The sequence below is a fragment of the Verrucosispora sp. CNZ293 genome, assembly GCF_002754655.1.
The window spans coordinates 4,292,236-4,520,056 of record NZ_PEFR01000001.1 but is presented as its reverse complement, the minus strand read 5'-3'; the positions used below and the strand labels follow the sequence as shown (position 1 = coordinate 4,520,056).

At 71.3% G+C, this 227,821-nt stretch carries 217 protein-coding genes, 2 tRNA genes, 5 pseudogenes and 1 riboswitch (2 of these 225 running past the window's edge); of the genes and pseudogenes, 143 read left to right on the top strand and 81 right to left on the bottom strand.

What is annotated here, in order from left to right:
* A protein-coding gene (locus tag CLT74_RS20615; RefSeq protein ID WP_099848030.1) for a hypothetical protein crosses the window boundary here: on the bottom strand, positions 1-269 show its beginning. 502 nt of this gene lie to the left of the window's left edge; 269 of the gene's 771 nt are visible here — the first part of the coding sequence; it begins with the start codon at positions 267-269; its stop codon lies off the left edge, out of view.
* A 43-nt stretch (positions 270-312) separates the two neighbouring features.
* Positions 313-744: a MarR family transcriptional regulator gene (locus CLT74_RS20610; protein WP_099848028.1), complete on the bottom strand. Its 432-nt coding sequence runs from the start codon at positions 742-744 to the stop codon at positions 313-315.
* Between the two features lie 107 nt (positions 745-851).
* Here CLT74_RS20610 and CLT74_RS20605 point away from each other — a divergent pair, with 107 nt between their 5' ends.
* A complete protein-coding gene (locus tag CLT74_RS20605; protein ID WP_199172407.1) occupies positions 852-2,630 on the top strand; it encodes an ABC transporter ATP-binding protein in 1,779 nt (592 codons plus the stop codon).
* A 30-nt stretch (positions 2,631-2,660) separates the two neighbouring features.
* On the opposite strand, the gene CLT74_RS20600 is transcribed toward CLT74_RS20605, so the two are convergent.
* The gene (locus CLT74_RS20600; protein ID WP_099848024.1) at positions 2,661-3,281 is read right to left on the bottom strand and encodes a TetR/AcrR family transcriptional regulator; all 621 of its coding nucleotides are present in this window, start codon (positions 3,279-3,281) and stop codon (positions 2,661-2,663) included.
* A gap of 123 nt (positions 3,282-3,404) precedes the next feature.
* Here CLT74_RS20600 and CLT74_RS20595 point away from each other — a divergent pair, with 123 nt between their 5' ends.
* The 3 genes from CLT74_RS20595 (at position 3,405) to CLT74_RS20585 (ending at position 4,964) form a co-directional block, all read left to right on the top strand.
* A complete protein-coding gene (locus CLT74_RS20595) occupies positions 3,405-4,265 on the top strand; it encodes an SDR family oxidoreductase (RefSeq protein ID WP_099848022.1) in 861 nt (286 codons plus the stop codon).
* A 73-nt stretch (positions 4,266-4,338) separates the two neighbouring features.
* The gene (locus CLT74_RS20590; protein ID WP_099852486.1) at positions 4,339-4,593 is read left to right on the top strand and encodes a type II toxin-antitoxin system Phd/YefM family antitoxin; all 255 of its coding nucleotides are present in this window, start codon (positions 4,339-4,341) and stop codon (positions 4,591-4,593) included.
* Entirely contained in the window at positions 4,590-4,964 is a 375-nt protein-coding gene (locus CLT74_RS20585; RefSeq protein ID WP_099848020.1) for a type II toxin-antitoxin system VapC family toxin, read from the top strand. The genes CLT74_RS20590 and CLT74_RS20585 overlap by 4 nt, the downstream gene beginning before the upstream one ends.
* A gap of 25 nt (positions 4,965-4,989) precedes the next feature.
* Here CLT74_RS20585 and CLT74_RS20580 read toward each other — a convergent pair whose 3' ends face one another.
* From CLT74_RS20580 to CLT74_RS20570, 3 genes are all read right to left on the bottom strand, one after another.
* A complete protein-coding gene (locus CLT74_RS20580; RefSeq protein WP_099848018.1) occupies positions 4,990-5,247 on the bottom strand; it encodes a Txe/YoeB family addiction module toxin in 258 nt (85 codons plus the stop codon).
* Positions 5,244-5,519 (bottom strand): type II toxin-antitoxin system prevent-host-death family antitoxin, encoded by a 276-nt coding sequence (locus CLT74_RS20575; protein ID WP_099852482.1) that lies wholly within the window; start codon positions 5,517-5,519, stop codon positions 5,244-5,246. The genes CLT74_RS20580 and CLT74_RS20575 overlap by 4 nt, the downstream gene beginning before the upstream one ends.
* Before the next feature lie 127 nt (positions 5,520-5,646).
* A tRNA-Lys gene (locus CLT74_RS20570) sits at positions 5,647-5,718 on the bottom strand.
* 173 nt (positions 5,719-5,891) lie between these two features.
* Here CLT74_RS20570 and CLT74_RS20565 point away from each other — a divergent pair.
* Positions 5,892-6,377, top strand: a complete 486-nt coding sequence (locus CLT74_RS20565) for an anthrone oxygenase family protein (RefSeq protein ID WP_099848016.1) — start codon at positions 5,892-5,894, stop codon at positions 6,375-6,377.
* Between the two features lie 105 nt (positions 6,378-6,482).
* Positions 6,483-7,532: an NAD-dependent epimerase/dehydratase family protein gene (locus CLT74_RS20560; RefSeq protein WP_099852478.1), complete on the top strand. Its 1,050-nt coding sequence runs from the start codon at positions 6,483-6,485 to the stop codon at positions 7,530-7,532.
* A gap of 7 nt (positions 7,533-7,539) precedes the next feature.
* Here CLT74_RS20560 and CLT74_RS20555 read toward each other — a convergent pair whose 3' ends face one another.
* The 5 genes from CLT74_RS20555 to CLT74_RS20535 form a co-directional block, all read right to left on the bottom strand.
* On the bottom strand, positions 7,540-8,751 hold the full coding sequence (locus CLT74_RS20555; protein WP_099848014.1) for a hypothetical protein: 1,212 nt from the start codon (positions 8,749-8,751) through the stop codon (positions 7,540-7,542).
* A gap of 70 nt (positions 8,752-8,821) precedes the next feature.
* Entirely contained in the window at positions 8,822-9,514 is a 693-nt protein-coding gene (locus CLT74_RS20550) for an ABC transporter permease (protein ID WP_099848012.1), read from the bottom strand.
* On the bottom strand, positions 9,511-10,329 hold the full coding sequence (locus CLT74_RS20545) for an ABC transporter ATP-binding protein (protein ID WP_099848010.1): 819 nt from the start codon (positions 10,327-10,329) through the stop codon (positions 9,511-9,513). Before CLT74_RS20545 ends, CLT74_RS20550 begins: the two co-directional genes overlap by 4 nt.
* Positions 10,326-10,664 carry a PadR family transcriptional regulator gene (locus CLT74_RS20540; RefSeq protein ID WP_099848008.1) on the bottom strand — a complete coding sequence of 113 codons (339 nt, stop codon included), beginning with the start codon at positions 10,662-10,664 and terminating at the stop codon, positions 10,326-10,328. Before CLT74_RS20540 ends, CLT74_RS20545 begins: the two co-directional genes overlap by 4 nt.
* Positions 10,665-10,746: 82 nt before the next feature.
* Positions 10,747-11,466 carry a protein phosphatase 2C domain-containing protein gene (locus tag CLT74_RS20535; protein ID WP_099848006.1) on the bottom strand — a complete coding sequence of 240 codons (720 nt, stop codon included), beginning with the start codon at positions 11,464-11,466 and terminating at the stop codon, positions 10,747-10,749.
* Positions 11,467-11,528: 62 nt separating this feature from the next.
* Between CLT74_RS20535 and CLT74_RS20530 the strand changes: the two genes are divergently transcribed.
* Entirely contained in the window at positions 11,529-12,683 is a 1,155-nt protein-coding gene (locus CLT74_RS20530) for a LuxR C-terminal-related transcriptional regulator (RefSeq protein WP_099848004.1), read from the top strand.
* On the opposite strand, the gene CLT74_RS20525 is transcribed toward CLT74_RS20530, so the two are convergent.
* The 4 genes from CLT74_RS20525 to CLT74_RS20510 form a co-directional block, all read right to left on the bottom strand.
* A complete protein-coding gene (locus tag CLT74_RS20525; protein WP_099852475.1) occupies positions 12,646-13,008 on the bottom strand; it encodes a hypothetical protein in 363 nt (120 codons plus the stop codon). The genes CLT74_RS20530 and CLT74_RS20525 overlap by 38 nt on opposite strands.
* 127 nt (positions 13,009-13,135) lie before the next feature.
* Entirely contained in the window at positions 13,136-13,369 is a 234-nt protein-coding gene (locus CLT74_RS20520) for a hypothetical protein (protein ID WP_099848002.1), read from the bottom strand.
* A gap of 81 nt (positions 13,370-13,450) precedes the next feature.
* Complete coding sequence (gene mscL / locus CLT74_RS20515; protein ID WP_099848000.1) at positions 13,451-13,912, bottom strand: large conductance mechanosensitive channel protein MscL; 462 nt, start codon at positions 13,910-13,912, stop codon at positions 13,451-13,453.
* 38 nt (positions 13,913-13,950) lie between these two features.
* Positions 13,951-14,634 (bottom strand): FCD domain-containing protein, encoded by a 684-nt coding sequence (locus CLT74_RS20510; RefSeq protein ID WP_099847998.1) that lies wholly within the window; start codon positions 14,632-14,634, stop codon positions 13,951-13,953.
* Positions 14,635-14,684: 50 nt separating this feature from the next.
* Here CLT74_RS20510 and CLT74_RS20505 point away from each other — a divergent pair, with 50 nt between their 5' ends.
* On the top strand, positions 14,685-15,953 hold the full coding sequence (locus tag CLT74_RS20505) for an MFS transporter (protein ID WP_486582433.1): 1,269 nt from the start codon (positions 14,685-14,687) through the stop codon (positions 15,951-15,953).
* Between the two features lie 10 nt (positions 15,954-15,963).
* Here CLT74_RS20505 and CLT74_RS20500 read toward each other — a convergent pair whose 3' ends face one another.
* Positions 15,964-16,320 carry an STAS domain-containing protein gene (locus CLT74_RS20500; RefSeq protein ID WP_099847996.1) on the bottom strand — a complete coding sequence of 119 codons (357 nt, stop codon included), beginning with the start codon at positions 16,318-16,320 and terminating at the stop codon, positions 15,964-15,966.
* 164 nt (positions 16,321-16,484) lie between these two features.
* Between CLT74_RS20500 and CLT74_RS20495 the strand changes: the two genes are divergently transcribed.
* Genes CLT74_RS20495 through CLT74_RS20470 form a run of 6 tightly spaced genes read left to right on the top strand, consistent with a single transcriptional unit; the run spans position 16,485 to position 22,067 of the window.
* Positions 16,485-17,345 carry an STAS domain-containing protein gene (locus tag CLT74_RS20495; protein ID WP_099847994.1) on the top strand — a complete coding sequence of 287 codons (861 nt, stop codon included), beginning with the start codon at positions 16,485-16,487 and terminating at the stop codon, positions 17,343-17,345.
* Complete coding sequence (locus tag CLT74_RS20490; RefSeq protein ID WP_099847992.1) at positions 17,345-17,758, top strand: STAS domain-containing protein; 414 nt, start codon at positions 17,345-17,347, stop codon at positions 17,756-17,758. Before CLT74_RS20495 ends, CLT74_RS20490 begins: the two co-directional genes overlap by 1 nt.
* Entirely contained in the window at positions 17,755-18,174 is a 420-nt protein-coding gene (locus tag CLT74_RS20485; protein ID WP_099847990.1) for an ATP-binding protein, read from the top strand. Before CLT74_RS20490 ends, CLT74_RS20485 begins: the two co-directional genes overlap by 4 nt.
* Entirely contained in the window at positions 18,162-19,184 is a 1,023-nt protein-coding gene (locus tag CLT74_RS20480) for a SpoIIE family protein phosphatase (protein WP_486582432.1), read from the top strand. The genes CLT74_RS20485 and CLT74_RS20480 overlap by 13 nt, the downstream gene beginning before the upstream one ends.
* Positions 19,181-20,530 (top strand): sensor histidine kinase, encoded by a 1,350-nt coding sequence (locus CLT74_RS20475; RefSeq protein WP_099847988.1) that lies wholly within the window; start codon positions 19,181-19,183, stop codon positions 20,528-20,530. Before CLT74_RS20480 ends, CLT74_RS20475 begins: the two co-directional genes overlap by 4 nt.
* A 1-nt stretch (position 20,531) precedes the next feature.
* Complete coding sequence (locus CLT74_RS20470; protein WP_099847986.1) at positions 20,532-22,067, top strand: SpoIIE family protein phosphatase; 1,536 nt, start codon at positions 20,532-20,534, stop codon at positions 22,065-22,067.
* Between the two features lie 28 nt (positions 22,068-22,095).
* On the opposite strand, the gene CLT74_RS20465 is transcribed toward CLT74_RS20470, so the two are convergent.
* Positions 22,096-22,881, bottom strand: coding sequence for a helix-turn-helix domain-containing protein (locus CLT74_RS20465; RefSeq protein WP_099847984.1), 786 nt, complete (start codon positions 22,879-22,881; stop codon positions 22,096-22,098).
* 31 nt (positions 22,882-22,912) lie between these two features.
* Here CLT74_RS20465 and CLT74_RS20460 point away from each other — a divergent pair, with 31 nt between their 5' ends.
* The 4 genes from CLT74_RS20460 to CLT74_RS20445 are packed head-to-tail and all read left to right on the top strand — an operon-like array spanning position 22,913 to position 26,187.
* Positions 22,913-23,482, top strand: a complete 570-nt coding sequence (locus tag CLT74_RS20460) for a TIGR03086 family metal-binding protein (protein WP_099847982.1) — start codon at positions 22,913-22,915, stop codon at positions 23,480-23,482.
* A 49-nt stretch (positions 23,483-23,531) separates the two neighbouring features.
* Positions 23,532-24,068, top strand: coding sequence for a PadR family transcriptional regulator (locus CLT74_RS20455; protein WP_099847980.1), 537 nt, complete (start codon positions 23,532-23,534; stop codon positions 24,066-24,068).
* Positions 24,065-24,766 (top strand): ABC transporter ATP-binding protein, encoded by a 702-nt coding sequence (locus CLT74_RS20450; RefSeq protein WP_099847978.1) that lies wholly within the window; start codon positions 24,065-24,067, stop codon positions 24,764-24,766. Before CLT74_RS20455 ends, CLT74_RS20450 begins: the two co-directional genes overlap by 4 nt.
* Positions 24,763-26,187: an FtsX-like permease family protein gene (locus CLT74_RS20445; protein WP_099847976.1), complete on the top strand. Its 1,425-nt coding sequence runs from the start codon at positions 24,763-24,765 to the stop codon at positions 26,185-26,187. Before CLT74_RS20450 ends, CLT74_RS20445 begins: the two co-directional genes overlap by 4 nt.
* A 4-nt stretch (positions 26,188-26,191) precedes the next feature.
* On the opposite strand, the gene CLT74_RS20440 is transcribed toward CLT74_RS20445, so the two are convergent.
* Together CLT74_RS20440 and CLT74_RS20435 are read right to left on the bottom strand one after the other, a co-directional pair.
* Positions 26,192-26,854 (bottom strand): response regulator transcription factor, encoded by a 663-nt coding sequence (locus CLT74_RS20440; RefSeq protein ID WP_099847974.1) that lies wholly within the window; start codon positions 26,852-26,854, stop codon positions 26,192-26,194.
* Positions 26,842-28,131 carry a histidine kinase gene (locus tag CLT74_RS20435; protein WP_099847972.1) on the bottom strand — a complete coding sequence of 430 codons (1,290 nt, stop codon included), beginning with the start codon at positions 28,129-28,131 and terminating at the stop codon, positions 26,842-26,844. The genes CLT74_RS20440 and CLT74_RS20435 overlap by 13 nt, the downstream gene beginning before the upstream one ends.
* A 132-nt stretch (positions 28,132-28,263) precedes the next feature.
* Here CLT74_RS20435 and CLT74_RS20430 point away from each other — a divergent pair, with 132 nt between their 5' ends.
* Positions 28,264-28,944 (top strand): DUF998 domain-containing protein, encoded by a 681-nt coding sequence (locus tag CLT74_RS20430; protein ID WP_099847970.1) that lies wholly within the window; start codon positions 28,264-28,266, stop codon positions 28,942-28,944.
* 20 nt (positions 28,945-28,964) lie between these two features.
* Here CLT74_RS20430 and CLT74_RS20425 read toward each other — a convergent pair whose 3' ends face one another.
* Complete coding sequence (locus CLT74_RS20425) at positions 28,965-31,061, bottom strand: S9 family peptidase (protein ID WP_099847968.1); 2,097 nt, start codon at positions 31,059-31,061, stop codon at positions 28,965-28,967.
* Between the two features lie 82 nt (positions 31,062-31,143).
* Between CLT74_RS20425 and CLT74_RS20420 the strand changes: the two genes are divergently transcribed.
* Positions 31,144-32,490: an FAD-binding oxidoreductase gene (locus tag CLT74_RS20420; RefSeq protein WP_099847966.1), complete on the top strand. Its 1,347-nt coding sequence runs from the start codon at positions 31,144-31,146 to the stop codon at positions 32,488-32,490.
* 215 nt (positions 32,491-32,705) lie between these two features.
* Here CLT74_RS20420 and CLT74_RS20410 read toward each other — a convergent pair whose 3' ends face one another.
* Entirely contained in the window at positions 32,706-34,775 is a 2,070-nt protein-coding gene (locus tag CLT74_RS20410; protein WP_099847963.1) for a SpoIIE family protein phosphatase, read from the bottom strand.
* Positions 34,776-34,929: 154 nt separating this feature from the next.
* Between CLT74_RS20410 and CLT74_RS20405 the strand changes: the two genes are divergently transcribed.
* Both CLT74_RS20405 and CLT74_RS20400 read left to right on the top strand, forming a co-directional pair.
* Complete coding sequence (locus CLT74_RS20405; protein WP_099852466.1) at positions 34,930-39,300, top strand: HAMP domain-containing protein; 4,371 nt, start codon at positions 34,930-34,932, stop codon at positions 39,298-39,300.
* A complete protein-coding gene (locus CLT74_RS20400) occupies positions 39,297-39,857 on the top strand; it encodes a response regulator (protein ID WP_099847961.1) in 561 nt (186 codons plus the stop codon). Before CLT74_RS20405 ends, CLT74_RS20400 begins: the two co-directional genes overlap by 4 nt.
* A gap of 150 nt (positions 39,858-40,007) precedes the next feature.
* On the opposite strand, the gene CLT74_RS20395 is transcribed toward CLT74_RS20400, so the two are convergent.
* Positions 40,008-40,343 (bottom strand): STAS domain-containing protein, encoded by a 336-nt coding sequence (locus CLT74_RS20395; protein ID WP_099847959.1) that lies wholly within the window; start codon positions 40,341-40,343, stop codon positions 40,008-40,010.
* 140 nt (positions 40,344-40,483) lie between these two features.
* Here CLT74_RS20395 and hemL point away from each other — a divergent pair, with 140 nt between their 5' ends.
* The 7 genes and pseudogenes from hemL to ccsB form a co-directional block, all read left to right on the top strand.
* Positions 40,484-41,821, top strand: coding sequence for a glutamate-1-semialdehyde 2,1-aminomutase (gene hemL / locus CLT74_RS20390; RefSeq protein ID WP_099847957.1), 1,338 nt, complete (start codon positions 40,484-40,486; stop codon positions 41,819-41,821).
* 2 nt (positions 41,822-41,823) lie between these two features.
* Complete coding sequence (locus tag CLT74_RS20385; RefSeq protein ID WP_099847955.1) at positions 41,824-42,471, top strand: histidine phosphatase family protein; 648 nt, start codon at positions 41,824-41,826, stop codon at positions 42,469-42,471.
* 1 nt (position 42,472) lies between these two features.
* Positions 42,473-43,048, top strand: a complete 576-nt coding sequence (locus CLT74_RS20380; protein ID WP_099847953.1) for a TlpA disulfide reductase family protein — start codon at positions 42,473-42,475, stop codon at positions 43,046-43,048.
* On the top strand, positions 43,048-43,920 hold the full coding sequence (locus tag CLT74_RS20375; RefSeq protein ID WP_099847952.1) for a cytochrome c biogenesis protein CcdA: 873 nt from the start codon (positions 43,048-43,050) through the stop codon (positions 43,918-43,920). The genes CLT74_RS20380 and CLT74_RS20375 overlap by 1 nt, the downstream gene beginning before the upstream one ends.
* The gene (resB, locus tag CLT74_RS20370; RefSeq protein ID WP_099847951.1) at positions 43,920-45,584 is read left to right on the top strand and encodes a cytochrome c biogenesis protein ResB; all 1,665 of its coding nucleotides are present in this window, start codon (positions 43,920-43,922) and stop codon (positions 45,582-45,584) included. The genes CLT74_RS20375 and resB overlap by 1 nt, the downstream gene beginning before the upstream one ends.
* Positions 45,584-45,733: pseudogene (locus CLT74_RS31465) on the top strand (c-type cytochrome biogenesis protein CcsB); the annotation flags it as partial. The gene resB and the pseudogene CLT74_RS31465, both read left to right, overlap by 1 nt.
* Positions 45,734-45,814: 81 nt before the next feature.
* A pseudogene (gene ccsB / locus CLT74_RS20365) lies at positions 45,815-46,591 on the top strand (c-type cytochrome biogenesis protein CcsB); the annotation flags it as partial.
* 269 nt (positions 46,592-46,860) lie between these two features.
* Here the strand turns inward: ccsB and CLT74_RS20360 are convergent.
* From CLT74_RS20360 to CLT74_RS20350, 3 genes are all read right to left on the bottom strand, one after another.
* Positions 46,861-47,076: a hypothetical protein gene (locus tag CLT74_RS20360; RefSeq protein WP_099847949.1), complete on the bottom strand. Its 216-nt coding sequence runs from the start codon at positions 47,074-47,076 to the stop codon at positions 46,861-46,863.
* An 85-nt stretch (positions 47,077-47,161) separates the two neighbouring features.
* A complete protein-coding gene (locus CLT74_RS20355; protein ID WP_099847948.1) occupies positions 47,162-47,659 on the bottom strand; it encodes an endonuclease V in 498 nt (165 codons plus the stop codon).
* Positions 47,660-47,700: 41 nt separating this feature from the next.
* Positions 47,701-47,973, bottom strand: a complete 273-nt coding sequence (locus CLT74_RS20350) for a hypothetical protein (RefSeq protein ID WP_099847947.1) — start codon at positions 47,971-47,973, stop codon at positions 47,701-47,703.
* A 234-nt stretch (positions 47,974-48,207) separates the two neighbouring features.
* Between CLT74_RS20350 and CLT74_RS20345 the strand changes: the two genes are divergently transcribed.
* Complete coding sequence (locus tag CLT74_RS20345; RefSeq protein ID WP_486582431.1) at positions 48,208-48,999, top strand: helix-turn-helix domain-containing protein; 792 nt, start codon at positions 48,208-48,210, stop codon at positions 48,997-48,999.
* A complete protein-coding gene (locus tag CLT74_RS20340) occupies positions 48,987-49,181 on the top strand; it encodes a DUF397 domain-containing protein (RefSeq protein WP_099847946.1) in 195 nt (64 codons plus the stop codon). Before CLT74_RS20345 ends, CLT74_RS20340 begins: the two co-directional genes overlap by 13 nt.
* A 241-nt stretch (positions 49,182-49,422) precedes the next feature.
* Here the strand turns inward: CLT74_RS20340 and CLT74_RS20330 are convergent, their stop codons facing one another.
* Positions 49,423-50,310, bottom strand: coding sequence for a transglutaminase family protein (locus CLT74_RS20330; RefSeq protein ID WP_099847945.1), 888 nt, complete (start codon positions 50,308-50,310; stop codon positions 49,423-49,425).
* 480 nt (positions 50,311-50,790) lie between these two features.
* Between CLT74_RS20330 and CLT74_RS20325 the strand changes: the two genes are divergently transcribed.
* A complete protein-coding gene (locus CLT74_RS20325) occupies positions 50,791-52,251 on the top strand; it encodes a menaquinone biosynthesis decarboxylase (protein ID WP_099847944.1) in 1,461 nt (486 codons plus the stop codon).
* On the top strand, positions 52,251-53,225 hold the full coding sequence (mqnP, locus tag CLT74_RS20320; RefSeq protein WP_099847943.1) for a menaquinone biosynthesis prenyltransferase MqnP: 975 nt from the start codon (positions 52,251-52,253) through the stop codon (positions 53,223-53,225). Before CLT74_RS20325 ends, mqnP begins: the two co-directional genes overlap by 1 nt.
* Here the strand turns inward: mqnP and CLT74_RS20315 are convergent, their stop codons facing one another.
* Complete coding sequence (locus CLT74_RS20315; RefSeq protein ID WP_486582430.1) at positions 53,226-54,191, bottom strand: terpene synthase family protein; 966 nt, start codon at positions 54,189-54,191, stop codon at positions 53,226-53,228.
* Positions 54,192-54,371: 180 nt separating this feature from the next.
* On the opposite strand from CLT74_RS20315, the gene CLT74_RS20310 reads away from it, so the two are divergent.
* Positions 54,372-55,001: a UbiX family flavin prenyltransferase gene (locus tag CLT74_RS20310; protein WP_099847942.1), complete on the top strand. Its 630-nt coding sequence runs from the start codon at positions 54,372-54,374 to the stop codon at positions 54,999-55,001.
* 27 nt (positions 55,002-55,028) lie between these two features.
* Here CLT74_RS20310 and CLT74_RS20305 read toward each other — a convergent pair whose 3' ends face one another.
* The gene (locus tag CLT74_RS20305; protein WP_099847941.1) at positions 55,029-55,298 is read right to left on the bottom strand and encodes a BldC family transcriptional regulator; all 270 of its coding nucleotides are present in this window, start codon (positions 55,296-55,298) and stop codon (positions 55,029-55,031) included.
* A gap of 268 nt (positions 55,299-55,566) precedes the next feature.
* Here CLT74_RS20305 and CLT74_RS20300 point away from each other — a divergent pair, with 268 nt between their 5' ends.
* On the top strand, positions 55,567-56,025 hold the full coding sequence (locus CLT74_RS20300) for an Lrp/AsnC family transcriptional regulator (protein WP_099847940.1): 459 nt from the start codon (positions 55,567-55,569) through the stop codon (positions 56,023-56,025).
* A 38-nt stretch (positions 56,026-56,063) separates the two neighbouring features.
* Positions 56,064-57,155, top strand: coding sequence for an L-cysteine desulfhydrase Cds1 (gene cds1, locus CLT74_RS20295; protein ID WP_099847939.1), 1,092 nt, complete (start codon positions 56,064-56,066; stop codon positions 57,153-57,155).
* A 16-nt stretch (positions 57,156-57,171) separates the two neighbouring features.
* Here cds1 and CLT74_RS20290 read toward each other — a convergent pair whose 3' ends face one another.
* The 3 genes from CLT74_RS20290 to CLT74_RS31460 form a co-directional block, all read right to left on the bottom strand.
* Positions 57,172-57,801: a putative glycolipid-binding domain-containing protein gene (locus CLT74_RS20290; RefSeq protein ID WP_099847938.1), complete on the bottom strand. Its 630-nt coding sequence runs from the start codon at positions 57,799-57,801 to the stop codon at positions 57,172-57,174.
* A gap of 75 nt (positions 57,802-57,876) precedes the next feature.
* On the bottom strand, positions 57,877-59,421 hold the full coding sequence (locus CLT74_RS20285) for a DEAD/DEAH box helicase (RefSeq protein ID WP_486582429.1): 1,545 nt from the start codon (positions 59,419-59,421) through the stop codon (positions 57,877-57,879).
* A gap of 197 nt (positions 59,422-59,618) precedes the next feature.
* Complete coding sequence (locus CLT74_RS31460) at positions 59,619-60,431, bottom strand: hypothetical protein (protein WP_486582428.1); 813 nt, start codon at positions 60,429-60,431, stop codon at positions 59,619-59,621.
* Between CLT74_RS31460 and CLT74_RS30875 the strand changes: the two genes are divergently transcribed.
* Entirely contained in the window at positions 60,422-60,706 is a 285-nt protein-coding gene (locus CLT74_RS30875; RefSeq protein WP_199172230.1) for a hypothetical protein, read from the top strand. The genes CLT74_RS31460 and CLT74_RS30875 overlap by 10 nt on opposite strands.
* A 912-nt stretch (positions 60,707-61,618) precedes the next feature.
* Here the strand turns inward: CLT74_RS30875 and CLT74_RS20270 are convergent.
* The gene (locus CLT74_RS20270; protein ID WP_099847934.1) at positions 61,619-63,187 is read right to left on the bottom strand and encodes a C40 family peptidase; all 1,569 of its coding nucleotides are present in this window, start codon (positions 63,185-63,187) and stop codon (positions 61,619-61,621) included.
* Positions 63,188-63,435: 248 nt separating this feature from the next.
* Here CLT74_RS20270 and mqnE point away from each other — a divergent pair, with 248 nt between their 5' ends.
* The 7 genes from mqnE to CLT74_RS20235 all read left to right on the top strand — a co-directional run bounded on the left by mqnE (position 63,436) and on the right by CLT74_RS20235 (position 70,702).
* Entirely contained in the window at positions 63,436-64,605 is a 1,170-nt protein-coding gene (gene mqnE / locus CLT74_RS20265; RefSeq protein ID WP_099847933.1) for an aminofutalosine synthase MqnE, read from the top strand.
* A 24-nt stretch (positions 64,606-64,629) separates the two neighbouring features.
* Complete coding sequence (locus CLT74_RS20260; RefSeq protein ID WP_099847932.1) at positions 64,630-65,052, top strand: hypothetical protein; 423 nt, start codon at positions 64,630-64,632, stop codon at positions 65,050-65,052.
* Positions 65,053-65,093: 41 nt separating this feature from the next.
* A complete protein-coding gene (locus tag CLT74_RS20255; protein WP_099847931.1) occupies positions 65,094-65,384 on the top strand; it encodes a DUF4229 domain-containing protein in 291 nt (96 codons plus the stop codon).
* Between the two features lie 165 nt (positions 65,385-65,549).
* Positions 65,550-67,427, top strand: a complete 1,878-nt coding sequence (locus CLT74_RS20250) for a M14 family metallopeptidase (protein WP_099847930.1) — start codon at positions 65,550-65,552, stop codon at positions 67,425-67,427.
* Between the two features lie 171 nt (positions 67,428-67,598).
* Positions 67,599-67,659: riboswitch (cobalamin riboswitch) on the top strand.
* A gap of 110 nt (positions 67,660-67,769) precedes the next feature.
* The gene (locus CLT74_RS20245; RefSeq protein ID WP_099847929.1) at positions 67,770-68,711 is read left to right on the top strand and encodes an ABC transporter substrate-binding protein; all 942 of its coding nucleotides are present in this window, start codon (positions 67,770-67,772) and stop codon (positions 68,709-68,711) included.
* Between the two features lie 33 nt (positions 68,712-68,744).
* Positions 68,745-69,848, top strand: coding sequence for an iron ABC transporter permease (locus tag CLT74_RS20240; RefSeq protein WP_099847928.1), 1,104 nt, complete (start codon positions 68,745-68,747; stop codon positions 69,846-69,848).
* Between the two features lie 20 nt (positions 69,849-69,868).
* A complete protein-coding gene (locus tag CLT74_RS20235) occupies positions 69,869-70,702 on the top strand; it encodes an ABC transporter ATP-binding protein (protein WP_099852457.1) in 834 nt (277 codons plus the stop codon).
* A gap of 95 nt (positions 70,703-70,797) precedes the next feature.
* On the opposite strand, the gene CLT74_RS20230 is transcribed toward CLT74_RS20235, so the two are convergent.
* On the bottom strand, positions 70,798-71,562 hold the full coding sequence (locus CLT74_RS20230) for a VOC family protein (RefSeq protein WP_099847927.1): 765 nt from the start codon (positions 71,560-71,562) through the stop codon (positions 70,798-70,800).
* Between the two features lie 124 nt (positions 71,563-71,686).
* Positions 71,687-73,762 carry an AAA family ATPase gene (locus tag CLT74_RS20225; protein WP_099847926.1) on the bottom strand — a complete coding sequence of 692 codons (2,076 nt, stop codon included), beginning with the start codon at positions 73,760-73,762 and terminating at the stop codon, positions 71,687-71,689.
* A 173-nt stretch (positions 73,763-73,935) separates the two neighbouring features.
* Between CLT74_RS20225 and CLT74_RS20220 the strand changes: the two genes are divergently transcribed.
* The 3 genes from CLT74_RS20220 to CLT74_RS20210 are packed head-to-tail and all read left to right on the top strand — an operon-like array spanning position 73,936 to position 76,788.
* Positions 73,936-74,517 carry a helix-turn-helix domain-containing protein gene (locus CLT74_RS20220; protein WP_099847925.1) on the top strand — a complete coding sequence of 194 codons (582 nt, stop codon included), beginning with the start codon at positions 73,936-73,938 and terminating at the stop codon, positions 74,515-74,517.
* A gap of 42 nt (positions 74,518-74,559) precedes the next feature.
* Positions 74,560-75,903, top strand: a complete 1,344-nt coding sequence (locus tag CLT74_RS20215; RefSeq protein WP_099847924.1) for an MFS transporter — start codon at positions 74,560-74,562, stop codon at positions 75,901-75,903.
* A 33-nt stretch (positions 75,904-75,936) separates the two neighbouring features.
* Complete coding sequence (locus CLT74_RS20210) at positions 75,937-76,788, top strand: menaquinone biosynthesis protein (RefSeq protein WP_099847923.1); 852 nt, start codon at positions 75,937-75,939, stop codon at positions 76,786-76,788.
* Between the two features lie 98 nt (positions 76,789-76,886).
* Here the strand turns inward: CLT74_RS20210 and CLT74_RS20205 are convergent, their stop codons facing one another.
* Together CLT74_RS20205 and CLT74_RS20200 are read right to left on the bottom strand one after the other, a co-directional pair.
* Positions 76,887-77,831 (bottom strand): serine hydrolase, encoded by a 945-nt coding sequence (locus CLT74_RS20205; RefSeq protein WP_099847922.1) that lies wholly within the window; start codon positions 77,829-77,831, stop codon positions 76,887-76,889.
* Positions 77,831-78,808: a hypothetical protein gene (locus CLT74_RS20200; RefSeq protein WP_099847921.1), complete on the bottom strand. Its 978-nt coding sequence runs from the start codon at positions 78,806-78,808 to the stop codon at positions 77,831-77,833. Before CLT74_RS20200 ends, CLT74_RS20205 begins: the two co-directional genes overlap by 1 nt.
* Before the next feature lie 357 nt (positions 78,809-79,165).
* Between CLT74_RS20200 and paaA the strand changes: the two genes are divergently transcribed.
* From paaA to CLT74_RS20075, 25 genes are all read left to right on the top strand, one after another.
* A complete protein-coding gene (gene paaA, locus CLT74_RS20195; protein WP_099847920.1) occupies positions 79,166-80,221 on the top strand; it encodes a 1,2-phenylacetyl-CoA epoxidase subunit PaaA in 1,056 nt (351 codons plus the stop codon).
* Entirely contained in the window at positions 80,218-80,505 is a 288-nt protein-coding gene (gene paaB / locus CLT74_RS20190) for a 1,2-phenylacetyl-CoA epoxidase subunit PaaB (RefSeq protein WP_099847919.1), read from the top strand. The genes paaA and paaB overlap by 4 nt, the downstream gene beginning before the upstream one ends.
* 55 nt (positions 80,506-80,560) lie before the next feature.
* Entirely contained in the window at positions 80,561-81,286 is a 726-nt protein-coding gene (paaC, locus tag CLT74_RS20185) for a 1,2-phenylacetyl-CoA epoxidase subunit PaaC (protein WP_099847918.1), read from the top strand.
* A 4-nt stretch (positions 81,287-81,290) separates the two neighbouring features.
* On the top strand, positions 81,291-81,767 hold the full coding sequence (gene paaD, locus CLT74_RS20180; protein ID WP_099847917.1) for a 1,2-phenylacetyl-CoA epoxidase subunit PaaD: 477 nt from the start codon (positions 81,291-81,293) through the stop codon (positions 81,765-81,767).
* A complete protein-coding gene (paaE, locus tag CLT74_RS20175; RefSeq protein ID WP_099847916.1) occupies positions 81,764-82,903 on the top strand; it encodes a 1,2-phenylacetyl-CoA epoxidase subunit PaaE in 1,140 nt (379 codons plus the stop codon). Before paaD ends, paaE begins: the two co-directional genes overlap by 4 nt.
* 175 nt (positions 82,904-83,078) lie before the next feature.
* Positions 83,079-84,269: a cyclic dehypoxanthinyl futalosine synthase gene (gene mqnC, locus CLT74_RS20170; RefSeq protein WP_099847915.1), complete on the top strand. Its 1,191-nt coding sequence runs from the start codon at positions 83,079-83,081 to the stop codon at positions 84,267-84,269.
* A 386-nt stretch (positions 84,270-84,655) separates the two neighbouring features.
* Positions 84,656-85,840 carry a hypothetical protein gene (locus CLT74_RS20165; RefSeq protein WP_099847914.1) on the top strand — a complete coding sequence of 395 codons (1,185 nt, stop codon included), beginning with the start codon at positions 84,656-84,658 and terminating at the stop codon, positions 85,838-85,840.
* 137 nt (positions 85,841-85,977) lie between these two features.
* Positions 85,978-86,691, top strand: a complete 714-nt coding sequence (locus CLT74_RS20160) for a demethylmenaquinone methyltransferase (RefSeq protein ID WP_099847913.1) — start codon at positions 85,978-85,980, stop codon at positions 86,689-86,691.
* A gap of 53 nt (positions 86,692-86,744) precedes the next feature.
* Positions 86,745-86,954, top strand: a complete 210-nt coding sequence (locus CLT74_RS20155; protein WP_099847912.1) for a hypothetical protein — start codon at positions 86,745-86,747, stop codon at positions 86,952-86,954.
* Between the two features lie 132 nt (positions 86,955-87,086).
* On the top strand, positions 87,087-88,361 hold the full coding sequence (locus CLT74_RS20150) for a geranylgeranyl reductase family protein (protein WP_099847911.1): 1,275 nt from the start codon (positions 87,087-87,089) through the stop codon (positions 88,359-88,361).
* Between the two features lie 108 nt (positions 88,362-88,469).
* Positions 88,470-88,835 (top strand): NADH-quinone oxidoreductase subunit A, encoded by a 366-nt coding sequence (locus tag CLT74_RS20145; protein WP_093404019.1) that lies wholly within the window; start codon positions 88,470-88,472, stop codon positions 88,833-88,835.
* A 13-nt stretch (positions 88,836-88,848) separates the two neighbouring features.
* Positions 88,849-89,526: a NuoB/complex I 20 kDa subunit family protein gene (locus tag CLT74_RS20140; RefSeq protein WP_099847910.1), complete on the top strand. Its 678-nt coding sequence runs from the start codon at positions 88,849-88,851 to the stop codon at positions 89,524-89,526.
* The gene (locus CLT74_RS20135; RefSeq protein WP_099847909.1) at positions 89,523-90,254 is read left to right on the top strand and encodes an NADH-quinone oxidoreductase subunit C; all 732 of its coding nucleotides are present in this window, start codon (positions 89,523-89,525) and stop codon (positions 90,252-90,254) included. The genes CLT74_RS20140 and CLT74_RS20135 overlap by 4 nt, the downstream gene beginning before the upstream one ends.
* On the top strand, positions 90,251-91,576 hold the full coding sequence (locus tag CLT74_RS20130; protein ID WP_099847908.1) for an NADH-quinone oxidoreductase subunit D: 1,326 nt from the start codon (positions 90,251-90,253) through the stop codon (positions 91,574-91,576). The genes CLT74_RS20135 and CLT74_RS20130 overlap by 4 nt, the downstream gene beginning before the upstream one ends.
* Positions 91,573-92,610 carry an NADH-quinone oxidoreductase subunit NuoE gene (nuoE, locus tag CLT74_RS20125; RefSeq protein WP_099847907.1) on the top strand — a complete coding sequence of 346 codons (1,038 nt, stop codon included), beginning with the start codon at positions 91,573-91,575 and terminating at the stop codon, positions 92,608-92,610. Before CLT74_RS20130 ends, nuoE begins: the two co-directional genes overlap by 4 nt.
* The gene (gene nuoF / locus CLT74_RS20120; RefSeq protein WP_099847906.1) at positions 92,607-93,923 is read left to right on the top strand and encodes an NADH-quinone oxidoreductase subunit NuoF; all 1,317 of its coding nucleotides are present in this window, start codon (positions 92,607-92,609) and stop codon (positions 93,921-93,923) included. The genes nuoE and nuoF overlap by 4 nt, the downstream gene beginning before the upstream one ends.
* Before the next feature lie 58 nt (positions 93,924-93,981).
* Positions 93,982-96,477: an NADH-quinone oxidoreductase subunit G gene (locus tag CLT74_RS20115; protein ID WP_099847905.1), complete on the top strand. Its 2,496-nt coding sequence runs from the start codon at positions 93,982-93,984 to the stop codon at positions 96,475-96,477.
* Positions 96,474-97,820 carry an NADH-quinone oxidoreductase subunit NuoH gene (gene nuoH / locus CLT74_RS20110; protein ID WP_099847904.1) on the top strand — a complete coding sequence of 449 codons (1,347 nt, stop codon included), beginning with the start codon at positions 96,474-96,476 and terminating at the stop codon, positions 97,818-97,820. Before CLT74_RS20115 ends, nuoH begins: the two co-directional genes overlap by 4 nt.
* Before the next feature lies 1 nt (position 97,821).
* On the top strand, positions 97,822-98,463 hold the full coding sequence (gene nuoI / locus CLT74_RS20105) for an NADH-quinone oxidoreductase subunit NuoI (protein WP_099847903.1): 642 nt from the start codon (positions 97,822-97,824) through the stop codon (positions 98,461-98,463).
* Positions 98,460-99,230 carry an NADH-quinone oxidoreductase subunit J gene (locus CLT74_RS20100; RefSeq protein WP_099847902.1) on the top strand — a complete coding sequence of 257 codons (771 nt, stop codon included), beginning with the start codon at positions 98,460-98,462 and terminating at the stop codon, positions 99,228-99,230. The genes nuoI and CLT74_RS20100 overlap by 4 nt, the downstream gene beginning before the upstream one ends.
* Positions 99,227-99,544: an NADH-quinone oxidoreductase subunit NuoK gene (gene nuoK / locus CLT74_RS20095; RefSeq protein WP_013731028.1), complete on the top strand. Its 318-nt coding sequence runs from the start codon at positions 99,227-99,229 to the stop codon at positions 99,542-99,544. The genes CLT74_RS20100 and nuoK overlap by 4 nt, the downstream gene beginning before the upstream one ends.
* 24 nt (positions 99,545-99,568) lie before the next feature.
* Positions 99,569-101,515: an NADH-quinone oxidoreductase subunit L gene (gene nuoL / locus CLT74_RS20090; RefSeq protein WP_099852454.1), complete on the top strand. Its 1,947-nt coding sequence runs from the start codon at positions 99,569-99,571 to the stop codon at positions 101,513-101,515.
* Between the two features lie 79 nt (positions 101,516-101,594).
* Positions 101,595-103,127 carry an NADH-quinone oxidoreductase subunit M gene (locus tag CLT74_RS20085; protein ID WP_099847901.1) on the top strand — a complete coding sequence of 511 codons (1,533 nt, stop codon included), beginning with the start codon at positions 101,595-101,597 and terminating at the stop codon, positions 103,125-103,127.
* Positions 103,128-103,179: 52 nt separating this feature from the next.
* Complete coding sequence (gene nuoN, locus CLT74_RS20080; RefSeq protein ID WP_099847900.1) at positions 103,180-104,730, top strand: NADH-quinone oxidoreductase subunit NuoN; 1,551 nt, start codon at positions 103,180-103,182, stop codon at positions 104,728-104,730.
* A gap of 91 nt (positions 104,731-104,821) precedes the next feature.
* Entirely contained in the window at positions 104,822-105,907 is a 1,086-nt protein-coding gene (locus CLT74_RS20075) for a polyprenyl synthetase family protein (protein ID WP_099847899.1), read from the top strand.
* 68 nt (positions 105,908-105,975) lie between these two features.
* Here the strand turns inward: CLT74_RS20075 and CLT74_RS20070 are convergent, their stop codons facing one another.
* Positions 105,976-107,169, bottom strand: a complete 1,194-nt coding sequence (locus CLT74_RS20070; RefSeq protein WP_099847898.1) for an MFS transporter — start codon at positions 107,167-107,169, stop codon at positions 105,976-105,978.
* 154 nt (positions 107,170-107,323) lie between these two features.
* Here CLT74_RS20070 and CLT74_RS20065 point away from each other — a divergent pair, with 154 nt between their 5' ends.
* Entirely contained in the window at positions 107,324-108,106 is a 783-nt protein-coding gene (locus CLT74_RS20065) for an IclR family transcriptional regulator (RefSeq protein ID WP_099852452.1), read from the top strand.
* Between the two features lie 78 nt (positions 108,107-108,184).
* Here the strand turns inward: CLT74_RS20065 and CLT74_RS20060 are convergent, their stop codons facing one another.
* Positions 108,185-110,308: a PhoX family protein gene (locus CLT74_RS20060; protein WP_099847897.1), complete on the bottom strand. Its 2,124-nt coding sequence runs from the start codon at positions 110,306-110,308 to the stop codon at positions 108,185-108,187.
* Positions 110,309-110,555: 247 nt separating this feature from the next.
* Here CLT74_RS20060 and CLT74_RS20055 point away from each other — a divergent pair, with 247 nt between their 5' ends.
* Together CLT74_RS20055 and CLT74_RS20050 are read left to right on the top strand one after the other, a co-directional pair.
* Positions 110,556-111,050, top strand: a complete 495-nt coding sequence (locus CLT74_RS20055) for a sigma-70 family RNA polymerase sigma factor (protein ID WP_486582747.1) — start codon at positions 110,556-110,558, stop codon at positions 111,048-111,050.
* On the top strand, positions 111,047-111,739 hold the full coding sequence (locus CLT74_RS20050; protein WP_099847896.1) for a zf-HC2 domain-containing protein: 693 nt from the start codon (positions 111,047-111,049) through the stop codon (positions 111,737-111,739). Before CLT74_RS20055 ends, CLT74_RS20050 begins: the two co-directional genes overlap by 4 nt.
* 108 nt (positions 111,740-111,847) lie before the next feature.
* On the opposite strand, the gene rarD is transcribed toward CLT74_RS20050, so the two are convergent.
* The 4 genes from rarD to eccE form a co-directional block, all read right to left on the bottom strand.
* On the bottom strand, positions 111,848-112,783 hold the full coding sequence (gene rarD, locus CLT74_RS20045) for an EamA family transporter RarD (RefSeq protein ID WP_099847895.1): 936 nt from the start codon (positions 112,781-112,783) through the stop codon (positions 111,848-111,850).
* Positions 112,780-113,277 (bottom strand): GNAT family N-acetyltransferase, encoded by a 498-nt coding sequence (locus CLT74_RS20040; RefSeq protein WP_099847894.1) that lies wholly within the window; start codon positions 113,275-113,277, stop codon positions 112,780-112,782. The genes rarD and CLT74_RS20040 overlap by 4 nt, the downstream gene beginning before the upstream one ends.
* Before the next feature lie 124 nt (positions 113,278-113,401).
* Positions 113,402-113,788: a phage holin family protein gene (locus tag CLT74_RS20035; protein ID WP_099847893.1), complete on the bottom strand. Its 387-nt coding sequence runs from the start codon at positions 113,786-113,788 to the stop codon at positions 113,402-113,404.
* Positions 113,789-113,833: 45 nt separating this feature from the next.
* On the bottom strand, positions 113,834-115,498 hold the full coding sequence (eccE, locus tag CLT74_RS20030) for a type VII secretion protein EccE (RefSeq protein ID WP_486582427.1): 1,665 nt from the start codon (positions 115,496-115,498) through the stop codon (positions 113,834-113,836).
* Positions 115,499-115,917: 419 nt separating this feature from the next.
* On the opposite strand from eccE, the gene CLT74_RS20025 reads away from it, so the two are divergent.
* Both CLT74_RS20025 and CLT74_RS20020 read left to right on the top strand, forming a co-directional pair.
* Positions 115,918-116,238 carry a WXG100 family type VII secretion target gene (locus tag CLT74_RS20025; protein ID WP_099852445.1) on the top strand — a complete coding sequence of 107 codons (321 nt, stop codon included), beginning with the start codon at positions 115,918-115,920 and terminating at the stop codon, positions 116,236-116,238.
* Between the two features lie 26 nt (positions 116,239-116,264).
* Complete coding sequence (locus tag CLT74_RS20020; RefSeq protein ID WP_099847892.1) at positions 116,265-116,558, top strand: WXG100 family type VII secretion target; 294 nt, start codon at positions 116,265-116,267, stop codon at positions 116,556-116,558.
* A 50-nt stretch (positions 116,559-116,608) separates the two neighbouring features.
* On the opposite strand, the gene mycP is transcribed toward CLT74_RS20020, so the two are convergent.
* Positions 116,609-117,847, bottom strand: coding sequence for a type VII secretion-associated serine protease mycosin (gene mycP, locus CLT74_RS20015; RefSeq protein WP_099847891.1), 1,239 nt, complete (start codon positions 117,845-117,847; stop codon positions 116,609-116,611).
* A 153-nt stretch (positions 117,848-118,000) separates the two neighbouring features.
* On the opposite strand from mycP, the gene CLT74_RS20010 reads away from it, so the two are divergent.
* A complete protein-coding gene (locus tag CLT74_RS20010) occupies positions 118,001-120,955 on the top strand; it encodes an SseB family protein (protein WP_486582426.1) in 2,955 nt (984 codons plus the stop codon).
* Positions 120,952-121,317 carry a hypothetical protein gene (locus CLT74_RS20005; RefSeq protein WP_099847890.1) on the top strand — a complete coding sequence of 122 codons (366 nt, stop codon included), beginning with the start codon at positions 120,952-120,954 and terminating at the stop codon, positions 121,315-121,317. Before CLT74_RS20010 ends, CLT74_RS20005 begins: the two co-directional genes overlap by 4 nt.
* A 14-nt stretch (positions 121,318-121,331) precedes the next feature.
* Here CLT74_RS20005 and CLT74_RS20000 read toward each other — a convergent pair whose 3' ends face one another.
* The 4 genes from CLT74_RS20000 to acs form a co-directional block, all read right to left on the bottom strand.
* On the bottom strand, positions 121,332-122,264 hold the full coding sequence (locus CLT74_RS20000; RefSeq protein WP_099847889.1) for an alpha/beta fold hydrolase: 933 nt from the start codon (positions 122,262-122,264) through the stop codon (positions 121,332-121,334).
* 92 nt (positions 122,265-122,356) lie between these two features.
* On the bottom strand, positions 122,357-122,839 hold the full coding sequence (locus CLT74_RS19995; RefSeq protein WP_099847888.1) for a hypothetical protein: 483 nt from the start codon (positions 122,837-122,839) through the stop codon (positions 122,357-122,359).
* Positions 122,840-122,949: 110 nt separating this feature from the next.
* Positions 122,950-125,355 (bottom strand): immune inhibitor A domain-containing protein, encoded by a 2,406-nt coding sequence (locus CLT74_RS19990; RefSeq protein WP_099847887.1) that lies wholly within the window; start codon positions 125,353-125,355, stop codon positions 122,950-122,952.
* A gap of 268 nt (positions 125,356-125,623) precedes the next feature.
* The gene (gene acs / locus CLT74_RS19985; protein WP_099847886.1) at positions 125,624-127,618 is read right to left on the bottom strand and encodes an acetate--CoA ligase; all 1,995 of its coding nucleotides are present in this window, start codon (positions 127,616-127,618) and stop codon (positions 125,624-125,626) included.
* Positions 127,619-127,895: 277 nt separating this feature from the next.
* Between acs and CLT74_RS19980 the strand changes: the two genes are divergently transcribed.
* Positions 127,896-128,639, top strand: coding sequence for an oxidoreductase (locus CLT74_RS19980; protein ID WP_099852438.1), 744 nt, complete (start codon positions 127,896-127,898; stop codon positions 128,637-128,639).
* A gap of 43 nt (positions 128,640-128,682) precedes the next feature.
* On the opposite strand, the gene CLT74_RS19975 is transcribed toward CLT74_RS19980, so the two are convergent.
* The 3 genes from CLT74_RS19975 to CLT74_RS30870 all read right to left on the bottom strand — a co-directional run bounded on the left by CLT74_RS19975 (position 128,683) and on the right by CLT74_RS30870 (position 131,236).
* On the bottom strand, positions 128,683-129,489 hold the full coding sequence (locus CLT74_RS19975; RefSeq protein WP_099847885.1) for an HAD family hydrolase: 807 nt from the start codon (positions 129,487-129,489) through the stop codon (positions 128,683-128,685).
* 351 nt (positions 129,490-129,840) lie between these two features.
* Positions 129,841-130,215 (bottom strand): hypothetical protein, encoded by a 375-nt coding sequence (locus CLT74_RS19970; protein ID WP_099847884.1) that lies wholly within the window; start codon positions 130,213-130,215, stop codon positions 129,841-129,843.
* Positions 130,216-130,348: 133 nt separating this feature from the next.
* On the bottom strand, positions 130,349-131,236 hold the full coding sequence (locus CLT74_RS30870) for a VHL beta domain-containing protein (protein WP_486582425.1): 888 nt from the start codon (positions 131,234-131,236) through the stop codon (positions 130,349-130,351).
* 263 nt (positions 131,237-131,499) lie between these two features.
* On the opposite strand from CLT74_RS30870, the gene ssd reads away from it, so the two are divergent.
* The 7 genes and pseudogenes from ssd (at position 131,500) to CLT74_RS19930 (ending at position 136,967) form a co-directional block, all read left to right on the top strand.
* Positions 131,500-132,603: a septum site-determining protein Ssd gene (ssd, locus tag CLT74_RS19960; protein ID WP_099847883.1), complete on the top strand. Its 1,104-nt coding sequence runs from the start codon at positions 131,500-131,502 to the stop codon at positions 132,601-132,603.
* Positions 132,600-133,799, top strand: a complete 1,200-nt coding sequence (locus CLT74_RS19955; protein WP_099847882.1) for a TadA family conjugal transfer-associated ATPase — start codon at positions 132,600-132,602, stop codon at positions 133,797-133,799. The genes ssd and CLT74_RS19955 overlap by 4 nt, the downstream gene beginning before the upstream one ends.
* Before the next feature lie 542 nt (positions 133,800-134,341).
* Positions 134,342-135,142: pseudogene (locus tag CLT74_RS19950) on the top strand (type II secretion system F family protein); the annotation flags it as partial.
* A 176-nt stretch (positions 135,143-135,318) separates the two neighbouring features.
* Positions 135,319-135,999 (top strand): type II secretion system F family protein, encoded by a 681-nt coding sequence (locus CLT74_RS19945; protein ID WP_099847881.1) that lies wholly within the window; start codon positions 135,319-135,321, stop codon positions 135,997-135,999.
* Positions 136,000-136,021: 22 nt separating this feature from the next.
* Complete coding sequence (locus tag CLT74_RS19940) at positions 136,022-136,189, top strand: DUF4244 domain-containing protein (RefSeq protein ID WP_092381002.1); 168 nt, start codon at positions 136,022-136,024, stop codon at positions 136,187-136,189.
* Positions 136,190-136,236: 47 nt separating this feature from the next.
* Positions 136,237-136,554 (top strand): TadE family type IV pilus minor pilin, encoded by a 318-nt coding sequence (locus CLT74_RS19935; protein WP_486582424.1) that lies wholly within the window; start codon positions 136,237-136,239, stop codon positions 136,552-136,554.
* The gene (locus CLT74_RS19930; RefSeq protein WP_099847879.1) at positions 136,551-136,967 is read left to right on the top strand and encodes an Rv3654c family TadE-like protein; all 417 of its coding nucleotides are present in this window, start codon (positions 136,551-136,553) and stop codon (positions 136,965-136,967) included. The genes CLT74_RS19935 and CLT74_RS19930 overlap by 4 nt, the downstream gene beginning before the upstream one ends.
* Before the next feature lie 132 nt (positions 136,968-137,099).
* Here CLT74_RS19930 and CLT74_RS19925 read toward each other — a convergent pair whose 3' ends face one another.
* From CLT74_RS19925 to CLT74_RS19915, 3 genes are all read right to left on the bottom strand, one after another.
* A complete protein-coding gene (locus CLT74_RS19925) occupies positions 137,100-137,678 on the bottom strand; it encodes an LURP-one-related family protein (protein WP_099847878.1) in 579 nt (192 codons plus the stop codon).
* A 70-nt stretch (positions 137,679-137,748) separates the two neighbouring features.
* Positions 137,749-137,955 carry a hypothetical protein gene (locus CLT74_RS19920; protein ID WP_099847877.1) on the bottom strand — a complete coding sequence of 69 codons (207 nt, stop codon included), beginning with the start codon at positions 137,953-137,955 and terminating at the stop codon, positions 137,749-137,751.
* Between the two features lie 106 nt (positions 137,956-138,061).
* Positions 138,062-140,365, bottom strand: coding sequence for a DEAD/DEAH box helicase (locus CLT74_RS19915; RefSeq protein ID WP_486582746.1), 2,304 nt, complete (start codon positions 140,363-140,365; stop codon positions 138,062-138,064).
* A gap of 233 nt (positions 140,366-140,598) precedes the next feature.
* On the opposite strand from CLT74_RS19915, the gene CLT74_RS19910 reads away from it, so the two are divergent.
* The 6 genes from CLT74_RS19910 to topA all read left to right on the top strand — a co-directional run bounded on the left by CLT74_RS19910 (position 140,599) and on the right by topA (position 148,560).
* The gene (locus tag CLT74_RS19910) at positions 140,599-140,940 is read left to right on the top strand and encodes an STAS domain-containing protein (protein WP_099847876.1); all 342 of its coding nucleotides are present in this window, start codon (positions 140,599-140,601) and stop codon (positions 140,938-140,940) included.
* Positions 140,937-141,374: an ATP-binding protein gene (locus tag CLT74_RS19905; RefSeq protein ID WP_099847875.1), complete on the top strand. Its 438-nt coding sequence runs from the start codon at positions 140,937-140,939 to the stop codon at positions 141,372-141,374. Before CLT74_RS19910 ends, CLT74_RS19905 begins: the two co-directional genes overlap by 4 nt.
* Before the next feature lie 290 nt (positions 141,375-141,664).
* On the top strand, positions 141,665-144,043 hold the full coding sequence (locus CLT74_RS19900) for a sodium-translocating pyrophosphatase (protein WP_099847874.1): 2,379 nt from the start codon (positions 141,665-141,667) through the stop codon (positions 144,041-144,043).
* Between the two features lie 118 nt (positions 144,044-144,161).
* Positions 144,162-144,704 (top strand): hypothetical protein, encoded by a 543-nt coding sequence (locus CLT74_RS19895; protein WP_099847873.1) that lies wholly within the window; start codon positions 144,162-144,164, stop codon positions 144,702-144,704.
* Positions 144,695-145,465, top strand: a complete 771-nt coding sequence (locus CLT74_RS19890) for a hypothetical protein (RefSeq protein ID WP_199172229.1) — start codon at positions 144,695-144,697, stop codon at positions 145,463-145,465. Before CLT74_RS19895 ends, CLT74_RS19890 begins: the two co-directional genes overlap by 10 nt.
* A 302-nt stretch (positions 145,466-145,767) precedes the next feature.
* Entirely contained in the window at positions 145,768-148,560 is a 2,793-nt protein-coding gene (gene topA / locus CLT74_RS19885; protein ID WP_099847872.1) for a type I DNA topoisomerase, read from the top strand.
* 63 nt (positions 148,561-148,623) lie between these two features.
* Here the strand turns inward: topA and CLT74_RS31455 are convergent, their stop codons facing one another.
* Both CLT74_RS31455 and CLT74_RS19875 read right to left on the bottom strand, forming a co-directional pair.
* A complete protein-coding gene (locus CLT74_RS31455) occupies positions 148,624-149,121 on the bottom strand; it encodes a DUF559 domain-containing protein (protein ID WP_486582423.1) in 498 nt (165 codons plus the stop codon).
* Positions 149,122-149,862: 741 nt separating this feature from the next.
* On the bottom strand, positions 149,863-151,179 hold the full coding sequence (locus CLT74_RS19875) for a D-arabinono-1,4-lactone oxidase (protein WP_099847871.1): 1,317 nt from the start codon (positions 151,177-151,179) through the stop codon (positions 149,863-149,865).
* A 222-nt stretch (positions 151,180-151,401) separates the two neighbouring features.
* Here CLT74_RS19875 and CLT74_RS19870 point away from each other — a divergent pair, with 222 nt between their 5' ends.
* Positions 151,402-152,055: a TetR family transcriptional regulator gene (locus CLT74_RS19870; RefSeq protein ID WP_099847870.1), complete on the top strand. Its 654-nt coding sequence runs from the start codon at positions 151,402-151,404 to the stop codon at positions 152,053-152,055.
* A 69-nt stretch (positions 152,056-152,124) separates the two neighbouring features.
* Here the strand turns inward: CLT74_RS19870 and CLT74_RS19865 are convergent, their stop codons facing one another.
* Positions 152,125-153,333: an amino acid deaminase/aldolase gene (locus CLT74_RS19865; protein ID WP_099847869.1), complete on the bottom strand. Its 1,209-nt coding sequence runs from the start codon at positions 153,331-153,333 to the stop codon at positions 152,125-152,127.
* A 397-nt stretch (positions 153,334-153,730) separates the two neighbouring features.
* Between CLT74_RS19865 and tmk the strand changes: the two genes are divergently transcribed.
* The 6 genes from tmk to CLT74_RS19835 all read left to right on the top strand — a co-directional run bounded on the left by tmk (position 153,731) and on the right by CLT74_RS19835 (position 159,692).
* Positions 153,731-155,827, top strand: a complete 2,097-nt coding sequence (gene tmk, locus CLT74_RS19860) for a dTMP kinase (protein WP_143697230.1) — start codon at positions 153,731-153,733, stop codon at positions 155,825-155,827.
* Positions 155,827-157,041, top strand: coding sequence for a DNA polymerase III subunit delta' (locus CLT74_RS19855; RefSeq protein ID WP_099847868.1), 1,215 nt, complete (start codon positions 155,827-155,829; stop codon positions 157,039-157,041). The genes tmk and CLT74_RS19855 overlap by 1 nt, the downstream gene beginning before the upstream one ends.
* Positions 157,042-157,186: 145 nt before the next feature.
* The gene (locus tag CLT74_RS19850) at positions 157,187-157,516 is read left to right on the top strand and encodes a YbaB/EbfC family nucleoid-associated protein (RefSeq protein WP_099847867.1); all 330 of its coding nucleotides are present in this window, start codon (positions 157,187-157,189) and stop codon (positions 157,514-157,516) included.
* 1 nt (position 157,517) lies between these two features.
* Positions 157,518-157,823, top strand: coding sequence for a hypothetical protein (locus tag CLT74_RS19845; protein WP_099847866.1), 306 nt, complete (start codon positions 157,518-157,520; stop codon positions 157,821-157,823).
* Complete coding sequence (locus CLT74_RS19840) at positions 157,823-158,527, top strand: hypothetical protein (protein ID WP_099852423.1); 705 nt, start codon at positions 157,823-157,825, stop codon at positions 158,525-158,527. The genes CLT74_RS19845 and CLT74_RS19840 overlap by 1 nt, the downstream gene beginning before the upstream one ends.
* A 304-nt stretch (positions 158,528-158,831) precedes the next feature.
* Positions 158,832-159,692, top strand: a complete 861-nt coding sequence (locus CLT74_RS19835; protein ID WP_099847865.1) for a regulatory iron-sulfur-containing complex subunit RicT — start codon at positions 158,832-158,834, stop codon at positions 159,690-159,692.
* A 102-nt stretch (positions 159,693-159,794) separates the two neighbouring features.
* Here CLT74_RS19835 and CLT74_RS19830 read toward each other — a convergent pair whose 3' ends face one another.
* On the bottom strand, positions 159,795-161,582 hold the full coding sequence (locus CLT74_RS19830; protein WP_099847864.1) for a metallophosphoesterase: 1,788 nt from the start codon (positions 161,580-161,582) through the stop codon (positions 159,795-159,797).
* 127 nt (positions 161,583-161,709) lie between these two features.
* Between CLT74_RS19830 and CLT74_RS19825 the strand changes: the two genes are divergently transcribed.
* From CLT74_RS19825 to CLT74_RS19810, 4 genes are all read left to right on the top strand, one after another.
* Positions 161,710-161,782, top strand: a tRNA-Thr gene (locus CLT74_RS19825).
* Positions 161,783-161,950: 168 nt separating this feature from the next.
* Positions 161,951-162,466 carry a SigE family RNA polymerase sigma factor gene (locus CLT74_RS19820; protein WP_099847863.1) on the top strand — a complete coding sequence of 172 codons (516 nt, stop codon included), beginning with the start codon at positions 161,951-161,953 and terminating at the stop codon, positions 162,464-162,466.
* Positions 162,463-163,104: a hypothetical protein gene (locus tag CLT74_RS19815; protein WP_143697191.1), complete on the top strand. Its 642-nt coding sequence runs from the start codon at positions 162,463-162,465 to the stop codon at positions 163,102-163,104. Before CLT74_RS19820 ends, CLT74_RS19815 begins: the two co-directional genes overlap by 4 nt.
* A 204-nt stretch (positions 163,105-163,308) precedes the next feature.
* Complete coding sequence (locus CLT74_RS19810) at positions 163,309-163,722, top strand: hypothetical protein (RefSeq protein ID WP_099847861.1); 414 nt, start codon at positions 163,309-163,311, stop codon at positions 163,720-163,722.
* 69 nt (positions 163,723-163,791) lie between these two features.
* Here the strand turns inward: CLT74_RS19810 and CLT74_RS19805 are convergent, their stop codons facing one another.
* From CLT74_RS19805 to CLT74_RS19795, 3 genes are read right to left on the bottom strand one after another with little or no spacing between them, the layout of a single operon-like run.
* Positions 163,792-164,184, bottom strand: coding sequence for a DUF4260 domain-containing protein (locus CLT74_RS19805; protein WP_099847860.1), 393 nt, complete (start codon positions 164,182-164,184; stop codon positions 163,792-163,794).
* Between the two features lie 28 nt (positions 164,185-164,212).
* The gene (locus tag CLT74_RS19800; protein WP_099847859.1) at positions 164,213-164,818 is read right to left on the bottom strand and encodes a response regulator transcription factor; all 606 of its coding nucleotides are present in this window, start codon (positions 164,816-164,818) and stop codon (positions 164,213-164,215) included.
* Entirely contained in the window at positions 164,815-165,969 is a 1,155-nt protein-coding gene (locus tag CLT74_RS19795) for a histidine kinase (protein WP_199172228.1), read from the bottom strand. Before CLT74_RS19795 ends, CLT74_RS19800 begins: the two co-directional genes overlap by 4 nt.
* A 108-nt stretch (positions 165,970-166,077) precedes the next feature.
* Between CLT74_RS19795 and CLT74_RS19790 the strand changes: the two genes are divergently transcribed.
* The 4 genes from CLT74_RS19790 to CLT74_RS19775 all read left to right on the top strand — a co-directional run bounded on the left by CLT74_RS19790 (position 166,078) and on the right by CLT74_RS19775 (position 168,997).
* Positions 166,078-166,959 (top strand): ABC transporter ATP-binding protein, encoded by an 882-nt coding sequence (locus CLT74_RS19790; RefSeq protein ID WP_099847857.1) that lies wholly within the window; start codon positions 166,078-166,080, stop codon positions 166,957-166,959.
* A 26-nt stretch (positions 166,960-166,985) separates the two neighbouring features.
* Positions 166,986-167,705: an ABC transporter permease gene (locus tag CLT74_RS19785; protein ID WP_099847856.1), complete on the top strand. Its 720-nt coding sequence runs from the start codon at positions 166,986-166,988 to the stop codon at positions 167,703-167,705.
* Between the two features lie 85 nt (positions 167,706-167,790).
* Positions 167,791-168,474 (top strand): GOLPH3/VPS74 family protein, encoded by a 684-nt coding sequence (locus CLT74_RS19780; protein ID WP_199172227.1) that lies wholly within the window; start codon positions 167,791-167,793, stop codon positions 168,472-168,474.
* Positions 168,475-168,586: 112 nt separating this feature from the next.
* Entirely contained in the window at positions 168,587-168,997 is a 411-nt protein-coding gene (locus CLT74_RS19775; protein WP_099847854.1) for a VOC family protein, read from the top strand.
* Positions 168,998-169,059: 62 nt separating this feature from the next.
* Here CLT74_RS19775 and CLT74_RS19770 read toward each other — a convergent pair whose 3' ends face one another.
* Positions 169,060-169,677, bottom strand: a complete 618-nt coding sequence (locus CLT74_RS19770; RefSeq protein WP_099847853.1) for a pyridoxamine 5'-phosphate oxidase family protein — start codon at positions 169,675-169,677, stop codon at positions 169,060-169,062.
* Positions 169,678-169,830: 153 nt separating this feature from the next.
* On the opposite strand from CLT74_RS19770, the gene CLT74_RS19765 reads away from it, so the two are divergent.
* The 3 genes from CLT74_RS19765 to CLT74_RS19755 are packed head-to-tail and all read left to right on the top strand — an operon-like array spanning position 169,831 to position 171,973.
* On the top strand, positions 169,831-170,337 hold the full coding sequence (locus CLT74_RS19765; RefSeq protein ID WP_099847852.1) for a DUF2231 domain-containing protein: 507 nt from the start codon (positions 169,831-169,833) through the stop codon (positions 170,335-170,337).
* Positions 170,334-170,867: an Hsp20/alpha crystallin family protein gene (locus CLT74_RS19760; RefSeq protein ID WP_099847851.1), complete on the top strand. Its 534-nt coding sequence runs from the start codon at positions 170,334-170,336 to the stop codon at positions 170,865-170,867. Before CLT74_RS19765 ends, CLT74_RS19760 begins: the two co-directional genes overlap by 4 nt.
* A gap of 8 nt (positions 170,868-170,875) precedes the next feature.
* Entirely contained in the window at positions 170,876-171,973 is a 1,098-nt protein-coding gene (locus CLT74_RS19755; RefSeq protein WP_099847850.1) for a glycosyltransferase family 9 protein, read from the top strand.
* Positions 171,974-171,975: 2 nt separating this feature from the next.
* Here CLT74_RS19755 and CLT74_RS19750 read toward each other — a convergent pair whose 3' ends face one another.
* Complete coding sequence (locus CLT74_RS19750; protein ID WP_099847849.1) at positions 171,976-172,848, bottom strand: glycosyltransferase family A protein; 873 nt, start codon at positions 172,846-172,848, stop codon at positions 171,976-171,978.
* Positions 172,845-174,839, bottom strand: a complete 1,995-nt coding sequence (gene rfaE2, locus CLT74_RS19745; RefSeq protein ID WP_099847848.1) for a D-glycero-beta-D-manno-heptose 1-phosphate adenylyltransferase — start codon at positions 174,837-174,839, stop codon at positions 172,845-172,847. Before rfaE2 ends, CLT74_RS19750 begins: the two co-directional genes overlap by 4 nt.
* A gap of 148 nt (positions 174,840-174,987) precedes the next feature.
* On the opposite strand from rfaE2, the gene CLT74_RS19740 reads away from it, so the two are divergent.
* Positions 174,988-175,536 (top strand): type 1 glutamine amidotransferase domain-containing protein, encoded by a 549-nt coding sequence (locus tag CLT74_RS19740; RefSeq protein ID WP_099847847.1) that lies wholly within the window; start codon positions 174,988-174,990, stop codon positions 175,534-175,536.
* Positions 175,537-175,648: 112 nt separating this feature from the next.
* On the opposite strand, the gene CLT74_RS19735 is transcribed toward CLT74_RS19740, so the two are convergent.
* Positions 175,649-176,140: an NUDIX hydrolase gene (locus CLT74_RS19735; protein WP_099847846.1), complete on the bottom strand. Its 492-nt coding sequence runs from the start codon at positions 176,138-176,140 to the stop codon at positions 175,649-175,651.
* Positions 176,141-176,195: 55 nt separating this feature from the next.
* Here CLT74_RS19735 and CLT74_RS19730 point away from each other — a divergent pair, with 55 nt between their 5' ends.
* Positions 176,196-177,845: a fatty acid--CoA ligase gene (locus CLT74_RS19730; protein WP_099847845.1), complete on the top strand. Its 1,650-nt coding sequence runs from the start codon at positions 176,196-176,198 to the stop codon at positions 177,843-177,845.
* Positions 177,846-178,029: 184 nt separating this feature from the next.
* Here the strand turns inward: CLT74_RS19730 and CLT74_RS19725 are convergent, their stop codons facing one another.
* The 5 genes from CLT74_RS19725 to ku form a co-directional block, all read right to left on the bottom strand.
* On the bottom strand, positions 178,030-179,040 hold the full coding sequence (locus tag CLT74_RS19725; RefSeq protein WP_099847844.1) for an NADPH:quinone reductase: 1,011 nt from the start codon (positions 179,038-179,040) through the stop codon (positions 178,030-178,032).
* 41 nt (positions 179,041-179,081) lie between these two features.
* Entirely contained in the window at positions 179,082-179,738 is a 657-nt protein-coding gene (locus CLT74_RS19720; RefSeq protein ID WP_099852421.1) for an HAD family hydrolase, read from the bottom strand.
* 92 nt (positions 179,739-179,830) lie between these two features.
* Positions 179,831-180,655, bottom strand: coding sequence for an SCO6745 family protein (locus CLT74_RS19715; protein ID WP_099852419.1), 825 nt, complete (start codon positions 180,653-180,655; stop codon positions 179,831-179,833).
* Positions 180,656-180,843: 188 nt separating this feature from the next.
* Positions 180,844-181,479 carry an FKBP-type peptidyl-prolyl cis-trans isomerase gene (locus CLT74_RS19710; RefSeq protein WP_099847843.1) on the bottom strand — a complete coding sequence of 212 codons (636 nt, stop codon included), beginning with the start codon at positions 181,477-181,479 and terminating at the stop codon, positions 180,844-180,846.
* A 198-nt stretch (positions 181,480-181,677) separates the two neighbouring features.
* Complete coding sequence (gene ku / locus CLT74_RS19705; RefSeq protein ID WP_099847842.1) at positions 181,678-182,685, bottom strand: non-homologous end joining protein Ku; 1,008 nt, start codon at positions 182,683-182,685, stop codon at positions 181,678-181,680.
* Positions 182,686-182,770: 85 nt separating this feature from the next.
* Between ku and ligD (CLT74_RS19700) the strand changes: the two genes are divergently transcribed.
* The gene (ligD, locus tag CLT74_RS19700) at positions 182,771-183,712 is read left to right on the top strand and encodes a non-homologous end-joining DNA ligase (RefSeq protein ID WP_099847841.1); all 942 of its coding nucleotides are present in this window, start codon (positions 182,771-182,773) and stop codon (positions 183,710-183,712) included.
* Positions 183,702-184,613, top strand: a complete 912-nt coding sequence (gene ligD, locus CLT74_RS19695; RefSeq protein ID WP_099847840.1) for a non-homologous end-joining DNA ligase — start codon at positions 183,702-183,704, stop codon at positions 184,611-184,613. The genes ligD (CLT74_RS19700) and ligD (CLT74_RS19695) overlap by 11 nt, the downstream gene beginning before the upstream one ends.
* A 15-nt stretch (positions 184,614-184,628) precedes the next feature.
* On the opposite strand, the gene CLT74_RS19690 is transcribed toward ligD (CLT74_RS19695), so the two are convergent.
* Entirely contained in the window at positions 184,629-185,675 is a 1,047-nt protein-coding gene (locus CLT74_RS19690; RefSeq protein WP_099847839.1) for a hypothetical protein, read from the bottom strand.
* Between the two features lie 117 nt (positions 185,676-185,792).
* On the opposite strand from CLT74_RS19690, the gene CLT74_RS19685 reads away from it, so the two are divergent.
* Positions 185,793-186,545 carry a TIGR03089 family protein gene (locus tag CLT74_RS19685; RefSeq protein ID WP_099847838.1) on the top strand — a complete coding sequence of 251 codons (753 nt, stop codon included), beginning with the start codon at positions 185,793-185,795 and terminating at the stop codon, positions 186,543-186,545.
* 55 nt (positions 186,546-186,600) lie between these two features.
* On the opposite strand, the gene CLT74_RS19680 is transcribed toward CLT74_RS19685, so the two are convergent.
* A complete protein-coding gene (locus CLT74_RS19680) occupies positions 186,601-188,280 on the bottom strand; it encodes a DNA repair helicase XPB (protein ID WP_099847837.1) in 1,680 nt (559 codons plus the stop codon).
* Positions 188,281-188,757: 477 nt separating this feature from the next.
* Between CLT74_RS19680 and CLT74_RS19675 the strand changes: the two genes are divergently transcribed.
* Positions 188,758-188,997: a hypothetical protein gene (locus CLT74_RS19675; RefSeq protein WP_099847836.1), complete on the top strand. Its 240-nt coding sequence runs from the start codon at positions 188,758-188,760 to the stop codon at positions 188,995-188,997.
* A 12-nt stretch (positions 188,998-189,009) separates the two neighbouring features.
* Here the strand turns inward: CLT74_RS19675 and CLT74_RS19670 are convergent, their stop codons facing one another.
* On the bottom strand, positions 189,010-191,478 hold the full coding sequence (locus tag CLT74_RS19670) for a helicase-associated domain-containing protein (RefSeq protein WP_099847835.1): 2,469 nt from the start codon (positions 191,476-191,478) through the stop codon (positions 189,010-189,012).
* 83 nt (positions 191,479-191,561) lie between these two features.
* On the opposite strand from CLT74_RS19670, the gene CLT74_RS19665 reads away from it, so the two are divergent.
* Both CLT74_RS19665 and CLT74_RS19660 read left to right on the top strand, forming a co-directional pair.
* Complete coding sequence (locus CLT74_RS19665; protein WP_099847834.1) at positions 191,562-192,185, top strand: HAD hydrolase-like protein; 624 nt, start codon at positions 191,562-191,564, stop codon at positions 192,183-192,185.
* A 28-nt stretch (positions 192,186-192,213) separates the two neighbouring features.
* Positions 192,214-192,600 carry a cold-shock protein gene (locus tag CLT74_RS19660; protein ID WP_099847833.1) on the top strand — a complete coding sequence of 129 codons (387 nt, stop codon included), beginning with the start codon at positions 192,214-192,216 and terminating at the stop codon, positions 192,598-192,600.
* Here the strand turns inward: CLT74_RS19660 and CLT74_RS19655 are convergent.
* Positions 192,561-193,409 (bottom strand): 1,4-dihydroxy-6-naphtoate synthase, encoded by an 849-nt coding sequence (locus CLT74_RS19655; RefSeq protein ID WP_099847832.1) that lies wholly within the window; start codon positions 193,407-193,409, stop codon positions 192,561-192,563. The two genes, CLT74_RS19660 and CLT74_RS19655, sit on opposite strands and share 40 nt — an antisense overlap.
* Before the next feature lie 531 nt (positions 193,410-193,940).
* Between CLT74_RS19655 and CLT74_RS19650 the strand changes: the two genes are divergently transcribed.
* Entirely contained in the window at positions 193,941-194,765 is an 825-nt protein-coding gene (locus tag CLT74_RS19650) for a GNAT family N-acetyltransferase (RefSeq protein WP_199172226.1), read from the top strand.
* Between the two features lie 47 nt (positions 194,766-194,812).
* On the opposite strand, the gene CLT74_RS19645 is transcribed toward CLT74_RS19650, so the two are convergent.
* The gene (locus CLT74_RS19645) at positions 194,813-195,463 is read right to left on the bottom strand and encodes a futalosine hydrolase (RefSeq protein ID WP_099847831.1); all 651 of its coding nucleotides are present in this window, start codon (positions 195,461-195,463) and stop codon (positions 194,813-194,815) included.
* Positions 195,460-197,091, bottom strand: a complete 1,632-nt coding sequence (locus tag CLT74_RS19640; RefSeq protein WP_099847830.1) for an MFS transporter — start codon at positions 197,089-197,091, stop codon at positions 195,460-195,462. The genes CLT74_RS19645 and CLT74_RS19640 overlap by 4 nt, the downstream gene beginning before the upstream one ends.
* A gap of 87 nt (positions 197,092-197,178) precedes the next feature.
* On the opposite strand from CLT74_RS19640, the gene CLT74_RS19635 reads away from it, so the two are divergent.
* On the top strand, positions 197,179-198,009 hold the full coding sequence (locus CLT74_RS19635) for a DUF3027 domain-containing protein (RefSeq protein WP_099847829.1): 831 nt from the start codon (positions 197,179-197,181) through the stop codon (positions 198,007-198,009).
* An 18-nt stretch (positions 198,010-198,027) separates the two neighbouring features.
* Here the strand turns inward: CLT74_RS19635 and CLT74_RS19630 are convergent, their stop codons facing one another.
* Positions 198,028-198,270 (bottom strand): DUF2530 domain-containing protein, encoded by a 243-nt coding sequence (locus CLT74_RS19630; RefSeq protein WP_099847828.1) that lies wholly within the window; start codon positions 198,268-198,270, stop codon positions 198,028-198,030.
* A gap of 89 nt (positions 198,271-198,359) precedes the next feature.
* Between CLT74_RS19630 and CLT74_RS19625 the strand changes: the two genes are divergently transcribed.
* The 5 genes from CLT74_RS19625 (at position 198,360) to thpR (ending at position 203,002) form a co-directional block, all read left to right on the top strand.
* Positions 198,360-199,838, top strand: a complete 1,479-nt coding sequence (locus CLT74_RS19625) for an NCS2 family permease (protein WP_099852414.1) — start codon at positions 198,360-198,362, stop codon at positions 199,836-199,838.
* A 132-nt stretch (positions 199,839-199,970) separates the two neighbouring features.
* On the top strand, positions 199,971-200,420 hold the full coding sequence (locus CLT74_RS19620; protein ID WP_099847827.1) for a MarR family transcriptional regulator: 450 nt from the start codon (positions 199,971-199,973) through the stop codon (positions 200,418-200,420).
* Positions 200,421-200,499: 79 nt separating this feature from the next.
* Complete coding sequence (locus CLT74_RS19615; protein WP_099847826.1) at positions 200,500-201,777, top strand: MFS transporter; 1,278 nt, start codon at positions 200,500-200,502, stop codon at positions 201,775-201,777.
* Positions 201,778-201,881: 104 nt separating this feature from the next.
* Positions 201,882-202,388: a hypothetical protein gene (locus tag CLT74_RS19610; protein WP_099847825.1), complete on the top strand. Its 507-nt coding sequence runs from the start codon at positions 201,882-201,884 to the stop codon at positions 202,386-202,388.
* Positions 202,389-202,405: 17 nt separating this feature from the next.
* Positions 202,406-203,002, top strand: coding sequence for an RNA 2',3'-cyclic phosphodiesterase (thpR, locus tag CLT74_RS19605; protein WP_099847824.1), 597 nt, complete (start codon positions 202,406-202,408; stop codon positions 203,000-203,002).
* Positions 203,003-203,152: 150 nt separating this feature from the next.
* On the opposite strand, the gene sepH is transcribed toward thpR, so the two are convergent.
* The 3 genes and pseudogenes from sepH to CLT74_RS19590 form a co-directional block, all read right to left on the bottom strand.
* Complete coding sequence (gene sepH, locus CLT74_RS19600) at positions 203,153-204,235, bottom strand: septation protein SepH (protein WP_099847823.1); 1,083 nt, start codon at positions 204,233-204,235, stop codon at positions 203,153-203,155.
* 299 nt (positions 204,236-204,534) lie between these two features.
* Positions 204,535-205,661 (bottom strand): annotated as a pseudogene (serC, locus tag CLT74_RS19595) (phosphoserine transaminase).
* 274 nt (positions 205,662-205,935) lie between these two features.
* Positions 205,936-207,042: a citrate synthase 2 gene (locus tag CLT74_RS19590; RefSeq protein ID WP_099847822.1), complete on the bottom strand. Its 1,107-nt coding sequence runs from the start codon at positions 207,040-207,042 to the stop codon at positions 205,936-205,938.
* Positions 207,043-207,296: 254 nt separating this feature from the next.
* Between CLT74_RS19590 and pdxH the strand changes: the two genes are divergently transcribed.
* From pdxH to CLT74_RS19555, 7 genes are all read left to right on the top strand, one after another.
* Positions 207,297-207,950 (top strand): pyridoxal 5'-phosphate synthase, encoded by a 654-nt coding sequence (gene pdxH, locus CLT74_RS19585; protein WP_486582422.1) that lies wholly within the window; start codon positions 207,297-207,299, stop codon positions 207,948-207,950.
* Positions 207,947-209,260, top strand: coding sequence for an MFS transporter (locus CLT74_RS19580; RefSeq protein ID WP_099847821.1), 1,314 nt, complete (start codon positions 207,947-207,949; stop codon positions 209,258-209,260). Before pdxH ends, CLT74_RS19580 begins: the two co-directional genes overlap by 4 nt.
* A gap of 38 nt (positions 209,261-209,298) precedes the next feature.
* Positions 209,299-210,228: an aldose 1-epimerase family protein gene (locus CLT74_RS19575; RefSeq protein WP_099847820.1), complete on the top strand. Its 930-nt coding sequence runs from the start codon at positions 209,299-209,301 to the stop codon at positions 210,226-210,228.
* Positions 210,229-210,273: 45 nt separating this feature from the next.
* Positions 210,274-210,876: a nitroreductase family protein gene (locus tag CLT74_RS19570; protein ID WP_099847819.1), complete on the top strand. Its 603-nt coding sequence runs from the start codon at positions 210,274-210,276 to the stop codon at positions 210,874-210,876.
* A 188-nt stretch (positions 210,877-211,064) separates the two neighbouring features.
* Positions 211,065-211,370 (top strand): type II toxin-antitoxin system VapB family antitoxin, encoded by a 306-nt coding sequence (locus tag CLT74_RS19565; protein WP_099847818.1) that lies wholly within the window; start codon positions 211,065-211,067, stop codon positions 211,368-211,370.
* Positions 211,367-212,527 (top strand): acyl-CoA dehydrogenase family protein, encoded by a 1,161-nt coding sequence (locus CLT74_RS19560; RefSeq protein ID WP_099847817.1) that lies wholly within the window; start codon positions 211,367-211,369, stop codon positions 212,525-212,527. Before CLT74_RS19565 ends, CLT74_RS19560 begins: the two co-directional genes overlap by 4 nt.
* Before the next feature lie 97 nt (positions 212,528-212,624).
* On the top strand, positions 212,625-213,377 hold the full coding sequence (locus CLT74_RS19555; protein WP_099847816.1) for a DUF4230 domain-containing protein: 753 nt from the start codon (positions 212,625-212,627) through the stop codon (positions 213,375-213,377).
* Positions 213,378-213,446: 69 nt separating this feature from the next.
* Here CLT74_RS19555 and CLT74_RS19550 read toward each other — a convergent pair whose 3' ends face one another.
* Positions 213,447-213,653: a PspC domain-containing protein gene (locus tag CLT74_RS19550; protein ID WP_099847815.1), complete on the bottom strand. Its 207-nt coding sequence runs from the start codon at positions 213,651-213,653 to the stop codon at positions 213,447-213,449.
* Between the two features lie 308 nt (positions 213,654-213,961).
* Here CLT74_RS19550 and CLT74_RS19545 point away from each other — a divergent pair, with 308 nt between their 5' ends.
* The 10 genes and pseudogenes from CLT74_RS19545 (at position 213,962) to CLT74_RS19500 (ending at position 227,668) form a co-directional block, all read left to right on the top strand.
* A complete protein-coding gene (locus CLT74_RS19545; RefSeq protein WP_099847814.1) occupies positions 213,962-215,395 on the top strand; it encodes an L-serine ammonia-lyase in 1,434 nt (477 codons plus the stop codon).
* A 64-nt stretch (positions 215,396-215,459) separates the two neighbouring features.
* Positions 215,460-216,287, top strand: a complete 828-nt coding sequence (locus CLT74_RS19540) for an ABC transporter permease (RefSeq protein ID WP_099847813.1) — start codon at positions 215,460-215,462, stop codon at positions 216,285-216,287.
* Positions 216,288-216,427: 140 nt separating this feature from the next.
* Positions 216,428-217,033: pseudogene (locus CLT74_RS19535) on the top strand (ABC transporter ATP-binding protein); the annotation flags it as partial.
* Positions 217,030-219,141, top strand: coding sequence for a CDP-alcohol phosphatidyltransferase family protein (locus CLT74_RS19530; protein WP_099847811.1), 2,112 nt, complete (start codon positions 217,030-217,032; stop codon positions 219,139-219,141). The pseudogene CLT74_RS19535 and the gene CLT74_RS19530, both read left to right, overlap by 4 nt.
* 15 nt (positions 219,142-219,156) lie before the next feature.
* Positions 219,157-221,370 (top strand): bifunctional glycosyltransferase family 2 protein/CDP-glycerol:glycerophosphate glycerophosphotransferase, encoded by a 2,214-nt coding sequence (locus tag CLT74_RS19525; protein ID WP_099847810.1) that lies wholly within the window; start codon positions 219,157-219,159, stop codon positions 221,368-221,370.
* Between the two features lie 64 nt (positions 221,371-221,434).
* Positions 221,435-222,793, top strand: coding sequence for an ABC transporter ATP-binding protein (locus CLT74_RS19520; RefSeq protein ID WP_486582421.1), 1,359 nt, complete (start codon positions 221,435-221,437; stop codon positions 222,791-222,793).
* Between the two features lie 119 nt (positions 222,794-222,912).
* Positions 222,913-223,377 carry a DUF4442 domain-containing protein gene (locus CLT74_RS19515; protein ID WP_099847809.1) on the top strand — a complete coding sequence of 155 codons (465 nt, stop codon included), beginning with the start codon at positions 222,913-222,915 and terminating at the stop codon, positions 223,375-223,377.
* Between the two features lie 512 nt (positions 223,378-223,889).
* Positions 223,890-224,474, top strand: coding sequence for a hypothetical protein (locus CLT74_RS19510; RefSeq protein ID WP_099847808.1), 585 nt, complete (start codon positions 223,890-223,892; stop codon positions 224,472-224,474).
* Between the two features lie 69 nt (positions 224,475-224,543).
* Positions 224,544-225,296: a beta-phosphoglucomutase family hydrolase gene (locus CLT74_RS19505; RefSeq protein WP_099847807.1), complete on the top strand. Its 753-nt coding sequence runs from the start codon at positions 224,544-224,546 to the stop codon at positions 225,294-225,296.
* Positions 225,293-227,668, top strand: a complete 2,376-nt coding sequence (locus CLT74_RS19500) for a glycosyl hydrolase family 65 domain-containing protein (protein WP_099847806.1) — start codon at positions 225,293-225,295, stop codon at positions 227,666-227,668. The genes CLT74_RS19505 and CLT74_RS19500 overlap by 4 nt, the downstream gene beginning before the upstream one ends.
* Before the next feature lie 16 nt (positions 227,669-227,684).
* Here CLT74_RS19500 and CLT74_RS19495 read toward each other — a convergent pair whose 3' ends face one another.
* Positions 227,685-227,821, bottom strand: partial view of a hypothetical protein gene (locus CLT74_RS19495; RefSeq protein ID WP_099847805.1) — the 3' portion only. Its footprint extends 43 nt past the window's final position; the window shows 137 of its 180 coding nt (coding positions 44-180); the start codon falls outside the window, past its right edge; it ends in the stop codon at positions 227,685-227,687.

The following is a 227,821-nucleotide window of genomic DNA, read 5'->3' as shown; positions in this document are numbered from 1 at the left end:
GCCGTGACGGCTTCGTCGGCGAGGCCGTACCGATGCAGCAGGACGGCCATCGCCACCCAGCCGCGGTGCCGCGTCGCCGGGGCGGTGTCGTCGGCGTCGAGCAGACACCGCCAGCGGGCGAGGATTGGTGGGATCACCGCCCGTTCCATCTCGCGGTGATCCTTCGGGTGGGCCAGCATCTGCCAGCCCACCCACCGGGCCAGGTCCTCGTTCAGCGCGCGGACGAGGGCCGGCGCGGCGAGCTTGTCCAGAATCTGCTGATGCCTCACGCCGTGCGAGTCTGACAGACCTCCGCACCCGCCGTACCGGCGCTCATGACCGGAGGGTACGCAGGATACGGGCCAGCTCCACCCGATCGGCGGCGTCGAGGTGGCCGAAGAACCGGTCCGCCTCGGCTCGGCGGGCCGTCCGGATCGCGGCGCTGACCCGGCGGCCTTCCTCGGTGAGCGCGACCAGGGTGGCCCGTCGGTCGGCCGGGTCGGGTCGGCGGTTCACCAGTCCACGGGCTTCAAGGTCGTCGACGACCTCGGTGGCCGAACGCGGTGCGATGCGCAGGTGTTCGGCGAGCGTGCCGGGGCGTACCTCGCCGTGCCGCACCAGCACCCCGAGCGCCCGCGACTGGCTCGGGGTGACGTCCCACGGCGCGAGGGACTCCCGGGTCTGTCGGCGCAGTCGGGACGCCACCGCCCAGAACGTCTCCGACAGGCTTTCGTCGTCCGCGCTGCCGGCGGTCTCCGAGGTCACCGGAATACGGTAACAGCCGATGCGGTTGCTACCTCATGATGAGGTAACCTCAGCAAATCTGGCCCCTGATCCCCACCGAAAGGCAGTGCCTCTTGGAACCCAACCCCATGGGCCGCGACCGCGGCCACCGCACCCTCACCGCCGAGGAGAAGGCGCAGGCCCGTCAGGTGTCGCTGCGCCGCATCGGCCGCCTCTTCACGCCCCACCGGCCCGCGCTCGTCGCCGTCACCGCGATCATCGTGGTCTCCTCGATCATCGCGATGGCCAACCCGTTCCTGCTGCGTGCGGTGATCGACCGGGCGCTGCCGGAGGGCGACGTGACGCTGCTGGTCTGGCTGGTCGTCGGCATGGTCGCCGTGGCCGCCGTGACCGCCGCCCTCGGCGTCGTGCAGACCTGGATCTCCACCCAGGTCGGTCAGCGGGTCATGCACCGGCTGCGTACCGACGTCTTCCGCCACCTCCAGCGGCAGTCGCTCGGCTTCTTCACCCGTACCCGCACCGGAGAGGTGCAGTCCCGCATCACGAACGACATCGGTGGCATGCAGACGGTGGTCACCTCCACCGCCACCGCCGTCGCGTCCAACCTGACCACAGTGGTCGCGACAGCTGTCGCCATGCTGGCACTCTCCTGGCAACTCTCTCTGGTCTCGCTTGTCGTGCTGCCGCCGGCGATCTGGTTGACCCGCCGCGTCGCCCGGATGCGGCGCGAGATCACCGCCCAACGCCAGCGCGAACTCGCCGACCTCAACGTCACGGTCGAGGAAGGGTTGTCGATCAGCGGGGTGCAGCTCGCCAAGACGCTCGGCACCGGTCCCGCTCTCGTCGACAGGTTCACCGCCTCGTCGACCCGGCTTGTCGACCTGGAGTTGCGCAGCGAGTTGGCCGGTCGCTGGCGGATGGCCTCGATGAGCATCATCTTCGCCGCCGTACCGGCGGTCATCTACCTCGCCGCCGGGCTACCCGGCACCGCCGGCACCCTGAGCATCGGCACCCTTGTCGCGTTCACCGCCCTGCAGAGCGGCTTGTTCAGGCCGCTCATGGGGTTGCTCAACGTGGGTGTCTCACTCGCCGCGTCGCTGGCGCTGTTCGCCCGGATCTTCGAGTACCTCGACCTGCCGGTCGACGTGGCCGACCCCACCGAGCCCGTCCGGCTCGATCCCGCCCGGGTACGCGGACACCTGCGCCTGGCAGACGTCACCTTCACCTACCCCGGCAACGACACCGCCGCGCTCGCCGGGATCACCCTCGACGTGCCCGCCGGCACCAGCCTCGCCCTGGTCGGCGAGACCGGCTCCGGCAAGAGCACCCTCGCCGGGCTGATCAGCCGGCTGTACGACCCCACCGCCGGCCGCGTCACCATCGACGGCGTCGACCTGCGCGACCTGCGCCTGGCCGACCTGGCCGCGATCGTCGGTGTGGTCAGCCAGGAGACGTACCTGCTGCACACCACCGTCCGGGAGAACCTCCGCTACGCCCGCCCGGACGCCACCGACGCGGACATCGAGGAAGCCGCCCGCGCCGCGCAGATCCACGATCTGATCGCCGGGCTGCCCGACGGGTACGACACGGTTGTCGGCTCGCGCGGCCACCGGTTCTCCGGCGGCGAGAAGCAGCGGCTGGCCATCGCCCGTACGCTGCTGCGCGACCCGCGCATCCTGGTCCTCGACGAGGCCACAAGCGCGCTGGACACGGAGACCGAACGGGCCGTGCAGCGTGCGTTCGACGCGCTCGCCGAGGGCCGTACCACCATCACCATCGCCCACCGGCTGTCCACGGTCCGCGACGCCGACCAGATCGCGGTGCTCGACCACGGCCGGGTCGTCGAGGCCGGCGACCACCACAGCCTGCTGGACCGCAACGGCCGCTACGCCGCCCTGGCCGCCTGAGTGTCACTCGGCACCGACGGCGTGGCGGGCTCAGTGTCCCGACGGGCGGGGCCGTAGGCCGTCGAGGGCGGTGGTGACGACGCGGTCGGCGTACTCGGCGGTGAGCGGCCCCGTGCGCTGCAACCAACGGTTGAGCACCGGTCCCCAGATCATTTCCACGGCCACGTCGAGGTCGAGGTCCTCGGCGAGCTGCCCGGCCCGTTGCGCGCTGCGCAGCCGTTCCCGCTTGGCCGCCTTCAACGGCCCGTCCAACCGTTCGGCGTAGGTGGCCGCCAGCTCGGGGTCGTGCGCGATCTCGGTGGCCAGCGCGCGCATCGGCTTGTCGTACCGGGGATCGTTCAATTCGACGACAGTGGCGCGCAGCACCGCCGTCAGGTCGGCTGCCAGGTCGCCGGTGTCGGGCAAGGTCGGGGGCCCACCCGCTGCCCCCTCACTGAGCATGAGGAAGGCATCGAAGATGACTGTCCCCTTGGACGGCCACCAGCGGTAGATGGTCTGTTTGCCGACGCCGGCACGGGCGGCGATGCCCTCGATGCTGAGTTTGGCGTACCCGACTTCCTGGAGGAGATCGAACGCCGCGGTGAGGATGGCCCGTCGCGAGGCCTCTCTTCTGCGGGCCGGGTCGGGCGTCGCGCTGCGCTGTGCCGTCATGCACGCACCCTATCAAGAGCGAGACGGACCGTCTCGTCTTGACAGGTGGGCGGGAAGCGGCTAGCTTCTGTCCGTGAAACGAGACGGACCGTTCCGTCTCGCATCTGTGAGGGGGACCCGTAGATGCCCAGCTCCGCCAGCACCACACCGCGTACCTGGTTCATCACCGGCGCCAGCCGGGGTCTGGGCCGTGCGTTCGCCGTCGCGGCACTCGAAAGCGGTGACCAGGTGGTCGCTGCCGCTCGGACCGTCACCCGAGACGACTTCGATGAGCGGTACGGCGACCGGCTGCTCACCCTGCGGCTCGACGTGACCGACCGGGCGGCGGTCTTCGCCGCCGTGACCACAGCGGTCGAGCACTTCGGGCGGCTCGACATCGTCGTCAACAACGCCGGCACCATGTCCATGGGAATGATCGAAGAGTTCACCGAAGCTGAGGCGCGCAGCCAGTTCGAGGTGAACCTCTTCGGAGCACTCTGGGTCAGCCAGGCCGTGCTGCCGCACCTGCGCGCCCGACGCGCCGGCCACATCGTGCAGATCTCCAGCATCGCCGCACTCGGCGGATTCCCGACCACCGGCATGTACAGCGCGAGCAAGTTCGCCCTCGAAGGCATGGCCGAGTCCCTGGCGATGGAGGCGGCGGCCTTCGGCGTCAAGGTCAGCATCGTGCAGCCCGGCGGCTACTGGACCGACCTGTACACCAGCATGACCTCCACCAGCCCGATCGATGCCTACGCGCCGTTGCGGGCCGAGATCGAGCGGCAGTGGGCGGAAGGCTCGATCGACAGCGAGCCCCGGCTCGCCGCCGAGGCGCTGCTCAAACTTGTCGACAGCGACGACCCACCGCTGCGTCTCCTGCTCGGCAGCATGGTCTACGACCTCGCGTTCGACATCTCGCGTCGGCGGATGGACACCTGGGCCAGCTGGGAACAGGTCAGCCGAGCCGCCGAGCACGCCGTCCCGGCCCCCGGCGGTGAGCACTGACCAGCTCATCCGGTGTGCCGGTGACGCATCGGACCGATTTGGCTAAGCTGTTAGCTAACGAGGAGGTCAGATGATGTCGGCCGAAGCCGTGCACTACAACATGCATGACGCCAAAACCCACCTGTCGCGCATCATCGAACGGGTCGAACGCGGCGAAGAAATCATCATCGACCGGGCGGGCACGCCTGTTGCGAAGGTGGTGCCGCTGGTGCGGCGGGCGAACCGCACCGCGATCGGTTCCCTCGCCGGCCAGTTGGACCTCTCGGGTGACTGGGACTCCCCCCAGACCAATGCCGAGATCGCCGCCGACTTCGGCATCGGCGCATGACCCTGCTGCTCGACACGCATGTCGTGCTCTGGGCCATCACCGGCGATGCCACCCTCAGCACTGAATTCCTCGAGCAGCTACGCCACGAGCCGGACATCTTCCTCTCCCCGGTCAGCCTGTGGGAGATCACCATCAAGCAGAACGCCGGGAAACTTGGTGGCCCACCTGATCTGGCGGAGCGGGTGAGGGACATGGGCTTCCGAGAGCTCCCGGTGACCTACGCCCATGCCATCGCCGCCGGCCGCCTGCCACCGCACCACCGTGACCCGTTCGACCGCATGCTCGTGGCGCAGGCGATCACCGAGAGGTTGACCCTGGCCACCCGCGACGTATCGATCGCGCGGTACGACGTGGACGTCCTCAAGGTGTGACGGTGCCCTGACCGTCGCCCGGCCGCTATCGGTCGCCGTAGTGGTAGCGGCAGGCGACGATCTCGACGTCCTCCTTGGTGATCCGGTACACCAGCCGGTGTTCGCGATCGATCCGGCGGGACCAGAAGCCGGACAGCTCGCCCCGCAGGGGCTCCGGCTTGCCGATGCCCTCGTACCCGTTGCGCATCACGTCCGCGATCAGGTCGTTGATGCGCTTGACCAGCTTGCGGTCGGTGTGGCTGAGGTACTGGCTCCATGCTGTCGCGGTGAAGACCAGCCTCACGCGGCGTCCCGCCCGGTGTCCGGGTCGGTCAGCTCCCGCTCAGCCGTGTCGCCCTGCTCAAGCTCGGCGATCGATCGGCGCAGGGCTGCGGCGTTGCTCGGGCTGCGCAGGAGGTATTCGGTTTCCTTCATCGACTCGTATTCGGCCAGCGACACGATCACCACGGGCTCGTGGCCCGACCGGGTCACCACCACTTCCTCGGCGTCGTTGATGACGCTGTCGAGTTCGGCGGCGAGGTTCTGGCGTAGCTGGGTGAAGTTCACGGTCCGCATGACCACCTCCAGTGCAGGTACAGAAAACTGTACCTCGGAGTGGTTGGTGTCTCCCTCTCGGTCGTTGCTGCGCCGCCCCGGACCGCGGCGACAGTGACCCGAAAGGCGCCGCTGACCTGCGTAAGAGTGGGCCGCCAGGGACTCGAACCCTGAACCTATGGATTAAAAGTCCACAGCTCTGCCATTGAGCTAGCGGCCCGCGCGCTCAGGTTACCGGACACCTCCGGGAGCGGGCTCGCGGCTTCCGGCCCCGCTGTCGATGCGTGGTGGCGGCTCCGGCCAGGGTACGGGTGGACGTCGGCTGGCAGGATCGGCTGGGCCGGCGCGGACCTCGTCGCTGGTCGGGCTGCCCTGTGTCTCTGGAGGTGCCGCATGTCGGAGCCGATTCGGCTCGCCGTCCTGGCCGGGGCCACGCTGACGACCGGGCTGGTGGCGGGGCTGTTCTTCGCGTACGCCTGCTCGGTGATGCCGGGTCTGGCCGCGACCGACGGTCGGACCCTGGTCGGCACCATGCAGTCGATCAATCGGAAGATCATCAACGGCTGGTTTCTGTCGGCCTTTCTCGGTGGGCCGCTGCTCGTGGTGGTGGCGGTGGTCGGGCATCTCGGCGCTGGCGGTGCGGTGCTCGGCTGGCTGATCGCCGCGCTGGTCAGCCATCTGATCACGCTCGGGGTGACGGGGCGGTGCAACGTGCCGCTCAACAACCGGTTGGAGGCCGCCGGGCCGGTCGACGGGATCGACGATCTGGCAGAGGTACGGCAGTGGTTCGAGGCGCCGTGGGTGCGGTGGAACCTGGTCCGTACGGTCAGCTCGGCCGCCGCCTTCGCCTGCCTGATCGGCGCGCTGCTCGTCCGCTGAGCAGCCGGTGCCCCGCCGCAGCCGCGACTCGGTGCCGCGAGCGCGTAAAAGACGACAGCCCCGGCGGGGGTGCTTGGAAAGCGGCTGACCGGGTACGGACCGGGCATGCGGATCGTGGTCGTGGGAGCGAGCGGGAACGTCGGGTCGGCGCTGCTGCGTCGGTTGCGGCGCGAGCGCGACGTGGAGATCGTCGGGGTGGCGCGGCGGCTGCCACCGGACGGGGCGGGTGAGCCGTACGACGCGGTGCGGTGGCACTCCTGCGACATCGGGCTGGCGGGCGCGGTGGACGAGCTTGCCGGCGTCTTCGCCGGTGCCGACGCGGTGGTGCACCTGGCCTGGCAGATCCAGCCCAGCCACGACCAGCACGTGTTGCGGCGGACAAATGTCGGCGGCAGCCGGGCGGTGGTCGACGCGGTGCTGCGCGCCCGGGTGCCGGCCCTGGTGTACGCCTCGTCGGTCGGCACCTACGCGCCCGGCCCGAAGGACGCGCCGATAAGCGAGCGCTGGCCGACGACAGGCGTGCCCGGATCGTCGTACAGCCAGGACAAGGCGGCGGTCGAGGAGATGCTCGACGGGATCGAGCGGAGCCATCCGAGCCTACGGCTGGTCCGGCTGCGTCCCGGGTTGATCTTTCAACGGGAGGCGGGCACCGAGATCAGCCGCTACTTCCTCGGCCCGCTGGCCCCGGTGCGGCTGCTCCGGTACGGCCGGCTGCCGCTGGTGCCGACGAATCGTCGGCTGCGGATGCAGGTGGTGCACGCCGACGACGTGGCTGACGCCTACGCCCGGGCGATCATGAGTGACGCCCGTGGCGCTTTCAATGTCGCCACGGACCCGGTGCTGACTCCCGAGCTGGTGGCCCGGCACTTCCACGGCTGGACGGTGCCGGTGGCCGCCCCGGTGCTGCGGGCCGCCGCCGCGCTCACCTGGCGGGCGCGGCTGCAACCTGTCGACGCGGGCTGGGTGGACCTGGCGCTCAACGCGCCGCTGATGTCCAGCGAGCGGGCCGAAACCGAGCTTGGCTGGCGCCCGAGTGTCGACTCGGTGAGCGCCCTGCGGGAGCTGTTCCGCGGCTTGGCCGACCGGTCGCAGACCGCCAGCCCGCCCCTGTCCATCTCGCCCACCTTCCCCGCAGGCGTCGGCAACCCCTACTGACCTTGGGTCAGCGGACGGTGGAGGCGGTGAATGTCGGTTTGCCGGAGCCCTGGAAGAAGATGCCGGGGTGGGTCTGGAAGCCCCGGCTGGGGTTGCGGCGCAGGGTTGAGTTCTCGATGCGCAGGGTGCCGGTGCGGTCGTTGCTGACGAAGAAGATCGCCCCACCGCCCTCCCGGGCGTCGTTGTCCTCGACGACGGTGCCGGCGAGGCGTACGGAGAACGTGTTGCCGTCGCAGTAGATCGCCCCGCCGCTGCCGCCGCCAGGCGTGCCGGAGCGGGCCGGGTTGGCGCCCTCGCCCACCGCGTCGTTGTTCCGCAGCACGCTGTTGAGGACCACCCAGGACACGCCGATGCTGCTCAGTGCACCGCCGTTGGCGCAGGAACCGCCGGTGAAGGTGCTGTTGACCACGTACACCGGCTGGTCGTCGTGCTGGTCGAGGACCCGGATCGCGGCACCGCCCAGGTCCGGGCCGGTCCGGTCGCAGCGGTTGTCGACGAAGCGCGAGTTGACCACCTTGAACCGGCCACCCCGGACGAAGATCGCCCCACCGCCGCCGCCCTCGGTGCGCTGGCCGGTGGCGTCACCGTCGGCGAAGGTGAGGTTCTGCACGGTCAGTCGCGGGTGATCCTGGTTGTCGCAGTGCGAGGTGGTCCAGCCCTGCAACGCGTCGCAGGTGTTCATGTAGAGGATGCGCCGCTTGCCCTGCCCGCTGAGGGTGACCTTGCCGCCGCCGTCGAGCACCACCTGCGGGCCGTTGGCGTTGCGTACCTTGGCGGTGGCGGTCATCCGGATGGTGACCGGGTCGGGGCCGCAGTCGAAGGTGATGATCCCGCCGGCCGCGACCGCCCGGATGACGGCGGCGGAGGTGCAACTGTCGGCGGTTCCGTTACCGACGGTACGGGTCGGCTTCGACGTGTCGACCGCCCGCCCGGCCGCCGGTACGGTCACCCGTCCGCTCGGGTTGCCGGTGTCGCGTGGCTGCCGGGACGCGCCGGACGGGGAGGGGCTGGCAGTGGGGTCCGGGCTGCCCAACCCGGTCTTGGCCGCCGGGTTGGCCTGCGCGCCCGGCTCCTGCCCCGGCGTGGGTGTCGAGGAGGCGTCGCCCACCGGGGCCTGCGCGCCGCGCGGGTCGGCGCTCGGCACGGACGGGCTGCACGCGGTGAGCACGGCGATGGCGACGCCGAATGCGACAGTGGCGGTGGAGGATCGGAGGCGCACCCCGTGATGCTAGGGCCTGTGTCAATGAAGCCTGTGTCGATGTAGCCGAGTCCGCAGTGGGCCGGACGGATCAGGCGATCGGCACGTGGTGCAGGTGCCGCCGCTGGCGTAGCCGGACGGCGAAGACTCCCGCCACCGTCACGATCAGCAGCACGGTGACCACCATCCCGTGCAGGAAACCGCGGGTCAGGTAGCCGTCGTCGGTGTGGTCCACCGCCCAGGTGGCGATCTCCCGGCTCGACCAGAACGGTGTCAGCTTCGCCCCCGCGTCGGCCGGGTCGAGCAGCATCTGCATCGCCACCACGGTGAGCAGCAACAGTGTGCCCTCCAGCTCGCGGGGCAGCAGCGCGCCTATCAACATGCCGAACGGTGCGGCCACGGCCACGCAGCAGAGCATCGCCACGGCGATCCCGCCGTACCGCAGGTTGTTCGCGTCGACGACGGTGAGCAGGAAGAACGGCACCGCGATGGCCAGCCCCAGCGCCCACAAACCGAGCATCCGCCCGAGGTAGAGGTGGTGCGGCCGGTAGCCGGCGAGCCGGAGCCGGGGCTCCAGTTCGCGGGCCGCGCTGGTGGCGAAGAGGGCTGCGGTGCTGACCGCCCAGCTGATGCCGAGCAGCAGCGCACGCACGGACTGCCCGACGTAGGAGTCGCGCCGGATCAGCCAGAAGGTCAACGGCATCAACAGCAGAAGCAGGATCACGCCCCGCCGGCGCGCCAACTCCCGCAGCGTCATCTCGGCCACGGTGACCAGCCGGTTCACGATCGGCCTCCCTGGTGGGCGGGGGTCAGGTCGAGCACCAGGTCGACCCGGTCGAGCTGGTTGAGCAGGTGGGTGACCACCACGATGGCCCGTCCCTCGTCGCGCAGCCGGGTCAACTGGTCCCAGAGGTTGACGTAGCTGCCCTGGTCGAAGCCCTGGTACGGCTCGTCGAGCAGCAGCACGTCCGGCTGCGTCAGGGTGGACATGGTGAGGTTCAGTTTCTGCCGCGTACCGCCGGAGAGGTGGCGGGCGAGCACGGCATCCTCGGCGTCCCAGCCGAGCTGCCGGGCTGCCGCGCGGCCGGCCCGCCGGGCCGGCCCCCGAGGTACGCCCTGACCGGCACCCACGAGCACGAAATGCTCGTCCGGCAGCAGAAAGTCGGCGGTACCGCCCTGCTGCGGGCAGTAGCCCAGCCGACCCGAGACGGTCACCTCCCCGACGTCCGGTGAGACCAGACCGGCGCAGATCCGCAGGAAGGTGCTCTTGCCGCAGCCGTTCGCGCCGACCACCGCGGCGATCTGCCCGGCCCGTACGGTGAGCGACGCGTCGCGGAGCACCACGTGCCGGCCGTACCGCTTGGTGATGCCCCGGGCGTGCAGCCGGACGGGGCCGGGGCGCGGGCCGGGCGCGGTGCCGATGCTCTCCACGATGGCGGCGGCGTACGCCTGCGGCGAGCCGAAGACCAGCCACGGATCACCGCCGCCCTCGCGGAGGTGGGTGGCCGCCTCGGCGACCACATGCCGGGCGGCGTCGCCGCCCACCCGGCGCTGGTACAGCTCGGCCGCGAACGCCCGCAGCCAGTCGTCGGCGTTCACCCGTCGACCCCCTTCGTGACGATGCTGGTCACCGGGGCCACGAACGCCAACCAGGCGTTGCCGCCGTGCCGCAGGGCCGCTCGCCCGTCGTCGGTGAGTTGGTAGTACTTGCGGGCCGGACCGGAAGCGCCCTCCCGCCACCGCGCGGTGACCAGCCCGGTGCGTTGCAGCCGCAGCAGCACCGGGTAGAGCGTGCCGCCCTGGATCGGTCCGACGCCTGCGGCGTCGAGCGACTGGGCGAGCTGGTAGCCGTAGGACTCGCCGTCGCGCAGCAGGGCGAGCACGCAAAGGTCGAGCACCCCGCGCAACCACTGCCCCCGACGGTCGGAATCCACAGGCCGAACCCTAGTGCCGCTATCTAGATGGCACAACTACCTAGTGCGGTCGCGGCGGTCCAACCGACCGTGCCGGCGTACCTCAGCCAGCGACGACGTCGGAGATCACCACTGTGACGTTGTCCGGCGCGCCGGCCTGGTGGGCGAGCTTCACCAACTGCTCGCCGCACTGGTGGCGGTCGGCATGCATGCCCAGGGTGGCGGCGATCGCGTCGTCGGTCACGTAGTCGGAGAGCCCGTCGCTGCACAGCAGCAGCCGGTCACCGGCGGCCAGCATCACCGCGCCCATCGTCGGCGGCGCGTCGGCGCCCTGCACCGCCCGGGTCACCAGCGACCGCTGCGGGTGGTGGCGGGCCTGCTCGGGGAGGAGGGCGCCCTGGTCCACGAGCGCCTGCACGAACGTGTCATCCCGGGTCAGCTGGCGCAGTCGACCGTCGCGGAGCAGGTAACAGCGGGAATCGCCGACCTGCGCCAGCACCAACGTCTCCCCGGCGAGCAGGGCCGCGGTCAGCGTCGTACCCATGCCGTCCCGTTCGGGGTCGGCGACGATCGCGGCGTGGATGCGCTGGTTGGCGGTGCTCACCACGGCGCGGAGCGCCTCGGCGGCGGCGTCCGGTGCGGTCGGCGGGACCAGCTCGTCGAGGATCCGGATGACGATCTCACTGGCCACCTCACCAGCGGGCAATCCACCCATGCCGTCGGCCACCGCGACGAGGCGCTCGCCGGCAAGGGCGGAGTCCTCGTTGTTGGTCCGGACCAGACCGATGTCGTTGAGGATGGCCGAGCGGAGGATCAGCGTCATGGGACAAGCTTGCCAAGAAGACCCTTCCCGCGTCTCTACGCACTACTGCGTAGGGTTGAGGAATGTTGCCCGTGTCCATGGTCGGGCGTGCCGGTGAGCTGGCTGAGCTGGACCGGGCCTGGTCCAGCGTGGTCGCGGGACGCCGCCGCTCGCCGGCTGTCGCGGTCGTCACCGGGGGACCGGGGGTGGGCAAGAGCCTGCTGGTCGCCGTCGCGCTTGACGGCTTCACCCCGCGACCGGAGGTGGTGCTCAGCGGCGCCGCCCGGGTGCACAGCCCCGCCCCGTACGACTGGTTGGCCGCGGCGCTGAGCGGACACGACACCACCCGACTCGACCTGCCGGCCGACGCGCTGGCCTGGCTCGCCCAGCAGCCCACCGCGCCGCGTGAGCGCTACGCCCCCGGCACCCTGCTCCGGCTGGCCGTGCGTACCGTCCGGGTGCTTGTCGGCGCCGGTCCGGCGGTGCTCGTGGTGGAGGATCTGCACGCCCTCGACCCGGCCAGCCTCAACCTGGTAGGCGAACTGGCCACCGCCGACGGGCTGCCGGCGCTGCTGGTGGTGGCGACCAGACCCGCCGCGCGCGCGGTCTCACCGGAACTCGCCGGCCGCACCCTGGCCCGCCTCTGCGGGGTACGCGGCGTGGTGCGCCAGCATCTCGGGCCGCTGCGCCCGGCCGAGGTCGCCGAGGTGCTGACCCAGGTGTACGCGAATCCACGCCCCGAACTGGTGCACGAGGTCTGGCGGCGCACCGACGGCAACCCGTACGCCCTCACCGAGCTGCTCGCCGCGCACGTCAGGCAGGACCTTGACGCGTTGCTGACCGCGCCCGGGGCGGCGTCCTCGTCCGTTGCGGGATCGGTGTCCCCGCCGTCGGCCTACCTGACCGGCCGGGAGGTGGAGGTGCTCGAATGCCTGGTCGCCGGCATGTCCAACAAACAGGTGGCACGTGCCCTCGGCATCTCGGTGCGAACGGTCACCGTGCACGTCTCCAACCTGCTGCGCAAGACCGGCACCGCGTCCCGTACCGAGGTGGCGCTCTGGGCGGTCCGCCAGCGACCCGCCCCCAGAGCGTCGATCATGAAGTTATCGCCGGGGCAAGCGCTTACCCATCGCAATAACTTCATGATCGCCGGGACGGTCTGGGGGTGGGGGTGGGGGCGGTCTGGGGTGGGGGTGGGGGTCAGGCTTCTGGGGGGAGGGTGGTGGCGGGGGCGTTGAGGGTGACTGTGGTGGGGGTGACTGTGGAGATCTGGTCGGCCAGGACGTAGACGGCGCCGGTGGGGACCAGGTCGGTGGAGACCTTGAGGTAGCCGGTGCGCAGCAGCCGAGCCGCCAGGTCCGCTGGTACGTCCGGCTCCTCCACGGCTGCTGATTCGACCAGTTCGTCCAGGCTGCTGCCGGGGTCGGTGGTCGGTGCCCCTTCCACGGTCACCGCGTTCGGATCGCCACGTTGGACGAGGTCCACGGTGCCCACGTCGAGGCCGGCCGAGTCGACCACCCGCATGCCGGTGGTGACCTGCGAGAGGGTTTTCCGCTGATCGATGCCCTGCTGCTCCATCCCCGCGCGGTTCCCGCCCTCCCCTCCCCCTAAACACCCCGGCCCCACCCCAGGCCCGTTGATCAAGAAGTTCTGGTCGGGATCCGCGCCGATCCCGACCAGAACTTCTTGATCAACCTGAGTGGGGGCGGGGGGTCAGTTCGCGCCAGGTGTCGGTGCCCTGGAGCAGCGCGCGGATGGTGTCCTCGGCCTCTTCGACGGTGTCGTACTCGTAGAACCGGGAGATGCCCTCGGCTCCGCCGGCGCGTTGCTCGACGAACCACCTGTCGGCATCCGTCCGGAGGAAGACGTCCCGCCGGGCCAGTCGCCCCCATTTCCCGTTCCACAAGTGTTTCCGCTGCTCCATGCGGGGACTCTATCGAACATTTGTTCGACAGGAGCCGGCCCCTGCGGGATTCCCACAGGGGCCGATGTGCGGTTGCCGGATTCAGCGCGCGGCGGGCGGTTCGTCCCGCCGGCCGAGCACGTCGTCAAGGGCTCCGCGCTGCTGCGCCGGGGTGGTCCGGCCGGCGGCGACGAGCGCGTCCCGGATCTCGGTGAGCAGCTTGACCTCCTCGCTCGGCGCGGCCGGCGGCGGCTCCTCGCCCCGCCTGCGCCGCTCCGCCAGCCGGTTCATCGGGTAGACCACGAGGAAGTACAGCGCCGCGGCGGTGAGCAGGAAAGTGATCAGCGCGTTGAGGAACACCCCCCAGGTGACCGGGTTGTTTTTCCCGATACTGAACTGGGCCCCGTCGCCGGTCGGGCCGGCGCCGATCAGGTTGATGATCGGCTGGAGGAACGAGCTGGTGAACGCAGTGACCAGGCCGGTGAAGGCTGCGCCGATGACGATACCGACCGCGAGGTCGACGACGTTGCCGCGCATGATGAAGTCTTTGAAGCCCTTGAGCATCCGTACTCCCGAGGTGTCCCGTTTCCGTCGGGGACAACCTATGCCCCGGGCGGGGGCTCCAGAAAAGCGCCGGCTTCCCGGGCGGCCAGGTCCGGATCGCCGGCCCTGATCGCGGCCACCAGCCGGGCGTGGTCGACGTGCCGTTCCGGGGTCAGCGCGTCGCCCATGGCCTGGGTCAGGGTGCTGCGCATCGCGGTGCCGACCGAGGCGTACAGCTCGGCGAGCATGGCGTTGTGTGCCGCCGCGACCACCGCGGTGTGCAGCGCGGCGTCGGCGGCCACGAACTCGGCGACCCGACCGCCGCGCCAGGCCGCCTCGCGGGTCGCCAGCGCGGCGTCGAGGGCGGCCAGGTCCTCGGGGGTACGCCGCCGCGCGGCGAGCCGCGCGGCCTCCACCTCGAAGGCGCGGCGTACCTCGATCACCTCGGTCGTCCGGTCGTCGGTGAGTCGGCGGGCCACCACCGGGGCGAGTTCGTCGGTGGAGAGCACGTAGGTGCCGGAGCCCTGGCGGCATTCCAGCACCCCGGCGTGGGCCAGCGCCCGGACCGCCTCGCGCACCGTGTTGCGTCCCACGCCGAGCGCCTCGACCAGTTGCGGTTCGGTCGGGATCCGACCGCCCACCGGCCACTCGCCGTCCATGATCCGCTGCCGGAGCTGGGCGATCGTCTCCCGGACCCGGCGGCCGCGTGGCGGCACCGGGGTGGAATCGGCTGCGGGTGGCACTGGTTACAACCTCTCGCCGGAATTCATCCCATGATTGTAGGTTCGAGGTCATGCCCCCGTCACCCCCTGCCGTCCCCGCCGTCCCGAAGGAAGGGCTCCCGGGCACGGTCAGTCCGGCTGGGGACGCGGCTCCGACCGCGTCCCGCGCCCACGCGGGATGGCTGGTGCTGGCCGGGATGCTGCTGGTGGCGCTCAACCTGCGCGCCGCCGTCACCAGCCTCGGCGCGCTGCTCGACGAGGTACGCGTCGGCCTGGCCCTCTCCGGGACGATGGCCGGCTTCGTCACCACCCTGCCCACAATCGCGTTCGCCGGGCTCGGGGCGGCCACTCCGTGGCTGGTCCGCCGGTTCTCCCCGGCCAGGCTGCTGGTGCTGGCGATGCTGGCCCTCACCGTCGGGCAGGTACTGCGGGTGGTCACCGGTTCCGCGGTGGTCTTCCTGGTCACCAGCGCGCTCGCGCTGGCCGGGATCGCGGTGGCGAACATCCTCCTGCCGATGCTTGTCAAGCAGGACTTCCCGCACCGCACCGGGCTGGTCACCGGGGCGTACACGATGGCGCTGACGGTGGGCACGACGGTGGCCGCCGCCGCCGCGGTGCCGGTGGCGCACGCCTTCGGCAGTTGGCGGGCCGGACTGGGTGTCTGGGCGGCGATGGCGGCGGTGGCCGTGCTTCCGTGGCTGCCGGCGGCCCTGCGCGGTCGCACCGCCACACGGCGCAACGGCACCGCCGCCGGGTCGCGCGTGCGCCCGGGACGTACCCGGCTCGGCTGGGCGATGGCTGTCTACTTCGGGGCGCAGTCGCTGAGCGGGTACGCGATCATGGGCTGGTTGGCCCAGCTGTTCCGGGACTCGGGTTTCCGCCCACAGGACGCCGGGCTACTGCTCGCCGGGGTGACCGCGCTCGGGGTGCCGATCGCGCTGCTGATGCCGACGCTGGCCGGCCGGCTGGGCAGCCTACGGCCGCTGATCTTCGCGCTGACCACGGCCTCCAGCCTGGCGTACCTGGGGCTGGCGTTCGCGCCACGCGGCGGGGCGGTGCTGTGGGTGGTGCTGCTGGCGTTCGGGCAGGGCGCGTTCCCGCTCATCCTGGCCACCATCGGGCTGCGGGCCCGCACCGCCGACGGCACTGTCGCGCTCTCGGCCTTCGCGCAGAGCACTGGTTACGTCATCGCGGCGCTGGGGCCACTCCTGGTCGGGATCCTCTACGACGCGACCGGGGGATGGTTGGCGCCGATCGGCTTCCTGCTCGCCGCCCTGGCCGTGCAGACCTGTGCGGGCATGCTTATCGCTCGCCCCCGCTACATCGAGGACGAGCGTTGAGGCGTCGGGGTCAGGAGGAAGCCGGCGTCGGATCGCCGGCGACCGCCTGCTCGACGGTGGGGTACGTGTGCAGCACCTCGACCAGGCCGCTCACCTCCAGGATCCGCAGCACGCCACGCTGCGGCGCGGCGAGTCGGACCACTCCGCCGGCCTCGTCGCAGCTGTTCTTCGCGCGGACGAACACCGACAGACCGGTAGAGTCGCAGAACGAGACGTCCGACAGGTCGAACACGAGGCGACTGCGCCCCTTGTCGAGCAGGTCGGTGATCTGGTCCTGCAACTGCGGTGCGGTGGCCATGTCCAGCTCGCCAGCGACCGACACGACGACCACGTCACCGTGCTGTTCCGTGTGCACCGTCAAGGACATTCGCCAGACCTCCTGTTTATCGGTGGAACGGTATCCCACCCGGACCGCCGTACGCAGAACGGGAGCAGGATCAGGTGTCCACCGTCATTCCGTTGCTCTGCGACAAGTAGTTCGTCCGACCCCGGTGATAGAGTCCGGCCGGTCCAGGTCTAGGGGGTATTGCCATGGCGCTCAGCGCTGACGAGAGCGGCCGGTTGGGTGAGCTGTTGGCCAGCCGGTCCGAGCAGATCACCCAGCGGTGGACTGAGATCATCGCCGGGCAGTTGCGGGGCAGGCTCAGCCAGGCCGAGCTGGTCCGGCAGGTGCAGGAGTTGCACCGCGCCCTGGTCGACGCCCTCAGCAAGGGCGCGGTCGACCTGAACGCCGAGGACGCCACCGAGCTGCGGGCCGTGCTCGCCGACTTCTCCCGTGGGCAGGCCCGGCAGGGCTTCTCCGCCACCGAGACCGCCACCGGCGTGTTCGCCCTCAAGGAAGCGCTGCTCACCGCCCTGGATGACGACCAGAGCATCGCGACGCTGCGTGACTACGTCGCCTTCTCCGCGCTCGTCGACCAGATGGGCCTGTTCACCTTCGAGACCTTCGTCCGTACCCGGGAGAGCCTGATCGCCGACCAGGCCGAGCAGCTGCTTGAGCTTTCCACCCCGGTGGTCAAGCTCTGGGAGGGCGTGGTGGCGGTGCCGCTGGTCGGCACGCTCGACTCGGCCCGCGCCCAGGTGGTGATGGAACGGCTTCTGCAGACCCTCGTCGACACCGGCTCGCCGTACGCGATCATCGACATCACCGGCGTGCCGGCGGTGGACACGCAGGTGGCCCAGCACATCCTCAAGACCGTGGTGGCCGCCCGGCTGATGGGCGCCGACTGCATCATCTCCGGCATCCGGCCGCAGATCGCGCAGACGATCGTGGCGCTCGGCATCGAGTTCGGTGACATCGCCACCAAGGCGAGTCTCGCCGACGCGTTGCGGCACGTGCTGCGGCTCACCGGGGTCGAGACCTCACGCCGCCAGTCGCGTCGGGAGGCGTGATGGAGCGGGTGCCGATCCTCAAGATCGGCGACATCCTGCTGGTCTCCATCCAGGTCGACATGTCCGACCAGACCGCTGTCGCGCTCCAGGAGGACCTGGCCGAGCGGATCGTCGCGACCGGCTGTCACGGGGTGATCATCGACATCACCGCGCTGGACATCGTCGATTCGTTCGTCGGCCGGATGCTCTCCACGATCGCCTCGATCTCCCGCGTGCTCGACGCGGAGACGGTGGTGGTGGGGATGCGCCCAGCCGTCGCCATCACCCTTGTCGAGCTGGGGCTGTCGCTCAACGGCATCCGTACCGCGCTGAACGTCGAGCGAGGGATGGAACTCATCGCCGTCGACCGGGCCGACGACGACCACCACGACGAGCGGGACGAGGGCCCGGTCCCAGAGCCGGCGTCACCATGACCAGCGGGGTCGACCTGGGCCGCCCTCAGGCGCAGACGGTGGGCAGCGACGAGGATGTCGTACGCGTCCGCCAGTTGGTGCGTACCGTGGCCGTGGCGGTCCGGCTCTCCCTGGTCGACCAGACCAAGGTGGTCACCGCGGCCAGCGAACTCGCCCGCAACACCCTCGTCTACGGCGGCGGCGGGACGGTCGAGGTGACCGCTGTCGACAACGGTCGGCGACCCGGCATCAGGATCGTCTTCGCCGACACCGGGCCCGGCATCGTCGACCTGGATCTCGCGCTGACCGACGGGTACACCACAGGTGGGGGCCTCGGCCTCGGCCTCAGCGGTGCCCGCCGGCTGGTCGACGAGTTCGACATCCAGACCGCGCCAGGTCAGGGCACCCGGATCACGATCACCAAGTGGTCCCGGTGACCGCCGAACCGGTCGCTGACCGGGGCGCCTGGTTCCGGCTGGAGAACGGCAGCACCGGCAGCACCGTGCGGCGGGCCGCCGAGCGGCTGGGCGGCCAGTTGGGCCTGCCCACCGCGCGGATCGCCGACCTGGCCATCGTCGCCGCCGAGCTGACCAGCAACCTCATCAAGCACGCCGACGACGGGCTGCTGCTGCTCCGGCCGGTACGCCGCGAGGTGGACGCCGGGGTGGAGATGATCGCGATCGACACCGGTCCGGGCATGGTCGACCTCGCCGACTCCGCCCGCGACGGGCACTCCACCGCCGGCACCCTCGGCATCGGTCTGGGCGCGATCGTCCGGCAGGCGAGCTGGTTCGACGCGTACTCACGGCCGGGCCGGGGGACGGTCATCGCCGTGCGGGTCTTCGCCGAAGCGGACACCGGAGCGTCCTGGGCCGGCGGCCTGACCCGGCCGTTGACCGGGGAGACGGTCAGCGGGGACGGTTACGCGGTCCGGATCGTGGGCGACCGCCGTCAGGTGATGGTCAGCGACGGTCTGGGGCACGGGCCGCTGGCCGCCGCGGCCACCGACGCCGCGCTCTCCGCCTTTCGGGACGCCCCGGCGGCGTCGCCGGCCGAGGTGGTGGGTCACCTGCACCGGTCGATGTCGCACACCCGTGGTGCGGCCCTCGCCGTGGCCGAGCCCGATCCGACGGCCGGCGTGCTGCGCTACGCCGGGCTGGGCAACATCACAGGCGTGGTGGCCACCGGTGACGGTGGGCGTCGTGGTCTGGTCTCCCTGCCCGGCATCGCCGGGCACCAACGACCGGTGATCAGGCAGTACGACTATCCCTTCGAGGCTGGCAGCCTGTTGGTCATGCACACCGACGGCGTGGTCGACAGGTGGCAGCTCACCGACTATCCGGGTCTGGCCGGCCGGGAACCCCTGGTGGTGGCCGCCACCCTGCTGCGCGACGCCGGCATCCGACGTGACGACGCCGGGGTGCTGGTGGCGAGGTCCTGGTCATGACCACCGCGCCGCTGCTCCAGATGGCGCTCCGGGTGGAGCAGGACATCTTCGTGCTCCGGCAGCGGGGCCGGGAGGCCGCCGCAGCCGTGGGAATGGAGCACCAGGACCAGGTCCGGATCGCCACCGCGCTCAGCGAGGTGGCCCGTGACCTGCTGCGGGCGGTCGGCGGGGCCGACGTGGTGTTCGCCGTCGCCGACTCACCGGACGGACGTTCCCACCTGCGTGTCGATCTCACGCCGGTGGCACCCCTGCCAGGCGGGCGGTACGAGCCGGAGTCCGGCGCGGTGGCGCGTCTGGTGGACACATTGACCGTGCTGACGGTCCAGCGGGATACCGTCGTCAGGATGTCCCGACGGGTTCCGGTCACCGCCCGGGCGCTCACCACCGAGCGCCTGGCGGAGCTGCGTGCCCAGCTCGGCGAGAGCGTCCCGGGCACCGCCGAGGAGGAACTCGCCACGCAGAACCTTCAACTGATCAACGCCCTGGACGAGGTACGCAACCAGCGCGACGAGCTGGCCCGGCTCAACGAGGAGCTGGAGCAGACCAACCACGGTGTGATGGCGCTCTACCAACAGCTCACCGACGAGTTGGAGGCGACGAACCAGGGCGTGGTGGCGCTCTACGCCGAGCTGGACGAGAAGTCGGCGCAGCTACGCGCGGCGAGCGAGTCCAAGAGCCGTTTCCTCGCAAACGTGAGCCACGAGCTGCGGGCACCGGTGACCGCGATCATCGGGTTGGCCCGGCTGCTCGCCGACTCCGCGTCCGACCCGCTCACCACGGAACAGGAACGCCAGGTCGGGCTGATCCGCTCCTCGGCGTCGGATCTGCTCGCGCTGGTCAACGAGCTGCTCGACCTGGCCAAGGCGGAGTCGGGCCGGATCGAGCCGGAGTGGGCCGAGGTGGATCTGCGGGCCGTCTTCGGCCAGCTGCGCGGCACGCTGCGGGCGTTGCCCGTCGCCGACGGGGTCGAACTCGTGGTGGAGGAGCCGGCCCCGCCGGCCACGGTGCGCTCCGACGAGGTGCTGCTCGCCCAGGTGCTGCGTAACCTGCTGCACAACGCCCTCAAGTTCACCACCGCGGGCGAGGTTCGGCTCCGAGCCGAGCGGCACGATGACGGTTGGCGGCTGACCGTCGCCGACACCGGTCCTGGCATCCCACCTGAGCTGCACGATCGCGTCTTCGAGGAGTTCTACCAGGCGCCCGGCCCGGCCCGGGTCGGCGGCACCGGCCTCGGTCTGCCGTACGCCCGGCGGTTGGTGAACCTGCTCGGCGGGACTCTCGACCTGGCCAGTGAGCCGGGTCGGGGCAGCACCTTCACGGTCTGGCTACCCCCGGACGGGGCCTGACATGGACGGCGCAGCGACAGTGCTGGTGGTCGACGACAGTCGGACCAAGCGCTACCTCCTGGTGAACTGGCTGACCCGTGCCGGCTTCACCGTGCTGGAGGCGGAGACGGGTGGCGAGGCGTTGAGCCGGGTCGGGGTGGATCCGATCGACCTGGTCGTGCTCGACGTTCGGCTGCCGGACCTCAGCGGCTTCGAGGTGTGCGAGCGGATCAAACTGGCCCACCCGGCGCTGCCGGTGATCCACGTGTCCGCGCACGCTGTCGACACCACCGACCGCACCCAGGGCCTGACCCGAGGGGCGGACGCGTACCTGGCCGAGCCGATCGAGCCGGAGGAACTGGTCGCCACCGCCCAGTCGGTACTTCGGTACTACCAGGCTCGGCGGCGGGCCGAACTGCTCGCCGAGCGGCTCACCGGGCTGGCGGACACCACGGTCGCGGTGCACGCCGCACCGAGCTTCACCAGGTTGCTTCAGTCGGCGGCGGCCGGCGCGGCGGAGATCTTCAAGAGCCCTGCCGCGGTGGTCGCCGAGACCTTCGACGGCGACTGCCTCGCCGGGGTCTGCGCCGGGCCGGGCGCCGGGGCCCGCGTCGTGCCGTGGGTCGTCGACGACACCGGAGTGCCGACCGGCGCCACGGTCGTCGTGCAGGAGCCGGCCAACTGGTCGCTCGTCGACTGGCCGGCCGGTGACACCGTCACCGTCGCGGCAGCCCGGCTGCGCGAGGACCGCGCGCCGCTCTATGTCGTGGTGCCGACCGCGACGCAGACCGCCCGGACCCCGGTGCTTGTCCAACTGGCCCAGGCGGTGGCCTCGGCGGTGGAGGCGCAACGCTCCTTCGACGAGGAACACCGGATCGCGGTGACCCTGCAACGCAGCCTGCTGCCGCGCAGCATCCCGCAGATCGCCGGCCTGGACCTGGCCGTCCGGTACGAGCCGGCCAGCGCGCAGACCGAGGTGGGCGGCGACTTCTACGAGCTGGTGATGCTCGACGGTCACCTGCTGCTGGCCATCGGGGACGTGGCCGGTCACTCCCTGCACGCCGCCACCATCATGGCCGAGCTGCGGCACGCGCTGCGGGCGTACGCGGTGGAGGGGCACCAGCCGGGCGAGATCCTGCACCGGGTCAACGAGCTGATGCGGACGCTACTGCCCAGCGAACTGGCGACGATCTGCGTACTGCTGCTGGAGCCGACCACCGGACACGTCCGGCTGGCCAGCGCCGGCCACCTGCCCCCGTTGATCGTTCAGGACGGCAAGGCGGAGTACGTGCATCACGCCGCGCCGCTGCTCGGGGTGCGTGCGCCCCGCCCCGCGGACCTGGAATTCGTGCTGCCGGCCGGGTCGACGATCGTCTTCTACACCGACGGTCTGATCGAGCGGCGGGACGCCACAATCGACGACGGCCTGGCCGCCCTCGCGTCGTGTGCCGCCCAGGTCGACGACGACCTCGACCGGTTCTGCGAGCGGCTGGTTGTCGAACTGGCCCCCGACGAGATCCAGGACGACGTCGCAGTGGTCGCCCTGCGCCGTCGCTGAGGTTCGACGCCCCGGTGGCGAGCGGCCCCTAACGCGGGCTCTGGGCGTACGCGGCGGGGGAGACGCCTGTCGTCGCGGTGAAGTCGCGTACCAGGTGGGCCTGGTCGCTGTAGCCGAGTTCGGCGGCGAGCCCGGCCCAGTCGAGCGGCCCGTCCGCCGCCCGCTCGATCGCCTCGTGCAGCCGGTAGCGGCGGATCACCCACTTGGGACCGACCCCGACGTGGGTGAGGAAGAGCCGCTGCAACCGGCGTACGGACACACCGTGTTCGCCTGCGAACTCGTCGACCCGGCGTACGTTCCGGTCGGTCCGGATCGTCTCGACCAGGCGCATCACCTCGTCGTTCACCGGGTCTGCCCGGGGTGCCCAGCCGGTCAGCAGCGCGTTCAGCGCCTGGCAACGTTCGGCGTCCGTACCGACGCAGACCGCTTGATCGGGTACGGCGCCGGGGAGCGGCTGCCGTCGGCCGGTCAGCTCGGCGACCGACCGCCGCCAGAACGGATGGAAGCCGCCGGGCCGGAACTGCACGCCGCTGACCCGCCCGTAACCGGTGAGGGTGATCGAGAAGAGCTGCTGACCGACGCCGGCCAGCTCCGCGCGTTCCGGTTCGTCACCGTCGCGCTGGAACACCAGGTTGACTGCCGGATGCGGGACGATCCGCTGCTCGAACGGTTCGCTGAGGTCCCAGTCGATCAGCCAGTAGTGCTCCACCCAGGGACGTAGCGGAACTGCGGGCAGGTGCCGTCGGAACTGCACCCACCGCTTCATCCGGGCCGGGTCGAGGATGCCCCGGCTGTCGCCGCGCGGCTGTCGCATTTCTTCAAGACCACCCTCATACGCTGCCCCTATGGCGACTCAGACTAGCGACCTGCTGGCGGCTGCCGCGCCGCGAACCGTGGCGGTGGTGCGGCAGATCACCGACGACCAGCTCGACCTGTCCACCCCCTGCTCGGACTATCAGGTCCGTGACCTGTTGAACCACCTGTACGAGGTGGTGGTCAACTTCCAGGCGCTCGCCGGGCGCTCGTCGGTGACCTGGGCAGACAAGCCTGACCATCTCACCGAGGGCTGGCGGGACCGGTTCGAGATCGAGGTCGGCCGGTTGGTCGTGGCGTGGTCGGACCCGGCCAGCGAGGAGGGTGTGTCGCCGGGGATGGGCATGCCACAGCCGGTGGTGGGTGCGATGGCGCTGCTTGACCTGACGGTGCACGGCTGGGATCTCGCGGTCGCCACCGGCCAGCCGTACGAGCCGGCGCCCGAGGCGCTGCCCGCGCTGCACGAGCTGGCCGCTCAGCTCGCTCCGACCGCCCGGCAGATGGGGGTGTTCGGCGAGGCGGTGCCGGTCGACGGCCCCCCGTCGGAGTTGTCCCGGCTGCTCGGCATGACCGGCCGCGACCCGGCCTGGACACCGCGCTAGGTGTTCCGGCGACTTGACGGGTGCTATTCACTGAGTGAATAGTGGCCTGGTGTCCACACCGCACCTGCTGCTGGGGCTGCTCGCCACCGGCACCATGCACGGGTACGAGTTGAAGCGGGCCCACGACAGCCGGATGCCGCAGGCCCGTCCCCTGGCTTTCGGGCAGGTCTACGCCACACTGGGCCGGCTGCTGCGGGACGGGCTGGTGGCATCCACCGGGCCGGAACGCCTCGCCGGCCCGGACCGCACCGCGTACACGCTCACCGAGCAGGGGCGGGCCACGCTGGACCAGTGGTTGAGCAGCGTCGAGCCACCGATGCCGTACGTGAACAGTCCACTGCTCACGAAGGTGGTGGTGGCGCTGCTGGTGGCCGACGTGGACCGGGCGCGTGCGTACCTGGTCGCGCAGCGCCGCGCGCACACCGAGCGACTGCGTGAGCTGACCGCGCTGAAGACGGGCCCGTCGGCCACCGTCGACGACGTCGTGGCGGCTGACTACGCGATCGCCCATCTCGACGCCGACCTGCGGTGGTTGCACACCACCCTGGACCGGGTCGCCGACTGGCACCGGGAGGTGCACTCGTGACGCAACTTCAGGCTCGCGGTCTGGTGAAGTCGTACGGACCGACACCGGCACTGCGCGGCATCACCCTGGACATCGACGAGGGAGAGATCGTCGCGGTGACCGGGCCGAGCGGCTGCGGCAAGTCCACCCTGCTGCACTGCCTCGCCGGCATCCTGCGCCCGGACGCCGGCGAGGTGAGCTGGCGTGGCCACCGGCTGGACACCTGGTCCGAGGCGGCCCGATCCCGCCTGCGGCGTACCGAGTTCGGGGTGCTGTTCCAGTTCGGTCAGCTCGTCGCCGAGCTGACCGCGGCGGAGAACGTCGCCCTTCCGTTGTTGCTCGCCGGCACGGGGCGGCGAGCGGCACGGACGGCGGCGCTCACCTGGTTGGGCCGGCTGGGCGTGGCGGACTGCGCCGACGTACGCCCCGGCGAGATGTCCGGCGGTCAGCAGCAGCGCTGCGCGACCGCCCGGGCGCTTGTCACCGAACCACGGGTGCTCTTCGCCGACGAGCCGACAGGTGCGCTGGACACCCTCGCCGGGGAGCAGGTGCTCACCCAACTGGTCCGGCTGGCCCGGGAGCAGCACACAAGCGTCGTCCTGGTCACCCACGAGCCACGGATCGCCGCGTACGCCGATCGTGAGGTCGTCCTGCGCGACGGCGTGATCGACCACACCGGCCTGGGCCTCGACGCGCCGTTCGCCGGCGGCTCCCGGTGAGCCTCGCGACCCTGACCAGGCTGGCCCTCGCCGGCAGCCGCACCGACGCCGCCCGGGTGGCGCTGACCGCGCTGAGCGCCCTGCTGGCCACGCTCGCCGGGCTCGCGGCCATCACGGTGCTGGCCATCCGGAAACCGCCGGGTGACGCGTGGCAGCAGTCCGAGCAGTACGTGAACGCGTTGCTGCGCGAGCCGGGGCTGCGTGGCGGGACGGCGTTCGCGCTGGTGATGCTGACCATCCCGGTGCTGGCCCTGGCCGGCCAGAGCGCCCGGCTGGGCGCGCCGTCACGGGACCGACGGCTTGCCGCGCTGCGGCTGGCCGGCGCGACCCCCGGCCAGGTGACCCGGGTCGCCATGCTGGAGACCGGGCTCGCCAGTCTGGGCGGCACGCTTGTCGGCCTGGCCGCGTACCTCATCGGGAGGTCGGTGCTGCACCGTCCGGACGCCAACGGCCAGTTGGCCCTGCCCACCGACGTGCTGCCGCCGGTGCCGGCGATGGCGGCGGTGGTGCTCGGGCTTCCGGTGCTCGCCGCGGTGGCCACCGCCGTCCTGCTCCGCACGGTCGCCACCACACCGCTGGGAGTCGTCCGCCGGGCCGGACGCACCGGTTCTCCCCGACCGTGGCCGGCGCTGCTGATCGGGCTCGGCGTGCTGGCGGCGGCGCTTGTCGAACCGATCCAGTGGGCCATGCAGGGCGCCGCCCTCGAATGGCTGGCCCTGGTCGTCATGGTCGGCATCTTCGGCGCGGTGATGGGGGTGATCTTCGGGGCCGGCTGGATCGCGCACCTGGCCGGGCGGATGCTGCACCGTCTGGCCCGGCGTCCGGCCGCGCTGCTGGCCGCCCGCCGGCTGACCGACGACCCCTGGGCCAGCAGCCGCACCTTCGCCGCCCTGCTGGCCGCCCTGATCATCGCTGGCGGCGCGGCGGCCTTCCGCGCCTCGTTCCAGCTCAGAGCGGAGCTGGAACAGGAGCAGAACCGGCTGGCCGGCTTCGGTGGCGACGCCTTCCACGACTCCTTCTACCTGAACACGATGGATCTGGTCGACCTCGCCGTGGTCGCGGCGGTGGCCATCGCCGCCGCCGGCCTGCTCGTCACGCTCGTGGAGGGGATCGTCTCCCGCCGCCGGGCGTACGCCGTCCTGGTGGCGACAGGCGTGCCCCGGACCACCATCGGCACCTCGATCGCCTGGCAGGTGCTGACCCCCGTGGTGCCGGCCGTGCTTGTCGCGCTCGGCGTCGGGTACGCCATCGGTCGACTGCTCACCGGCGACCTCAGCCCGGGCGCTCGCCGACCGGACGTACCGCTGGCGCAGTTGACGTTGCAGGGTGCCGGCGCGATCGTCGCGGTGCTGCTCGTGGTCGGGCTGGGGGTGCTCTTCCTGCGGTCCACCACAGCGGTGGAGGAGCTACGCGCCACCTGAGCGGTCAGCTGGCGTCGGCCCGCAGGTAGGTGAGCGTCGCCAGCACCCGGCGGTTGGTGCCGTCGTCCGGTGGCAGGCCGAGCTTGGCCAGGATGTTACCGATGTGCTTGCCGACCGCCGCCTCGGTGACGTGCAGGCGACCGGCGATCGCCGCGTTCGACCGTCCCTCGGCGACCAGCACCAGCACCTCCCGTTCCCGGGAGGAGAGGGCGGCGAGCGGGTCGCGGGGGCGGTGCAGCAGCCGGCGGACCACGTCGGGATCGACCACCGTGCCGCCGCCGACGACGGTACGCAGGTTGTCGACGAACTCGGTGACCTCGGCGACCCGGTCCTTGAGCAGGTAGCCGACCCGCCGACCGTCGGCGCTGGCGAGCAGCGCGGAGGCGTACTCGGGCTGCACGTGCTGGCTGAGCACCACCACGGCCAGGCCGGGTTGCTCGGCGCGTAGTTCCACGGCCGCGCGTAGGCCGTCGTCCCGATGCCGGGGCGGCATCCGGATGTCGGTCACCACCAGGTCCGGCCGGTGGGTCCGGACGGCGTCGACGAGGGCCGGGGCGGTACCGACGGCGTCGAGCACGTCGAAGCCGAACCGGGCGAGCAGGGCCACCAGCCCCTCCCGCAGCAGCACCTCGTCCTCGGCGAGCACGACCCGGGTCACGCCCTGCACGGTAGCTCCACCCGGACGACAGTGGGGCCGCCGGGCGGGCTGGCCAGCAGCAGCCGGCCCTCGGCGGCGGCCACCCGGTCGGCGAGACCGGTCAACCCGCTGCCCCGCGCCGGGTCCGCGCCGCCCCGGCCGTCGTCGCTGATCTCGACGACCAGCCCGGTGCCGGTGTCGGTGAGCCGGACCTCGGCGCGGGTCGCCTCGGCATGCCGGGCCACGTTGCCGAGCGCCTCCGACACCACGAAGTACGCAGTCGTCTCGACCGTCTCGGGCACCGCGCGGCGCAGGTCGGCGTGCACCTCGACGGGGATGGTCGCCTCGTCGGCGAGTTCCCGGACCGCACCGGCCAGCCCCAGGTCGGTGAGGCTCTGCGGCCGGATGCCCTGGACGATCTGCCGGAGCAGCACCATCAGTCCCTTCGCCTGCTCGTGTGCGACGGCGAGCGGCCGGGCGGCCGGTGAGTCCTCCGGTACGTCCAGCCGGGCCAGGCCGAGATGCAGGCTGAGGCTGGTCAGCCGGGGATGTGCGCCGTCGTGCAGGTCACGTTCGATGCGCCGCCGTTCCGCCTCGTACGCGTCGACCAACCGGGCGCGCGACCGGGTCACCTCGCGCAGCGCGAGCCCGTCCGGAGCACCCCGGAGCAGCCACCGCGCCACGGTGCCCTGCGCCATGGCGAGGGCCCCGGCCGCGTACCACAGGACCGGTACGAGCAGCACCCCGACGATCGCGTGCGGGACCGCCTCGACCGCCGTGTCCGGGGTGGCCCAGAGCAGGACCACCTGGTCGCCGTTGGCGATCAGGAACGGGCTGACGATCAGCACGGCGTCCAACAGCACCACCATGGTGAACAGCCAGTACACGGCAGGGACCAGGCCACCGAGGAAGAACAGGTAGGCAGCCTCCCGCCAGGCGGTGCCGGTGGTGTAACGGGCGGCGAGGCCACGCCAGGGCACGGCGGGTAGGTGCCGGTTGTCGACCAGACCGAGCCGGTAACGTTCGAACGCCGCCACCGGCACGCTGAGCAGCGGTGCCAGCGCCACAATCAGCAGCGCGCCGACGGTCAGGAAGACGGTGAGCGCCAGCGGCACGGGCCGGCCCTGCCGTGCCGCGTTCGTGGCGGCGACGAGTGGTGCCAGCAGGACGAGCAGCCCGAGTGAGAGCACGCCGGCCAGCGGCACGCTCGTGAACAGGTACGCCAGGGCACGCCACGGCCAGCCGGTGAGTGAGTAACGGGGCCGCCGCAGGGCCTGGGCGAGGTGAGCAGGTGCGGCTGGTGTCATACCGCCGACGCTAGTGATCCGACCAGGGCGGCCCCAGCCCGCTGGACACCCTTTCCCGGGTATGGCCAGCACTACCTGGGTACTCGGCGCAGCGGTAGTGCGCCCCACTGCGGCATCGACTGAAGTGGACGCATGCCTGCTCACCGTCTGGGTTCCTACGCCCTGCTGCTCGCCGCGCCGCTGTTCGCCGCCGGGATCGCGGTGACCGCACGGGGATGGCGGCAGCCGCCGTACGACTGGCGTACCCACAACATCAGTGACCTCGGGAACGTCGCCTGCGGCGTCTGGGACAGCAGCCGGCCGCGTCCGGTGTGCTCGCCCTGGCATTCGCTGATGAACGGCACGATGATCGCCACAGGTCTTCTGATCATCGCCGGACTGCTGCTCAGTTGGTCGGTGCTCGGCCGTGGTGCGGCCGTACGGGCGGTGCAGCTCGCGGCGCTGGCAGGCGCCGGCGGGTACGTGTTGGCCGGCGTCCATCCGGCGGACGTCGACGAGAATCGGCACTTTCTGGCCGCGTTGCTGGTGTTCGGTGCGGGCAACGGTGCGCTGCTGCTCGCGGCGCTGCCACAGCGGTCCGCAGTGCTCGGCCCGGCCCGTCGGGTCAATCTCCTGCTCGGCCTGACCGGGGCCGCCGGCACGCTGCTCTTCCTCGGGCAGGTGGATCTCGGCTTCGGTGTCGGTGGGATGGAGCGGGTGGCCGTACTGCCGTTTCTGCTATGGACGGTCGTGGTAGGCAGCGCGATCAGTCCCCGTCCGGAGGCGGAGCGGGAGGCCCGGCCTGATGTCCCGGCGACGCGGTCGCGGCACTGAGACACCAGGCCGGTCGACGGTCAGGCGCGGCCGAGCCGGTCCAGGGTCCAGGCGTTTATGAACGCCTCCTCCCGCCAGGCGTCGTAGCGCCCGCTCGGTCCGCCGTGACCCGCCTCCATCTCGGTCTTGAGCAGGTAGTCACCCTGCGGGGCGACCGCCCGTAGCCGCGCGATCCACTTTGCCGGCTCGTGGTAGAGCACCCGCGTGTCGTTGAGGCTTGTCATCGCCAGGATCGCCGGGTAGTCCAGGGCAGCGACGTTCTCGTACGGGGTGTACGACTTCATGTACGCGTACACCTCGGGGTCGGCGAGCGGGTTGCCCCACTCCTCCCACTCGGTGACGGTCAGTGGCAGCGACGGGTCCAGGATCGTGTTGAGCGCGTCCACGAACGGCACCTGCGCGACGATGCCGGCGAAGGCGTCCGGGGCCAGGTTGGCCACCGCGCCCATCAGCAACCCGCCGGCCGAGCCGCCCCGGGCGACCAGCCGGTCCGGCGCCGTCCAGCCCGCCTTCGCCAAGTGCCGGGCACAGGCCACGAAGTCGGTGAAGGTGTTCTTCTTGGCGAGCATCTTGCCGTGGTCGTACCAGCGGCGACCCAACTCGCCACCGCCCCGGATGTGGGCCACCGCGAAGATCACTCCACGGTCCAGCAGGGACAGTCGGCCGACCGAGAACCACGGGTCCATGCTCGCCTCGTACGAGCCGTAGCCGTAGATGACGCAGGGCGCCGAACCGTCCCGGGGGGTGCCCCGCCGGTAGACCAGGGAGATCGGCACCTTGGTGCCGTCGTCGGCGAGCGCCCAGTCGCGCTGCTGCTCGTAGTCCTCCGGCCGGTACACCTGACCGTCCGGCCCGGGCAGCACCGGCCGCTGACGCAGCAGCGTCATCTCGCGGGTGACCAGGTCGTAGTCGTACACCGAGTCGGGTGTGACGAGCGAGGTGTAGCGCAGCCGCAGCCGCCCGGTGCGGTACTCGGGGTTGGCGTCCAGGCCGACCGTGTGCAGCGGCTCCGGGAACTCGATGTCGTGGGCGTCCCCGCCGCCGACGGGCAGGACCCGCAGCCCGGTCAGGCCGTTGCTGCGCACCGAGACGACCAGGTGGTCGGCGAAGGCGTCGACCGACTCCAGCCGGGTGCCCGGGGAGTGCTCGATCAGCGGCACCCAGTCGCCCGGGGCGTCGGCCGAGGTGTACGCGAGGGCGAAGTCCTCGGCGCCGTCGTTGTGCAGGATAAGGAACCGGTGACCGTGGTGCTCCACCGAGTACTCGACACCCTGCCGGCGGGGCGCGATGACCGCGGGCTCACCCGTCGGGTTGCCGGCCGGGATCACCCGGACCTCGCTGGTGAGCTTGCTGGCGATGTCGATGAGGATGAACCGCTCCGAGCGGGTCAGCTCGACCCCCACCCAGAACCGTTCGTCGTCCTCGGCGTGCACCACCACGTCCTCGGCGGCGGCGGTGCCGATGACGTGTCGCCAGACCCGGTGGGGCCGCCACGCCTCGTCCACTGTCACGTAGAACAGCACCGAGGCGTCGGCGGACCACGCGGTGCCGTAGAAGGTGCCGGGAATCTCGTCGGGCAGCAGCTCGCCGGTGCTGAGGTCCTTGACCCGCAGGGTGAACCGCTCGTCGCCGGAGAAGTCGGTGGAGTAGGCCAGATAGCGTCCGTCGGGGCTGATGTCGAAGGCGCCGAGAGCGAAGAAGTCGTGCCCCTCGGCCAGCAGGTTGCCGTCGAGCAGCACCTGCTCCCCGTCCAGCGGGGCACCGTCGGCGCTGATCGGCGGGGTGGTCTCGGTGGGGCGGACCGCCCGGCGGCAGTGCACCCCGTACTGCTGTCCCTCGACGGTGCGGGTGTAGTACCAGTGCTCGCCCTTGCGGGTCGGCACCGACAGGTCGGTCTCCTGGGTACGTCGCCGGATCTCCTCGAACAACTCCGTACGCAGCCCGGACAGGTGCGCCGTCCGGGCCTCGGTCCAGGCGTTCTCGGCGTTCAGATAGTTGATCGTTTCAGGATCGTCCTTGGTGGCGAGCCAGGCGTACTCGTCGACGACTGTGTCGCCGTGGTGGACGCGTTCGGTCGGCACCCGCCTGGCCGCGGGAACGGGGGTCTCGGTGGTCACGGCGCCACGTTACCGGCCGTGGCGGTAGGTGGTGTGGCGCAATTCCGCACCCATGCGTTCGAACACATGTACGATCGCCGGCATGACGCCACCCCCCTCCACCGGTGCGTCCGGTGTCCGCGACATCACTCACCGGCTCGCCGAGATCTGCGGGCCGCGCTTCGCCCGCCTCGCCGGTCCCGCCGACGAGGTGGCCGGGAGCGCGGCCCGCTGGGTGGCGGTGCCGGGCGGTCCGCATGCCGCCGCACAGGTGTTGCGGTTGGCCGCCCGGCACGACCTGACAGTGGTACCCCGAGGGGCGGGCACCAAGATCGACTGGGGTGCTCCGCCCGAACGGGTCGACATCATGCTCGACACCGGCAGACTGGCCGGCATCGGCCACCAGTCGCCGGACCGGGGCACGGCCGAGGTCGGTGCCGGTACGCCGCTGCGCGCGGTACAGGCCACTCTGGAGCGCACCGGGCGGCGGCTCGCGTTGGACGCCCCCTCACCCGGTGCCACCCTCGGCGGGGTGCTGGCGGCCGACGAGGCGGGTCCGCTGCGCCACCGGCACGGCACCGCCTGTGACCAGCTCGTCGGTCTGCGCTACCTGGCCGCCGACGGTGAGCTGGCCGAGGCGGGTGGCGGGGCGGTCGGGTTGGCCGAGGCGCGGCTGCTGTGCGGCTCGGAGGGGGCACTCGGTGTACTGGTCAGCGCGACGTTGCGGGTGCAGGCGGTGCCAGCCGCTCGGGTGTGGGTGACCCGGCAGGTGTGGACCCCGCTGGAGGTGCACGATCTGATCCGGGCGGTGCTCGCCGCCCGGCTCGACCCGGCCGCGATCGAGCTCGACCTGCCGGTCAGCTCCGGATGCCGGCCACGGCGGGACCGCCGCGCCGAGTCGATGGCGCTGCACCCGTCGATGGCCGGGCGTGCGCCCACCGGGCCGGCGGGCACCGGTTCGCTCGCGGTACTGCTGGAAGGTGGCCCCGCCGACGTGGCGGAACGTACCGACCGGATCGTCGACATCTTCGGCTCCCGCTCGACTGTCGCGCGGACGGCGCCCCCGTGGTGGCGCAGCTACCCGTTCGCCCCCGGCGACACGGCGCTGCGCCTGGAGGTCCCGATGACCGACCTGCACGCCGCCGTCTACGCCTTGCGCGACGCGGCCGGCGGCCCGGTGCCGGTGCGTGGCTCGGCCGGGCTCGGCGTGGTGCACGCCGCCCTGCCCGGGGCGATGGCGCCGGCCCGGGTCGCGTCGATCCTGGCCGCGGTGCGGGGCGTACTGCTCGCCCGACAGGGCCGGTGCGTGGTGCTCGCCGCCCCACCGGCCGTCCGCCGCGCCGTCGACCTCTGGGGCGAACGCGCCGACCTGGCCCACCTACGCGCCGTCAAACACCACCTCGACCCGGCCCACCGCCTGGCCCCCGGCCGCCTCCCCGGCGGCCTCTAACCCACCCCACCCCAGGCCCGCGCGCCGCCACCCCAGGCCCACGCTGTCACCCCATGTCAGCGCCGCTCCCTCAGGTCCGCGCCGATCTTGCAGTTTTGGCCGCCGAAATGCCCACCTTGCTCTGTTATGCCGCGACCAGAAGTGCAAGATCGCGGGCGCGGGCGCGGGCGCGGGCGCGGGCGCGGGCGGGGGCGGGCGTGGGGCGTGGGGAGGGGTTAGGTGGCGTCGTTGCGGAGGACGAGGATGGCGATGTCGTCGCGGGGTTCTTCGACCGAGAAGTTGATCGTGGTGGCGCGCAGGCGTGCCGCCACCACGTCCGCTGAGTAGCCGGCCAGCGGGGTGGCGGCGTCCCGCAGCCGTCCGGTGCCGAACAGCTCCCGGCCCCGGCGACGCTCGGTCACCCCGTCGGTGTAGAAGACCAGGCAGTCGCCCGGGTTGAGGGCGAGTTGCGCGGTGGGCGAGGCGATCGTGTCGAGCAACCCGAGTGCGGTTCCGCCGGCGCCGACGAAGGCGGCCGGGCCGCCGCTGGACCGCACCAGCACCGGCCGGTCATGCCCGGCCAGGTGCAGCCCGACGTCGAGCCGGTCGCCCTCACCCGGCCCTACCGCGGCCAGCGCCAGCGTGCAGTAGCGGCCGGCGCCCCGCTCGACGAGCGTCTCGTTGAGTCGGGCCAGCACCTCGGGCAGCGGTTTGCCGTCGCCGGCCAGCACCCGGATCACGTCCCGCACCAGCCCGGTGACCGCCGCCGCCTGCACCCCCTTGCCGGAGACGTCACCGATCACCACAAGCCAACGCCCGTCCGGCAGCGGCACCACGTCGTAGAAGTCGCCGCCGACGTCGACGTCCCCACCTGTCGGCACGTACTCGGCGGCGAAGCCGATGCCCTCCACCACCGGCAGGACCGGCGGCAGCAACGACTGTTGCAGGGTCTGCGCCACCCGGCGGCGTTCGGCGTGGATGCGGGCGTTCTCGATGGCGAGAGCGGAACGCCGGGCCACGTCCTCCAGCACCGCGATCTCGTCCGGGTCCTGCCGGTGCCGTTGGTGCCGTCCGACGGCAAGCGTGCCAAGGCGCTGCCCACGTGCGATAAGTGGTACGGCGAAGCCCTCCATCGGCGCGCCGAGCGGGGTCCGGGTGCCGTTGCGGCTGGCCTCGCGCAGCCGGGCCGGGATGGAGTCGGGGCCGGTCTCGCGGAGCGTGGCGTGCAGTTGCGGGATCATCGACTCGTCAGCGTGGCTGGCCGCCGCCAACCGGAGCCGACCCCACTCGTCGGTGGTGTGCACCGCACACCACTGACCGAGCCGGGGCACCACCAGTTGCGGGATGAGTGCCATTGTCAGTTCCACGTCCAGCGACTGCGCGAGCAGCTCACTGGCCTCGGCGAGGAAGGTCAGCCACGCCTGCCGGCGTACGTCCGCGCGGCGTAGCCTGTCGTTCTCCAGGTGCAGGGAGAGCCGCTCGGCGGTCAGCAACGCCAGCGGCTGGGCGTACGCGGTGGGCGCGGCGTCCAGTTCCAGTTCCCCGGCGTACGGGCGGTGCACGGCCAACGGCACCCGGAGCAGGTCGTTGCCGGTCCGGGGCTGGCGGCCGTACCGGGCGAGGATCTGCGCGCCCTGTCCGTCGCCGCGGTCCAGTCGGACCACCCCACCGGCGGCGCCGACCATCTCCGCCACCTGGGTCAGCAGGCCGGCGGCGAAGTCCGGCAGGGGATCCTCGGCGTACGGGTCGGGGGTGGTCTGCATCAGCGCGTTCATCGCGCCGGCGCTCGGCACGGCGGCCTGGCCGGAGTTGTCCGGCGGGCCGGCGCTCGCCGGTGGCGCAGGCATCCCCGACCCCGCACCCTTGCGGTCGCGGTCCAACCGGAACCACACACCCTTGCCGGTACGCAGGTAGGTGGTGCCCCACCGGCTGGCGAAGTGGTCGACGAGCAGCAGCCCGCGCCCCCGTTCAGCGACCTCGTTGATTTCGGTCGCCAGGTTGCGTACGCCGACCGTCAGCTCGTCGACCGGGCCGGCGGCGAAGTCGGAGACCGTCACGGTGAGCCCCGCCTGGTCGGCGGTGACCTCGATGTCGAGTTCGGTGCGGGCGTGCTCGACGGCGTTCGTGGACAGCTCCGTGGTCAACAGAAGTGCCTCGTTGAGCAGTTCGTCCAGGTTCGCCTCCGCGAGCACGGACCGGACGACCGCGCGCGCGGCGGCCGGCGTACGGCGGTCGGCGGGAAGCCGGACGCGCCGCACGTGCTCGTCTGGGCCCGTCTTCGCCGCGGGCCCCGCCTCCGCTGACACCCTCGTATCCTCCACCGACACCCCTGAAGTGCCAAGCCGATCACCACCGGTTCTTTGCCGTTGGACGGTGCCGTGCCGTGGCGTTTTCGAGGTCACGGGGACAATGATGGGGTGGCCGGCGGGAGCCGGTGGACCCCGAGGTGAGCGAGGAATGATGACCACGGCGAAACAGTCGGTGACCGCGGACACCTCCGCCGCCGACCACGAGGCGGTCCTCACCGAGCTGGCGGAGGCGCTGCGGCGGGTGCGTGGCGGCGACCTCAAGGTGCGGTTGCCCCGGCGCTCGGGCGCAGCCGGTGAGGTGGCGGACGCCTTCAACGACGTGGTGTCGCTCCAGGAGCGGCAGCATCTGGATCTGCGCCGGATCAGTCGGGTCGTCGGCCGCGACGGCCGGCTGACCGAGCGCCTGGACGAGGAGGGCCTGGACGGCTCGTGGGCGGAGGGCCAGCGTGCGGTCAACTCGCTCATCGACGACCTGGGCCGACCCACCACCGAGATCGCCCGGGTCATCGTGGCGGTCGCCGACGGTGACCTCACCCAGCACATGGCGCTGGAGATCGACGGCCGCCCGCTGCGCGGTGAGTACCTGCGTATCGGCCGCACGGTCAACACCATGGTCGACCAGCTCTCGTCCTTCTCCAACGAGGTGACCCGGGTGGCCCGGGAGGTGGGCACCGAGGGCAAGCTGGGTGGCCAGGCCGACGTCCGTGGCGTCGCCGGCACCTGGAAGGACCTCACCGACTCGGTGAACACCATGGCGTCGAACCTGACCGGCCAGGTCCGGTCGATCTCCCAGGTGGCGACAGCGGTGGCCAAGGGCGACCTGTCGCAGAAGATCACCGTCAGCGCTCGCGGCGAGGTCGCCGAGCTGGCCGACACGATGAACTCGCTCACCGACACGCTGCGACTCTTCGCCGAGCAGGTGACGCGGGTGGCCCGTGAGGTGGGTACCGAGGGCAAACTGGGCGGCCAGGCTGAGGTGCCGGGCGTGGCGGGCACCTGGAAGGACCTGACCGACAGCGTCAACTCGATGGCGTCGAACCTGACCGCCCAGGTGCGGAACATCGCCCAGGTCTCCACAGCTGTCGCCCGGGGTGACCTGTCACAGAAGATCACCGTGGCCGCGCAGGGCGAGATCCTGGAACTCAAGGACACCGTCAACACGATGGTGGACCAGTTGTCGTCGTTCGCCGACGAGGTGACCCGGGTGGCCCGGGAGGTGGGTACCGAGGGCAAGCTGGGTGGTCAGGCTCAGGTACGCGGCGTCTCCGGCACCTGGCGCGACCTCACCGAGAACGTCAACCAGCTCGCCGGCAACCTGACCAGCCAGGTCCGCAACATCTCCCAGGTCTCCACAGCCGTGGCCAAGGGCGACCTGAGCCAGAAGATCACGGTGGACGCCCGGGGCGAGATCCTGGAGCTGAAGAACACCGTCAACACGATGGTGGACCAGTTGTCGTCGTTCGCCGACGAGGTGACCCGGGTGGCCCGTGAGGTGGGTACCGAGGGCAAGCTGGGTGGTCAGGCGCAGGTCAAGGGGGTCTCCGGCACCTGGCGGGACCTGACCGACAACGTGAACTCGATGGCGTCGAACCTGACCAGTCAGGTCCGCAACATCGCCTCGGTCACCACCGCCGTGGCCCGGGGTGACCTGTCGCAGAAGATCACGGTGGATGCCCGGGGCGAGATCCTGGAGCTGAAGTCGACGGTGAACACGATGGTGGATCAGCTGTCGTCGTTCGCCGACGAGGTGACCCGGGTCGCCCGTGAGGTGGGCACCGAGGGCAACCTCGGTGGCCAGGCTCAGGTCAAGGGCGTCAGCGGTACGTGGCGGGATCTGACCGACAACGTGAACTCGATGGCGTCGAACCTGACCGCCCAGGTTCGGAACATCGCCCAGGTCTCCACGGCGGTGGCCAAGGGCGACCTGAGCCAGAAGATCACGGTGGATGCCCGGGGCGAGATCCTGGAGCTGAAGTCGACTGTGAACACGATGGTGGATCAGCTGTCGTCGTTCGCCGACGAGGTGACCCGGGTCGCCCGTGAGGTGGGTACGGAGGGCAAGCTGGGCGGTCAGGCCCAGGTACGCGGCGTCGCCGGCACCTGGCGGGATCTGACCGACAACGTGAACTCGATGGCGTCGAACCTGACCAGTCAGGTCCGCAACATCGCCTCGGTCACCACGGCGGTGGCCAACGGTGACCTGTCGCAGAAGATCACTGTCGACGCGCAGGGCGAGATCCTGGAACTGAAGAACACCGTCAACACGATGGTGGACCAGTTGTCGTCGTTCGCCGACGAGGTGACCCGGGTGGCCCGCGAGGTGGGTACCGAGGGCAAGCTGGGCGGTCAGGCACAGGTCAAGGGGGTCTCCGGCACCTGGCGGGATCTCACCGAGAACGTCAACCAGCTCGCCTCGACGCTCACCACCCAGCTCCGGGCGATCGCCCGGGTCTCCACCTCGGTGACCCGGGGCGACCTCACCCAGCGGATCGCGGTGAAGGCGCAGGGCGAGGTCGCCGAGCTGAAGGACAACATCAACCAGATGATCGTCACCCTGCGGGAGACGACCCACAAGAACGCCGAGCAGGGGTGGCTCGACTCCAACCTGGCCCGCATCGGTGGCCTGCTCCAGGGCCAGCGTGATCTCGGCGAGGTCTGCCGGATGATCATGCAGGAGGTTACGCCGTTGGTCGACGCGCAACTGGGTGCCTTCTTCCTGGCGGACAACTCCGAGGGGGTGATGCGGCTGCGCCTGACCGCCTCGTACGGCTACGTGTCCCGGGGGCACGACGTGACCTTCGGGCCGGGGGAGGGGCTGGTCGGCCAGGCCGCGCTGTCCCGGCGCACCATCCGGGTCGGTGCCGTACCGGACGGCCGGATCACCCTGCGTTCCGGGTTGGCCGACACGCCACCGGCGGACCTGGTGGTCCTGCCGGTCCTCTTCGAGGGCGAGCTGCTCGGCGTGATCGAGTTCGCCACCGTGACGCCCTTCTCCGAGCTGCACCTGTCGTTCCTGGAGCGGCTGGTCTCCACGATCGGCATCGCGGTCAACACCATCCAGGCGAACCGGCGTACGGAGGAGCTGCTCGCCCAGTCGCAGCGGCTGGCGCACGAGTTGCAGGAGCAGTCGGCGGAGTTGCAGCGGACAAACGCCGAGTTGGAGGACAAGGCCAAGCTGCTGTCGGAGCAGAAGGCCAACATCGAGACCCAGAACCGGGAGATCGAACTGGCCCGGCTCGGCCTGGAGGACAAGGCCCAGCAGCTCACCCGGGCCTCGGCGTACAAGTCGGAGTTCCTGGCGAACATGAGCCACGAGCTGCGTACGCCGCTGAACTCGCTGCTCCTGCTGGCCCGGCTGCTGATGGAGAACTCGGAGCAGAACCTCACCCCGAAGCAGATCGAGTTCGCCCGTACGATCCACGGCTCGGGGTCGGACCTGTTGCGCCTGATCGACGACATCCTGGACCTGTCCAAGATTGAGGCCGGGCGGATGGACGTCGAGCCGACCGAGGTTCGGTTCACCGAGATCTGCAACTACGTCGAGCAGGCGTTCTCCCCGCAGGCCGAGGACAAGGGCCTGGACTTCCAGGTACGCATCGGCAAGGACCTGCCGCCGGCCGTGGTGACCGACGCGCAGCGGCTCCAGCAGATCCTGCGCAACCTGCTGTCCAACGCGGTCAAGTTCACCGACAACGGCGCGGTGACCCTGCGCATCTCCCGGGCGCCGGAGCACGCGGTGTTCGACGTGCCGGCGCTCACAAACGCCCGGCAGGTGATCGCCTTCACGGTGATCGACACCGGCATCGGCATCTCCGACGACAAGCTGTCGCTGATCTTCGAGGCGTTCCAGCAGGCGGACGGGACAACCAGCCGCCGTTACGGCGGTACCGGGTTGGGTCTGTCGATCAGCCGCGATCTGGCCCGGCTGATCGGCGGGACGATCACCGTCGCCTCGGCGCCCGGTCAGGGTTCGACGTTCACGCTCTACCTGCCCGACGTGCTGGCGCCGGACGCCGTGGTGGCGCCCGCGTCGCCGTCGCCGCAGCGGGCCGGCCTGCCGTCGTCGCTGCTGATGCCGCCGATGGAGTTGCTGCCCGAGACGCCCGAGGTACCGAAGACCCGTCAGTTGGACGGTGCCACCGTGTTGATCGTCGACGACGACGTGCGGAACGTCTTCGCGTTGACCAGTGCGCTCGAACTGCACGGCATGACAGTGCTGTACGCCGACAACGGCGCTGACGGCGTCCGCCTGTTGGCTGAACACCCGGAGGTCGATATCGTCCTGATGGATGCCATGATGCCCGATCAGGACGGATACGAGACAACCCGGCAGATCAGGCGCAACCACCGGTTCGCGGACCTGCCGATCGTGTTCCTGACCGCGAAGGCGATGCCGGGCGACCGGGAGTCGGCGATCGCGGCCGGTGCCAGCGACTACATCACCAAGCCTGTCGACCTGGACCACCTGATCGAGCTGATGGGTACCTGGATCAGCGGCAGCCGTACCGAGGAGGGCTCGTGACGCAGGTGGCGAAGGCGCTGCTGGTCGATGATCGCCGGGAGAACCTGATGGCCCTGGAGGCGATCCTCCAGGGGCTACCGGTCCAGTCGGTAGCCGTGGAGAGCGGCGAGGCGGCCCTGAAGCAGTTGCTCGTGGACGACTTCGCGGTGATCCTGCTGGACGCCCAGATGCCGGACATGGACGGTTTTGAGACGGCCAGCCACATCAAGCGGCGGGAGCGTACCCGGCACGTCCCGATCATCTTCCTGACCGCTGCCGACCGGGACGCGCAACTGGCCCTACGTGGCTACGCGGCCGGCGCGGTGGACTACCTCACCAAGCCCTTCGACCCGTGGGTGCTGCGGGCCAAGGTCTCCGTCTTCGTCGAGCTGTGGACCAAGACCCGCCAGTTGGCGGCACAGTCGGAGACGGTGCGTGAGCGCGACGCCCAGTGGCGGCTGCTCACCGACGCGGTGGACGAGGCCACCACCCTGCTCCGCAACGTCGACGACCCGGAGGCCCACGCCCGCGCCGTAGCCCTCCTCGAACAGGCCCGCTGGGGCACCACCCCCGACTAGCCCACCCCCACACCCCCGCCCCGCCCCCGCGATCTTGCAGTTTTTGTCCCGACAAAAGGTGCAGTTCGGGGCGTTTAGGCGACCGAAAGTGCAAGATCGCGGCGGCGGACGGCCGGCGGCGGGGGATCGTGGCGGGGGTGTGGAGTGGGGTCAGGTGGCGGTGGCGTCGTTGCGGATCATCAGGGCGCTGCGTAGGCCGGTGATGTCGAGGACGCGTAGCAGGAATTCGCCGACGTTCGTCAGGATGAGCAGGCTCTGTGCGTGGCTGGCCTTGCGGCTGAGGACGACCAGAGTGCCCAGCCCCTGCGAGTCGCAGAACGTCACGCCACCGAGATCGAGGACGATCCGGGGCGGCGGCTCGGCCAGAACCTCATTGACGACTGTCGACAGCTGGGCGGCCGTTTGCATGTCGATCTCACCGGCAAGGCGCAGCACTGCTTCGTCGCCCGTGCGGTGTACGGTGATGGACAGTTCGGCACGATCCACCGGGTCAGCCTATCGCGATCTCCGTCGCCCGGCCTGTCGAGGCGTGTCGTCCCCGTGCAGCGTGCCGGGGGTGAGCCCGGTTACCTCCGACACGGGGTGCCTGCCGATCCGCCGTCGGGCGCTGACACAATGGCCGCATCGTGACCGAGGTGTTTACCGCCGGATCCGACCGATACCCGGTCGACGCGCCGGCCTCAGCGGCCCTGTTCGACCGCGCCTGCGCCATCGTGCCGGGCGGGGTGAACTCCCCTGTGCGTGCCTTCCGGGCGGTCGGCGGCACGCCACGCTTCATGGTCCGAGGTGAGGGGCCCTGGCTCCACGACGCGGACGGTCGCCGTTATGTCGACCTGGTCTGCTCCTGGGGCCCGCTGATCCTCGGCCACGCCCACCCCGAGGTGGTGGCGGCCGTGCAGGCCGCCGCCGCACACGGCACCAGCTTCGGTACGCCCACTCCGGGCGAGGTCGAACTGGCCGACGAGATCGTCGCGCGTACCCCTGTCGAGCAGGTCCGACTGGTCAACTCGGGCACCGAGGCGACCATGTCGGCGATCCGCCTGGCCCGTGGCTACACCGGCCGTTCGAAGATCATCAAGTTCGCCGGGTGCTACCACGGCCACGTGGACGCGCTGCTGGCCGCCGCCGGTTCCGGGGTGGCCACGCTCGGCCTGCCCGATTCGCCGGGGGTCACCGGCGCGGCGGCAAGCGAGACCATCGTGCTGCCGTACAACGACGTGTCGGCCGTCGAGGCGGCCTTCGCCGCCGAGGGCCAGCACATCGCCGCAGTGATCACCGAGGCCGCGCCGGGCAACATGGGTGTGGTCGCCCCCCGGGACGGGTTCAACGCACAGCTGGCCCGGATCGCGCACGCGCACGGCGCGCTGCTCATCGTCGACGAGGTGATGACCGGGTTCCGGGTGTCCCGCGCCGGCTGGCACGGCCTCGATCCGGTCGAGGCGGACCTGTGGACGTACGGCAAGGTCATGGGTGGTGGGCTGCCCGCCGCGGCGTTCGGCGGGCGGGCGGAGATCATGTCGCGACTGGCCCCCGCCGGCCCCGTCTACCAGGCTGGCACCCTCAGCGGGAATCCGCTCGCCTGCGCGGCCGGGTTGACCACGCTGCGGCTCGCGGATGACGCGCTGTACCGCCGGCTGGACGAGACCGCCGCCACGGTGGGCAGGCTCGCCACCGACGCGCTGGCCGCCGCCGGGGTCCCGCACCGGCTGTCGTACGCGGGCAACATGTTCTCGATCTTCTTCACCGACGCTGACGTGGTCGACTACGACAGCGCCCGCACCCAGCAGGTGCCGGCGTTCAAGGCGTTCTTCCACGCGATGCTCGCCGCCGGGGTCTACCTGCCGCCGAGCGCGTTCGAGTCCTGGTTCGTCTCGACGGCGATCGACGACGCCGCCCTGGAACAGGTCGCCGGTGCGCTGCCGGCAGCGGCCAACGCGGCGGCAGCGGCAGGGTCACGGGGGTAGCAATGGGCAAGACGGTGGTCCACGTGCTTCGGCACGGTGAGGTGTACAACCCGGACGGCATCCTGTACGGCCGACTGCCCGGGTTCCGCCTCAGTGAACTGGGCGTCCAGATGGCCAAGGCCGCCGCGCAGGGGCTCGCCGAACGTGAGGTCGTGCACGTGGCGGCCAGTCCGCTGGAACGCGCCCAGCAGACCGCCGAGCCGATCGCCGCCCAGTTCCGGCTGCCCGTCGGGGTGGACGAGCGGCTGATCGAGAGCGCCAACTGGTTCGAGGGCAAGAAGGTCTCGCCCGGCGACGGCTCTTTCCGCGACCCGCGTAACTGGTGGGTGCTGCGCGATCCGGTCACCCCGTCCTGGGGTGAGGCTTACCGGACCATCGCCGAACGGATGTTCGCCGCGCTGCACGCCGCCCGGATCGCCGCCGAGGGCCGGGAGGCGGTACTGGTCTCGCACCAGCTGCCGATCTGGACGCTGCGCCGGTACGTGGAGCGCAAGCGGCTGTGGCACGACCCGCGTCGCCGGCAGTGCGCGCTTGCCTCGCTCACCACCTTCCACTTCGACGGTGCCAGGATCGTCGGCATCGGCTACTCCGAACCTGCCGCACACCTGGTGGCGATGTCGCCGACCGCGCGGACGGCCAAGGGAGCCTGAGATGGGTGCCGGGAGGCTGGCCGCCGGTCTGCTCGCCACCGCGACCGCCGCGGTGGTCCTGACCGGCTGCACCGCCGACGGTCGGGAGTCCGCCTGTGACAGCGCCGGTGGCATCGTCGAGTGCGCCCCGGAGCAGCGCTCCGCCGCCCCGAAGATCGCCGGTGAGCTGCTGGCCGGTGGGTCCTACGACGTGGCCGGCCAGCGGGGCCAGGTCGTGGTGGTCAACTTCTGGGGCTCCTGGTGCGCGCCGTGCCGGGCCGAGGCCGACGATCTGGAGAACACCTACCAGGCGACGAAGGACGCCGGGGTGACCTTCCTCGGCATCAACGTGCAGGACAGCCGGGACAAGGCGATCGCCTTCGAGGAGGGCCGGGTCAGCTACCCGAGCATCTTCGACCCGGGCAGCCGGCTCGCCCTCGACATGGACATCCCGCCGAACACCATCCCGGCCACTGTGGTGTTGGACCGCGAGGGCCGGATCGCCACGGTGATCCGGGCGGCGGTGCGGCAGGAGGGGCTGCAACCAATCGTCGAGCGGATCGCCGCCGAGGCACCCGCGCCGGCCGGTAACCGCTGATGGGCGGGACCTTCGGCCAGCTCGCCGAGTCCGGCCCGTTACTGCTGGCGTTGGGCGCGGCGGCCCTGGCCGGGCTGGTCAGCTTCCTGTCGCCGTGCGTGCTGCCGCTGATGCCCGGCTACCTGTCGTACGTCACCGGGCTGGCGGGCGCGGACCTGGAGGGCCGCAGCGAATCGCCCACTGCCGGCGAGACCCCGGCAGGCGGCCAGACATCCGGCGGCGGCGAGACATCCGATGGCGGCGGTGTCGGTACGGCAGTGCGGCCGGACACCCGGGTCGCCCCGGCGGTGAAGGGCCGGGTGCTGGCCGGGACGCTGCTGTTCATCGCCGGCTTCACGGTGGTGTTCACCGCCACCGCGGTCCTGTTCAGCGGGGTCGGTCGGGTCTTCTTCGACCACGAGCGGACGCTGGAGATCATCGTCGGCGGTCTCATCGTCCTGCTCGGCCTGGGCTACCTCGGTGCGCTGCCCGGGTTCCAGCGTGAGTTCCGGATCAACCGGCTGCCCGCCGCCGGTCTGCTCGGCGCGCCGGTGCTCGGTGCGGTGTTCGCGCTGAGCTGGGTGCCGTGCACCGGGCCGACGCTGGCCGCGGTGCTCGGCATGGCCACCACAAGTGGCCAGACGGACCGGGCTGTGGTGCTGGCGGTGGCGTACTGCCTCGGGCTGGGTCTCCCGTTCGTCGTCTTCGGGTTGGGCTTCAACCGGCTGCTCGGGGTGTTCCGGACGGTACGTCGGCACAGCCGTTGGGTCACCCGGATCGGCGGGGCGCTGCTGATCCTGATCGGGTTGGCGCTTGTCACCGGCGGCTGGACCAACGTGGTGATCTGGTTGCAGACCACGGTCGGGGTGGGCAACTTCGAGGTGGGCATCTGATGACCGCCGTGGACGACCGGCCGGCCAGCCCGGCCGAGGCACCCCGGCGCCGCAGCAATCCGCTGCTCGCCCTGCTGCGCAACTCGTGGCGGCAGCTCACCAGCATGCGTACCGCGCTGGTGCTGCTCTTCCTGCTCGCGATCGCCGCGATCCCGGGTTCGGTGCTGCCGCAGCGCGGGGTCAACCCGGAGGACGTCCGCGACTTCTACACCGCGAACCCGGACCTGGCCCCGGTGCTGGACCGGATCGGCGCGTTCGAGGCGTTCAGCTCGGTCTGGTTCTCGGCGATCTACCTGCTGCTGTTCACCTCGCTGATCGGGTGCATCACGCCCCGGCTGCGCGACCACGTCCGGGCGCTGCGGGCCCGCCCGCCGGCCGTACCGAAACGCTTGGAGCGGTTGCCGCAGCACGCGGTGGTGCCCGCGCCCGAGGGCGGCGCGGCGGCGGTGGCCGAGACGCTGCGGCGACGGCGGTGGCGGGTGGCGGTACGCGGCGACGAGATCTCCGCCGAGAAGGGCTACCTCAAGGAGACCGGCAACCTGATCTTCCACACCTCGATGGTGCTGCTGCTTGTCGGCGTCGCGCTCGGCTCCTGGTACGGCTGGCACGGCAACCGGCTGCTCGTCGCCGGTGCGGACCAGGTCTTCTGCAACACCCGCCAGCAGTACGCCGAGGCGCGGCTCGGCCCACGCGTCGGTGACGACCTGCCCCGGTTCTGCATGCAGTTGGACGAGTTCGACGCGCGGTTCCTGCCGAACGGTCAGGCGTCCTCGTTCAACGCCAAGGTGACAGTCGACGAGGACGGCGGCGCTCCGCGCCAGGCCGAGTTCTCGGTCAACGCGCCGTTGCGCCTCGACGGGGCGAACGTCTACCTGCTCGGGCACGGCTACGCCCCGGTGATCAGGTACACCGACAGGTTCGGCGGCACCCAGACCAGCACCGTGCCGTTCCTCACCACCGGCGACATCGGGTTGACCGGTGAGGGGCTGGCCGCCTTCCCGGACGCCAACGTCGACCCGGAGACCGGCGAGCGGAACCCGGACCTCCAGGTGGCCTTCTCCGGTCTGTACCTGCCGACCGCGCCGCAGGAGCCGCCGTTCGTCCGCTCGGAGCATCCGACCGAGCAGAATCCGCTGCTCGACCTGGTGGCGTACCGGGGGAACCTGGGGCTCGACGCCGGCATTCCCGGGTCGGTCTACCAGCTCGATCAGCGTCAGGTACGCAACGGCCGGCTCACCGAGGTCGGTGCGAAGCAACTGCGGATCGGGGAGAGCTGGACGCTGGACGACGGCACCACAGTCGAGTTCGTGGGCACGGAGCGGTACATCGTGCTGTCGGTGCGACACGACCCGGGCACGATGCTGCTGCTGGTCAGCTCGATCGGGCTGGTGCTGGGGCTGATGGGATCGCTGTTCGTCAGGCGTCGACGGGTGTTCGTCCGGCTGCTGCCGGCGGGTCCAGGTCTCCGGGCCGGTCCGGGTGACCCCGACGGTGGATCTCCGACAGGCGGTAGTAGTTTGGTCGAGGTGGCTGGTCTGCCGCGTACCGAGCATCCCGGGTTCGCCGCCGAGTTCGCCCAACTGGTCGCCGCGATCGGTGGACGATCCGGCGACGCCGGCACCGACCCGGGCGCGTCGGCCCGGGCCCGGGAAGGAGCCGAGTGATGTCCGCACTCTCCGACCAGCTGGTGTCGATCGCCACGCTGGCGTACCTGCTGGCGATGATCAGCCACGCCGTGGAGTACGCCCTCGGCAACTCGCGCGCCCGGGCGGTCACGGCTCCGTCCCGCGAGCTGGTGGGTGCTTCGGTCGGCGCAGCCTCGGTGGCGGCCGGTGACACCTTGGCGGCTGGTCGCACGAGCGATGGCGTGGTGGTGAGCACGGCGACGCCGAATCGGGCCGAGCGCACCGTGCGGCGGGCGGAGCTGGGCGGCCGGATTGCCGTCGGGTTGACCTTCGTGGCCGCCGCGCTGCACCTGGCCGCCCTGGTCACCCGTGGCCTCGCCGCCGAGCGGATGCCGTGGGGCAACATGTACGAGTTCGTGCTCACGGTCTCGTTCATCGGGGTCGCCGCGTGGCTGGCGGTGCTTGTCAAGTGGCCCTACCTGCGCCGCCTCGGGCTGTTCCTGACCCTGGTGATGGTGCTGCTGGTGGCCACCGCCGAGCTGGTGCTCTACACCCCGATCGTGCCGCTGGTGCCGGCGCTCAACTCGTACTGGTTCATCGTGCACGTGTCGACGATCGTCTTCGCGTCGGGTCTGTTCCTGCTGGGCGTGGTGCCGGCGGCGGCCTACCTGATGCGGGCCGGGTACGAGGAGGGCAGGCGCAGCTTCCCGTACACCCTGGCGAAGCGGTTGCCGGCGGCAGCCGGGCTGGAACGGCTCACCTTCGTGCTGCACGCCTTCTCGTTCCCGATCTTCACCTTCGCGGTGATCGCCGGGGCGATCTGGGCCGAGGCGGCCTGGGGCCGCCCGTGGGGCTGGGACCCGAAGGAGACCTGGGCGTTCATCTCCTGGGTGATCTACGCCGGCTACCTGCACGCCCGCGCCACACCGAGCGTGAAGCGCAACGTGGTCGCCTGGCTGGCCATCCTCGGTTTCCTGACCGTGCTGATGAACCTCTTCGGCGTGAACATCTTCTTCGAGGGCCTGCACTCCTACGGCGGCCTCTGACTGGCCGGCTCCGCGCCGCTGCGAGGGCGGGCCGGGCTCGAACTTGCCTGACGACTTCGATAACTGGTTGGTGCGCGCCGTGTTGAATCCCGCCCGGCCACTCTTCCGCGAGGCGCGGTATCTCCTCGCTGAGGATCCGGATCTGCGGGACTCGGCGCTCTATCGTCTCTACACCGCCGACTGACGCGCGACCCGGAATGGTCGCATTGCCGCTTGTGCGGCGGTGACCAGCGCACCCATGACCGCCATACCGCCGGAAGGTGTCGACATCAGCTCCGTTGCCGGGCCGACAGCGGCCGGTCCCGCCGCAGCGTTTCGCTCACTCGCAGGGTGACCTGGTAGGCGACCTCCGGTACATCGGACAGCTCGATGCGCTCAGACCGCAGTGCGAGCTGTGCGTGCAACTCACGGGCGATGGCATCACGCAGCTCGACCTGTAGCGGCGACAGCCCGTCCGGCTGGCCGACGACGTACGCATCCGACATACGTAAATGCTGTCGTCGCGCCGGCGGCCGGGTCCACGGTTGGTGAGATTTCCCCCAGGTGCGTCGAGATCTTGGACATTTTCCGTTATTCGCTAACGGAAAATGTCCAAGAATTGCTCGATGTAGTGGCGTTGGTCAGCACGCCCAGGTGGCAGGCGAGCCCGAACCGCCGGGGATGGGCGACTCCGTACCCGTCGCAGACCACCACCTCGGGACGATGGCCGAGCCGGCCCAGCGCGGCCAGCAGGATCGGCACCTCCCGGAAGGCCAGCAACCCTGGCACGTACGGGAAGCTCACCTTGCCGGGTACCACCGCCGACTCCACTTCGGCGCCGGTGGCCAGGTCGATGACCACGGCGGCGGCGACGATCCGCGGCGAGTCCTTGTGGTACGACACGTCCACGCCGGCGACGAGCCTCGGCGGGACGTCGAGACAGTCATTCAGGTCGAGGCGTTGCCGCAGCTCCTGCTGGATCCGCTCCGCCTCGGCCACGGATTCCGGGGAGGTGGCCGCCCCGCCCAGCTCCTCGACCACCGCCGGGTCGTCGTCGGAGTGCGGCCGGTCCCCAGGGGCGATCGTCATGAGGTGCGAGCGTACGACCAGTCGCGGGACAGCGGCGGCGGTCAGTCGGTGGGGTGTGGGCGGTGGGTACGGGGGGCGGCCCAGCCGAGGAAACGGTCGTGCAGCGCGGCGGGCTTCGGCGCGTCGTGGGGGTTGAGGCGGTACAGATCCTCGACCGCGTCGTACAGCAGGCCGGCGAGGTAGATCGACAGGGCCACGTGACTGTCCCGGTACTCGGCGAGCAGGGTGAGCCGGGCGCTGGCGCAGGGCCACGGTGCGGCGCAGGCCCGGCACAGCCAGAGGGGCCGGAGCGCGACGTGGATCTGCGACGTCATCTGCGTACTCCTGTCTGCCGGTCGGCTGGAGGCGGGGCCGTCCGTCGCCGACGTGCCGGACGGCCCCGCGTCGGTTGCGCCCGTCCTTTCGGTTCGGATCCGGGCGGTTCCGATGGGGACAGTCTGGTGCGCCGCCGACTACGCTCGGAAGGCATCCCGTCGCCCTGTGTGCCTGGTCTGTCCCCCGGTGAGGGCGGTGAGAAACGCCTGTCGGGCTGGTGAGGAGTGGTGTGGGTGGACGAGCGGTCGCGAGTGCTCATCGAGGAGCTGCGGCACATGCGGGCGGCGCGCAAGGTGACGCAGGAGGACCTGGCCCGGGCGATCAACTATTCGCCGTCGACGGTGGCCATGGTGGAGACCGAGGCGCGTAAGCCGCCGCCCGACTTCTGGGAGCGGGCGGACGCGGCGCTCGACACCGGCGGCGCGTTCGTCCGGATGCTGGCCCGGTTCGGTGCGCCGCAGTGGATGCGGGAGTGGGAGGCGAACGAGCGGCAGGCCACGGTGCTGCGGTCGTTTCAGAACACGGTGGTGCCGGGTCTGCTCCAGACCTCGGCGTACGCCCGCGCGCTGTTTCGCAGCGTCGGGCTCTACGACGAGGCGGAGGTGGAGCGGCGGGTGGAGGCCCGGCTGGCCCGGCAGGCGGTGCTCACCGGCGAGCGACCGCCGCAGCTCGTCACGGTGCTCGACGAGCACGTGCTGCGCCGGCCGGTCGGCGGGCCGGTGGTGATGCGCGAGCAACTGCGGCGGCTGGTCAAGCTGGCCACCGAGCATTCCCGGGTACGGCTGCACGTGGTGCCCGCCTCGGTCGGCGCGTATCCGGGTGTCGCCGGGGCCTTCGTGCTGGCTACCCTTCCCGGTGGGGAGGATGTGGCCTATCTGGACGATCAGCTCAAGGGCCAGGTGATCGACCACACCGAGGACGTGCTGGCGATCCGGGCCTCCTGGGAGGCGATCCAGGGTGAGGCGCTGCCGCCCCGACAGTCGATCGAATTGGTGACGGAGGTGGCGGAGTCATGGCGGAGCTGACCGGCGCCCGGTGGCGCACAAGCACCCGGAGCAGCACCAACGGCGGAGACTGCGTAGAGGTGGCCGACAATCTGCCCGGCCTGGTCGCGGTCCGGGACAGCAAGGACCGCGACGGCGCGGTGCTGACCTTCGGTCCGACGGCCTGGCGGGCGTTCCTGGAGGTACTCCCGGTCAGCCGGTGAACCAGCCGGGGATGTCGAGCCGGAACCAGTTGGCGGGGGTGACGCTGCGCAGGTCGTCGACGAGGAGCTGTCCGCCTTCCTGGCCGCCGGCCACCAGCCCCGGCAAGCCCTGGACGTGGTCCTCGGCGTCGCCACGTACACCATCTCCACGTTCGCCAACCGGCTCACCCGGGCGCCGATCGACCCGCCCCTGGCCGGGTACGCGTGGCAGCCGGCCGCCTGACCGGGGCGGGACCGGTCGTCACACCGGTTCGTCGCGGTCGCGCACTTGGTTGCGGACCATAGCGGGGACGTTCAGCCTGTCGTCCGCGTACAGCAGGCGCAGCTCGTCGGCGTGCTCGTCGGGCTCGCGGGTGAGTCGGGCCAGCTCGTCGAAGAGCGCTGCCCGCTCATCGTCGATCTTCTCGAAGGGGACGGGCATCGCGCCCCAGGCGTCCCACGGCAGCAGCTCCACCCCGTGCAGCGCGGCGGCGTCACGCATCAGGTTGCTGGCGATCCACCACCAGCCACCCTCGTTGACCACGCTCAACCCGAAGGTGTCCGGGTCGGCCGCACCTGCGCGGCAGCGGGCCCACGCCTCACCGGCGACCAGGAACCGGTCCCGGGGCACGTCAGTGGTGTCGAAGTCGATGCCGAACAGCTCACGCTGGCGCTCGTCGAGCTGGGCGTCGACCATGACCCAGCGCAGTTGCCCGGGATGCCAGTACTCCGCGACCCAGTGGTCCTCGTACCTGCCGTCGACGAAGTAGTCGCCGAAGCCGCAGCGGGCGCGGGCCGGTACGCCCCGGGCCCGCAGCGCCGTGACCAGCAGCAGGGAGTAGTGCCGACAGTTGCCGGCCACCCGCTGATCGGGGGTACGAGGGACGGTCAGCGGCTGGGCGTCAGGAGTGTCGGCGATGCGGCCGAGAATTTCGTCGGCGGGCCGGAGGTGGACGGTCTGCCGCTCGTCGTCGGTAAGCGTGACCCCGTACACCCCAGCGATGTGCTCGTGGATCAGCAGCCCCTGGATCGTCCGGGCGATCCCCGCCGGGTCCGACGGCACCGCTTCGAGCAGCGGGGCCCACGAGCCGGCGGAGGTCAGCCGGCCCGGCCGCGCGTACCGGGAGAGGTTCGTGCGGTCCTGGTCCATCTGTCACTCCTCGGGAGGTCGGCGGCGGACGGGCCGCGAGCGCCGCTGAGCTGGGCCCGGTCGCCGGTCGATACCGTCGCCCGGGCCGGCGCGTTGCAGGGTGCCGGCGAGGCCACCTGGTCGTGCGGGTACCCATGCCGGCCGGGGACCGGTGGAGGCTGTGCCCCATCGGATGGGCACCCCGAGGCGTGCTGGCGGTAGGCGTGCTGGCTTGGCACACCGCCGGATCGCGGCCCGTTGGCGCAAGCATCGCAGGATTCGCCCGATCGCGGTGTCCCGTGACGATCCGTACCCGCTCTCACCTCGACAGGGCCGGACCCCCATACCCCGGGCCCAGCATCGAACCGCGCCGTGCCGTACCACGGCCGGAGCACGAGGGCAGGTCGTCGTCGGGCGGTGGCGGTGGTGGTGGGGCGCGCCACAGGGCGTACGGCCACCCGGCGTGGGCAGGACCGGCGGGCGTAGGACAGACTTGCGGGCATGGCGGCTCGTGGCTTCCCGTACACCGATTTGAAGGATTTTCTCGCGGCGCTGGAGCGCGAGGGCGAACTGCGACGCGTCAGCGTCCCGGTCGACCCGACGCTGGAGATCAGCGAGATCGTCACCCGGACGGTGCGGGCCGACGGGCCGGCGCTGCTGTTCGAGCAGCCCACCCGCGGTGAGATGCCGCTGGCCATCAACCTCTTCGGCACCGAGAAGCGCACCGCGATGGCGCTCGGCGTCGAGTCGCTCGACGAAATCGGCAACCGGATCGGCGAGATGCTCAAGCCGGAACTGCCGGTCGGCTTCTCCGGCATGATGGGCGGCCTCGGCAAGGTCATGCAGCTCAAGTCGATGCCGCCGAAGAAGGTCAAGACCGCCCCCTGCCAGCAGGTGGTCTACCGGGGTGACGACGTCGACCTCAACCGGCTGCCCGGGCTCCAGGTCTGGCCGGGTGACGGTGGGATCTTCCACAACTTCGGGCTGACCCACACCAAGCACCCGGAGACCGGCAAGCGGAACCTGGGCCTCTACCGGCTCCAGCAGCACAGCCACAACACCCTCGGCATGCACTGGCAGATCCACAAGAACTCCACGGCGCACCACGCCGTCGCCGAGCGGCTCGGCCAGCGGCTGCCGGTCGCCATCGCCATCGGCTGCGACCCGGTGGTCAGCTACGCGTCGAGCGCGCCGCTCCCCGCCGACATCGACGAATACCTGTTTGCCGGCTTCCTGCGCGGCGAACGGGTGGAGATGGTCGACTGCCTGACCGTGCCGTTGCAGGTGCCGGCGCACGCTCAGGTGGTGTTGGAGGGCTACCTGGAGCCGGGTGAACGGCTGCCGGAAGGGCCGTTCGGCGACCACACCGGCTTCTACACCCCGGTCGAGCCGTTCCCGGTGCTGCACGTCGAGGCGATGACCATGCAGCGCGACCCGGTCTACCACTCGATCGTCACCTCGAAGCCGCCGCAGGAGGACCACGGCCTCGGCAAGGCCACCGAGCGGATCTTCGCGCCGCTGCTGCGCTTCCTGATTCCGGACATCGTCGACTACGACCTGCCGGCCGCGGGCGTCTTCCACAACTGCGCGATCGTGTCGATCCGCAAGCGCTACCCGAAGCACGCCCAGAAGGTGATGAACGCGATCTGGGGCGCGCACATGATGTCGCTGACCAAGCTGATAGTGATCGTGGACGAGGACTGCGACGTGCACGACTACCGCGAGGTCGCCTTCCGCGCGTTCGGCAACGTCGACTACGCCCGGGACCTGCTGCTCACCGAGGGCCCGGTGGACCACCTGGATCACTCGTCGTACCAGCAGTTCTGGGGCGGCAAGGCCGGCATCGACGCCACCCGCAAGCTCCCCGAGGAGGGCTACCACCGCGGCTGGCCCGAGGAGATGACGATGGCCCCCGAGGTCGTCTCCCTCGTCGACAAGCGCTGGAAGGAATACGGCATCTGATGGCGACCGACGACTCCGCCCGCGATCTTGCACTTTCGGTCGCCGATTCGTCCGCTTCGCCCAGTTCCGCCCCGACGGAAAGTGCAAGATCGCGGGGGCGGGTGGGGGCGTTTCTGCGGCTCGTGGCGATTGAGCACTCGGTGTTCGCGTTGCCGTTCGCTTATCTGTCGGCGCTTGTGGCGATGGCGGTGGACGGGGGGCGGGTGCGGTGGGTGGACCTGCTGCTGATCACTGTGGCGATGGTGGGGGCGCGGACGTTCGCGATGGCGGCGAACCGGATTTTGGACCGCCGGATCGACGCGCGGAATCCGCGTACCGCCAACCGGGAGCTGGTGACCGGGGCGGTGAGCCTGCGGACGGCCTGGACCGGCGCGGGCGTCGCCCTGGTGGTCTTCCTGGCCGCCGCCGCCCTGCTCAATCCGCTCTGCCTGGTGCTCGCGCCGCTGGCCGTGGTGCCGCTGGTGGTCTACCCGTACGGCAAGCGGTTCACCAACTGGCCGCACGCCATCCTGGCTGTCGCGCAGATGGTCGGCCCGATCGGCGCCTGGCTCGCGGTCACCGGCACCTTCGCCGGCTCCGGGCCGGCCTGGCTGCTCGGCGCGGCCGTCGGATTGTGGATCGGCGGCTTCGACCTGATCTACGCCTGCCAGGACGCCGAGGTGGACCGGGAGATCGGCGTGCACAGCGTGCCGGCCCGGTACGGGGTGCGCTTCGCGCTGCACGCCTCCACCGTGGCGCACGTGGTGACCTTCGCGCTGTTCGGCTGGTTCGGGGTGCTTGTCGGCTTCGGCTGGCTCTGGTGGATCGGGCTGGCCCTCACCGCTGTCGCCTTCGGCTACCAGCACCTGGTGGTCACGCCTACCGACCTGAGCCGGGTCAACCGGGCGTTCTTCACCGCCAACGGCTTCGTCGGCATCGCATTGTTCGCCTTCGCCCTGCTCGACCTGGTCGTCCGGCTCGGCCTGCGGGCCTGATCACCTGCCCGACACGGCGTAGCGGGCGCTCTCCATGGTCCAGTCGATGGTGCCGCGAACGGCCCGGGCCACCCCGTCGAGGTGGGCGGTGACCGCCGGATCCAGCGCCGGACCGAACGAGGGCACGGTCGCCCGCAGGCTGACGAACCGGCGCATCGACTCGTGCCAACGCTGGGCGGCCAGATCCACGGCGGTGGGTACCGGCACGTGATGCGCGGTGGCCAGCGCCAGCACCAGGTTGTGCCCGCCGGAGCTGGCCGCGTCCCGGTCCAGCGAGGCGATGTCGTTGTACCAGGAGAGCAGGTCGTTGCCGATGTCGCGGAGCTGGCCCAGCCGTGGGTGGTGATAGACCGCATCGGGCAGCGGCCGGCCGCTGACGAACTCCACGAGCGGATACGACACGTACGCCGCCGAGGTGGCCCGGCGCAGCTCGACGTACTCCTCGACGCCGGGCACGTGCCCGGTCGCCTTGTTGACCGCCTCCTGCCAGGTGCCGTCGAGGTGATGGGCTACCGCGTCGGCGAAGCGCAGCCGCCAGCGGGCCGGCATCCGCCGGTGCGGTTCGCGCCAGGCGCTGACCAGCAGCCGGCGTAGCGGACCGGCCAGCCCCGGATGCCGCAGCCGGACCCCGCCGCGCAGCAGCGTGACAGCCGCGTCGCGCAGTGCCCGGATCTCGTCCAGGCCGGTCCGGTCGGGCCCGTCGCAGGCGTCGTCGACCAGGAAGAACCAGGTGAACAGCGCGGTCAGGGTGCGCAGGTCGGCCTCGGTGGCGTCGGGGTAGAGCCGGCCCGCGTACCTGGCGAAACCGGCCCGCCCCAGCCGCTCGCGCGTCGGCGCGTCCAACGGCAGCTCCGCCACCAGCCGTTCCTGAACATCGTCGGCGTACGGGGAGAGCTGCGACGGGATGGGGCAGGCGGCACGCAGGGACGCCAGAATGCCATGGAGGTGGCCGGGAATGATTCCCACATCCTTCCGGTCGGCCCCACTGTGCTGTCGTCCCGGGCAGCATGCCAGCTCCCGGTGGCCTCCGCTGGCCCACCGGGCATCGGTGGGCGTAACGGCTCAGCCTGCGGCGATCATGGGCACCTCGGACACGCTTTCCGGGGTGCCCGACCGGGGTCGACGGTGACCAGGCACCCTGAGGGGATGCGTGAACCATGGGTGGTCGGGGTGTCAGGTGCTTCCGGCACGCCGTACGCGGCGGCAGTCGTACGCGGGTTGCTCGACGCCGGACAGGCGGTGGACCTGATCGTCTCCCGCGCGGCCCGGCTGACAATCCTCGACGAGACCGGACGGCCGTTCCGGGACGCCCACTGGGCCGAGGATCTGACCACCTGGCTCGGGCGGGACGTCGCCGCAGCCGACCTGCACCACTGGCCCGCCGGTGACCTCGCCGCCGGGCCGAGCAGCGGCTCCTATCCGGTACGCGGGATGGTGGTGGTGCCCGCCAGCACGGCGGCCTGCGCCGGTATCGCGATCGGCCTGTCCAAGGACCTGTTGCAGCGGGCCGCCGAGGTGAACCTGAAGGAACGTCGGCGGGTGGTAATGGTGCCCCGCGAGACCCCGGTGACCCGCAGCCACCTGGAACACCTGATCGCGCTGCACGACGCCGGAGCGGTGGTGCTGCCGGCGAGCCCCGGCTTCTACGGCGCGGGCGCCGCCGCGTCCGCCGCCCAACTCGTGGACTTCGTGGCGGGCAAGGTGCTCGACGCCCTCGACGTGCCGCACACCCTGTTCAAGCGGTGGGCCGGAAAGTTGAACGCGGACCGGACCTGACGGCCGGCCCGCGTCCCGACCCGCACTTCAGTACATGCCGGCATTTGCCGGTCCCGCAGGGCCGGTCGAAGCGGTCGGGCCCGCATTACGCGGTCTACCCATCTCGTCCGCCTCGTCCAGCATGCCCTCCCCTTCAAGCAGGGCCCGCACCTCGGATTCCCGAAACCGGCGATGCCCTCCTGGAGTCCGGATGCTACCGATCCGGCCCGCCGCCGCCCATCGCGTCACGGTCTTCGGGTCCACCCGAAACAGTGCAGCGACTTCACCCGGTGTCAGCAGGCGATCTCCAGTGTCCACAGCCCCCTCCTCGCGTCGACGAAGCCCCCGGCTGAACACACTGCCCCCGGCCGGTGCGAGCCCAGAGCCGTCATGAGGGACGTATGGCAATTACAGCACCAGCGACCTGGCGTGTCCGCCAAACGCGAAAAACGCACTGAGTGGGAAGTTAGTAAATGGTACCGGCGTCGCGCCCTCCGAACCCCGGGTATGCGAACTGTCACCCGCTGCCAGGTCAAACGGATACCGGAGTCCGGGTGTCACGCCCTGCCGACTACTGTCACAGTCCGTGGACGCCATCGACCTCAACCTCGTGGACCTGCTCCGCGGCAACGCCCGCCTGTCGTACGCCGAGTTGGCCCGCCAGGTCGGCCTTTCCGCTCCGGCAGTGCACGAACGGGTCGGCAAGCTGGAGTCCGGGGGCGTCATCCGGGCGTACCGCGCGGAGGTCGAGCCGGAGACCATCGGGTTGGGTGTGACAGCGTTGATCGGCATCGTGGAAGACTCCGGGGCGGACACCGACGACGTGCTGGAGGCGTTCCGGACCATTCCCGAGATCGAGTCCTGCTACTTCATGGCCGGCGTCGAGTCCTTCCTGCTCAAGGCCCGGGTGGGCACCATCGCAGAGCTGGAGCAGCTGATCGTACGGCTGAACCGGACACCAGGGGTCGCCTCCACCCGTACCGGCATCGCGCTGTCGACCAAGTGGGAGAACCGGCCGCAGTCGGTAGCCCCGCCGACGGCCTGAGCCCGAGCGCCGGCTGTCGGCTTGCTAGGTTTCCCGGCGTGACTCATCTCGACCGGTGCGACGAGGCCAGCCGGCGGTGGGTGACCGAGGCGATCGCGGCTGTCGAAGCGGACGCGAACCGGTCCGCCGACACCCACCTGCTGCCGTTCCCGCTGCCCCGGCGATGGGGGATCGACCTCTATCTCAAGGACGAGTCGGTCCACCCGACCGGGTCGCTGAAGCACCGACTGGCCCGCTCGTTGTTCCTGTACGGGCTCTGCAACGGCTGGATCGGGCCGGCTACCACGATCATCGAGGCGTCGTCCGGCTCCACGGCGGTCTCCGAGGCGTACTTCGCCCGGATGCTGGGGTTGCCCTTCATCGCGGTGATGCCGGCCTCCACCTCGCCGGAGAAGATCGCCCAGATCGAGTTCCAGGGCGGCCGGTGTCACCTCGTCCAGGACCCGGCGAAGGTGGTCATCGAGGCGCGCTGGCTCGCCGAGGACTCCGGTGGGCACTACATGGACCAGTTCACCTACGCGGAGCGGGCCACCGACTGGCGCGGCAACAACAACATCGCCGAGTCGATCTACGCGCAGCTCGCCCTGGAGCGGCATCCGATACCGGCCTGGGTCGTGGTCGGCGCGGGTACCGGCGGCACCAGCGCCACCATCGGCAGGTACGCCCGCTACCGGCGACTGCCCACCAAACTCTGCGTGGTCGACCCGGAGAATTCCGCGTTCTACCCCGCCTGGCAGGCGGCCGACTGGTCGGTACGCACCGGCCGGGGCTCCCGGATCGAGGGAATCGGGCGTCCGACCGTCGAGGCGTCGTTCCTGCCCTCGGTGGTGGACCGGATGGTGCAGGTGCCCGACGCGGCCTCGCTGGCGGCCATGCGGGCCGCCACGGCGGTGCTGGGCCGGCGGGTGGGCGGGTCGACCGGCACCAACCTGTGGGGCGCCTTCGGGCTGATCGCCGAACTGCTCGCCGCCGGCCGGACGGGCTCGGTGGTCACCCTGATCTGCGACGCGGGCGACAGGTACGCCGACACCTACTACGCCGACGAGTGGGTGGCCGGGCAGGGCCTCGACCTGGCGCCGCACCTGACCACCATCGAACGCTTCCTCACCGAGGGTTCCTGGCCGAGCTGAGCGCGCGGTCGGACCGTCAGCGGGGGGCCGCGCGCTCGGCCAGCCCCGGGTAACGCAGGACGTAGCCGTCGGCGTCCACCTCGACCTCGGCGCTGAAGCCGCCGCTGGCGTACCGGAACCGGTTCGGACCCAGCCCGGTGTAGACCTGCTCGGTGGGCAGCACCGTCAGGCTGGGCAGCAGCACCCAGGCCACGCTGATCCGGTGCGCGGTGTCGGGGGGTGCGGTGCGCAGGCCGAGCCGGCGCAGCGGCAGTGTGTTGAACAGCGGCGAGCCGCCCAGATCCACGTCCAGGGCGTCGGCCAGTCGGTCCTGGTCCTCCACGCCGGGCAGCCCGGCCGGGGCGTGCCCGGCGGCGGTCAGGACCGCGTCGAGGTCACCCTGCTCGGCGGCGGTCACCCGCCACCGCTGCGTCGCCCGTTCGAGTCGTACGCTGCGCCGCCACCCGGCTCCCTCGACCTCCACCTCCAGGCGGACACTCGACCAGTCGGAGTCGGTGGTCACCTGGTAGCGACACGTGTAGGGAACCGGGTCCACGGCCACCTGCGTGCCCTGTGCGGTCAGGCCGTGGCCGTCGTCGACCACGGCGTGCTCGGCACCGGCGGTGTCCGTACGGGTCCACAGCAACGACTTCGGCGTGGTCGGCATGAGCCGGACGTTACGCCACCCGGCTGAGCCGGGCAGCGTATGCGCCGAAGACCAGCAGCGCGAGCGGCGCGTCGGTCAGTAACTGTGGGCCCGGGTACGGCCGCCCGTTCCACGCCGATCGTCGCGTGGCCTGTCGTTGCTGCCCCAACCTTCCGACCGGCCGCCCCGCTCGCTGCCGAAGCGGCGCTCGCCGCGCGGGTGGTCGTGGTAACGGCGGTCGCCCGGTGCCTGCTCCGTGAAGCGGCGCTCACCCCGCTGACCGTGGTCGGCGTAGCGGCGTTCGCCGGTGGGCCGGTCACCGAAGCGGCGCGGGCCGCCCGGCCGGCTGCCGCGTCGGGGCTCTTCCGGCTCTTCACGCACCGGGACCCCGCTCGGCTCCCGCGCGCCGGTCAGCTCAGCCAGCACCGGGTCACCGACACGTACCCGGGACTGGGCCGGCTCCACGCCGGCCTTCTCCAACATCGCCAGGGTGGTGCGGCGCTGCTTCGGCAGCACCAGAGTGGCCACCGCGCCTGCCTCACCGGCCCGGGCGGTACGTCCGGCGCGGTGCAGGTAGTCCTTCGGGTCCTTCGGCGGGTCGACGTGCAGCACCAGCGAGACCCCGTCGACGTGGATGCCCCGCGCCGCGACGTCCGTGGCGACCAGGACGTTCGTCCGTCCTTCGCGGAACTCCGCGAGGGTGCGGGTGCGCATCCGCTGGGTCTTGCCCCCGTGCAGCCCTCCGGCGCGTACGCCGACGGCGGCGAGCTGCGTGACCAGCCGGTCCACGCCCAACTGGGTACGGGCGAACACGATGGTCCGGCCGGCACGGGCGGCGATCGAGGCGGTCACCGGGAACTTCTCCTGCGGCGGGATGAGCAGCAGGTGGTGATCCATTGTGGACACCGCCGCGGTCGCCGGAGCGGTCGAGTGGGTGACCGGGTCGGTCATGAACCGCCGCACCAGCGCGTCGACGTCACCGTCCAGAGTGGCTGAGAAGAGCAGTCGCTGCGCGTTCGCAGGCGTCTTCGCCAGCAGCTCGGTGACCTCCGGCAGGAAGCCCATGTCGGCCATCTGGTCAGCCTCGTCGAGCACTGTGACCTCGACATCGTCGAGCTGGCAGACACCCCTGTCGATCAGGTCGGCGAGCCGACCCGGGGTGGCCACCACCACCTCGACACCGCGCCGTAGGGCATCGATCTGCCGGTCGTACGGAACTCCGCCGACTGCCGTCTTGAGGAACACACCAACGGCCTTGCCGAGCGGCAGGAGCGCGTCGTTGACCTGCATGGCCAGTTCCCGGGTGGGCACCAGGACCAGCGCGCGTGGGTGCCGGGGCCGGGCCCGGCCGGCGGCGGCGACCCGGGTCAGCAGCGGCAACCCGAACGCGAGGGTCTTACCGGAGCCGGTCTGCCCACGGCCCAGCACGTCGCGTCCGGCGAGCGCGTCCGGCACGGTGGCCTGTTGGATCTCGAACGGGGTGGTGATGCCCTGCCGGTCGAGCACCCGGACAAGTGGCCGGGGAAGCCCGAGCGAGTCGAAGGTGACAGGGACGTCGGGGGTGGTCGTGCCGGCCGGCTGCGGCGCGGCGGAGAGGTCGGCGGAGAGCGGGGGCATGCCGAGGTCAGCGGAGGTGGTCAAGAAATGCCTTTCGAGCGGGGCGCATCTTCGCGATGTCCCGCTGCGGCCGTGGCCGCCGGATCTTCCGCAAGAACGCCCATGGGCGCGTGGTCACGCGCCAGGTCAGTGATCACCGACCAGTGTACGGCGAACGCGGCGTGCCCGTCCGCGCCGGAGTCGGGTAGTGGGCGGACTCACCAACTATCCGTCACCCTCGGTCACCCTGACAGGCCAGCGTTCACGCCCGCCAACGCATTGTTCGCGAAGAGCACCACCAGGACGCTGATCCCTACCAGCACGCCCAGCGCGACCGCCATCAGGATCACCACGCGGAGTGTGCTGCTGGACCGTTCGGCAGCCGTGTCCGCCCAGCCCTGGGCCAGGATGTGCCCGGTCAACGAGCCGGAGGTCTCCTGTTCCCCGCTCGGGAAGGCCACCGTCGCCGAACTCTCCACCCCGGCGTAGTACGCACTCAGGTCGGAACCTCCCGGACGGTGCCCCGGCGACGCCTCGGCCGGACGCTGTGCCCGTTCCGCCGCGCCGGGCACCCGGGCACCCGGTATCGGATCCGGTGTGGCCGTCCCGATCCGCGTATCGGCCTCGGGCGTGCTGCTCGGGGTACGGGTGGTGGCCGGACCACCGCCCGACGTGCTGACCCCCGCGAGCGACCCGGCTGAGCCCGGACGCAGTCCCGGCCGGGACGAGGGCCGGGGTACCGCCCCCGGTGAGCTGACAGCCGGCTCGTCCCGGCGGCCACCGGGGTTGGTCGGCGGCGGCCAGACCGGCAGCGCCGGTGCCGGCACGACCGGAGCGGCTTCGGTTGCCCCGGCGGCGCGGGTCGGGGGCTGGCCGCCGGAGCCGGCCCCGGCGGCTACCGCCCGGGCGTCAGCGCCGTCGGACAGCGCGGCCTGGATGGTGCCGGCTCTGCCGGGGACGTCGGGCGGGAGAGTCCGGGAGGTGGCGGCGGCGGACGGCGCGGCCCGGGTGGTGCCGGTGGTCGCCGGTGGCGGCGGAAACGGCGGTGCCGGCATCGGACCTGGCGGCGGCGGTGGTGCCGGCACGGGAGGTCCGGGAGGCGGCGTCGGTGGGCCCGGCGGCGCGGGCCGGGGGCCGGGTGGCGGAGCCGGAGCCGGCCACGGCGGGTACGGCCCGGGCGGGCTCGGCGCGGGAGGTGCGGGCGACGGCGGGTTCGGCAACGGAGGTGCGGGCGACGGTGGTACGGGCACCGGTGCCGGCGCGGGCTCCGGGGCGGGCGGTGTCGACGGTTCGGCCGGCTCGGGTGGTCGCGCGGGCTCCGGTGGCTTGACCGGCTCCGGCTCGACCGGCGCGGACCGGTAGACCCCTGCTGGTTTTCCGCCGCTGCCGGCGGACTGCGCCTCGTCCACGCTCACCCGGCTGAGTCCCGGTACCCGGACGCTGGCCCGCACCGCTTTCGGTGCTCCCGACTTCCGGCTTGACTGTGCCGGCTCCCGCTGACCGGGTACGCCGGCAGTGCCGGTCACCGCGGCGGCTCCGGTGGACGCGACACCTTCGCTCGTGCCCGCCGTCGGCGGCGAGTCGGGCTCCGCCCCGGTGGTGGCCGTGCGGTACGTGGTGCCCCCTCCGGAACTGGGTAGTCCGGTGGCGACCGATGGCTGGCCAGGAGTTACACCACCGGGGGCCGTCACTCGGGCGACACCTGCCCGACCTCGGGCCGGTGCCGCCGCTGACCGGCTGGCGGCGTCTGCCACCGGAGCGGCTGCTTGCGACGACGGGGCGGTGGGGGTCGAGGTGTCGGCAGGTCCGGGGGCTGCCTCGTCGGCTGTCGGGTCCGAGGCGTCGCCGGTGGGGGGCTCCGGCTCGGCGGTGGCGGTGGGTGCAGGGGCCGGACCCACCGGCCCCGCCGGAACGTCGTGCTCCGTCATCGTCGCCTCCGCGCCACGCTCGCAACCGGACCCGTACCGCCGGACCGGGAGTGCCTGAGAGACACCGTGCCATATTCCACCCGCGCGGCACACCCGGAGCGCCCACAGCAGTCCCAGGTGTCATCGACCCCTGGCAGGCCATTTATCGACTAGCGCCGATGCCCGGTGCGGTCGTGACTTCGTCACCTGTCCGCCGGCACCCGTCCCACGAACGTCATGTCTCCCTGACCTGAAAATGTCGGAGATACATGACGGCGGCCTCAACGTTCCCCGCGCACCCCGTCACTGTCCGTGACGCCGTGACGCTGTGGTCGTCAGCGTCCGCCGGCGGCGGACGGGGTGGCCGAGGCGTCGGCCTCCGTTGCCGCGCTGCTGGCCGACGAGGTCGGCTCGGGGGTGTCGGCGGCAGTCGGCGGAGCGACGCTGCTGGCCCCGAGTGTCGGGGTCGAATCCGGGGTCGCCGGCGGAGTGGTGGTGCCCGGCGGGGTCGCCGACGGCGACGTGCTGCCCGACGGGGTGGGTGTCGGAGTCGGTGTCGTACTGCCCGACGGCGTGGGGGTCGGCTTCGGCGTCTTGGTCGGGGTCGGCTTCGGCGTCTTGGTGGGCGTCGGCTTCGGGGTCGGCTTCGGCGTCGGCTTGGGGGTGGGCGGCTGCGTCGGGGTGGGCGAGGTCGTCGGTGCCGGAACCGCGCCCACCACCCGGGTCGCCGCGTAGAGCCGGGACCAGCGGACCGTGGAAATCTTCACCACGTCGCCTGTGGTCGGCGCGTGGATCATCTTGCCGCCGCCGATGTACATCCCCACATGGTGGATGCTCTGCCAGCTGCTGCCGGAGGCGAAGAAGACCAGGTCGCCGGGGAGAAGCGCGGTGCGGGGCACCGTCCGCGAGCTGGTCGCGCGGTACTGGTCCCGGGAGACCCGGGGCAGCTGCCGGTAACCCGCCGACCGGTACGCCGCCCACATCAACCCCGAGCAGTCGAACGAGTTCGGTCCCTCGGCCGCCCAGACGTACGGGTCGCCGAGCTGCTTGCGGGCGTACGCGACGGCGGCCAGGGCCTTGGGGTGGGCGACCAGCCCGCCGGCGGACTGGTCCACGTAGTCGGCGCCGAGCTGCTGTTCGGCGGCCTCCTGCTGGCGGGCCAACTCGACAAGTTGCGCGGAGTTCTCGTCACGCAGCTTGATCAGTTTGGCCTCGGCGTCGCGCAGCGCCTGCTTGGTGGCGGTGTACTGCTGCTCGACTCCCTGAAGGCGGGACTGGGCGGCGGTGTGGGCCTGCGTCGCCGCCTGCTCGTCGGCCCGGGCGCGGGTCAGCTCACCGGTGGCCGGAGCGGTGGCGTGCTCGACCTTCTCGCCCCGGTTCGCCCGGCTGAGCAGATCCAGGTCACGGAGGTCGGTGGCGAAGCCGCCCGGTGGCAGCGCGGCGGCGGCCTTGATCGCCTCGGCGGCGGCCTGGTCGGCGCGCTGCTGCGCCTGCTGGACCGCGCCCCGGGCGAATTCCAGATCGCGCTCGGCGGTGACGAACTGGGTCTGCACCTCGGTGCGCTGCTGTTCGAGTTCGAGCAGTCGGGTGCCCAGCTCGGCGACGCGGGCCTCGGCGGCGTTGATCTGGGTTTCCAGCGCGCTGGCGCCCGGGGTGCCGAGCGTCGGCGGCACCAGGCCCGGGTTGGTGCCGGCGGGCGCGCCGGGCAGCTGAAGAGGGCTGGTGGCGACCGGACGGGAGCCGGTGTCGGGCACCGTGACGGGAACGCCCGGCTCGGCGTACGCCGGTGCGGCGAGGACCGTGCTGGCGACCGCCGCGAGCAGAGCGGACCAGAGCGCCGGCCGTAGCACCGGTGAGACCACCGGTCCTCGTCGTCGCTGCCGTCCGTCCGCGCTGTCGATCATTCCGCTCCCCGTCCGGCGTTGCTCTGCCACGCTCGGTCGGCGCGGCGGTTCGGGACGCTACCAGTGTGTGTCGTGCCCCACCCTGTCTTACCTCACCCGGTGCACTGATGTCGATGTCTGGCCGGATAACGGGAGGCTGAGAGTCTGCTGCCGACGACCACGGTGTGAGTTGCCAGCACGGCCGACGTAGGCTCGGGTGGCGACCGCGTTCCGGTCGCGACCGCAGGTGGAAGGGGACGGGGCTTTCGATGGACGCCGGACTCAAGCGCGAACTCGAAGCGAAGGTGTACGCGGGGGAGCGGCTGACCCGTGAGGACGGGATCGCCCTCTACTCCAGCGACGACCTGACCTGGTTGGGACGGCTGGCCCACCACAGGCGCACCGAGATGAACGGCGACCGGGTGATGTTCAACGTCAACCGGCACCTGAACCTGACGAACGTCTGCAGCGCGAGTTGCGCGTACTGCTCCTTCCAGCGCAAGCCGGGTGAGAAGGACGCGTACACGATGCGCATCGACGAGGCGGTCCGCAAGGCCAAGGAGATGGAGGACGAGCAGCTCACCGAGCTGCACATCGTCAACGGCCTGCACCCGACGCTGCCCTGGCGCTACTACCCGAAGGTGCTGCGCGAGCTGAAGGCCGCGCTGCCGAAGGTCAAGCTCAAGGCGTTCACCGCGACCGAGGTGCAGTGGTTCGAGAAGATCAGCGGCCTCGGCGCCGACGAGATCCTCGACGAGCTGATGGACGCCGGCCTGGAGTCGCTCACCGGTGGCGGCGCGGAGATCTTCGACTGGGAGGTCCGCCAGCACATCGTCGACCACGCCTGCCACTGGGAGGACTGGTCGCGGATCCACCGGCTGGCGCACAGCAAGGGCATGAAGACCCCGTCGACGATGCTCTACGGCCACATCGAGGAGCCCCGGCACCGGGTCGACCACGTACTGCGGCTGCGCGAGTTGCAGGACGAGACCGGCGGCTTCCTGGTCTTCATTCCGCTGCGCTACCAGCACGACTTCGTCGACTCGGCGGACGGCAAGATCCGTAACCGGATCCAGGCCCGTACCACGATGGCCTCGCCGGCCGAGTCGCTCAAGACCTTCGCGGTCTCCCGCCTGCTGTTCGACAACGTCCCGCACGTCAAGTGCTTCTGGGTGATGCACGGCCTGTCGGTGGCCCAGCTCTCGCTCAACTTCGGCGTCGACGACCTGGACGGCTCGGTCGTGGAATACAAGATCACCCACGATGCCGACTCGTACGGGACGCCTAACACCATGCACCGCGACGACCTGCTGCATCTCATCTGGGACGCCGGGTTCCGCCCGGTCGAGCGCAACACCCGCTACGAGGTGGTCCGCGAGTACGACGCCGCACCAACGCTGGCGGAGCGCCGGTCCGAGCCGCAGCAGGTCTGGGCCTGACCCGACGCGTACCCTGGCACGACGATGACCGAGCAGCAGAGCGCGTTTCCCCGCCGGGATGCCGACGGGCGGATCCGTACCCTGGGCGACCTGCTCGGGGTCGGCCTGGCCGGGGTGGTCATCGGGCTGCTGGTGCTTGTGTTCTTCGACGTGGCCTTCGCGTGGTTCGGTGCCGGCGAGTTCGGTCAGGCCAACGGCTGGCTCGCCGTGATCCTGCCCGCCTGGCTGTTCTGGGAGGACTTCCGGGCCTGGGGTTTCGGTGCGCCCCGGGTGGTGGCCGCGCTGGTGGCCGTCGCGCTGGCGGTGGTCTCCGGGCTGCTGGTGGCCGGCGTGGCCACGGCGCTGCCGCCGCTACTGTCCGGTGTGCTCGCCGCGACCACGTTCACAGTGGTGTACGCGATGGTCTGGTTCCCCGGCGTGCGCTGGCTGGCCAACCGGACCGGCTGAGGAAGACGGAGTGGTTACGTGAGCGAGCGGAGCGAACGAACGTGAGTGCGGCGGTCAAGTACACGCTCGGCCGGATCGGTCTGTTCGTGGTCGTTGTGGCGGCCCTCTGGCCCGTCGACATGGACATCTTCCTCAAGCTGATCGTGGCGCTGCTCTTCTCCGCCGCGGTCTCGTTCTTCCTGCTCAAGGGATGGCGCGACGAGATGGCAGAGGAGATGGCCGCAGCCGCCGAGCGCCGCCGGGTGGAGAAGGAACGCCTGCGGTCCGCGCTGGCCGGCGACGACCAGTCCGACGACGCGACGGGTGATCGGGCCGCCGACGAGAAGGGCTGAGCGCCCTGACGGTCGGCTCCGTGGACCGGCCGGCGGAAACATGTTGCCGGCATGAGGATCAGGCTGGGATGGGCCAAACAGCGATCAATGTTGATATGACCATGTGACAGGTGGTGGGCTGTCCGCCACCTAGCGGGGGATCCCCGCGCCTCCAGGAGGTTGTCCATGGCCTTCCGTTCCCTCCCTGTCCGCCGTGCCCTGGCGCTCATCGTCGCCGCCGGGCTCGGCCTGCTCACCATCGCCGCACCACCGGTCTCCGCCGAGCCGGCACCCAACCGGGACGAACAACCGGCCGCCGTGCCCTACCGGGTGCTCGGCCCGAAGACTCTCGCCGACCGCAACGCGGTCGCCCGTACGGGCGCCGCAATCGACTACTCCGAGCACGGAGTGCTGCACGTCTCGGCCACCCGGGCCGAGGCCGCCGCCATCACCCGCCTCGGCTTCCGGTTGGAGGCGATCGCCGCGCTGCCGACCGATCGGGGACAGGCGGACGGCGACGTCGGAATCCTCGGCTTCCCGTCGGCCGACTCGAACTACCACGACTACCCGGAGATGATCGCGGCGGTCAACAAGGTGGTGGCCGACCACCCGACGATCGCGCGGAAGGTAAGCATCGGCAGCTCGTACGAGGGCCGGGACCTGGTCGCGGTGAAGATCTCCGACAACGTCGCCACCGACGAGAACGAGCCGGAGATCCTGTTCAACGCCCAGCAGCACGCCCGTGAGCACCTGACCGTCGAGATGGCGCTCTACCTGCTCAACCTGTTCACCGACAACTACGGCTCCGACTCGCGGATCACCAGCCTGGTCAACAACCGGGAGATCTGGGTCGTGCCCTCGGTCAACCCGGACGGCAGCGAATACGACATCGCCACCGGCTCCTACCGGTCGTGGCGCAAGAACCGCCAACCCAACAGCGGATCGTCGTACGTCGGCACCGACCTGAACCGGAACTGGAGCTTCAACTTCGGGTGCTGTGGCGGCTCGTCCGGCTCCACCTCCTCGGACACCTACCGGGGTCCGTCGGCGTTCTCCGCACCCGAGACGCAGGCGCTGCGCAACTTCGTCAACAGCCGGGTCGTCGGCGGCGTGCAGCAGATCAAGGCCAACATCGACTTCCACACCTACTCCGAACTGGTGCTCTGGCCGTACGGCTACACGTACAACAACACCGCCCCGGGGATGAGCGCCGACCAGTACAACACCTTCGCCACCATCGGCCAGCAGATGGCGGCGACGAACGGCTTCACCCCGCAGCAGTCCAGTGACCTGTACATCACCGACGGCAGCAGCATCGACTGGATGTGGGCGACGCACGGCATCTGGGCGTACACCTTCGAGCTGTATCCGGGCTCGGCCTCCGGCGGCGGCTTCTATCCGCCCGACGAGGTCATCCCGCAGCAGACCACGCGTAACCGCGAGGCGGTGCTGATCCTCTCCGAGTACGCCGACTGCCCGTACCGGGCCATCAACAAGCAGGCGCAGTACTGCGGCAGCGGAGGCGGGACCACTGTCTGGTCGGACACCTTCGAGACCGCGACCGGTTGGACGATCAACCCCAACGGCACCGACACCGCGACCCTGGGTCAGTGGGAGCGGGGTGCCGCACAGGCCACCAACTCCAGCGGAGCCAAGCAGCTCACCCCGTACGCGGGCAGCAACGACCTGGTGACCGGGCGGCTCGCCGGCAGCGGTGCGGGTGACCACGACGTCGACGGCGGGGTGACGAGCGCCCGTTCGCCGGCGGTCACCCTGCCGTCCAGTGGCACGTTGACGCTGTCGTTGGCGTGGTACCTGGCGCACGGCTCGAACTCGTCCTCGGCGGACTACCTCCGGGTCAGCGTGGTGCACAACGGCGGCACCACGGCGCTGCTCACCCAGACCGGTGCGGCCAGCAACCGCAACGGTGCCTGGACGGTGTCGAACCTCAACCTCACCCCGTACGCCGGTCAGTCGGTGCGGATCCTGGTGGAGGCCGCTGACACCTCGACCGCCAGCCTCGTCGAAGCGGCTGTGGACAACGTCACCATCACCTCGTCCTGACGTAGGTACGGGGCCCCGCCGCACCCCTGGGCGGGGCCCCGTGTCAGGGACCAAACGGGCAGACCGGCTCTCTTCCGGCGACTCGCTGCCGGGTTTCCGGCAGCGCGCCGGCCCGCTCGGCGGGACTGCGACGCACGGTGCGCTACGGTCTTACCGACCCGTTCCAGCGAAGCCGGTGCGACACCGGCGCTGTCCCGCAACTGTGATGCCCCGTAACCGGGGACGAGCCAGGTCGCCTGGGGCGCGGTCGCGACACGCGCTCTCGAGGAAGGGCGCCTCGCGGACGGGTGCCTGAGCTCCCTGTCGGCGAAGCAGCACACTCCTCGACCGACAGGAGGACCGATGTTCAGACGTACCCCCGTGGTCTTCGCCGCCAGCCTGGCGGCGGCTGCGCTCGCGCTCGGTGCCTGCGCCGAGAAGACCCCCGACACCGACACCCCCGCGGCCGGCGGCAGCCCGAGCGCCGCCACCTTCCCGGTCACCGTCGGCGAGCTGACGTTGGAGCAGCGACCCGAGAAGATCGTCTCGCTGTCCGCGACAGCCACCGAGATGCTCTTCGCCATCGGGGCCGGCCCGCAGGTCACCGCGGTCGACGACCAGTCGAACTTCCCCGCCGACGCGCCGAAGACGGATCTCTCCGGCTACCAGCCGAACGCGGAGGCGGTCGCCGCGAAGGACCCCGACCTGGTGGTGCTCAGCGACGACCGCAACAAGATCGTCGAGCAGCTCACCACGCTCAAGATCCCGGTCTACCTGACTCCGGCGGCGCAGACCCTCGACGACTCGTACCGGCAGATCACCGAGTTGGGCACGCTCACCGGCAACGCCACCGAGGCGGCCGACGTGGTGCAGCGAATGACTGACGACATCGCGAAGATCGTGGCCGAGGTGCCGCAGCGCGCCGAGGCGCCCACCTACTTCCACGAGCTTGGTCCGGAGCTGTACACCGCGACCAGCAAGACCTTCATCGGTTCGATCTACAGCCTCGCCGGGCTGGAGAACATCGCCGACGCGTCCGACGCCGACGGCAAGAACGGCGGCTACCCGCAGTTGTCCCAGGAAGTGATCGTCAAGGCCAACCCGGACTTCGTCTTCCTCTCCGACGTCAAGTGCTGCCAGCAGAGCGCCGCGACGGTCAAGGCGCGCAGCGGCTGGTCGGCGCTCACCGCCGTGCGGAACGACCAGGTCGTGGAACTCGACGACGACGTCGCGTCCCGCTGGGGGCCGCGCGTGGTGGACCTGCTGCGCACCATCGTGGACGCCACCGCCAAGGTGTCCCAGTGACGATTGCCGCCGGGCGCTGACCGGTTCCCCGCCATGCGCCTCGCGTTGAAGCGGAGCCGGCCCGTCGCGCCGGCCGGGGCGGTCACCCCGCCCCGGCCGGCGGGGCTGCGGAAGCGCTGGCTCGCGGCCGGCGTGTTCGCGGTGTTCGTCGCGCTTGTGGCCGGGGTTTCGCTCGGCCCGGTGAGCCTGCCGCCCGGCAGCGTCGCGATCGAACTGCTCAACCTGCTGCCCTGGGTACGCCTGGACAGCGGGCTGACCGAGCGGGAGATCGCCATCGTCACCGAGCTGCGGCTGCCCCGGGTGGTGCTCGGCCTGCTTGTCGGCGGGCTGCTCGCCCTGGCCGGTGGCGCCTACCAGGGGGTGTTCCGCAACCCGCTGGCCGACCCGTACCTGCTCGGGGTCGCGGCCGGGGCCGGGCTGGCGGTCACCGTGGTGCTGACCCTGGGGGTGAGCACCGGCGGCGCATTGAGCGGGCTGCCGGTAACCATTCCACTTGCCGCCTTCGTCGGCTCCCTCGGTGCGGTGGCGATGACCTACCTGCTCGGCTCCGCCGGTGGGCGCAGCCGCTCCCCGGCCACCCTGATCCTGGCCGGGGTGGCCGTCTCCGCGTTCCTCAGCGCCGGGCAGACGTACCTGCTGCAACGACACGCGGAGAGCATCCAGGAGGTGTACTCCTGGCTGCTCGGGCGGCTGGCCACCGCCGGCTGGGAGGACGTCCGGCTGGTGCTGCCGTACTTCCTGCTGACCAGCCTGATCATCCTGCTGCACCGGCGGGAGTTGGACGTGCTCTCGGTCGGCGACGACGAGGCGGCCAGCCTCGGCCTGCATCCGCAGCGGTCCCGGTACCTGTTGATCGCCGCCGCCTCGCTGGGCACCGCCGCCGCCGTCTCCGCCTCCGGCCTGATCGGCTTCGTCGGCATCATCGTGCCGCACACCGTACGGATGCTCGCCGGGGCGAGCTACCGGGTGATCCTGCCGCTGTCGATGCTGTTCGGGGGTGCCTTCCTGGCCCTGACCGACGTGGTGGCGCGGACCGCCGCCGCGCCGCAGGAGATCCCGATCGGGGTGGTCACCGCGCTGCTGGGTGGCCCGTTCTTCGTGGTGGTGCTGCGTTCGGTCCGGCGGGTGCTGACATGAGCACCCCTGCGCCGATGTCGCTGCCCGCCCCCGCCGTCGATCTGCGCGACCTGCGGATCAGCCTGGACGGTGCGCCGATCCTCGCGGGTGTCGACCTGACCGTCGCCACCGGCGAGTGGGTCACCGTGATCGGTCCCAACGGTGCCGGCAAGTCGACGCTGCTGCGGGCCGTGGGTGGCCTGCTCCCCGCGCCGGACGCGGTGCGGCTCTTCGGTACGCCGATCGGTGAGCTGCGGCGCCGGGAACGGGCCCGGGTGGTGGCCACTGTCGCTCAGTCACCCGTCGTGCCGTCCGGCATGGCGGTGCTGGACTACGTGTTGCTCGGTCGTACCCCGTACATTCCGCCGCTGGGTCGGGAGTCCGCCGCCGACCTCGCCACTGTGCACGAGGTGCTCGACCGACTGGACCTCGCCGGCTTCCACGCCCGGGAACTTGCCACCCTCTCCGGCGGCGAGCGGCAGCGGGTCTTCCTGGCCCGGGCGCTGGCCCAGGGCGCCACCCTGCTGCTGCTCGACGAGCCCACAAGCGCCCTCGACATCGGCCACCAGCAGGAGGTCCTCGAACTCGTCGACCAGCTACGTCGGACACACGGCCTGACGGTGCTGGCCACCATGCACGACCTCTCCATCGCCGGCGAGTACGCCGACCGGATGGTGCTGCTGGCCGACGGCCGCATCGTCGCCACCGGCACCCCCGAGCAGGTGCTCACCGAGGACCTGCTTGCCCGCCACTACCGCGCCCACGTCCGCGTCATCCCCGGCCCCCACGGCCCCCTCGTCCTCCCCACCCGCCCCACCCGCCCCACCCGCGCCGATCATGCAGTTGTGGCACCCGATAAAAGCCGCGAAAGATGACAAAGCGACGACCACAACTGCATGATCGGCGGGGTCGGCGGGGTCGGCGGGGTCGGCGGGGTCGGCGGGGTCGGCGAGGTCGGCGGTGGGGCGGGTCAGGGGGTGAGCGCGATGAGGGAGAAGAGGGCGCCGTGGGGGTCGCGGAGGGCGGTGACGCGGCCGGCGGGGATGTCGCGCGGGGGGACCAGGATGGTGCCGCCGATTTCGGCGGCCCGGGCGGCGGCGGCGTCGGCGTCGGCGACCGAGAAGTAGAGCGTCCAGTAGGCGGGTGAGTCGGCCGGGAATTCGCCACGCAGTGGGGGCATCATCCCGGCCACCAGGCGGTCGCCGAGCCGCCATCCGGTGTAGGCGAGCTGGCCCATCGGCTCCTCCTCCGGCTGCCAACCGAAGACCAGCTCGTAGAAGACGCGCGCCCCGTCCGGATCGGGGGTGACCAGTTCGGTCCAGCTCATCGCACCGGGCACGTCGAACACCTCGGCGCCGCCGAAGGTGATCGGCTGCCAGACGCTGAAAGCGGCGCCGGCGGGATCGGCGAAGACCGCCATCCGGCCCCTGTCGAAGACATCGAACGGCGGCACCACCACCTGCCCGCCGGCCCGCTCCACCCGGCCGGCGACCAGATCGGCGTCGTCGGTGGCGACGTACGTCGACCAGATCGGCACCTGGTCCGGTACGGCCGGCGGGCCGACGCCGGCCACCGCCCGGCCGTCCAGCAGGAAGACCGTGTACCCGCCCGCCTCCGGCTCCGGGTCGACCCGGCCGGTCCAGCCGAACAGTTCCGGGTAGAACCGTCGGGCCGCGTCGAGCCCGGGCGTCGCCAGGTCGGCCCAACAGGGCGTACCCGGCGCGACGCTGACCACGGGAAACCCCTCCCGACCTGCGCGGCCACCGTCCGGCCGCTCTCCCTGGGATGGTGGCACCGGTCCGCCGCCATCCGGGGTGGAAACGGGCGGAACGTCAACTGAACCGGCGAACCTCGCCGAGTCAGCCCAGCGGTGCCGGCAGCGGCTCGGCGTGCAGCACGGACAGCCGGGACACCGCCCGGGTGAGCACCACGTACAGCCGGTGCAGGCCGCGTGGCTCGGCGGCCACGATCGCGGCCGGCTCGACCGCTATGACGTGGTCGTACTCCAGGCCCTTCACCAGGGTCGCGGGCATCACCGTGACCCGCGCCCCGGCGGCCGGCCCGTCGGCCGTCGCGGTCTCCACCCCCGCCTCGGCCAGCGCCGACCGCAGCTCATCCACGGTGTCGTCGGCGGCGATCACGGCGATCGACCCTTCGTGGGTGAGCGCCGCCCGCACCTCGGCCACCGTCGCACCGGCAAGATCGGTGACGGTACGCACCTCAAGCGTGCCGTCACCGCGCAGCGACTCGGCCGGCGGCACGTCGACGGCAAGCGCCGGAAGCAGCCGGTTGGCGAAGGCGAGCACGGGGGCGGGTACCCGGAACCCGATTGTCAACGGCACCACCGTCGCGTCCGGCTTGCCCAGGTGGCGCAGGCTCTCCCGCCAGTCGGTGGCCGCCCACGGCGCGGTGGCCTGGGCCAGGTCGCCGAGGAGGGTGAGCGAGCCGTGCTCGCTGCGTCGGGCGATGACCCGGCACTGCATCGGGGAGAGGTCCTGGGCCTCGTCGACCACCACGTGTCCGTAGCCCGCCGGCCGTTCGAGCAGGCCGGCCGCCTCGTCGATAAGCACCGCGTCGGCGGCCGTCCACCTGGTCGCCTTCGCCGTCCGCCCCAGACCCGTACCGGTGCTGGTGCGCCCGGTGCCGGTCCCGGTGAGCTGGCGTTGCTCGTCGGGAGTGAGCAGGCCGTCAGCGGCCCGGGCGAGCCGGTCCGGGTCGGTGTACAGCGCGTGCAGCAGGCCGTCCGGGGTGAGCGCCGGCCAGACGGCGTCCAGGAATCCGGTGACCGGCTTCGACCGGCTCATCCGGCGCAGCCACGCGTCGCTCGGCGACTCCGCCCGCCGCGCCTCGGCCTGCCGTTGCAGCAACCCGACCACCCGGGCCCGGACCCGGTCCCGCCCGACGGCGTACGGCAGTCGCTCCGCGCGGGTGTCGCGGACCAGCCGGTGCAGCGGTTCCAACCCGATCCGCCAGCGGAACGAGCCGTCGGAGACGAGCACCGGCTCCACCGGCTCGCCGACGTACGCGTCGACGGCCCGGCGCAGCACCTCGGCCATCCGCGCGTCGTGCTTGAGGGTGGCCACGGCCGGCGGGTCCACCGCCCGTACCGGCACCCGGTCGACCAGGTCCTCCACGGTGGCCTGCTCCACCTCGACCTCACCCAGCGCGGGCAGCACCGCCGCGATGTAGCCGAGGAAGGCCCGGTTCGGACCCACGACCAGCACCTTCGACCGCCGCAACCGCTCCCGGTGCAGATAGAGCAGGTACGCCGCGCGGTGCAGCCCGACAGCCGTCTTGCCGGTGCCCGGTGCGCCCTGCACGCAGATCGAGTCGGCCAGGTCGGCCCGGACGAGTTCGTCCTGTTCGGGCTGGATGGTGGCGACGATGTCCCGCATCGGTCCGACCCGGGGACGTTCGATCTCGGCGGTGAGGATCCGGCTGGCCGTGCCGAGTTCCTCGCCCCGGTCCAGGTGCTCGTCCTCGAAGCTGGTCAGCTTCCCCTCGCCGAAACCGAACCGGCGTCGTACCGCCAGACCCTGCGGATCGCGGGCGCTGGCCCGGTAGAAGGCGCGGGAGACCGGGGCCCGCCAGTCCAGCACCAACGGTTCGCCCTGCTCGTCGGTGACGTGCCGGCGACCGACGTGGTAGCGGCGGCCGGCGTGTTCGGCGTCCGCGTCGCCGAAGTCGAGCCGGCCGAAGAAGAGCGGGGTGCGCGGGTCGTCGGCGAGTTCGGCGACCCGCCGGGCCAGGTGCCGGCCGAGCTGTTCGGCGGTGTACGCGTCGCCGGCCACCTTGTCGCCGGTGGCGAAGAGCGCCTCGGCGCGTTCCCGCATCCGGTGCAGCGCCGCCCGTGACCTGGTCAGGTGCGCCCGTTCGGCGGCCAACTCGTCGTCAAGTGCGTGCGGTTGGGGGATTTCTTGGGCGTGCAGGCTCATCCACGTACTCCTCGACACGGGAAGAAGGCTGCCGCTCGCGTTTCCGACACGTGGGTCGGCGCGGGGACGTCCGCTGCGGTGCTACTCACCGCGGCCGTCGGGCGGAACGAACAGCCTACTCCCGGGTGCGCCGTGGACAACCGCTTTTCCCCTCGGCCGGGGATCATGGGGGCATGACGCAGGCGCACTCCGAGCCGTCCCGGGTGACGATCAGCGATCCGCAGACGCTGCGGGCGCTCGCCCACCCGGCCCGGCTAGCGATCATGGAACACCTGGCGACGACCGAGGGCGCGGTGACCGCCACCGAGTGCGCCGAGGTGGCGGGCCTGTCGCCGAGCGCGACCAGCTACCACCTGCGGGCACTTGCCAAGTTCGGGCTGGTGGAGCAGGCACCGAGCCGGGGGGACGCCCGCGAGCGGCTGTGGCGTGCCGCGATCCAGTCGTGGACCATCGACGCCGGCCGGGACGCCGACCCGTCGGTACGCGACGCCGAGCAGACCCTGGTCGAGGTGTTCCTGGCCCGGGAGCTGGAGCGCAGCCGGGACTGGCTGCGCCGGGCTCCGGACGAGTCCGAGGAGTGGTATCGCAGCGCGATCCTCAGCGAGTCGTTGCTGCTGCTCACCGCCGAGGAGTTGGCGGAGTTGAACGAGGCGGTGACGGCCCTGCTCCAGCCGTACCGCAAACGCACCCGGACCGCTCCGCCGCCGGGCGCGCGTCGGGTGGCTGTCCAGTACCGGGCGCTGCCGCTGGCCTGAACATGCTTGCGCCCATCAGATGTGAAGCATTACTTTCGAAGTATGTCCTTCGCATCTGGCGAATCGCGGTGGGTCGACGTCGCCCTGGCCACCTCCGCCCGAGGGTTCGCCACCTGCGGACAGTTCCTCACGGCCACGACGCTGACGCTGAGCCTCCAGACCTCCGGGGCCGGCGGCAGCGCCGTCGCCGGCATGCTGTTGGCGGCGACCCTGCCGCTGGTGGCGCTCGCCCCGCTGACCGGGCGGCTCGCCGATCGGGTGGACAGCCGGACGCTGCTGGTCGGCGCCGGGCTGGCCCAGTCGGCGGTCTGCCTCGCGCTGGCGTACGCCGGGCACCCGTTGCTGGTGGTGGGTCTGGTCGGGCTGCTCGCCTCCGGTCTGGCCGTGGCCCAACCGGTGCTCGCCGCCCTGGTGCCGGCGATGGTGCGCGCCACGGACCTGCCCAGGGCGACAGCCCTCAACCAGACCGCCGGCATGCTCGGCGTCCTGACCGGGCCGGCCCTGGCCGGGTTCCTGGTGGGTGGCTTCGGCACCCGGGTACCACTGCTGATCGCCGCGGTCGGCTACCTGGCGCTCGTCGTCGCCGGCCTGCTCGTCCGTACCCGCCGGGGCGGCGCGCGGCAGGTGACGGTGACCGGCGGTGCGGCGATCGTGGACCGTGACGCCGAGCCGGCTGGAGGCTGGCGGTTGCGGCGGGACCCGTTGCTGATGGCGATGGTGGCGACCCTGGCTGGCGTGATCGCGGCCATCGGCGCGATAAACGTCATCGAGGTCTTCTACGTACGCGAGACCCTCGGCGCCTCCGCCACCGTCTACGGCCTGGTGACCGGTGCCTGGACGCTCGGGGTGCTCTGCGGTGCCTGGATCTTCGCCCGGGTGGCCGGGCGGCTCACCGACGACGGCGCCCTGGTCCAGGGCGGCCTGCTGCTGCTCGGCGGCTGCTGTGTGGCGGTGCTGCTCTCGGTGACGGTCCCCACCGCTGCGTTGCTGGTGCCGCTCTGGCTGCTCGGCGGCCTCTGCAACGGCGGCGACAACGTCTTCCACAACCTGGTGGTGGCCCGGCGGGTACCCGAAGCGGCGCGCGGGCGGGCCTTCGCCGCCGTGGGCGCCTCGGTGCAGGGCGCGGCAATGGTCGGCTACCTGCTGGGCGGCCTGCTGCTGGAGCTGACCGAACCGCGTCCGCTGATCGTCGGCTGCGGGGTGGCCGGGCTGCTGGTGCTGCTCGGTTTCGTGATGCCCGTCCGCCGCGCGGTGCGGACCGAGCGCTCCCGCGCCCGGCGTGTCCTGACACCGGCGGGCCCCGAGCGGACCGGTCACGCGGGAGCCGAACCGCCGGACGCGGGATCGTCGGGTGCGGGGTTGGCCACTTCGGCGGTGTCCGGCTGAGCAGGTCAGGGGCGGCGGGGATACGGTCGGGGCATGGTCGAGCGCCTTGCCCGCCCCCGCGTCGGGCACATCCAGTTCCTCAACTGCCTGCCCATCTACTGGGGGCTGATGCGCTCCGGCGCCCTGCTCGACGTCGACCTGCGCAAGGACTCACCGGACCGGCTCAGCGCCCAACTCGTCGCCGGTGACCTGGACATCGGGCCGATCACCTTCGTCGAGTACCTGCGACACGCCGACGAACTGCTGCTCCTGCCAGACCTGGCCGTCGGCAGCGACGGGCCGGTGCTGTCGGTGAACCTGGTGAGCACCCGGCCGCTTGGCGATCTGGACGGCGCACGGGTGGCGCTGGGCTCGACCTCGCGGACCGGAGTGCTGCTCGCCCAGTTGCTGCTGCGCGAGCGGTACGGGGTGCGCCCCGAGTACTTCCGGTGTCCGCCCGACCTGACCCAGATGCTGCTGGAGGCCGACGCGGCGGTCCTGATCGGCGACGTGGCCCTGCGGGCGATGTACGAGGCACCCCGGCAGGGGCTGACCGTGACCGACCTGGGCCAGGCGTGGCGGGAGTGGACCGGGCTGCCGATGGTCTTCGCCGTCTGGGCGGTCCGCCGCGACTTCGCCACGGCCCATCCCGGCCTGGTCAAAGAGGTGCACGAGGGTTTCCTGCGCTCACGCGACCTGTGCCTTGCCGAACTGGACCAAGTCGCCGAGTCGGCAGCGCGGTGGGAACCCTTCGACGCGACAACTCTCGCGGAGTACTTCCGGACCCTGGACTTCTCCCTCGGCGACCGTCAGATCGCCGGCATCCGCGAGTTCGCCCGCCTCACCGCCGCCCTGGGCGAAACCCCACCCCTCCCCCCCACCGGCCCCACCTTCTTCACCCGCTAACCCGCACCCATGATCTTCCCCGCGATCTTGCACTTTCTGTCGCCGCTTATCGACCATAAGCCGCGTTCCAGCGACCAAAAGTGCAAGATCGGCGAGGGTCAGGGGGTTTGGGTTAGGAGGGCTTCGGTGACTTTTTCGCAGTTGTCCATGCCGTACTCGTAGCCCTTGTTGATGGGGTACTGGAGCATCACGCCCATCGTCCAGGTGTCGCCGATCGCCAGGCAGTTGACGTGGATCTCCTGCTCGCGGGTGCGATCGACCCAGCCGTTCTTGATGGCGATCTTCTTTGCCACGGCGGCCGGGAACGCCTTGCGGATGCCGAAGTCGCCGGCTCCGCGTACCTGACGCATCTCGCTGAGCAGCCACTTGGTCCACTCAGGGCCGGCGGCGGTGCCGTCGGCGATGCATTCGCCGAGGCGGGCGGTGTCCCGGGGGGAGAGTTCGGTACGGCTCCAGCCGAGATCGCTCGACACCTTGCTGTCGGTCAGCTCGCAGGTGGACAGCAGCCGCTTGATCGAGGCCGACCGGCCGATCTGGGTGTAGAGCTGCTCGGTGCGGGTGTTGTCGCTGTCCCGGATGATCCGGGTCAGGTCACTCAACTTCGCGTCGCTCGGGGTCTGCCCGGCGTCGTCCGTACGGCGTAGGTAGTCGGCGACGATCCAGGCCTTGATCAGGGAGGCGGTGGTGCTTGTCTCGTCCATGTTGTCCGAACCGATGATCTCGCCCGACCGGCGGTCCAGCACGCTCCACGCGTACCAGCCGTCGATGTCCAGGTCGATCTCCTTCGCCTCGAAGGGGAGCGGTTCCGGCTCCGGTGAGGGGCTGGGTGACGGCGACGGCCGCGCGCCTCGGTCGGTCGAGGTGCCGCCCCGGGCGACAGGGGACTCACCCTGACCCCACTGGGCGGCGGCTGTGGACTCGAAGGGCGAGCCGGGTAGCAGGCGCAGGGAGACAAGTACCAGCCCGATCAGCACAGCCGCGATGGCGACCAGACGCAGTGGGGATGTCTCGCCGTTACGACCACGGCGGCTGCGGTTGGCCATCAGAGCTTCCCGATCGGCTGCTGCGGCACCTTCAGGGCACCGCCGGGCTGCGGCGTCACCAACTGGCTGGCGACGCTGGCGCAGACGTCCGCTCCGTAGTCGAGCCCGCTCCGCTGGGGGTAACGCAGCATCACCGCGAGGCTCCATTTCTCAGTCACGGCCAGGCAGTTGACGTGCCAGTTGCCGTCGTAGTTGAGGGGGGTCCAGCCGTTCTTGATGCTCACCGGGCCCTGGCTGGTGATCGACTCCGGCAGGCCGTCGATGATGCCCCACCGGCCGCCGCCCTCCCTGGGCTTCTGGTCCTTGGCGGCAGTGCTGCCACGAACCTTGCTCATCTCGGTCAGCAGCCACTTGGTCCACTTCGGCCCGGCGGCGGTGCCGTCGGCGATGCAGTCACCGAGCCGAACGGCGTCGCGTGGCGACATCCGGGTGAAGCTCCACCAACCCTCGTAGCCCTTGACGTTGCCGGGCTTGGTGTCGGTGAGGCCGCACGTGCTGATCGCCCGCTTGATCACCGGGCCGGGTTGCCCGTTCGCGGCGACGCGGTAGGAACCGCCGACGGCGCTGTAGATCCGGTTGGTGGCGTCGTCGTTGCTGTCCCGGATGGCCTGGCTGGCGGCCTTCTTCATCGACGCGGGCGGCTCCCTGTCGCCGAGCCGGCGCAGGTAGTCGGCGACGATCCAGGTCTTGAGCATCGACTCTGTCGAACTGGTCGCGGCCATGTTCCTGGAGCCGGAGAGCTCGTCGGTCTCCCGATCGAGCAGCGCCCAGGAGAAGAACTCGCCCTTGAAGTTCACCGAGACCTTGCCCGCGGCCAGGGTCGGTGGTGGCGGTGGGGCGGGCGTGGGCGCGGCGACGCTCTCCTGACGGGTCTTCGCCTCGCCAGCGGAGAGCCGGGCGTAGGCGGCCGGCACCAGCATGACGCCGCCGAGCAGTACCGCCGTCGCGGCGAGCACCGTGGTCACGCGAGATCGCATGAGCGGGTGAGCTCCAGATGTCGGGGCCGGGGGGACCGGCTTGTTGCCAGGACTGACCGGTGCCGATCGCCCGGACCGGGGGAAGTGGCCCTGAGCTGGCGATCGTCGTAAGCCGATCGGTGTGACGGGGGAAGTCTACGTGCGGATCGGCGTTATGCCAGGACTCGACACTGGGCAACTCGCGGTGAAGACGGGATAACGAACCGCTATGCGGTCCTTGCGAGGATTTGTCGCTGGTTCGTGACCTAACTCATAGTTACCGGCTCCACCGTTCGCGACTGGTGGGTGACGGTGGGGAGTCCGGGATTTGTATGACACCCTCTGGTGTCTTCGGCTGGTAGCTGTAACACTGGTGACATGTATGGCAATGACTTCCCGGGCGAGGACCCGCCCGGCGGCCTGCTCGGCGAGGTCGAGGCCGCAGAGGCGGCGCTGCGGGCCGCCGCGGAACGGGGCCGTGGGGCCATCGAGCCGAGCGAGGACCTGGCCGCCTTTTTCGCCGAGGTCGTCGCCGCCGATCAGAAGATCGAGCCCCGGGACTGGATGCCGGAGGCGTACCGGCGGACGTTGATTCGGCAGATCGCCCAGCACGCCCACTCCGAGATCATCGGCATGCAGCCGGAGGGCAACTGGATCAGTCGCGCCCCGTCCCTCAAGCGCAAGGCGATCCTGCTGGCGAAGGTGCAGGACGAGGCCGGCCACGGCCTCTACCTCTACGCCGCCGCCGAGACCCTCGGAGTCAGCCGGGACGAGCTTGTCGAGCTGCTGCTCAGTGGTCGGCAGAAGTACAGCTCGATCTTCAACTACCCCACGCTGAGCTGGGCTGACGTCGGCGCGATCGGCTGGCTGGTGGACGGCGCCGCGATCGTCAACCAGGTGCCGCTGTGCCGCTGCTCCTACGGTCCGTACGCCCGGGCCATGATCCGGGTCTGCAAGGAGGAGTCGTTCCACCAGCGCCAGGGCTACGAGATCCTGCACACCCTGGCGCACGGCACCCCCGCTCAGAAGGCGATGGCCCAGGACTCGGTGGACCGCTGGTGGTACCCGTCGCTGGCGATGTTCGGCCCGCCCGACGGCGACTCGACCCACTCCGCCCAGTCGATGGCCTGGAAGATCAAGCGCTTCTCCAACGACGAGCTGCGTCAGCGTTTTGTGGACATGTGCGTGGGCCAGGCCGAGGTGCTCGGGCTGACCCTGCCCGATCCCGACCTGCGCTGGAACGACGATCGCCAGGCGTACGACTTCACCCAGCCCGACTACGACGAGCTGATGCGGGTGATCAAGGGCAACGGGCCGTGCAACAGGCAGCGGATGGAACACCGGCGCCGCGCGCACAGCGAGGGTGCCTGGGTGCGTGAGGCGGCGGCCGCGTACGCCGCCAAGCGCGCGGAGAAGGAGAAGGTGGCAGCGTGAGCCAGCAACACACCCCGCTCTGGGAGGTCTTCGTCCGGGCCCGGCGCGGACTGGCGCACACGCACGTCGGCAGCCTGCACGCGCCCGACGCGGAACTGGCCCTGCGTAACGCCCGTGACCTCTACACCCGACGTCAGGAGGGCGTGTCGATCTGGGTGGTGCCGGCGAGCGCCATCACCGCCTCCAGCCCGGACGAGAAGGACTCCTTCTTCGACCCGGCCGCCGACAAGGTCTACCGCCACCCCACCTTCTACGAGGTCCCAGAAGGGGTGGCCCACCTGTGAGCGCGAGGAGTGAGCCGGGTTTGCGAGCCCCGCAGTCGCGAACGGAGGAAGCTCTGTGAACGGGCCCTTCGCCTTCACCCTCGCTCTCGGCGACGACGCGCTTGTCGCGGCGCAACGGCTGGCCGAGTGGACCACCCGGGCACCGGAGATGGAGGAGGACATCGCGCTGGCCAACATCGCCCTGGACCAGCTCGGTGCCGCCCGCCTCCTGCTGTCGTACGCGGGCGAACTGGAGGGTGCCGGCCGCGACGAGGACGCGTTGGCCTTCCTGCGCGACGACCGGGAGTTCCGCAACTGCCTGCTGGTCGAGCTGCCGAACGACGACTTCGCGGTGACCATGGCGAAGCTGCTCGTGCTGTCGGCCTACCAGGTGCCGCTCTACACCGCCCTGGCCGACTGTCCGGACGAGCGGCTGGCCGCCATCGGCGGCAAGGCCCGGAAGGAGTCCGCGTACCACCTGGACCATGCTGCGCTGTGGGTGAAGCGGCTGGGCGACGGGACCGAGGAGTCGCACCGGCGGATGCAGGCCGGCGTCGACCAGATCTGGCCGTACGCCGACGAACTGTTCGCGGCCTGGCCGGACGCACCTGTCGACCCGGCGACCCTGCGGTCCGACTTCGACCACACGGTGAGCGCCGTGCTGGCCGAGGCGACCCTCACCGTGCCGGAGACCGGCTGGACGCCTGCCGGCGGGCGCGACGGGGTGCACACGGAACATCTGTCGTACCTGCTGGCGGAGATGCAGGTGCTGCATCGCGCCCATCCCGGGGCCCGCTGGTGAACAGATGAGCAGGGCACGGCAGGCCGTGGCGGCGGTGGTGGATCCGGAGATCCGGGTGGTCACCATCGACGATCTCGGCATCCTCCGGTCTGTCCAGGAGGATCCGGCCACCGGCCGGGTGGTGGTGACGATCACCCCCACCTACACCGGCTGCCCCGCGATGGACGTCATCCGGGCCGACATCCGGCGGGCCCTGGCCGCCGCCGGTCACCCGGACGCCGAGGTCCGCACGGTGCACAGCCCGGCCTGGAGCACCGACTGGATAAGCGATGTCGGGCGGGCCAAACTGGCCGCCGCCGGCATCGCCCCGCCCGCTCCGGTCCGGCGTGACGGCGTCGTCCCGCTCACCCTGGCGGTGCGCTGTCCCCGCTGCGGGTCGCCGGAGACCGAGCAGCTCAGCCGCTTCGGCTCCACCGCCTGCAAGGCGCTGTGGCGGTGCCGCTCGTGTTCCGAACCCTTCGACCATGTGAAGGCCCTGTGACTGTCACCATCACCCGCCCGGCCCGCCGCCGGCCGGTGTTCCACCCGTTGCCCGTCGTCGCCGTGGACCGGCTCACCGCAGACGCCGTCGCGATCACCTTCGCGGTGCCGGAGGAACTGCGCGACACCTTCGCCTTCCGCGCCGGTCAGCACCTGACCGTACGCCTGCCGGCCGCCGCCGGGGTCGCGGAGGGCGACGGCGGTGCGGCCTCCGGTGGAGACGTGCGCCGTTCGTACTCGATCTGCTCAACCCCGGCGGAGCTGGCGCGGCACGGACGGTTGCGAATCGGCGTGCGGGAGATCCCCGGCGGGGCCTTCTCCAGCTACGCCTGCGGCGCGTTGCGGCACGGGGACACCATCGAGGTGCTGCCGCCGTTGGGGCACTTCACCACGGCCTTCGCGGCGGAGCGGGCGCGTCGCTACGGCGCGGTGGTCGCCGGTTCGGGCATCACCCCGGTGCTGTCGCTGATCGCCACCGCGCTGGCCGTCGAACCGGCAAGCACCTTCACGCTCGTGTACGGCAACCGCACGGCCGGCAGCGTGATGTTCGCCGAGGAACTGGCCGACCTGAAGGACCGCTACCCGACCCGGCTGCACCTGGTGCACGTGCTCTCCCGCGAACAGGGTGAGTCGCCGCTGCTGTCGGGCCGGATCGACGCGGATCGGCTGGGTCGGCTGCTGACGACGATCGTGCCCGGTGACGCGATCGAGGAGTGGTTCCTCTGCGGCCCGTACGGCCTGGTGGTGGACGCTCGTGCGGTGCTGACCGGGCGGGGTGTCGCGGAGTCGGCGGTGCACACCGAGCTGTTCCACGTCGACGCGCCGCCCGAGCCGGTGCGTCGCCGGGATGACGCGTCGGGTGGTACGGATGTGACGGTCATGCTCGACGGACGCTCGTCGAGTTTCACGATGCGTCGTGACGAACGGGTGCTGGAGGCGGCGCTGAAGGTCCGGGGCGAGCTGCCGTACGCCTGCAAGGGTGGGGTCTGCTCGACCTGCCGGGCGAAGGTCGTCTCCGGCGAGGTCGAGATGGCCCGCAACTACGCCCTGGAGCCCGACGAGGTGGCCGCCGGTTACGTGCTGACCTGCCAGTCCAGCCCGCTCACCGACACCCTCTCCATCGACTACGACGCGTGACGTTCAGAACCCCTGCCACTGCCCTCTGTCATTCGGATGATCCGGGGATGTTGTCGTCGGGTCGGGCGGCGTCGGCGGAGATCCTGGCCCAGCACCCCCATGCCGGACAGGGGATGGATCACAGGTCAGGTGCGCCCGTGAGAGCTGAGCGGCAGGTCGGCGTACCCTCGGGGACGTGACGGTGAACCGGGAGATCGACGACATCCTGCAGCGCGGCGCCGACGGTGGGCGGATCACGCCCGACGAAGCTCTGCTGCTCTACACCGACGCCCCCTTCCACGCCCTCGGCGAGGCGGCGGACGCGGTCCGTCGGCGGCGGTACCCGGACAACATCGTCACGTACCTGATCGACCGCAACATCAACTACACGAACGTCTGCGTGACGGCGTGCAAGTTCTGTGCCTTCTACCAGGCGCCGAAGCACAAGGAAGGGTGGACCCACCCGACCGAGGAGATCCTGCGCCGCTGTGGCGAGGCGGTCGAGCTGGGCGCCACGCAGGTCATGCTCCAGGGCGGCCACCACCCGGACTACGGCGTGGAGTACTACGAGGAGCTGTTCTCCTCGGTGAAGAAGGCGTACCCGCAGCTCGCGATCCACTCCATCGGGCCGAGCGAGATCCTGCACATGGCCAAGGTCTCCGGGGTGAGCCTGGACGAGGCGATCGCCCGGATCAAGGCCGCCGGACTGGACTCGATCGCCGGTGCCGGTGCCGAGATGCTGCCCCAGCGACCCCGTACGGCGATCGCGCCGCTGAAGGAGTCGGGCGAGCGCTGGCTGGAGGTCATGGAGCTGGCGCACCGGCAGGGCGTCGAGTCGACCGCGACGATGATGATGGGTACCGGCGAGACGGCCGCCGAGCGGATCGAGCACCTGCGGATGATCCGCGACGTGCAGGATCGGACCAAGGGTTTCCGGGCCTTCATCCCGTGGACGTACCAGCCGGAGAACAACCACCTCAAGGGCCGCACCCAGGCGACGACCCTGGAGTACCTGCGGCTGGTGGCGGTGGCCCGGCTGTTCTTCGAGACCGTGCCGCACCTGCAAGCGTCCTGGTTGACCACCGGCAAGGACGTCGGCCAACTGGCGTTGCACATGGGCGTCGACGACCTCGGCTCGATCATGTTGGAGGAGAACGTCATCTCCTCGGCGGGTGCCCGGCACCGGTCCAACCTGCACGAGCTGATCGGGATGATCCGTTCCGCGGACCGGATCCCCGCGCAGCGGGACACGCTCTACAACAGACTGGCCGTGCACCACACGCCCGACGACGACCCGAGCGACGACCGGGTGGTCTCGCACTTCTCGTCGATCGCCCTGCCCGGCGGCGGTGCCGGCCGCTCGCTGCCGCTCGTCGACGCGCGCTGACCGAGGCGGTAACCCGCCCGGCGACGCGGTACGCGCGAGTTGCGGCGTCTCGGGCGGCTGTCGGCGGGGCGGCGTCGCTGGGTGAGACGCCCGCCGGGCGAGATCACTGAGGGTCACCGCGCTCCGAGCGTTGTGTCACTGGCATGGTCGGGTGGGTTGTCAGCCGAATGGCTGGTGTCGATCATCCATCCGGTTCGAAGCCTCGGGCCGCGCTGGCCGGGTGGCAGGGCGCGACCAGGTAGCAAGGCCCATCAATCCGGACAATCCTTAAGTGGCCATTAGCTGAGCAGCTTGTGACGGGTGTGAAGCAGGGTGGCGCGGGTGATCGCTGACCGCTAACGTCCCCGCCCGTACGTTTTCATTCACCCTACGGGGGAGACCATCACATGATCTTCCGAACCCGCCGGGCTGCCAGCCTGGCCACGGCCGCGCTGCTCGCCTCGGGCGCCTTCACCGCCCTTGGCGCGCCGGCCTACGCCGCTGGCACCGAGACGGACCTGGCCCTCACCGCCGCCGGCACCCGCGCCACCGACGGCGTCGAGGGCAAGGTCGGCTGGGCCAAGATCGCCAACCAGGGCGAGGGTACGCCGACCAAGCTGCTTATCAAGGTTGACACCTCCAAGGTGGACGACACCAAGCTCGTGGTGGGCGCGTTCACCGAGGGCGGCTGTGACGTCACCGGCGACACCAAGCCCGAGCTGTGGGTCTGCGAGCTCGACAAGAAGGAGATCCCCGGCCCGGGTCAGACGACCGAGGTGCCGATCGTCCTGTTCAAGGCGGCCGAGGGCGTCACCGGCCCGTACACCGCCCCGGTGACGATAAGCATCGAGTCGCCTGACGACACCGACGAGAGCAACAACAGCGTCGAGGTCGACGTCGAGTTGACTCCGGAGAGCGGTGTCGACCTGGGTGTCATCGTCCCCGACGTGAAGACCCGCGTCGACCTGGACACCTTCGAGGAGGACGGCCCGGTGCGGCCGGGTGACACCGCCCTGCTCTGGAGCGAGATCGCCAACCAGGGTGACCTGACCGCCCAGGGCATCAAGCTGAGCTACCAGCTGCCGAAGGGCGTCACCTTCCTGCCGATCGAGGGCTGCGAGATCAGCTCCGACAAGCGCAGCGCGGTCTGCGAGGACGACACCTTCCTGTTGGAGCGGGACACGGTGCTCGTCGTGCCGCTGGCCGTCGAGGTGGGTAAGGGCGTCGAGGCACCGGTCACCCTGACCGGCGGATCGCTGGCGGCCGAGGCGTTCGGTGCGCTGTCGCCGGAGGCCCGGATCAGCCAGCAGGCCACCAAGCCCGGGTTCGGCAGGGCCGAGGTGCGCGAGATCAAGGAGTCGGAGTTCGCCGACCTCGACCCGACCGACAACTCCGACGACTTCGCCGTGGTGGTCACTGCCACCAACGGTGGTGGCGGCGGTGGCGGTGACCTGCCGGTCACCGGTGTGCAGGTCGGCGTGATCGGTGGCGTCGGCGCGGGTGTCCTCGCCGCCGGTGTGGCCATGTTCCTGGTTGCCCGCCGTCGCCGGGTGGTCCTGGTGACCCCGGGTGACGAGAAGACGAACGCCTGAGGTTCGTCCTCTATCGGCCCGCGCGGGCCGTTCACATAACGCACGGCAGTGAGGGCGGGATGGGCGACCATCCCGCCCTCACTGTGTCGTCTCGACCCGGCCCGGGTCGTCGACGACCGGGCTGGCAGAGTGAAGGGGTGAGCCGTACCCCGCAGGGCCAGCGCGCCAGTCTGGACAAGCAGCCGCACGAGGTCGCCGCGATGTTCGACGGTGTCGCGGCCCGTTACGACCTGACAAACACCGTCCTGTCGTTCGGTCAGGACCGGTTTTGGCGACGGGCCACCCGGGCCGCGCTCGACCTGCGGCCGGGCGACCGGGTGCTGGATGTGGGCGCGGGCACCGGCGTCTCCACCGAGGAACTCGCCCACTCCGGGGCGTACGCGGTCGGTGCCGATCTGTCCCTGGGCATGCTGTACGCCGGCAAGCGCACCCGCCCGCAGGTGCCGTTGCTGGCCGGCGACGCCCTGCGGTTGCCCTTCGCCGACGCCAGCTTCGACGCGGTGACCATCTCCTTCGCGTTGCGCAACGTCAGCGACACCGATGCGGCGCTGCGGGAACTGGCCCGGGTGACCCGTCCGGGCGGCCGGCTGGTGATCTGTGAGTTCAGCACCCCGGTCAATCCCGCGTTCCGCACCGTCTATCTGTCGTACCTGATGCGCTCGCTGCCGGCCGTGGCCCGGACGATCTCCAGCAACCCGGACGCCTACGTCTACCTCGCCGAGTCGATCCGTGCCTGGCCGGACCAGGCGGCCTTGGCCGAGCGGGTCAGCGCGGCTGGTTGGCGGGCGGTGGCGTGGCGCAACCTGACCGGCGGAGTGGTGGCGCTGCACCGGTCTATTCGGACGAACTAGGAATTCAGGCCAATATGGCGATTTGACGTCCTTATCGGCGTACGCTGGCCGGCATGACGGATCCGAGAGACCTGGCCACAGGTGATGCCGCGGAGCTGGTCGACCAACTCCGCGAGCTGGCCGGCGCGGATCCCGCCGACGTACGCCAGGTGGTGACCGAGGTGCTCGCGGCCCTGGACCGGGCCGCCGGTGGCACCCTGCGCGAGCAGTTGCCGGAAACCATCCGGGCCGGCCTGGACGCTGCCGGCCCCGCCCGCCGTTGACCGGCAGGTCGGCTCACGTTTCGTTTCCAGCAGGTTAGGTCGACCTAACAAGGCGAGCTTACGGCGTCGGTCATAGACTCGTCCCGGCTGGCTTGTGAAGCATTTCACGAGCAGGGCGGGGAGGAGGCGCTAATGACCGCGGTGGAGTACGACGCCGACGTGATCGTCGTGGGCGCTGGTCCCGGTGGTTCGGCGACCGCGTACCACCTGGCTCGGCACGGCGTACGCGTGCTGCTGCTCGAGAAGACCGAGTTCCCCCGGGAGAAGGTCTGCGGCGACGGGCTCACCCCGCGCGCGGTGCGGCAGTTGATCCGGATGGGTGTGGACACGTCCCCCGATGCCGGCTGGCTGCACAACCGTGGCCTGCGGGTGATCGGCGGCGGTGTCCGGCTGGAGCTGGACTGGCCGGACCTGGCCAGCTTCCCGAACTACGGCCTGGTCCGCACCCGACTCGACTTCGACGACCTGCTCGCCCAGCGCGCGGTGTCCGCCGGGGCCAAGCTGCGTACCAGCGTGAACGTGATCGGCCCGGTGCTGGACGGCGACGGCCGGGTGATCGGGGTGCAGGGGGAGGACGGGCCGGACAAGGCACCCGTCACCTTCCACGCCCCGCTGGTGGTGGCCGCCGACGGCGTCTCGGGCCGGTTCCCGCTCGCCCTCGGGCTGGCCAAGCGGGAGGACCGCCCGATCGGTGTCGCGGTCCGGCGCTACTACCGCTCCGAAGCCCGCCACGACGACGACTACCTGGAGTCCTGGCTGGAGCTGCGAGCCAAGGGCACCAACGAACTGCTGCCCGGGTACGGCTGGATCTTCGGCCTGGGTGACGGCCGGGTCAACGTCGGGTTGGGCATCCTCAACTCGTCCTCGGCGTTCGGCAAGACGAACTACCGGCGGCTGCTCACCGACTGGCTGGCCAACACGCCGCCGGAGTGGGGCATGACCGACGAGACGAACGCGGAGGGGTCGATCCTCGGCGCCGCCCTGCCGATGGGTTTCAACCGGGTGCCGCACTACACCCGGGGGGTCATGCTCGTCGGTGACTCCGGCGGCATGGTCAACCCGTTCAACGGCGAGGGCATCGCGTACGCGATGGAGTCCGGCGAACTGGCCGCGGAGGTCGCGGTCCAGGCGCTCGCCCGGCCGGCCGGCATCGAGCGGGAGCGGGCCCTGATGGCGTACCCGCAGGAGTTGAAGACCCGGTTCGGTGGCTACTACCGGCTGGGCGGGGTCTTCGTGAAGCTGATCGGCCGGCCGGAGGTCATGCGCGTCGCGACGAAGCACGGCATGCCCCACCCGACGCTCATGCGCTTCGTGCTCAAGCTGCTGGCCAACCTCACCGACCCGCGTGGCGGTGACGCGATGGACCGGGTCATCAATGCGATGACCCGGGTCGCGCCCGCCGTGTAGGGGCGCGGAACTGGCAAGGTCCACCCCCGCCGGAGGGCGCGGGGTGGGATGTGAATAGTGTGAATTTCGCCAACCACCGAGGGCAGGGAAGGACGAGCAGGAGAAGAAATGTCGCTCTCGCCTTACGTACCCATCATCGGGCTGTTCGCCCTCGCCGCGGGTTTCGCGCTGTTCTCGATAGCCGCTGCCCGGTTCGCCGGCCCCCACCGCTACAACAAGGCAAAGCTCGAAGCCTACGAGTGTGGCATCGAGCCTAGCCCGCAGCCGATCGGTGGCAGCCGCTTTCCGGTCAAGTTCTACCTGACGGCGATGCTCTTCATCGTCTTCGACGTGGAGATGATCTTCCTCTACCCGTGGGCTGTCTCCTTCGACATCCTGCCGGTCTTCGGGTTCGTCGCCATGTTGGTGTTCATCGGTGCCGTCTTCGTCGCGTACGCCTACGAGTGGCGGCGTGGCGGCCTGGACTGGGACTGAGGGAGGAACGGCTATGGGTATCGAGGAGAAACTTCCCGCCGGTGTCCTGCTCACCTCGGTGGAGAAGCTGGTCAACTGGTCGCGCAAGTCGTCGGTCTGGGGTGCCACCTTCGGCCTGGCGTGCTGCGCGATCGAGATGATGGCCGCCGGTGGTCCGCACTACGACATGGGCCGCTGGGGCATGGAGGTCTTCCGGGCCTCGCCCCGGCAGGCCGACCTGATGATCGTCGCCGGCCGGGTGAGCCAGAAGATGGCCCCGGTGCTGCGCCAGATCTACGACCAGATGGCCGAGCCCCGCTGGGTGCTCTCCATGGGCGTCTGCGCCAGCAGCGGCGGCATGTTCAACAACTACGCCATCGTGCAGGGCGTCGACCACGTCGTACCTGTCGACATGTACCTTCCGGGCTGCCCGCCCCGGCCGGAGATGCTCATCGACGCGATCCTCAAGCTGCGCGAGAAGATCGGCCACGAGCCGCTCGGCCCGAACGGCCGCAAGATGCTCGCCGCCCGCGAGGCGCGCGGTGATGTGCCTGTGGTGCCGTACGGCTCGATGCCGTCGTCGTACCGCAACGACAAGGCCCGGCGGGCCGAGTGGACGAAGGCCGTCCGCGAGGGCCGCGAGGAGCAGCTGCGGATCGAGAACTGGATGAAGGCCCAGAACTACCTCCACCCGTACGGGGGGATCAAGTGACTGACGACAAGCCGACCACCGGCGGTGTGCCGGTTCCGGTGACCCCGGCCGGCGCGACGAGTGGCGCGCCCGCCGAGTTCCCGCCGGCCGCACCGGCCGGGCGGGGCATGTTCGGCAACCAGGGCACCGGTGACGTCTCCGGGTTCGGTGGTCTGGTCCGGCAGCACCGTGAGATCGAGGACTCGCCGCGACCGTACGGCGGCTACTTCGACGAGGTGCGGGACGCGCTGGAAGAGGCGTACCCGGCGTTCGGCGAGGCGATCGAGAAGGTCGTGGTCGACCGGGGCGAGCTGACCCTGCACATCCGCCCGGAGCGGATCGCCGAGGTCTGTCAGGTGATGCGGGACGACCCGGCGCTGCGTTTCGAACTCTGCTCCTCGGTGTCCGGAGTGGACTACCTGGGCGCCGATGCCCGCCGGCTGCACGTCGTCTACCAGCTCACCTCGATGACCTACCGGCGACAGGTCCGGCTGGAGGCGGCGGTCAGCGTCGAGGAACCGCACCTGCCCAGCGTCACAGCCGTCTACCCGACCGCCGACTGGCAGGAGCGGGAGGCGTACGACATGTTCGGCGTCATCTTCGACGGCCACCCGGCGCTGACCCGGATCCTCATGCCGGACGACTGGGAGGGCCACCCGCAGCGCAAGGACTACCCCCTCGGCGGCGTGCCCGTGGAGTACAAGGGCGCCGAGATCCCGCCGCCCGACAAGCGGAGGTCGTACCAATGAGCGCGTCCAACTACGCCACCGAGCGCGAAACCACCGAGGGGCGGGTCTTCACCGTCACCGGCGGGGACTGGGACGACGTCGTCTCCGGCGTCGACCCGATCAACGAGGGTCGGATCGTCGTCAACATGGGCCCGCAGCACCCGTCCACGCACGGCGTGCTCCGGCTGATCCTGGAGCTTGAGGGCGAGACGGTCCGGGAGGCCCGCTCGGTCGTCGGCTACCTGCACACCGGCATCGAGAAGAACCTGGAGTACCGCAACTGGGTCCAGGGTTCGACGTTCGTGACCCGGATGGACTACCTCTCGCCGATCTTCAACGAGACGGCGTACTCGCTGGCCGTGGAGAAGCTGCTCGGCATCACCGACGACGTCACCGAGCGGGCCAACACCATCCGGGTGCTCATGATGGAGCTGAACCGGATCTCGTCACACCTGGTGTGGCTGGCCACCACCGGCATGGAGCTGGGCGCGATCTCGATCATGCTCTACGGCTTCCGCGAGCGCGAGTACATCCTGGAGATCTTCGAGCTGATCACCGGCCTGCGGATGAACCACGCGTACGTCCGGCCGGGCGGCGTCGCGCAGGACGTGCCGGACGAGGCGATCGTCAAGATCCGCGAGTTCCTCAAGGTCATGCCGAAGCGTCTCAAGGAGTACGAGGACCTGCTCTCCGGCCAGCCGATCTGGCTGGAGCGGACGCAGAACGTGGCGGTGCTCGACGTCACCGGCTGCCTGGCGCTGGGCGTCACCGGGCCGGTGCTCCGCTCCGCCGGCCTGGCCTGGGACCTGCGCAAGACCATGCCGTACTGCGGCTACGAGACCTACGAGTTCGACGTGCCGACCCACCCCGACGGCGACGTCTGGGGCCGCTACCTGGTCCGGCTGGCCGAGATCCGCGAGTCGCTGAAGCTCGTCGAGCAGGCACTCGACCGGCTCAAGCCCGGCCCGGTGATGGTGGCCGACAAGAAGATCGCCTGGCCCGCGCAGTTGGCCATCGGCGTCGACGGCATGGGCAACTCGCTGGAGCACGTCGCGAAGATCATGGGCCAGTCGATGGAGTCCCTGATCCACCACTTCAAGCTGGTGACGGAGGGCTTCCGGGTGCCGCCGGGGCAGGTGTACGTGGCGATCGAGTCGCCCCGTGGCGAGCTGGGCGTGCACGCGGTCTCCGACGGTGGGACCCGGCCGTACCGGGTGCACTACCGGGAGCCGAGTTTCGTCAACCTCCAGGCCCTGCCGGCGATGGCCGAGGGTGGCCTGATCGCCGACGTGATCGCCGGCGGCGCCTCGCTGGACCCCGTCATGGGAGGTTGTGACCGGTGACTGTCTTCACCGAAGAGACGCGGACCCGGGCTCGGGAGATCATCGCCCGCTACCCGGCGGACCGGTCCCGCTCGGCCCTGCTGCCGCTGCTGCACCTCGTGCAGGCCGAGGAGGGCTACGTCTCCCCGGCCGGCGTGGCGTTCTGCGCCGAGGTGCTCGGCCTGAACAAGGCCCAGGTCGGCGCCGTGGCCAGCTTCTACACCATGTACAAGCGCCGGCCGACGGGTGACTGGCTGGTGAGCGTCTGCACCAACACCATGTGCAACGTGCTCGGTGGCCAGGAGGTCTACGACACCCTCGCCGAGCACCTGGGCGTCGGACACGACGAGACCACCGCCGACGGCAAGGTCACCCTGGAGCACGCCGAGTGCCTGGCGGCCTGCGACTACGGCCCGGTGATGACCGTCAACTACGACTTCTTCGACGGTGTCGACCCGCAGACCGCGGTCGGGGTGGTCGACGAGCTGCGCGCCGGTGGCCGGCCCACGCCGAGCCGGGGTGCCCGCCTCTGCACCCTCAAGGAGATGGCGGTCCAGCTCGCCGGCTTCGCCGACGAGCGGGAGGGGGCCGTCGCCGACGGTGTGCCGGGCGAGCCGACCCTGCGCGGTCTGCGGCTGGCCCAGCAGCACGGTATCTCGGCACCGGGCTTCGACCCGAACACCCCGATCCGCAGCGGTCGGGCCGGCGACAAGCCCGCCCCGGCCACTCCGGCGAAGTCCGCGCCGACCGGCAGCACCGCGCCCGACGTTCCGGCACCGGACCGCAAGTCGCCGCAGGTGCGTACCGCCGAGACCCGGCAGCCGGACGCGAAGACCGCAGTGCCGGACGCCCCCGGGACCAAGGTTCCCGTCGACGGGCAGCCGCCCGCGTCGGGCGGCGCCCGGGCGGCGGAGGCCGCCGGAGTGGCGGCCAACAAGCCGGCGGGCGACGCCAAGCCGGCCGGTGACGACACCGGGGCGCAGGAGCGCAACCTCAGGGAAGCGGAGTCGACGAGCGGTCAGGACTCCGCGCACGACAAGGGGGCTCAGAAGTGACCACGCCTGCGCCGGAGACCCTGGCCAAGTTGACGCCCGTGCTCACCAAGCGCTGGCTGTCCCCTGACGCCTGGCGGATCGACACCTACGAGAAGCTGGACGGCTACGCGGCGCTGCGCAAGGCGATCAAGGCGCACCCGGACGACCTGATCCAGCTGGTGAAGGATTCCGGGCTGCGCGGTCGCGGCGGCGCCGGCTTCCCCACCGGTCTCAAGTGGGGCTTCATCCCGCAGGGCGACGGCAAGCCGCACTACCTCGTGGTCAACGCCGACGAGGGGGAGCCCGGCACCTGCAAGGACCTGCCGCTGATGACCCACGACCCGCACTCGCTCGTCGAGGGCGTCATCATCGCCTCGTACGCGATCCGGGCCAACCGGGCCTACATCTACATCCGGGGCGAGGCCGTGCACGCCGCCCGCCGGCTGCGCAACGCGGTGAACGAGGCGTACGCCAAGGGGTACCTCGGGCGGGACATCCTCGGTTCGGGCTTCGACCTGGATCTGGTGGTCCACTCGGGCGCCGGCGCGTACATCTGTGGGGAGGAGACGGCGCTGCTCGACTCCCTGGAGGGCTTCCGTGGCCAGCCCCGGTTGCGTCCGCCGTTCCCGGCCACCCACGGGCTGTACGCCAGCCCCACGGTGGTCAACAACGTGGGCACCATCGCCAGCGTGCCGTACATCGTGCTGGGCGGCGCGGACTGGTGGAAGTCGATGGGCACCGAGAAGTCGGCCGGCCCGATGATCTACTCACTCTCCGGTCGGATCGCCAACCCCGGCCAGTACGAGTGCGGCCTCGGCATCACCCTGCGCGAGCTGATCGAGCTGGCCGGCGGGATGCAGCCGGGTCACAACCTGAAGTTCTGGACCCCGGGCGGATCGTCGACCCCGCTGCTCACCGCCGAGCACCTGGACGTGCCGCTGGACTTCGAGGGGGTGGCCGCCGCCGGCTCGATCCTCGGCACCACGGCCACGCAGATCTTCTCCGACCAGGACTGCCCGGTCTACGCGACCTACCGGTGGCTGGAGTTCTACCACCACGAGTCGTGTGGCAAGTGCACCCCGTGCCGGGAGGGCAACTACTGGATGGTCCGGGTCTACCGGCGCATCCTGGCCGGCCAGGGCACTCAGGACGACCTGGACACCCTGCTCGACACCTGTGACAACATCCTCGGCCGCTCGTTCTGCGGCCTTGGTGACGGTGCCACCAGCCCGGTGACCTCGTCGCTGAAGTACTTCAAGCAGGACTACCTCGACTACATCGAGGGACGGACCGCGCCGAAGTTGTCCGACAAGCAGTTGGTGGGAGCCCACTGATGCGAGTGCGAGGAGTGAGCGGAGCGAGCCCCGCAGCCGCGAGCGAAAGGCAAGCACAGTGACGGACGTTGCCAAGCCGACCGAGACGGTCACCCTCACCATCGACGGCGTCGAGGTCACCGCCCCGAAGGGGGCGCTGCTGATCCGGGTCGCCGAGCAGATGGGCACCGAGATCCCCCGGTTCTGCGACCACCCGCTGCTGGCTCCGGCCGGCGCCTGCCGGCAGTGCCTGGTGGAGGTGGAGGGGCAGCGTAAGCCCGTCGCCTCCTGCACCCAGACCGTCGCCGACGGCATGGTGGTCCGTACCCAGCTCACCTCCCCGGTCGCCAAGAAGGCGCAAGAGGGAATCATGGAGCTGCTGCTGGTGAACCACCCGCTCGACTGCCCGATGTGCGACAAGGGCGGCGAGTGCCCGCTGCAGAACCAGGCGATGTCGACGGGCCGCACCGACTCCCGGTTCCACGAGCACAAGCGGGAGTACCCGAAGCCGCTGCCGATCAGCACCCAGGTGCTGCTCGACCGCGAGCGGTGTGTGCTCTGTCAGCGGTGCACCAGGTTCTCCGAGGAGATCGCGGGCGACAAGTTCATCGACCTGATGAACCGCTCCTCCGCCGAGGAGATCAACATCTACCGGGACGAGGACTACGGGACCGAGGGCGAGGACGGCGACGTCCCGTTCAACTCGTACTTCTCCGGTAACACGGTGCAGATCTGCCCGGTCGGCGCGCTCACCGGCACGCAGTACCGCTTCCGCGCCCGCCCGTTCGACCTGGTCTCCAGCCCGAGCGTGTGCGAGCACTGCTCGGCCGGCTGCGCCCAGCGCACCGACTGGCGGCGGGGCAAGGTGCTGCGCCGGCTGGCCGGCGACGATCCGCAGGTAAACGAGGAGTGGAACTGCGACAAGGGGCGGTGGGGCTTCCAGTACGCCCGCGCCGCCGACCGGCTGACCACCCCGCTGGTCCGCGACGAGCACACCGGTGAGCTGCGGGAGGCGTCCTGGAGCGAGGCGCTCAGCGTCGCCGCCGAGGGGCTGCGGGCCGCCCGGGACACCGGCCAGGGCGTTGGCGTGCTCACCGGCGGTCGACTGACCGTCGAGGACGCGTACGCGTACGCCAAGTTCGCCCGGGTCGCGTTGCACACGAACGACATCGACTTCCGGGCCCGTCCGGTCTCCCGCGAGGAGGCCGACTTCCTGGCCAGCACGGTCGCCGGCAGCACCGACGTCACCTACACCGACGTGGAGAACGCGCCGGCCGTGGTGCTTGTCGGCCTGGAGCCGGAGGAGGAGTGCCCGATCCTCTTCCTGCGGCTGCGCAAGGCGTACCTGAAGAACAAGCTGAAGGTGTACGCGATCGCCCCGTTCGCCACCCGTGGCCTGGAGAAGCTCGGTGCCAAGCTGGCCCGGGTGGTGCCGGGCGAGGAGGCCGGGGTGCTCGCCGAGCACGCCACCGTCGCCGAGGCGCTCAGCGCCGAAGGGGCGATCCTGATCGTCGGCGAGCGGCTGGCCAGCGTCCCGGGTGGACTCTCCGCCGCCGCCGAGGTGGCCGCGCGTACCGGCGCGAAGCTGGCCTGGGTGCCGCGACGCGCGGGCGACCGTGGTGCCGTGGACACCGGTTGCCTGCCGAACCTGCTGCCCGGTGGTCGGCTGGTCACCGAGCCGGGGGCCCGGGCCGAGCTGGGCGAGGCGTGGGACATCCCGGCCGGGGTGATCCCGAGCCAGGCGGGCCGGGACACCGACGCGATCCTCGCCGCCGCTGCCGGTGGGCAGCTGGGCGCGCTCGTGGTGGCCGGGGTGGACCCGGCGGACCTGGCCGACCCGCGCCTGGCCGAGCAGGCCCTGGACGCGGTGCCGTTCCTGGTCAGCCTGGAGTTGCGGGCCGGTGCGGTCACCCGCCGGGCGAACGTGGTCCTGCCGGTCGCGCCGGTGGTCGAGAAGGCCGGCAGCTTCCTGGACTGGGAGGGCCGGCTGCGCCCGTTCGACGCGGTGCTGGAGACGGCCGCGATGACCGACGGCCGGGTGCTCGACGCGCTCGCCGCCCAGTTGGACGTGCGGCTGGGCACCGGGGACGTGCTCACCGTCCGGCGTGAGCTGGGCAGCCTGCCGGTGACCCGGGTGACCCGCCCGGCGGCCCCCACTGTCGCGCCGGGGTCGGCGCCTCAGCCGGGCGCTGGCGAGGCGGTGCTGGCGACCTGGCACCAGCTTGTCGACCTGGGCAGCCTCACCGACGGCGACGAGTACCTGGGTGGCACCGCCCGCCCGCCGGTGGTCCGGCTGGGCAAGGGCAGCGCGGAGGCGCTCGGCGTCGCCGACGGCGACCCGGTCACGGTGGGCACCGACCGGGGGGCGCTGACCCTGCCGGCGGCGATCACCGAGATGCCTGACGGTGTGGTCTGGCTTCCCACCAACTCGCCCGGTTCGACAGTGCGGCGCAGCCTGGGCGCGACCTCCGGTGCGGTGGTACGGATCTCCGCACCCGGCGGCACCGAGCCGGTCGCCGCCGACGCGGCGGGCCGGCCGGGCCCGATCCTCAACTCCTCCGGGGGTACGGCATGAACTACCTTGCGCAGGCGCCGTCGCTCAGCGACTTCGGCCACGACCCGTGGTGGCTGATCCTCGGCAAGATTGTCTTCGCGTTCGTGGTCGCCCTGCTCGGCACGCTGCTCGGCGTCTGGTTCGAGCGGCGGGTCGTCGGCTTCATGCAGGTCCGGCCCGGGCCGAACCAGCTCGGCCCGTTCGGCCTGCTGCAGACGCTCGCCGACGGCCTGAAGATGGCCTTCAAGGAGGACATCCTCCCGCGCTCGGCGGACAAGGTCATCTACTTCTTCGCCCCGGCCATCTCGGTGATCTGCGCGGTCACCGCGTTGTCGGTGATCCCGTTCGGCCCGATGGTGAGCATCTTCGGCCACCAGACGCCGTTGCAGGTCACCGACGTGCCGGTCGCGGTGCTCGTGGTGCTCGCTCTCTCGTCGATGGCGGTCTACGGCATCGTGCTCGCCGGTTGGGCCTCCGGCTCGACCTACCCGCTGCTCGGCGGCCTGCGGTCCGCCGCCCAGCTGATCTCCTACGAGGTGGCGCTGGGTCTGTCCATCGTGGCGGTGTTCATGCTCGCCGGCACGATGTCCACGAGTGAGATCGTGGCCGCCCAGGGCAGCACGACCGAGGTGAGCCTGTTCGGCGTCGACATCCAGACGCCCGGCTGGTACGCGCTGCTGCTCTTCCCGAGCTTCATCGTCTTCTTCATCTCCATCGTCGGCGAGACCAACCGGCCGCCGTTCGACCTGCCGGAGGCGGAGTCGGAGCTGGTGGCCGGCTTCATGACCGAGTACAGCTCGCTCAAGTTCGCGCTGATCATGCTCAGCGAGTACGTCGCGATGGTGACCATGTCGGCCTTCACCGTGACGCTCTTCCTGGGCGGCTGGCACGCGCCGTGGCCGATCACCATCTGGTCGGGGGCCAACTCCGGCTGGTGGCCGCTGCTCTGGTTCTTCGGCAAGGTCATCCTGCTGGTCTTCGTCTTCGTCTGGCTGCGCGGCACGCTGCCCCGGTTGCGGTACGACCAGCTGATGCGCTTCGGCTGGAAGGTGCTCATCCCGATCAGCCTGGTCTGGATCGTGGTTCTCGCCGGCCTGCGCACCATCGACGACTGGGACACCCAGAGCCGGCTGTACGCCATCGGCATCCCGGCCGGCATCGTGCTGCTCGCCGCGCTGTTCTGGCCGAGCCGCAAGGCGGCGCCGAAGCCGACGCTCGCCGAGCAGGTCGACAACCGGCCGCCGGGCAGCTTCCCGCTGCCCCCGATGGATCTCCAGGTACCACCGAGCCCGCGCACCCGGCGCATGGTCGCCGAGCGGGAGCCGGCAAACGCTCCCGCCGGCCAGGACTCTGAGGAGGTGTGACGTGGGCGCGATCACCGGAACGTTCAAGGGCTTCGGGGTCACCTTCTCGCACATGTTCAGGAAGGTCGTCACCACCGACTACCCGTTCACCCCGCCGAAGCCGGCGCCGCGCTACCACGGGCGGCACATCCTCAACCGGCACCCGGACGGGTTGGAGAAGTGCATCGGCTGCGAGCTGTGCGCCTGGGCCTGCCCGGCGGACGCGATCTACGTCGAGGGTGGCGACAACACCGACGAGCAGCGCTTCTCGCCGGGCGAGCGGTACGCCAGCGTCTACCAGATCAACTACGCCCGCTGCATCTTCTGCGGGCTCTGCATCGAGGCGTGCCCGACCCGCTCGTTGACCATGAGCAACGAGTACGAGCTGGCCCGGGACAACCGCCAGGACCTGATCTTCACCAAGGAGCAGCTGCTGGCGCCGCTGCTGCCGGGGATGGAGCAGCCGCCGCACCCGATGCGGCTGGGTGACAGCGAGAAGGACTACTACATCGGCAGCCTCACCAACCCGGGCACCTCCGCCGGAGCGGAGCGCTCGCCGATGGGGCCGGGCCGCTACCAGGTGGACGAGCACCCGGGCGTCACCTTCCCGGGTGCCGAGCAGGCCGCGCAGCGGGCCGAGGCGGAGAAGGGGGATCCGGCATGAGCACCTCGACGCTGCTCGCCGCCTCCGGTGCGGTCTCCGGCGGCGAGGCGGTGACCTTCTGGATCCTCGCTCCGCTCGCGCTGGCCGGTGCGATAGGCATGGTCGCCGCCCGCAACGCGGTGCACTCGGCACTGTGGCTGGTGCTGACCATGCTCAGCCTCGGGGTGTTCTACGTGCTCCAGGCCGGGCCGTTCATCGGCATGGTGCAGATCATCGTCTACACCGGCGCGATCATGATGCTCTTCCTGTTCGTACTGATGCTTGTCGGTCGGGAAGCCTCCGACTCGCTCATCGAGGTGCTGCGCGGCCAGCGGATCGCGGCGATCGGGCTGGGGCTCGGCTTCGCCGGCCTGCTCGGCAGCGGCGTCTACCGGGCCACGCAGGGCAGCACCCCGGTTGGCCTGGAGCAGGCCAACGCGGGCGGCAACGTGGAGGGCATCGCCCGGTTGCTCTTCACCGACTACGTCTTCGCCTTCGAGCTCACCGCGGCGCTGCTGATCACCGCCACCATCGGCGGCATGATCCTCGCGCACGTCGAGCGGCGCAAGGAGGACAAGCGCGACCAGGTGGCCACCATGAAGGCCCGCTTCGCGCCCGGCAACTACCCCGGTCCGAAGCCCGGCCCGGGTGTCTTCGCCACCTCCTCGTCGGTCGCCACCCCGGCGCGCCTGCCGGACGGGCGACTGAGCGAGCGCAGCACGCCGGACATCCTGCCGGTGCGGGAGCTGACCGCCGAGGAGACCACGCTGAAGGGCACTGAGAAATGAGTGACTTCTTCTCGGTCGAGCCGAACTACTACCTGGTCCTCGCCGCGGTGCTGTTCACCATCGGCGCCGCCGGGGTGCTGGTCCGGCGCAACGCGATCGTGCTGTTCATGTGTGTCGAGCTGATGCTCAACGCGGCCAACCTGGCGCTTGTCACCTTCAGCCGGATGAACGGCGACCTCAACGGCCAGATCATGGCGTTCTTCGTGATGGTGGTGGCGGCGGCCGAGGTCGTGGTCGGGTTGGCCATCATCATGGCGATCTTCCGCACCCGACGCTCCGCCAGCGTCGACGACGCCAACCTGTTGAAGTACTAGAGGGGCCCACCGGTGGACGAAATCATGACGTACGCCCAGGCTGCTCCGGCCGAGACCGTCTCGTACGCGACGGCGGACGGGCTGCTGAGCAGCGTCTGGCTGCTGGTGGCCATCCCGCTGGTCAGTGCGACCATCCTGCTGCTGCTCGGCCGGCGGGCCGACCGGTGGGGGCACTGGCTCGGGGTGGCCGCGGTCGGTGCCGCCTTCCTGCTCGGCCTGAGCTACTTTCTCGGCCTGCGTGGCCTGGAGAACCGGTCGGTCCAGCTGAGTCTCTGGGACTTCATCGCGGTCGGCGGTCTACACGTGGACTTCGGTCTGCTGTTCGATCCGCTGGCCGGGGTTTTCGTCCTGCTGATCACCGGTGTGGGTTCCCTGATCCACCTGTACGCGGTCGAGTACATGGCGCACGATGAGCGGCGCCGACTGTTCTTCGCGTACTTCAACCTGTTCATCGCGGCGATGCTGCTGCTGGTGCTCGGCAACAACTACGTGATGCTGTACTTCGGCTGGGAGGGCGTCGGTCTGGCGTCGTACCTGCTGATCTCCTTCTGGTACACCAAGCCGGCCGCCGCCACCGCCGGTAAGAAGGCGTTCCTGATGAACCGGGTCGGCGACGCCGGTCTGGCCATCGCGATCTTCATCATGTTCGCCACCCTGGGCACCACCCAGTACGACGAGGTGTTCAACGGGATCGGCGCGCTGGCCGGTGGCACCGTGCTGGTGCTCGGCCTGTTGCTGCTGCTCGGCGCGGCCGGCAAGTCCGGTCAGTTCCCGCTCCAGGCGTGGTTGCCGGACGCGATGGAGGGCCCGACCCCGGTGTCGGCGCTGATCCACGCCGCGACGATGGTCACCGCCGGTGTCTACCTGATCGCCCGCTCCAACATCATCTTCTCGGCCAACGCCACGTTGCAGCTGGTGGTGGTGAGCGTCGGCGCGCTGACCCTGCTGATCGGCGCGATCATCGGGTGCGCCAAGGACGACATCAAGCGGGTACTGGCCTGGTCCACGGTCAGCCAGATCGGCTACATGTTCCTCGGTGTCGGGCTCGGTGGCGCGGCGTACGCGCTGGCCATCGTGCACCTGCTGGCGCACGGCTTCTTCAAGGCCAACATGTTCCTCGGCGCCGGCTCGGTCATGCACGGCATGAAGGACCAGGTCGACATCCGCCGTTTCGGCGGCCTCTCGAAGTACATGAAGATCACCTGGCTCACCTTCGGTGCGGGCTGGCTGGCCATCATCGGCATGATCCCGTTCTCCGGCTACTTCTCCAAGGAGCCGATCATCGCCGCCGCCTTCGAGCGGGAGGGCTGGACGGCCTGGCTGTTCGGCGGGGCGGCGGTGCTCGGCGCCGCGCTTACCGCCTTCTACATGACCCGGCTGTTCGTGCTGACCTTCCACGGGCCGAAGCGCTGGACCGAGGACATCGAGCACCCGCACGAGTCCCCGCCGCTGATGACCATCCCGCTGGTCCTGCTCGGCATCGGCTCGCTGGGTGCGGGTTGGCTGCTGGCCACCTCCGTGCCGGACTGGCTGACCACCACCGCCGGGCTCGGCACGGCCGAGGCGCACCACGACGCGGTGCTGCCGCACTGGGCGATCGTGGCGCTGTCGCTGGGGGTCACCGTGCTCGGTGCGCTGCTGGGCTGGTACCTGTTCCGCAACGGGACGGCGACCTCGCCGCAGCCGGCCGGGGTGCTTGTCACCGCCGCGCGCAAGAACCTCTACACCGACACGGTCAACGAGGCGGTCTTCGAGAAGCCGGGCATCTTCCTCACCCGGGCGCTCGTCTACCTGGACAACCGGGGCATCGACGGGCTGATCAACGGACTGGCCGCTGGCGTCGGCGGCGGATCGGGCCGGCTCCGGCGGTTGCAGACCGGCTTCGTCCGGTCGTACGCCACCTCGATCCTGACCGGCGCGCTGCTGGTGGTGGCCGCCTTCCTGGCCGTACAGGCGGGGTGGTTGGCGTGATCGACCTCTTGAGGCTGTCGGCCTCTCAGGCGGCCGTCGCCGGCGGACCGCACAGTGACGACGGAGGTAAGGCCGCATAATGTCCGACTTCCCGTTCCTCTCGGTGCTCACCGTGGCGCCGCTTGTCGGCGCCGTGGTCGTCGCCCTCCTGCCGCGCAGCCGGCCGACGCTTGCGAAGCAGGTCGCGCTGGGCTGGTCGCTGCTGGTGCTGGCGCTGTCGGTGGTCATGTGGGTGACCTTCCAGGTCGGTGGCGACCGCTTCCAGTTCCGCGAGTCGTACCCGTGGATCCCGAACTGGGGGGTCAACTTCACCTTCGCCGCCGACGGCATCGCGCTCGTCATGCTGATGCTGATCGCGGTGCTGGTGCCGCTGGTGATCCTGGCCTCCTGGCACGACGCGGAGTCGTCCAAGCGGTCGGTGCCTGTCTACTTCGCGCTGCTGCTCGTCCTCGAATGCACGATGATCGGCGTCTTCGCCGCCGCCGACGTCTTCCTGTTCTACGTGTTCTTCGAGGTCATGCTGGTGCCGATGTACTTCCTGATCGGCAGCTACGGCGGCCACCAGCGGCAGTACGCGGCGGTCAAGTTCTTCCTCTACTCGCTTGTCGGCGGCCTGTTCATGCTGGCCGCCGTGATCGGCCTGTGGGTGGTCGGCGGCAAGACCTTCGACTGGGTGGCGCTGTCGCAGGTGGACATCACCACCGGGGCGGAGCGCTGGCTGTTCCTCGGCTTCTTCGTCGCCTTCGCCATCAAGGCGCCGTTCTTCCCGTTCCACACCTGGCTGCCGGACGCCGGTGGCGCAGCCCCGGCCGGTGCCGCCGCGCTGCTCGTGGGCGTGCTGGACAAGGTCGGCACCTTCGGCATCCTGCGGTACTGCCTGCCGCTGTTCCCGGACGCGGCCCAGTGGTTCGCGCCGTGGGCGCTGGGGCTGGCGGTGATCGGCATCATCTACGCGGCGCTGCTGGCCGTCGGGCAGAACGACCTGAAGCGCCTGGTGTCGTACACGTCGATCGCCCACTTCGGCTTCATCGGCGTGGGCATCTTCGCCTTCACCACCCAGGCGGGCACCGGAGCCGTGCTGTACATGGTCAACCACGGCCTCGCCACCGGGCTGCTCTTCCTGGTGGTGGGCATGCTCATCGCGCGCCGAGGTTCGGCGCTGGTGAGTGACTTCGGTGGTGCGGGCAAGCTGGTGCCGGTGCTGGCCGGCGTGCTCTTCTTCGCCGGTCTCGCCTCGCTGGCCCTGCCGGGTACCGCACCGTTCGTCTCCGAGTTCCTGGTGCTGATCGGCACGTTCACGGTCAACAAGCCGGTCGCGGTGATCGCGACGCTGGGCATCATCCTGGCGGCGGCGTACGTGCTGTGGATGGTGCAGCGCACCACGCAGGGCACCCTCAATCCCGCGCTCACCGAGATCGACGCTATGAAGCGTGACCTCAACCTGCGCGAGAAGGTCGTCGTCGCCCCGCTGATCGCACTGATCCTGGTGCTCGGCTTCTACCCGAAGCCGGTCACGGACGTGATCAACCCCGCCATCCAGGCGACCATGGAGGACGTCGGCCGGACCGACCCGGCCCCGTCGGCAGACACCGTCCAGGAGGCGATCCGGTGAGCGCCAGGAGTGAGCTTGCGAGCCCCGCAGTCGCGAACGAAAGGGCGGTCCAGTGACCGAGCTTGAACTGCCGCCGATCGACTATGCGGCGATCGCGCCGATCCTGATCATGCTGGTCGCGGCGGTGGTCGGGGTGCTGGTCGAGGCGTTCGTGCCCCGGCGGCTGCGGCATCCCGTGCAACTGCCGCTGGCGGTGCTGGCGGTACTCGCGGCGCTGACCATGGTGGTGGTCAACGCCGACAAGCGGGTGATCACCATCGGCGTGATCGCCGTCGACGGGCCGACGCTGTTCCTCCAGGGCGCGATCCTCGCCCTGTCGGCGGTGGCGCTGCTGCTGCTCGGCGAGCGGGTGGTTGAGCGGGGCGGGGCGTTCGTCGCCCAGGCCGCGGTGACCGCCGACTCGCCGGAGGACCGTCAGCAGGCGGAGAACGCCGGTGGCGCGGGTGAGGTGTACCCGCTCACCACGTTCGCCATCGCCGGCATGCTGATCTTCGTGTCGGCGAACGACCTGCTGACCATGTTCATCGCACTTGAGGTCTTCTCGTTGCCGCTCTACCTGCTCTGCGCGCTGGCCCGTCGCCGACGGCTGCTGAGCCAGGAGGCGGCGATGAAGTACTTCCTGCTCGGTGCGTACGCCTCGGCCTTCTTCCTGTTCGGCCTGGCGCTGATCTACGGTTTCACCGCCGGGCTCGGTGACCGGCAGGCGGGCGTCGACTTCGCCACCGTCAACGCGGCAGTGGCGAACTCGACGGCCAGCCCGGTGCTGCTCTTCGCCGGTATGGCGCTTGTCTCCATCGGTCTGCTGTTCAAGGCGGCCGCGGCGCCGTTCCACGTCTGGACGCCTGACGTGTACCAGGGCGCTCCGACGCCGTTGACCGGGTTCATGGCGGCCTGCACCAAGGTCGCCGCGTTCGGTGCCCTGCTGCGGGTGTTCCACGTGGCCTTCGAGGGGGCCCGCTGGGACTTCACCCCGGTGCTGGGCGCTGTGGCGGTGCTCACCATGCTCGTCGGTGCGCTGTTCGCGGTGACCCAGACCGACATCAAGCGGCTGCTGGCGTACTCGTCGATCGCCAACGCCGGTTATCTGCTCATCGGGGTGCTGGCGCCGGGTAGCGAGGGCCTCTCCGGCACGATGTTCTACCTGGTCGCCTACGGCTTCACGGTGCTCGCCGCGTTCGCGGTGGTGACGCTGGTACGCGACGCCGACGGTGAGGCGACCCACCTGTCCCGCTGGGCCGGGCTGGGCCGGCGGTCGCCGGTCTACGCCTCGGTCTTCACCTTCGTGCTGCTCGCCTTCGCGGGTATCCCGCTCACCAGCGGCTTCATGGGCAAGGTCGCGGTCTTCGGCCCGGCGCTCGACGGCGGGCAGGTGTGGCTGGTCATCGCGGGTGTGCTGACCAGCATGGTGCTGGCCTTCCCGTACCTGCGGGTCGTGGTGCTGATGTGGCTCTCCGAGCCGGGTGACAGCACGCCGACCGTGGCCGTGCCGGGTGCGCTCACCTCGGCCGCGCTGGTGATCGGGGTGCTCGCCACGCTTGTGCTCGGCGTCGCGCCGGCACCGTTGCTCGACCTGGCGTCCTCCGCCGCCGACTTCGTCAGGTAGCGGCTGACCTGCCGTTCGAGGGCCGGCCCACGCGCTGTGGGCCGGCCCTCGTCGCGTATCCCCGGTCCGGTGCAGGTAGAGCCTGTGTGGCATGGTTGGAGGCGTGGTGATTAGGGGTGGCGAAGGTTCAGGTGTCACCGGCTCCGGTGGTCGCCGGAGTCGCTCCGGCGCGGCTCAGTTCGGCGCGCTCGGGCTTCACCTCGCCGACCCGCGCAGCGAGGAGTCAGTCCTCGGCGTGCTGGCGGCGGTGGAGGCGGAGCTGCTGGCCAGCGTCGCCAGCGCCGACCCGTTCGTCACCGAGGCGGCCCGGCACCTGGTGGAGGCCGGCGGTAAGCGGTTCCGCCCGCTGCTTGTGGCACTGGGCGCCCAGTTCGGCGACCCGGCCCGGGCCGAGGTCGTCTCGGCGGCCGTGGTGGTGGAGCTGACCCACCTGGCCACGCTCTACCACGACGACGTGATGGACGAGGCGGCGGTGCGCCGGGGTGCGCCGAGCGCCAACTCGCGCTGGACCAACTCGGTGGCCATCCTGGTCGGCGACTACCTCTTCGCCCGGGCCGCGGACGTGGCGGCCGAGCTGGGTCCCGAAGCGGTACGCCTTCAGGCGCGCACCTTCGCCCGGCTGGTCCACGGGCAGATCGCCGAGACTGTCGGTCCCCGTGCCGGCGACGACCCAGTGGCGCACTACCTCCAGGTGATCGCCGAGAAGACCGGCTCGCTGATCGCCACGAGCGCGCACTTCGGTGCCCAGTTCAGTGGGGCCGCGCCGGAGCATGTGGCGGCGCTGGCCGGGTACGGCGAGACCATCGGGGTGGCCTTCCAGCTCTCCGACGACCTGCTCGACATCGCCAGCGAGTCGACGGAGTCCGGCAAGACGCCCGGCACCGACCTGCGGGAGGGCGTGCCCACCCTGCCGGTGCTCTACGCTCTCGCCTCCGACGACGCGGACGCCGCCTCGGTGCGACTGCGGGAGATCCTGGCCACCGGGCCACTCACCGACGACGCCCTGCACGCCGAGGCGCTCGGCCTGCTGCGGGAGAGCCCGGCACTCAAGCGTGCCCGCGAGACCGTCCGCAGCTACGCCGAGGACGCCCGCGCGCAGCTCGCCCCCCTGCCAGCCGACCCGGCCCGCCGCGCCCTCGAATCCCTCTGCGACCACATCGCCGACCGCACCAGCTGACCCCCCTCAATGGGTTGATCAAGAAGTTCTGGTCGCCGTGCGCGCGAATCCGGACCGAAACTTCTTGATCAGCTGGGTGAGGCGGGCCGGTGGGTGGGGAGTAGGCGGGTGGCGGTGAGCATGAGGGTGGCGGCGACGAGCATGGCGACGGCTGCGGTGAGCCACATGGCCGGGTAGCCGGCTGCGGCGGCGAGCGGGCCCAGGGCGAGGGGGCCGAGGCAGCCGCCCGCGTACACCCCGGTCTGGGTGATCGAGGTGGCCGAGGCCGGGGCCTGCGGATGCAGTTGGACCACCGCGAAGTTCATCAGCCCGGGCCAGGACCAGCCGAAACCGAAGCCGAGCAGCACGCCCACGACCAGCGCCCCGGGGCCGGCCGCCGCGAGCAGGCCGAGCCCCACCGCGCCGGCCACCAGCAGACCGGCGATCACCGCGAGGTGTCCGCCGGTGCGGCGGTCGGCCAGCCAGCCGAACCCGATCCGGGCCGCCACGCAGACCGCGCCGCCGAAGGTCAGCGTGAGCCCGGCCATCGCCGGACCGAGACCCCGGTCGACCGAGGCGTCGACCACGAAGGTGCCGAGCGCGTTCGCCGCCCCTGCGGCCAGCGTCGCGGCCACGCCGACCAGGACCAGCCCTGGGCTCGCGCCGCCGCCTCCTCCGGTGCGTCGCCGCGCGGGCTTGGTGCCCTGCGAGGGTACGGCCGGCAGGGCGGCCAGTGCGGCGCCGGCTGCCGCCACGAAGGCCCAGCGCCAGCCGACGGTGAGCGCGAGGGTGGGTACCGCTGCGCCGGCAAGCAGGGTGGAGAGCGGGATGGCCGCCTGCTTGACCCCGAACGACAGCCCCTGCCGCCGGGGCGGGACGTGCCGGGCGAGCAGGGCATTGCTGGACAGTTGACCGAGCGCGTTGGCGGTGCCGGCCACGGCCAGCAGACCGACGAGGACCGGATACGAGCGGGCCGCCACCGCCACGGCGAGCAGGCTGCCGGCGGAGACCACGATGCCGGCCCGGGCCGTCACGGCGGCACCCCACCGTTCGACGAGCACACCGGAGGGAACCGAGGCGAGGGCGCTCACCGCGAAGTTGACCGCCACGACGAGCCCCAGGCCGGCGGGGGAGAAGGCCAACTCCTCCCGCATCTGTACGGCGAGGCCGCCGACCAGGAAGACCGGCAGGACGCAGGCGATGGTGACGGTGACCGCGACGGCGCTGGCCCGGACGGGCCGTGCGGCGGTCTCCGAGGTACGCGGAGGGGCGATGTGGGTCATGGTGCGGCCAACCTACGCCAGCCGCACCTCGACGACGGAAAGTGCGTTCCACCTCACATCCTGTGTCGGATGATCATCGATCCTCCACCCGATCAGGCATTTCGCGGCGGGCCGCTTTTTCATATGGTGTAAGTCCCCGGTGGCGGAGGTGGTTGTGCGTGACCCCCTGGCGGAACCTTCGGACCTGATCCGAAGTGTCTCCCGCGCGCTTCGAGTGCTCGAGTCGGTCGGTCGTGCCCCACGGGGCCTGACGGTGAAACAGATCGCCCGACGCTGCGAGCTGACCGTGGCGACCACCTATCACCTGGTCCGCACCCTCGCGTACGAGGGCTACGTGATCCGTCGGGAGGACGGCACGTACATCGTGGGTCTGGAGGTGGCCGACCGCTACCGCGAACTGGTTGCCGCGTTCCGCGGCTCACCGGCCATCGGGGAGAGCCTGCGTCGGGCGGCTCTGGAGACCGGCTGGAGCCACTTTCTGGGCCGGTTCGTGGGTGGACAGGTGGCGATCACCGCCGTGGCGGAGGGGAACCGCTCGCCGTACCTGGAGGATCTCGTTCCCGGGTTCGACGAGGGCGCGCACGCGACAGCACTCGGCAAGGCGTTGCTCGCCACCCTCACCGCCGAGCAACGCCACCGCTATCTGCGTGAGTACGGCATGCGTCCGTTCACCAGCGCCACTCTCACCACCCCGGAGGCGTTCGAGGCCGACCTGACGGCCGGGGAGCGACGCGGAATGCAACTGGAACTGGGCCAGTTCCGGCAGGGAGTGGCGTGTGCCGCTGTTCTGGTCAGCCCGGACAAGGACATGGAACGGCGCACGGTGCTTGCCTGCGCGCTGCCGGCCAGCGAGATGATGACCTCCGCACGGGTGGTCCGGACGAAGCTGCTCACCGCCGCGCGTGCCATCGCCGACGGCCTGGCCGCGGACACCTGATCGGTAGCTGCCGAGACGGCCCCCTCCCTGGTGGGGAGAGGGCCGTCGGAGTGGCGGCCGGCGCGAGCCGGGGCGGGGTCAGCTACCGACCGGTCCGCCGTCCAGCCGCCAGGTCACCACCACGCCCGGCTTGGCGTAGTCGCCGTCGGGCCAGGTGGAGGCCGGGTTGTCGACAGTTGCACCGGTGATCTCGCCCGGGTGCTGCACGGCCACGAAGACCGAACGCTCGTCGTCGGTGAAGAACGGGCCGCAGGTCTCCGCGCCGACCGGCACCGTCAGGAACTGCTTCAGGTGCCCCCTCTCCGGTCCTTCGACGGGGGTGGCGAAGAGACCGTCGTTGCTGCCCAGGGCGTTGCCGTCGGTGGAGATCCACAGGTTGCCGGCCCGGTCGAAGAGCAGGTTGTCCGGGCAGGAGATCGGCGACACCTTGGTCTTGTCGTACCCGGCGAAGTAGGTCGACGGGTCGGCCGGATCGCCGCAGTTGATCGGCAGTGACCAGTTGAACGTCTCCGCGGTGTTGTCTCCCCGGTCCTCGACCAGTTCCAGGATCTGCCCGTGCCGGTTCGCCGTACGCGGGTTGGCCTCGTCCGGTGCCGGGTTGCTGCCGACCCCACGGTTGCTGTTGTTGGTGAGCGCCACGTACACCTTGCCGGTGCGCGGGCTGATCTCGACCTCCTCGGGACGGTCCATCTTGGTCGCGGCGACCTTGTCGGCGGCGATGCGGGTGAAGGTCAGCACCTCGGCGGCGGTCATCCCGTCCACATGGGAGCGGTTGCCGCTGACGAGCTTGATCCAGCGGCCCCGACCGTTGAAGGCGCCGTCGCTGGGCAGGGTGCCGGAGCCGTCGATCTCACCGGCACTTGTCTGGTCGAGCTTGGCGACGTAGAGGGTGCCCGACTCCAGCAGCGTCAGGTTGTGCTTACGGGCGACCCACGAGTCACCCTTCATGAACTTCTTGTCCGACACGAACTTGTAGAGGTAGTCGAAGCGCTCGTCGTCGCCCATGTACGCGACGACGTGCCCGCTGCGCGCCACGATGACGTTCGCGCCCTCGTGCTTGAACCGGCCGAGCGCCGTGTGCTTGCGCGGGCGGCTCTCCGGGTCGAACGGGTCGATCTCGACGACCCAGCCGTGCCGGTTGGCCTCGTTGGGGTGCTTGGCGAGGTCGAAGCGCTCGGCGGCCCGGTCCCACTTGCGGCTGCCGCTCGGGTACCGCGCGGTGGTGCTGATGCCGTAGCGGGCCAGCCGGGCCTTCTCCGACTCCGGCGCCGCGTCGCCACCGACGAAGTACTGGTTGAAGTTCTCCTCACCGGACAGCACGGTGCCCCACGGGGTCACGCCGCCGGCACAGTTGTTGAGCGTGCCGATGACCGTACGCCCCTTCGGGTCGGCGGCCGTCTTCATGAACGACGAGCCGGCGGCCGGGCCGGTCAGCTCGAACTTGCTGCTCAGCGCGTCGACCCGGCGGTTGTACGGCCGGCGGCCGGAGCCGACGACCCGCCACTGGCCGGTCCCGCCGACGCGCTCGATCTCCACCACGGACATGCCGTGCGCGGCCATCGCCACCTTCACCTGCTCGACGCTGAGCGCGTCCTGGCTGGTGAAGCCGGGGAACATCAGGTCCTCGTTCGTGTACTCGTGGTTGACCACGAGCAGGGCCCGCTTGCCGCCCTTGTCCAACGGCAGCACACCGACGAAGTCGTTGTTGTAGCCGAACTGCTTGGCCTGCGCTGTGGCGGTTTGCCGGTGCAGGTTGAACTCCGGCGCGCCGGGCACCACCGGGTCGCCCCAGCGGATGATCACGGCGTGGTCGTAGCCGTTCGGGACGACGAACGTGTCGAGGGTGTTCGGCGGGATCGGCTTGAAGCTCAGGGCACCGCTGCCCGGACGGCGGCCGGGCGCGGTCGACTGACCGGCCGGAGGCACCGGGGGGACCGGGGCCGCGGCGGCGGGTGCCGCGCCGGCCAGCGCGCCGGCCGCCGCGCCGCTGAAACCGAGCACCAGGGCGCCGACCGCCCCGGCGCGAACCACGCCGCGGCGGCTGACCTCGGCGTTCACCACGTCACCGAAGTAGGCGTTGTCGGAGGTGTTGGGTACCGGGTGGTCACAGGCGTTACCGCAGCGGTAGAGGCAGGTCATGGCGTCGCGGCTGCCGTGGCGGGGGGTGCCCAGCAGCGGGAGCAGCCGGGGACGGTCGCTCATGGGGAGGATCCTCCTGAGGGTCGGTGCACGTCGGTGCAGGTCACCGACGCGTACCCGCCGGACGCTAGGGCGGTGCGGTGAGCGTGGGTCGGCGTCGATGTGAACCAGCGATGAACTCCACCCCCGGGAATCCCAGGTTTGAGCTGGGAATGAACCGATAGGCGTGACAGCACGTATCTCAGGTCGTAACACCGCGCCCGCTCGCGCCGAGAGCGAGGAGAACACCATCAGCGACCACGACGCCCACCTGCTGCGCGCCCTGCATGACGAGCATGCCGACGCGCTGTACGCGCACGCGTTGCGGCTGGTCAACGGCGACCGGCAGCGCGCCGAGGACCTGGTGCAGGAGACGCTGCTACGGGCCTGGCGGCATCCGGAGTCGCTCGACCCCCGGCGTGGTTCGGTGCGCGCCTGGCTCTTCACCACCGCGCGCAACCTCGCGATCGACGCCTGGCGGCGGCGGTCCACCAGGGTCGGCGAGGTCTACACCGACGAACTTCCCGAGCCGCCGGAGGTCGTCGACGAAACCGAGCGAGCCGTCGAGGCGTGGACGGTCGCGGAGGCGCTGAACCGGCTCAGTCCGTCGCATCGCGATGTCCTGGTGGAGTGCTTCTACCAGGGGCGATCGGTCTCCGAGGCAGCCTCCCGGCTGGGGGTTCCACCGGGCACGGTGAAGTCCCGCACCCACTACGCGCTGCGCTCCCTGCGGCTGGTCCTGGCCGAGATGGGGGTGACCGGATGAACCGTTGCGAGTTCGCGTTCGACGACGGGGCGTACGTGCTGGGCGCGCTCTCCCCAGCCGATCGCGTGAGCTACGAACGGCACCTCGTCGACTGCCCGGCCTGCCAACAGTCGGTTTCCGAGATCGCCGTGCTGCCCGGCCTGCTCGGCCGGTTGGACCCGGCCAGCCTGGAACAGTTCCTGCCGCCGCCGGAGAATCCCCGGGTGCCCGAGCTGCTCACCGCCGCCCGGGAGCGCCGACGCCGCGAGCGGCAGGCGGGCCGGCTGCGGTACGCGGTCATCGGGCTGGCCGCCGCCGCGTTCGCCCTGGTGGTCGGCTTCGGGGCGGCCACGCTGCTGCCCGGCCAGGGGCCGAACGCGCCGGGCGGCCAGGTGCGGATGGTACAGATGCAGCCGGTCGCCGGAACGGTGCCGGTGCACGCCGAGATCGGGTTGACCGGCACCGACTGGGGCACCGAGGTGACCATGCACTGCGGCTACGACGAGCGGGCCGGGTACGGCAAGGCGAACGCCTTCCGGCTGGTGGCGCACGCCGGAGACGGTTCTCAGGAGCAGATCGGTTCCTGGCTGGCCGCCCCCGGCGACGACCTGCGGATCACCGGGGCGACCCGGTTCACGAACGCCGAGCTGGTCCGGCTGGAACTGATCCGTGCCGACGGCACTCCGGTGCTCGCCTACGAGGTCCGCTGAACCGGCAGCTGACCGTCGGGCGACCTCAGCGGCCCGCGATTCAGCGCCGCGGCGAGGCCGGCGCTGCGGCGAGGCCGGCGCTACGGCGAGGCCGGCGCTGCGGCGAGGTCAGCGGCTGGTGGCGACCGCCGCCGTGGCTGGCACGGTGCCGTCCAGGCGCAGGCGGCGGGTGTGTCGGGCCTGGCGTACCGCGTCGGCGGTGAAGACGATCAGGGCGAGCCAGACCAGGGCGAAGCCGGCCAGCCGGGCCGGCGGCATCGGCTCGTGGAAGATCAGTACGCCGCAGCCGAGTTGGAGGATCGGCGCCACGTACTGGAGCATGCCGAGGGCGGTGAGCGGCAGCCGGTTGGCGGCCCCGGCGAAGAGCAGCAGCGGGATGGCGGTCAACGCCCCGGCGAGCACCAGCAGGGCCGTGTGGCCGGCCGAGACATGACCGAACGCGGCCTCACCTGTGGCGGCGAGCCAGCCGAGGTAGCCCAGGGCGGGCAGGGACAGCACTGCCGACTCGACGAACAGGCCCTCCGCCGCCGGTAGGCCGAGGCGCTTCTTCACCAGGCTGTACCCGCCGAAGGAGAAGGCCAGGATGAGCGCGAGGTACGGCAGTCGACCGTAGTCGACGGCGAGTACGGCCACCGCCGTCGCGCCGACGCCGAGTGCCAGCCACTGCGCCCGGCGCAGCCGCTCGCGCAGCACCAGCACCCCGAGCAGGACCACCACCAGCGGGTTGATGAAGTAGCCGAGGGCGGTCTCCACCACCCGGTCGGAGTTGACGCCGTAGATGTAGGTGAACCAGTTGACGGCGATCAGCGTGGCTGCGGCCCCGATCCCCGCCAGCGTCCGGGGCCGGCGCAGCAGGGCACGCAGGAAGCCGACGTTGCGTAGCGCGACGAGCAGCAGCGCGACGAAGGCGACGGACCACACCACCCGGTGGGCCAGGATCTCCAGCGGACCGGCCGGGCGCAGCAGCTTGAAGTAGAGCGGAAAGAACCCCCACAGCAGGTAGGCACCAAGTCCGTAGAGGTATCCGAGGCGGAGCGGCGTCACCGCTCCACCGTAAGGGGCCCGGGCGGCTGTCGATCCTTGCTGGTGAGCGGGCTCACGGCCTGGTCGCGCTGGTCGAGCTCCATCCATCTGTCGGCGCGTACGCCGCCGAAGCCGACCTTCTCGTACACCCCGTGGGCGTCGTTGGTGGCCAGCAGGATCCGGCGTACGCCGAGCTCGGCCAGATGGTCGCGGACCGCGCCGGCCAACCAGGTGCCCAGCCCGTGACCTCGTTCGGCCCGGTCGACGTAGACGTCGCAGAGGTAGGCGAAGGTGGCCCGGTCGGTGATGACCCGGGCGACCGCGACCTGTCGGCCGTCCGTCGGCCGGTACACACCGAACCCGATCGAACCGGCGAACGCCCGCGTCACCGTCTCCCGGTCACGCCCGAGCGCCCAGTACGCGTCCCGGCAGAGCCAGGTGTGGACGAGATCCAGATCGAGTCGGGCCGGATCGGTGCTGATCGTGTAACCGTCGTCGCGGGTCAGTGTGCGCACCCCGCCGAAGCTAGTGCCTCGGATCAGGGGGTTCAGCAGCCAATTCCCGCGATATGGCCGAACCCGGGGTGCCGCCGGTGGCCACCGTCGCTGCGGTGGCCACCGGCGGGCGCGGCGGAGCTGGTCAGTCGCGATCCAGGATGGCGCCGAGGATCCAGGTGACGATGCCGACGAAGAGCGCCCCGAGCACCGCCGCCGGCCAGAAGCCGTCGACGTCGAAGGGCAGCCCCACCTGGTCCGCGATCCAGCCGGTGAGCAGGAACAGCAGGCCGTTGACCACGAGTGCGATCAGGCCGAGGGTGAGCAGGTAGAAGCCGCAGCCGACGGTCTTGATGATCGGCTGGAGCACGCCATTGACCACACCGAAGATGACCGCGACGAGAATCAGCGTCAGGATCGTCTCGGAGATCGAGTCCGAGTCGAGCGAGATACCGGGAATGAGCAGTGTGGCCAGCCAGAAGGCCACCGCCGTGGCGCCGACCCGGATCAGTAGACCTCTCAGAAAACCCATGGCGGGCATGGTGTCACGGCGGACGCGTGGGCGGAACCCACGAGATCATCCTGCTCGCCGCAGGGCTGCGGTGCCGATGAGCTGCGACTCGATCGGGGTGCAGGCGAGCAGTGCCCAACGCAGAGCCCGCCGGTTGACCACGGCGACCATGTCGTGGCGGATCCTGGTCAGCAACTCCGCCGCGTCGCCGAGCCCCAGCGCGTTGCCGGCGACCGTGGCCTCCGCCTGGCTGAGCGGTTGCAGCACCGCCAGGTCGGCCCGGCTCAACGCGTCCGCGTCGGCCGAGGTCAGCACGTCGCGGACCAGCAGCGTGGTCTGCCAGGTGGTGCCCGGCCGTGGACCCGCGAGCGGTGGTGCGTCAAGCACCACGAGCACCGGGTTAAGTGGCGTGCCTGGTGCTCCGGGCACCGGGCGGTCCGGTGGGATCAGCGGAACAGGTCCGTCCGGCCCGCCGACGCCCCGGACGAACCGCTCCCAGACGTGCGGCCGGCCAGTCTGGACGACCACCCGGGCACCCAGCGCCATCGCGCGCGCGGCGACCAGTTGGGCGACGGGCACCCCACCGACGAGGATCAGCCGGGTGCTCTCCGGCCGGAACAGTCGGACGGTGACGGCGTGGCCGTGCCGGTTGGCACCGAGCTTGAGCCCGCCGGCACCGCAGGGCAGCTCCAGCGGCGGATTCCCGGCGGTCGGCGGCGCTGCCCCGGGCAGCGCCAGCGGCAGCGTGCCGGCGAGGCCGGCCCACTGCCCGCCGTCGAGCCGTTCCACAGCGGCGCCGTCCGTGGCCACCGTCCGCCGCAACTGTCGAGCCGCGTCGGAGAGCTCGGCGGGTGTCGTCGCGGCCAGCCGTACGATCAGGTCGGTGGTTGCCGGGCGCTGCGTGCCGGTGTGCAGCGACACCGTGATCGCGGTCGCCGGCAGCGCCCACAGGCGGGGCAGCAGCGCGGCCTCCGCATCGCCGTCCGGCCACCGGCGCAACCGGAAGCTGGTCTGCAGCAGACCGCCGCACCGGACCGCCTGCCAGGACTCCCGAACCGGACGCCCGTCGTGGTGGGCGAACTCGGCGAGCACCCGCCGGATCGACTGCTCGCCCACCGGTCGCACGGTCAGCGGGCGCAGCCGCCTGACGATTCGTCGGACGGTACCCGCGAGGGCGTGCCGCAGCGCCTCCTCCGGCCAGCCCCACGCCCGCGTCACCCGTACCGCCAGCACCGCCCGTTCCCAGCCGGGCAGCCGCCCGTCGGTGAGCTGACGGTAGGAAACGGCAGCCGCGCCGCCGCCGGCACCGACCGCCGGTGCCGGCGTACCGGTCAGCAGGAGTTGTACGCGTACGGGCGGCGTCTGGTCGGTTTCGGCCGGGAGCAGTGACGCGGGTGACGGCAGGGACCTCCCGCCGTCACCGAGCAGGTCGGCCGGGTCGCCGATCTCCAGCAGCGCCACCAGGCCGTCCGGGTCGTCCAACACGGAGGCGGCACCACCGCCCCACTCGACGGAGCGGACCACCGCGTGCGGGGCCACCTGGCCGAGCAGCTCGGCCGAACCGGAGTGCCGCCGGGTGGCCCGCCGACGGGCCAGGTAGCCGATGCCGGTGACCAACCACTCGTGCAGCCATCGGTGGCGAACCCGGAACCAGGTCACCGTGAGCAGCCCGGCCACCACGAGCGCCGCCGTGACCGTCGTCAGGGGACCTCGGCCCGGGACAGCGATCATGCCCGCTGCCGCCACCTGGGTCGTGACGATCTGCCCGGCCCGGAGTCGGGACGACCGACGGCGAGGTCGTCGCCGTGGCCCGGTGGGGGTGATCCGACGTCCGGCGCCTGGTGACGGATCGTCGGAGCGCGGGCTGTCGGTCGCGGCCGGGTGGGGCGGAGTGAAGGTCGTCGCCACCGCACCCCTCCCCGAACCCGGTCACCCTTTGCGACCCGACCGCCGCCCATCGTAATCACCGTCGATCGATCGCGTTGTCCACAGGGGAGGACGGTGGGGTAGCAGAACCGCGACGGTGTAGCTACTCTCAGCGACGAGTTCTCGTTGGCCCATCCCGCGTCGTGCTCGCTCTCCGGCGTCGTGGGTGGTGCGTTCTTCGCCGTAGGGCCAGCCACGATCGAGGAGACGAGGTGACGTCCCAGGTGTCTCAGACCCAGGCAGAGGCCGCGGTGATGCAGCAGACCGCGGCGAAGTTCGAGCAGACCGACCAGTCGTTGCAGTCGATGCTCAGCGGACTGCTGGTCCAGTTGGAGATCCTCCAGCAGGCCTGGCGTGGCGCTGGCGGCCGGTCGTTCGAGCAGGTCAAGCGGAAGTGGGCGGAAGACCAGGCCGGTCTGCAGCAGGCGCTTCGGGAGACGGCGGGGGCGATCCGCACCGCCGGCACGCGGTACGACGCATCGGACACCGAGGCGGCCACCCGGATGGCCGCCACCAACCGTGGCGGCATCCAACTGCCGCTCTAGCCCACTACCCCAGGGAGAAGACTTCGATGGAGCACGGTGTGCTGGTCGTCAACTTCGCCGCACTGCAGCAGGCCAGCGCGGACATCCAGCGGGCGTTGAACACGCTTGACGCACAGCTCGGCCAGTTGGAGCGCGATGCGGCGCCGCTTGTCGCCAGCTGGTCCGGCACGGCCCAGCAGGCGTACGAGCAGCGGCAGGCGCGGTGGCGCAACGCCTCGCAGGACCTCCAGGTGATGCTGCGGGACATCAAGCTCGCGGTGGACGAGTCCGCGGCGGACTATCTCGACACCGAGAAGCGGAACACCGGCCTGTTCCAGTGAACCTCCACGCCCAGCGGGGTGACGCCAGCTGGCGTCACCCCGCGTCGCGGTCATGGTCGGCCGGGGCGCCAGCGCCGACGGATCCCCCGAGGCAGCACCGCCGCGAGCACCACGACGGCGGCCACCATCGACACCCCCACGCCGCTGAGCAGCAGTGCCCGGTGCCGCGCGTCGAGCCGACGGTCCTGCTGCGCCAGCAGCGCCGGATCGGGCCGGTGGTCGGCCAGCCCGGTCGCCGCCGCCCGGGCGCGCCCGGGCACCGGTCCGGTCTCGGTCACCGCCCGGTACGGGTTGAGCACTCCCGCGCCGTGTCCGCTCCCGGGCGCCGGATCGGCGGTGGCGATGATCCGCCGGGTCACCTCCACCGCGCTGAGGTCGGGGTGGTAATGGCGCAGCAGGGCTGCGGTGCCCGCGACGAAGGGTGCCGCGTAGCTGGTTCCGTCGGCGCTGCGGTGACCCTGTCCAGGGGCGGCGACCAGCACGTCGGCACCGGGAGCGAGGAGATCCACGTGGGCGCCGGGGAGCGAGAAGTCGGTCCGCAGTCCGTCCGCGCCGACCGCGCCGACCCCGATCACCCCGTCGTAGCTGGCCGGATAGGGGCGCGGTGCGGCCCCACCGGAGAGGTTGCCGGCGGCGGCCACCACGACCACGTCCCGACTGACCGCGTAACCGACCGCCGCGCGAACCGTGGGATGGTCGGTGTAGAGCACGACGGAGAGGTTGACCACGGCGACGCCCCGGTCGACAGCCCAGCGGACCGCCCGGCCGAGGTCCTCGGGCGCTGCCGTGCGTCCCGTGCCACGCCCGTCCACGACCTGCTGTTCACTGACCCGCACCGGCAGGATCCGGGCCTGCGGCGCCAGCCCACGGAAGCTGGTCCCGACGCGTGGTGCGGCGGCGATGATGCTCGCCACGCCGGTGCCGTGACCGACGCAGTCGAGCCTGCCGTCACCGCCGGCGTCGAGCAGGTCGGTGCCGGCGAGCACCCGTCCGGCGAGTTGGGGATGCCGTCGGTCGACGCCCGAGTCGACCACCGCCACCGTCACCCCGGCACCTGTGGCCAGCTGGGCGAGTCGCTCCGGGGCGTACCGTTGCTGCGGCCATGGGGGCGCGGAGACCGGCCGGGCCGGTGCCGGTGGCGACGGGCATCCCGACGCCGCTCTGGCCGGCGCCCCCGCGACCACGAACGTCGGGCCGGCCAGCAGGGTCGCGACCAGACCCACCCGGAAGACGTACGGCCGGCGCCGACGAATCCGCCGGTGTCGCCGCGCACCTCGCACCCGGGACATCGACGGCCTCCGTATCGTGTCGACACCGCAACGGAATGTTACCGGTTGGTGGGCGAACCGGGCCGGCCGCCGCCTGCCTGGCATTGTGATCTTGTGATCACCTTGTAGGTTGTATCCGATAACTGTGGCCTGTGCCCGGGAGGAGGGGTGGCCGTGACCGACTGGGAGCCGGCCACCGGGGCCGAGGCGGCGATGCGCGACGCGCTGCACGGCAATGACCAGCAGCTTTACTTCCGGATCCTGTCCGGTGTCGAGCTGCTGCTGCCGGTCTCCGCCCAGGCGGCCGCAGGGCGGACTCCGGTGGGCTGGGGCACCTGGACGACCGGCGGCCGGACGCACGTGTTGGCGTTCACCTCCGCCGAGGCGATGCGCGCCTGCCTCGGGGAGCACGCCGGCCCGAGCCGCCGCACCGGGTACGCGGAACTGGCCGCGAGCTGGCCCAATCACGAGTGGTGGCTGGCGGTGAATCCGGGCCTGCCGATCGAGGGCTATCTGCCGGCCTGGTACGTCTCCCAGCTGTCCCGGGGCGACGTCCGGCTGCCCGGGCGTACGGTGGGTGCCCGGGCCCGGCTGGAACGGGTGGAGGCGCTGAACCGGGCCCGTGACGCCGCCACCACCCCGCCCGCCCCGGCGGCGCCGAATCCGCTCGCCCCGCCGCGACCGCCCGGCCCGGTCCGGCCGACGCAACTCTCCCCGGCACCGCCCGTGGTGCCGGCGGCCTTCCAACTCCCTGAGGTGCCGCTGGCGGCGTCGGGCACGGTCACCGGCCCGCGACCGGGGCCCGCCGACCGGCCACCCGCCCCGGCGCAGCCCGACAGCGGCGGGGTGGGCCGTGCCGGCGGCCAGCGGTCGGGTGGTCTCGGTGGTCCCCGGCCGGACGGTTCAGCCGCCATGGACGGTCTGTCGCCACGACGGCCGCCCTCTCCCGGGCGGAACGAGGAGCCGGCGTCCGCCGGGCCGGGCTGGCCCGCGGCACCGGAGCGGCCCGGGCCGCTCACCAACGGACGTCCGGCCGACACCGGTGCCGAGCAGCCGGGCCAGCGATCCTTCTTCGAACCCGCGAACGGTCGTTCGACGCATCGCGGTGACCGCCTCGCCGATCGGGCCACACCGCCGTCCCGGTTCCGGGGCGGTCAGCCGTTCCCCCGCCGGGGGCCGGCCGGCGAGCCGCAGTCCGACGGGCCGACCCGTGCCTTCGTCTTCGACGACAACGATCAGGCCGCCACTCGTCCGCAGCCCGGCCCGGCCGAGGAGGCGACCCAACCGCTGCCACCGCCCGACGGGCCGGTCCGGCCGCTGCTGGTGAGTACCCCCGCTGGCTGGGCGGCGCCGGGCGGTGGTGACCCGACCGCCGGTGGCGCTGGTGATCCCACCCAGGCGCTCCCCCGCCGCCAGCCGGTGGAGGAAGAGCCGACGTCGGTGGCCGAGCCGGTCTCCGGTCCGCCCGCGCCACGGCGCGGGTTCACCCCGATCGTCATCGAGGGCACCATCATCGAGGCGAGGGACCTCACCCTGACCAACGGCCAACCGGCGCAGCCGGTGGACGAAGGGCCACCGGGCGGCGGCGGAGGAGGGCGCTGGCCCCAGCCGGGCCAGCCGTCGGCCCGTCCGGCACCGGAGGACGCCGAGCTGGCGACCCCGCACGTGCCACCCGCGCCGGAGCCGGCGCTACGCTTTCCGGCCGCCGACCCCGAGCCGACGGTACGGTTCCCGACCCCCCGCCCGGAGCCGACGGTGCCGGGATCCGAGCCGACCGTCCCGGTGCCGACGGCGCCGCCTGAGCCGACCGCCGCAGTGCCCCCGGCACCGCCGGAGCCGATAGTCCCGGTCCGGACGGTGACGCCCGAGCCGACGGCGGCTCCACCGTCGGCCACCCCGGCACCGCCCAGCCGGGCCCGGACGGACAGCGACGCGGGCACGGCACCGCCGGTCGAGGCCCACCCGGCTGCCGACCCGGTCACCGGGACGCCCTCGCTGTTCACGCCGGTGTCCGCACCACCGTCACCGCCTTCGCCACCGCCACCGCCACCGCCCCCGGCGCCCGGGCCGGCCACGCCGCCGATCGCCGAGGCACCCACGGCGCCCGAGTCCCCGGCGCCCGGTCCCGAGTCCGGAGCGAACACCGCGCCCGCCGCCGGTCCGCCCTTCCAGCCCGCGAACGAGGTGGAGGAGGACCTGTACGGTGCCGCGGACGCCGGCAGCACCGACACCTTCCTGTCCACGCTGCTGCTGGCCCGGGTCCTGATGCCGGTCGCGGCCGAGTCCGCCCCCGGTAGCCGCCCCGGCGAGACCGGCTTCGTCTGGCCGACTGTGCAACTGGACGGGCAGACCTTCGTGGTGGCCTACACCTCGCCGCAGCGCCTCGCCGACCACACCGATCCGGCGGCCGAGACGGTCCAGGTCCGCTTCGTTCAGCTCATCCGCAGATGGCCGGACCCGTCATGGTCGTTCGCCGTCAACCCCGGCACCCCGGTGGGTGCGAAGCTGCCCGGTGAGCAGCTCGTCGGGCTGGCCAACTGGGCGGCCGAACTCGGCCTCGGTGACGACGCCGAGCCCGAGCCGGTGGCCGAGGCCCCCGCCCCGGCGAGCAGCCCACGGCAGGCGGCCCCGGCGGGTGACCTGGCCCGGCCGATCGTGATGCAGAAGGCGATCGCGTCGAGCCAGCTCGGCTACTACCTGGAACGGGGCTACGACCGGGTCTCCGGGTTCGTCCACCGGGCGAGCGAGCTGGCGCATCTCACCACCCCGGCCGCCCTCTACCAGGCGCTCGGCCTCGGCCACCCCGAGTCGCCCTTCACACCGGACGCCGAACAGATCTACGTGCTCCGGTGGCCGGCGTACCGGCCGAGCCTGTACCGGATCCCCTACGGCGGGCAGAACGAGGCGGCCATGCGGGCGATGGAGGGCTGGGTCATCGAGCGGCCCCCGTTCCGGGGCAACGGCTTCGCTCCCGGTGAGGGCAGTGACGTGCTGGCGGAGTTCAAGGTGGACAGCGTCCGGCTGCCGCACGGTGCCCAGCTGGTACGCATCGACGCCGCCGGCACCGAGCGGCTGATCGCCGTGCTCGACGCCGACACGCTCTCCTGGCAGGAGGTCGGCGAACGGTGATGCGCGACGGCTACGTGGCGCGCTGGCGCGGCCGGGAGTTCCAGGCCAGTCCGGACGGCAGCGAGGTCCGGCTCTACCAGCCGGAGGCCACCGAGGGTTTCACCGAGGTGCGCCCCGGCCGGCACGTCCGGGTCGTCCCGGCAAACGAGATCGAGGAGCTGGCGTACGTCCGGACGACCTGCACCTGGAAGGGGCAGCCGTTCATCGTGCTGGCCGAGCACGACGGGTGGCTACGGGTCGAGTACACCGGCGGGCGCTGGCCCGTCGCGCAGGCGATGCGGCTGGAGGCCTTCGACTTCGGTGTCTACCAGGGCTGGGCACCCGTCCGCGAGGTCACCGACGTACGCGAGCAGCGGGTCTGAGGCCGTCCGCCCGGTCAGGACTTCGCCCACCGGAGGATCTCGCCGAGCACCAGGTCCGGTGTCTCCAGGTGCGGGAAGTGCCCGACCTCGTCGAGCAGCCGCCACTCGTACGGTCCGCTGACGTAGCGCCCGGAGCCCTGGGCGGTGCGTGGCAGCGCCGCCACGTCCCGCGCGCCGTGCAGTTGCAGGGTGGGGGCGGCCAGCGGGCGCTGCATCAGCTTCACGAACCGGTAGCCGTGCAGCCGCAGTACCGACCGGAACGCCCACCGGTAGCCCTCCAGGGCGCAGAAGGCGGCCTGCGGAATCCGCATCGCCTCCCGGTAGCGCTGGGCGTAGTCGGCGAAGTCCGAGCTGGTCACCCAGCGGCGGCCGGCCCAGCGGCGCATGATCTCCTCCACCGCCCGGCCGTCGTCGCGGGTGAGCAGATGTTCGTACCGGGGCAGCTGGAATCTCAGCGCCGGTGTCGACGCGGCGAACTGACCGCGTGGGTCGGCGAAGATGGCGGCCCGCAGCCGCAGCGGGTGCGGGGCACCGAGCACCACCAGCCGGCGTACCAGGTTGGGGTGGAACGACGCCGCAGTCCACGCGATCATGCCGCCGGCACCGGTACCGACAACTGTGGCCGACCGCTCGCCGAGCGCCCGGATCAGTCCGGCCACGTCGGCCGCGAGGGTGTAACCGTCGTACCCCCGGGGTGGTTTGTCGCTGGCGCCGTAGCCGCGCAGGTCCATCGCGACGGCGCGGAAGCCGGCGTCGGCGACCGCCGGCAGCATCCGGTGCCAGGCCCACCAGTGCTCGGGGAAGCCGTGCAGGAAGAGCACCATCGGCCCGGTACCCGCCTCCACCACGTGGAAGCGGCTGCCGTTGGCACCCACGAACCGGTGCGTCCACGGCCCCTCGGTGAGTACGCAGGACTCGTCGACGGCATCGCCACGCTGCTCGGTCATGTGCGACAGCCTAGGGCCTGGGTCGACGTCGCTTGTCGCGCCGAGGCGTGGTCGATGCGGCGGCGGGCGTCGCGGAGGGTGGCGCGGCCTCGTCAACCGACAGGTGTCATCTTGAGGATGCTGAGCGGGATGCCCGGGCCGCAGTCCACCTCGGCCGTTGCCGTGGCGGTGGTCACCCGTACCCAGGTGCCGGTGGCGAAGGTGCCCTTGTCGACGCCGTGCAGGGCGTACTCGCGGCCGTCGTCGGTGACGAGTGTGTAGCAGGGGCCGCTGCCGCCCTGGCTGAGCCGGCCGGCCAGGACATTCGTCTTGCGTAGTTCGGTGGGATGGCGCGGCGGTGCCGTCGGGGTGCCGATCAGCGGCGGGTCGGTGGGCGACAGCGTTCCACCGGTACGCCCGGAGGGTGGCTGACCTGTGGTGTCGTCGGCCCGGTCGTCGGGGCTGCCCGTCGACGGGCCGCCCGGCTGGCGCTGATCGGCGGTCACGGTGTCTCCGTCCGGCGCACCGCAACCGGCCAGGGCCAGCAGCGCGACGAGGCAGGCCGCCGGCACTCGGGTGCGGGTGGTGGTGGGCACAGGGGTACGACGGGCGCAACGTCGCATCGGTTCCCGGTGGCCCGGTGCCGGGAAGGGTGATGCCCCGGGCAGGTGGCCTGCCCGGGGCATCACGCCTGTTGCTCAGCGGATCAGGAGAAACGGACCTTTGTGTTGATGCCCTTCTGCTCCAGCACCTTGATCTTGGTACCGGTGGCCGGCAGCTTGACGCCGTGGTTCGGCAACTCCGGGAACCAGTACTGCTTGGTGTCGTCGAACAGCGGCTGCGCGGCCTGCCCACGGATGTACTGCGGCTGGCTGTTCAGGTGCAGCGTGAACGAGTCCGCCTTCTTCAGGCTGAACGGCGCGTCGTAGACCTGGATGCGGGCCCGCCAGGGCTGCCCGGTCAGGTTGTAGATCGGCCGCGGGTGGGCGTCGATGATCATGTTCCGGCCCTCGCCCGGGTGCGCGAACGTGTCGTTGTCCGCCCACCTGGTGTTCCAGTACGAGATCAGCAGCCCCTCCTGGTACGCGTAGTGGTCCACGTAGTCAGGCTTGGTGTTCTCGTACCCGAAGAAGTAGGGCCCGGTCTTGAGGTACTTGTCGTACGAGATGTACTGCCGGGTGCCCGCGATGTAGTAGTTCGCGAAGCTCCGGGTGTAGGTCTCCTCGACCACCTCGAACCCGCCGGCCAACGTCCAGCCGTCCGCGTCGGACTCCGCACCGTCGGTGAAGACGGTCTCGCCGTCGGCGGTCAGCGTCACCGCGTCACCGAAGAAGCCGCCCTCGGAGACACCACCGTCGGTCTGGTAGCGCAGCCGGAACGCGACGCTGTCACCGGCCACCTGGTCCAGCGGAATCTCGATGTCGACCCACTCGTCGTCGGAGGTGCCGTCCAGCGCGAACCGGCCGGGGGAGATCTCCTTGAGCGGCTCGCCGTCGGCGGTGCCCGGCTGCGACGTCCAGCTCTGCCCGCCGTCGACCGAGGTCTCGAAGAACAGGTAGTCGTAGTCCGCCTCGATGCTGTAGCGGCCCTTCATCGACAGGGTCGCCGAAGACTTCCCGGCCAGGTCGAACGTCCGGGTCATCGTGCTGTTGAGGTCGTCCGCGTTGCCGGAGAAGAACTGCTTGTCACCCTCGAACGGCGCGCCGTTGTCGAAGGTGTACTCCCGCTCGGGCAGCACCACCACGGCGGCCTGGGCCTGCTTGGTGTTGTACTCCTGCGGGCCGAGGGTCAGCGTCCGCTTCTGCCCGGCCACGATCACCTCGTAGTCGAGCCAACCGAGCTGGAGCTTGTTCCAGGCGCCGAGGTCACCGCCGCGTTCGCCGATGCCGCCGTCGTTCTTGGCGCCGAGGCGGCTCTGGGCCATCAGCGTCCAGTGCTCGTTGTTGTTGTCGCCGCCGCTGATGACGTTGTAGTCGTCCGGCAGGCCGAGGTCATGGGCGTACTCGTGGTAGAAGACGCTGCGACCGCCGTTCTCCGGCTGGATGGTGTAGTCACCGATCCAGATGCCGGTGCTGCCGATCTGGGTACCGCCCGCCGGGAAGTTCGACGGACCGGTGCGGCCCTGGTCGGAGGCGTACGCGTACCAGCGGTGGCTCCAGATGGCGTCCTCGCCCTGGATCGGGTCGCCGTCGGCCATGTCGCCACCGGCGTGCACGATCTGGAAGTGGTCGATGTAGCCGTCCGGCTCGTTGAAGTCGCCGTCACCGTCGTGGTCGTAGCGGTCCCACTGGTCCATCGCCCGGACGTCGGCCGCGATCTCCTCGTCGGTGCGACCGGCCGCCTGCTGGTCGGCGACCCATTTGTTGGCGGCGTCGCGTACCAGCGCCCAGACGTTGTTGCAGACGATCCCGTCGCACGGGTAGCCGCTGGAACGGCCGTAGCGGGCCTCGTTGTACTGGACCTTGACCCAGTCGGTGACCACACCGTCGACGCTGTACCGACCGGAGGACTGTGCCTCGTAGTACTGCTTCACCGACTCGTCGCCGGGGCCGGTACCGAAGTAGAGCTTCCGGTAGTGCTCGGCGTCGTAGTCCGCCTGCCAGACCGTCGAGTTGTCCACCGACCGGTCCGGCTCGGGAATCTCGTTGTGCAGTGGCCCGTCGAACTTCGTCGGGCCGGGGATCTTCGGATCGGTGTCCTGGTCGGGATAGTCGGGGTGCCGGTCGTTGCCGAACTCGGCGAGGATCACGAAGATCTGGTCGGTCTGTTCCCGGGACAGCTCGACGTACTGCTTCTCGGTGGGGCCCCGGCCGCCCTTGGTGGCCTTGGCGTTGCGACCGGCCGCACCGCCACGGGTGGCCCGCTCACCGACCTTGACCACCGTGCTGCCGTTGATCCGTTCTGCCTTGGCGCGGCCCGAGAGCACCTCACTGAGGCCCTCCTGGCGCAGGGCGCGGCGCTTGGCCTCCAGCGGGTTCGGTAGATCGTGCTCGGCGTGGGCGGGCTCCGCGATGGACGGGGCGGCCGCCGGCGTCTCCGGCTGTGGCGCGGCGGCGGCGGATGAGCCGACCGTCAGTCCTGTTGCCGTCAACGAGAGCCCGAGCAGACCCACTGCGACTTTCCGCACGTGGTACCTCCGGATTGAGGGAACCGGCCCGTCGGGGGTTGTGGGCCGGTGAAAAAGGCCCCCGTGAATGGGGCCAGTGGTGAACTTAGGCACCTGTGGGGCTGGTGGGAAGGGGTCAGGCCCAGATTTGTAGCAGATATTTTTTGGCAGGCGTTTTCACTGTCACATCTCGATCCGGTCGCGGCCTGCCGGAACATGACGAAGGGTGGCGGCCCGCTGCCGGACCGCCACCCTTCAGGTCGTACGCCTGTGCTCAGTCCTCGTCGGACTTGCCGCCGCTCATCCCGGACGAGATCAGGTCCATCACTGACGAGTCCTGCAACGTGGTCACGTCACCAAGCGAACGGTTCTCCGCCACGTCCCGCAGCAGCCGACGCATGATCTTGCCGGAACGGGTCTTCGGCAACTCCGGCACCAGCATGATCTGCCGGGGCTTCGCGATCGGTCCGAGCGTCTTCGCCACGTGGTTGCGCAGGTCGGCGATGAGCTGCTCGCCGGCCTCGCCGGAGATCTCGGTGCTCCCCCTCGGGATGGCGAACGCGACGATCGCCTGCCCGGTGGTCGGGTCGGTGGCACCGACCACCGCCGCCTCCGCCACCGACGGGTGCGAAACCAGCGCCGACTCCACCTCCGTGGTCGAGATGTTGTGCCCCGACACCAGCATCACGTCGTCGACCCGGCCGAGCAGCCAGATGTGCCCGTCGTCGTCCTTCTTCGCACCGTCACCGGCGAAGTAGATCCACGGGTCGTCGGCGTCGCCGGTGGCCCCCGCGCCGAACCGCGACCAGTACGTCTCGATGAACCGGTTGTCGTCGCCCCAGATGGTGCGCAGCATCGACGGCCACGGCTCGCGTAGCACCAGGTAACCGCCACCGCCGTTGGGCACCGACTGGCCCTGGTCGTCCACCACGTCGGCGACGACGCCCGGCAGCGGAGTCATCGCCGAACCGGGCTTGGCGGCGGTCACGCCCGGCAACGGCGAGATCATCATGCTGCCGGTCTCGGTCTGCCACCAGGTGTCCACGATGGGCAGCTCACCGTGCCCCACGTGCTGCCTGTACCACATCCAGGCCTCGGGGTTGATCGGCTCGCCGACACTGCCGAGCAGCCGCAGCGAGGAGAGGTCGTACTCGGCCGGGATCTCCTCACCCCACTTCATCATGGTGCGGATCAACGTCGGCGCGGTGTACAGGATGGTCACCCGGTACCTGTCGACGATCTCCCAGAAGCGGCCCTTGTGCGGGGTGTCCGGGGTGCCCTCGTACATCACCTGGGTCACACCGTTGGAGAGCGGACCGTAGACGATGTAGGAGTGGCCGGTCACCCAGCCGATGTCCGCCGTGCACCAGTAGATGTCGGACTCCGGCTTCAGGTCGAAGACCGCGTGCGAGGTGTACGCCGCCTGGGTCAGGTAACCGCCGGTGGTGTGCAGGATGCCCTTCGGGCGGGCGGTGGTGCCGCTGGTGTAGAGGATGAACAGCGGATGCTCGGCGTCGAACGACTGCGCGGTGTGCTCGGCCGACGCCTGCTCCACCACCTCGTGCCACCAGTGGTCCCGCTCGGACCAGCCCACCTCCTCACCGGTACGCCGAACCACCAGGACATGCTCGATCGACGGGCAGTTCGCCACCGCCTCGTCGACTGTCGGCTTGAGCGCGGACGGCTTGCCCCGCCGGTAGCCACCGTCGGCGGTGATCACCACCTTCGCCGAGGCGTCCTGGATCCGGTTGGTAAGCGACTCGGCGGAGAAGCCGCCGAAGACCACGCTGTGCGTGGCGCCGATCCGGGCGCAGGCCAGCATCGCGACCGCGGCCTCCGGGATCATCGGCAGGTAGATCGCCACCCGGTCACCAGCGGTCACCCCGAGGTCGGTGAGCGCGTTCGCCGCCTGGCAGGTCATCCGGTGCAGGTCGGCGTAGGTGATGGTGCGGCTGTCGCCGGGCTCGCCCTCCCAGTGGATGGCCACCTTGTCACCCCGGCCGGCCTCCACGTGCCGGTCGAGACAGTTGTACGCCACGTTCAACTGCCCGCCCACGAACCACTTAGCGAACGGCGGACGGGACCAGTCCAGCACCTGGTCCCACTGCTTGGTCCAGGCCAGCCGGGCGGCCTGGCGCGCCCAGAAGGCGAGCCGGTCGTCCGCCGCCTCGGCGTACGCCGCCTCGGTGACGTTGGCGTCGGCGGCGAGTTCGGCCGGCGGCGGGAACTGGCGCGTCTCGTTCAGCAGATTGGCCAATGCCTCGCTCATGCCCGCACTCCGCTTCGCTTCGTGCCGGCATGAGGGACCAGCGCGCTGCATTGATGATTCGCTCGCTGCCGCTCGCTCATGCGGTGACTCCTCGTCGCTCGGGTGACCTGGGTCTCTCCCGGGCAGGTTAGTCGCGGCGGCCGAGCGAGGCGACCGATCCCCCGCGCCCCCGTCGCCAAACGGCCCGTCCCACGCGCCAAGGTGCAGAGCAGTGGCGGGGATCGCGTTGCCGGCCACTCACGCTCGGGTACACCGGCATCGCCGCTACCGTGACTGGGTGACCGCCGATCCGCTCGCGCCGCTGCTCGACCTCGCCGACATCGCCACCGCCGTGGAGCGCGCCCGCGACCGGTTCGACGGTGCCCTCGGCCACCGGGCGTTGCGCCGCCATGGCGGCCAGGTCGCCGCCGAGGTGAGTCTGCGCTCCGCGGTGGCCAGCGCCGGGCTGGAGGGCCACGACCACGAACGGGAGACGGTACGCGCCGGCACCGTCACCGAACCTGTGCTCCAGGGCGCGCTGCGGGTGGCCGGAGCCCTGCCCGGGCTCAGCGAACTCTGGCCGAAGGCACCCCGGCAGGTCTTGGCGAAGCTGCACGTGCTCGCCGCCCGCGAGGTGGTCACCGAAGCCGAACTGGGTCGCCCGATCGACGACCCGGTGGTCGCCGCCCGGCTCGACGGACTGGCCGCGCTGGTGGCCGGTGGCACCCAGGTCACCCCGCTGGTGCTGGCCGCCGTCGTGCACGGTGAACTGCTCAACCTACGGCCGTTCGCCGGCCCGTCCGGCGTGGTGGCCCGGGGCGCGGCCCGGCTCGTCCTGCTCTCCAGCGGATTCGATCCACGCGGCCTGCTCGCCGTCGACGTCGGGCACCGCGAGCGTGAGCCGGAGTACGTGGGTGCGGCCGGCGCCTTCGCCACCGGCACCCCCGACGGGCTGCGCTCCTGGCTGCGCCACTACATGTCCTCCGTCGAGGTGGGTGCCGACCAGCTCACCGCGATCGGGGACGAGATCCTGGCCGCCTGACCGGCGCACGTACGCGCACCTGGTCGGCCTGGTGCACAGCTGGTCAGGCCGGCGAGGCGCTGGCCCGGGTGCGGCGGTGCCGGCCGTACCAGGCGATGCCGATCGCCACCCCGACACCCACGCCGAGGGCGGCCGCGGCGACTGGAACGGCGGGCCGCTCACGCAGTCGCCGGCCCAACGGGATCGGGTGCCGGAACTCAAGCACCGGCCAGGCGTTCTCCACCGCCAGCCGGCGTAGCTGCCGGTCCGGGTTGACGACTGTCGGACGACCCACGCACTCCAGCAACGGCCGATCGCTGTACGAGTCGGAATAGGCGTACGAGTCGGCCAGGTCGTAGTCGCGCTCGGCGGCGAGTTCGCTCACCGCCTCGACCTTGCTGGGACCTGCGGCGTAGAACTCGACCTCACCGCTGTACCGACCGTCGACCACACCCATCCGGGTGGCGATCACGTCGGTCACCCCGAGCAGCGCGCCGATGGGACGCACCATCTCCTCGCCGGACGCGGAGACCAGCACCACGTCCCGACCGGCAGCCTGGTGCTCCTCGATCAGCGCGGCGGCCTCCGCGTACACATAGGGGTTGATCAGCTCGTGCAGCGTCTCCGCGACGATCTGGCGGACCTGCTCCACCGGCCACCCCTTACAGAGGGTGGCAAGATAATCGCGAGTCCGGGCCATGGTCTGCTCGTCGGTGCCGCCCAGCCGGAACATCAGCTGTGCGTACGCCGACTTGACCACGTCACGTCGCGTGATCAGACCGTCCCGGTAGAACGGCCTGCCGAACGCCAGGGCGCTCGACTTGGCGATGACGGTCTTGTCCAGATCGAAGAAAGCGGCACTTCGGCCCACGGCGCGAAAGTCTAGCCCGATGGTCTATGGTCGGCGGGTGCCCGGGGGCTGAAGAGCACTCGGACCTGCGAGTCGGCCCTCCACCCGCCTGCGAACAGTGACCGCGGTCACACGCTGCGAACAGGATTTCGCAGGGAGTGGAGGTTACACCACTCGACGTACACAGGTCCCCTCAGGCAGACTTGTTCACAGCACGAGCATTCATCGCTCGTACAACTGGCAGACCCTCGGCGGTTGCACCCCCCGTGACCGCTGAGTGGGTTCGGCTCGACCCCCCCGGAGCCGAACCTTCAGACGACCCCCGTCTCCCCCCGACGGGGGTCGTCCCTTTGCGCCAGGGCCTTGGTTCGGTCAACGCGGGTGGTAGACCACCGCGCGACTCATACCCCAGACCGGACGGATCGACGCGGCGATGCGTCCGCGGTCATTGAGGTCTACCACTTCGCCCCCGGTGCTGACTCCGGCGAGGCTGAGGTCGTGCAGGACAAGGTCGCCGAGGTTGATCATCCGACCGTTGCGCCAGAGGAATCCGTGGTAGATGCCGGCCGCGTCCTGGGCGCGGCCGACCACGTCACCGCGGTCGTTCATGGCGGTGGCGTAGCTGCTGTCGCCACCGAGCGTGCCGAGGTCCACCGCACGGTAGTCGGTGCGGGCGGGTGACACGGCGGCGGTGGGTGCGGCCGTCAGGGCGGCCGTGAGGAGTGCCATGGCGAGGATGGACGGCATGGGACGGCTCCCTCCGGAGCGTGGCCGGCGAAAGGTGCGCCCAGCGTAGGCGCGTCCCGCCGCTCCGTCAGGATGCTGTCACCCAGCGGACAGCCTCACCGGGCGCTACGCACGGCAGTCGGTCGCACCAGGGTTACCTGATCACGGCGCGGGCGGGGGTACGGGTCGGTTCGAAGCAGACCAGGGCGCGGCCTCGACGGTCGGTCACCACCCAGGGGTGTCCGACGTACGTGTGCTGCCGGTACGACTCGCGCGGTTGCAGCACGGCGTACTGCCTCCGGTGCCCACGGTGGTCCAGCCAGTAGACGATCACCGATCGCTGGCGGAGGTTCACGAACTCGATGCTCGTCTCGCTGCCACCGCTGAGCGAGCGCAGGTCATGTTCCCGCCATGCCGGTAGCGGGGTCAGGTGCGCCGGTTCGGGTGGTCGGGTGGTCGGTGGCGGGCCTGCTGACCGGCTCGGCGACGGGGTCGGGCGGGCGCTCGGCTTGGGCGGCACGGTCGACGAGGGGGGTTGGGTGGCCGACGGGATCGGTGTCGCCCGGCGGCTCAGTTGTGGCCGGGAGGAGGAGACACCTCCGACCGACGACGAGGCGGCCGGGGTGGACGGCGACAGCGCGCCGGCGGAGGCGACACCGTCCAGGTTGGACCCGGGGCCGCCCGGTTGCGGCGGGATCCAGTCCGACGGCACGTCCGGCGCCGCGACGGTCGGGGGTTCGGTCGCCGGCCAGAGCGCGGTGAACATGAGGCCGAGCACAGCGGCGGCGAGGCCCGCGAGCATCAGCCGGTGCGACATCCGGCCGGGAGCGCGGTGGGCGGGCCCGAGGGCGACAACCGACTCGCGTACGGGCGGGGGTGGGGTGACCGGCCCGTCGTCGCCTGCGGCCGGTGCCGGTGGCAGCGCGCGCGGGACCGGACGCGCCGGCAGTTGCCTGGCGCGGGAGCGCGGGTCGAACAGCCAGGGGCCGACCCGCAGCCTCGGCTCGACACGGGGAGGTTCGTGTTCTGGCGATTGAGTCATGACCTCGATCCGGCGAGGAATGCCGTTCGGCCGACGGCACAGGACGTCGATTATGCGTGGTGCACCTCACGTCCCGCCATGGGTGTTGGGGGTCGAGATAGGTGCGATGTGCGGACCGTCCACATAACAGATCAACGACCGTTGTGGGCGTTGTCCACAGAACGCTTCGTTGTCCACAGGCCGGCCGCCTGGGGCGGCGTACGGGGTGGCAACGGCGGCAGGGTTCGACCCAGTGAACCCGCGCCGACCGCTTGGAGGCCGCGATGCCACCCCGTACCTCCCTCCCACCGGACCGGCGCCTGCCGCTGGTCGTCACCTCGGACGGTGATCTGCTCGACGACCTGCTCCGGCTCGCTGCCGCCGGAGGAGTCGAGGTGGAGGTCGCCGCCGATCCGGCGGCTGCCCGCACCCGCTGGCGATCTGCTCCGCTGGTTCTCGTCGGCAGTGACCAGGCGCAGTCCTGCCTGCGGGCGCGGCTGCCCCGGCGTTCCCGGCTGGTTCTGGTGGGGCGGTCCGGCGATGTCGAGTCAGGTTGGCAGGTGGCCGACCTGCTCGGTGCCGAACACGTGGCCGTGTTGCCGGCGGCCGAGCCGTGGCTGGTTGACCGGTTCGCCGACTGCGAGGTCGAGGGCGCGGCCACCGCCCAGGCCCGAATGGTGGCGCTTGTCGGCGGTCGGGGCGGCGCGGGTGCCAGCATCCTCGCCGGTGGCCTCGCCGTCACCGCTGCCCGAGCCCGGCTGCGGACCTTGCTGCTCGATGCCGACCCGCTGGGCGGTGGGCTGGATCTGGTGCTCGGTTGGGAGCAACTTGAAGGGCTGCGCTGGCCGGCGCTCACCGGAGCCGATGGGCGGGTCGACGCGCCAGCCCTGGTGCGAGCGTTGCCCAGCCGTGGTGATCTGGTGGTGCTCTCCTGGGACCGGGGTGACCTGGTCGCCGTGCCGGCCGAGGCGGTGGCCGCCACCTTGGACGCCGCCCGGCGGAGCCGGGACTTCGTGGTGGTCGACCTGCCCCGGCAGCTCGACGACGCCGCGGTGACCGCGCTTCAGGCTGTCGACCGGGCGTTCGTGGTGGTGCCGGCTGAACTGCGGGCGACCGCCGCCGCGGCCCGGGTGGTCGCAGCGGTGGCCCCGCACTGTCACGACCTGTCCGTCATCGTGCGAGGTCCCGCTCCCGGTCGACTGCGAGCCACCGAGGTCGCCAGGGCACTCGGCCTGCCGCTGGCCGGTTCCCTGCGGCCGGAGCCCGGGTTGTGCCGCGGACTGGAACGGGGTGAGGCCCCGGCGGCCGGTGGGCGCGGGCCGCTGGCCGAGCTCTGCCAGCGGATCGTCTCCGACCTCACCGGCCAGCCCGTGGCGGGTGCGGCATGACGGGGGAGAATCTCGCGGCCCGGGTCCGGCAGCGGATCGCCGCCACCACCGCGCCTGTCACCCCGGCCGCGATCGTCTCTGCGGTACGCGCCGAACCCGACGCCGCAGTACTCGGTGACAACGCCCTGCTGCGGATCGCCGACCGGGTACGCGACGACCTGGTGGGCGCCGGTCCGCTGGCTGTGCTGCTGGCCGACCCCGAGGTGACTGACGTGTTGGTGAACGGGGCGCGGGTGTGGGTCGACCGTGGGCAGGGGCTGCACCAGGTCCCGGTGCCGGTGGGCACTCCGGACGACGTGCGTCGTCTCGCGCAGCGGCTCGCGGCCGGTGCCGGCCGCCGGTTGGACGACGGCTCACCGTGCGCCGACGCGCGGCTGGCCGACGGTACGCGGCTGCACGCGGTGTTGCCGCCGGTGGCGACCGACGGGCCCTACCTGTCGCTGCGTACCTTCCGACAGCGGCCGTTCACCCTTGACGAACTGGTGGCCCAGGGTGCGGTGGCCCGGCCGGTGGCACCGATGCTCGCTGCCGTGGTGGCGGCCCGGCTCGCCTACCTGGTGATCGGTGGCACCGGCTCCGGCAAGACGACCCTGTTGAACACGCTGCTCGGGCTGGTACCGAGCACCGAGCGGATCGTGCTGGTCGAGGACGCCGCCGAGTTGCGGCCGGTGCATCCGCACGTGGTGGGCCTGCAGACCCGCACCGCCAATGTGGAGGGATCTGGTGCCGTCGGCCTGAGCGAGCTGGTCCGCCAGGCGCTGCGGATGCGACCCGACCGGCTTGTGGTCGGTGAGTGTCGGGGCGGGGAGGTGGTGGATCTGCTGGCCGCCCTCAACACCGGCCACGAGGGCGGCGCGGGGACCCTGCACGCCAACACTCCGTCGGACGTACCGGCCCGGCTGGAGGCGCTCGGCCTGCTCGGCGGGCTACCGCGTCCAGCGCTGCACGCACAGGTGGCGGCGGCGCTCCAGGTGGTGTTCCAGATTCGCCGCACGCCGCAGGGCCGGGTGCTGGAGTCCATCTGCCTGCTGCTGCCGGAAGGGTCCGATCGGCTGGTCACCGCCGTACCCGCGTGGATTCGAGGTCGGGGGCTCGGCCTGGCCGCTCGGGCGCTCGGCACGTTGATCCGCAACCGCGACGTGCCGGTGCCGCCGATCCTGTGCGAGCCCTGGCCGGTGTCGGCGGTGTCGTCATGAGCGGGGCGTGGTGGTGGGCGGTGGCGGTGTCGCCGGTCCTGGCGGCAGTCCTGACGTATCGGATGCGTGGTCGGCTGTCGTCGAGGTGGTCGGTGGACGGTGGGAAGGCGGCCGACGAGCAGCTTGTCGCGTGGGTCGTTGCGCTCCGGGAGGCGGGTGGTCAGCGTGACGGCCAGGGGCCGGAGGGCCTGTGTCGGAGTGCTCCGGAGCCGACAGGTGTCGGGTGGCCTGCGGTGACGGCTGTGTCCGGGTTCGGCGATGCGCGGGTGGCGGTGCCGTTGCCGCGGCAGAGTGATCCGGCGGTGCGGGTCGCGCGGCGGGTCGGGCCGAGTGTCGTCGGCGAGCGAAGCGTCCCGGCAGGGAGCGACCCGCTGGCCCGGTCCGCCGGCTCAACCTGCACGGCGCGGCGTCCGGCCGGTGTTCGGCTGTCGGTGCGCGGTTCCGGGTCACCAACCTCGTCGGTCGCGGGCCATCCGTCCAGATCGCCGGCCTCCCCGATCGCCGGGCCGGTGTCGAGGCCACCGACAGCGCCGACCGCGTCCCGTCCGGCGGGGCCACGGGGAAGCCGACGGCCGGGTCGGCCCGGTGGCGTACCCGGTGGTGTCGTACCGGGACCAGCACCCGTCGTCGCGGAGCCGACGACACGGTTGATCCTGGTGTTGACCTGCCTGCTCGGTGCAGCGGTCGGTGGCCTGCTCGCCGGTCCCGTGGCGGCAGTGGCTCTGGGTGCTTACGGCACGCTCGGGGCGCGGGCGATGCGCCGCCGGGCAATTGTGGGCCGGGCCGCCCGGGACCGCCGGGAGCGGCTGGATCAGCTCTGCGCCCTGGCCGGGGACCTGCGGGTCGGTCTGCCGGTACCGGTGGCCGCACAGGTGCTGACCAGCCCGTTCCCGGGCTTCAGCGCGGCTGCGCGGCAACCGGACGAGGCCGTCGCCGACGACGGCCCGCCCGTCGGGTCCGAGCAGCGCCGGCCGGACCGGCCGGCATCCGGTTCGGCTGAGGATCGGCTCGGGCGACTGGCCGGGGCTGCGGTGCGGCTGGCCGAGCGTACCGGGGCGCCGCTTGCCGACCTGGTGGAGCGGATCGAAGCTGACGCCAGGTCGACGGACCGAGGGCTGGCCGCAGCCATGGCCCAGGCGTCCGGGGCCCGGGCCACCGCCTGGTTGCTGGCGGCCCTGCCGCTCGGCGGGATCGGTCTGGGTTACGGAATCGGGGTGGACCCACTTCAGGTTCTGCTGCACACCCCGGTTGGTGGCGGATGCGCCATCGCCGCCGTGGGCCTTCAGGCGGTCGGGTTGCTCTGGGCGGAGCGGCTCGCGGCCACCTCGGGTGGGGACAGCTGATGCCCGGGACATCCCTGGTCGCCGGTGGTCTGGCCGGGGTCACCCTGATCGCCGTGTTCGCGGTCGGCAGGTACCGGCCCCGACGCCGGTTTCGCCGGCTGTCCAGACCCGTCGGGGTCGGCCGGACCGGTAGGCGGTGCTGGCGTTCGGTGGCGCGACGGACAAGGTCACGTGGGATGCCACCGGCCGTACTGCGGGACGGGCGAGCTGACGAAGCCCCGGCACGGGTCTCAGCGGCCCCGCCACCGGGGTCCGTTCAGCGGAGGCCGGACCTGGTTCGGCTCGCCGCCGGGTTGTCCGGGCTGGCGGTGGCGGTGCTTGTCGGAGGATGGGCCGGCCCGGTGGCGGCGGTGCCCACTGCGGTGCTGCTGGACCGATTGCTCCGGCGGATCGAGCCGCCGGCCGTCCGTCGTCGTCGGCTGCGCGCCGCAGCCGACCTGCCACTCGCCGCTGACCTGCTGGCGGCGGCGTTGCGGGCCGGTGCACCCGTGGAACGCTCGGTGCTGGCGGTGGCCGACGCACTCGGCGGGCCGCTGGGCCGCCACCTCGCCCGGGTCGGCCGGACGCTGCAACTCGGCGGCGGCCCCCAGGAAGCGTGGGCGCATCTGGCGGCGGTACCGGGAGCCCATCGGGTGGCCACCGCCGCGATCCGCTCGGCGAGCAGCGGGGCCGCGCTGGCCGGCGCGCTCACCCGGCTCGCCGACGACCTGCGAGCGGACCGGGCGGTCGCGCTTGAGACGGCCGCCCGCCGGTCGGGCGTGCTGATCGTGCTGCCGCTGGGCCTGTGTTTCCTGCCCGCCTTCATTCTCGCCGGTCTGGTGCCGGTGATCGTCGCCGTCCTCGGCGACGTGCTGTGACCCATCGAGAAAGGACGAACACATGCGCAGAATCCTCGCCCGCCTCCGCGGTGACGCCGGGATGAACACAGCGGAGTACGCGGTCGGCACGCTCGCCGCGGTGGCCTTCGGCGGTGTCCTGCTCAAGGTGCTGACCTCCGACGGCGTGCAGTCCGCGTTGACCGCTGTCATCGACCGGGCACTGAAGTGACCGGGCGCCGGCGGGCCGGCCACGACCGGGGCTCGTTCACTGCCGAGATGGCGGCCGGCCTGCCGGCGCTGGTGCTGCTCCTGCTCACCGGGCTGACCACGATCAACGCGGTGAGCACCAAGGCTGCCTGCCTGGACGCCGCCCGGGAGGCGGCGCTCGCCGCGGCCCGGGGAGAGGCGGGTGTCACCGTCGGCGGCGGACGAGCCCCGGAGGGCGCGGAGGTGGACGTGGTCTTGGACGGTGCGCACGTCCGGGTGACGGTCCGCGCCTCCGTTCGTACCCTCGGCGCCGACCTGCCCGCGATCAGCGTCGTGGCCACGGCCGTCGCGGCGGTCGAACCGGGCTTGCCGGAGCCGCAGCCATGAGCGTCGTCGCGGCTGGCTCTGCCATCGCCGCCCGAGGGCGCGGCCTACACGCCCGACGAGCGGTCGGGGACGGTGAGCGGGGTGGGGCCACGATCTGCCTGCTCGGGGTGGGGCTGCTGTTCGTGGTGGCAGGTCTCTTCGGCGCCGGGGTGGGTGCGGCCCGGGTGGCGCGACAGCAGGCAGGGGTCGCCGCTGATCTCGGTGCCCTCGCGGGTGCCGCTCGGGCCCTTCAGGACGAGCCGGTCGCCTGCGCCCGGGCAGCGGAACTGGTCGCCGCGAACCAGGCCCGGCTGGTGTGGTGCCGCCTCGACGGGCTGGACGTGCTCGTCACCACGGAGGTGATCGTGGCTCCGCTACCGGGAATGACCCGGACGGCCAGGGCCACCAGCCGGGCCGGCCCGCTGCGTGGCTGACCGGGTACCAGCGGCGACGCGATGCCCCGGTAGCGCACCGATCCCGGGGTGGCGGGTAGGCCGGCCCGCTCGGCGTGGTGGTCGAGCGGGCCGGGCCCGGGCCGTGGTTGAACGCTGGAGCCGGGCCTGGCGTCAGCGGCCCTGGAGGGCGTCGAGGGCGACCGCCATGGCGATCACCAGGCGACGGTCGATCTGCGGGTGCTGGATCTCGACGACGTACCTGTCACGCAGACCCCACTTCTTGACCACGGTGAAGACGGGCTGGCCGTCCGCGACGAAGTCGAAGTGGTACGGCAACCAGGACAGCGAGTCGACGAACCGGCGGAGCAGCGCCACCGGCATGCTGCGCTCCTGACCTGTGACGTTCGGCAGGCCGGCCTGCTCGACGTGCCAGGTCGAGCGGAGCAGGGACTGCGCGAAGTCCTTCCGGAACAGGCCGATAGGGGTGCCGGCGTGGTCGGTGACGTCGTACGTGGCACCGAGATCGAGGCGCTGGCGCGCCTTGAAACCGAGCAGCGGCTGCTGCTTGGCCTCGTCGGCGTAGATCGTCACCTGCTCCTTGAAGGCGAGCCGCTTCTGCTGGGCGAACGCCAACAGGCCGCCCTCGGAACCGTCAGGCGCGACACTGTGCACCTCGTACTGGTTGACCATGAATCGCACCCGCTGGCGGATGTGGAACTGCCGCTGCGCCTGCAAGCTGTCGAGCTGCATGAGAACTCCTCAACTGTGGTGCGCCGGAGTGTCGCACAGCCGGACAACGGCTGCCTCCAGGGACCGCGGGTCAGCGGATGCCGTCGGCGGCCGACCGGTGCGTCATGGTGGTCAACAACTGCTGGATGGTGCGCAGGCGTTCGTTGATCTGATCCAGCCGTTCGGCCTGGGCCAGGGTGGCTAGCGCGGTGCCCAGCGCGATCTGCTGGTTGATGTCGAGCTTCTCCTGGTCAATGGTGTAGAGCAGGTCGACGGTCTCGGCGATGGTGTCGGCCACGGCCTCTCCTCCATGCTGGCAAAGGACAACGAACAGCAAGCACGACGCTCGATGGAAGCGCTCCCATCATCATTGCCCGCCGGCCCCGGTTTTCATACCCGGACGGTCACTCCGGCAGGTTGGCGAGCACCACGTCGAGCACCCGGATGGCGTCCGGCTTGGACAGCGGATTGTTGCCGTTGCCGCACTTGGGTGACTGGACACAGGATGGGCAGCCGGCCTCGCAGCCGCACTCCGCGATCGCGTCGCGGGTGGCCCGTAGCCAGGACGCCGCCATGCCGTACGCCCGCTCCGCGAAGCCCGCACCCCCCGGATGGCCGTCGTAGACGAATACGGTCGGGGCGTCGGTGTCGGGGTGCACCGCCGTGGAGAGCCCGCCGATGTCCCACCGGTCGCAGGTGGCGACCAGGGGCAGCAGCCCGATCGCGGCGTGTTCGGCCGCGTGCAGTGCCCCCGGTACGTCGGCCGGATCCACCCCGGCGGCGGTGAGCGACTCGGGGGAGAGGGTGAACCAGACGGCGGCGGTACGCAGCTCGCGCGCCGGCAGGTCCAGTGGGCGGGTGTCGATCACCTCGCCGGTGGCGATCCGTCGCCGCTGGTAGGAGACCACCTGGCTGGTCACGTCCACCTCACCGAGGAAGAGGCCGACCGGCCCGGCGTCGACGTAGGAGCGCACCGAGACCACCGACAGGGCGGTGACGTCGCGGGCGTGGGTGGACCAGTCCGGCTCCTCGGGGTGCACCAGCGCGCATCCGTCGTCGAGGTCCAGCGAGTCGACCACGTACGACACGCCCTGGTGCAGGTAGACCGCTCCGGTGTGCAGCAGGAAGTGTGAGGAGCCGCCGTCGACGGTGCCGAGCAGCCGGCCGGTCGCCGCCTCCACCACGCAGACCGGGGCGCCGCCCTCGCCGCGCAGATCCACAGCGGGCCGTTCCCGGTGCCGCCAGTACCAGCCGGTCGGTCGTTGCCGTAGCGCGCCCGCCTCGACAAGCGCCGCCACCGCCTCCTTGGCGCCGTCACCGAAGAGGTCCAGGTCGGCCGGGGTCAGCGGGGCCTCGGCCGCCGCGCAGGCCAACTGCGGGCCGAGCACGTACGGGTTGGCCGGGTCGAGCACTGTCGCTTCAACGGGGGTGCCGAAGACCGCCTCCGGATGGTGCACCAGGTAGGTGTCCAGCGGGTCGTCCCGGGCCACCAGCACCGCGAGGGCTTCCTGGCCGGAGCGTCCGGCCCGGCCCGCCTGCTGCCAGAGCGAGGCCCGGGTGCCCGGATAGCCGCAGATCACGACCGCGTCCAGCCCGATCAGGTCCACCCCCAGCTCCAGGGCATTTGTCGAGGCCAGCCCGAGCAGGTCGCCGTGCAGCAGCGCCCGCTCCAACTCGCGGCGTTCCTCGCGCAGGTAGCCGGCCCGGTACGCGGCAACCCGGTCACCGAGGCCGGGTACCGCCTCGTCGAGGCTGCGCCGGGCGCTTGTCGCCACCACCTCGGCGCCCCGCCGGGAGCGGACGAAGGCGAGCGTGCGTACTCCGGCGGCGACGGTGTCGGCGAGCAGGTCGGCGGTTTCCCGCAGCGCCGACCGGCGGACCTGGGTCAGATCGGACCCGGTGGCCGGCTCCGGACCGGCGGCGGACGGGTCCGGGGGAAGCAGCGGCGGTTCCCAGAGGGCGAAGGTGACGCCCGCGCGCGGCGAGGTGTCCTCGGTGATGGCCGCCACCGGCAGGCCGGTCAGCCGGCCGGCCGCCGCGGCCGGGTCGCCCGAGGTCGCCGACGCCAGCACGAACGTCGGTCCGCCGGCGCGCCCGTACCTGGCGCACTGCCGCCGCAGCCGGCGCAACACGTGGGCGACGTGCGAACCGAACACACCCCGGTAGACGTGGCACTCGTCGACCACCACGTACGCCAGCCGGCGCAGAAAGCCGGACCACTGGGCGTGCCCGGGCAGGATGCCGTGGTGCAGCATGTCGGGGTTTGTCAGCACGAACCGGGAATGCCGGCGGATCCACTCCCGCTCGGCGCGCGGGGTGTCACCGTCGTAGCAGGCCGGGCGCACGCCCTCGATCTCCAGTGCGGCGACGGCGCGTAACTGGTCGGCGGCGAGCGCCTTCGTCGGTGCCAGGTAGAGCACCGTGGCGCGCGGGTCGGCGAGCAGCGTGGCCAGCGCCGGCAGTTGGTACGCCATCGACTTGCCGGAAGCGGTGCCGGTGGCGACGACGACGTGCCGGCGGTCGTACGCCAGACCTGCCGCGTCGGCCTGGTGCTGCCACGGCGTTGTCACGCCGCGTCGGGCGTACGCCGCGCGCAGGCCCTCAGGTGTCCAGGACGGCCACGGTGCCGGTACCCCGACGCGGGGCGGCACCCGCTCGATGTGGGTGACCGGATCGGCGGGGTGTCGCTGGCGTAACCGGCGCAGCAACTCTCCGGGCGACGCGACCGGTGGGCCGGTCGGAACGGCATCGGTGGGGCGCTCGGGGCCGCTGCCGGTGGATACGGTGGCTGCCGAGGTCACGTCCTGCACTCTCGCACTGGTGTACGGAAATTGGAAATCGGCGTGCCGGGTACAGATGGACCTGGCCCGGTGAGTCGTCCGCCCGCCCCCGGGGTAGTGGTTAGATGCCAACAGAGTTCACGGCTGCCTGAGGAGGACGGATGGAGCTGTCGCTGGCGACCCGCACCGTGGGTGAGCACACGGTGCTCGAGGTCGGCGGTGAGGTGGACGTCTACACCGCCCCCCGGCTGCGCGAACGGCTCCTGGAACTGATCGACGCCGGGGCCCGGCACGTGGTGGTCGACCTGGGTCGGGTGGACTTCCTCGACTCCACCGGGCTGGGCGTGCTGGTCGGCGCGCTCAAGCGGCTGCGTACCGCGGACGGCACCTTCGCCCTGGTCTGCGACAAGGAGCCCCTGCTCAAGATCTTCCGGATCACCGCGTTGGACCAGGTCTTCCCGCTGTATCCGACGGTCGAAGCGGCGACCGGCGCCGGCCAGTGATGGCGACGGTCCGGCTCTCCTTCTCACCCGCGCCGGTGCACGTGCGTACCGCCCGGCTGGTCGGCGTCGCGGTGGCCCGGCGGGCGGGGGTCCGCGAGGACCTGCTCGACGAGGTGCGCCTGGCCATCGGCGAGGCGTGCACCCGGGCGGTGGCCCTGCACCGCCAGTACGGCGTCGTCGAGCCGGTGCTCGTGGAGATGTCCGACTCCGGGGCGTACTCGGTGCGGGTGGTGGACCGGGCGCCTATCGAGGCGAGCATCGGTCTGGCCGCGCTCGACGCCGATCAGTTGGCCAACGAGTCGCTGAACGAGGACGACCTGACCACAGGTGTCGGGTTCGCCCTGCTCGCCGGGTTCGTCGAGGATCTTCAGGTGCGGCCCGTCGACGAGGGCATCGGCACCGAGGTGCGAATGGTCTGGCCGCTCAACCGCTGAGCGCTGGGGCGACCCGCTGCCGCAGGATGGATCGGTTCCTATATCAGATTTCGGTTAATAACACAGCGACAGAGATCATCCAGACCCGCCGCCACCTCGGTGTGACCTCGAACACTGGAGAGGGCTAGAGTACGCGGGTTGTCAGCAAGTGATCCACCCGGCAGCCAGCACAGATGGGCGTGGAGTCGCTGGTTCGCCGGGTGGATCGGCGCGCGCTTGCGAATTCGCATCCAGGCGCCGGACGGTGCGTCTCCACCGGCCGGCGCGTTGTTCGGCACAGGAGGACACAGATGTCCGACACCTTGGCCGCCGAGGGCGGCGGGATCTCCCTCACCGGAGCCAATGTCACGTACGTCGTCATCGCCGCGGTGATCGCGCTGGTCGCGCTCGCCTTCGCCGCCGCGTTGACGAAGACGGTGCTGGCTGCCGGTAAGGGCACCACAAACATGCAGGAGATCTCCGGGGCCGTGCAGGAGGGCGCCTCGGCCTACCTGCTCCGGCAGTTCCGGACCCTGGCGATCTTCGTGGTGATCGCCGTGGTCCTGCTGTTCCTGCTGCCGGTGCACAACACCGAGGGCAGCGAAGTCGCGGTGAAGATCGGTCGCTCGCTCTTCTTCGTGGTCGGCGCCGTGTTCAGCGCCTTCATCGGTGGCGCGGGCATGTGGCTGGCGACCCGGGCCAACCTGCGGGTGGCGGCCGCCGCCCGGGAGCGTGAAGGTGGCCGCGAGTCGGCCATGAAGATCGCCTTCCGGACCGGTGGCGTGGTCGGCTTCCTCACCGTCGGCCTCGGCCTCTTCGGTGCCGCGCTTGTCGTACTGATCTTCCGGGGTGACGCGCCGACGGTGCTTGAGGGCTTCGGCTTCGGCGCCGCGCTGCTGGCCATGTTCATGCGGGTCGGTGGTGGCATCTTCACCAAGGCCGCCGACGTGGGCGCCGACCTGGTCGGCAAGGTGGAGCAGGGCATCCCGGAGGACGACCCGCGCAACGCCGCCACCATCGCCGACAATGTGGGCGACAACGTCGGCGACTGCGCCGGCATGGCTGCCGACCTCTTCGAGTCGTACGCGGTCACCCTGGTCGCCGCGCTGATCCTGGGTCGGGCCGCGTTCGGCACCGACGGGCTGGTGCTGCCGCTGATCATCTCCACGATCGGTGTGCTGGTCGCCATCATCGGCGTCTTCATCACCCGGCTGCGCGCCTCCGACCGCAATGCCCTGACCGCGATCAACCGCGCCTTCTACCTCTCCGCGCTGATCTCGGCGGTGCTGGTCGCGGTGGCAACGTTCGCCTACCTCCAGCCCACCTGGGCGGCGCAGCTCGGTGACGACTGGCGGGAGACGCTCAACGTCAACGGCGGAGATCCGCTCTTCGGTCCGCGCGGTGTGGTCATCGGCGCGGTCGTCATCGGCATCGTGCTGGCCGCCGCCATCCAGGCGCTCACCGGCTACTTCACCGAGACCAACAGGCGCCCGGTGCAGGACATCGGCAAGAGTTCGCAGACCGGCGCGGCAACCGTCATCCTCGCCGGCATCAGCGTCGGCCTGGAGTCGGCGGTCTACTCGGCGCTGCTCATCGCCGCCGGTGTCTTCGGCGCCTTCCTGCTGGGCGGCGGCTCCATCACGCTCTCGTTGTTCGCCGTGGCGCTGGCCGGTACCGGTTTGCTCACCACCGTCGGCGTGATCGTCGCGATGGACACCTTCGGCCCGATCTCCGACAACGCCCAGGGCGTGGCCGAGATGTCCGGCGACATCGACGAGCACGGCGCCCGTACGCTCACCGAGCTGGACGCCGTCGGCAACACCACAAAGGCGATCACCAAGGGCATCGCGATCGCCACCGCGGTGCTGGCCGCGACGGCGCTGTTCGGCTCCTACACCGACACGCTGCGCACCGCGTACGCCGACGCGGGTGTGGGCGACGTCAACGACATGATCCTCAACGCGTTGAACGTGTCGAACCCGCAGAACCTGGTCGGCCTGATCATCGGTGCGGCTGTGGTGTTCCTCTTCTCCGGTCTGGCCATCAACGCGGTCTCCCGTTCGGCGGGTGCCGTGGTGATGGAGGTCCGCCGGCAGTTCCGTGAGCTGCCCGGCATCATGGACCGCACCCAGCGTCCGGAGTACGGCAAGGTTGTCGACATCTGCACCCGGGACGCGCAGCGCGAGCTGATGACTCCCGGCCTGCTGGCCATCCTGGCGCCGATCGCTGTCGGCTTCGGCCTCGGGCCCGGCGCGCTGGCGTCGTACCTGGCCGGTGCGATCGGTGCCGGCACGCTGATGGCTGTCTTCCTGGCCAACTCCGGTGGTGCCTGGGACAACGCCAAGAAGATGGTCGAGGACGGCGCGTACGGCGGCAAGGGCTCCGAGGCGCACGCCGCGACGGTCATCGGCGACACCGTCGGTGACCCGTTCAAGGACACCGCCGGCCCGGCGATCAACCCGCTGCTCAAGGTGATGAACCTGGTCGCGCTGCTGATCGCGCCGGCCGTGGTGGCCTGGAGCGTGGGCGACGACCGCAACGTGGGCCTGCGGGTCACCATCGCCGCGGTGGCGACGGCGATCATCGTCGCGTCGGTGGTGTTCAGCAAGCGCAAGGGCATCGCCATGGATGACGACACCGACAGCGGTACCGGCACTGCGGACCCCCGTCCGGAGTCGATCAAGGCCTGACGGGTAGGACACACCGGTCCCCGGTTGGCAACGTCTGCCGGCCGGGGACCGGTCGCCGCTCCGGACCCGGTACCGATGACCGGTGCCGACCGGGAAGAGAAGCCGTACGCTGCAACGCATGCGTACGTGCCGGGCGGCAGCCGCCGGAAAGTTCACGGTGGTCCTGGCCACGCTGATGATGTTGGTCGCCTGCGGCTCCAGCGGCCCCAGTCCGCGGGCCTGGGCCGCCTCGGTCTGCTCGGCGCTCACCCCCTGGCGGGCCGAGATCAGCAAGTTGACCAACAGCACCGATCAGCAGATGACCGCGCAGACCACCCCGGCACAGGCCAAGGAGAACCTGGTCCGACTCTTCGGCGGCGCCGAGCAGGCCAGCGAGACCGCCCGGCGCAAGGTGGAGCAGGCCGGAGTCCCCGAGGTCGAGCACGGCGAGGAGGTCTCCGCCGGCTTCCGCGCCTCGCTCGCGTCGATGCGGGACGCCTACGGCCGGGCCCGGACCACCATCGACGGTCTGGGTACCGGCGAGGCCAGCACCTTCTACGACGGTGTCCAGGCCGCCGTGGAAACGCTCCAGCAGGAGTACGACGCGAGCGCGCTGGACACCAGCCGACTCGACTCCGAGGAGTTGAAGCGCGCCTTCGACGAGGTACCCGAATGCCGGTGAGCGGTTCCGGCGAGACACCGGCGGCGCAACAGCTGCCGGTGTCCTTCCCACCGCCCGTCGAGACGCCACAGGCGTCGCGCCGCCGTCGGCTGGCCGGCCGTCGGCCCACCTCCGTCGACCCGCCGATCGACGGCGACTCCCCGGCCGACCCGACGGCGTCACCGGCCGACGCGACCGCCACCGACCGGCAACTTGTCTTCTTCGGCGCGGAGACCGGTGAACCCTCGGTGGCCGACCTCGCCGGCCTGCTCGCCGGCCCGGGTGAGGTGCACCGGATGGGCGGCACAGCCCGGTTGTCGGTGGTGGTGGCCGCCGCGTGGCGGGTGCACGTGCTCATCGGTGAGCTGGCCCAGCGGGGTGTCCGGAGCAACTGGGCACCCACCGAGGACCAGCGCTACGCGGTACGCACCGCGTACACCCGGACGCTCGTGCCCCTCGCGGCGGCCTGGCTGCGCGGCCCGACGCAGCATCCGCCCCGGGGGTTCCAGCTCGACGGCCGGCGGCTGCGTCTCTGGCTCGCCGCGGCCGGAGTGGCCGATCCGCCCGACTTCCTGCTCCACCTCGGTGGCAGCGACCCGGCGCGGTGGGCCGTGGTCGGTGCCGCCCTGGCCGCGGCCGGGCTGACCGGCGACCTGATCGAGGCGGGACCGGGTGGTCCCGCGTACCGGATCATGGGCAGCCGCGGCACCCGGCGACTGGCCGAGCTGGTCGGTGAGCGCCCGCCCGCGAGCCCGCCCACGGCCTGGCCGAGCCGGGTCTGACGGTCGGCGCGGCTGTCCGATGGGAGACAGCCGGGTGTCCGGGAACACAGGGAGAATCGGCCGGGTTTGACCTTCACCGAGGGGCTGCCATGGTCACAGTGGCCCGCTCGGCACCCTACCCAGGGTGTACGGTGACGCCGTCCGGCGTGACCACAGATCGTCCGGGGCGGATTGCCGCCCGCGAAACCGGAAACACGGGCGGCGCGTTACGTTGGACATCCGGACCGCCGGGAACCGGTGGGACGAGTGCGCCCTAAGCCGGCCAGGCGCGGCCATTGAGTGGGAATGAGGTCGAAACAGACGTGCCGAGCAACGCTGGAACCACCCGTCTGGTCATCGTCGAGTCTCCGGCGAAGGCCAAGACGATCTCGGGCTACCTGGGCCCGGGGTACGTCGTGGAGGCCAGCTTCGGGCACGTCCGTGACCTGCCCCGCAACGCCGCCGACGTGCCGGCGAAGTACAAGGGCGAGGCGTGGGCGCGGCTCGGCGTCGACGTCGACAACGGCTTCAACGCCCTCTACGTCGTCTCCGCCGACCGCAGGCAGCAGATCAGCAAGCTGACCAAGCTGGCCAAGGAGGTCGACGAGATCTTCCTGGCCACGGACGAGGACCGCGAGGGCGAGGCGATTGCCTGGCACCTGGTGGAGACACTCAAGCCCAAGGTGCCGGTCCGGCGGATGGTCTTCCACGAGATCACCAAGCCGGCGATCCAGGCGGCGGTGGCCAACCCCCGCGAGATCGACAGGGATCTCGTGGACGCCCAGGAAGCCCGACGCATCCTCGACCGGCTCTACGGCTACGAGGTCTCCCCGGTGCTGTGGAAGAAGGTCATGCCGAAGCTCTCGGCGGGCCGGGTGCAGTCCGTGGCCACCCGCATCGTGGTCGAGCGGGAGCGGCAGCGGATGGCCTTCCGCACCGCCGAGTACTGGGACATCCTGGCCACCCTCGCGGTGACCAACCCCGGTGAGGGGCCGCGCAGCTTCAACGCCACACTTGTCGCGTTGAACGGCGACCGGATCGCCACCGGCAAGGATTTCGAGCCCACCACCGGCCGGGTCCGGCCCGGTGCCGGCGTGGTCCACCTCGACGAGGGCGGGGCCCGAGGGCTCGCCGCCCGCCTTGAGGGCCGGCCGTTCACCGTCACCCGGGTCGAGGAGAAGCCGTACCGGCGTCGCCCGTACGCGCCGTTCATCACCTCCACCCTCCAGCAGGAGGCGGCCCGGAAGCTGCGGTTGTCGTCGCAGCAGACGATGCGCACCGCGCAGCGGCTCTACGAGAACGGCTACATCACCTACATGCGTACCGACTCGGTGAACCTGTCGGACACCGCCATCGCCGCGGCCCGCCGGCAGATCGTCGAGCTGTACGGCGAGCGCAGCGTGCCGCCGGAGCCGCGCCGCTACACCGGCAAGGTGAAGAACGCGCAGGAGGCGCACGAGGCGATCCGCCCGGCGGGGGACAACTTCCGCACCCCGGGCGACGTGGCCAAGGAGTTGTCGGCCGAGGAGTTCAAGCTCTACGAGCTGATCTGGCGGCGCACCATCGCCTCGCAGATGACCGACGCGGTCGGCTCCAGCGTCTCGGTGCGGATCCGGGCGACCACCTCCGGCGGCGAGGAGGCCGACTTCGGCGCCACCGGCAAGACCATCACCGACCCGGGCTTCCTGCGTGCGTACGTCGAGTCCAGCGACGACGAGAACGCCGAGGCCGAGGACGCCGAGCGCCGCCTGCCGAACCTGGTCAAGGACCAGCCGCTGACCGCCGACCAGCTGGCCGCGCAGGGTCACCACACCCAGCCGCCGGCCCGCTACACCGAGGCGTCGCTGGTCAAGGCCCTGGAGGAGCTGGGCATCGGCCGCCCGTCGACCTACGCGTCGATCATGCAGACGATCCAGGACCGGGGGTACGTCGTCAAGCGCGGCCAGGCGATGATCCCGTCGTTCCTGGCGTTCGCGGTGATCGGGCTGATGGAACGGCACTACCCGCGCCTGATCGACTACGACTTCACCGCCAGCATGGAGAACGAGCTGGACGAGATCGCCGGTGGCGACCACGCGGCCGTCGACTTCCTCACCGCGTTCTACTTCGGCACCACGAACGGTGCCGGAGACCAGGACATCGCCCGCTCCGGCGGGTTGAAGAAGCTGGTCACCGAGAACCTCAGCGACATCGACGCGCGCAGTGTCAACTCGATCCCGCTCTTCACCGACGACGAGGGGCGTGAGGTGGTGGTGCGGGTCGGCCGGTACGGGCCGTACCTGCAGCGCCAGGTGCCCGGCGAGGAGCAGGCACCCGCCGCGGAGGGCGAGGAGGGCACCACCCCGGGCGACCGGGCGCCGATCCCGGAGGGGCTGGCGCCGGACGAGCTGACCCCGGAGAAGGTGCACGAGCTGTTCCTCGGCGGCGGCGGCGAACGCAAGCTCGGCGACGACCCGGCGACCGGGGAGCCGATCCTGCTCAAGTCCGGCCGGTTCGGCCCGTACGTGGCAAGTGGCGAGCGCAAGTCGTCGCTGCTGCGCTCGCAGTCGCCGGATTCGCTCACCCTCGACCAGGCGCTCAAGCTGCTCAGCCTGCCCCGGCTGATCGGGGTCGGCCCGGACGGCGCGGAGGTGTTCGCCAACAACGGCCGCTACGGCCCGTACGTCAAGCGTGGTGACGAGTTCCGCTCGCTGGACTCGGAAGACAAGATGTTCACCGTCACGCTTGACGAGGCCCTGGCGTTGCTTGCCGCACCGAAGGCCCGCCAGCGGCGAGCCGCCGCGCCGCCGCTGCGGGAGATGGGCGCCGACCCGCTGACCGAGAAGCCGCTTGTCATCAAGGACGGCCGGTTCGGCCCGTACGTCACCGACGGGGAGACGAACGCCTCGCTGCGGCGCGGCCAGACGCCCGAGGAGTTGAGCCTCGAGGAGGCGTCCGAGATGCTCGCCGAGAAGCGGGCGAAGGGCCCGGCCCCGAAGAAGAAGGCCGCCGCCAAGAAGGCCCCGGCCAAAAAGGCCACCGCCAAGAAGGCCACCGCCACCAAGTCCACCAAGGCCACCGCCAAGAAGACCCCCGCCGCCAAATCCACCCCGGCCAAAGCCCGCACCACCGACTGACCGCGCCGAATCTTGGTCCGAAAACGCCCCCTGCGGGGCGCTCGCGGACCAAGATCTGCGTCGTCAGGGGTGCCAACCCGCCGCTGTCAGGGCGGTGCGAAGTTGGGTGATGACCTGGGTGGGTGCGTGGCGGATGGCCCAGGCCGGGAAGCGGAGCACCCGGTCGCCGCGCTGCCACAGGTCGTTCTGCCGGCGCATGTCCGCCCATGCCGTGGCCGGATGGAGGTGCTGGCCGCCGTCGATCTCCACGAGCACTCCCCACTCCTCGAACAGCGCGTCCAGGTAGCGGCGCCGGCCGGCGGCATCCCGCCGGACGGCCTGCCGGCTCGGCTCGGGCAACCCGGCGCGCCGGACGAGGGCGAGGAACTCCAACTCCGGCAGGGAGTGAGCGCCACCGGCCGCGTCGACGGCCGTCTGCCGGATCAGGCTGCGCCGCCGGGCGCGGGGCAGGCGATCGAGTACGCGCTGGACATCGTCGCCGCCGACGAGGCGCTGCTGGAATCCGGCCGCGATGATGGCACACGCCTCATGGTCATCGGCCGCCCATTGCGCTGCGTCCACGATCGACCGAGCCGGCATCGTCCGACGCGGTTGCCCGACGTGGAGAACGTCCTCATCGGCCAGAATGGTGGTGCGGTGCACCTGGACACCGGGCGGCATCGCACGCGGCGGTGTCCGGCCGGTATGAGCAGGTGCACGAATCCGTCGTCATGTCTGCGCAGGCCCCACGCCCGAGCGGCGCTCAACCCACCGAGCATCGCCGCCGGGCCGGCGGACAGAACGGCGATCCACGGCAGTTGCCCAGGTGTCAAAGGACCGTTGTGCGTCACGTAAACGGCTCGATGCACCTGCCGCCAACGACCGGACGTGACCCGGTGCCGGATGGCCTTCGGCGACAGGTGCTGACGGGCCTGATCGAGGCTGAGCACCTGCTCCTGGTGGAACAGCAACCAGGTCAGCTCATCCGCGTCGTCCCTTGGTGGGACCGACCCCCATCCTCGCCGGGATGTCGAACCCGGATTACGCTCCCGAGCGTTTCGCCAGCCAGCCCCCGGATCCCGTCCACGCCGGCGTTGGTGTGCCCGCTGGACCGCTCGCTCGCTTCGTCGCTGCCCCGGTCCCACCCCGCGCCCCGCTGATCCGCCCTGAACGGATGGCCCCTCCACTGGTCCCGCACCCCGACTCCCCATGCCACCACCCTGCCGAGCACCGTCTCCCAGCGCTGCCCCTGTGGATAGCCGGCGGATCTTGGTGCGACAGCGCCCCCGGAGGGGCGGATTCGGACCAAGATTCGCGGTGGGTTCAGCCGAGGAGGGTGGTCAGGTAAGGGGTGGTGAAGGTGTGGTGGGGGTCTAGGTGGGCGCGTACGGATTGGAAGTCGGGCCAGCGGGGGTAGGCGGCGACGAGTGAGGCGGCGTCGCGCCAGTGCAGCTTGCCCCAGTGTGGCCGGCCGCCCAGCCCGGTCGCCACCTCCTCGAAGGCCCGGAAGTACGGCTCGTACGGCATGCCGACGTACTGGTGCAGGGCGAGGTACGCCGAATCGCGGCCGTAGGAGTGGGACAGCCAGATCGGGTCAGCGGCGGCGAACCGCACCTCGACCGGGAAGAGCACCTTGAACGGCAACCGGTCGATGATGCGGCGCACCGCCTCCAGCGCCTCGGGCAGGGCCTCGCGCGGCAGCGCGTACTCCATCTCCAGGAAGCGGATCCGGCGTGGGCTGCAGAACACGGCGTCGGAGCGTCCTGTGTAGCGGCGTTCGCTGAGCGCCCGCGCGGAGATCGCGCTGATCCCCGGTGCCAGGCCCGGTACGGCGCGGCCCAGCCGGCAGGCTCCGGCGAAGACGGTGTTGGCCAGGAAGTCGTCGTCCAGCCAACCCCGCCAGCGGGACAGCGGGCGGTCGTCGACAGGCACCCGGTCGTTCGTCTTGAGCTGCACCCGAGTGGTGTACGGGAACCAGAAGAACTCCAGGTGGTCGTGCGCGTCGACCAGGTCGGGCAGCTCCGCCAGCACGGCGTCAAGTGCCGCCGGACGTTCGTGTGCCAGCAGGACGAAGGCGTCCACGCAGCGCAACGTCACCTCGACCAGTACGCCGAGCGCGCCGAGCGAGACGCGGGCGGCGTCGAACACCTCCGGATGCTCCTCGGCGGAGCAGCGCAGCACCTCTCCGGTCCCGGTCACCAGGGTCAGTGCCTCGACGAAGGTGGCCAGGCCGCCGTGGGCCGCACCGGTGCCGTGGGTGCCTGTGGAGATGGCCCCGGCCACGGTCTGCGCGTCGATGTCACCGAGGTTGGGCAGGGCCAGCCGGTGGCCGGCGAGTAGGGCGTTCACCTCCCGCAGCGTCATTCCGGCCGGTACGGTGACGAGGCGTCGATCGACGTCCACGCGTACGTCGATGGCGAGTCGGGTCAGGTCCATCCGCTGCCCGTCGCTGACCGCGACGGGGGTGAAGGAGTGGCCGCTGCCGACCGGGCGGATCCGCTCACCGGCTACGGCGGCACGACGGACCTGTTCGGCGGCCTCGTCAACCGAGGACGGCCGTAGTACGGCGGTCGCCACGCCGCGTTGGTTGCCTGCCCAGTTCGACCAGGCGGCGGTCTCGGTGGCGGTGCTCTCGGCCATGCCCGCTCCTAAAGATGAATATGAACCGAATTCATATCAGGAACGTTGTCCCTGGTAAACACCGCAATCGAGGTCCGCTCGTTGTACCGGTAGTCACGGACTCGTGACGTGCAGATATGTTCATCCGTCGAGAGGGGGTGGCGAGTGTCCACTTCAGCCGCCACGACCGGGCCACTGCGTCGAGTACCAGTGCAGGGTCGTAGTGTCGCGCGGGTCCAGCGGATGCTGGACGCCTGCGCCGAACTCGTCGACGAGGTGGGGTACGAGGGGCTGACCACCACCCTGCTCGCCGAGCGGGCCGAGGTGGCGATCGGGTCGGTCTACCAGTTCTTTCCGGACAAGCGGGCGATCGTGCAGGCGTTGACGCTGCGCACGATGGAGTCCTACCTCCAGCGGCTCGATGAACGCTTCGCCTCGGACGACCTGACCCACTGGTGGGACGGGGTCGATGCGGGGATCGATGAATACATCACGATGCACCGCACCGTTCCCGGGTTCCGTACCCTGCACTTCGGCGACGTGGTCGACCTGCATCTGCTCGATGAGCAGCGGGACAACAACGGGGTGATCGCTGATCAACTGGGCCGGGTGCTCACCGAGCGGTTCGGGCTGGCCGACGTGCCGGACCTGCGTTTCCATCTGGAGATCGCGGTGGAGGCGGCCGACTCCCTGATCAAGCTGGCGTTCCGGCGCAAGCCGGACGGGGACGACCGGGTGCTGACCGAGGCGAAGGCGCTGATCCGGGAGTACCTGCACCGGCAGGTCAACGCGCGGGGTGATGCCGGCCGCCGGCCGGTGGTGCAGCCCGCGAAGCCGGCCGACGACCAGATCGTCGCCGACGCCGAACCCGCGCAGCCGGCCGCCCAGCCCGCCTGAGACCGATCCGCTCAGGCCGGACAGCCGCTCCGCCGCTCTGCCGGCCGGGCAGCCAACCGGGTCAGGCGGTCAGAGGAAGGCTCGACCCTCGCCCCGGTAGGTCGGCACGGTGGCCACCACCTGGTCACCGTCCACCAGGTGCAGCTCGTTCACCCGCTCACACAGCTCGCCCGACTTCGCGTGCCGGAACCAGACCCGGTCGCCGATGCGCAGGTGGGCGGCGGGTGGGCCGGTAAGTGGGGTCTGCACCTCGCCGGCACCTTCGGCGCCGAGCAGGCTGAGCCCGTCGGGCAGCCAGGGTCGGGGCAGCCGACTGCGGTCGGCCGAGCCGGAGGCGATCCAGCCACCACCCAGCACGGTGGCCAGGTCCGGCGTCGGGCGTCGGACCACCCCGCAGGCGAAGAAGGCCGCCGGAGTGGGGCGCCAGGCGCGATACGCGTCGAACAGCGTCGGCCCGTACAGGCCCGATCCCGCGGTGATCTCGGTCACTGCGGGATCGGCGCCGGTCGCGGCAACGCTGCCGGTGCCGCCGCCGTTTACGAATTCCAGGTCGGCGTGCTCGCGTACGGCGGCCACCGCCGCGCTCCGGCGGACCAGCAACTCGCGGTACGACCCGCGCTGAGCCAGCCGGATCGCGTTGCCGAGCGCCGCCCGCCCGGGCGGTGCGTCGCCCAGGCCGGCGATCTGCGCCTCGTACGACATCAGCCCGACCAGCCGGAAGCCCGGCCGGCGGGCGACCGTGGCGGCCAGCCGGCCGGCCGCCCGCGCGCTGTGCACCGGTGAGCGGCGGACGCCGACATGCACCCGCCCGCCCAACAGTCGCCATGAGGCGTCCAGGTCAAGGCAGATCCGTAGCTCGGACCGGCGTGCGGGAGGCGACACCGTGTCGCAGAAGTCCAGTTGATCCGGATCGTCGACCATCAGGGTGATCGCGGCGGCGAGCCCCGGATCGCCGCCCAGTTCGGCGAGCGCGCCCCGGTCGACGGTGGGGTACGCCACCAGTACGTCGGCGCTGATCCCGCTACGGACCAGCCAGACGGCCTCGGGCAGGGTGAACGCCATCACCGCGTGCCAGCCCGGTCGGGCCAGCGCACGGGCGACAAGTTCGCGGCTGCGTACCGACTTGCTGGCGACCCGCAGCGGCTTTCCGCCGGCCCGGTCGACGAGCGCGGCGGCGTTGGCGTCGAAGGCGCCGAGGTCGACCACCGCGTACGGCGGATCGAGGTGCGCGGTCGCCCGGTCCAGCCGGTGGCGCAGATTCTCGCTGTCGGTGGCCACGTGTGCACGCTAACTGTGAAACGGTTAATGCGAAATACCCTCGCGTCTGCGTTGCCTGGGTCGGGCTGGCCACGGCGGCCTAGGCTCGGCGAGCAGGCGGTGCAGGACGGGAAGACGTCCATACCGGGTCTAGAGTGTTCCACCGGGGGTGCCCAGCGATGGGCCGGCACGTGGAGGTACGGCCATCGAAAGCGAGTTCAACGGCGAGTCGTCCGGCGTGTCGCCGTCCAAGGACCAGCCCGCCGGCACAGCCGACCAGCCCGCCCGCCCAACTGGACGCGACACGACCGGCCGGTCCGGTGGTGCCCCGAACCAGCCCGGCAAGGCGGGGCCACCGAGCCCGCCGGGTGGACCCGGCGGCCAACCCGACCTGACCGGGTACGGTGCGATCCGCTCGGTGCTGCGCATCCGGCCGTTCCGCCGGCTGTGGATCGTGCTCGGCGCGGCCTCCTTCGGTGACTGGCTCGGCCTGCTCGCCACGAGCGTCTTCGCCGCCGCCCAGGTGGAGGGCAGCACCGCCAAGGGCGCGGCTTTCGGCGGCGTGATCGCCATTCGGCTGTTACCCGCCCTGCTGCTCGGCCCGGTCGCCGGAGTGCTCGCCGACCGGTTCGACAGGCGCTGGACGATGGTCATCTGCGACCTGCTGCGGTTCGTGCTCTTCGCCTCCATCCCGCTCTACGCGTTGACCGGGGCCAGTGGCGCCCGGGTGGTCAGCTGGGCGGCGATCGCCACCTTCCTGATCGAGACGGTCACCCTGCTCTGGATCCCGGCCAAGGAAGCCGCGGTACCGAACCTGATCCCACGGGCCCGGCTGGAGTCGGCGAACCAGCTCACCCTGATCACCACGTACGGCCTGACCCCGGTCGCCGCCGCGATCCTGCTGGCCTCGGGCGACGGCATCGTCCGGGGTGCCACCGGTGGCGAGATGCCGGACTGGGCCCAGCCGGCCCAACTCGCGCTCTGGTTCAACGCCTTCTCCCGGCTCGCCACCGCCGTCGTGGTGGCCTTCGGTATCAAGGAGATCAGCCAGGGTCAGACCGACGAGCAGGAGCGCACCGAGCAGAGCATGATGCGCCAGTTCACCGAGGGCTGGAAGTACATCGGTCAGACTCCGCTGGTGCGGGGGCTGGTCCTCGGCATCCTCGGCGCCTTCGCCGGCGGCGGCATCGTGATCGGCACGGCCCGGTTCTTCGCCGACTCGCTCGGTGCCGGTGACGCCGCCTTCTACCTGCTGTTCGGCGCGATCTTCATCGGTCTGGCGATCGGCATCGGGCTCGGACCGATGATCGTGCGGGAGATGTCCCGACGCCGCTGGTTCGGCATGAGCATCGTGCTGGCCAGCGCCTCGGTGATGACGCTCGCCTTCGCCATCCACCTGTCCATGGCGCTTGTCGGCGCGGTCCTCGTCGGGGCCGGTGCCGGAATGGCCTTCCTCTCCGGCACCACCCTGCTCGGCGGCGAGGTCGCCGACGAGGTACGCGGCCGGGTCTTCGCCGTGGTGCAGATCGGCACCCGGCTCGTGCTGATCCTGGCCATCGCGCTCGGCAGCCTGCTGGCCGGCGTCGGTGGCTCCCGCACGCTCGCCATCGCCGACCTCGGCATCTCCGTCTCCTCCACCCGCCTGCTGCTGCTCGCCGCCGGCGCGGCCGGAATCTTCGCCGGGATCAGCGCCTTCGGGCAGATGGACGACAAAAAGGGCGTGCCGGTCCTGGCCGACCTGTGGGGGTCGATCCGGGGCCGTCCGCTGATGCCTGCCGAGCCGTTCGTCTCGGCGGGACTCTTCGTCGTCTTCGAGGGCGGCGAGGGTGCCGGCAAGTCGACCCAGCTCGGCGAGTTGGCCGAGCTGCTCCATGGCCAGGGCCGGGACGTGGTGGTGACCCGGGAACCGGGTGCCACAGGCGTCGGCGCCCGGATCAGATCGCTGGTGCTCGACACCGCGCCGGAGGAGGCCCCGTCCCCGCGCGCCGAGGCGCTGCTCTACGCCGCCGACCGGGCACATCACGTGGCCACGGTGGTCCGGCCCGCCCTGACCCGGGGGGCCGTGGTGATCAGCGACAGGTACGTCGACTCGTCCCTGGCCTACCAGGGCGCCGGCCGGACGCTTCCGGTCGACGAGGTGTCCTGGCTCTCCTCCTGGGCCACCGGTGGGCTCAAGCCCGATCTGGTGGTGCTGCTCGACGTCGATCCGCGTACCGGCCTGTCCCGGGTCGCCGCGCGCGCGGAGAGCGCCGACCGGCTGGAGGCCGAGTCGCTCGCCTTTCACGACCGGGTCCGCTACGCCTTCCTCGATCTCGCTGCCGCCGACCCGAAGCGTTACCTGGTGCTTGACGCCGCCCGCCCGGCCGAGGAGATCGCCGCGCGGGTCGCCCGCCGGGTGGAGGAACTGCTCGGCAGCCCCGACGGGGTCGAGCACCCGGGACCGGCGCACGGCCCGGACACCTCGGTGCAGCCCGAGTTATCCCCGTCGGAGCTGGTGACGACGGAGCGGAGCTGATGCCGGACACCTTCGCCGACCTGGTCGGGCAGGACGAGGCGGTGGAAACGCTGCGCCGGGCCGCCGCCGCTGCCGCCGCAGTGTTGCGCGCCACCGGCGAGCCCGAGGTGGCCGGCGGCGCCGACCCGGGCGGGGGAATGACCCACGCCTGGATCTTCACCGGCCCGCCCGGCTCGGGTCGGTCGGTCGCGGCGCGGGCCTTCGCCGCCGCGCTCCAGTGCGTCCACGGCACCGGCTGCGGCGAGTGCCCCGGCTGCCACACCACCCTCGCCGGCACCCATGCCGATGTCCGCCTGGTGGTGCCCGAGGGACTCTCCATCGGGGTGAACGAGATGCGGGCGCTGGTGCTCCGTGCGGCCAGTACGCCGACCGGTGGGCGCTGGCAGGTCGTCATCATCGAAGACGCCGACCGGCTGACCGAGGCGGCCGGAAACGCGCTGCTCAAGGCGGTGGAGGAGCCTCCGCCGCGTACCGTCTTCCTGCTCTGCGCGCCGTCCACCCACCCGGACGACATCTCGGTGACCATCCGGTCGCGGTGCCGGGTGGTGCCGCTGCGCCAGCCGGCGGCCGAGGCGGTGGCCGACGTGCTCGTTCGTCGCGACGGGATCTCCCCGGAGGTGGCCCGCTGGACGGCCGCCGCCACGCAGGGCCATGTGGGGCGGGCCCGGCGGTTGGCCCGTGATCCGCAGGCTCGGGCCCGGCGGGAGGCGGTGCTCGCGGTGCCGCGTCGGCTCACCGGGGTGGGTGCCGCCTTCGACGCGGCGTCCGCGCTGATCGAGGCCGCCGAGGCGGAGGCCGAGGCATCGGTCGCGGAGGTCGACGCCGCGGAGCGCGCCGCGCTGGAGACGGCGCTCGGTGCCGGCGGCACCGGCCGGGGCGCGGCCAGCGCCGCCCGGGGCACCGCCGGGCAACTCAAGGAACTGGAACGACGTCAGAAGTCGCGGGCGACCCGGGCCCAGCGGGACGCGCTGGACCGGGCTCTGGTGGATCTCGCCGCCTTCTACCGCGACGCGCTGACCATGGCACTCGGTGCACAGGTGTCGCCGGTGCACCTCGACACCGCCGAGCTGGCCGAGGCGGGCGCTCGGAGTTGGCAGGCGGAAGGTGCGTTGCGTCGCCTGGAGGCGGTGCTCACCTGTCGTGCCGCTATCGAAGCCAACGTCAAGCCCCGAATCGCCGTCGAGGCGATGATGCTCGCCCTCTGGAAGGGCTGACCGCCGCCGCTCGACCTCCCAGGCCGCCCTGTAGCCGGACCGTTGCCCACAGCCATCGACAGGCGCAATTCGCGTGCGGTACGGTCCGGTGTGCCGTGGTGACGGTAGCGGCACGCACAGTGATGAAACCGGGAGGAGTCCGGCGATGCCGCGGGGTGAGATCGACGAGGCGTGGATTGAGGAGGCGGTCCGGCGCTACCGCCGCATCGAGTCTCTCCAGGCCGAGTTCGACCAGGCCGTGGCGACGGTCGAGGTCACCGTCCGGTCGCCGGACGGCCTGGTCGAGGTGGTGGTGACCGCCGGCGGCCGGATCACCGACGTGCGATTCCTCGGCCCCCTGCATGCCCGTGCGCCGCGCGACGTGGCCGACTCGGTGCGGGCTGCGGTCACCGCCGCCGCCGACGCCGCGGAATGGGCCAGGGAAAAGCTGCACAACGAGACCTTCACCGCCTACCGACCGCTGACGGGGGCCTGAGATGGACAGCCTTCGCACCTTGGCCGGCCGCCTCGACGAGGCGAGCGCCACGCTTACCGCGCTCTCCCGATCGGTCACGGCCGGCGACCCGGCGCAGGTGGCGTTCGGTGCCGACGCGCCGGGCCGGCCGGGCGAGGTGGGTCGGGCGCTGCACCGGCAGTGGGTGGCCGCCACCGGCGACCGGGCCAGGGAGGCGCACACCGCCGCCGGCCAGGTGGCAGCCGTGGCCGCCGCGCTGCGCACGGCGGCCGACCGCTACGCCGACACCGACTCCACCGTCTCCCGCCGGCTCGCCGGTGAGGCGTGATGGATTTTCTCGACCGGCTCGCCGAGCCCGGCCTCGACCTGCTGGGGCGGGTCGACACGCTGCTCGCGGCCGGTGCTCCCGAGGGGCACCGGGTCTGGCCGCTGTTGCGCCGGATGCAGGTGCTGCCCGGTGACGCGCTGCGCGGCTTCCTCGAACTGCGGCCGGCGCCGCTGGCCACCGCCGGGCACGCCGTGCGTCGGCACGTGCACGGCTACGACCACGCCTGCGCCGCGCTCACCGATCCGGTGCTCTGGTCCGGTTCGGCAGCCATGGCGTACGGCCAGTCCCGGGCGACGCTGCTGCGGCATCTGGACGAGGGCCCCGAGAGCCTGGTCGGCCGACTGGAGGCCACCGCCGGCTACGCCGACGCGTTGGCCGACTGGGTGGAAGGCAGTCGACTGGCCGTCGCCCGGGCACTGGCCGAGGTGGTCGGCTCGACCGAGGCGGTGGCCGTCGTCGCCGCCACGTCGGTTCGCCCGAAGGCGGCGGACGCCGGGCCGGCCAGGTCAGGTGGGATCGCCGCGGCCGAGATCGGTGCCCGGGTGCTTGCGGTGCTCTGTGTCGCGTACGACGGAGCGGAGACCCTGTTGCGGCAGTGGGCACCGAGCCTGGCCGAGTCTCCGTGGCGACCGGGTGGCGGGCGGTTCCGGCCGGACACCGGTGGTGGCCCGGCCGGTGGCCGGACGACCCGCGTCGGTTGGTGACGCCCCTCAACAGGCGCACGGCGTCGCTCACGGGCACCCTCCCGGGCGGCCCGTCAGCGACGCCGTGACCTTCCCTGCACCCCCCGCAGGTCTGTCTCCACTCAACGCGCTCGGCTCGGTCTTGTCCCGCCCGCGACGCAGGTTTCAGCCGTCCGGGCGGCATCGTCGTACCGGTGGTCGGGATGGGGATCGGTCAAGTCGACAACCGTGGATGGCTACCTGGCCAGGCGGTGCGTCGAAGTCCTCGGTCGAGCCGAGGCGGAGTGCAAGCGGTGATCCGGCTCGCGCGACGTAGGGTGAGGCAATGGGCATGCTCTGCGCGGTCAGCTTCCAGCGGTACGGGCGCCTCTACTACCTGGATCCCGGTGACTTCCGACCGCAGGTGGGCGACAAGGTGCTGGTGCCCACCGATGACGGCCCCGAGGTGGCGGAGTGCGTGTGGGCGGCGCAGTGGGTCACCGAGGAGACAGCGGGCTTCCCCCGGCTGGCCGGGCTGGCGCAGGAGGAGGATCTGCGCCGCGACGAGGAACTGCGGCGGCGCAAGGCCGAGGCGAAGGTGGCGGCGAAGCGGCTGATCCGCGAGCACGGGCTGCCGATGAAGGTGGTGGCGGTAGACCACGTGCTCGGCAACGGCGAAGGCGGCGGTGAGCGCAGCACCATCTACTTCACCGCCCCGCACCGGGTGGACTTCCGCTCCCTGGTCCGCGATCTCGGTGCGACCCTGCACTGCCGGGTGGAGTTGCGCCAGTTGTCGGCCCGCGACTCCGCGCGGGTGCAGGGCGGCATCGGCTCCTGCGGTCGGGACCTGTGCTGTGCCACCTTCCTGAACGACTTCGAGCCGGTCACCATCCGGATGGCCAAGGACCAGGACCTGCCGCTCAACCCGCTGCGCATCTCCGGCGCGTGCGGTCGGCTGATGTGCTGCCTCAAGTACGAGCATCCGCTTTACCAGAAGTTCCAGGAGTCCGCCCCGGCGATCGGCGCCCGGGTCAGCACGCCCGAGGGCGAGGGCCGCGTCGTCGGCCACAGCGTCCCGAGGGACGCGGTCACCGTCCGCCTGGACGCCGACGGCTCGCGCTCCCGGTGCTCCCGCGCCGACGTCTGCGGCTCCCGCCGCGCCTACGACACCCGCGACCAGTCACCCTCCGACAACCCGACGCGCTGACCCGTCCCTCGCCGCCCCGGACCGAGTTGACCAAGGAGTTTGCGCCCTCGACCGGCCCTGCTGACGACGCAAACTTCTTGATCACCTCGCTGGTTGGGGTGGTCAGGTGAGGGTGATGGGGGGTTCGGCCAGGCGGGGGGCCAGGGGGGTGGTGGGGGTTAGCCAGGAGGACTCGGGGGAGTGGTCCGGGTTGACCTGCCAGTCGCGGGCGACGCGGTCGACGGCGATCGGGTAGAGGGTGAGGGCGCCGTCGGGGTCGATGCGCATCCTGACGAAGCCCTTGGCGTCCTCGATACCCTGCCCGGCGAACAACTCGTTGACGTTCACCCCGAAGGCGCTCGCGAGCAGCAGGTAGGCGGCCACCAGCTGGCTGGCCACCAGCCCGATCACCGGCAGGTAGACCGCTGCCGCAGCCACCGCCGGCAGCGGCCATGACCAGTCGTGGAACGGCAGGGCCAGCCAGGCCCAGGTGCCGGCGGCGGCCAGGCCGACGTGCGCCAACCCGTGCCCGACGCCGAGGATCCAGTGCCGGGCGTGCCGCTTGCCGCTGGAACTCGGCGGTTTCGCGAACATCGCCGCCCCGAGCACCGTCACCAGCACCATCATCACCAGCGGCACACTGAACAGCCGCTGCTCGGAAGCCTCGGAACGGAAGTCGATCACGCCGGCCATGGAGAGCATCAGCAGGGTTTGCAGGACGCCCAGCAGCGTCGAGAAGCCCGGGTTGCGGCGCGGTAGCCGGGCGAAGATCCCCCAGCCGTACCGGCGGGAGCGGGCGGCGTCGGGGTACCTGCCCGCCAACTCGTACGCTCGGGACGGGCTGGACCGTCGGGCCAGGGTGTCCCGTGGTGGCACCTCGATGCGCTCGGGCAGCTTGTGCGTGGGGTACAGGTAGGCACCACCGCTGCCGCAGGTGACAAGTTGCCGCCCGTCCGGCCCGGTGTACCGCGCATAGTGGTGCAGGTCGCCGGAGATCAGCAGGCGGACCTGAGCGCCGGTGGGCGCGACGATGGTCCGGATGAAGTAGTCGATCGAGTCGTACGCGGTGGGCTGGTCGACGGCCTTGACCCAGGCCGGAGCCGGCACCGCCAGGATCACCCGGCTCTGCGGCCCGAGCCGCTTCGCCACCGCGTCGAAGTAGGTGAGCTGCGGGTCGTCGACGTACGAGCCGGACTGGTCGTCGAGACCCAGCAACCACCAGTCGGCCGGCAGTTCGGCGGCGAAGTACGACCGGGACTGGCCGGTACGCCAGCCGCCGAAGTGCCGGTCCCGGGTACGGACGAACAGCCGCAGGAACGCCGTGAGCCCGTCGTACCAGTCGTGGTTGCCGGGCACCGCGAAGATCGTCGGCTGCTCCGCCGGGGTGGCCGGCAGTGCCGCCTGGTACGGCCCCTTGCACCGGTCCTCGTACGCCGCGTACTCCGCCGACGGGTAGACCTGGTCGCCACCCATCACCAGGGTCTGTGCCCGGGGCAGTCGGTGCCCGTCCACGGCGATCTCCCGCTGGGCGAGCAGGTACGCCACGGAATAGGTGGCATTGAACCCGTCCCCCAGGTCGGCCACGTAGTCGAGCCAGAGCCCCCCGTCCGGCCCCACCTGCCGGGAGATCTCCGCGTCCAGCGCCTTCTGGAGTTCCCGCTTGTCCAGGTAGGCCCCGAACAACATCGCCAGCAGCGTACGCAGGCCGGTGCTGATCAGCAGGAACGGTGCGAGCCACGGCACCGGCTTGCGGGGCGTGAAGCCCAACTCCAGCGGATCGGTGCTGCGGGGCCGCCGGGACGCCCGGCCACCTGCCGCCTCCCCGGCGTACGGCCCCGGCGGCTGCGTCCGGTCGCCGGACGGCGGCCCGACGTCGACCGGTTCGTCGCGAGGGGTGTGATCGTCGGTCATTCGCCGCAGCGTAGTGCGGCCCGGGTGCCCCGACGACCCCGGAAACGCCCCGGGTGCCCGGTTCGTTCGCCTCGGGGCAATCCCGCTCGGCCGGGGAGCGGCGCGTGCCGTACACTTGAGCACCGTTGCCGCCTTAGCTCAGTCGGCAGAGCGACGCACTCGTAATGCGTAGGTCGACGGTTCGATTCCGTCAGGCGGCTCGGTACGCAAGCCCAGGTCATCGACCTGGGCTTCGCCGTTTCTCAGGTCGACAACCCGCGAAGGGGACCTGTTCGGCGCGGCCGAAGCATTGGGGCCTTCACTCTCCGCCATGCAACCCCGTTCGCTCGCGAATCGTCAGGGGGCTGTGAGAGTGAAGGAGAGACTGTGTGAAATGTGACCGTGACGAGCAGTTCCACAGCTTCGTGCTCAGCCGGCGCTCCCGGCTGGTACGAACAGCGACGCTGCTGACCGGTGGTGACGCGCATCTGGCCGAGGATCTGGTCCAGTCCACGCTGACCAAGCTGTACGTCGCCTGGCCGGCGGTCCAGCGGGCGGACAACATCGAGGGCTACCTGCGCCGGACCCTGGTCAACGCGCTCACCGACGAACGCCGTCGGTGGTGGCGTCGCCACGAACGCTCGGTGGCGGACCTTCCGGACCGTTCCCGCGCCGAACCGGGCAGCGGCGGCGACCTCGACGACGGCCTCCGCGCGGCCCTCCGCGAATTGCCACCAAAGATGCGCGCCGCAGTGGTTTTCCGCTATTTCTACGACCTTTCCGTAGCCGACACCGGCGACGCCCTCGGCTGCTCCGAGGGAACGGTGAAGAGCCAGACCGCCCGCGCCCTGGACCGGTTGCGGGCCGCCCTTGACGAATCTTCCCTGACAGGAGTCACCCGATGATGGATCTGCACGACCGGCTCGACCGAATCGCCGGCCCAGCCGCCGAGCCGTCGGCCGTCGAGGTCGACGCCGACCTGGCCCGGGGCCGCCGGGCGCTGCGCCGCCGCCGGTCCGCCCGCGCGCTCGGCACCTCGGCGTTCGCGGTCGTCGCGCTGGCCGTCGCCGTCACCTACGGCACCCAGGCCGGCCCGACCGTCACCACTCCCGACAACGCGCCGGCCCACGTCGTGGCTACCCGCCTCGTGGCCTACGAGGGCGAGCAGCCTCAAGGCTTCACGATCGACAAGGTCCCAGCGGGCTGGGAGATCCAGGGCGGCACCACCAGCGAGCTGACGATCGCTCCGAAGAACGCGGCGGACAAGAACCCGATGGCATTCATCGGCAAGATCGGCATCATGTTGCAGTCGGCGAGCGACCGCTCCACCCCGACCGGTACGCAAGTTGAGGTCGGCGGCAAGCCTGGCGTGCTCAATAACGGCGATGGCATCGGTCACGGCAAGAACCTGTGGGTCAAGCAGCCCGACGGCGTCTGGATGCTTGTGCAGATCTGGGACGCCCGCGGCTGGACCCAGCAGGACATCATCGAGTTCGCCGACGGCATCCAGGTCCAGCCGGGGGTCGAACGCATGGTCGGCTGACGTCCGTCGTCCGCCGCGCACCTGCTCAAGGTGCGCGGCGGGTGAGGCGGGACGACAGGGTTGACTGCCGATCATGACCAGCCGGATGCCGCGAGAAAGGTCTTGTTCGAGCCGACTAACGTCTCGGCCATGCCTCTCTCGGGCCGCAAACGGCGGCGAGCGTCCCGCTTACCGCTGTGGCCCAGGTTCACCATATTTGGCGTCATGGCCTCGACCGCGCTTCTCCTGGCGGGCCTGTTCGCCGATCTGGGGCCGCCGCCGCCGGCTGGCGAGTTGGTCCCCGGCACCGTGGTCTCCGTCGAGGCCGACCGCAACGGACGCCCTGTCTCGGCACTGCTGTCGATCGATTCGAGCGAAGGACCGGTCTACTGCGGCATCGACCGGAAGGCGTTTCCCGGAGAGCACATCCCGCCGCCGCAGACCCGGATGACCGTGGACTACACGCCCACCGCCTGTGCCCCAGCCCCGGTATCGCGCGAGCTGCCCCGTTGGCTGCTCCTCTCGACGGGCGGTGGCGGACTGGCCCTGATGGCGGCCTACCTGCACCGAGCCCGACCGATCACCTGGGGGCGATTCATGGAGTCATGGACCCGGGGCTACATCGGGCGGGGTGCCTAGGCCGTGGGAGCAGCAAAGGAAGCTGCTGCGGCAGGTGTGGCGCGGGCTGTCACGGCATGGTCAAGCTGATCAGCTGGCGGACCGCTTGGACTTGCCGATCGAGCCGAGGTGGGTGTGCTCGAACCCCTCGGTGGTCTTGAGGCCGTAGCCGAGGGCGCGGTCGACGGCGATGTGGAACGCCCATGCGATGGCGAGAATGCCGAGCCAGTCGATCGGGTCACGGAACGCGGCGAAGGCCACCGCAACCGCGCCGAGCAACGCCGGCAGCGCGTAGGAGTGCCCCAGGTTGTAGCAGACGGCACCCACTCGCGGGCCGCGCAGATAGCCGACCATCGACAGGTCGAAGATCAGGAAGAGGGCGAGCAGCCACCACCACGCGTACCCGACGGCGACGGTGACCACGACGGCGAAGGCTGCCACGACAACGCCCTCGATGCGCTGCGTCTGGACCGGGTTCAACATCCGATATCTCCTGATGTGGCGTTTCTGGTCACAGCCAGTCGTGCTCGCGGGCGTAGCGGGCGGCTTCGTGGCGGGTGTGGGTCTGGGTCTTCTGCATGGCGTTGGAGAGGTAGTTGCGGACGGTGCCCTGCGCGAGATGGAGCCGGGCGGCGATGTCGGCCACCGAGTAGCCCTCGCTTGTCACCCGTAGCACGTCGAGTTCGCGCTCGGTCAGCGGACAGTCGTCGACGATGGCGAGCGCGGACACGTCCGGGTCGATCCACCGTTTGCCGGCGTGCAGGTCGGTGATGACCGAGGCGATGTGTGCCGGCTCGGCCGACTTGCTGACGAACCCCTGGACGCCGAGCTTCAGCGCCTTGCGCAGTACGCCGGGCCGGGCGTGCCGGGTCAGCATGAGGACCACCTGTTCCGGTCGGTCGCGACGGATCTGGGTGATGGCACCGAGACCGTCCACGCCGGGCATCTCCAGGTCGATGACCAGTACGTCGGGCCGGTGTCGCAGGGTGGCTTCGACGGCTGTCTCGCCGTCGGTCGACTCGGCGACGACTGTGATGTCGCCTTCGAGCGGCAGCAGCGCGGCAAGCGCCTTGCGCAGCAGAGCCTCGTCGTCCGCGAGCACGATCGTGGTCGTCATCGGTCACCCTCCGCAGCGCCGCCGGGGGAAACACCGGCACGAGCGGGCGGAAACCTCGCGGCGGTCAGGAAGCGTCCGTCCTGCTGCTCCACAGCCAGTTCGCCGCCGTCGGCTGCCAACCGTTGCCGGAGGCTGGACAGCCCTCTGAGCTCGGGTAGCGTGTCGCTGGCCACGCCGTCGTTGACGATCGCGATGCCGGTTTCGGAGAGCGTGATCTGCACCTGGCTGGCCTGTGCGTGCCGCAGGATGTTCGTGGTGGTCTCGCGCAGCACCTGGCCGAGCAGTTCGCTGCTCCGCGCGTCCACCTCGGCCTCCCGGGTCACCCGCACCCGGATGCCCGCCGCCTCGAACAGGTTCTTCGCATTCTCGAGTTCCGCCGAGAGGTTGAGCCGGCGCTGGGCGTACGCCAGCTCCTTGGTCTGGGTGATGGTGTCGCTCACCAGAGCGTACGTCTCGCGCAGCTCCTTCTCGGCTCGATCGGCGTCGCGGAGCACCAGCTTCCGCGCCAGTGCGATCTTCAGCTTGACCACGTGCAGGGTGTGGCCCTGGATGTCGTGCAGATCGCTGGCGAAGCGGACGCGTTCGCGGATGACCGCGAGCTCCGCCTCCCGTTCCCGGGCGTGATCGAGTTCCCGGATGAGGTCGTAGAAACGCTCGCCGATGACCGTCAGGACGGTCACCAGGATGGTGAGGACCGTCGGAACGAGGACGTAGGTGATCAGGACGCCGCGTACGTTGTCCTGCTGCACCAGGAGCCGCGTCGTGCCGATGGCGGCGACGTAGCTGAACAGCAGGACCGCTGCCAGGTTCCGACGGCGCCGGACCTGACGTAGGGCGAGGGACCCTACGGCGCAGACGCTCCAGTAGGCGTTGGGGCTGCCGGTCAGCAGCACCCCGAACGGCCACACCACAGCCGCGACGATCAGGCAGGGCAGGGCGACCCGGGCGAGGTCGTCCGCCGTCCAGCGTTCGAAGGCCACCACCGCCGCCACGGCACCCGGGGCCAGGACGACGAGATGCCACCAGGTGCGCGCGTCGGTGGCCAGGAGCACCACAGCGGCGAACACGACAGGTGGGAGCGACGTGATGAGATTGATCCGGCGCAGTCGCTTCTGCGTCGTCTTGGTGAAGGCCGGCGATCTCGCGGTCACCCAGCCAGTATTCCCATGTCCAGGCGGGGCGAGCAGTGACACCACGTCATACGTGGTGGTGACATGGCGACCCTGACCGATTGGAGCGGGCGCTGCTGTCATTGGGACATGTCCACGACACCAGTGATCGAAGTCGAACGGCTCAACGTCAGGTACGGCGACTTCCACGCCGTGAAGGACCTCTCCTTCGAGGTCCGGCGGGGGGAACTTTATGCGCTGCTCGGCACGAACGGGGCGGGGAAGACCTCGACCCTGGAGACCATCGAGGGGCACCGGGCGCCGACCTCCGGCACCGTACGCGTCTTCGGGCACAGCCCGCGCGACCGTGATGTGGTACGTCCCCGGATGGGCGTCATGCTCCAGGAGAGCGGTTTCTCCCCGGACCTCACGGTCCGTGAGTCGGTACGCCTGATCGGCGCCCTCACCCGGCGGAGCGACGATGTCGACCGGGTGCTCGACATCGTCGACCTCACCGGCAAGGCCGGCCAGAAAGTGTCCCAGCTCTCCGGCGGGGAGAAGCGGCGGTTGGACTTCGCCACAGCCGTCTACGGCACCCCAGAGCTGATCTTTCTGGACGAGCCGACCACCGGCCTGGACGTCCAGTCGCGAGACCACCTGTGGATGACAGTGGACCGGCTCCGCGAGAACGGCGCCACGATCGTGCTGACCACGCACTACCTGGAGGAGGCGCAGCAGCGCGCCGACCGGATCGGGCTCATGCACGAGGGCACCTTCCACCGGGAGGGCACGGTCTCCGAACTGACCCGCACGCTCCCGGCGGTCATCCGCTTCTCCCTGCCGCCGACGGCACCGGCGCTGCCGTTGCAGGCCGCCACCAACGGCGACGGCAAGGTCGCGGTCGAGACCTTCGGTCTGCAGAAGGACCTGCACATCCTGCTCTCCTGGGCGCAGGACCACGCCGTCGAGCTGCGCGACCTGGAGGCCGGGCCGACCCGTCTCGACAACGTCTTCCGCGCCATCAGCAACTGACTCGTTCCCCGAGAGGAATTTCTTCCGTGTTCCCCATCGCCTTCAGCGAGCTGATCCAGATCTTCCGGAACCGCCTGGTGCTGATCACCAGCTTCATCATCCCGGTGGTCGTCTCCGGATACTTCGTCCGCCAGCACGAGACCTTCGCGGCCCTCGGCAGCCTCGGCTACATCGCGGCGATCGTGCTGTTCACCGTGGCCGCGTTCGGGCTCTACGCCACGACCGTGACCACCCTGGCGTCCCGGCGGCAGAATCTGTTCCTCAAGCGGCTGCGCTCCACGGCCATCGGGGACACCGGCATCATCGCCGGCCTGTTGCTGCCCGCCACCGTCGTCGCCGTGGTGCAGGTGGCCGCGATCCTGACCGCGTTGGCCATGGTCGCCGGCGGGCCGGCCAACGTACCCCTGCTGGTGGTGGCGATCGTCGCGACCGTGGCCATGCTGCTCGGCCTGGGGCTGGCCACCGCCGGCCTGACGAATTCACCCGAGCACGCCCAGGTCACCACCCTGCCGGTCACCCTCGGCGTGATCGGTGTGGCCAGTTGGGTAGGTATCAGCGGCACCGAGGATCTCGCCCTGATCAAGCGGCTGCTGCCCGGTGGTTCCGCCACCGAGATGGTGATGAACGCCTGGAACGGCGGCGTCGCCGTGACCGACTCGCTGCTCCTGCTGGGCCCGACGCTGGGCTGGGTCGTCGTCGCCGTCGTGCTGGCCAGCCGCCTCTTCAGCTGGGAGCCCCGCCGCTGAGGCGGCAAGCGCGCCGCCGTTGACCCCGACTGTCCGTTCGACCAGATGCACACTGCCCGAAGAGATGTACGACGAAGGAGCGTCAGTGACCGGTGAGACGAGGCAATCCGCAGCACCGACTCTGGTGGAGGACCTGCTGCTGCTGTTGTTCCAGCCGAGGTCGGGCACCATCGCCGGCGAGAACACCCTCTTCTACGTCCTCGCGGGAGCCGTACTCGCGGATCTCGCTCTGAACGACCGGGTGACCATGGCGGACCGGCGCAAGGTGAAGATCGTCGAAGGTAATGCCCCTTCGGACGATCTTCTCCGATCGGCGTGGGACTACGTCTCCGAGAAACCCAGAGGCGTGCAGACGGTTCTCGCCGCGATCGGTCCCGAACTGCGCAAGCCGGTGTTGGAGCGGCTCATCGAACGCGGCGACATCAGCCGGGAGGATCGCAAGATGCTCGGCCTGTTCCGTACGACAGCGCTACGCGACGGTGGCAGCGGACGCCGGGCGCGTCTGCTGGAGGAGGTCCGGCAGGTCCTCGTGGACGGTGCGGAACCGTCGGCCCGGGTAGCCGCGCTCGCGGCGCTGCTCTCGGGCAGCGGAACTCTGCCCCAGTTCCACCGCGACATTCCCTGGACCTCACCGGTGATCACCCGCGCCAAGGAACTGGAGAAGGGCAACTGGGGAGCCGGCGCCGCAGCGGAAGCCGTGACCCGGACCGTGACCGCGACCGTCGTCAACAGTGTCATCGTCACCACCACGGTGATCCCCCGAAGCTAGGACGTCTGTCATGCGGTGGCCCGCGCCGACAGCGGGTTGGCCGCTGTCTGTCGGACGGCAGCGTTAGGTTGCGAGCGTTCGATGGCGAATCCACAACTCACCGGAGGTCCCTGTGTACGCTGCGCCGGTTGTCGTCAGCCTCCCGATCGCCGACCGACAGGTCTCCCACGACTTCTACCGGGCCGCGCTCGGTCTGGCCAGCGTCGGTGAGCCGGCCGAGGACGGGCTGCCCGAGCCGTTGCAGTTCGAGGTCAACGGTGGGCTGCGGCTGATGCTGGTGCCCACCGGCGGCTTCGGCTGGGTGCTCGGTGGTCGGGAGGTGGCCGACTCACGGCACAGCGAGTGCGTGCTCGGCCTGACCGTCACGGGTACGGACGGGGTGGACGCGCTGATCGAGCAGGCCCGGGCCGCCGGCGCGGAGGTGGTTACCGAACCAGGCCAGCAGCCCTGGGGGTACGCGGGCACCTTCGCCGACCCCGACGGTCACCTCTGGATGGTCGCCGTCGCCCCGCCCACCACCTGACCGGAGGATGTCGCGACGCCGGTGAGGCATGCGCCAGCAGCATCGTCGAAGGAGCGGGCGGGTCAGGTGTAGAGGGTGGCGGCGTACTGGGGGCCGTAGTGGCGTTCGAGGTCGTCGAGGGTCTCCGCCGGAGCCTCGACCTCCTTGATCAGCCGGGCCCGGCTGGGCAGCGGGTCTGTCGGCCAGGTCTCCGGCTGCCACAGCTGCGACCGGAGGAACGCCTTCGAGCAGTGGTAGAAGATCTGCTCGATCTCGACCACCACCGCGAGCACCGGACGGTGCCCCTTGACCGTCATCTCGTCGAACCAGGTTGCGTCGCGCAGCAGCCGTGCCCGGCCGTTGATCCGCAGGGTGTCGGTGCGCCCGGGAATGAAGAAGATCAGGCCGACGTGCGGGTTCGCCAGGATGTTGCGGTAACCGTCGGCCCGCTTGTTGCCGGGACGCTCCGGAATGGCGATGGTCCGGTCGTCGAGCACCAGGGCGAAACCCGCGGGGTCGCCCTTGGGGGAGACGTCGCAGGTGCCGTCCGCCCCGGCGGTGGCCACCAGGCAGAACGGCGAGGCGGCGAGCCACTGCCGGTCACGCTCGTGCAGCCGGGTGCGCTCCTTGGCGACTGCGCGGGGGGCTGGGGTGCCGAGCAACTCGGTCAATTCGGCTGCGGATGTGATCTCCACCGTCACTGGGTGCCTCCCCGTGGAGTTGACCGTGGTGGGCGGCACCCGGGGCGGGAAACCGCCACGGTCAGTCTAGTCGCGCCCGGCCGCGAGGTTTGTGCCCCGATGGCCGGGGTACCGGCCCAACGAGCGCCATCGGAGAGCAGTGGAGGCCCGGAGATGGAGAGTCGGCTCAAGATCCTGGGGCACCCCGTCCATCCGATGCTCGTGATGTTTCCGTTCGCCCTGCTCGTCACCGCCGTGCTCTTCGACGTCATCGACACGGTCGGCGGGCCGGACTTCCTCGGCGAGGTGGCGTACTGGAACCTCACAGTCGGTCTGATCGGCGGCCTGCTGGCCGCCGCGGCCGGGACGTTCGACCTGCTGGCCATCCCGTCGGGTACCCGGGCCAAGCGGGTGGCGCTGACCCACGCCGCCGCGAACGTGGCGGTGATCCTGCTCTTCGCCGCCGTCTGGGCGGTACGGCTCAACGCCGACTCACGGGGTGCCGGTGGGGCGCTGATCGCCATCGAGGTGGTGGCGCTCGGCATTCTCGGCGTCGGCGGCTGGCTGGGCGGCGAACTCGTCGACCGGCTCGGCGTCGGGGTCGACCGGGACGCGGGCCTCGACGCGCCCAGTTCCTTGCGGCCGGCGGCCGCCAGTCAACGGATGGGAGATGTGCGATGACCAGGCCGGGACGCGGTTGGCGCGGCGGTCAGCAGGGCTGGGACCCGATGGGCGAGTTGCAGTCGTTGCGAGCCGAGCTGAGCCGGCTGGTCGGTGGTCGACCGGGGCCGCCCGAGGTGGAGTTGGGTGAGACAAGCGACGGCTGGGAGGTGATCGTCCGGCTGCCCGGCGTCGCTCCGGAGGAGGTCGCGGTGGAACTGGACGACCGTGAGCTGTGTGTACGGGCACGCACCGAGGCCGAGGTCAACGCCGACCACGGGATCCCCGGCGGGTTCGAGACCCGGGGCTTCGAGTACCGCGTGCAGTTGCCGTCGCGGGTGGACCCGCAGGCCATCGACGCGCTCATGGACCACGGTCTGCTGCGGGTACGGCTGCCCCGGGCGAACCGACCCGAGCCGCGCACCATCACCGTCGGCCGTACCGGTCCACGTTCCGCCGGCCCGTCCGGTGGCGTACCGAGCAGCTTCGACCCGGCGGCGGACCGGGAACTGCACCAGCCGGACGTCGCCACCGGCGATTCCGACCGGTAGCGCGCCGAGTGGCCCTGCTGGAAGAGGCCGCCGAACGGGTACCCGACGTGGCCCGGATCGCCGTGCTGCGCGCCAATGCGCTGGGTGACTTCATCTTCGTGCTGCCGGCGTTGGAGGCGCTGCGGGCCGCGTACCCCCAGGCGGAGATCGTGTTGCTCGGCGCGCCCTGGCACGCGCAGCTGTGGCGCGACCGGCCGGGCCCGGTCGACCGGGTACTTGTGGTGCCGCCCGCGCCGGGGATCCGGACGGCGACCGCTGGCGAACCCGAGTCCAGCATCGTGGACTTCCTGGCCGCCGCCCGCGCGGAACGCTTCGACGTGGCACTGCAACTGCACGGCGGTGGTGCCAACTCCAACCCGCTGGTGGCCGCGCTCGGAGCCCGGGTCACCGCTGGCCTGCGGGCGGAGGACGCGCCGCCACTTGACCGCTGGCTGCGCTACGTCTACTACCAACACGAGGTGATCCGCTACCTGGAGGCGGTGGCACTCGTGGGTGCGCCGGCCACCACCATCACCCCGGCGCTGGCGGTCACCGACGCCGACCGGGCCGAGGCGCGGACGGTGCTCGGCGAACCGGAACGCCCCCGGGTGGCGTTGCATCCCGGAGCGACCGACACCCGCCGTCGCTGGCCCGCCGACCGCTTCGGGCAGGTGGCCCGGACGCTGCACACCGACGGGTACGAGGTGCTGGTCACCGGCACCCCCGCCGAGCAGGACGTGGTCGACCAGGTGGTCGCCGCCGCAGGTGTGCCGGTCCGTCCGCACGTGGGCACGCTCAGCCTCGGCGGGCTGGCCGGCTGTTACGCCGGGTGCGAACTGGTCGTCTCCAACGACACAGGTCCACTGCACCTGGCCGCCGCCGTCGGCACTCCCACCGTCGGCATCTTCTGGGTCGGCAACCTGATCACCACCGCCCCCGTGCTGCGGGGACGACACCGGCCGATCACCTCGTGGACCGTGCACTGCCCGGTCTGCGGCGTGGACTGCACCCCCGGCATCTACCCGCACCGTCCCGGCGACGGCGACTGCCCGCACCGCGACTCCTTCGTCACCGACGTGCCGCTGGCCGAGGTGCTGGAAGCCGCCCGCGAGCTGCTGTTCCGCTGAGATCAGGCGCCCGGGTCCGGATCGGCGAGAACCACCTCCCACGCCTCCACGTCCCGTTCTGTGACAGTGGTCGGCGACTCCAGGTGGTAGGCCCCGCTGGGCAGGACGCCGGCGCCGCCGTGGCGCGCCAGCACGGCGAGCTGCGCGGCGACGTCCTCGCCCTGGTGTCGCGTCGGCACCCGCCGCCAGAAGTCGAAACCACCGGCGTCGATCAGCTTGGCCCGGTCGTAGAGCACGCACCCGCCGACCCAGGAGACCTGGTACGCCCGCCAGTCACCTTCCGGCAGCGCGAGCGACGCGGTGACATGCAGCAGGTTCGCCGCAGAGTGGATCTGCGCCCGGTCCCACTCGGGCGTGCCCGGCCGGACCCGCTCCGGGACCGGCCGGCCGGTCCACTCGCGGTAGTGCCGGTGCGTGTGTGGCCGTACGTCGTCCAGGTAGGACAGGCCGTGCACCCCGTTGCCGACGAAGCCGCAGCCCAGTTCGCCGATCGCGGTCACCAGCCGGCGCAGCGCCCCCGGTTCCAGCCAGACGTCGTCGTCGAGGAAGAGCACGTACCGGGCGGCGGAGGCGGCGAGCAGGAAACTGCGGTGCTCGGCGAGCCCACGCCGGGGCAGCCGTCGGGTGAGCAGCACCGGATGTCCCCGGTGGCGCAGCGCCCGGACCATGGTGGCCGCCGCCGGGTGGCCGTACCCGGGGTCGCCGTCGGACTGGTCGCTGACCACCACCCCGAATCCCGGCACCCCCTCCTGGGCGGCGAGCCCGGAGAGGGTGACGGCGAGTTCGGTGGGACGGTCACGGGTCGGTACGAGCACGTCGACCAGCCGGTCGGCGCGGAACTGCGCGGGCGTGCCGGCGTCGAGGGGTCGGTTCACGGCGCCTTGCCGGTCAGCGGCGGCGCGTCCGCACCTGTCGTGGCGGTGGTGCCGGAGGTCTCCACCTCGGACGCGGGAGTGGTCGGCCCGGCCTCCGCGCCGGTCACGCCCTCCTGACCGTACGCGCGGATCCGGTCGATGATCGCCGAGGTGGACCGGTCCGGCACGTACCCCAGGGTGCGCACCTGACCGCCCAGCCGTTGCACCAGCGGCGCTTCCGGCACCAGCTCGGGCGGATAGTCGCCGCCCTTGACGTAGACGTCCGGCCGGACGGCTTCGATGAGGGTGGCCGGCGAATCCTCCTCGAACACCACCACGTGGTCGACGCAGGCCAGTGCGGCGAGCAGGGCGGCGCGGTCCTCGATCGGGTTCACCGGTCGGTCCGCGCCCTTCAGCCGCCGTACGCTGCCGTCGGAGTTGACCGCCACCACCAGCAGGTCGCCGAGGGCGCGCGCCTGTTCCAGGTAGCGCACGTGTCCCCGGTGCAGGACGTCGAAGCAGCCGTTCGTGAAGACGATCGAGCGGCCGGCCCGCCGGTGCTCGGCGACGATCTCCGTCAGGTACCCGGTGTCGACGAGCACCTGCCGGCCGTCGGGTGTCGGTCGGCCCAGCGCGGCCAGCAGGTCCTCGCGGCGGCACACGCAGGTGCCGGTGCCGGCCACGGTGCTGGTCGCGGCGAGCTGGGCCAGTTGGGCGGCGGTGGACAGCGGAGCGTCGGCGGCCAGCGCCAGTGTCATCGCCGCCAGGTAGGCGTCACCGGCACCGACGGCGTGGCTGGCCGGCACCGGTGTGCTGTGGCTGCGGGCGGGCTGACCGTCGATCCCGCCGACCACCGCGCCCTCGGTGTCCAGGGTCACCGCGACCACCGCCGCGCCGGTGTGGGCGCGCAGTTCGGCGAGCCGGGACTCGGCCAGGACGGCCCGGTCCACACCGGCGCCGACCTCGGCGTTCACTGTCACCCCGGTACCGGTCACGCTGAGCCCGTCGCGGGTCATCGCCACCCGGCTCTCAGCCGGGGTGGGTTCACCTGTGGGCCCGTCGGTACGACGCATCCCCGCCGCACCCGGTGCCGTTCCCACGGTCAGCTCGGAAGGCCCGTCCGCCAGATCGACCTCGGGATGTTCCAGGTGCAGCTCGCGGCCACCTGTCGAGGCACCGTCCCCGTTTGACAGGGTTCCGGCACCGCCCAGACCAGCGGCACCCGCCCGGTCGGCGGCACCGCCCAGGCCAACGGCACCGGCTGGGCCAGCGGCACCGGCTGGGCCAGCGGCACCGGCCGGGCTGGTGACCGGCCCGGCCAGGCCCGCGCGGGCGAGCAGTCGGGTGGCCTCCGCGAAGCTCGGGGTGACCACTGTCGGAGCGAGGCCCCGCCAGTCGGCGAGGTCGTGGGCGTCGAGCGCGACAGTGGCGTACCGGTCCCGGTGCTCGACCAGCCAGGCGCGTACCGGCGCGGGCAGGGCTCCCAGGCCGTAGTCGCAGACCACGAGGGCCGGGGCTTCGCCTCCGCTGGCGGCCCGCAACTCCTCGCTCGCGCAGTCCAGGGCGGTGAGCAGGCAGTCCACTCCCACGTCGTTGAGCGGGTCGTCCGGGTCGCCGGAGTCCTCCCGCAGCAGGATCTGGTCGCCGGCCAGCATCCGCCGCTTGACCGGGGTGGGCCGCCCAAGCTGGCTGACCGTGCGGTCCCAGACGCCGGCCCGGTCGAGGCAGTCGTGCAGTTCGTCGCCGGCCGCGTCGGCCCCGACCGGTGCCACGAGCGCCGAGCGCCCGCCCAGCGTGGCGATGTTGACGGCGGTGTTGGCGGCGCCGCCCGCCGCCGTGATGCGGCGGCGCAGGGTGAGGACCGGGGCGGGGGCCTCCCGGCACAACCGGTCGGAGTCGGCGAACCGCCACTCGTCGAGCATGGCGTCGCCGATCACCAGGACCGGACGTCCGAGCCAGCTCTGCACAACATCGGCGAGCCGGAGCTGTTCCGCTGCTGCTGCTCGTGCCATGCCGGCGGTTCCCCTCCGGTCGGCGGGGTCAAACCTGCCGACCGGGCACCCGCCGACGGCGACGTGCGGTGGGCCACCCGCTGCGCCGCGTTTCGTGACGTCGGTGTCGGGAACGGATACGGACGAAACCCCCGGAGAGGAGAACACCATGGCAGCGACGTTGCAGGGTAAGCGGATCGCCTTCCTGGCCACCGACGGCGTGGAGGAGGTCGAGTACGTCCAGCCGCGTCAGGCCGTCGAGCAGGCCGGCGCGACCGCCGAGCTGGTGTCGATCAAGCCCGGGAAGATCACTTCCTTCGAACACCTGGACCCGTCCACCACGTACGAGGTGGATGTGCGCGTGGCCGACGCGGATCCCGCCCGGTACGACGCGCTGGTCCTGCCCGGTGGGGTGGCCAACCCGGACTTCCTGCGTACCGACTCCGACGCGGTCCGGTTCGTGCGGTCGTTCTTCGACGCCGGCAAGCCGGTCGGGGTGATCTGCCACGGCCCGTGGACGCTCGTCGAGGCCGACGTGGTGCGGGGTCGTCGGCTGACCAGTTGGCCGAGCCTGCGTACCGACCTGGTGAACGCCGGTGCGGAGTGGGTCGACGAGCAGGTCGTGACCGACAACGGACTGGTCAGCAGCCGTAAGCCGGACGACCTGCCGGCCTTCTGCGCCAAGATCGTCGAGGAGTTCGCCGAGGGCAAGCACTGACCCGTACGCCGATCCCCGCGATCTTGCAGTTTCCGTCGCCGAATTGCCGTGTATGAGGCGTAATGTCGCGACAGAGAGTGCAAGATCGCCGGGGGTGGCGGGTGGGGTGGCGCTATTTCAGGATCAGGCGGTTGGTCTGCTCGAAGACGTCCAGGTCGGCAAGGGTCTCCAGGACGCTGGCCGAGAGGGGTTGGGGCATCGCCTCGCGGTGGAAGAAGCCCGCGTCGATGGTCTCGTCGGTGATCCGGGCCAGTCGGCCGTCCCACTCCTCGACCCGGAACGCGGTGGTGAAGATCTGATAGGTGTGGCCGTACATGTTCGTGTGCGTGCGGTCCGGGCCGGTGTAGAGCGCGAAGGCGCTCACCCGCAGCGCCCTGAGCCCGGTTTCCTCGCGTACCTCCCGCACGGCGCAGTCCGCGATCGACTCGCCCAGCTCCATCGCACCGGCGGGCAACGCCCACTGCCCGTTGTCGGAGCGGCGGATCAGCAGGATGCGGGCCGAGTTGTCGCGCACCACGGCTCGCGCGCCGACGAACATCAGCGTCCGGTCGCCGGCCAGGGCGCGTAGCTGCCCGACGTACGAATCAGCCCAGGAGATGCTCACCCGGACAATTTACGGGGGTTCCCAACGTGTGACCGGCGACACTAATTTGTTACCCATGCGTAGCACGATGATGGACGCCCCTCTTCAGGTCTCCCGGATCCTCGAACACGGCGCCACCGTGCACGGCACGGCCGAGGTGGTGACGTGGACCGGCGCCGAGCCGCGCCGCAGCACGTACGCGGAGGTCGGCCGGGACGCCGCCCGGCTCGCGCACGCCCTGCGGGCGGAGTGCGGGGTGACCGGCGACGAGCGGGTCGCCACCTTCATGTGGAACAACACCGAGCACCTGGTGGCGTACTTCGCCGTGCCCAGCATGGGCGCGGTGCTGCACACGCTCAACATCCGGCTCTTTCCCGACCAGGTCACCTACATCGCCAACCACGCCGAGGACCGGGTGGTGCTCGTCGACTCGACGCTGATCCCGCTGCTGGCGAAGTCGCTCGGTGGCATGACAAGCGTGCGACACGTGGTGGTGGTCGGTGGTGGCGATCCCGCTCCCCTGGTGGCGGCGGCGGGCGACCGGATCGTCGTACACCACTGGGACGCGCTGCTGGCCGGGCGGCCGGAGGTGTACGACTGGCCCGAGATCGACGAACGCGATGCCGCCGCCCTCTGCTACACCTCCGGCACCACCGGCAACCCCAAGGGGGTGGCCTACTCGCACCGCTCGATCTATCTGCACTCGTTGCAGATCTGCATGCCGGAGGGGTTCGGGCTCGGGCCGACCGACCGCGAGCTGGCCATCGTGCCGATGTTCCACGCGATGTCGTGGGGACTGCCGTTCGCGGCCTTTCTCTCCGGCGCGTCACTGGTGATGCCGGACCGCTTCCTCCAGGCCGCGCCGATCGCCGAGATGATCGCCGCTGAGCGGCCGACCCTGGCCGGCGCGGTGCCGACCATCTGGACCGACCTGCTGTCCTACCTGGACAGCCACGACACCGACACCTCCTCGCTCAAGGAGGTGATCGTCGGTGGTTCGGCCTGCCCGCCGTCGCTGATGCACGCGTTCGACGAGCGGCACGGCGTCGACGTCATCCACGCCTGGGGGATGACCGAGATGTCGCCGCTGGGCTCGGTCGCCCGCCCGCCAGCCGGCGCGACCGGAGACGAGGCGTGGCGGTACCGGTACACGCAGGGGCGGGTGCCGGCGGGGGTGCGGGCCCGCATCGTGGGCCCGGCCGGGGAGCCGCTGCCCGCCGACGGGGCCTCCGTCGGTGAGCTGGAGGTCCGTGGGCCGTGGATCACCGAGCGGTACGTCGGCGACGACGCGCCGGACCCGGAGAAGTTCCGCGACGGCTGGCTGCGTACCGGTGATGTGGGCACCCTGTCGGCGGACGGCTACATCACCCTCACCGACCGGGCCAAGGACGTGATCAAGTCCGGTGGGGAGTGGATCTCCTCGGTGGAGTTGGAGAACGCGTTGATGGCCCACCCGGCGGTGCTGGAGGCGTGCGTGGTGGGCGTACCGGACCAGCGGTGGGACGAGCGACCGCTGGCCACGGTGGTGCTCCGGGAGGGTGCCTCGGCGACCCCGGAGGAGTTGCGCGAGTTCCTCGCCGGATCGGTGGCACGCTGGCAGTTGCCGGAGCGCTGGGCGTTCGTCGAGGCGGTGCCGAAGACGAGCGTCGGCAAGTTCGACAAGAAGGTGGTGCGCTCCCGGTACGCCGACGGCGACCTGAATGTGCGGGAACTGGCCACGCCGTAACGTTTTTCGGCGCATCATCGCCGTTGGGAGTGGTGGCCCGCACAGACCTCTCTCCGGTGGGCGGCCCCGGCGTTCGCACCGCGCCGGGGCCGCCCGTTCCTTGCGGGGCGACCCGCAACGCCAGTATTGCGAAACTTGTTCGCCTCTGTCCTGGGGACGGCGAAAAATCCCAGGTCAGAACCGCCTACTCGCGGGCGCTGAGCAGCACCTTGCCGACCACCGAGTCCTCCACCGCCTGATGCGCGGCGGCGGTCGCCGACAGCGGGTAGGAGTGCAACGGCAGGCCGGCCTCCGCACCGACCCGGATCCCGCCCTGCGCGGCGGCCGCCGCGACGTCCACCACCGCCTGCGCCTTGGCCGCCTTCGGCATCGTGTAGACAAGCACGAACTGCCAGCGGGCGTTCGGCACCATCAGCGGCCGGATCGGCAGCGTCACCTCGTCGCCGCCGTCGTCGGCGTACGCGCAGACCACCCCGCCCGGGCGCAGCAACCGTACGTCGGTGGCCGCGTTGCGGGTGGGGGAGACCTCCACGATGCCGTGCACCCCGTCGGGTGCGAGCTTGCGGACCTCCTCCACGACGTCCTGCTCCCGATAGTTGACAACCGCCGAGGCACCGGCCGCCGCAGCCAGTTGAGCCTTCTCGGCACTGCTCACCGTGGCGATCACACAGGCGTCGGCCCAGGCCGCAAGCTGGATCGCCGCGTTGCCGACGGCACCCGCCCCGCCCTGCACCAGCACCGTGTGATCGCTCAGCGCCCCCGGGCGCAGGCTGTCCGGCAGATACTCACCGGCGGTCAGGCACCGGTGCGCCGTCAGGAACGGAATACCCAGGCAGGCGCCCAACTCGAAGGACGCGTCGCCGAGGCGTACCGCCTGGCGGACCGGAACCACCGTGTACTCGGCGGCGGTGCCCCAGGGACGCTGCCAGGCGGCCTCCCAGATCCACACCCGTTCGCCGATCAGTTCCCGGTCGACACCCTCGCCGACCGCCTCGACCACCCCGGCGCCGTCCTGGCCGGGTGTCTGCCAGCCGGCCGGCAGCGGACCCTGCCGACGCGACTTCCAGTCCGTCGGATTAACCCCGGACACCGCGACCCGCACCAGCAGCTCACCCGGACCGGGTTCCGGCACCGGACGCTCGACCAACTGGAGCACCGAGGGGTCACCGGTGCGCTCGTACACCATCGCCTTCATGCCACCGACCGTAGGCGGGCCGGGGACCGCCCGGTGCCGGTTCAGCCCAGCCGGTCGACGACCTCCGGGGTCAGCTCGTCGATCGAGTCCAACACCGTCACGGCCAGCCGTCGAGCGTCGGAATCCAGCGGGTACGCACCGTGCGGCACCGCCACCACCGCCATCCCGGCGGCAGCCGCCGAACGGACCCCGTTGGAGGAGTCCTCCACCGCCACGCAACGCGTCGGGTCGAGGCCGAGTCGCCGGGCCACACTCAGGTAGACGTCCGGGGCCGGCTTGCCGCGCTCGGTCTCCTCGGTCGACAGGGTGCTGCGGAACGCGTCGGTCAGGTCGGTGGCGGCCAGCGCCGCGGCGATCAGCCGGGTCGGTGAGGAACTGGCCAGCCCCAGGGGCCACCGCGCGGCCAGCCGGCGGACCACGTCGACGGCACCGTCGATCACCGGCACCCGGGCCGCGTACCGGCGGGCCATCTCCTCGACCACCTCGGCGGCGACCTGGTCGGCGGTGCGCCGCACCCCCAACTCGTCGCTGAGGTACCGGACCCACTCGCCGGTGCTCATCCCCATCAGCCGACGCTGGGTGTCGTCCTGCCACTCACCCCCGTGCTCGGCCACATAGGCGCGCCGAACCTCCTCCCACACCGGCTCGGAGTCGACGATCACCCCGTCAAGGTCGAAAACCACCCCATCCACAGTCACACCCCCATCCTCCCCCACCCGTTCCCACAGACCCCGCGTTGATCAAGAAGTTTGCGTCGGGGTCGGCGAGGAATCAGACGAAAACCTCTTGGTCAACTCGCCAGGGGTGGGAGGCCGATGGGGCTGTCCGGCGGGATCACCGTGTGGGCGGCGCGGGCGATCGGGTCGAGCAGCTCGCGTAGGCGGTGCGCGCGGTCGGCGCCGAGGGTGAGCCAGGGGCGGGTGGCGGCGACGTCGGTGGCGTCCTCGATCGCCTGGAAAGCCGATCGTCCACGCTCCGTCGGCTTTCCGTCGGTGTTCAGCCAGCCACGGGCCGTGAGCCGCTCGCGCGCCTGGGACCACTCCTGCTCCGACCATCCCCGGCCGAGCAGGTTGGCCGGTGGCATGTCCACAGCGACCCGCCAGGCCAGCGTCTCCACCGGGTCGAGATCGGCGGCGACAAGCGCCGCCACGTGCCCGTCGCCGCGATGTTCGCGCAGCGTGGTGGCGGCCTGCCAGAGCCGCGCCAGCGGATACTCACCCCGCGGCAGGGCCGCGTTCGCCGCGCCGAGCACCCGGCCGCCGGTCTCGAGCCCGTCGGTCGCGGCCTCCAGCAGATCGGCGGCCTCGACGAGGTGCCGCTCGGGCAGCTCGTAGGTCAACTCGGCGAGCGCCTGCACCGCCCCGGTCAGCCGGGCGCGCAGCGCCTGGTCCGGCGTGGCCAGCTGCCACACCGCCGGCAGGGCCCGGATCACCATGTGCGGCGCGAAGTTGTAGAAGGCGGCGATCACCGGAGCCGGCCCGGTCGGCCCGAGCGGAGCGGCCCGACCGGCGAAGTAACCCCGCCAGTAGCCGCGAAGCCCGGCCGCCCCGTAGGCGGCGCGGGCGCGCGGGTGGAAGTACGTGACGGCGTGCACCGGTTCGTAGTGCGTCCACATCAACCGGGCGGTCCGCCCGTCGGCGTCCACTGCCGTCACGTGCACCTCCGCGTTCGCTTCGATAAGCGTCCCGGGCGAAGGGTGCCCGGGACGCTTGCCGAACCTACTGCCGGTCGGTGACCGTCCGGAAGCCATCTGTGGTCAACGGCATCGATGTTCAGTTGCTGTCGGGCGACCCGACCCGGGGTTCACTCGGCGGCGAGCACGTCCACCACGAAGCGCAGCGGGCCCGCCGGACGACCGCCCCCACCCTCGCCGTACGCGTCCTCGGCCGGGATGTCGAGCTGCACCCGGCTGCCCACGGTCACGCCGACCAGGCCCTTGTCCCAGCCCGGGATGACCTGTCCGACGCCGATCGGGAAGGTGGCCGGCTGTCCCCGTTCCCAGGAGGAGTCGAACTCCTCGCCGTTCTCGTAGAAGACGCCCACGTAGTTGGTGGTGATCGACTGGCCGGCCGTGACCTTCGGCCCGGTGCCCTCGATCAGCGGGGTCACCGTCAGCTTGGTCAACTTGCCCTCGCCGGCGGCGACCGTCGGCTTGCTGCCCAGAGCCGGGTCCGCGCCCTCCGGCAGCTGCGGCGCGGGCGGCGCGGCCGGCTCGTTCGTCGCCTCGGCCGGGGCGGAGGGTGTACCAGCGGCCTGCTCGGGGGCGTCGTCACCACCACGCTGGCCCACGATCACGAACACGGTGATCAGCACCGCCACGACGGCGATCCCGGCGAACGCGCCGGCCCAGGCCTGCCGGCGGCGCTTCGCCTCGGCTGCCTTCTGAGCCGCCAGCTGCTCGGCCAGCCGCCGCCGTGCCTTGGTCTCCTGCTCGCTCACGTCCTCGACTCCCTGCTGAGAGGTGTGGGATGGGTCCGGCCACGGGCAGCCGTCGCCGACACACGGTACCTGGTGCCGGACGCACTTCCGACCATCGATGGCCCACGCCGGGCGGCACGGCTGCGCCGATCATGGACGGCAGGCCGCCACGAAAGCACCGAATGCGCCGAAAAGGCACATTCGGCTGGGCCTGCCGGCCTAGGCGGACTTGCGCGGGGTGCTCTTCTTCGCGGCCTTCGTGGCCTTCTTCTCAGCGGTCTTCTTGGCCGGCTGTGCCTTCTTGGCGGTGGCCTTCTTCTCGGCGGTCTTCTTCGCGGGTGCCTTCCTGGCCGGAGCCTTCGCGGCCTTCTTCTCCGCCGCCTTCTTCTGCGCCGAGCGCGCCGACGAGATCGGAGTCGGCTCGGCGCCACCACCGGCCGGTGCCTCGCCGCGAGCCGCCCGGGCCCGTTCCACGGACGCCTTCAACGCGGCCATCAGGTCAACCGCCGCGGCGGGCGCCTCCTCCACCTCCTCCGGCTGGACCACCTCCCGGCCCTCCACCTTCGCGTCGATGACCTCCTGCAAGGCCGCTCGGTAGTCGTCGGTGAACTCGTCCGGGTGAAAGTCCCCGGCCATGGAGTCGATGAGCGAGGTGGCCATCGCCAACTCCGGTGGACGGACCTTCAGGTCCTCGTCGAGGAAACCGAAGTCCGGCTTACGGATCTCGTCGGGCCAGAGCATCGTGTTGAGCAGCAGCACACCCTCGCGGACCCGCAGGGTGGCCAACTGCTCCCGCTGACGCAGCGCCACCTTGACGATCGCCACCCGCTCCGAGTCGGTCAACGCGTCCCGCAGGAGCAGGTACGGCTTGGTCGCGGTGCCCTCCGGCTCCAGGAAGTACGCCTTGTTGTAGAGGATCGGATCGACCTGCTCGGCCGGCACGAACTCCAGGACGTCGATCGCGTGGGAGGTGCTCAGCGGCAGGTCGGCGAAGTCCTCGTCGGTGAGGATGACCATCTCGCCGCCGCCGATGTCGTAGCCCTTGGCGATGTCGTCGTAGCTGACCTCCTCGCCACAGACCTGACAGGTGCGCTTGTACCGGATCCGTCCGCCGTCGGACCGGTGCACCTGGTGGAACCGGATGTCCTTCTCCTCCGTCGCGGAATACAGCTTCACCGCGATCGAGACCAGGCCGAACGACACGGCACCCTTCCAGATGGCCCGCATGCTGCGCTCCCTTCCCCGGTATCGACCATGCTCGCATCACAGCGAACCGGGCGCGAGGTGTTCGGCCTGCTACTACAGTCGGCCTGTGCCCGGCGCGCCGCTCAAGCCGATGCTCGCGATGACCGGGCAGCTTCCGGCAGGTCCCGATTGGGCGTACGAGTTCAAGTGGGACGGCGTACGCGCGCTTGCCGACATCTCCGCCGGACGGCCACGCCTGTACGCCCGCTCCGGCGTGGAGATCACCACCGCCTACCCCGAGTTGATCCCGCTGGGCGAGCAGGTCGACGATGTCCTGCTCGACGGCGAGGTGGTCCTCTTCGACCAGGCCGGTCGGCCGTCGTTCACCGCCCTGGCCGAGCGGATGCACGTGCGCAACGCCGCGAAGGCGGCCCGGCTGGCGGCGACCGTGCCGGTCACGTACATGATCTTCGACGTCTTGCGGCTCGGCGGGCAGGACCTCACCGGCTGGCCGTACGCCCGGCGTCGGGAGGCCCTCGACGGCCTGGCGCTGGGCGCGGCGCGGTGGGCGGTGCCCCCGGTCTTCTCCGACGGCCCGGCCACCTACCAGGCGGCGGGTGAGCACGGCCTCGAAGGGGTGATGGCCAAGCGCGTCGAATCGGCCTACCGGCCGGGCGTACGTTCGCCGGACTGGGTCAAGGTCAAACTGGAGGTGACAGGCGACTTCGTGGTCGGCGGCTGGCGGCCCGGCGCGCGGAAGATCGGCGGGCTGCTGGTCGGGGTACCCGGCGCCGACGGCCGACTCATCTACCGGGGCCGGGTCGGCGGTGGGATCGGTGCCGCGCTCGAACGGGAACTGCTGCGCGAGTTGGAGCCGCTGCGCACCACCGCCGTACCGTTCAGCGGCGACGTACCCCGCGAGGATGCCCGAGGCGCGATCTGGGTAACTCCCCGGATCGTGGTGGAGGTTAAGTACGGCCAGCGCACCCCGGACGGACGACTGCGGTTCCCCCGGATCCTGCGGATCCGCCCGGACAAACCGGCCGAGGAGGTCGACGATGCCGGCTGACCGATTCCCGGTCGAGGTGCACGGTCGCACGCTCGAACTGTCCAACCTGGACAAGGTCCTCTACCCGGCGGCCGGCTTCACCAAGGGCGAAGTGATCGACTACTACACCAGGATCGCCCCGGTGCTGCTGCCGCACCTGGCCGACCGGGCGCTGACCCGCATCCGTTACCCGAACGGCGTGGCCGGCAACTCGTTCTTCGAGAAGAACGCCCCGGCCGCCACCCCCGGTTGGGTACGCACCGAGAACCTGCCCGTCCCCGGATCGAGCAAGGGCCGGGAGACGATCGACTACGTGGTCGCCGACGACCTGCCGACCCTGGTCTGGTTGGCCAACCTCGCCGCCCTGGAACTGCACACCCCGCAGTGGAAGATCGGCGCGCACCCGGACCTGATGGTGGTCGACCTGGACCCGGGTGCTCCGGCGTCACTGAAGCAGTGCTGCCAGGTGGCCCTGCTGTTGCGTGACCGGCTGGCCGCCGACGGCGTCGACGCCTACCCGAAGACCTCGGGCAAGAAGGGCATGCAACTCTGCTGCCCGATCTCCGGCACCCGGTCCGCCGACGAGGTGTCGGCCTACGCGCGGCGGATCGCCCAGGAACTCGAACGCGAACAGCCGAAGCTGGTGGTGTCGAAGATGGCGAAGAACCTGCGACCGGGCAAGATCTTCATCGACTGGAGTCAGAACAACGCGGCGAAGACCACTGTGGCGCCGTACTCGCTGCGCGCCCAGCCCGTTCCGTCTGTGTCGACGCCGCTGACCTGGGACGAGGTCTCCGCAGGTGCGGCGGGGCGACGACCGGCCACCAAGCCGTACACCGCCGGTGAGGTGCTGGACCGGGTCGAGCAGCACGGCGACCTGCTCGCCCCGCTGCTCGACGGCGGCCCCGAACTGCCGGCCTAGACAGCCTCCGCCCGCTCACCTGTCGGAGCGCACGGCCTCCGACTCGTCAGACCGCCGCAGCCGCGCGTACGCACCGGCGAGCATCGCGATCGCGAGCAGGCTGACGATCACGTCGCTGACCAGGGCCTGGGTGGGCGACACCTGTGTGTACGGGGGCACCAGGTAGGCCAGCACGGCCGCCCCGAGCAGCGCCCCTGCCGCCCCGGCGAGCACGTGCCGCTGACCCCATCCGGTGCGTCCCGACCACCGGACCAGCACCACCACCAGCGCGGCGACGACAACCACCGACACGGTGACGCCGACCCAGCCGGAGAGCATGCTGACCCCCAGGTAGACGAGCAGAACCAGCAGGCCGGGACGGGTCGGCCGGGGTGCGCCGGCCGGAACCGGAGGCGGTCGACGCCGCCATCGGGGCAGGGCCGCCACCACGACCAGGGCGCCGACCACCGACGCCGCCCCGATGAGCTGACCGGGGCTGGCCAGGAACCCCTTGCGTCCACTGTCGTCGGCGAAGACGAGCAGGCTACCGAGCAGATAGAGCACGGTCATGGCGACCAGGCCGGGTACCCGCAACCACGGCCGCAGCCGACGGGCCGGGGAGAGGTACGACTCGACGATGGCGATCGGCGCGCAGATGGTCAACGCCACATGGTTACCGACGAAGCTGATGACCTCCTGCGCGCTGATGCCCAGCACCGGAATGCGGGTGTGGTCCGCCGCGCTCAGCTCGGCGAACTCGGTGTCGGCCAGGTAGTCGGGGTTGAACAGCGACTGGTCCACCAGGCCCGCCTGGACCACCCCGAACCCCGCCGCCAGCAACACGATCATCGGCCAGCCGCCGCCGGTGCGCCGGGCCGCCTCCCGGATGAGCACCGCCGCACCCCCGTACATCGGCGCCAGCACCACCACGACGCCCAGCATGTCGGTGCCGGCGAAGCCGCCCCACGAGCATTCGGCGGCCCAGGGGGCGAGGAACAGGAGCGCCACGACGGGCGCGAGTCGCCGGAGCATCGGCTGCCGGACGCCGTCGAGCGCCGCCCGCTCGCCCCCGTGAGTAGTCATATCCCTGACTCTCCCGGTGACGCGGCACCCTGCACCAATGCCATCAGTCATGTCTTTGCCGGCCCGGCAGGCCGACCCGGCCTCGACAGAGCCGGGCGGCAGGAGTAGGACCTACCTATGCGTGCTGCCCTTCCCGTACCGTCCGCCGTTGGTCTTGCCGGGCGCGACCAGCCGTTGATCACCTACCTCGACCACCGGACCGGTGACCGTCACCAGCTGACCGCCGCCGAACTGGGCGAGTGGTCGGCTCGGGCCGCCGGTCTGCTGCGGGACGGGTGCGGGCTGACGCCGGGCAGCCGGGTGGCGGTGCTGCTGCCGCCACACTGGCGTACCGCCGCGGTGCTGTTGGGGGCCTGGGCGGTGGGGCTGGAGGTGTCGTTCCGGCCGCGCGCCACGGCCGGGCTGCCGGTGCTGGAGCCCGGCGGCGACCGACCGTACGACGCGGTCCTGGTCACCCCGGAACGGCTCGACGACTGGCTGGAGGACGTACCCGACGGGCTGCACCGGTACCTCGTCGGCACCGGGCCACAGCTGTTGGTCGACGTGCCGGTCGGCTGGCTCGACTGGTCCGTGGAGGTGCTGCGGCACGGCGTCGCCCCGACCGACCGGCCCGTGCTGCACGCCAACGACGCGGCCAGCCCGGACGGCACCAGCTACGCCGAGTGGGGCTCGATCGCCAGGGCGGTGGCCGAGCAACTCGACCTGCGGGCCGGTGACCGGCTGCTCGTCGACGTCGCCGAGCACGACCAGCCGCTCAAGTGGCTGCTCGCCCCGCTCTCCGCCGGTGCCACCGTGCTGCTCTGCGCCAACCTCGACCCCGCCGACCGGAACGCCGTCGCCGCCGCCGAGCAGATCACCCGCGTCCTCTGACCACGCCGAGGCAGCGGACGACCCCGATGCGCGGATCTTGCCGACGGGGATGTGGTCAGTCGACGGTGGGTAGGGGCGGGCCGAGGACGTCGTCGGCGTCGACGATCGTGTACGCGTATCCCTGCTCGGCGAGGAAGCGCTGCCGGTGGGCGGCGTACTCGGTGTCGATGGTGTCCCGGGAGACCACGGTGTAGAAGTGCGCCTGCCGGCCGTCGGCCTTGGGGCGCAGCACCCGGCCCAGGCGTTGCGCTTCCTCCTGCCGGGAGCCGAAGGTGCCGGACACCTGGATCGCCACCGCTGCCTCCGGCAGGTCGATGGAGAAATTCCCGACCTTGGAGATGACCAGGGTCCGGATCTCCCCGGTGCGGAAGGCGTCGAAGAGCCGCTCGCGCTCCTTGTTCGTGGTGGAGCCCTGCACGATCGGGGCGTCGAGATACTCCCCGAGCTGGTGCAACTGGTCGATGTACGCGCCGATGACGAGGGTCTGCTCGTCCGGATGCCGGTCGAGCAGGGCGCGGACCACAGGCAGTTTGGTGCGGGCGGTGGCCGCCATCCGGTAGCGCTCCTCCGCCTCCGCCGTCGCGTACGCCATCCGCTCCGCGTCGGTCAGGGTGACCCTGACCTCGACGCACTCGGCGGGGGCGATCCAGCCCTGCGACTCGATGTCCTTCCAGGGCGCGTCGTACCGCTTCGGGCCGATCAGGCTGAACACGTCGCCTTCCCGGCCGTCCTCGCGGACCAGGGTGGCGGTCAGGCCCAATCGGCGGCGAGCCTGGAGGTCTGCGGTGAAGCGGAAGATCGGCGCGGGCAGCAGGTGCACCTCGTCGTAGACGACAAGACCCCAGTCGCGGGCACCGAACAGATCCAGATGGGTGAACGCGCCGCCGCGCCGCGAGGTGAGCACCTGGTACGTGGCGATGGTCACCGGACGGATCTCCTTGCGCTCGCCCGAGTACTCGCCGATCTCCTCCTCGGTCAGCGAGGTCCGGGCGATCAGCTCGCGCTTCCACTGCCGACCGGCCACCGTGTTGGTGACCAGGATCAGCGTGGTGGCCTTCGCCTCGGCCATCGCCGCCGCACCCACGAGCGTCTTGCCGGCACCGCAGGGCAGCACCACCACACCCGAACCGCCGGCCCAGAACGCCTCGACCGCCTCCCGCTGGTACGACCGCAGGGTCCACGCCTTGCGACCGTCCTTGCCGGCCTCGGCCAGCTCGATCGGGTGCGCCTCGCCGTCGACGTACCCGGCCAGGTCCTCCGCCGGCCAGCCGAGCTTGAGCAGGGCCTGCTTGAGCCGCCCCCGCTCGGAGGGGTGTACCGCGATGGTGTCGTCGTCGAGGCGGTTGCCGAGCATCCCGGCGAGCTTCTTGCTCTTGGCCACCTCGACCAGCACCACCCGGTCCAGGGCGCGCAGGACCAGGCCGTGTGCCGGATCGTTGGCGAGTTGAAGCCGCCCGTACCGGTCCATCGTCTCGGCCACGTCCACCAGCAGCGCGTGGGGCACCGGGTACCGCGAATACTTGATCAGGGCGTCCACCACGCCCTCGGCGTCGTGACCGGCCGCGCGGGCGTTCCACAGCCCGAGCGGGGTCAGCCGGTACGTGTGCACGTGCTCGGGTGACCGCTCCAACTCGGCGAAGGGTGCGATGGCCATCCGGCAGGCCTGTGCGTCGGGATGATCGATCTCCAACAGGAGGGTCTTGTCCGACTGCACGATAAGCGGTCCACCAATCACGCCGAATCCTCTCGTCCGTACGGCTGACCCGGCCGCCGAAGCAGGTGTCTGACCTGCCGCAGGGCGACCATCCAGTGTTGCACGCGCGGGCGGGTGGCGAGAAAGTGCGCGCTCCGCGCAACCCTGCTGGTACTTCTGCGCGTCTAGCAGTAGGGGACGAGTCGTCGAGGTCGGCGGATCGGTGGATGGTGAACGGCCACCGTACGCCCTCGCGGTCGTCATGCCGGTCGGTTCCGGTGCGTAGCGCGTTCGATCCACGGCCGGACGGGCCAGGAAGCGGGGGCCTTTCCCGTCACCGTGGACAGCCAACGGGGGCGAGCGGCGCGCCCGGGCCGAACCGGCGACCCCACCTCACCGTTTCGCTGCCTGCCGTCCCCGGGTAGGAGCCGAACCGGATCGGTACCCGATGGTGCTGGTCGACAGCCGCCAAGGGTGACACCCTTGACGTTCAGGGCCGGACCGTACGGGGGAGGGCAGATGACCGTTGATCAGGAAGTTGTCCCCAAACGTGAGCAGGCGGAGTCGGTCGAACCCGTCTCCACCGCAACCGTGATCGCGTACACGATCGTCGGTGTCGTCCTGTTCGGCTGGTTCCTCTTCGGCTGGCTCGTGCTCCAGCAGGGCTTCATCGACTCGGTCGGTGAGGCCGCCGGCACCGGGTTCGCCCTGCTCCTGATCGTGGCGATCGTCGGGTCGGTGCGGAACAGCCGCCGCTGAGCCAGCCGAGCCTCACTTCTCCAGCACCGCCGCGGTGATCCGGTGCAGCGCGAAGGTGTGCAGCATCTCGGTCCGCTCATCCTCGGCGCGTAGGTAGCCCGCGCCGAGCGAGACGGGTCGCACCAGCCGGGACGCGGTTGCCCCGTGTGCGTCGACGTAGCCGACCCAGACCAGCGCCTTGTCCCGTACCGCCTGTTGCAGCACGGCCAGGGCGTCGTGGTGACCGTGCGCGGGGGTCGGCCCGTCCGGCGTCGCGCCCCGCACCACAGCCGGGGCCCGCCGGGCCGCCCGCGCCACCGCGTCACCCCGGCGGATCTGCTCCACCACACCGAGCAGGCGGGGCAGCGGCAGGCGTGGGGTGGCCAGTGGGTCGAGTGCCCGACTCGCCACCGACACCCGGGCCGGCGCCCGTCGGGTCTTCGGCCGAGTGAGCACCGTCGACCCGGTGGCATCCTCGGCCACCGGGGCGTAGCCGGCCTCCCGGAGCACGCTCAACAGCCGGCCGCCCTGGTACGGGGTCACCAGCACGGTCGGCGCGAGCCGGCGCAGCGCCAGTGCCTCGACCCGCCGGTCAGCCAGCACCTCGGCCAGCAGCACCTCGTCGTCGCTGCGCAGGTACGCCCCGGCGGAGCCGATACGCAGCCCGCCGTGCTTGCGGGCCACGTCGTCGACCAGGTACGTCAACCCCTGCGGTACCGGGGTGCGTGATCGGCGGCGGAACAGTTCGTGCAGGTCGTCGGCGGAGTAGCCGGCGTCCAGGGCACGTCGCACACTGCCCGTGGTGATCCGGTGCACGCTCGCCCCACCCGCCGACTCGGGCTCGGCGACCACCTCCAGTTCGGTGGCGAGCGCCGGCTCCGGCGGCCCGGGCACCACCACGGTCAGGTCAGCCTGGACGAGGAAGTGGTCCACCGGGGCGGGTAGCAGCGTGTCGAGCACCCGGACCGCGCTGCCGCCATCCTCAACGTCGGCCCGCAGCCCCAGCGGGTCGTCGGTCGCGCCGTCCTCGCTCGCCGTCGCCTCGGCAAGCAGCAGCCGCCCGTACGAGGTGAGCGCCCCCAGCCCGGTCACGCCCAACGTGGCCGCCTCGGCCAGCACCTCCCGATGCGCGTTCTCCCGGCCACGGCTGCGTCGGGGGGCCCGCCAGTCCAGCAGCGCCAGCACCTCCTCGGCGCTGGGCGCGGCGGCCGGTTCGAGATCCGCGAGTACGCCGAGCACCGCCCGCCGGGCGGCCGGGGCACCTGCCCGTTCCGCCTCCGCCGACAGCACGGTGATCGGGCGGTCCCGGTCGTCGCGCTGGCCGACCAGCCCGACCTGTCGGGTCATGGTCAGCCAGGCCCGGGCCACCTGCTCCCACCGTTGGGCCAGCGAACCGGCCCGCCACATCTCGTAACCGGCGGTGGGCAGCACCTGCTGGTCGGCGCCGTACCGGCCGGCGACGCCGGGCAGTTCCATCTCACCGGTCAGCCCGGCCGCGTACGCCACCTCCAGCAGCAGCGCGGCTGTCGGCTCGTCCAACCCGGTGACCCGCGCCAACCGGCGCAGGTCACGCACGCCGATTCCGCCCGACCGCAGTACCGGCGCCGGTTCGGCGGCCAACTGCTCCAGCAGCGCCTCGGTGTGGCGTACCACCTCCATGGTCTGCCCGGCTCCGGCGGAGTCGGCCGCCTTCGGCTCGCGCGGCGTGGCGGCCACCTGAGGCGGGCTGCTGCTCAGCGGACCCAGCGGGCCGGTGTCGCGGCGCAGCAGCAGCCCGATCTCCCGGGGCAGCTCGACCATGCCGGCGGTGCCACCCTTACCGCCGGAGACCCGTACCAGCAGCCGGTGGTCGACGAGCCACCGCACCGGAGAGCCGGTCGGCGCGCCGCCGTTTGTGTCGTCCGGTGGCAGGTCGTCGTCCGCGCCGACCGCAGGTGCCTGCAACGCGCCGGGCGGCACGCTGCCGACCGGCGGACCGGCGGCCAACCGGTCCAGGATCGCCCGGGCCGACGGCGGCGCGGACAGCAGTGTCCGCCGCAGCTTCGCCGGGTCCGCGCAGAGCGCGGCCGTGCGCGGGTCCAGCTCCGCCGCCGGCCGACCAAGCCCCGCAGGGTACGGGGAGATCTCGTCGATGCCACCGACGAGGTGCAGGGCCCGGTCGGTGCCGTACAGCAGGAAGCGGGCACGTAGCCGGTCGACGGCGGCCCGCACGGCGGTGGGCGCGGGTGGGTTGGGGCCGTTGGTGGCCAGGGCGAGGACCCCGTCGACCGAGGTGGTGCCGTCGGCCGGGTCACGGGTCAACCGGGCGGCGTCCAGGATCTGGAGCGTGAACTGGTCCAGCCCGTCGAGCGCGCGCGACACCGAGACGCGGGACTGTGCCCGGATGGCGAGGGCGGCCACGTCGGCGGGGACCGGTACGACGAGGTCGGGCCGGAGCTGAAGGAGCGCGGCGAGGGACTCGTCGGGCAGCGACCGCAGGTGGTCGGCGAGTGAGGTGCTCATCGTCGTTCCACGCTAGCCCGGAGGGGGGCACTCTCGCCCATCGGACGTCCCGGCCGGTCCGGCTGGCCGGGTAGCTTTCCAGGATGCCTTCGTTGACCGTCGGATTCGATCTCGACATGACGCTTGTCGACTCGCGCCCCGGGATCGCCGCGACGTACCGCGCGTTGACCGAACGGACCGGCGTACCCGTCGATGCCGACGTCGCCGTGTCCCGGCTTGGCCCGCCGCTACGTACCGAGATCGCCCACTGGTTCCCACCGGAGCAGGTCGAGGAGGCGGTGACCGTCTACCGCGAGCTGTACCCGGCGTACGCGATCACGCCGACCGTGCCGCTGCCCGGGGCGGTGGCGGCTCTCGCCGCGGTCCGTGATCGCGGTGGTCGGGTGCTTGTGGTCACCTCCAAGATCGGCAGGTTGGCCCGGCTGCACCTGGATCACCTGGGGCTGGCCGTGGACGAGCTGGCCGGTGACCTGTTCGCCGAGGAGAAGGCGACCGCGTTGCGGGCGCACGGGGCGACCCACTACGTCGGCGACCATGTGGCGGACATGGTGGCCGCCGCCGCGGCCGGAGTGCCCGGCATCGCGGTGGCCACGGGCCCGTGTTCGGCCGATGAACTGCGCGCGGCCGGGGCGGCGGCGGTGCTGGTGGATCTCACCGGATTCCCGGCGGCGCTCGACGGGATGATCCGGCTAGCCTTGAGGCAGTAGACGGTTCAAGCGAAGCAGAGGTTCTCAGGTGCCTACGGGTCGAGTGAAGTGGTACGACGCGGCCAAGGGATACGGGTTCGTCACCAGTGACGAGGGTGGCGACGTGTTCCTGCCGAAGGGCGCGCTACCGGCGGGTGTCACCGAACTCAAGGGCGGCCAGCGCATTGATTTCAGCGTGGTGGACAGCCGGCGGGGTACCCAGGCGATGGGGGTGAAGCTCCTCGACGCGCCGCCGTCCGTGGCGGAGCTGCGTCGACGTCCCGCCGAGGAGCTGCACGGCCTGGTCGAGGACATGATCAAGGTTCTGGAGGCGAAGGTCCAGCCCGACCTGCGTCGGGGCCGCTTCCCGGACCGCAGGACCGCACAGAAGATCGCTCAGCTGGTCCACGCGGTCGCCCGCGAGCTGGAGGTCTGAGGCACGAGTCCGGCGTCGGTGGCCCGGCCGAGCAGCGCCTCGACGGCAGCGAAACCCGCCTCACCGAGGTCCGCGGTGAACTCGTTGACGTAGAGGCCGATGTGCTGGTCCACCACGTCGGGCTCCATCTCCTGGGCGTGTGCCAGCACGTACGCCCGGCTGGCCGCCGGATCGGCCCAGGCCCGCTGCACGGAGTCCCGGATCCAGCCGGCAGCCTCCTGCGGGTCGACCACACCACGGCGGGCCAGGATCGCACCGAGCGGGATCGGCAGCCCGGTGTCGGACTCCCACCACTCGCCCAGGTCGACCAGGGCGGTGAGGTCGTGTCGTGGATAGGTGAACCGGGCCTCGTGGATCACCAGTCCGGCGTCGTACCGCCCGGCGGCCACCCCCGGCATGATCTCGTGGAACGGCACCACCTCGATGCGCTGCGGTGCCCGCCCGGCCGCCCAGAGCCGGAACAGCAGGTAGGCCGTGGTCCGGTCGCCAGGCACCGCCACGGTGGCGCCGCTGAGATCGTCGCGGTCCGGCCCGCCGTCGCGCTCGGACCGGGTGAGCACCAACGGGCCGCATCCCCGACCCAGCGCACCCCCGCAGGGCAGCAGGTGGTAGTCCTCCAGCAGCCACGGCAGCGCCGCGTAACTCACCTTCACCAGGTCGAACGCGCCGCGCTCGGCGGCCGTGTTGGTGACGTCGACGTCGGCGTACGTCACCTCGACCGGCGGTGCGCCGGGCACCTGTCCGTGCACCAGCGCGTGGAAGACGAACGTGTCGTTGGGGCAGGGCGAGATCGCCAGCGAGAGCGCCACACCCCCACCGTAACCCCGCCGACTCAACCCACACCCGCCGCCCGGCCTCGCCCTGCCTGCCTCGGCGGGCACCGGGCCTCGCGCTCCTGCCCGATCCGGTACCGCTCCTGTTCGCTCCTACTCGTCCCCTGCCGGCGAGGTGTGTTGCGCCAGCGCGAAGTCAGCCGATGCGCGGGTCCACGCAAATGTCAGCGGCTGTCCGCCTGGGCGGGCCGATCCGACCGCAGGTGCGGGTGTGGTGGGCGCGCCCTGTCGAGCTGAGGGCGTAAACGAATCGCCACGGGGTGCGCGACACGTCCGTCGCGCGGGATGACCCCCTCTGCCCCCTGCCGTCCGCAGTCCGCCGTTTCGTGTCTGGCGGGCGATAGCACGGACGGCTCAGCTCGACAGGGCGCCAACACCATGTGCCGCCGCCGGAGGGCCGGATTGACACCGGCTGCGGCACCCTCGCCGGGCCAATTATCCACAGGTTCATCCACAGGCTCGCGGTCGGGATTGAGTGATCTGCGAGGGCGCTGGGAGCATCGGTGGATGGGGGACGACAAGGATGCGGTGCTCGATCTGGGGTCGATGCTGCGGGCGTTGCGTCGGCAGGCCGATCTGAGTCAGCGTGAGCTGGCGGAGCGGTCCGGCGTGCCGCAGTCGACAGTGGCGCGGATCGAGTCTGGCCGGTCCGCGGGTTCCCAGTTCGGCACCGTGCAGCGGCTGGTGCAGGCGGCGGGCGGGGCGCTTCGGATCGCCGGTCCCGACGAACAAGCCCTGCCCGTCGACGTGATCTGCGACGACACCCGTCGGGACGAGGCGGGCCGTCGTTATCCGGCGCACCTGGACGTACGGAAGGTACGGACGCTGAAGGACTGGCCGGGGGCATGGTGGGCACACTGGTACTCGCTACCACCTGACCGGTGGCCGCTGCAGGTTCCCGAGGTGACCTACGACCTCGACCGTGGCCAGCGGGACGAGCGACGACTCCGGGAGCGGCTCCGCGATTCGGTACGGATCCGCCGTCTCATCGAGGGCGTGCCGGACGGTTGCTGGCGGCTCGTGGCGGAGTTGCCCGGTGGCGACGTCGTCGGCGAGTTGCGTGCCCATGAACGCAGCCTCGACCTGCTGCTCGGGGAGGACCTGGGTGATCGTCGCGAGGTGGTGCTCGACGGTGTGCTGGTGGCGCCCCGGCTCCGCCTGCTCGGCATCGGGCGTCGGCTGGTAGCTCGCCTCACGGAGGAAGCCCAGCAGACCGGTCCGCGCGCGATCTGCGCCACAGCCGAGTTCGGCGGCATCCACTTCCTGCTGGCGTGCGGTTACCGGATCGAGTGGAGCCGGCCACAGGCGCTGCGGCTCGACCCGCCGAAGTGAACCGGGCCGGACCGGCGGAAGGGGCGGACGGGCACGAGGCGGCGGCGTCAGCGTAGGGCGGGGGCGGCGGCGGTTAGCGCGGTGAGGGCGTCGCGCAGGCGCCACGCGTCGCGGTCGCGGGGGCCGATCGGATTCGAGATGGTACGCAGCTCGACGAAGGGTACGCCGGCCTGGCTCGCGGCGACCGCCACGCCGTACCCCTCCATGGCCTCGGCCACCGCGTCCGGGTGACGTCGGATCAGTTCGTCGGTGCTTGCCGTGGTGCCGGTCACGGTGCTGACGGTCAGCACCGGTCCCACGGTCGCGGCCGGTAGCGCCGTGCGCAGGGCGGCCAGCAGCGCCGGATCCGCGTCGACGGCCGCACCGCCACCGAGCAGTTCGGGCGGCATGCCGAGCTCGTCGATCGGGATGAAGCCGTCGGGTGACTCCGCGCCCAGGTCGGCGGCGATGGCCCGGGTGCCCAGCACGGTGCCACCGACCGCGACCCGGCCGGCGAAGCCGCCGGCCACCCCCGCACTCACCACCGCCCGGTACGGGCGGCCGGCCATCTCGGCGAGTGCCAGCAACCGGGCGGTCGCCGCACCGGCGACCGCCGGTCCGACCCCCACCGGCAGCACCGCCACCGTCGGGTCGGCGAGGCCGGCCTGGATCGCCTCCGCCTCGGCGGGCACCGCGGTCACCACGAGCAGACCGCTCACGCGATCGAACCTGGTGAGCTGCGCCGCGTCTCATCGTCGCCGCCGCCGGAACCGGTGACCGTCGAGGACGGGCGGTAGATGTGGAAGCCCGGTGGTGCCAGCCCTGGCTCCTCCGGATCACGTCCGCCCTGGTAGGGCGCCGGGGACGTGGGGGTGGCCCCGGCGGCGCGTTCCTCCTCGGCGCGTTCTTCCTCGGCCCGTTCTTCCTCGGCCTGCTTCTCGGCGGTCAGCTCGTCGTCGGTGAGCGGCCGGCCACGCAGTTTCTCGGCCCGCAGCCGTCGGGCCATCACCAGCGCCCGGGCGGCGGCGAGGGCACCGACACCAGCGGCGACGGCGATGCCGATCCGGCCGTCGAAGGGTACGAGCCCCAGCCCGCCACCGGCGACGAAGGCGAGCATCAGCGCGGTCTCGGAATGGGCGAAGGAACTGGCCCGCAACCGTTCCGGGATGCGCTCCTGGATCGAGGCGTCCACTGCCAGTTTGGCGATGCCGCTCATCATCGCCGTCACCACGCAGAGCAGGGCGACCATCGGCAGCGAGAAGCTCAGCACGGTGAGTACGCCCACCCCGGCGACGATCACCATGCCGCTGGACTGGAGGGCGGCCGGCCGGTGGATGCGCAACCGGGTACCGATCGCGGTGGCGAGGAAGGTGCCGACGGCAAGTGCCCCGCCGACCAGGCCGAGTGCCCACTCATCGCCCAGGTCACGCCCGAACACCACGGTGGTCAGGTCGCCGGCCTTGATGGTGAAGGCCAGGAAGAGCAGCAGGAATCCGTAGACCGCGCGCAGCGTGGCCGCGCCGACCAGAGTCGAGATCACCAGCCGCCCGGCGGGTCTGCCCCGGCCCAGCGGTCGCTCGTCAGTGCCCCGACGCAGCGCCCGCAGTGGTCGCGGTACCCGCTCCGGCGGCTCGGAGTCGGCCTTCGGCGGCAGCCGTAGGGAGATCACCATGCCGACCAGGAAGATCACTGAAGCGACCCGCAACGGCCACTGCGGCCCGAACCAGAACGCGGCCAGCCCGATCGGCGCGACAAGCGCTCCGGCGACCGTGCCGTAGACGCTCGCCCGGGCGCCGACCTGGGACAGGCCGAGCCCTTCCGGCAGCAACCGGGGTACGGCCGCGGAGCGGGCGACACCGTACGCCCGGGAGAGCGCCAGCACCCCGAAAGCCGCCGGATAGAGCCCGAAGCCGTGGATGTAGTCGGAGATCAGCCAGGCCAGGAAGGCCCGGCCCAGCATGGTGCTGGCCAGGGCGTACCGACGGCCGTGCCGGAAGTGGTCGAGCAGTGGCCCGACGACCGGTGCGAGCATGGCGAAGGGCACCATGGTCACCAGCAGGTAGAGCGCGACCTTGCTCCGTGCCTCGCCGAGCGGCACGTTGAAGAAGATCGTCCCGGCCAGCCCGATGGCGATGAGCGTGTCACCGGCACAGGAGATCGCATGCAGGTCGAACAGACGGACCATGCCGGTCTCCCCGCCGGCACCCCGGGCCCGGGCCCGAGCGGCACTGCGGGTCACCCAGCGACCGCTGCTCAGGGAGCCGCGCAGCATCAGCCGGGTGGCGCGGATGCCGGTGCCGACGGTCCGCCCGAGGAGGGACCGCTCAGAGCGGGAGAACAGCGGCATGGCACCCATCCTGACCCATCGGCCGGGGCAATGCTGCGCCACCGCCGGAGAACACCTCTGGGGAGTGCCTCACAGCCCACCCACCCGATGGGGAACAATGGTCGGGTGACCAGGCCCGCCTCCGCCCGTGCCGCCCGTCTTGACCAGGTCTGCGCCGCTGCCGTCGAGGTGGCGCGCGCCGGCATCACCGAGGTGGGCCCCGACGACGTCGGCGACCACCTCCAGGTCGTTGCCGAGGGTGACAGACTTGTCACCCACTACTTCGAGTGCCGGCTGGCCGGCTACCGCGGCTGGCGGTGGGCGGTCACCGTGACGCGGGTGCCGCGCAGTCGTACCGTGACGATCTGTGAGACGGTCCTGCTGCCCGGGCCTGACGCGTTGCTGGCGCCCGGCTGGCTGCCCTGGCAGGAGCGTCTCAAGCCCGGCGACCTGGGCCCCGGCGACCTGCTGCCGACCCCGTCCGACGACGAGCGGCTCCAACCCGGCTACCTCCTCTCCGACGACCCGGCGGTCGAGGAGACCGCCTGGGAGCTGGGGCTCGGTCGGCCCCGGGTGATGTCGCGGGAGGGACGGATCGAGACGGCCCAGCGCTGGTACGACGGCGATCACGGCCCCTCGGCACCGATCTCCGCCTCCGCGCCCGCCCGCTGTGGCACCTGCGGCTTCTACCTGCCACTCGCGGGCAGGTTGCGGCAGTGCTTCGGTGTCTGCGGCAACTTCTACGCACCGGACGACGGCCGGGTGGTCAGCACCGACCATGGCTGTGGCGCCCACTCGGAGACCCTTGTCGAAGCCGACACGGCTGTCGACGAGATGCCCACCGTCTACGACGACAGCGCGGTGGAGCCGATGGCGGTCAGCCGTGCGTCCGGTTCGGTCGAGAGCGGCGAGCCGGCGGAGCCGTACGGGCACTCCTGACGGTGGCCGGCCGCCGGCTCAACCGGCGGCGCGACGGCGGCGGCGATTGGCGTCGTGCCTCATCATCACCGCCAGACCGGGGAAGCCCCACAGGAATCCGGCCAGGCAGATCCAAAGCCAGTTCTCGTGGCCACTGGCGGCCAACCGGTCGCGGAAGAGCAGCAGCACCAACCCGGCGACGGCCCAGGCTGCCATTCCGGCGAGTGCGAACGGCACCATCGGCGGATCGAGCGGCTCAGGGCGGGGTGGCGGGGTGGGCACCCGGCCAGCCTACGTGACCCTGCTTCCCGGCAGTCCGGTCATCTGCGACGATGCGCGCGACAACCCGATGATCCGCTGTGAGGTTCCTGATGGCAGTAGCGCCGCCCGACAACGGCACCCCACCCGGTTCCGGTCAGCCGCGTAACGGCTTCGACCGGTACTTCGAGATTTCGGCCCGCGGCTCGACGCTGACCCGCGAGGTGCGCGGTGGCCTCGCCACCTTCTTCACGATGGCGTACATCGTGGTGCTCAATCCGCTCATCCTCGGCAGCGCCGTCGACGGTGACAACCAGACCCTGCCGATCCCCGCGATCGCCGCGGCCACCGCCCTGGTCGCCGGGCTGATGACCATCCTGATGGGCGTGGTCGGTCGGTTCCCGCTGGCGGTCGCCGCCGGGCTCGGGGTCAACGCCCTGGTGGCGTACGAGATCGCCCCCGAGATGACCTGGGCCGACGCGATGGGCCTGGTGGTGATCGAGGGTCTGATCATCGCGGTGCTGGTGCTGACCGGGCTGCGTACCGCCGTGTTCCGTTCGGTGCCGACCCAGATGAAGACGGCGATCGGCGTCGGCATCGGCCTCTTCCTCACCATCATCGGCCTGGTGGACGCCGGCTTCGTGCGGCGGATTCCGGACGAGGCGAACACCACGGTCCCGCTCGGCCTGGGCATCGGCGGCAAACTCGTCAGTTGGCCGATGCTGGTCTTCGTGGTGGGTCTGCTGGTGACCCTGGTGCTTGTGGTGCGGCGGGTGAAGGGCGCCATCCTGGTCGGCATCCTCGCCTCCACGGTGTTGGCCATGGTGGTGGAGGCGGTGGGCAACATCGGCCCGTCCTTCGTCGACGGTGTGCCGAACCCGAAGGGCTGGTCGCTGAACGTCCCGACGCTGCCGAGCAACCCGTTCGACGTTCCGGACCTGTCCCTGCTCGGCCAGTTCAACGTGCTGGACTCGTGGGGGCGGGCCGGTTGGCTGGTCGTGCTGATGTTCATCTTCACCCTGCTCATCACCGACTTCTTCGACACGATGGGCACGATGGTGGCCGTCGGTCAGGAGGGCGGCATGCTCGACGAGCAGGGCACCCCGCCGCGTACCCGGGAGATCCTGCTCGTCGACTCGATCGCGGCGGCGAGTGGTGGTGCGGCGAGCGTCTCCAGCAACACGTCGTACATCGAGAGTGCCGCCGGTGTCGCGGAGGGCGCCCGGACCGGGGTGGCCAACCTGGTCACCGGCGTGCTCTTCCTGCTGGCCACGTTCCTCGCGCCGCTGGTGGTGGTCGTCCCGTTCGAGGCGGCGTCGGTCGCACTGGTGGTGGTCGGCTTCCTGATGATGACGGCGGTACGGACCATCGACTGGTCCGACTACGAGATCGCCATCCCGGCCTTCCTCACCATCGTGTTGATGCCGTTCACCTACTCGATCTCCAACGGGATCGGGGCCGGGCTGATCGTGTACGTGGTGGTCAAGCTGGCCAAGGGCAAGTCCCGGGAAATCCACCCGCTGCTGTACGCGGTGGCGGCGCTGTTCGTGGTGTACTTCCTGCGCGGTCCGATCGAGACGCTGCTCTTCTGACAGCCGCCCGGGCCGGGCCTGCGTGATCCACTCGACGTGATTCGTGCGCCCGGCCCGGAGCAGGAGAAACGTCGTGGTGAGCATGGTCATATCCGCTGCGGCTCGGTCAGCTAATTAGTTAGGCTAACTATCGTGACGGAGCGGACGGTGACGGCTCAGAGCATGCCACCGGCGCAACTGGCCCTTCAGTTGCGTGATGCGATCACCCGGTTGAACCGGCGGGTCCGCCAGGCCCGGCCGGTAGGTGACCTGACGGTCACCCAACTGTCCGCGCTCACCAGCCTTCGGTTGGCGGGCGCGCTCACGCCGCGGGAACTCGCCGACGTCGAACGGGTGCAGCCACCGACGATGACGAAGATCGTCGCGAAGCTGGAGGAGCGCGGCCTCGTGCAGCGCACCCCACACCCGACCGACGGTCGGCAGGTCATCCTCGCGACGACCGAGGGGGGCCGGGCCGTGCTCGACCAGTTCGAGCGGGTCCGGGACGAATGGCTGGCCCGCCGGCTGGCCGAGTTGAGCGACCCCGACCGGGAGACCCTGCACCACGCAGCGGAGATCCTCCAGCGACTCTCCCGAGCCTGACGCCGCGCACACCTGGTGTGCCCCGCGCCGTGCCGTCCGTCGTTGACGACGCGTACGACCGCGAGGAGGCGCACCAAGAGTGCAGGCAAGGCTGAGCACGATGTTCCAGTCCCTACAGGTCCGCAACTACCGGCTCTTCGCATTCGGGCAACTGGTCAAGCTGATCGGTGTCTGGATGATGTTCATCGCCCAGGACTGGCTGGTCCTCGAGCTTTCCGGCGACTCGGCAACCGCGCTCGGCGTGGTCGTCGCGCTCCAGTTCACCCCGGTACTGCTGCTCACGCTGCTCTCCGGCCGGCTCGCCGACCGGTACGACAAGCGGATGCTCCTCTTCGTGGCCAACGCGTTCTGGACCGTGCTGTCGCTGGCCATGAGCCTGCTGGTACTCACCGGCCTGGTCCAGTTGTGGCACGTCTTCGTCTTCGCCGCCCTGCTCGGCGTGGCAAACGCGGTGGAGACCCCGGTACGCCAGGCGTTCGTCTCCGAACTTGTCGGCACGTCGCTGCTGCCCAACGCACTCTCGCTCAACGCGGCAGTGTTCAACTCGGCCCGCATCGTCGGCCCGGCCGTGGCCGGGCTGGCCATCGCCGCCTTCGACGTCGGGCCGGTCTTCCTGGTCACCGCGCTCAGCTCGATCGCGCCGCTGGTCACGGTGATCCGGATGCGTCCGGCCGAACTGCACCGGGACCCGCTGCCACCGCGCGACGAGCGGGCCGCCGCGACTGTGCTCGACGGGCTGCGCTACGTCGGCCGACGCCCCGACCTGCTGCTCCCGATGGTGGTGATGTCGGTGATCGGGATGTCGCTGTTCAACTTCCAACTGACGCTTGCGGCGCTGGCGAAGACCGTCTTCAACACCGGGGCCGCCTCGTTCGGTCTGTTCAGCACCACGCTCGCCGTCGGCGCGCTGATCGGTGCGCTCGCCGGAACCGGCCGGCGGAGCCGTCCCTCGGTCTGGCTGGTGCTGGGCGCCGCGGTCGGCTGCGCCACCTTCGGCACCCTCGTCGGACTGGCCCCGGCGTACTGGATGGTGGTGGCCCTGCTGCCGCCCACCGGCTTCTTCATGGTCTACTTCGCCCAGGCGGCGAACCAGCGGGTGCAACTCGGCACCGACGCCGCGTTCCGGGGCCGGGTGATGGCGCTGTGGGTGCTGGTGTTCCTGGGCACCAACCCGGTCGGCGCACCGATCATCGGCTGGGTCGCGGAGACCTTCGGCGCCGGTGCCAGCATCTGGGCCGGTGGGCTGCTCTCGCTGACCACCGCGCTGCTCGCGCTGGCCTGGCAGCTGCGCCGGGCCGGGGCCCGGCTGCGGTTCCGGGTGCTTCCGCTGCCCCGGTTCTACGTCACCGAGGTGTGAGCGGAGTCGGCACTGCGGGCCAGCCCGTCGCCGGGCCGGCCGTCGGGCCCGCAGAATGCGGAAAATCGGTTACCTGACGCTCCGCAGCGGCATAGCTTCGATGGGTGGAGGTCCTACGCTTACTGCTCCTGGCTGTGGCGCTGGCGGCTGTGGTCTTCGTGCCGGTGCTGATCGCGCTGGTCATCTGCACCGACGAGGTCGTCGACCGGCTGAGCTGTGGATACGGCGAGTGGCGGCAGCGGCGCCGGGAACGGCGTCTGATCGTCCGGCTGAATGAGGCCACCGACGCGGTCGCGGTCGCCGACCGGATCGACCTCGACGCGCTCGACCGGATGGACCGGCGGCCCTTGGAACAGATCGCCGCCGACCTGCGGTGCCTGCGCCGGGACCGGGCCGGCGGCAGCAGGACTGTCGTGTGGCACAGCGACGTGCTCGACGCGTACGACGACCGGCTCCGCCTCGCCTGCCGGGCGCTGGGCATCACCGAGCATCTCGCCGAGTTGACCGGGCTCGACCGGCAGATCGAACGGGTACGGGTCGAGGCCGAGCTGGACGCCGCCGGCCTACGACTGCCGGCCGCCCGCCCCGAGCAACCCGAACGGTGGCTCTGACTGCCATCCTGTGACAGGTGCGACTCTTCATCGCGATCTATCCGCCGGCCGAGACCATCGCGCATCTGACCGGGCAGGTGGCCGGGCTGCGTCTCGCGGCGGCCTCGGCTGCCGGCACCAACGTCCGGCTGGTCGATCCGACGATGGCCCATCTCACGCTCGCCTTCCTCGGCGAGGTCGATGCCGCCCGGCTGGCCGAGGTGCGCCAGGTGCTCGGTGTCGCCGTCGACGCTGCTCGCGGAGGTGCTGTGCTGGGCGCAGGGCGGGCCGGCCCGCCTGTCCTACGCCTGGGCGGCGGTGGCCGGTTCGGCTGGGGCCGCAGCACCGTGGTCTGGGTCGACGTCCGCGGCGACGTGTCCCGCCTGATGGCCCTGGCTGGCGTCGTTCGCGCCGGGCTGGCCGCAGCCGGACTGCCAGTCGACGAAAGGCCCTTCCGGCCGCACCTGACCGTCGCCCGTCCCGGCGACCGGATGCCGCACGCCGACATCGAGGCGGACCTGGCCACCCTCGACGGTTACCTCGGCCCGTCCTGGCCGGCCGAGGAGTTGGTCCTGGTGCAGAGCCGCCCCGGACCCCCCTCGCGCTATCACCAACTCGCCACCTGGCCCCTCTGACCCCCCGCCCCCGCCAACTTCCCGCCGATCTTGCACTTTTGGTCGCTGAAACGTCCGTTATCAGACTGATGTCCCGACAAGAAGTGCAAGATCGGCGCAGAGAGGGAGAGAGGGAGCGTCGGCGGGGTGGGTGGGTGTGGGGACTGGGGGTCAGGAGGACTCTCGGGCTGCGGGGCCGGTGCCGAAGAGGACGTCGTCCCAACTGGGTAGGCGCTTGCGCGGCTTGCCGCCGGACTCGGCGGAGTCGGTGGCACCGGCGGCTGGGGCGTTCGTCCGGCGGGGGCGCAGCACCGCCAACGAGGGCACCGCCGGGACCTCCTTCGGCGCGTCCGCGTCGTCGTCAAAAGCGGAGCCCTGGCCGCCGCCGAGCAGCGCGGCAGCGCCCCCGGAGACGGCCCGCTGGCGCTGCGCGTCCGGACCGCCGGCGAGCGCGGCCGGTGAACGTGGCTCGAGACCACGGCCCGAGGTCGAGCCGAGCGGCCGGTCGAGGGAGGCGAGCAGGGCGTCGCGGCCGGCGCGGATCGGGTCCCGACCCGAGCGCCCCGGCTCGGCGGGCGACGGCAGCCCGTGCCCACCTCGGCTCGGCTCGCCGCGCGACGGGCCGGGCAGGGCGTGGCCGCCCCGCTCCGGTGCTGGTTCCTGGCCCAGGATCGGCGTCGGGCGCTCGGCGCACAGATATTGCGCCATGTCGTCGTGCGGGGCGACCGACTGCCGGGTCTTGTCCAGATCCCAGACCGCCTGGGCGGTGGCCTTGCCGGACGGCCAGGTGGCGACGATCCGCCAGGTGCCGTCGTCACGCCGCCACGCGTCCCAGGAGATCTTCTCGGTGTCGATCCCGTGTTGGGCGAGCCGGCCGTTCACCACCTCGGCGAGCGGCGTGGGCTTCTCGGCGCCCTTGAGTCGGGTGCGCCGGGCATGCTGGGCGAGCATCGCGCGTTCCTGGAGCACCGGCCCGGCGTAGCGGAGCACCCGGTCAACCGGGACACCGGCGATCCGGGCGACGTCCTCAGCGGACTCACCGGAGCGGATCCGGGCCTGAATGTCCCGAGGAGACAGGGAAGGCACCGGGTCGGCGGCGGCCGGTGCCACCGCGAGCGTGGGCGTACCCGGCTCGGCGTGCAGCGCTCCGGCGATACGCTCGTCCAACGGCAGGGCGAGCAGTCGCCCGACCTCGTCGGCGAGCACCAGGGCCTGGCCGTCCTCGGAGAGGGCGACGAAGCGTACTGGGCGCATCGCGTTGCCTCCGTCCCGCTTCGCTGGCCGTACGCCACGAGCCGGCCACCCGGGGCGTTGCGCTCCACGGTACGCCCATCCGTCTCCCGGTGGGAGACGCCACGCCCGGGTAAGCGGCGGATCCACCTGCTCCGCGGCTGTGCGACGGGTCAGCTGCCGGCGGCGGACAGTGGCGCGTATCAGGTCCGAAGTGGTGCGGTGTCACCCGAGCGTCCGGCGGTCGACAGTGGCGTCGTACGGTGCGGGCCCGGCACCCCCGTCCGGGGTGCCGGGCCCGTGGTCACGTCCGGCCTACTGTCCTACAGCCGCTCGATGACGTAGTCGATGGAAGCGGTGAGCGCTTCGACGTCGGACGGCTCGACGGCCGGGAAGAGCGCGACCCGCAGCTGGTTGCGGCCCAGCTTGCGGTACGGCTCGGTGTCGACGATGCCGTTGGCGCGCAACGCCTTGGCGATCGCGCCCGCGTCCACCCCGTCGGCGAAGTCGATGGTGGCGACCACGTTGGAGCGCAGTGCCGGGTCGGTGACGAAGGGCGTCGCGACGGACGAGCGCTCGGCCCAGCCGTACACGATCGCGGCGCTCTCGGCGGTGCGCTTGGCCGCCCAGGCCAGGCCGCCCTGGGAGTTCATCCAGTCGGTCTGCTCCGCGGCGAGGAAGATGGTCGCCAACGCCGGGGTGTTGTACGTCTGCTCCAGCCGGGAGTTGTCGATCGCGGTGACCAGGTCGAGGAACGCCGGGATGTACCGCCCGGATGCCTTGATCTCGGCGGCCCGCTCCAGCGCGGCCGGCGACATCAGGGCCAGCCAGAGCCCGCCGTCGGAGCCGAAGCACTTCTGGGGGCGAAGTAGTAGACGTCGGTCTCGCCCACGTTCACCTCAAGCCCGCCGGCACCGGAGGTGGCGTCGACTAGCAGCAGCGAGCCCGGGTCCGCGCCGGCCACCCGGCTGATCGGCACCGCGACGCCGGTCGAGGTCTCGTTGTGCGGGGTGGCGTAGACGTCCACGCCCGCCTCGGCGACCAGGGCCGGGGCGCTGCCCGCGTCGGACTTGCGGACCGTCGGCTCGCCGAGGAACGGCGCGTCCTTGACGGCCTTGGCGAACTTGGCGCCGAACTCGCCGAAGCTGGCGAACTGGGCCCGGTCGCGGATCAGTCCGAACGTGGCGACCTCCCAGAAGGCGGTGGTGCCACCGTTGCCGATGATCACCTCGTAGCCGTCGGGGAGCGAGAAGAACTGGGCGATGCCGGAGCGCAACCGGGCCACCTGGTCGCGGACGGTCTTCTGCCGGTGCGAGGTGCCCAGGTAGCTCGTGGCCACCTCGGCGAGCGCGGAGACCGCGGCCGGACGGACCTTGGACGGCCCGCAGCCGAATCGGCCGTCGGCGGGCTTGATCTCGTCGGGAATCCGGATGGTCGGTGCGTCAGCCACGGTGTTCAAGATCCTTCCGCATGGGTCGGGGCCCGGGTGAGCAGAATGGGCGCGGACCGACGGCGGGCACGTGCGTGATCGCACGGCGTTGCCGGGTCGGAGCCCGTCCGGCAGCGCTGCCGAACTTCATCCTCGCACCAGTCACCGCCGGTCCGGGCGCTGGTCCCACCCTGAACCGTGAGGCGTCCGCCACAGCCACCTGACCTGGCCCGCTGCCCGAGCGAGTCGGAAAGGGCCCCTCCGCCATCCGGCGGAGGGGCCCTTTCGCGGTATCTCAGACGTCGTGCGGGACGGCGTCCCAGCCGTCGACCTCGTGCGGCTTACGGGTGCCCGGGCCCACGTAGCGGGCCGAGGGGCGGACCAGCCGCTGGAGCTTCTTCTGCTCCAGGATGTGCGCGCTCCAGCCGCCCATCCGGGCGCAGGTGAACATGGAGGTGAACATGTGCGCCGGTACCTCGGCGAAGTCGAGCACCACGGCGGACCAGAACTCGACGTTCGTGGCGAGCACCCGGTCGGGCCGGCGGGCCTGCAACTCGGCGAGGGCGGCCTTCTCCAGGGCCTCGGCGACCTCGAAGCGCGGGGCACCCAGTTCCTTGGCGGTGCGGCGGAGCACCCGGGCGCGCGGGTCCTCGGCCCGGTAGACCCGGTGGCCGAAGCCCATCAGCCGCTCGCCCCGGTCGAGCACCCCCTTGACGTAGCCCTCCGCGTCGCCGCTGCGCTCGACCGCCTCCAGCATGGTCAGCACCCGCGACGGGGCGCCGCCGTGCAACGGACCGGAGAGCGCGCCGATGCCGGAGGAGATGCAGGCGGCGGCGTCCGCGCCGGTGGAGGCGACGATCCGGGCGGTGAAGGTGGAGGCGTTCAGGCCGTGCTCGGCCGCCGAGATGAAGTACGCGTCGACCGCCTTGACGTGCCGGGGATCGGGCTCACCGCGCCACCGCTTCATGAAGCGCTCGACGACGGTCTCCGCCTTGTCGATCTCCTTCTGCGGGACCGCCGGCAGTCCGAGGCCGCGCGCGGACTGGGCGACGAAGGAGAGTGCGGTGACCGACACCCGGGCAAGGTCCTCGCGGGCCTGCTCGTCGGAGATGTCCAGCAGCTGCTGCAGGCCCCAGTACGGAGCGAGCATGGCGACGGCGGACTGCACGTCGACCCGGATGTCACCGGAGTGCACCGGCACCGGGAACGGCTCGGCCGGCGGCAGGCCCGGGCCGAAGCGGCCGTCGACGAGCAGCGCCCAGACGTTGCCGAAGGAGACCTGGCCGATCAGGTCCTCGATGTCGACCCCGCGATAGCGCAGCGCACCGCCCTCGCGGTCGGGCTCGGCGATCTCGGTTTCGAAGGCTACGACGCCCTCAAGTCCGGGTTTGAAATCGGCCATCTCACTGCTCCTGGTGTGTGGTCGGTGCGCCCGCCCGGGCTCGGTGTCCCGGCCCCGGCCGGGTGAGCGCCTTAGGCGACCCTCAGGGATGTGTTCGTGACATCTTGCCTGCTGGTGGCCGGGTGCGCGAGACGCTGTCGATGTGCTGCTGGCGACATCCCGCTTGCCGGTCCCCTTCCGGCACCGATAAGACTGGGCCGGACGGGCTGGTCGCCGGGCGCGTACCGGCCCGACGGGGGAGGAGCGGGAACGTGATGGGGGACACACCGGTGCCGGCCGGCATGCGGCACGAGTACGCCGCCGAGTCGGGCCTGACGGAGAGCGAACTGGCCGCCGACTGGCACACCCAGTTCGACAGGTGGTTCGCCGACGCGGTCGCCGCCGAGCTGCCCGAGCCGAACGCCATGGTGTTCGGCACCGCTGACGCGGCCGGCCGGCCGAGCGCGCGGACGGTGCTGCTCAAGGGGTACGACCCGGAGGGGTTCGTGCTCTTCACCAACTACGGCTCCCGCAAGGGCGTCGAGGTGGCCGCCAACCCGTACGCCAGCCTGCTCTTTCCCTGGTTCCCCATGCAGCGGCAGGTGATCGTCGCCGGCCCGGTGGAACGACTCGACCGGGCGCAGACGGAGGCGTACTTCGCCAGCCGCCCGCGCGGTTCGCAGCTCGGCGCCTGGGCCAGCGCCCAGTCGTCGGTGCTGCCGGACCGGGCCGCCCTCGACGACGCGTACCGGGCCGCGGCGGAGCGCTTCGCCGACGTGGAGCCGATCCCCGCCCCACCGCACTGGGGTGGGCTGCGGGTGCGTCCCGACTCGGTCGAGTTCTGGCAGGGCCGGGCCAGCCGGCTGCACGACCGGCTGCGGTTCCGCCGTACCGACGCGGGCTGGATCGTGGAGCGGCTGGCACCGTGACCGTCGGCAGCACCGACCGGCCGCGCGAGCAGCGCCGCTGGGCGATCGATCTGCGCCCGCTGCGGGTGCCGGCGTACCGGCGGCTGTGGATCGGCAACGCCATCGCGATGTTCGGTTTCCAGTTCACCGCCGTCGCCGTTCCGGTGGAGATGTACGCGCTCACCGAGGACTCCCTCTGGGTCGGTCTGCTCGGCGTCGCCGCCTTCGTACCACTGCTGGTCTTCGGGCTCTGGGGTGGCGCGGTCGCCGACGCCATCGACCGACGGCGGGTGCTGCTCGGCGGCTCCGTGCTGCTCTGGGTGGCGGTGCTGGGGCTGCTGGCCCAGGCGCTGCTCGACGTCGGCAGCCCGGTCCTCCTGCTGGCCCTTGTCGCGTTGAGTTCAGTGGCGTTCGCCATCTCCGGTCCGGCCCGTGGCGCCCTCGTGGCCCGGCTGGTCCCGATCGAGCTGGTGCCGGCGGCCACCACGCTGAACTTCACCACCGCGATGGCGACAGCGGTCCTCGGGCCACTCGCCGCCGGCCTGATCCTGGCGATCTGGGACCTCGGGGTGGCCCTGCCGGTCGCGTACGCCGTGGACGCGACGCTGCTCGCCGCCCTGGTCTGGGCGGCGCTGCGGCTGCCGGCCATGCCGCCGGAGCCCGACCCGGACGGCGGGCCCCGGCAGGCGGGGCTGCGCAGCATCGTGGACGGGGTGCGGTACCTGGCCGGCAGCCCGGTGCTGCTGCTCTCCTTCGCCATCGACCTGATCGCGATGGTGTTCGCCTTCCCCCGGGCCCTCTTCCCCGAGGTGGCGACCGAACGGTTCGGTGGCGGTGCGGCGGTCGGCTGGCTCTACAGCTCCATCGCGATCGGCTCGCTGCTCGCCGGCCTGGTCTCGGGCTGGATCGGCCGGGTGCGACGGCAGGGTCTGGTGCTGGTGCTCGCCGTGGTGGCCTGGGGCGTCGCGGTGGCGCTGGCCGGGTTGGCCGGCCAACTCTGGCTGGTGGTCGTCCTGCTGGTGCTGGCCGGTGCCGCCGACCTGGTCAGCTCGGTGGTGCGACAGTCGATGCTGCTGATCTACGCCCCTGACCGGATGCGCGGCCGGCTCCAGGGCGTCAACACGGTGGTGGTGGCCGGCGGACCGCGCCTGGGCGACCTGCGGGCCGGCGCGATGGCGGCCGGGTTCGGCAGCGGCGTGGCCTGGGTCGGTGGCGGTGTCGCGGCGGCGGTGCTCGCGGTGCTGCTCGCCGTGGCCTTCCCGGCGTTGACCCGCTACCGCCCGCCGACCGTGGCGGGTGGGCCCGAGCCTGACCAGGGCCGCCGACCGTGACGAGCGAACTACGGCGTCGGCGGCTAGGGTCTGGCGACATGGACAGCCGCGATCCGCTCCCCCTGTCGGGAGCGCAGTGGAGCATCTCAGCCGCCGGTCACGAGGCGGTAATCGTCGAGGTGGGCGGCGGGCTCCGCGCCTACCGCCAGGACGGGGTCGAGCACCTCGACGGGTACGCCACCGACGAGGTGTGCCCGGGCTCGGCGGGGCAGGTGCTCGCGCCCTGGCCGAACCGGATCCGCGACGGTGTCTACACCTTCGGCGGGCAGTCCAGGCAGCTGAACCTGACCGAGCCGGAGCGGCACAACGCCATCCACGGCCTGGTGAACTGGGCGTCGTGGCACCTGATCGAGCAGCGACCGGACGAGGTCACGGTCGGCTACGACCTGCTGCCGCAGCCCGGGTACCCGTGGCCGCTGCGACTGCGTACCAGGTGGAGCGTGGGAGCCGACGGGTTGCGCGCCGAGCACGAGGTGACGAACATCGGCACCGAGGCGGTGCCCTTCGGCTTCTCCGTGCACCCGTACCTGCGGCTGCCGGGGGTGCCCGTGGAGGACATCGCGCTGCGGGTACCCGGCCGGACCCGGCTGATGCTCGACGGCCGGCTGCTGCCGGTCGGCGCGGCCGTGGTGACCGGCAGCGAATACGACTACACCGAGCCGCGCCGGATCGGCGACGCGGTGCTGGATCTCGCCTTCGGGCAGGTGGCCCGGGACGCCGACGGCGGCTCCTCGGTGACGCTCACCGGGCCGGACAACTCCGCCGGGCTGCGGATCTGGGCCGACGACCAGTTCGGCTGGTGGCAGGTCTTCACCGGCGACACGCTCACCGGCGAGCGGTTCCGCCGATCGGTGGCGGTGGAGCCGATGACCTGCCCGCCGGACGCGTTCCGGTCCGGCCGGGATCTCATCACCCTGTCCCCGGGCGACATCTGGCGCGGGAGCTGGGGCATCCGGCCAGGCGTCTGAGCGCTCGGTCAACCGTCGGGCGGGCAAGTGGAGGAGTAGTAGGGCGTGGAGTTCGCGGAGGTGGTCCGGCGGCGTCGGATGGTGCGCAACTACGACCCGGACCGGCCGGTCCCGCCTCAGGTGCTGGAGCGGCTGCTGGAGCACGCGGTGCGGGCCCCGTCCGCCGGCTTCTCCCAGGGCTGGGGCTTTCTGGTGCTGGAGTCGCCGGAGGACCGGGAGCGCTTCTGGACGGCCAGCACCCCGGAGGGCGGCGGGACGGGGCGGTGGCTCACCGGGATGCGCCGGGCCCCGCTGATCGTGGTGCCGCACGCCAATCGCTCGGTCTACCTGGAGCGGTACGCCGAGCCGGACAAGGGGTGGGCGGACCGGTCGACGGATCGTTGGCCGGTGCCCTACTGGTACGTCGACACCGGCTTCGCCGCGCTGCTGATGATGCTCACCGCAGTGGACGAGGGGCTGGGTTCGTGCTTCTTCGGCATCCCGCCGCAGCGGTTGGAGTCCTACCGGGAGGCGTTCGGTGTGCCGGAGGCGTACCACCCGATCGGTGCCCTCACTATCGGTTATCGCGCCCCCGACCACCGGTCACCGTCGCTGCGTCGGGGGCGCCGTCCGGTGGACGAGGTCGTCCGGCGGGGGCGGTGGAGCTGACCCGAACCGGTGGGTTCGTCCGGTTGAGAACCGGACGACCGGTGGTGAAACTGGCATCAGGGAGCAGAACGTGGCGTGCGAGGTCCGGCTACGCTGGCACGGTCATCGACGCCGCAGGTCGTGGCGCAGTGCCGCGACGCGGCCCGGCGTCGTGGTACGGCCGGCCAGGGGGAGGGGAGCGTGCCGTCGTGATTTTCAGAGCGGTCCGGGACGGACGTCCCTACCCGGAGCACAACCTGACCCTTAAGCAGTGGGCGGAGATTCCGCCCCGTCCGCTGCGTCTGGATCAGCTCATCACCACCAAGCGCGAACTGGCGCTGGACAAGCTCCTCGCCGAGGACTCCACCTTCTACGGTGACCTGTTCCCGCACGTCGTGCAGTGGAACGGTGGTCTCTACCTGGAGGACGGCCTGCACCGGGCGCTGCGTGCCGCGCTGCAACAGCGCAACCAGATCCACGCCCGGGTGTTCCTGCTCGCCGAGGCGGTCGAGTGACCCAGGTGGACCTGCTCGACCTTGACGCATCGCTGACCGAGGACGAGCGACAGATCCGCGCCGTCGTGCGCCAGGTGGTTGACGACCTGGTACGCCCGCACGTCGCCGGCTGGTACGAGGCAGGCCAGGTGCCGGCCCGCGAACTGGCCCGCGAATTCGGCAAGCTCGGCCTGCTCGGCATGCACCTGACCGGGTACGGCTGCGCCGGTTCGACTGCCGTCGCGTACGGGTTGGCCTGCCTGGAACTGGAGGCCGGTGACTCGGGTGTCCGGTCCCTGGTCTCGGTGCAGGGTTCGTTGGCCATGTACGCGATCTGGCGCTACGGCAGCGAGGAGCAGAAGCAGCGCTGGCTGCCGGCGATGGCGGCCGGTGAGGCGATCGGCTCGTTCGGGCTGACCGAGCCGGAGCACGGCTCCGACCCGGCCTCGATGGCCACCCGGGCACGCCGCGACGGCGACGACTGGGTGCTCGACGGCACCAAGATGTGGATCACCAACGCGCCGATCGCCGATGTGGCGGTGATCTGGGCGCGTACCGACTCCGGCGTGCGGGGCTTCGCCGTACCGATGGACACGCCGGGGGTGACGGCCCGGGAGATCGCCCGGAAGATGTCGCTGCGCGCCTCGCTGACCGGGGAGATCTCCCTCGCCGACGTCCGGCTGCCGGCGGACGCCGAGCTGCCCGGCGCGACCGGGCTGAAGGCGCCGTTGAGCTGCCTGACGGAGGCCCGGCACGGCATCGTCTGGGGTGCCCTCGGCGCGGCTCGCGACTGCCTGGAGACCGCCCTGACGTACGCGACCACCCGTACCCAGTTCGGTCGGCCGCTGGCCGGCTTCCAACTCACCCAGGCCAAGCTCGCCGACATGGCTGTCGAGTGGAACAAGGGCTACCTGCTGGCGCTCCAGCTCGGTCGGCTCGCCGACGCCGGGAAACTGCGCCCCGAGCAGGTGAGCGTCGGCAAGCTCAACAACGTCCGGGAGGCGCTGGCCATCGCCCGGCAGTGCCGGACCATCCTCGGCGCCAACGGGGTCTCCGGCGACTACCCGGTGATGCGGCACGCCAACAACCTGGAGAGCGTGCTGACCTACGAGGGCACCTCGGAGATCCACCAGCTGGTCGTCGGGCAGCGACTCACCGGCGTGTCGGCGTTCACCTGAACCCGGCCCACGCCATCTGACGGGCTCGGCGAGCGGCTGTCGTAGGTTGGGCTTACCGTCATCAACAGAGACCGCGTCTGACAGGACGGTGAGGGCGATGGCACGCGACGGCGACATCAACGAGCCCACCAGCAGGTTTACCGACCAGCGGTCGGGCGATGTGCTCACGGACGACCCGGACACACCACCGCAGGCTTCGCCCTCCGGTGGCGGCGCGGTCCGCGCCCTGCTCTGGGTGCTCGGCGCGGCGGCGCTCGCGGTGGTGGTGCTGCTCGGCGTGCAGACCACCGGGATCCTTCCCGAGTTCCGCAACCCGTTCACCAAGGAGCAGACCGACCGCTCTCAGCCGGCGCTGCTCCAGTCGATGCAGGATCTCAGCCGCTACGTGGCCGCCGAGGGCAACTTCCAGGTCGTGGTCGACCTGCAGAACGATCGGCGCAACGTGCCGGACTGGCTGCTCAACCAGCGGACCTTGTTCGTCGGGTCGGGCAGCGTCGAGGCGTACGTCGACTTCGGCACCCTCACCGAGGGGGCGATCGTGCAGTCGGCCGACGGGAAGTCGGTCGAGATCAAGCTGCCGGCGCCGCAACTGGCCGAGACCAACCTCGACCTGGAGAAGAGCTACGTCTTCGCGGAGGAGCGCGGCCTGCTCAACCGCGTCGGTGACCTGATCGACGGTGACCCGAACCGGCAGCAGGAGGTCTACCGGCTGGCCGAGGATCGGATCACCGCGGCGGCCCGGGACAGCGGCCTGAACGCCCGGGCCGAGGAGAACACCCGCAAGATGCTTGAGGGGCTGCTCCGCTCGCTCGGCTTCGAGCAGGTAAACGTCACCTACATCGCCCCCTGACTGCCCCCGCCGCCGTGCCATGCGCCGCCGTAAACAGGGGTGCGCGGCACGGCGGAGGCAGGTGGGTGGTCAGTGGCGGGCGGCCAGGTGGCGGTCCTCGTTGGGCATGATGATCCAGAGGGCCAGGTAGACGACCACCTGAGTGCCCGGCAGGAGCAGCGACAGCAGGAACAGCAGCCGGATCAATCCGGCGGACGTCCCGAACCGTCGCGCCAGACCGGCGCAGACCCCGGCGAACATGCGCCCCTCGCGGGGGCGGACCAGTTTGCGACTCATCGTCGATACTTCCCCTCTGCGGCGATCCGCCGCTGCTGAAATCAACGCTAGGGATGGATGGCCGCCCTGCCCTCGGTCCCGAGGAGGAAGGCCACCCTGCTGACCCGTAGGTGCATACCCGCGTGGGCTCCGGACGACGCCTGTCACCGGGGCCAGGGGTAGGCTCGCCGGTCGGACGCCCTCACCCGGGCGTCACCAGGGCCGGACCGTACCGGGAACCGGCCACGACCGGGTCGGCTCCGCAGCACGGAGCCCGACCACGACCGGCCGCTTACCGGTAACCCCGGCGACGGCGAGAAGGCACAGTCATGATCAGCGTGTTCGACCTGTTCAGCGTGGGCATCGGGCCGTCGAGCTCGCACACGGTGGGGCCGATGCGGGCGGCGCGTACCTTCGTCGCCGGGCTCAAGGCCGACGGTCTGCTCACCGGGACCGCCCGGGTGCGGGCAGAGTTGTTCGGTTCCCTCGGCGCCACCGGGCACGGACACGGCAGTGACCGGGCGGTGCTGCTCGGTCTGGCCGGCGAGGCTCCGGAAACGGTCGACACCGACAGCGTCGAGGCGCGGGTGGGCCGGATCCGAGCGGAGCACCGGCTGCCCCTGCTCGGTACGCACGAGATCGACTTTGACCCGGAGCGGGACCTGACGCTGCACCGCCGCCGGTCGTTGCCGTACCACCCGAACGGGATGATCTTCTCGGCGTTCGACGCGAGCGGGGCCGAGCTGCGGACGCGCACCTACTACTCCGTGGGTGGCGGGTTCGTGGTGGACGAGGCGGCGGCCGGGGCGGACCGGATCAAGCCGGACAGCACCCCGGTCCGGTACCCGTTCCTCACCGGCGCACAACTGCTCGACGTGACCGCCGCGACCGGGCTTTCGATAAGCGAGGTCATGCTCGCGAACGAGGTGTCCTGGCGGTCCGAGGCGGACGTCCGAGCCGGGCTGCTCGACATCTGGCGGGTCATGCGTGAGTGCGTCGAGCGCGGCTGCACCCGGGACGGCACCCTGCCCGGTGGCCTGAAGGTGCGCCGCCGCGCCGCCGAACTCCGTCGCAGCCTGGAGGCTGACGCCGCCGGCCTGACCGGCAGCCCGCACACCCCGGCCGCCGCCGCGCCCGCCGGACCGGTCACCGGCACGGTTGGTGATCCGCTGCACGTGATGGACTGGGTGACGCTGTTCGCGCTGGCCGTCAACGAGGAGAACGCGGCCGGCGGCCGGGTGGTGACCGCGCCGACGAACGGGGCCGCCGGGATCATCCCGGCGGTACTGCACTACTACACCCGGTTCGTACCTGGCGCCTCCGACGAGGGGGTGGTCCGGTTCCTGCTGGCGGCCGGCGCCATCGGGGTGCTGTTCAAGGAGAACGCGTCGATCTCCGGCGCGGAGGTGGGTTGCCAGGGCGAGGTCGGCTCGGCCTGCTCGATGGCCGCCGCCGGGCTGGCCGAGGCGCTGGGCGGTACCCCGGCCCAGGTGGAGAACGCCGCAGAGATCGGTATGGAGCACAACCTGGGCCTGACCTGCGACCCGGTCGGTGGCCTGGTGCAGATCCCGTGCATCGAGCGCAACGCGGTGGCTAGCATCAAGGCGATCACCGCCGCCCGGCTGGCGCTGCGCGGCGACGGGGTGCACGCCGTCTCGCTCGACAAGGTCATCAAGACCATGCGGGAGACCGGCGCGGACATGAAGGTGAAGTACAAGGAGACGGCGCGCGGTGGCCTGGCCGTCAACGTGATCGAGTGCTGAGGGCTCGTCGGGCGGTGTTCACCGGCTGCTAACCTGTCGTCCGTTCAGCAGGCGGGAGACGGCGGTGACCTCTGGCGTCGGGGCGTTGTGGTCGCACCGCAGTTCGCTGCGCATTCTGGTCAGACGCGACCTGGCGGTGAAGTACCAGCAGTCGGTGCTGGGTTACCTCTGGTCGCTGATCGAGCCGCTGGGCATGGGCGCGATCTACTGGTTCGTCTTCGGCGTGCTCTACTCCCGCGACACCAACCGCCATCTCGGCGAGGCGGCCGGGTCGTACCCACTTTTCCTGATCACCGGGATCTTCGCCTGGATGTGGACCAGTTCGGCGTTGAGCGAGGCCACCCACGCGCTCACCGGCCAGTCCCGGTTGATCACCACGATGAACGTGCCCCGGCAGGTCTTTCCGATCGGCCGCGTCGTCGGCCGCTTCGCCGAGTACGCCGCCGGCCTGCCGATCCTGGCCGCCATCGCGGTCTGGTACGCCGCGCAGGGCCGGATCGATCCGGGCTGGTCGCTGCTCGCCCTGCCGCTCGCGGTGCTGGTGCAGGCGATCCTGCTGGTCGGGCTGGCGTTGCTGCTGTCCGCGTTCAACGTGCTGATGCGGGACGTGGAGCGGTTCATGCGCCTGGTCATCCGGGTGCTCTTCTACGCCACGCCGATCATCTACCCGCTGAGCCTGGTCCGCGACTCGGGCCTGCCGGGCTGGCTCAGGGCGGCCTACGAACTCAACCCGCTTGTCGGCATCTTCCAACTGCATCACGCGGTCTGGTATCCGGACGAGTTCCCGGGCGCCCGGATGCTCGGCACCACCGTCGGCATCAGCGTGCTGCTGCTGGTAGCCGGCTGGTGGGCGTTCCGTCGGCTCGAACCCGCAGTGCTCAAGGAACTCTGATGGGTGAGGCGATCATCGAGGCCGAGGGCCTCGGCATCCGGTTCGTCCGCAACCGCCGCCGGCAGTTGCGGCTGCGGGAACTGTTCATCCACCGGGGTACGCGGGGTGCCTCCGACGGCCGGTTCTGGCCGCTGCGCGACGTCTCCTTCTCGATCGCGCCGGGGGAGACCGTCGGTGTGATCGGCCGCAACGGCACCGGCAAGAGCACCCTGCTGCGGCTGATCGCCGGGGTGCTGATCCCCGACGAGGGGCGGATCCGGGTCTCCGGTGACGTCGCGCCGCTGCTGGAACTCTCCGCCGGCTTCTCCAACGACCTGACCGGGCGGGAGAACCTGCACCTGGTCGGCGGCCTGCACGGGCTGTCGTCGGGCTACCTGAAGCGGCACTTCGACGAGATCGTCTCGTTCGCCGGTGAACAGGTGGAACGGGCCATCGACACCTCGGTACGGCACTACTCGTCCGGCATGAAGGTGCGGCTCGGGTTCGCGATCATCTCGCACCTGCCGCACCCGATCCTGCTGATGGACGAGGTGACGGCGGTGGGTGACGCCGAGTTCCGCGAGAAGTGCTACACGACAATCGACCGTCTGCTCGGGGAGGGGCGCACTCTGGTGCTGGTGTCACACAACGAAAAGGATCTGACCCGGTTCTGTCGTCGGGGTCTCTTCCTCGACGCGGGCCGGCTGAGCGTCGACGGCACCATCGCCGAGGCGCTGGCCGCGTACCAAGACGCGGTACCCCGGTGACCCTCGCGATCGTGCTCGCCGCCGGTTCACCGGCCGCGAGCCTGCCGACGGGTACCGGCGAGACGACTGGTGAACGGCTGGCCGCCCAGTGGCGTAGGGCCGGTGCGACCGAGGTGCGGATGGTCGCCGACCTGGACGAGCTGGCCGATCTGGCCGGGTCGGCCGACGGCCCGGTGGTGGTCAGCGGGGCGGACCTGGTCGCGCACACGGCCGTACTGCGGCACCTGGTGACCAGCCCGGTCGGGCCGACCGTGGCGCTGGTGCTTACCGACCCGCCCACCGACGGACGGACGGCACTGCGCGAGGAGCGCGGCCAGGTGGTCGAGGCAGGCCGCCCCGAACAGTTGGTTGGCGGTGCGGCCACCGGCATCTTCGGCGGCGCGGTGCGGGTCGGTCGGGAGGACCTACCGGCGCTTGTGGCGGCGGCCCGTGCGGTCACCGCCGGTCGGCTTCCGGCCGGAGCCGTCCCGGTCGACCTCCTCGAGCCCGTCGGGTCGGTCGCCCATCCGGACCCGGCGACCGGTCCCGTCGTGGACCGCCTCTTCACCGCACTCACCGCGCAGGGCGCGCTGGTCTTCGCGCAGCGGGTACGCCTGCTCGTCGCGCACCGGGTCGACGAGGCCGCCGGCCTGGCCCGGGCGGAGGCGGCGGTGGCCGCTGTCGACGAGGATCGGGCCGAGCTGCGGCTGTCGGTGAAGGAGAAGGACGACTTCTTCACCACCTTCTTCGTCAGCACCTGGTCGCCGTACGTGACGAAGGTCTGCGCCCGGCTGGGGCTGAGCCCGACAGCCGTGACGATGGTCTCGGTGGCCCTCGCGGCGGCTGCGGCGGCGATGTTCGCCGCCGGTGGCCGGCCGCTGCTTGTCGTCGGCGCGGTACTGCTCTATCTCGGGTTCGTGCTGGACTGCGTGGACGGCCAGTTGGCCCGGTACACCCGCAACTTCAGTGCCTGGGGCGGCTGGCTGGACACGATGGCCGACCGGGCGAAGGAGTACCTGGTCTACGCCGGTCTCGGCTGGGGCGCCACGGCGGCCGGGTTCCGGTACGGCTGGGCGTTGGCCATCGCCGCGATGACCATGCAGACCGTGCGGCACATGACCGACGCGTGGTACGGCGTGCTGCACGACGAGGCGGCCCGCCGGCCGAAGAGCGTCGGCGCTGGTGGCGGTGGGATCGGCGACCGGCTCAACGCGGCGTCGACGCGGGTGCAGGCGGACACCGGCTCGGTGTCGTACTGGCTCAAGCGCACCGTGGTCTTTCCGATCGGCGAACGGTGGGCGTTGATCTCGCTGGCCGTGGCGCTCTTCGACCAGCGGATCGCCCTGCTGGCGGTGCTGACCTGGGGCGTGCTGGCGTTCGCGTACACCGGTGCGCTGCGGACGCTGCGGGCGCGCTGGATGTGGGTGCCGGTGCTGGACACGCTCGACGCGACCCTGCATCGTGACGACGGCCCGCTGGCCGCCCGGCTGCCGGTGCTGCGTCGACCGGGGCCGCTGGCGCTCGCGGTGGTGGCGGCGCTCGGCGCGGCGATCCTGCTCCTGCTCGGACTGGTGCTCCGCCTGCCGGCGCCGTCCGTGGACCTGCTCGGGGCCGGCGACGCGGCCGGCGAGATCGATTCGGCGGACTGGTGGCGGTGGACGGCCCTGCCGGCGATGTCGTGGGTCGCGGTGCCGGTGGCGCTGCTGGTGCTGCTGGCCGGCGCGGCCGGGGCGCGGGCGGCACACAACGGGCCGCTGGACTGGCTGGTGCCGGCGGCGCTGCGGGCGGCCGAGTTCCTGTTCGCCATCGCGGTTGGGCTGATCGGCGGAGCACCCCTCTGGCTGATCTTCGGGTACCTCTTCGTGCTCACCCTGCACCACTACGATCTGGTCGCCCGGCTGGAGAAACGGCAACCGGCGCCGCCGCTGCACGCGGCCACCCTGGGCTGGGAGGGGCGATCGGTGGTGCTGGCATTGGCGACGATCGCCGGAATCGTGAGTATTGGTCTGACTACACTCGGTTCTTACCTTCTGGTGCTCTTCGTGGCGAGCGTGGCGCTGGCCTGGTTCGTCCGGCCAGCCCGGGCGACGCGGGTGCCGGCGGGTGCCGGAGGTCGCGCGACACGCTGAGGAGGGGCCGGGACGATGACGCTTGTCAGCTTCGTCGTCCCGGCCTTCCGGGTGCAGGGCTACCTGCGGGAGTGCCTGGACTCGATCCTCGCCCAACCGGTCGCCGACATCGAGGTGATCGGGATCGACGACTGCTCGCCCGACGGTAGCGGCGACATCCTCGCCGAGTACGCCGACCGGGACCACCGGGTGACAGCCGTCCGGCTGGATCGAAACGTCGGGCTGGGCCCGGCCCGCAACATCGGGCTGGACCGGGCCGTCGGCGAGTACGTCTGGTTCGTCGACGGCGACGACTGGCTGACGGCGGACTGCCTGGTCGAGGTGGCTGCCCGACTGCGCGAGACCCGGCCGGACGTGCTGATCGTGGACCACGTACGCGCGCACTGGGACGACACGGTGACCCGCAGCGCGATGGCCGATGTCTTCCCCGTCCCGCCCGGTCCTGGCACGTTCCGGCTGGCCGAGCGGCCGGAGACGGTGAAGCTGCTGCACACCGCTTGGAACCGGTTGGTCCGTCGGCAGTTCCTGGCCGACACGGGGCTGCGCTTCGCGCCCGGCTGGTACGAGGACGTCTCCTTCAGCTACCCGACGCTGCTGGCCGCCGACCGGATCGGAGTGCTGGACCTGGTCTGTGTGAACTATCGACAGCGGCGTGCGGGCGCGATCACGAGGACCCGCGGCGAGCGCCACTTCGACGTGTTCGAGCAGTGGCACCGGGTGTTCCGGGAGCTGGACCGGCTCGGTGCCGAGGACCTGCGGCCGAAGATCTTCGAACGGATGATGTGGCACTACCTGGTGGTGCTCGGTAACGGCGACCGGATCGGGCCCGAACTGCGACCGACCTTCTTCGCCCGGGTCGCCATCGAGCACGCCCGGTTCCGACCGCTTGACGGGCATCGGCTGCCGAGCGGGGTCGAAGGGCTCAAGCACCGCCTGGTGGCGGCCGGGCGGTGGCGGACGTTCAGCGCGTTGCGCGCCGCGAGCCGGGCGGGGGAGACCGTCTGGCGGGTAGCCGGCGGCACCCGCCAAAGGGTGCTGCCACCGGCCCGGCTCGGCGTGCGACGAGCCCGGGACGCGGTGCTGCGTCAGTACCAGCGAACCGAGCGACGTCGGCCGGTGGAGGAGAACCTGGCCGTCTACGCCGCGTACTGGTATCGCGGCTACAGCTGCAACCCCGCCGCGATCTACGAAGCGGCCTGCCGACTGGCACCGCAGTTCCGGGGGGTGTGGATCGTCAGGCGGGACCGGGTGCACACCCTGCCGGAGGGGGTCGAGTACGTGGTGGCGGGGACCGTCGCCTACCACCGGACGCTGGCCCGGGCCCGCTGGCTGATCAACAATGTCAACTTCCCGGACTCGGTGCGCAAGCGGCCAGGCACGGTGCATGTGCAGACCCACCATGGCACCCCGGTCAAGGTGATGGGGCTGGACCAGCAGCGGTATCCGCTGGGCGCGGGCGGGATGGACTTCGCCGGACTGCTGCGCCGGGTGGACCGGTGGGACTTCAGCGTCACCTCGAACAGCTTCTCCACCCAGATGTGGGAACGCGCCTATCCGGCCGGGTACACCACCCTGGAGGTGGGATACCCGCGCAACGACCGGCTGGTGACCTCGACCGCCGAGGATGTGCTGCGGCTGCGTGCGGAGTTCGACGCCGGCCTCGGTGAGCAGGTCGTGCTGTACGCGCCGACCCACCGGGAGCATCTGCCCCGGTACCGGCCGCCGTTCGACCCGGAACGCTTCCTCGACGCGCTCGGTCCCGCCGGCCTGCTGCTGATGCGCAGCCACTACTTCCATGACCGGGACCGGCGGCCACCGCCGGCCGCCCGTGCCCGCGTCCTGGACGTCAGCACCCATCCCCGGGTCGAGGACCTGTACCTGGCCGCCGACGTGCTGGTCACCGACTATTCGTCGGCGATGTTCGACTACGCCGTGCTGGACCGGCCGATCGTCATCTACGCCCCCGACTGGGACGCCTACCGCCTGACCCGGGGCGTCTACCTGGACATCACCGCGGAGCCGCCGGGCCCGGTGGCGCGCACCTTCACCGAACTGCTCGACATCTTCCGCTCGGGTGCGCTGCGGTCACCGGACGCTGAGCAGGCCCGGGCGCGCTTCCGAGAGCGGTTCTGCGCCCTGGAGGACGGGCGGGCCGCCGAGCGGGTGGTACGCCGGGTGTTCCTCGGCGAGAACCCGTCTGAGTTGGAAGTTCCGCCCAATCGCCGCTAATCGATGGAACGTAATACGTCTGTCACGATTCAAACATGGCACGTTTACCCGATGTGCCATCCGCATGATCCTGGCCACAGTCATTCGGGGTGTCGTGGACGAGGTGGGGGAGGAGACGGTGACCACCGTCGCGCTCAAGGATGTTACAAAGGTCTTCCGGGACGGCACGGTCGCGGTCGACAGCATCAACCTCGACGTGAACGACGGTGAGTTCATGGTGCTGCTCGGGCCGTCCGGCTGTGGCAAGTCGACGGTGCTGCGGATGGTCGCGGGCCTGGAGGACCCGACAAGTGGTGCGGTCATGCTCAACGGCGAACTGGCAAACGACCTGCCGCCCCGGGAGCGGAGAATCGCGATGGTCTTCCAGGACTTCGCGCTCTACCCGCACATGAGCGTCAACGACAACATCGCCTTCCCGCTCAAACTGGCGGGTGTCGAGCCGACGCCGCGCGGCGAGCGGGTCACCGACGTGGCAAGCGCGCTCGGCATCGGGGACGTGCTGGCCCGGCGGCCCAGCCAGCTCTCCGGTGGTCAGCGGCAGCGGGTCGCGATGGGTCGGGCGATCGTCCGCCGGCCAGGGCTGTTCCTGATGGACGAGCCGCTGTCCAACCTGGACAGCGGTCTGCGCGCGGAGCTGCGGGCGGAGATCTCCGGCCTGACCCGCGAGCTGGGTGTCACCACCATCTACGTGACGCACGACCAGGCCGAGGCGCTGACCATGGCCGACCGGGTCGCCATCATGCGAAAGGGTGTCCTTCAGGACGTGGGCACCCCGACCCAGGTGTACGGCCGACCGGCGACGCTCTACGTGGCCGCGTTCCTCGGCAGCCCCCGGATGAACCTGCTGGAGGCGTCGGTCTACGTCCACCTCGACCGCTACGTCACGCTCACCCTCGGCGAGCAGGCGCTCTACCTGCCCTGGGACGACATCCGCAGCCGGTCCGTGGCGCACTACCACGGTGAGCGGATCGTGGTCGGCATGCGGGCCGAGGCACTCACCCCGGTCGCCCCGGACACCCCCGGTGACGTGCTCCAGGGTCGGATCCGCTACCTGGAACACCACGGTCACGAGTCGCTCGCCTTCCTCGACATCGGCGCGACCGCCATCATGGTGGACGACATCGGCGGGCCGGTGGACACGGAAACCCCGCCCGGCCAGCGCGGCCTGCGCCGGTTCGGTCAGGTGATGCAGCGGATCAAGGGGCGGACCGCAGGCGAGTCGGCGCCGCCCGGGAGCAACGGCAACCGGACAAGCGTGCTGCACGACCCGGGTCGCCACCACCGCCGCCCGGCCGAACTCGCGGTACGGCTCGCGCCGTATCCGGCCGTCACCGCCGGTCATCCGCTCGCGGTCCAGGTGCGCATGGACGCCCTGCACTTCTTCGACGATCGCGGCGACCGCATCGACGTCGGCTGGCGCTGACCCACGGAGTGGACCGGAACTGTGGCAGTACAGGTGTTCCGGAAGCGGCGTGTCGGCCACCCGCACTGCCACGGATCGCGTCTTGCCTGACGAAGTTACCGGCGGGTAGTGTCTGGGGGGTGACCATCGACTCGCGGCAGGTGGCGGCCGGCATGCTTGAGGCGGTGCCGTTCGCTCGTACGCTCGGTTTCGAATTCGTCGAGGTGGCGCCGGAGGCGGACGGTGCGGTGCGGGCCGTGGTCCGGCTGCCCGACTCGCCGGCTACCCACAATCACGTCGGCGGCCCGCACGCCGGGGCCATGTTCACCCTCGGGGAGACGGCCTCCGGTGCGGTGGTGCTCGCCGCGTTCGGTCACCTGCTCGATCGGGCCACGCCGCTGGCCGTGCGGGCGGAGATCGCGTACCGCAAGCTCGCCCTGGGCCCGGTGCGGGCGACGGCGCGGCTCGGTCGCCCGCCAGCCGAGGTGGTCGCGGAGCTGGAGGCCGGCGAGCGACCGGAATTCCCGGTACGCGTGGAGATCGCCACCGAGGCGGGCAAGCCCACCTCGGAGATGACTGTCATCTGGACCCTGCGCCCGAACTGACCCCCGACCCCCCGGCCCGTCGCGGACCGGAATGCCCGGCCTTGTCGGCCTGCCGCGACATGCGGCATCGTGGCCTCTTCCGCCCTGTGAAGCGCCCGGGATGCGGGATGTCGGGCCTTACCGACCCAAGGATCGCCCGACATGCGGCATCCTGCGCCGGTCTCGCCGTCGAGCGACCGCCGAGCGACCGTTGAGGGTCGTCGATGTTGCCGGGGTGGGCCCAAGCGTGCTGGAATGGCTCATATCGCCGCAGCGCGGGGGCAACCGCGCTGAGCACGGCCAGCACGGGAGCAACGCAGTGCCGGCAGCGCAGCACCTCGGGCAGTTGCCTGCGCGCCGCCTAGCTGGGCCACCTACACCCACAACGGTCACACCTACCCGGGCACGGTGTTCCGCCGTTCGTATCACCGGCATCTGTCCTTGCGCCGACCGAGAAGGTCGACCCCCGACGTGCCGGGAGGCGTCCCAGCGGTCCGCAATGCACAGAACCGGCGACGAGGTGAGAAGCGATAATGATTTCCCGGGAGAGTTTCGCAGGGTGGTACCGGCACCGTTACGTGTGGGCGGCGGCGATCCTGCTCGTGGTGTCGGCCGGCGCTGTCGTGCTTGTCAGCTCGGCCAATTCGAAGACGGGGCCGCCGGACCTGCACGGGCAGATCGTGAACCGGATGCGTACCACGCTGGAGCAGGCCGACCCGGAGCAGCACAACCACGCCGGGCACGAGGTCCAGCAGGTCGCCGAGGGTGAGGAGACCAAACCCGCGGTGATCTGCGGGGTCCACGTGTACGGCTACGAGCCGGCCGAGGTCACCGTGCTCGCCGACGTGAAGACGGTCTACGGGTTCCACCTCTGCGGGGTCGCCGAGCAGGGGCGTACCTGGGACTGGGCGGTCAAACTGGCCGGTCCGGTGATCATGGACATGTCCACCGAACCGGTGGGCATCCAGGTGGTCGAGGCGACCGAGGACACCAGGTTCATCGACCGGCTCCATCAGATGTTCCCGGCCAAGTACGCGGAGTTGGCGGAGAAGGAGGCGCTCGGCGCATCCGAGATGGCCGATCTGCGCCGCCGGTACGACTCCGCAGCCGGACTCTGACCACGCTGGGCGAGGGCAGATGCGGCGGAACCGCGTTTGCCGATATGGGTGGGCGGATAGATTGGTACGATGCTCGGCCTGCCTGATCATGTGACCGCTGTTCTGTTCGACCTCGACGGTGTGCTCACGCAGACCGCCCGGGTCCACAACGCCGCCTGGACCGAGACGTTCGACGACTACCTGCGCCGCCGGTCGGCCACGACCGGTGAGCCGTACCGGCCGTTCGACCCGGGGCCGGACTATCACCGCTACGTCGACGGTCGCCCCCGCCTCGACGGGGTGCGGTCCTTCCTCGCCTCCCGGGACATCACGCTGCCGGAGGGGTCACCTGAGGATCCGCCGGGCGCCCAGACCGTGCACGGCCTCGGCAACCAGAAGAACACGCTGGTGCTGGAGCGGATCCGCACCGTCGGGGTGGACGTCTACCCGGGCTCGGTGACGTACCTCAAGGCGGTGGCTGCGGCGGGGCTGCGCCGGGCGGTCGTCACGGCCAGCGCCAACGGTCGCGAGGTGGTCGCCGCCGCCGGCCTGGAGCCGCTGCTGGAGGCCCGGGTGGACGGGCTCACCGCCCGAGCCGAGGGGCTGCGTGGCAAGCCGCACCCGGACACCTTCCTCGCCGGGGCGAAACTGCTCGACGTGGCGCCGGAGCAGGCGGCCGTGATCGAGGACGCGCTGGCCGGTGTCGAAGCGGGCCGGGCCGGCGGCTTCGGGTACGTGGTCGGCGTGGACCGGGCCGGCCAGGCCGACGAACTGCGCGCCCACGGCGCCGATGTGGTGGTCGACGACCTCGCCGACCTGCTCGACGTCGGGCGGCCCGAGTGATCCGGGAGCGGGCGTACCCGGTCGAACCGTGGCACGTCCGGGAGACCCGGCTGGACATGGACGTGCTCGCCCAGTCCGAGTCGGTGTTCGCACTGTCCAACGGGCACGTCGGCCTGCGCGGGAACCTGGACGAGGGCGAGCCGCACGGGCTGCCCGGCACCTACCTCAACTCGTTCTACGAGCTGCGGCCCCTGCCGTACGCGGAGGCCGGGTTCGGCTTTCCCGAGTCCGGCCAGACCATCGTCAACGTCACGAACGGCAAACTGATCCGGCTGATGGTCGACGACGAGCCGCTCGACGTACGTTACGGCGAGGTGCTCGCCCACGAGCGGATCCTCGACATGCGCGCCGGCACGCTGCACCGGTCGCTGCACTGGCGCTCACCGGCCGGCCGCGAGGTCCGGGTGAACAGCACCCGGCTGGTCTCCTTCCGGCAGCGCTCGGTGGCCGCGATCCGCTACGAGGTGGAGGTGGCCGACGGCAAGCCGCTGCGGCTGATCATCCAGTCGGAGCTGGTGGCCAACGAGACGTTGCCGCCGCAGAGCCGTGACCCGCGTGTCGCCGCGGTCCTGGAGTCGCCGTTGCAGGCGGAGGAGGAGCTGACCACCCCCGCCGGTGGGCTGCTGATCCATCAGACGAAGGTCTCCGGGCTGCGGGTCGCCGCCGCCATGGACCACGAGGTGGCCTCGCCGGCCCGGACGTCCGTCGGCTCCGAGGGGTACGAGGACTGGGTGCGTACCACGGTGGCCTGCGTGTTGGAGCCGGGGCAGCAGCTCCAGGTGGTCAAGTACCTGACCTACGGTTGGTCCAGCCGGCGTTCGCTGCCGGCGCTGCGCGACCAGGTGGGTGCCGCGTTGGCCGCGGCGAAGCTGGACGGCTGGGACGGGTTGGTCCGTGAGCAGCGGGAGTACCTGGACGAGTTCTGGGACGCCGCCGACGTCGTGGTCGACGGCGACCCGGAGGTGCAGCAGGCGGTCCGGTTCGGCCTGTTCCACGTGCTCCAAGCGGGCGCGCGGGCGGAACGACGGCCCATCTCCGCCAAGGGGCTCACCGGCCCCGGGTACGACGGGCACGCCTTCTGGGACACCGAGATGTTCGTCCTGCCGGTGCTGACATACACCCATCCGGCGGCCGTACGGGATGCGTTGTACTGGCGCTTCTCCACCCTTGAGCAGGCCAGGGAGCGGGCCCGGACGCTTAACCTGGCCGGTGCCGCCTTCCCGTGGCGCACCATCGAGGGGCCGGAGTCGTCGGGGTACTGGCCGGCGGGCACCGCCGCGTTCCACATCGCGGCCGGCATCGCCGACGCGCTGCGCCGCTACGTGCTGGTGACCGGCGACCGGGACTTGGAGCGGGAGATCGGGCTGGAGCTGTTGGTCGAGACGGCCCGGCTGTGGCGCTCGCTGGGGCACCACGACCGCAACGGTGACTACCACATCGACGGGGTCACCGGCCCCGACGAGTACACGGCCGTCAAGAACGACAACATCTACACGAACCTGATGGCTCAGCGGAACCTGCGGACCGCCGCCGAGGTGGCGATGCGGTACCGCGACGACGCGTTCCACCTCCGGGTCACCGACGAGGAGGCCGCCGCGTGGCGGGACGCCGCCGCGGCCATGCACATCCCGTACGACGAGGAACTCCGGGTGCATCAGCAGGTGGAGGGCTTCACCCGGTTGCAGGAATGGGACTTCGAGCAGACTCCACCGGACAAGTACCCGTTGCTGCTGCATTATCCGTACTTCGACCTGTACCGCAAGCAGGTGATCAAGCAGGCCGACCTGGAGTTGGCCATGCACTGGCGTGGCGACGCCTTCACCACCGAGGAGAAGCTGCGCAACTTCATGTACTACGAGCGGCGTACGGTCCGCGACTCGTCACTGTCGGCCTGCACGCAGGCGGTGCTGGCGGCGGAGGTCGGTTACTCCGATCTGGCGCACAGCTACCTGCGCGAGGCCGCACTGATGGACCTGCACGACCTGAACGAGAACACCCGCGACGGGGTGCACATGGCCTCGCTCGCGGGCGCCTGGATCGCGTTGGTGGCCGGGTTCGGTGGCCTGCGGGACCATGACGGGACGCTGTCCTTCGCGCCGTGCCTGTCGAGCCGGCTCAACGCCCTGTCGTTCTCGCTCCAGTGGTGCGGCATGCGGCTACGGGTCGAGGTACGCGGCCACGACACGAGGTACGCCCTGCACCACGCCGCCCCGGACGCGGTCATCGAGCTGCGGCACCACGGTAAGCCGGTGCGCGTCACCTGCGACGAGCCGGTGACCGTGCCCAATCCGCCGCCGCGTACCGACCTGCCGATGCCGGAGCAGGCGCCCGGCCGAGCGCCGCTGCTCCGGCTGCCGGAGAACCCGGCCTGATCCGGCTGCGCCGTCGTCAGATCGGCTCACCCTGAGAGGGGTGGCCGGTGGCGTCGTGGGGCGTCCTCGCCCGGGGATCGTCGGCCGAACGTGCCTGGGCCGCGTCGTCCGCCCAGTCCCGTCCGCGCTTGTCGTCCTGTTCCCGCCGCTCAC

Coding starts and splice junctions, on each gene's coding strand:
- CLT74_RS19590 (WP_099847822.1), bottom strand. CDS start 207,042: ATGGCCGATTTCAAACCCGGACTTGAGGGCGTCGTAGCCTTCGAAACC.
- CLT74_RS20560 (WP_099852478.1), top strand. CDS start 6,483: ATGCGGATCGTGGTCGTGGGAGCGAGCGGGAACGTCGGGTCGGCGCTG.
- CLT74_RS20035 (WP_099847893.1), bottom strand. CDS start 113,788: ATGGGTTTTCTGAGAGGTCTACTGATCCGGGTCGGCGCCACGGCGGTG.
- CLT74_RS20270 (WP_099847934.1), bottom strand. CDS start 63,187: ATGATCGACAGCGCGGACGGACGGCAGCGACGACGAGGACCGGTGGTC.
- CLT74_RS20225 (WP_099847926.1), bottom strand. CDS start 73,762: ATGAGCCTGCACGCCCAAGAAATCCCCCAACCGCACGCACTTGACGAC.
- CLT74_RS20530 (WP_099848004.1), top strand. CDS start 11,529: ATGTTGCCCGTGTCCATGGTCGGGCGTGCCGGTGAGCTGGCTGAGCTG.
- CLT74_RS19800 (WP_099847859.1), bottom strand. CDS start 164,818: ATGACGACCACGATCGTGCTCGCGGACGACGAGGCTCTGCTGCGCAAG.
- CLT74_RS20405 (WP_099852466.1), top strand. CDS start 34,930: ATGACCACGGCGAAACAGTCGGTGACCGCGGACACCTCCGCCGCCGAC.
- CLT74_RS20435 (WP_099847972.1), bottom strand. CDS start 28,131: ATGACACCAGCCGCACCTGCTCACCTCGCCCAGGCCCTGCGGCGGCCC.
- CLT74_RS19640 (WP_099847830.1), bottom strand. CDS start 197,091: ATGCCGCTGTTCTCCCGCTCTGAGCGGTCCCTCCTCGGGCGGACCGTC.
- CLT74_RS19935 (WP_486582424.1), top strand. CDS start 136,237: ATGGCGGCCGGCCTGCCGGCGCTGGTGCTGCTCCTGCTCACCGGGCTG.
- CLT74_RS20490 (WP_099847992.1), top strand. CDS start 17,345: ATGGAGCGGGTGCCGATCCTCAAGATCGGCGACATCCTGCTGGTCTCC.
- CLT74_RS19725 (WP_099847844.1), bottom strand. CDS start 179,040: ATGAAGGCGATGGTGTACGAGCGCACCGGTGACCCCTCGGTGCTCCAG.
- CLT74_RS19910 (WP_099847876.1), top strand. CDS start 140,599: ATGGAGCTGTCGCTGGCGACCCGCACCGTGGGTGAGCACACGGTGCTC.
- CLT74_RS19760 (WP_099847851.1), top strand. CDS start 170,334: ATGACCAGGCCGGGACGCGGTTGGCGCGGCGGTCAGCAGGGCTGGGAC.
- CLT74_RS19895 (WP_099847873.1), top strand. CDS start 144,162: ATGCGTACGTGCCGGGCGGCAGCCGCCGGAAAGTTCACGGTGGTCCTG.
- CLT74_RS19845 (WP_099847866.1), top strand. CDS start 157,518: ATGGACAGCCTTCGCACCTTGGCCGGCCGCCTCGACGAGGCGAGCGCC.
- CLT74_RS19940 (WP_092381002.1), top strand. CDS start 136,022: ATGCGCAGAATCCTCGCCCGCCTCCGCGGTGACGCCGGGATGAACACA.
- CLT74_RS20420 (WP_099847966.1), top strand. CDS start 31,144: ATGACGCCACCCCCCTCCACCGGTGCGTCCGGTGTCCGCGACATCACT.
- CLT74_RS20215 (WP_099847924.1), top strand. CDS start 74,560: ATGTCCTTCGCATCTGGCGAATCGCGGTGGGTCGACGTCGCCCTGGCC.
- CLT74_RS20155 (WP_099847912.1), top strand. CDS start 86,745: ATGACGGATCCGAGAGACCTGGCCACAGGTGATGCCGCGGAGCTGGTC.
- CLT74_RS20210 (WP_099847923.1), top strand. CDS start 75,937: ATGGTCGAGCGCCTTGCCCGCCCCCGCGTCGGGCACATCCAGTTCCTC.
- CLT74_RS20205 (WP_099847922.1), bottom strand. CDS start 77,831: ATGGCCAACCGCAGCCGCCGTGGTCGTAACGGCGAGACATCCCCACTG.
- CLT74_RS20150 (WP_099847911.1), top strand. CDS start 87,087: ATGACCGCGGTGGAGTACGACGCCGACGTGATCGTCGTGGGCGCTGGT.
- CLT74_RS20240 (WP_099847928.1), top strand. CDS start 68,745: ATGCGCCTCGCGTTGAAGCGGAGCCGGCCCGTCGCGCCGGCCGGGGCG.
- CLT74_RS20535 (WP_099848006.1), bottom strand. CDS start 11,466: ATGACGCTGATCCTCCGCTCGGCCATCCTCAACGACATCGGTCTGGTC.
- CLT74_RS20495 (WP_099847994.1), top strand. CDS start 16,485: ATGGCGCTCAGCGCTGACGAGAGCGGCCGGTTGGGTGAGCTGTTGGCC.
- CLT74_RS20385 (WP_099847955.1), top strand. CDS start 41,824: ATGGGCAAGACGGTGGTCCACGTGCTTCGGCACGGTGAGGTGTACAAC.
- CLT74_RS20140 (WP_099847910.1), top strand. CDS start 88,849: ATGGGTATCGAGGAGAAACTTCCCGCCGGTGTCCTGCTCACCTCGGTG.
- CLT74_RS20290 (WP_099847938.1), bottom strand. CDS start 57,801: ATGCCGACCACGCCGAAGTCGTTGCTGTGGACCCGTACGGACACCGCC.
- rfaE2 (WP_099847848.1), bottom strand. CDS start 174,839: ATGGCACGAGCAGCAGCAGCGGAACAGCTCCGGCTCGCCGATGTTGTG.
- CLT74_RS19555 (WP_099847816.1), top strand. CDS start 212,625: ATGGCACGCGACGGCGACATCAACGAGCCCACCAGCAGGTTTACCGAC.
- CLT74_RS20505 (WP_486582433.1), top strand. CDS start 14,685: ATGCCCCCGTCACCCCCTGCCGTCCCCGCCGTCCCGAAGGAAGGGCTC.
- CLT74_RS20605 (WP_199172407.1), top strand. CDS start 852: ATGGGCCGCGACCGCGGCCACCGCACCCTCACCGCCGAGGAGAAGGCG.
- CLT74_RS19900 (WP_099847874.1), top strand. CDS start 141,665: ATGTCCGACACCTTGGCCGCCGAGGGCGGCGGGATCTCCCTCACCGGA.
- CLT74_RS19835 (WP_099847865.1), top strand. CDS start 158,832: ATGGGCATGCTCTGCGCGGTCAGCTTCCAGCGGTACGGGCGCCTCTAC.
- CLT74_RS19510 (WP_099847808.1), top strand. CDS start 223,890: ATGATTTCCCGGGAGAGTTTCGCAGGGTGGTACCGGCACCGTTACGTG.
- CLT74_RS19670 (WP_099847835.1), bottom strand. CDS start 191,478: ATGAGCACCTCACTCGCCGACCACCTGCGGTCGCTGCCCGACGAGTCC.
- CLT74_RS20460 (WP_099847982.1), top strand. CDS start 22,913: ATGGCGACTCAGACTAGCGACCTGCTGGCGGCTGCCGCGCCGCGAACC.
- CLT74_RS19765 (WP_099847852.1), top strand. CDS start 169,831: ATGGAGAGTCGGCTCAAGATCCTGGGGCACCCCGTCCATCCGATGCTC.
- ssd (WP_099847883.1), top strand. CDS start 131,500: ATGCCACCCCGTACCTCCCTCCCACCGGACCGGCGCCTGCCGCTGGTC.
- paaD (WP_099847917.1), top strand. CDS start 81,291: ATGAGCAGGGCACGGCAGGCCGTGGCGGCGGTGGTGGATCCGGAGATC.
- resB (WP_099847951.1), top strand. CDS start 43,920: ATGACCGCCGTGGACGACCGGCCGGCCAGCCCGGCCGAGGCACCCCGG.
- CLT74_RS19810 (WP_099847861.1), top strand. CDS start 163,309: ATGGCCTCGACCGCGCTTCTCCTGGCGGGCCTGTTCGCCGATCTGGGG.
- CLT74_RS20575 (WP_099852482.1), bottom strand. CDS start 5,519: ATGCGGACCGTGAACTTCACCCAGCTACGCCAGAACCTCGCCGCCGAA.
- CLT74_RS20325 (WP_099847944.1), top strand. CDS start 50,791: ATGGCGGCTCGTGGCTTCCCGTACACCGATTTGAAGGATTTTCTCGCG.
- CLT74_RS19675 (WP_099847836.1), top strand. CDS start 188,758: ATGACCGTTGATCAGGAAGTTGTCCCCAAACGTGAGCAGGCGGAGTCG.
- mqnE (WP_099847933.1), top strand. CDS start 63,436: ATGGACGCCGGACTCAAGCGCGAACTCGAAGCGAAGGTGTACGCGGGG.
- sepH (WP_099847823.1), bottom strand. CDS start 204,235: ATGCGCCCAGTACGCTTCGTCGCCCTCTCCGAGGACGGCCAGGCCCTG.
- CLT74_RS19575 (WP_099847820.1), top strand. CDS start 209,299: ATGGACAGCCGCGATCCGCTCCCCCTGTCGGGAGCGCAGTGGAGCATC.
- CLT74_RS20595 (WP_099848022.1), top strand. CDS start 3,405: ATGCCCAGCTCCGCCAGCACCACACCGCGTACCTGGTTCATCACCGGC.
- CLT74_RS20220 (WP_099847925.1), top strand. CDS start 73,936: ATGACGCAGGCGCACTCCGAGCCGTCCCGGGTGACGATCAGCGATCCG.
- CLT74_RS19665 (WP_099847834.1), top strand. CDS start 191,562: ATGCCTTCGTTGACCGTCGGATTCGATCTCGACATGACGCTTGTCGAC.
- CLT74_RS19625 (WP_099852414.1), top strand. CDS start 198,360: ATGGCAGTAGCGCCGCCCGACAACGGCACCCCACCCGGTTCCGGTCAG.
- CLT74_RS19525 (WP_099847810.1), top strand. CDS start 219,157: ATGACGCTTGTCAGCTTCGTCGTCCCGGCCTTCCGGGTGCAGGGCTAC.
- CLT74_RS19790 (WP_099847857.1), top strand. CDS start 166,078: ATGTCCACGACACCAGTGATCGAAGTCGAACGGCTCAACGTCAGGTAC.
- CLT74_RS19550 (WP_099847815.1), bottom strand. CDS start 213,653: ATGAGTCGCAAACTGGTCCGCCCCCGCGAGGGGCGCATGTTCGCCGGG.
- CLT74_RS19890 (WP_199172229.1), top strand. CDS start 144,695: ATGCCGGTGAGCGGTTCCGGCGAGACACCGGCGGCGCAACAGCTGCCG.
- CLT74_RS20330 (WP_099847945.1), bottom strand. CDS start 50,310: ATGGACCAGGACCGCACGAACCTCTCCCGGTACGCGCGGCCGGGCCGG.
- CLT74_RS20070 (WP_099847898.1), bottom strand. CDS start 107,169: ATGACCCACATCGCCCCTCCGCGTACCTCGGAGACCGCCGCACGGCCC.
- CLT74_RS19855 (WP_099847868.1), top strand. CDS start 155,827: ATGCCGGACACCTTCGCCGACCTGGTCGGGCAGGACGAGGCGGTGGAA.
- CLT74_RS20050 (WP_099847896.1), top strand. CDS start 111,047: ATGAACCGTTGCGAGTTCGCGTTCGACGACGGGGCGTACGTGCTGGGC.
- CLT74_RS20340 (WP_099847946.1), top strand. CDS start 48,987: ATGGCGGAGCTGACCGGCGCCCGGTGGCGCACAAGCACCCGGAGCAGC.
- CLT74_RS20250 (WP_099847930.1), top strand. CDS start 65,550: ATGGCCTTCCGTTCCCTCCCTGTCCGCCGTGCCCTGGCGCTCATCGTC.
- CLT74_RS20565 (WP_099848016.1), top strand. CDS start 5,892: ATGTCGGAGCCGATTCGGCTCGCCGTCCTGGCCGGGGCCACGCTGACG.
- CLT74_RS19945 (WP_099847881.1), top strand. CDS start 135,319: ATGCCACCGGCCGTACTGCGGGACGGGCGAGCTGACGAAGCCCCGGCA.
- CLT74_RS19730 (WP_099847845.1), top strand. CDS start 176,196: ATGCGTAGCACGATGATGGACGCCCCTCTTCAGGTCTCCCGGATCCTC.
- CLT74_RS19970 (WP_099847884.1), bottom strand. CDS start 130,215: ATGCCGTCCATCCTCGCCATGGCACTCCTCACGGCCGCCCTGACGGCC.
- CLT74_RS20465 (WP_099847984.1), bottom strand. CDS start 22,881: ATGCGACAGCCGCGCGGCGACAGCCGGGGCATCCTCGACCCGGCCCGG.
- CLT74_RS20310 (WP_099847942.1), top strand. CDS start 54,372: ATGCGTGAACCATGGGTGGTCGGGGTGTCAGGTGCTTCCGGCACGCCG.
- nuoK (WP_013731028.1), top strand. CDS start 99,227: ATGAGTGACTTCTTCTCGGTCGAGCCGAACTACTACCTGGTCCTCGCC.
- CLT74_RS19925 (WP_099847878.1), bottom strand. CDS start 137,678: ATGCAGCTCGACAGCTTGCAGGCGCAGCGGCAGTTCCACATCCGCCAG.
- eccE (WP_486582427.1), bottom strand. CDS start 115,498: ATGATCGCTGTCCCGGGCCGAGGTCCCCTGACGACGGTCACGGCGGCG.
- CLT74_RS20590 (WP_099852486.1), top strand. CDS start 4,339: ATGTCGGCCGAAGCCGTGCACTACAACATGCATGACGCCAAAACCCAC.
- CLT74_RS19815 (WP_143697191.1), top strand. CDS start 162,463: ATGATGGATCTGCACGACCGGCTCGACCGAATCGCCGGCCCAGCCGCC.
- CLT74_RS20130 (WP_099847908.1), top strand. CDS start 90,251: ATGAGCGCGTCCAACTACGCCACCGAGCGCGAAACCACCGAGGGGCGG.
- CLT74_RS20585 (WP_099848020.1), top strand. CDS start 4,590: ATGACCCTGCTGCTCGACACGCATGTCGTGCTCTGGGCCATCACCGGC.
- CLT74_RS20360 (WP_099847949.1), bottom strand. CDS start 47,076: ATGTCGGATGCGTACGTCGTCGGCCAGCCGGACGGGCTGTCGCCGCTA.
- CLT74_RS20075 (WP_099847899.1), top strand. CDS start 104,822: ATGGTTGGAGGCGTGGTGATTAGGGGTGGCGAAGGTTCAGGTGTCACC.
- CLT74_RS20470 (WP_099847986.1), top strand. CDS start 20,532: ATGGACGGCGCAGCGACAGTGCTGGTGGTCGACGACAGTCGGACCAAG.
- CLT74_RS19505 (WP_099847807.1), top strand. CDS start 224,544: ATGCTCGGCCTGCCTGATCATGTGACCGCTGTTCTGTTCGACCTCGAC.
- pdxH (WP_486582422.1), top strand. CDS start 207,297: ATGGGGGACACACCGGTGCCGGCCGGCATGCGGCACGAGTACGCCGCC.
- CLT74_RS19685 (WP_099847838.1), top strand. CDS start 185,793: ATGCGTGCTGCCCTTCCCGTACCGTCCGCCGTTGGTCTTGCCGGGCGC.
- CLT74_RS19805 (WP_099847860.1), bottom strand. CDS start 164,184: ATGTTGAACCCGGTCCAGACGCAGCGCATCGAGGGCGTTGTCGTGGCA.
- mycP (WP_099847891.1), bottom strand. CDS start 117,847: ATGTCCCGGGTGCGAGGTGCGCGGCGACACCGGCGGATTCGTCGGCGC.
- CLT74_RS19650 (WP_199172226.1), top strand. CDS start 193,941: ATGGGGGACGACAAGGATGCGGTGCTCGATCTGGGGTCGATGCTGCGG.
- CLT74_RS19850 (WP_099847867.1), top strand. CDS start 157,187: ATGCCGCGGGGTGAGATCGACGAGGCGTGGATTGAGGAGGCGGTCCGG.
- CLT74_RS20085 (WP_099847901.1), top strand. CDS start 101,595: ATGTCCGACTTCCCGTTCCTCTCGGTGCTCACCGTGGCGCCGCTTGTC.
- CLT74_RS20060 (WP_099847897.1), bottom strand. CDS start 110,308: ATGAGCGACCGTCCCCGGCTGCTCCCGCTGCTGGGCACCCCCCGCCAC.
- CLT74_RS20245 (WP_099847929.1), top strand. CDS start 67,770: ATGTTCAGACGTACCCCCGTGGTCTTCGCCGCCAGCCTGGCGGCGGCT.
- CLT74_RS19545 (WP_099847814.1), top strand. CDS start 213,962: ATGATCAGCGTGTTCGACCTGTTCAGCGTGGGCATCGGGCCGTCGAGC.
- CLT74_RS19690 (WP_099847839.1), bottom strand. CDS start 185,675: ATGACTACTCACGGGGGCGAGCGGGCGGCGCTCGACGGCGTCCGGCAG.
- CLT74_RS20000 (WP_099847889.1), bottom strand. CDS start 122,264: ATGACCGAGCAGCGTGGCGATGCCGTCGACGAGTCCTGCGTACTCACC.
- CLT74_RS30870 (WP_486582425.1), bottom strand. CDS start 131,236: ATGACTCAATCGCCAGAACACGAACCTCCCCGTGTCGAGCCGAGGCTG.
- nuoL (WP_099852454.1), top strand. CDS start 99,569: ATGACGTACGCCCAGGCTGCTCCGGCCGAGACCGTCTCGTACGCGACG.
- nuoH (WP_099847904.1), top strand. CDS start 96,474: ATGAACTACCTTGCGCAGGCGCCGTCGCTCAGCGACTTCGGCCACGAC.
- CLT74_RS20020 (WP_099847892.1), top strand. CDS start 116,265: ATGGAGCACGGTGTGCTGGTCGTCAACTTCGCCGCACTGCAGCAGGCC.
- CLT74_RS19930 (WP_099847879.1), top strand. CDS start 136,551: ATGAGCGTCGTCGCGGCTGGCTCTGCCATCGCCGCCCGAGGGCGCGGC.
- CLT74_RS20430 (WP_099847970.1), top strand. CDS start 28,264: ATGCCTGCTCACCGTCTGGGTTCCTACGCCCTGCTGCTCGCCGCGCCG.
- CLT74_RS20145 (WP_093404019.1), top strand. CDS start 88,470: ATGTCGCTCTCGCCTTACGTACCCATCATCGGGCTGTTCGCCCTCGCC.
- CLT74_RS19875 (WP_099847871.1), bottom strand. CDS start 151,179: ATGGCCGAGAGCACCGCCACCGAGACCGCCGCCTGGTCGAACTGGGCA.
- ku (WP_099847842.1), bottom strand. CDS start 182,685: ATGCGGGCCATCTGGAAGGGTGCCGTGTCGTTCGGCCTGGTCTCGATC.
- CLT74_RS19715 (WP_099852419.1), bottom strand. CDS start 180,655: ATGTGGACGCACTACGAACCGGTGCACGCCGTCACGTACTTCCACCCG.
- CLT74_RS20475 (WP_099847988.1), top strand. CDS start 19,181: ATGACCACCGCGCCGCTGCTCCAGATGGCGCTCCGGGTGGAGCAGGAC.
- CLT74_RS31460 (WP_486582428.1), bottom strand. CDS start 60,431: ATGCCGGCACCGCCGTTTCCGCCGCCACCGGCGACCACCGGCACCACC.
- mscL (WP_099848000.1), bottom strand. CDS start 13,912: ATGCTCAAGGGCTTCAAAGACTTCATCATGCGCGGCAACGTCGTCGAC.
- CLT74_RS19635 (WP_099847829.1), top strand. CDS start 197,179: ATGGGGAACAATGGTCGGGTGACCAGGCCCGCCTCCGCCCGTGCCGCC.
- acs (WP_099847886.1), bottom strand. CDS start 127,618: ATGAGCGAGGCATTGGCCAATCTGCTGAACGAGACGCGCCAGTTCCCG.
- CLT74_RS20600 (WP_099848024.1), bottom strand. CDS start 3,281: ATGACGGCACAGCGCAGCGCGACGCCCGACCCGGCCCGCAGAAGAGAG.
- CLT74_RS20100 (WP_099847902.1), top strand. CDS start 98,460: ATGAGCACCTCGACGCTGCTCGCCGCCTCCGGTGCGGTCTCCGGCGGC.
- CLT74_RS20500 (WP_099847996.1), bottom strand. CDS start 16,320: ATGTCCTTGACGGTGCACACGGAACAGCACGGTGACGTGGTCGTCGTG.
- CLT74_RS20200 (WP_099847921.1), bottom strand. CDS start 78,808: ATGCGATCTCGCGTGACCACGGTGCTCGCCGCGACGGCGGTACTGCTC.
- CLT74_RS20485 (WP_099847990.1), top strand. CDS start 17,755: ATGACCAGCGGGGTCGACCTGGGCCGCCCTCAGGCGCAGACGGTGGGC.
- CLT74_RS20260 (WP_099847932.1), top strand. CDS start 64,630: ATGACCGAGCAGCAGAGCGCGTTTCCCCGCCGGGATGCCGACGGGCGG.
- CLT74_RS19840 (WP_099852423.1), top strand. CDS start 157,823: ATGGATTTTCTCGACCGGCTCGCCGAGCCCGGCCTCGACCTGCTGGGG.
- CLT74_RS20520 (WP_099848002.1), bottom strand. CDS start 13,369: ATGGAGCAGCGGAAACACTTGTGGAACGGGAAATGGGGGCGACTGGCC.
- CLT74_RS19830 (WP_099847864.1), bottom strand. CDS start 161,582: ATGACCGACGATCACACCCCTCGCGACGAACCGGTCGACGTCGGGCCG.
- CLT74_RS19870 (WP_099847870.1), top strand. CDS start 151,402: ATGCTGGACGCCTGCGCCGAACTCGTCGACGAGGTGGGGTACGAGGGG.
- ligD (WP_099847840.1), top strand. CDS start 183,702: ATGCCGGCTGACCGATTCCCGGTCGAGGTGCACGGTCGCACGCTCGAA.
- CLT74_RS19955 (WP_099847882.1), top strand. CDS start 132,600: ATGACGGGGGAGAATCTCGCGGCCCGGGTCCGGCAGCGGATCGCCGCC.
- CLT74_RS20165 (WP_099847914.1), top strand. CDS start 84,656: ATGATCTTCCGAACCCGCCGGGCTGCCAGCCTGGCCACGGCCGCGCTG.
- CLT74_RS20375 (WP_099847952.1), top strand. CDS start 43,048: ATGGGCGGGACCTTCGGCCAGCTCGCCGAGTCCGGCCCGTTACTGCTG.
- CLT74_RS19520 (WP_486582421.1), top strand. CDS start 221,435: ATGATCCTGGCCACAGTCATTCGGGGTGTCGTGGACGAGGTGGGGGAG.
- CLT74_RS20350 (WP_099847947.1), bottom strand. CDS start 47,973: ATGACGTCGCAGATCCACGTCGCGCTCCGGCCCCTCTGGCTGTGCCGG.
- CLT74_RS20355 (WP_099847948.1), bottom strand. CDS start 47,659: ATGACGATCGCCCCTGGGGACCGGCCGCACTCCGACGACGACCCGGCG.
- CLT74_RS20380 (WP_099847953.1), top strand. CDS start 42,473: ATGGGTGCCGGGAGGCTGGCCGCCGGTCTGCTCGCCACCGCGACCGCC.
- CLT74_RS19740 (WP_099847847.1), top strand. CDS start 174,988: ATGGCAGCGACGTTGCAGGGTAAGCGGATCGCCTTCCTGGCCACCGAC.
- mqnP (WP_099847943.1), top strand. CDS start 52,251: ATGGCGACCGACGACTCCGCCCGCGATCTTGCACTTTCGGTCGCCGAT.
- paaA (WP_099847920.1), top strand. CDS start 79,166: ATGTATGGCAATGACTTCCCGGGCGAGGACCCGCCCGGCGGCCTGCTC.